General features: G+C 57.4%; 205 protein-coding genes, 2 tRNA genes, 1 other RNA gene, 3 riboswitches and 2 other annotated features (1 of these 213 cut by a window edge). Of the genes, 91 read left to right on the forward strand and 117 right to left on the reverse strand.

Annotated features, from left to right (window positions below):
• The coding region (locus tag BUB60_RS20450) for a hypothetical protein (RefSeq protein ID WP_207650770.1) at window positions 1-199 on the forward strand (199 nt) is incomplete at its 5' end.
• Between the two features lie 555 nt (window positions 200-754).
• Here the strand turns inward: BUB60_RS20450 and BUB60_RS10545 are convergent.
• The 7 genes from BUB60_RS10545 to BUB60_RS10575 all read right to left on the reverse strand — a co-directional run bounded on the left by BUB60_RS10545 (window position 755) and on the right by BUB60_RS10575 (window position 5,626).
• Window positions 755-949, reverse strand: a complete 195-nt coding sequence (locus tag BUB60_RS10545; protein ID WP_073078648.1) for a hypothetical protein — start codon at window positions 947-949, stop codon at window positions 755-757.
• Between the two features lie 69 nt (window positions 950-1,018).
• Window positions 1,019-1,291, reverse strand: coding sequence for a hypothetical protein (locus tag BUB60_RS10550; RefSeq protein WP_073078650.1), 273 nt, complete (start codon window positions 1,289-1,291; stop codon window positions 1,019-1,021).
• A gap of 70 nt (window positions 1,292-1,361) precedes the next feature.
• Window positions 1,362-2,033, reverse strand: coding sequence for a CPBP family intramembrane glutamic endopeptidase (locus BUB60_RS10555; protein WP_073078664.1), 672 nt, complete (start codon window positions 2,031-2,033; stop codon window positions 1,362-1,364).
• A gap of 21 nt (window positions 2,034-2,054) precedes the next feature.
• A complete protein-coding gene (locus tag BUB60_RS10560; protein WP_073078666.1) occupies window positions 2,055-3,299 on the reverse strand; it encodes an ABC transporter permease in 1,245 nt (414 codons plus the stop codon).
• Window positions 3,296-4,207 (reverse strand): ABC transporter ATP-binding protein, encoded by a 912-nt coding sequence (locus tag BUB60_RS10565; protein ID WP_073078668.1) that lies wholly within the window; start codon window positions 4,205-4,207, stop codon window positions 3,296-3,298. Before BUB60_RS10565 ends, BUB60_RS10560 begins: the two co-directional genes overlap by 4 nt.
• A gap of 23 nt (window positions 4,208-4,230) precedes the next feature.
• Window positions 4,231-5,151 carry a CPBP family intramembrane glutamic endopeptidase gene (locus BUB60_RS10570; protein WP_073078670.1) on the reverse strand — a complete coding sequence of 307 codons (921 nt, stop codon included), beginning with the start codon at window positions 5,149-5,151 and terminating at the stop codon, window positions 4,231-4,233.
• Window positions 5,152-5,356: 205 nt separating this feature from the next.
• A complete protein-coding gene (locus BUB60_RS10575; RefSeq protein ID WP_073078672.1) occupies window positions 5,357-5,626 on the reverse strand; it encodes a pro-sigmaK processing inhibitor BofA family protein in 270 nt (89 codons plus the stop codon).
• A 1,020-nt stretch (window positions 5,627-6,646) separates the two neighbouring features.
• Between BUB60_RS10575 and BUB60_RS10580 the strand changes: the two genes are divergently transcribed.
• The 7 genes from BUB60_RS10580 to BUB60_RS10610 all read left to right on the forward strand — a co-directional run bounded on the left by BUB60_RS10580 (window position 6,647) and on the right by BUB60_RS10610 (window position 14,487).
• The gene (locus BUB60_RS10580; protein ID WP_073078675.1) at window positions 6,647-8,635 is read left to right on the forward strand and encodes a DNA gyrase/topoisomerase IV subunit B; all 1,989 of its coding nucleotides are present in this window, start codon (window positions 6,647-6,649) and stop codon (window positions 8,633-8,635) included.
• Between the two features lie 158 nt (window positions 8,636-8,793).
• Window positions 8,794-9,102 (forward strand): YciI family protein, encoded by a 309-nt coding sequence (locus tag BUB60_RS10585; protein WP_073078677.1) that lies wholly within the window; start codon window positions 8,794-8,796, stop codon window positions 9,100-9,102.
• A 280-nt stretch (window positions 9,103-9,382) separates the two neighbouring features.
• Window positions 9,383-11,626, forward strand: a complete 2,244-nt coding sequence (locus tag BUB60_RS10590; RefSeq protein WP_073078680.1) for a DNA gyrase/topoisomerase IV subunit A — start codon at window positions 9,383-9,385, stop codon at window positions 11,624-11,626.
• Window positions 11,627-11,638: 12 nt separating this feature from the next.
• Entirely contained in the window at window positions 11,639-12,235 is a 597-nt protein-coding gene (locus BUB60_RS10595; RefSeq protein ID WP_073078682.1) for a lactate utilization protein, read from the forward strand.
• Between the two features lie 27 nt (window positions 12,236-12,262).
• Window positions 12,263-13,456: a transglutaminase domain-containing protein gene (locus BUB60_RS10600; protein ID WP_073078684.1), complete on the forward strand. Its 1,194-nt coding sequence runs from the start codon at window positions 12,263-12,265 to the stop codon at window positions 13,454-13,456.
• Between the two features lie 21 nt (window positions 13,457-13,477).
• Window positions 13,478-13,936, forward strand: a complete 459-nt coding sequence (locus BUB60_RS10605; RefSeq protein WP_073078688.1) for a hypothetical protein — start codon at window positions 13,478-13,480, stop codon at window positions 13,934-13,936.
• Window positions 13,933-14,487 carry a FumA C-terminus/TtdB family hydratase beta subunit gene (locus tag BUB60_RS10610; RefSeq protein WP_073078692.1) on the forward strand — a complete coding sequence of 185 codons (555 nt, stop codon included), beginning with the start codon at window positions 13,933-13,935 and terminating at the stop codon, window positions 14,485-14,487. Before BUB60_RS10605 ends, BUB60_RS10610 begins: the two co-directional genes overlap by 4 nt.
• A 78-nt stretch (window positions 14,488-14,565) precedes the next feature.
• On the opposite strand, the gene BUB60_RS10615 is transcribed toward BUB60_RS10610, so the two are convergent.
• Window positions 14,566-14,904 (reverse strand): helix-turn-helix domain-containing protein, encoded by a 339-nt coding sequence (locus tag BUB60_RS10615; RefSeq protein ID WP_073078696.1) that lies wholly within the window; start codon window positions 14,902-14,904, stop codon window positions 14,566-14,568.
• 210 nt (window positions 14,905-15,114) lie between these two features.
• Between BUB60_RS10615 and BUB60_RS10620 the strand changes: the two genes are divergently transcribed.
• A complete protein-coding gene (locus BUB60_RS10620; RefSeq protein WP_073078699.1) occupies window positions 15,115-15,840 on the forward strand; it encodes an HD-GYP domain-containing protein in 726 nt (241 codons plus the stop codon).
• Window positions 15,841-15,958: 118 nt separating this feature from the next.
• On the opposite strand, the gene argF is transcribed toward BUB60_RS10620, so the two are convergent.
• The 11 genes from argF to BUB60_RS10675 form a co-directional block, all read right to left on the reverse strand.
• Complete coding sequence (argF, locus tag BUB60_RS10625) at window positions 15,959-16,876, reverse strand: ornithine carbamoyltransferase (protein WP_073078703.1); 918 nt, start codon at window positions 16,874-16,876, stop codon at window positions 15,959-15,961.
• Window positions 16,873-18,060, reverse strand: coding sequence for an aspartate aminotransferase family protein (locus tag BUB60_RS10630; RefSeq protein WP_073078706.1), 1,188 nt, complete (start codon window positions 18,058-18,060; stop codon window positions 16,873-16,875). Before BUB60_RS10630 ends, argF begins: the two co-directional genes overlap by 4 nt.
• 315 nt (window positions 18,061-18,375) lie before the next feature.
• Window positions 18,376-19,236: an acetylglutamate kinase gene (gene argB, locus BUB60_RS10635; protein ID WP_073078708.1), complete on the reverse strand. Its 861-nt coding sequence runs from the start codon at window positions 19,234-19,236 to the stop codon at window positions 18,376-18,378.
• Window positions 19,237-19,565: 329 nt separating this feature from the next.
• Window positions 19,566-20,783: a bifunctional glutamate N-acetyltransferase/amino-acid acetyltransferase ArgJ gene (argJ, locus tag BUB60_RS10640; RefSeq protein WP_073078710.1), complete on the reverse strand. Its 1,218-nt coding sequence runs from the start codon at window positions 20,781-20,783 to the stop codon at window positions 19,566-19,568.
• A 155-nt stretch (window positions 20,784-20,938) separates the two neighbouring features.
• The gene (argC, locus tag BUB60_RS10645) at window positions 20,939-21,868 is read right to left on the reverse strand and encodes an N-acetyl-gamma-glutamyl-phosphate reductase (RefSeq protein WP_073078712.1); all 930 of its coding nucleotides are present in this window, start codon (window positions 21,866-21,868) and stop codon (window positions 20,939-20,941) included.
• Between the two features lie 10 nt (window positions 21,869-21,878).
• Window positions 21,879-23,261, reverse strand: a complete 1,383-nt coding sequence (argH, locus tag BUB60_RS10650; RefSeq protein WP_073078714.1) for an argininosuccinate lyase — start codon at window positions 23,259-23,261, stop codon at window positions 21,879-21,881.
• 162 nt (window positions 23,262-23,423) lie between these two features.
• Window positions 23,424-24,644 (reverse strand): argininosuccinate synthase, encoded by a 1,221-nt coding sequence (locus BUB60_RS10655; RefSeq protein ID WP_073078716.1) that lies wholly within the window; start codon window positions 24,642-24,644, stop codon window positions 23,424-23,426.
• Between the two features lie 334 nt (window positions 24,645-24,978).
• Window positions 24,979-26,016 carry a TPM domain-containing protein gene (locus BUB60_RS10660; protein WP_073078719.1) on the reverse strand — a complete coding sequence of 346 codons (1,038 nt, stop codon included), beginning with the start codon at window positions 26,014-26,016 and terminating at the stop codon, window positions 24,979-24,981.
• A gap of 3 nt (window positions 26,017-26,019) precedes the next feature.
• Window positions 26,020-26,589 carry a LemA family protein gene (locus BUB60_RS10665; protein WP_073078722.1) on the reverse strand — a complete coding sequence of 190 codons (570 nt, stop codon included), beginning with the start codon at window positions 26,587-26,589 and terminating at the stop codon, window positions 26,020-26,022.
• A 2-nt stretch (window positions 26,590-26,591) separates the two neighbouring features.
• Window positions 26,592-27,746, reverse strand: coding sequence for a toxic anion resistance protein (locus BUB60_RS10670; protein ID WP_073078724.1), 1,155 nt, complete (start codon window positions 27,744-27,746; stop codon window positions 26,592-26,594).
• Window positions 27,747-27,761: 15 nt separating this feature from the next.
• Window positions 27,762-28,403, reverse strand: a complete 642-nt coding sequence (locus BUB60_RS10675; protein WP_073078738.1) for a 5-bromo-4-chloroindolyl phosphate hydrolysis family protein — start codon at window positions 28,401-28,403, stop codon at window positions 27,762-27,764.
• Between the two features lie 494 nt (window positions 28,404-28,897).
• Between BUB60_RS10675 and rpe the strand changes: the two genes are divergently transcribed.
• From rpe to erm, 7 genes are all read left to right on the forward strand, one after another.
• The gene (gene rpe / locus BUB60_RS10680) at window positions 28,898-29,557 is read left to right on the forward strand and encodes a ribulose-phosphate 3-epimerase (protein ID WP_073078740.1); all 660 of its coding nucleotides are present in this window, start codon (window positions 28,898-28,900) and stop codon (window positions 29,555-29,557) included.
• A gap of 30 nt (window positions 29,558-29,587) precedes the next feature.
• Entirely contained in the window at window positions 29,588-30,187 is a 600-nt protein-coding gene (gene recR, locus BUB60_RS10685; RefSeq protein ID WP_073078741.1) for a recombination mediator RecR, read from the forward strand.
• Between the two features lie 431 nt (window positions 30,188-30,618).
• On the forward strand, window positions 30,619-32,277 hold the full coding sequence (locus tag BUB60_RS10690; protein ID WP_073078743.1) for a ribonuclease J: 1,659 nt from the start codon (window positions 30,619-30,621) through the stop codon (window positions 32,275-32,277).
• 75 nt (window positions 32,278-32,352) lie between these two features.
• Window positions 32,353-32,685: an arsenate reductase family protein gene (locus BUB60_RS10695; protein WP_073078745.1), complete on the forward strand. Its 333-nt coding sequence runs from the start codon at window positions 32,353-32,355 to the stop codon at window positions 32,683-32,685.
• Window positions 32,686-32,924: 239 nt separating this feature from the next.
• On the forward strand, window positions 32,925-33,056 hold the full coding sequence (locus BUB60_RS20760; protein ID WP_278277494.1) for a hypothetical protein: 132 nt from the start codon (window positions 32,925-32,927) through the stop codon (window positions 33,054-33,056).
• Between the two features lie 164 nt (window positions 33,057-33,220).
• Complete coding sequence (locus tag BUB60_RS10700) at window positions 33,221-33,676, forward strand: GNAT family N-acetyltransferase (protein WP_073078747.1); 456 nt, start codon at window positions 33,221-33,223, stop codon at window positions 33,674-33,676.
• Window positions 33,677-33,877: 201 nt separating this feature from the next.
• Window positions 33,878-34,666, forward strand: a complete 789-nt coding sequence (gene erm, locus BUB60_RS10705; protein WP_073078749.1) for a 23S ribosomal RNA methyltransferase Erm — start codon at window positions 33,878-33,880, stop codon at window positions 34,664-34,666.
• Window positions 34,667-34,857: 191 nt separating this feature from the next.
• Here the strand turns inward: erm and BUB60_RS10710 are convergent, their stop codons facing one another.
• Entirely contained in the window at window positions 34,858-35,286 is a 429-nt protein-coding gene (locus BUB60_RS10710; RefSeq protein WP_073078752.1) for a MarR family winged helix-turn-helix transcriptional regulator, read from the reverse strand.
• A 302-nt stretch (window positions 35,287-35,588) separates the two neighbouring features.
• Here BUB60_RS10710 and BUB60_RS10715 point away from each other — a divergent pair, with 302 nt between their 5' ends.
• The 4 genes from BUB60_RS10715 to rplL all read left to right on the forward strand — a co-directional run bounded on the left by BUB60_RS10715 (window position 35,589) and on the right by rplL (window position 42,083).
• Window positions 35,589-36,677 carry a carbamoyl phosphate synthase small subunit gene (locus BUB60_RS10715; protein WP_073078754.1) on the forward strand — a complete coding sequence of 363 codons (1,089 nt, stop codon included), beginning with the start codon at window positions 35,589-35,591 and terminating at the stop codon, window positions 36,675-36,677.
• Entirely contained in the window at window positions 36,667-40,722 is a 4,056-nt protein-coding gene (gene carB / locus BUB60_RS10720) for a carbamoyl-phosphate synthase large subunit (protein ID WP_073078757.1), read from the forward strand. Before BUB60_RS10715 ends, carB begins: the two co-directional genes overlap by 11 nt.
• A gap of 223 nt (window positions 40,723-40,945) precedes the next feature.
• Window positions 40,946-41,071, forward strand: a sequence feature (ribosomal protein L10 leader region).
• A 30-nt stretch (window positions 41,072-41,101) separates the two neighbouring features.
• Entirely contained in the window at window positions 41,102-41,632 is a 531-nt protein-coding gene (rplJ, locus tag BUB60_RS10725; protein ID WP_073078759.1) for a 50S ribosomal protein L10, read from the forward strand.
• 70 nt (window positions 41,633-41,702) lie between these two features.
• Window positions 41,703-42,083, forward strand: coding sequence for a 50S ribosomal protein L7/L12 (gene rplL, locus BUB60_RS10730; protein WP_073078761.1), 381 nt, complete (start codon window positions 41,703-41,705; stop codon window positions 42,081-42,083).
• Window positions 42,084-42,372: 289 nt separating this feature from the next.
• Here rplL and BUB60_RS10735 read toward each other — a convergent pair whose 3' ends face one another.
• From BUB60_RS10735 to BUB60_RS10750, 4 genes are all read right to left on the reverse strand, one after another.
• Window positions 42,373-43,941: a SurA N-terminal domain-containing protein gene (locus tag BUB60_RS10735; protein WP_073078763.1), complete on the reverse strand. Its 1,569-nt coding sequence runs from the start codon at window positions 43,939-43,941 to the stop codon at window positions 42,373-42,375.
• Window positions 43,942-44,100: 159 nt separating this feature from the next.
• Window positions 44,101-44,299: non-coding RNA, 6S RNA (gene ssrS, locus BUB60_RS10740), on the reverse strand.
• A 122-nt stretch (window positions 44,300-44,421) separates the two neighbouring features.
• Complete coding sequence (locus BUB60_RS10745) at window positions 44,422-44,706, reverse strand: DUF1292 domain-containing protein (protein ID WP_073078765.1); 285 nt, start codon at window positions 44,704-44,706, stop codon at window positions 44,422-44,424.
• Window positions 44,707-44,851: 145 nt separating this feature from the next.
• On the reverse strand, window positions 44,852-45,187 hold the full coding sequence (locus tag BUB60_RS10750) for a BofC C-terminal domain-containing protein (protein ID WP_159435388.1): 336 nt from the start codon (window positions 45,185-45,187) through the stop codon (window positions 44,852-44,854).
• A 166-nt stretch (window positions 45,188-45,353) separates the two neighbouring features.
• On the opposite strand from BUB60_RS10750, the gene BUB60_RS10755 reads away from it, so the two are divergent.
• The gene (locus tag BUB60_RS10755; protein ID WP_073078769.1) at window positions 45,354-47,729 is read left to right on the forward strand and encodes a transglycosylase domain-containing protein; all 2,376 of its coding nucleotides are present in this window, start codon (window positions 45,354-45,356) and stop codon (window positions 47,727-47,729) included.
• Between the two features lie 72 nt (window positions 47,730-47,801).
• Here BUB60_RS10755 and BUB60_RS10760 read toward each other — a convergent pair whose 3' ends face one another.
• Window positions 47,802-49,010 (reverse strand): aspartate kinase, encoded by a 1,209-nt coding sequence (locus BUB60_RS10760; protein WP_073078771.1) that lies wholly within the window; start codon window positions 49,008-49,010, stop codon window positions 47,802-47,804.
• Between the two features lie 111 nt (window positions 49,011-49,121).
• Window positions 49,122-50,327, reverse strand: a complete 1,206-nt coding sequence (locus BUB60_RS10765; protein WP_073078774.1) for a homoserine dehydrogenase — start codon at window positions 50,325-50,327, stop codon at window positions 49,122-49,124.
• A 184-nt stretch (window positions 50,328-50,511) separates the two neighbouring features.
• On the opposite strand from BUB60_RS10765, the gene ytvI (BUB60_RS10770) reads away from it, so the two are divergent.
• The 3 genes from ytvI (BUB60_RS10770) (at window position 50,512) to BUB60_RS10780 (ending at window position 52,582) form a co-directional block, all read left to right on the forward strand.
• The gene (ytvI, locus tag BUB60_RS10770) at window positions 50,512-51,585 is read left to right on the forward strand and encodes a sporulation integral membrane protein YtvI (RefSeq protein WP_073078776.1); all 1,074 of its coding nucleotides are present in this window, start codon (window positions 50,512-50,514) and stop codon (window positions 51,583-51,585) included.
• A gap of 253 nt (window positions 51,586-51,838) precedes the next feature.
• Window positions 51,839-52,198 carry a TSUP family transporter gene (locus tag BUB60_RS10775; RefSeq protein WP_073078778.1) on the forward strand — a complete coding sequence of 120 codons (360 nt, stop codon included), beginning with the start codon at window positions 51,839-51,841 and terminating at the stop codon, window positions 52,196-52,198.
• A gap of 9 nt (window positions 52,199-52,207) precedes the next feature.
• On the forward strand, window positions 52,208-52,582 hold the full coding sequence (locus BUB60_RS10780) for a sulfite exporter TauE/SafE family protein (RefSeq protein ID WP_073078780.1): 375 nt from the start codon (window positions 52,208-52,210) through the stop codon (window positions 52,580-52,582).
• A 120-nt stretch (window positions 52,583-52,702) separates the two neighbouring features.
• Here BUB60_RS10780 and ruvX read toward each other — a convergent pair whose 3' ends face one another.
• On the reverse strand, window positions 52,703-53,113 hold the full coding sequence (gene ruvX, locus BUB60_RS10785; RefSeq protein ID WP_073078783.1) for a Holliday junction resolvase RuvX: 411 nt from the start codon (window positions 53,111-53,113) through the stop codon (window positions 52,703-52,705).
• 371 nt (window positions 53,114-53,484) lie between these two features.
• On the opposite strand from ruvX, the gene BUB60_RS10790 reads away from it, so the two are divergent.
• Window positions 53,485-56,907 (forward strand): pyruvate carboxylase, encoded by a 3,423-nt coding sequence (locus BUB60_RS10790; protein ID WP_073078785.1) that lies wholly within the window; start codon window positions 53,485-53,487, stop codon window positions 56,905-56,907.
• 110 nt (window positions 56,908-57,017) lie between these two features.
• On the opposite strand, the gene BUB60_RS10795 is transcribed toward BUB60_RS10790, so the two are convergent.
• The 9 genes from BUB60_RS10795 to BUB60_RS10835 form a co-directional block, all read right to left on the reverse strand.
• A complete protein-coding gene (locus tag BUB60_RS10795) occupies window positions 57,018-57,473 on the reverse strand; it encodes a GNAT family N-acetyltransferase (RefSeq protein ID WP_084726413.1) in 456 nt (151 codons plus the stop codon).
• Window positions 57,474-57,517: 44 nt separating this feature from the next.
• Window positions 57,518-58,375, reverse strand: a complete 858-nt coding sequence (locus BUB60_RS10800; protein ID WP_073078787.1) for a YitT family protein — start codon at window positions 58,373-58,375, stop codon at window positions 57,518-57,520.
• A 122-nt stretch (window positions 58,376-58,497) separates the two neighbouring features.
• Window positions 58,498-59,394, reverse strand: a complete 897-nt coding sequence (locus BUB60_RS10805; RefSeq protein ID WP_084726414.1) for an alpha/beta hydrolase — start codon at window positions 59,392-59,394, stop codon at window positions 58,498-58,500.
• Between the two features lie 295 nt (window positions 59,395-59,689).
• The gene (locus BUB60_RS10810) at window positions 59,690-60,589 is read right to left on the reverse strand and encodes an alpha/beta hydrolase (protein ID WP_084726415.1); all 900 of its coding nucleotides are present in this window, start codon (window positions 60,587-60,589) and stop codon (window positions 59,690-59,692) included.
• Window positions 60,590-60,750: 161 nt separating this feature from the next.
• Window positions 60,751-61,737 carry a uroporphyrinogen decarboxylase family protein gene (locus tag BUB60_RS10815; RefSeq protein WP_073078799.1) on the reverse strand — a complete coding sequence of 329 codons (987 nt, stop codon included), beginning with the start codon at window positions 61,735-61,737 and terminating at the stop codon, window positions 60,751-60,753.
• Window positions 61,738-62,136: 399 nt separating this feature from the next.
• Window positions 62,137-63,675, reverse strand: a complete 1,539-nt coding sequence (locus BUB60_RS10820; protein ID WP_143162325.1) for an FtsX-like permease family protein — start codon at window positions 63,673-63,675, stop codon at window positions 62,137-62,139.
• A gap of 217 nt (window positions 63,676-63,892) precedes the next feature.
• Window positions 63,893-65,677, reverse strand: coding sequence for a methyl-accepting chemotaxis protein (locus tag BUB60_RS10825; RefSeq protein ID WP_073078804.1), 1,785 nt, complete (start codon window positions 65,675-65,677; stop codon window positions 63,893-63,895).
• A 26-nt stretch (window positions 65,678-65,703) separates the two neighbouring features.
• Entirely contained in the window at window positions 65,704-66,186 is a 483-nt protein-coding gene (locus BUB60_RS10830; protein ID WP_423242348.1) for a chemotaxis protein CheW, read from the reverse strand.
• Window positions 66,187-66,371: 185 nt separating this feature from the next.
• Window positions 66,372-67,529: a tyrosine-type recombinase/integrase gene (locus BUB60_RS10835; RefSeq protein WP_073078805.1), complete on the reverse strand. Its 1,158-nt coding sequence runs from the start codon at window positions 67,527-67,529 to the stop codon at window positions 66,372-66,374.
• Between the two features lie 532 nt (window positions 67,530-68,061).
• Here BUB60_RS10835 and BUB60_RS10840 point away from each other — a divergent pair.
• A complete protein-coding gene (locus tag BUB60_RS10840; RefSeq protein ID WP_073078807.1) occupies window positions 68,062-68,232 on the forward strand; it encodes a DUF1540 domain-containing protein in 171 nt (56 codons plus the stop codon).
• 97 nt (window positions 68,233-68,329) lie between these two features.
• Here BUB60_RS10840 and BUB60_RS10845 read toward each other — a convergent pair whose 3' ends face one another.
• The 3 genes from BUB60_RS10845 to BUB60_RS10855 all read right to left on the reverse strand — a co-directional run bounded on the left by BUB60_RS10845 (window position 68,330) and on the right by BUB60_RS10855 (window position 72,230).
• Window positions 68,330-70,336, reverse strand: coding sequence for an NAD(P)/FAD-dependent oxidoreductase (locus tag BUB60_RS10845; RefSeq protein ID WP_073078810.1), 2,007 nt, complete (start codon window positions 70,334-70,336; stop codon window positions 68,330-68,332).
• Between the two features lie 152 nt (window positions 70,337-70,488).
• Window positions 70,489-71,472: a hypothetical protein gene (locus BUB60_RS10850; RefSeq protein ID WP_073078812.1), complete on the reverse strand. Its 984-nt coding sequence runs from the start codon at window positions 71,470-71,472 to the stop codon at window positions 70,489-70,491.
• Window positions 71,473-71,612: 140 nt separating this feature from the next.
• Complete coding sequence (locus BUB60_RS10855; RefSeq protein ID WP_084726417.1) at window positions 71,613-72,230, reverse strand: PilZ domain-containing protein; 618 nt, start codon at window positions 72,228-72,230, stop codon at window positions 71,613-71,615.
• A gap of 262 nt (window positions 72,231-72,492) precedes the next feature.
• Between BUB60_RS10855 and BUB60_RS10860 the strand changes: the two genes are divergently transcribed.
• Window positions 72,493-73,509 carry a hypothetical protein gene (locus BUB60_RS10860; RefSeq protein WP_073078816.1) on the forward strand — a complete coding sequence of 339 codons (1,017 nt, stop codon included), beginning with the start codon at window positions 72,493-72,495 and terminating at the stop codon, window positions 73,507-73,509.
• Between the two features lie 128 nt (window positions 73,510-73,637).
• Here BUB60_RS10860 and BUB60_RS10865 read toward each other — a convergent pair whose 3' ends face one another.
• From BUB60_RS10865 to BUB60_RS10920, 12 genes are all read right to left on the reverse strand, one after another.
• Window positions 73,638-74,519 (reverse strand): methylenetetrahydrofolate reductase, encoded by an 882-nt coding sequence (locus BUB60_RS10865; protein WP_073078818.1) that lies wholly within the window; start codon window positions 74,517-74,519, stop codon window positions 73,638-73,640.
• Between the two features lie 68 nt (window positions 74,520-74,587).
• A complete protein-coding gene (locus BUB60_RS10870; protein ID WP_073078820.1) occupies window positions 74,588-75,217 on the reverse strand; it encodes a methylenetetrahydrofolate reductase C-terminal domain-containing protein in 630 nt (209 codons plus the stop codon).
• A gap of 1 nt (window position 75,218) precedes the next feature.
• Entirely contained in the window at window positions 75,219-77,180 is a 1,962-nt protein-coding gene (rsxC, locus tag BUB60_RS10875) for an electron transport complex subunit RsxC (RefSeq protein WP_073078822.1), read from the reverse strand.
• A gap of 373 nt (window positions 77,181-77,553) precedes the next feature.
• The gene (locus BUB60_RS10880) at window positions 77,554-80,019 is read right to left on the reverse strand and encodes a pyruvate formate lyase family protein (RefSeq protein ID WP_073078825.1); all 2,466 of its coding nucleotides are present in this window, start codon (window positions 80,017-80,019) and stop codon (window positions 77,554-77,556) included.
• Between the two features lie 219 nt (window positions 80,020-80,238).
• The gene (locus tag BUB60_RS10885; protein WP_073078827.1) at window positions 80,239-81,378 is read right to left on the reverse strand and encodes an AI-2E family transporter; all 1,140 of its coding nucleotides are present in this window, start codon (window positions 81,376-81,378) and stop codon (window positions 80,239-80,241) included.
• Between the two features lie 229 nt (window positions 81,379-81,607).
• Window positions 81,608-81,937: a nuclear transport factor 2 family protein gene (locus BUB60_RS10890; protein WP_073078829.1), complete on the reverse strand. Its 330-nt coding sequence runs from the start codon at window positions 81,935-81,937 to the stop codon at window positions 81,608-81,610.
• A 119-nt stretch (window positions 81,938-82,056) separates the two neighbouring features.
• A complete protein-coding gene (gene ppdK, locus BUB60_RS10895; RefSeq protein ID WP_073078830.1) occupies window positions 82,057-84,681 on the reverse strand; it encodes a pyruvate, phosphate dikinase in 2,625 nt (874 codons plus the stop codon).
• Window positions 84,682-84,836: 155 nt separating this feature from the next.
• A complete protein-coding gene (gene mnmE, locus BUB60_RS10900; protein WP_278277497.1) occupies window positions 84,837-86,282 on the reverse strand; it encodes a tRNA uridine-5-carboxymethylaminomethyl(34) synthesis GTPase MnmE in 1,446 nt (481 codons plus the stop codon).
• 224 nt (window positions 86,283-86,506) lie between these two features.
• Window positions 86,507-87,490, reverse strand: coding sequence for a transketolase family protein (locus tag BUB60_RS10905; protein ID WP_073078832.1), 984 nt, complete (start codon window positions 87,488-87,490; stop codon window positions 86,507-86,509).
• The gene (locus BUB60_RS10910) at window positions 87,483-88,490 is read right to left on the reverse strand and encodes a transketolase (RefSeq protein WP_073078833.1); all 1,008 of its coding nucleotides are present in this window, start codon (window positions 88,488-88,490) and stop codon (window positions 87,483-87,485) included. The genes BUB60_RS10905 and BUB60_RS10910 overlap by 8 nt, the downstream gene beginning before the upstream one ends.
• 14 nt (window positions 88,491-88,504) lie before the next feature.
• Window positions 88,505-90,313: an LTA synthase family protein gene (locus BUB60_RS10915; protein ID WP_073078835.1), complete on the reverse strand. Its 1,809-nt coding sequence runs from the start codon at window positions 90,311-90,313 to the stop codon at window positions 88,505-88,507.
• On the reverse strand, window positions 90,310-91,713 hold the full coding sequence (locus BUB60_RS10920; protein ID WP_073078837.1) for a glycine--tRNA ligase: 1,404 nt from the start codon (window positions 91,711-91,713) through the stop codon (window positions 90,310-90,312). Before BUB60_RS10920 ends, BUB60_RS10915 begins: the two co-directional genes overlap by 4 nt.
• A gap of 1,040 nt (window positions 91,714-92,753) precedes the next feature.
• On the opposite strand from BUB60_RS10920, the gene mnmG reads away from it, so the two are divergent.
• The 7 genes from mnmG (at window position 92,754) to BUB60_RS10955 (ending at window position 101,402) form a co-directional block, all read left to right on the forward strand.
• Window positions 92,754-94,616 carry a tRNA uridine-5-carboxymethylaminomethyl(34) synthesis enzyme MnmG gene (gene mnmG / locus BUB60_RS10925; protein WP_073078839.1) on the forward strand — a complete coding sequence of 621 codons (1,863 nt, stop codon included), beginning with the start codon at window positions 92,754-92,756 and terminating at the stop codon, window positions 94,614-94,616.
• Between the two features lie 159 nt (window positions 94,617-94,775).
• On the forward strand, window positions 94,776-95,411 hold the full coding sequence (locus BUB60_RS10930) for an HAD family hydrolase (protein ID WP_073078841.1): 636 nt from the start codon (window positions 94,776-94,778) through the stop codon (window positions 95,409-95,411).
• Between the two features lie 185 nt (window positions 95,412-95,596).
• Window positions 95,597-95,863, forward strand: a complete 267-nt coding sequence (gene rpsO / locus BUB60_RS10935) for a 30S ribosomal protein S15 (RefSeq protein WP_073078844.1) — start codon at window positions 95,597-95,599, stop codon at window positions 95,861-95,863.
• A gap of 214 nt (window positions 95,864-96,077) precedes the next feature.
• On the forward strand, window positions 96,078-98,216 hold the full coding sequence (locus BUB60_RS10940) for a polyribonucleotide nucleotidyltransferase (protein WP_073078846.1): 2,139 nt from the start codon (window positions 96,078-96,080) through the stop codon (window positions 98,214-98,216).
• A gap of 145 nt (window positions 98,217-98,361) precedes the next feature.
• A complete protein-coding gene (locus BUB60_RS10945) occupies window positions 98,362-99,612 on the forward strand; it encodes a M16 family metallopeptidase (protein WP_073078848.1) in 1,251 nt (416 codons plus the stop codon).
• Between the two features lie 441 nt (window positions 99,613-100,053).
• Window positions 100,054-100,608: a phosphoribosyltransferase family protein gene (locus tag BUB60_RS10950; protein ID WP_073078850.1), complete on the forward strand. Its 555-nt coding sequence runs from the start codon at window positions 100,054-100,056 to the stop codon at window positions 100,606-100,608.
• A gap of 38 nt (window positions 100,609-100,646) precedes the next feature.
• Complete coding sequence (locus BUB60_RS10955; protein WP_073078852.1) at window positions 100,647-101,402, forward strand: class I SAM-dependent methyltransferase; 756 nt, start codon at window positions 100,647-100,649, stop codon at window positions 101,400-101,402.
• Between the two features lie 77 nt (window positions 101,403-101,479).
• On the opposite strand, the gene BUB60_RS10960 is transcribed toward BUB60_RS10955, so the two are convergent.
• Window positions 101,480-101,932, reverse strand: coding sequence for a nucleoside deaminase (locus BUB60_RS10960; RefSeq protein WP_073079121.1), 453 nt, complete (start codon window positions 101,930-101,932; stop codon window positions 101,480-101,482).
• 158 nt (window positions 101,933-102,090) lie between these two features.
• Here BUB60_RS10960 and BUB60_RS10965 point away from each other — a divergent pair, with 158 nt between their 5' ends.
• The 11 genes from BUB60_RS10965 (at window position 102,091) to BUB60_RS11015 (ending at window position 115,216) form a co-directional block, all read left to right on the forward strand.
• Entirely contained in the window at window positions 102,091-102,519 is a 429-nt protein-coding gene (locus tag BUB60_RS10965) for a CBS domain-containing protein (protein WP_073079123.1), read from the forward strand.
• A gap of 230 nt (window positions 102,520-102,749) precedes the next feature.
• Window positions 102,750-105,389: an alanine--tRNA ligase gene (gene alaS / locus BUB60_RS10970; protein WP_073079125.1), complete on the forward strand. Its 2,640-nt coding sequence runs from the start codon at window positions 102,750-102,752 to the stop codon at window positions 105,387-105,389.
• Window positions 105,390-105,413: 24 nt separating this feature from the next.
• Window positions 105,414-105,764 carry a histidine triad nucleotide-binding protein gene (locus BUB60_RS10975; protein WP_073078854.1) on the forward strand — a complete coding sequence of 117 codons (351 nt, stop codon included), beginning with the start codon at window positions 105,414-105,416 and terminating at the stop codon, window positions 105,762-105,764.
• 197 nt (window positions 105,765-105,961) lie between these two features.
• A riboswitch (cyclic di-GMP riboswitch) is annotated at window positions 105,962-106,052 on the forward strand.
• Window positions 106,053-106,154: 102 nt separating this feature from the next.
• Window positions 106,155-106,769 carry a signal peptidase I gene (locus BUB60_RS10980; RefSeq protein WP_073078856.1) on the forward strand — a complete coding sequence of 205 codons (615 nt, stop codon included), beginning with the start codon at window positions 106,155-106,157 and terminating at the stop codon, window positions 106,767-106,769.
• A gap of 80 nt (window positions 106,770-106,849) precedes the next feature.
• Window positions 106,850-107,599 (forward strand): hypothetical protein, encoded by a 750-nt coding sequence (locus BUB60_RS10985; RefSeq protein ID WP_073078858.1) that lies wholly within the window; start codon window positions 106,850-106,852, stop codon window positions 107,597-107,599.
• A gap of 113 nt (window positions 107,600-107,712) precedes the next feature.
• Window positions 107,713-108,888 carry a carboxypeptidase-like regulatory domain-containing protein gene (locus tag BUB60_RS10990; RefSeq protein WP_073078860.1) on the forward strand — a complete coding sequence of 392 codons (1,176 nt, stop codon included), beginning with the start codon at window positions 107,713-107,715 and terminating at the stop codon, window positions 108,886-108,888.
• Between the two features lie 36 nt (window positions 108,889-108,924).
• Window positions 108,925-109,467: a signal peptidase I gene (locus BUB60_RS10995; RefSeq protein WP_073078862.1), complete on the forward strand. Its 543-nt coding sequence runs from the start codon at window positions 108,925-108,927 to the stop codon at window positions 109,465-109,467.
• The gene (locus BUB60_RS11000) at window positions 109,464-110,603 is read left to right on the forward strand and encodes a hypothetical protein (protein ID WP_073078864.1); all 1,140 of its coding nucleotides are present in this window, start codon (window positions 109,464-109,466) and stop codon (window positions 110,601-110,603) included. The genes BUB60_RS10995 and BUB60_RS11000 overlap by 4 nt, the downstream gene beginning before the upstream one ends.
• A gap of 28 nt (window positions 110,604-110,631) precedes the next feature.
• Window positions 110,632-111,171 (forward strand): hypothetical protein, encoded by a 540-nt coding sequence (locus BUB60_RS11005; protein WP_073078867.1) that lies wholly within the window; start codon window positions 110,632-110,634, stop codon window positions 111,169-111,171.
• Between the two features lie 38 nt (window positions 111,172-111,209).
• Window positions 111,210-111,989 carry a hypothetical protein gene (locus tag BUB60_RS11010; RefSeq protein ID WP_073078870.1) on the forward strand — a complete coding sequence of 260 codons (780 nt, stop codon included), beginning with the start codon at window positions 111,210-111,212 and terminating at the stop codon, window positions 111,987-111,989.
• Complete coding sequence (locus BUB60_RS11015; RefSeq protein ID WP_073078872.1) at window positions 111,986-115,216, forward strand: GLUG motif-containing protein; 3,231 nt, start codon at window positions 111,986-111,988, stop codon at window positions 115,214-115,216. The genes BUB60_RS11010 and BUB60_RS11015 overlap by 4 nt, the downstream gene beginning before the upstream one ends.
• 1,002 nt (window positions 115,217-116,218) lie before the next feature.
• On the opposite strand, the gene BUB60_RS11020 is transcribed toward BUB60_RS11015, so the two are convergent.
• The 6 genes from BUB60_RS11020 to BUB60_RS11045 form a co-directional block, all read right to left on the reverse strand.
• Window positions 116,219-118,285 (reverse strand): methyl-accepting chemotaxis protein, encoded by a 2,067-nt coding sequence (locus BUB60_RS11020; protein ID WP_073078875.1) that lies wholly within the window; start codon window positions 118,283-118,285, stop codon window positions 116,219-116,221.
• Between the two features lie 232 nt (window positions 118,286-118,517).
• The gene (mch, locus tag BUB60_RS11025; RefSeq protein ID WP_073078877.1) at window positions 118,518-119,492 is read right to left on the reverse strand and encodes a methenyltetrahydromethanopterin cyclohydrolase; all 975 of its coding nucleotides are present in this window, start codon (window positions 119,490-119,492) and stop codon (window positions 118,518-118,520) included.
• Between the two features lie 109 nt (window positions 119,493-119,601).
• Window positions 119,602-120,573, reverse strand: coding sequence for a substrate-binding periplasmic protein (locus BUB60_RS11030; RefSeq protein ID WP_242941184.1), 972 nt, complete (start codon window positions 120,571-120,573; stop codon window positions 119,602-119,604).
• Between the two features lie 49 nt (window positions 120,574-120,622).
• Window positions 120,623-121,318 carry an amino acid ABC transporter permease gene (locus BUB60_RS11035; RefSeq protein ID WP_073078879.1) on the reverse strand — a complete coding sequence of 232 codons (696 nt, stop codon included), beginning with the start codon at window positions 121,316-121,318 and terminating at the stop codon, window positions 120,623-120,625.
• Window positions 121,319-121,332: 14 nt separating this feature from the next.
• On the reverse strand, window positions 121,333-122,055 hold the full coding sequence (locus BUB60_RS11040; protein WP_073079128.1) for an amino acid ABC transporter ATP-binding protein: 723 nt from the start codon (window positions 122,053-122,055) through the stop codon (window positions 121,333-121,335).
• A gap of 99 nt (window positions 122,056-122,154) precedes the next feature.
• Window positions 122,155-122,757: a cytidylate kinase-like family protein gene (locus BUB60_RS11045; protein WP_073078893.1), complete on the reverse strand. Its 603-nt coding sequence runs from the start codon at window positions 122,755-122,757 to the stop codon at window positions 122,155-122,157.
• Window positions 122,758-123,002: 245 nt separating this feature from the next.
• Between BUB60_RS11045 and BUB60_RS11050 the strand changes: the two genes are divergently transcribed.
• Window positions 123,003-124,130 (forward strand): PucR family transcriptional regulator, encoded by a 1,128-nt coding sequence (locus tag BUB60_RS11050; protein WP_073078895.1) that lies wholly within the window; start codon window positions 123,003-123,005, stop codon window positions 124,128-124,130.
• A 93-nt stretch (window positions 124,131-124,223) separates the two neighbouring features.
• Window positions 124,224-124,985 carry a polysaccharide deacetylase family protein gene (locus BUB60_RS11055; RefSeq protein ID WP_073078897.1) on the forward strand — a complete coding sequence of 254 codons (762 nt, stop codon included), beginning with the start codon at window positions 124,224-124,226 and terminating at the stop codon, window positions 124,983-124,985.
• Between the two features lie 100 nt (window positions 124,986-125,085).
• Here BUB60_RS11055 and BUB60_RS11060 read toward each other — a convergent pair whose 3' ends face one another.
• Window positions 125,086-126,468, reverse strand: a complete 1,383-nt coding sequence (locus BUB60_RS11060) for a methyl-accepting chemotaxis protein (protein ID WP_073078899.1) — start codon at window positions 126,466-126,468, stop codon at window positions 125,086-125,088.
• Between the two features lie 274 nt (window positions 126,469-126,742).
• Here BUB60_RS11060 and BUB60_RS11065 point away from each other — a divergent pair, with 274 nt between their 5' ends.
• Window positions 126,743-127,873 (forward strand): DUF3810 domain-containing protein, encoded by a 1,131-nt coding sequence (locus BUB60_RS11065; RefSeq protein ID WP_073078900.1) that lies wholly within the window; start codon window positions 126,743-126,745, stop codon window positions 127,871-127,873.
• A 151-nt stretch (window positions 127,874-128,024) separates the two neighbouring features.
• On the opposite strand, the gene BUB60_RS11070 is transcribed toward BUB60_RS11065, so the two are convergent.
• The 6 genes from BUB60_RS11070 to BUB60_RS11095 all read right to left on the reverse strand — a co-directional run bounded on the left by BUB60_RS11070 (window position 128,025) and on the right by BUB60_RS11095 (window position 135,196).
• Window positions 128,025-129,362: an MATE family efflux transporter gene (locus BUB60_RS11070; protein ID WP_073078902.1), complete on the reverse strand. Its 1,338-nt coding sequence runs from the start codon at window positions 129,360-129,362 to the stop codon at window positions 128,025-128,027.
• A gap of 108 nt (window positions 129,363-129,470) precedes the next feature.
• The gene (locus BUB60_RS11075) at window positions 129,471-130,298 is read right to left on the reverse strand and encodes a MerR family transcriptional regulator (RefSeq protein ID WP_073078905.1); all 828 of its coding nucleotides are present in this window, start codon (window positions 130,296-130,298) and stop codon (window positions 129,471-129,473) included.
• Between the two features lie 124 nt (window positions 130,299-130,422).
• Entirely contained in the window at window positions 130,423-131,001 is a 579-nt protein-coding gene (locus BUB60_RS11080) for a manganese efflux pump MntP (protein WP_073078906.1), read from the reverse strand.
• 176 nt (window positions 131,002-131,177) lie between these two features.
• Complete coding sequence (locus BUB60_RS11085; protein WP_073078908.1) at window positions 131,178-132,857, reverse strand: VanW family protein; 1,680 nt, start codon at window positions 132,855-132,857, stop codon at window positions 131,178-131,180.
• A gap of 177 nt (window positions 132,858-133,034) precedes the next feature.
• The gene (gene hemW, locus BUB60_RS11090) at window positions 133,035-134,288 is read right to left on the reverse strand and encodes a radical SAM family heme chaperone HemW (protein ID WP_084726433.1); all 1,254 of its coding nucleotides are present in this window, start codon (window positions 134,286-134,288) and stop codon (window positions 133,035-133,037) included.
• A 74-nt stretch (window positions 134,289-134,362) separates the two neighbouring features.
• Window positions 134,363-135,196: a sensor histidine kinase gene (locus BUB60_RS11095; RefSeq protein ID WP_073078912.1), complete on the reverse strand. Its 834-nt coding sequence runs from the start codon at window positions 135,194-135,196 to the stop codon at window positions 134,363-134,365.
• 277 nt (window positions 135,197-135,473) lie between these two features.
• Between BUB60_RS11095 and gap the strand changes: the two genes are divergently transcribed.
• Both gap and BUB60_RS11105 read left to right on the forward strand, forming a co-directional pair.
• The gene (gap, locus tag BUB60_RS11100) at window positions 135,474-136,481 is read left to right on the forward strand and encodes a type I glyceraldehyde-3-phosphate dehydrogenase (protein ID WP_073078915.1); all 1,008 of its coding nucleotides are present in this window, start codon (window positions 135,474-135,476) and stop codon (window positions 136,479-136,481) included.
• Between the two features lie 66 nt (window positions 136,482-136,547).
• Window positions 136,548-137,348, forward strand: a complete 801-nt coding sequence (locus BUB60_RS11105) for a pyrroline-5-carboxylate reductase family protein (protein ID WP_159435391.1) — start codon at window positions 136,548-136,550, stop codon at window positions 137,346-137,348.
• 164 nt (window positions 137,349-137,512) lie between these two features.
• Here the strand turns inward: BUB60_RS11105 and sigG are convergent, their stop codons facing one another.
• Window positions 137,513-138,283, reverse strand: coding sequence for an RNA polymerase sporulation sigma factor SigG (gene sigG, locus BUB60_RS11110; protein WP_073078919.1), 771 nt, complete (start codon window positions 138,281-138,283; stop codon window positions 137,513-137,515).
• Window positions 138,284-138,511: 228 nt separating this feature from the next.
• On the opposite strand from sigG, the gene BUB60_RS11115 reads away from it, so the two are divergent.
• The 3 genes from BUB60_RS11115 (at window position 138,512) to BUB60_RS11125 (ending at window position 140,795) form a co-directional block, all read left to right on the forward strand.
• The gene (locus BUB60_RS11115; RefSeq protein ID WP_073078922.1) at window positions 138,512-139,027 is read left to right on the forward strand and encodes an RNA polymerase sigma factor; all 516 of its coding nucleotides are present in this window, start codon (window positions 138,512-138,514) and stop codon (window positions 139,025-139,027) included.
• Between the two features lie 66 nt (window positions 139,028-139,093).
• Window positions 139,094-140,182 (forward strand): hypothetical protein, encoded by a 1,089-nt coding sequence (locus BUB60_RS11120; protein ID WP_073078925.1) that lies wholly within the window; start codon window positions 139,094-139,096, stop codon window positions 140,180-140,182.
• Window positions 140,183-140,369: 187 nt separating this feature from the next.
• Window positions 140,370-140,795, forward strand: a complete 426-nt coding sequence (locus BUB60_RS11125; protein WP_073078927.1) for a hypothetical protein — start codon at window positions 140,370-140,372, stop codon at window positions 140,793-140,795.
• A gap of 67 nt (window positions 140,796-140,862) precedes the next feature.
• On the opposite strand, the gene sigE is transcribed toward BUB60_RS11125, so the two are convergent.
• The 3 genes from sigE to BUB60_RS11140 all read right to left on the reverse strand — a co-directional run bounded on the left by sigE (window position 140,863) and on the right by BUB60_RS11140 (window position 142,843).
• Window positions 140,863-141,585, reverse strand: coding sequence for an RNA polymerase sporulation sigma factor SigE (gene sigE / locus BUB60_RS11130; RefSeq protein WP_073079130.1), 723 nt, complete (start codon window positions 141,583-141,585; stop codon window positions 140,863-140,865).
• 23 nt (window positions 141,586-141,608) lie between these two features.
• Window positions 141,609-142,460: a sigma-E processing peptidase SpoIIGA gene (locus BUB60_RS11135; protein ID WP_084726421.1), complete on the reverse strand. Its 852-nt coding sequence runs from the start codon at window positions 142,458-142,460 to the stop codon at window positions 141,609-141,611.
• A gap of 134 nt (window positions 142,461-142,594) precedes the next feature.
• Window positions 142,595-142,843: a TIGR03905 family TSCPD domain-containing protein gene (locus BUB60_RS11140; protein WP_073078930.1), complete on the reverse strand. Its 249-nt coding sequence runs from the start codon at window positions 142,841-142,843 to the stop codon at window positions 142,595-142,597.
• Between the two features lie 205 nt (window positions 142,844-143,048).
• Here BUB60_RS11140 and spoIIP point away from each other — a divergent pair, with 205 nt between their 5' ends.
• Together spoIIP and BUB60_RS11150 are read left to right on the forward strand one after the other, a co-directional pair.
• The gene (gene spoIIP, locus BUB60_RS11145; RefSeq protein ID WP_073078932.1) at window positions 143,049-144,209 is read left to right on the forward strand and encodes a stage II sporulation protein P; all 1,161 of its coding nucleotides are present in this window, start codon (window positions 143,049-143,051) and stop codon (window positions 144,207-144,209) included.
• Window positions 144,210-144,280: 71 nt separating this feature from the next.
• Window positions 144,281-144,364 (forward strand) — tRNA-Leu (locus tag BUB60_RS11150).
• Window positions 144,365-144,414: 50 nt separating this feature from the next.
• Here the strand turns inward: BUB60_RS11150 and BUB60_RS20640 are convergent.
• The 8 genes from BUB60_RS20640 to BUB60_RS11180 form a co-directional block, all read right to left on the reverse strand.
• Complete coding sequence (locus tag BUB60_RS20640; protein WP_242941185.1) at window positions 144,415-144,723, reverse strand: DUF4368 domain-containing protein; 309 nt, start codon at window positions 144,721-144,723, stop codon at window positions 144,415-144,417.
• Window positions 144,663-145,847 carry a recombinase family protein gene (locus BUB60_RS20645; RefSeq protein ID WP_278277498.1) on the reverse strand — a complete coding sequence of 395 codons (1,185 nt, stop codon included), beginning with the start codon at window positions 145,845-145,847 and terminating at the stop codon, window positions 144,663-144,665. The genes BUB60_RS20640 and BUB60_RS20645 overlap by 61 nt, the downstream gene beginning before the upstream one ends.
• Window positions 145,730-146,071 carry a recombinase family protein gene (locus BUB60_RS20650; protein ID WP_278277502.1) on the reverse strand — a complete coding sequence of 114 codons (342 nt, stop codon included), beginning with the start codon at window positions 146,069-146,071 and terminating at the stop codon, window positions 145,730-145,732. Before BUB60_RS20650 ends, BUB60_RS20645 begins: the two co-directional genes overlap by 118 nt.
• 132 nt (window positions 146,072-146,203) lie before the next feature.
• Window positions 146,204-146,584 (reverse strand): DUF6870 family protein, encoded by a 381-nt coding sequence (locus BUB60_RS11160; RefSeq protein ID WP_242941186.1) that lies wholly within the window; start codon window positions 146,582-146,584, stop codon window positions 146,204-146,206.
• Between the two features lie 314 nt (window positions 146,585-146,898).
• The gene (locus BUB60_RS11165; RefSeq protein WP_073078935.1) at window positions 146,899-149,211 is read right to left on the reverse strand and encodes an ABC transporter permease; all 2,313 of its coding nucleotides are present in this window, start codon (window positions 149,209-149,211) and stop codon (window positions 146,899-146,901) included.
• The gene (locus BUB60_RS11170; RefSeq protein WP_073079136.1) at window positions 149,208-149,891 is read right to left on the reverse strand and encodes an ABC transporter ATP-binding protein; all 684 of its coding nucleotides are present in this window, start codon (window positions 149,889-149,891) and stop codon (window positions 149,208-149,210) included. Before BUB60_RS11170 ends, BUB60_RS11165 begins: the two co-directional genes overlap by 4 nt.
• 84 nt (window positions 149,892-149,975) lie before the next feature.
• Entirely contained in the window at window positions 149,976-151,013 is a 1,038-nt protein-coding gene (locus BUB60_RS11175; protein ID WP_073078938.1) for a sensor histidine kinase, read from the reverse strand.
• Window positions 151,010-151,708 carry a response regulator transcription factor gene (locus BUB60_RS11180; protein WP_073078940.1) on the reverse strand — a complete coding sequence of 233 codons (699 nt, stop codon included), beginning with the start codon at window positions 151,706-151,708 and terminating at the stop codon, window positions 151,010-151,012. The genes BUB60_RS11175 and BUB60_RS11180 overlap by 4 nt, the downstream gene beginning before the upstream one ends.
• A 500-nt stretch (window positions 151,709-152,208) precedes the next feature.
• Between BUB60_RS11180 and BUB60_RS11190 the strand changes: the two genes are divergently transcribed.
• A complete protein-coding gene (locus tag BUB60_RS11190) occupies window positions 152,209-152,493 on the forward strand; it encodes a hypothetical protein (protein WP_073078942.1) in 285 nt (94 codons plus the stop codon).
• A gap of 108 nt (window positions 152,494-152,601) precedes the next feature.
• Here the strand turns inward: BUB60_RS11190 and BUB60_RS11195 are convergent, their stop codons facing one another.
• The 3 genes from BUB60_RS11195 to BUB60_RS11205 form a co-directional block, all read right to left on the reverse strand.
• Entirely contained in the window at window positions 152,602-153,114 is a 513-nt protein-coding gene (locus BUB60_RS11195; RefSeq protein WP_073078944.1) for a TRAP transporter small permease, read from the reverse strand.
• 54 nt (window positions 153,115-153,168) lie between these two features.
• Window positions 153,169-154,248: a TRAP transporter substrate-binding protein DctP gene (gene dctP, locus BUB60_RS11200; protein ID WP_073078946.1), complete on the reverse strand. Its 1,080-nt coding sequence runs from the start codon at window positions 154,246-154,248 to the stop codon at window positions 153,169-153,171.
• A gap of 85 nt (window positions 154,249-154,333) precedes the next feature.
• Window positions 154,334-155,635, reverse strand: a complete 1,302-nt coding sequence (locus tag BUB60_RS11205) for a TRAP transporter large permease (protein WP_073078948.1) — start codon at window positions 155,633-155,635, stop codon at window positions 154,334-154,336.
• A 315-nt stretch (window positions 155,636-155,950) separates the two neighbouring features.
• On the opposite strand from BUB60_RS11205, the gene BUB60_RS11210 reads away from it, so the two are divergent.
• Window positions 155,951-157,165 (forward strand): sodium ion-translocating decarboxylase subunit beta, encoded by a 1,215-nt coding sequence (locus BUB60_RS11210; protein WP_073078950.1) that lies wholly within the window; start codon window positions 155,951-155,953, stop codon window positions 157,163-157,165.
• Window positions 157,166-157,177: 12 nt separating this feature from the next.
• The gene (locus tag BUB60_RS20405) at window positions 157,178-157,321 is read left to right on the forward strand and encodes an OadG family protein (RefSeq protein WP_143162328.1); all 144 of its coding nucleotides are present in this window, start codon (window positions 157,178-157,180) and stop codon (window positions 157,319-157,321) included.
• Between the two features lie 97 nt (window positions 157,322-157,418).
• On the opposite strand, the gene BUB60_RS11220 is transcribed toward BUB60_RS20405, so the two are convergent.
• On the reverse strand, window positions 157,419-158,033 hold the full coding sequence (locus BUB60_RS11220; protein WP_084726422.1) for a sugar O-acetyltransferase: 615 nt from the start codon (window positions 158,031-158,033) through the stop codon (window positions 157,419-157,421).
• Window positions 158,034-158,188: 155 nt separating this feature from the next.
• On the opposite strand from BUB60_RS11220, the gene BUB60_RS11225 reads away from it, so the two are divergent.
• From BUB60_RS11225 to BUB60_RS11245, 5 genes are all read left to right on the forward strand, one after another.
• Entirely contained in the window at window positions 158,189-158,368 is a 180-nt protein-coding gene (locus BUB60_RS11225; protein ID WP_073078954.1) for a ribbon-helix-helix domain-containing protein, read from the forward strand.
• A 142-nt stretch (window positions 158,369-158,510) separates the two neighbouring features.
• Window positions 158,511-158,795: a hypothetical protein gene (locus BUB60_RS11230; protein WP_073078956.1), complete on the forward strand. Its 285-nt coding sequence runs from the start codon at window positions 158,511-158,513 to the stop codon at window positions 158,793-158,795.
• Window positions 158,796-158,982: 187 nt separating this feature from the next.
• A complete protein-coding gene (locus BUB60_RS11235) occupies window positions 158,983-159,666 on the forward strand; it encodes a LysM peptidoglycan-binding domain-containing protein (protein ID WP_242941187.1) in 684 nt (227 codons plus the stop codon).
• Between the two features lie 204 nt (window positions 159,667-159,870).
• Complete coding sequence (locus BUB60_RS11240) at window positions 159,871-161,127, forward strand: [Fe-Fe] hydrogenase large subunit C-terminal domain-containing protein (protein WP_073078960.1); 1,257 nt, start codon at window positions 159,871-159,873, stop codon at window positions 161,125-161,127.
• A gap of 186 nt (window positions 161,128-161,313) precedes the next feature.
• Window positions 161,314-163,065, forward strand: a complete 1,752-nt coding sequence (locus BUB60_RS11245) for a methyl-accepting chemotaxis protein (protein WP_073078962.1) — start codon at window positions 161,314-161,316, stop codon at window positions 163,063-163,065.
• 107 nt (window positions 163,066-163,172) lie between these two features.
• Here the strand turns inward: BUB60_RS11245 and BUB60_RS11250 are convergent, their stop codons facing one another.
• Both BUB60_RS11250 and BUB60_RS11255 read right to left on the reverse strand, forming a co-directional pair.
• The gene (locus BUB60_RS11250) at window positions 163,173-163,943 is read right to left on the reverse strand and encodes a transporter substrate-binding domain-containing protein (protein WP_073078965.1); all 771 of its coding nucleotides are present in this window, start codon (window positions 163,941-163,943) and stop codon (window positions 163,173-163,175) included.
• A 133-nt stretch (window positions 163,944-164,076) separates the two neighbouring features.
• Window positions 164,077-166,395: a sugar phosphate nucleotidyltransferase gene (locus BUB60_RS11255; protein WP_073078968.1), complete on the reverse strand. Its 2,319-nt coding sequence runs from the start codon at window positions 166,393-166,395 to the stop codon at window positions 164,077-164,079.
• Window positions 166,396-166,625: 230 nt separating this feature from the next.
• On the opposite strand from BUB60_RS11255, the gene BUB60_RS11260 reads away from it, so the two are divergent.
• From BUB60_RS11260 to nrdD, 12 genes are all read left to right on the forward strand, one after another.
• On the forward strand, window positions 166,626-168,635 hold the full coding sequence (locus BUB60_RS11260; protein ID WP_242941188.1) for a DHH family phosphoesterase: 2,010 nt from the start codon (window positions 166,626-166,628) through the stop codon (window positions 168,633-168,635).
• A gap of 25 nt (window positions 168,636-168,660) precedes the next feature.
• Entirely contained in the window at window positions 168,661-169,107 is a 447-nt protein-coding gene (gene rplI, locus BUB60_RS11265; protein WP_073078971.1) for a 50S ribosomal protein L9, read from the forward strand.
• A gap of 186 nt (window positions 169,108-169,293) precedes the next feature.
• On the forward strand, window positions 169,294-170,634 hold the full coding sequence (gene dnaB, locus BUB60_RS11270) for a replicative DNA helicase (RefSeq protein ID WP_073078973.1): 1,341 nt from the start codon (window positions 169,294-169,296) through the stop codon (window positions 170,632-170,634).
• 2 nt (window positions 170,635-170,636) lie between these two features.
• Entirely contained in the window at window positions 170,637-172,001 is a 1,365-nt protein-coding gene (gene tilS, locus BUB60_RS11275; protein WP_073078976.1) for a tRNA lysidine(34) synthetase TilS, read from the forward strand.
• Window positions 171,991-172,527 carry a hypoxanthine phosphoribosyltransferase gene (gene hpt / locus BUB60_RS11280; protein ID WP_073078979.1) on the forward strand — a complete coding sequence of 179 codons (537 nt, stop codon included), beginning with the start codon at window positions 171,991-171,993 and terminating at the stop codon, window positions 172,525-172,527. The genes tilS and hpt overlap by 11 nt, the downstream gene beginning before the upstream one ends.
• Before the next feature lie 38 nt (window positions 172,528-172,565).
• Window positions 172,566-174,566, forward strand: a complete 2,001-nt coding sequence (gene ftsH / locus BUB60_RS11285; protein WP_073078981.1) for an ATP-dependent zinc metalloprotease FtsH — start codon at window positions 172,566-172,568, stop codon at window positions 174,564-174,566.
• A gap of 123 nt (window positions 174,567-174,689) precedes the next feature.
• Entirely contained in the window at window positions 174,690-175,811 is a 1,122-nt protein-coding gene (gene ytvI, locus BUB60_RS11290) for a sporulation integral membrane protein YtvI (RefSeq protein WP_073078984.1), read from the forward strand.
• A gap of 180 nt (window positions 175,812-175,991) precedes the next feature.
• The gene (locus BUB60_RS11295; RefSeq protein ID WP_073078986.1) at window positions 175,992-176,582 is read left to right on the forward strand and encodes a nitroreductase family protein; all 591 of its coding nucleotides are present in this window, start codon (window positions 175,992-175,994) and stop codon (window positions 176,580-176,582) included.
• A 203-nt stretch (window positions 176,583-176,785) separates the two neighbouring features.
• Window positions 176,786-177,742, forward strand: a complete 957-nt coding sequence (locus BUB60_RS11300) for a substrate-binding domain-containing protein (RefSeq protein ID WP_073078989.1) — start codon at window positions 176,786-176,788, stop codon at window positions 177,740-177,742.
• Window positions 177,743-177,835: 93 nt separating this feature from the next.
• Complete coding sequence (gene pstC / locus BUB60_RS11305) at window positions 177,836-178,735, forward strand: phosphate ABC transporter permease subunit PstC (protein WP_242941189.1); 900 nt, start codon at window positions 177,836-177,838, stop codon at window positions 178,733-178,735.
• 3 nt (window positions 178,736-178,738) lie between these two features.
• The gene (gene pstA / locus BUB60_RS11310; RefSeq protein ID WP_073078991.1) at window positions 178,739-179,635 is read left to right on the forward strand and encodes a phosphate ABC transporter permease PstA; all 897 of its coding nucleotides are present in this window, start codon (window positions 178,739-178,741) and stop codon (window positions 179,633-179,635) included.
• A gap of 146 nt (window positions 179,636-179,781) precedes the next feature.
• Window positions 179,782-180,051, forward strand: coding sequence for an anaerobic ribonucleoside-triphosphate reductase (gene nrdD / locus BUB60_RS11315; RefSeq protein WP_073078994.1), 270 nt, complete (start codon window positions 179,782-179,784; stop codon window positions 180,049-180,051).
• Window positions 180,052-180,140: 89 nt separating this feature from the next.
• Here the strand turns inward: nrdD and BUB60_RS11320 are convergent, their stop codons facing one another.
• The 3 genes from BUB60_RS11320 to BUB60_RS11330 all read right to left on the reverse strand — a co-directional run bounded on the left by BUB60_RS11320 (window position 180,141) and on the right by BUB60_RS11330 (window position 183,022).
• On the reverse strand, window positions 180,141-181,502 hold the full coding sequence (locus BUB60_RS11320; protein ID WP_073079142.1) for an APC family permease: 1,362 nt from the start codon (window positions 181,500-181,502) through the stop codon (window positions 180,141-180,143).
• A gap of 197 nt (window positions 181,503-181,699) precedes the next feature.
• Complete coding sequence (locus tag BUB60_RS11325) at window positions 181,700-181,888, reverse strand: hypothetical protein (protein ID WP_073078996.1); 189 nt, start codon at window positions 181,886-181,888, stop codon at window positions 181,700-181,702.
• A gap of 321 nt (window positions 181,889-182,209) precedes the next feature.
• A complete protein-coding gene (locus BUB60_RS11330; RefSeq protein ID WP_073078998.1) occupies window positions 182,210-183,022 on the reverse strand; it encodes an enoyl-CoA hydratase/isomerase family protein in 813 nt (270 codons plus the stop codon).
• 344 nt (window positions 183,023-183,366) lie between these two features.
• On the opposite strand from BUB60_RS11330, the gene BUB60_RS11335 reads away from it, so the two are divergent.
• Window positions 183,367-185,460: a glutamine synthetase III family protein gene (locus BUB60_RS11335; protein ID WP_073079000.1), complete on the forward strand. Its 2,094-nt coding sequence runs from the start codon at window positions 183,367-183,369 to the stop codon at window positions 185,458-185,460.
• A 75-nt stretch (window positions 185,461-185,535) separates the two neighbouring features.
• Here the strand turns inward: BUB60_RS11335 and BUB60_RS11340 are convergent, their stop codons facing one another.
• Window positions 185,536-186,237: a P-loop NTPase family protein gene (locus BUB60_RS11340; RefSeq protein ID WP_242941190.1), complete on the reverse strand. Its 702-nt coding sequence runs from the start codon at window positions 186,235-186,237 to the stop codon at window positions 185,536-185,538.
• A gap of 341 nt (window positions 186,238-186,578) precedes the next feature.
• Window positions 186,579-186,659: riboswitch (glycine riboswitch) on the forward strand.
• A 3-nt stretch (window positions 186,660-186,662) separates the two neighbouring features.
• Window positions 186,663-186,747, forward strand: a riboswitch (glycine riboswitch).
• A 53-nt stretch (window positions 186,748-186,800) separates the two neighbouring features.
• Here BUB60_RS11340 and BUB60_RS11345 point away from each other — a divergent pair.
• Window positions 186,801-187,469: a trimeric intracellular cation channel family protein gene (locus BUB60_RS11345; RefSeq protein WP_073079002.1), complete on the forward strand. Its 669-nt coding sequence runs from the start codon at window positions 186,801-186,803 to the stop codon at window positions 187,467-187,469.
• Window positions 187,470-187,515: 46 nt separating this feature from the next.
• Here the strand turns inward: BUB60_RS11345 and BUB60_RS11350 are convergent, their stop codons facing one another.
• The 6 genes from BUB60_RS11350 to mtnA all read right to left on the reverse strand — a co-directional run bounded on the left by BUB60_RS11350 (window position 187,516) and on the right by mtnA (window position 195,889).
• Window positions 187,516-188,505, reverse strand: a complete 990-nt coding sequence (locus BUB60_RS11350) for a glycyl-radical enzyme activating protein (protein WP_073079005.1) — start codon at window positions 188,503-188,505, stop codon at window positions 187,516-187,518.
• Between the two features lie 391 nt (window positions 188,506-188,896).
• Window positions 188,897-191,503, reverse strand: coding sequence for a (2S)-3-sulfopropanediol dehydratase (gene hpfG / locus BUB60_RS11355; protein WP_084726426.1), 2,607 nt, complete (start codon window positions 191,501-191,503; stop codon window positions 188,897-188,899).
• A 215-nt stretch (window positions 191,504-191,718) separates the two neighbouring features.
• Window positions 191,719-192,624: a LysR family transcriptional regulator gene (locus BUB60_RS11360; RefSeq protein ID WP_073079007.1), complete on the reverse strand. Its 906-nt coding sequence runs from the start codon at window positions 192,622-192,624 to the stop codon at window positions 191,719-191,721.
• A 196-nt stretch (window positions 192,625-192,820) separates the two neighbouring features.
• Window positions 192,821-193,669, reverse strand: a complete 849-nt coding sequence (locus BUB60_RS11365) for a fumarylacetoacetate hydrolase family protein (protein WP_073079008.1) — start codon at window positions 193,667-193,669, stop codon at window positions 192,821-192,823.
• 247 nt (window positions 193,670-193,916) lie between these two features.
• The gene (locus BUB60_RS11370) at window positions 193,917-194,600 is read right to left on the reverse strand and encodes a class II aldolase/adducin family protein (protein WP_073079009.1); all 684 of its coding nucleotides are present in this window, start codon (window positions 194,598-194,600) and stop codon (window positions 193,917-193,919) included.
• 206 nt (window positions 194,601-194,806) lie between these two features.
• Window positions 194,807-195,889 carry an S-methyl-5-thioribose-1-phosphate isomerase gene (mtnA, locus tag BUB60_RS11375; RefSeq protein ID WP_073079010.1) on the reverse strand — a complete coding sequence of 361 codons (1,083 nt, stop codon included), beginning with the start codon at window positions 195,887-195,889 and terminating at the stop codon, window positions 194,807-194,809.
• Window positions 195,890-196,040: 151 nt separating this feature from the next.
• Between mtnA and BUB60_RS11380 the strand changes: the two genes are divergently transcribed.
• From BUB60_RS11380 to BUB60_RS11405, 6 genes are all read left to right on the forward strand, one after another.
• Window positions 196,041-196,538, forward strand: coding sequence for a C-GCAxxG-C-C family protein (locus BUB60_RS11380; protein ID WP_073079011.1), 498 nt, complete (start codon window positions 196,041-196,043; stop codon window positions 196,536-196,538).
• Window positions 196,539-196,543: 5 nt separating this feature from the next.
• On the forward strand, window positions 196,544-197,359 hold the full coding sequence (locus BUB60_RS11385; RefSeq protein ID WP_073079012.1) for a DUF169 domain-containing protein: 816 nt from the start codon (window positions 196,544-196,546) through the stop codon (window positions 197,357-197,359).
• A 78-nt stretch (window positions 197,360-197,437) separates the two neighbouring features.
• Window positions 197,438-197,511 (forward strand) — tRNA-Pro (locus BUB60_RS11390).
• Between the two features lie 237 nt (window positions 197,512-197,748).
• Window positions 197,749-199,302 (forward strand): DUF1538 domain-containing protein, encoded by a 1,554-nt coding sequence (locus BUB60_RS11395; protein ID WP_242941191.1) that lies wholly within the window; start codon window positions 197,749-197,751, stop codon window positions 199,300-199,302.
• Window positions 199,292-199,609 carry a P-II family nitrogen regulator gene (locus BUB60_RS11400; protein WP_200796628.1) on the forward strand — a complete coding sequence of 106 codons (318 nt, stop codon included), beginning with the start codon at window positions 199,292-199,294 and terminating at the stop codon, window positions 199,607-199,609. Before BUB60_RS11395 ends, BUB60_RS11400 begins: the two co-directional genes overlap by 11 nt.
• A gap of 18 nt (window positions 199,610-199,627) precedes the next feature.
• Window positions 199,628-199,969, forward strand: coding sequence for a P-II family nitrogen regulator (locus BUB60_RS11405; RefSeq protein ID WP_073079013.1), 342 nt, complete (start codon window positions 199,628-199,630; stop codon window positions 199,967-199,969).
• 68 nt (window positions 199,970-200,037) lie between these two features.
• On the opposite strand, the gene BUB60_RS11410 is transcribed toward BUB60_RS11405, so the two are convergent.
• Genes BUB60_RS11410 through BUB60_RS11420 form a run of 3 tightly spaced genes read right to left on the reverse strand, consistent with a single transcriptional unit; the run spans window position 200,038 to window position 203,204 of the window.
• Entirely contained in the window at window positions 200,038-201,954 is a 1,917-nt protein-coding gene (locus BUB60_RS11410) for a hypothetical protein (RefSeq protein ID WP_073079015.1), read from the reverse strand.
• Entirely contained in the window at window positions 201,929-202,828 is a 900-nt protein-coding gene (locus tag BUB60_RS11415; RefSeq protein WP_073079018.1) for an ABC transporter ATP-binding protein, read from the reverse strand. The genes BUB60_RS11410 and BUB60_RS11415 overlap by 26 nt, the downstream gene beginning before the upstream one ends.
• Window positions 202,821-203,204: a GntR family transcriptional regulator gene (locus BUB60_RS11420; RefSeq protein WP_073079020.1), complete on the reverse strand. Its 384-nt coding sequence runs from the start codon at window positions 203,202-203,204 to the stop codon at window positions 202,821-202,823. Before BUB60_RS11420 ends, BUB60_RS11415 begins: the two co-directional genes overlap by 8 nt.
• Before the next feature lie 163 nt (window positions 203,205-203,367).
• Between BUB60_RS11420 and BUB60_RS11425 the strand changes: the two genes are divergently transcribed.
• Window positions 203,368-204,366 carry a uroporphyrinogen decarboxylase family protein gene (locus BUB60_RS11425; RefSeq protein ID WP_159435394.1) on the forward strand — a complete coding sequence of 333 codons (999 nt, stop codon included), beginning with the start codon at window positions 203,368-203,370 and terminating at the stop codon, window positions 204,364-204,366.
• 152 nt (window positions 204,367-204,518) lie between these two features.
• A complete protein-coding gene (locus BUB60_RS11430; protein ID WP_073079022.1) occupies window positions 204,519-205,448 on the forward strand; it encodes an SDR family NAD(P)-dependent oxidoreductase in 930 nt (309 codons plus the stop codon).
• A gap of 99 nt (window positions 205,449-205,547) precedes the next feature.
• Here the strand turns inward: BUB60_RS11430 and BUB60_RS11435 are convergent, their stop codons facing one another.
• Both BUB60_RS11435 and BUB60_RS11440 read right to left on the reverse strand, forming a co-directional pair.
• Window positions 205,548-206,189, reverse strand: coding sequence for a flavodoxin family protein (locus BUB60_RS11435; RefSeq protein WP_073079153.1), 642 nt, complete (start codon window positions 206,187-206,189; stop codon window positions 205,548-205,550).
• A gap of 336 nt (window positions 206,190-206,525) precedes the next feature.
• Window positions 206,526-207,425 carry an SDR family oxidoreductase gene (locus BUB60_RS11440; RefSeq protein WP_073079024.1) on the reverse strand — a complete coding sequence of 300 codons (900 nt, stop codon included), beginning with the start codon at window positions 207,423-207,425 and terminating at the stop codon, window positions 206,526-206,528.
• 143 nt (window positions 207,426-207,568) lie between these two features.
• Here BUB60_RS11440 and BUB60_RS11445 point away from each other — a divergent pair, with 143 nt between their 5' ends.
• The 4 genes from BUB60_RS11445 to BUB60_RS11460 all read left to right on the forward strand — a co-directional run bounded on the left by BUB60_RS11445 (window position 207,569) and on the right by BUB60_RS11460 (window position 211,765).
• Window positions 207,569-209,461 (forward strand): FAD-dependent oxidoreductase, encoded by a 1,893-nt coding sequence (locus BUB60_RS11445; RefSeq protein WP_073079026.1) that lies wholly within the window; start codon window positions 207,569-207,571, stop codon window positions 209,459-209,461.
• Window positions 209,462-209,511: 50 nt separating this feature from the next.
• On the forward strand, window positions 209,512-210,426 hold the full coding sequence (locus BUB60_RS11450) for an AEC family transporter (RefSeq protein ID WP_073079028.1): 915 nt from the start codon (window positions 209,512-209,514) through the stop codon (window positions 210,424-210,426).
• 23 nt (window positions 210,427-210,449) lie between these two features.
• Window positions 210,450-211,367 carry an AEC family transporter gene (locus BUB60_RS11455; RefSeq protein ID WP_073079030.1) on the forward strand — a complete coding sequence of 306 codons (918 nt, stop codon included), beginning with the start codon at window positions 210,450-210,452 and terminating at the stop codon, window positions 211,365-211,367.
• A gap of 200 nt (window positions 211,368-211,567) precedes the next feature.
• Window positions 211,568-211,765, forward strand: coding sequence for an alpha/beta-type small acid-soluble spore protein (locus BUB60_RS11460; RefSeq protein ID WP_073079032.1), 198 nt, complete (start codon window positions 211,568-211,570; stop codon window positions 211,763-211,765).
• Between the two features lie 106 nt (window positions 211,766-211,871).
• Here BUB60_RS11460 and tyrS read toward each other — a convergent pair whose 3' ends face one another.
• Entirely contained in the window at window positions 211,872-213,092 is a 1,221-nt protein-coding gene (gene tyrS / locus BUB60_RS11465) for a tyrosine--tRNA ligase (protein ID WP_073079034.1), read from the reverse strand.
• A 45-nt stretch (window positions 213,093-213,137) separates the two neighbouring features.
• Window positions 213,138-213,376 (reverse strand) — a binding site (T-box leader).
• Window positions 213,377-213,557: 181 nt separating this feature from the next.
• Between tyrS and BUB60_RS11470 the strand changes: the two genes are divergently transcribed.
• Together BUB60_RS11470 and BUB60_RS11475 are read left to right on the forward strand one after the other, a co-directional pair.
• On the forward strand, window positions 213,558-214,124 hold the full coding sequence (locus BUB60_RS11470; protein WP_073079036.1) for a hypothetical protein: 567 nt from the start codon (window positions 213,558-213,560) through the stop codon (window positions 214,122-214,124).
• A gap of 30 nt (window positions 214,125-214,154) precedes the next feature.
• A complete protein-coding gene (locus tag BUB60_RS11475; protein ID WP_073079038.1) occupies window positions 214,155-214,811 on the forward strand; it encodes an HAD family hydrolase in 657 nt (218 codons plus the stop codon).
• Between the two features lie 43 nt (window positions 214,812-214,854).
• Here the strand turns inward: BUB60_RS11475 and BUB60_RS11480 are convergent, their stop codons facing one another.
• The 18 genes from BUB60_RS11480 to BUB60_RS11565 form a co-directional block, all read right to left on the reverse strand.
• Window positions 214,855-215,442 carry an MBL fold metallo-hydrolase gene (locus tag BUB60_RS11480; RefSeq protein WP_073079046.1) on the reverse strand — a complete coding sequence of 196 codons (588 nt, stop codon included), beginning with the start codon at window positions 215,440-215,442 and terminating at the stop codon, window positions 214,855-214,857.
• Window positions 215,443-215,559: 117 nt separating this feature from the next.
• Window positions 215,560-217,254, reverse strand: a complete 1,695-nt coding sequence (recN, locus tag BUB60_RS11485) for a DNA repair protein RecN (RefSeq protein WP_073079048.1) — start codon at window positions 217,252-217,254, stop codon at window positions 215,560-215,562.
• Between the two features lie 253 nt (window positions 217,255-217,507).
• Window positions 217,508-217,957 carry an arginine repressor gene (locus BUB60_RS11490; RefSeq protein ID WP_073079050.1) on the reverse strand — a complete coding sequence of 150 codons (450 nt, stop codon included), beginning with the start codon at window positions 217,955-217,957 and terminating at the stop codon, window positions 217,508-217,510.
• Window positions 217,954-218,814: an NAD(+)/NADH kinase gene (locus BUB60_RS11495; protein WP_073079052.1), complete on the reverse strand. Its 861-nt coding sequence runs from the start codon at window positions 218,812-218,814 to the stop codon at window positions 217,954-217,956. Before BUB60_RS11495 ends, BUB60_RS11490 begins: the two co-directional genes overlap by 4 nt.
• A gap of 77 nt (window positions 218,815-218,891) precedes the next feature.
• Complete coding sequence (locus tag BUB60_RS11500; protein ID WP_073079054.1) at window positions 218,892-219,692, reverse strand: TlyA family RNA methyltransferase; 801 nt, start codon at window positions 219,690-219,692, stop codon at window positions 218,892-218,894.
• Window positions 219,689-221,785, reverse strand: a complete 2,097-nt coding sequence (gene dxs, locus BUB60_RS11505) for a 1-deoxy-D-xylulose-5-phosphate synthase (protein ID WP_073079056.1) — start codon at window positions 221,783-221,785, stop codon at window positions 219,689-219,691. Before dxs ends, BUB60_RS11500 begins: the two co-directional genes overlap by 4 nt.
• A gap of 9 nt (window positions 221,786-221,794) precedes the next feature.
• Complete coding sequence (locus tag BUB60_RS11510) at window positions 221,795-222,334, reverse strand: CNNM metal transporter family protein (protein ID WP_073079058.1); 540 nt, start codon at window positions 222,332-222,334, stop codon at window positions 221,795-221,797.
• Between the two features lie 720 nt (window positions 222,335-223,054).
• Window positions 223,055-223,936: a polyprenyl synthetase family protein gene (locus BUB60_RS11515; RefSeq protein ID WP_073079060.1), complete on the reverse strand. Its 882-nt coding sequence runs from the start codon at window positions 223,934-223,936 to the stop codon at window positions 223,055-223,057.
• Between the two features lie 85 nt (window positions 223,937-224,021).
• On the reverse strand, window positions 224,022-224,249 hold the full coding sequence (gene xseB / locus BUB60_RS11520) for an exodeoxyribonuclease VII small subunit (protein WP_073079061.1): 228 nt from the start codon (window positions 224,247-224,249) through the stop codon (window positions 224,022-224,024).
• Between the two features lie 72 nt (window positions 224,250-224,321).
• Window positions 224,322-224,711, reverse strand: a complete 390-nt coding sequence (locus BUB60_RS11525; protein ID WP_159435395.1) for a transposase — start codon at window positions 224,709-224,711, stop codon at window positions 224,322-224,324.
• A 126-nt stretch (window positions 224,712-224,837) separates the two neighbouring features.
• A complete protein-coding gene (xseA, locus tag BUB60_RS11530) occupies window positions 224,838-226,028 on the reverse strand; it encodes an exodeoxyribonuclease VII large subunit (protein ID WP_073079063.1) in 1,191 nt (396 codons plus the stop codon).
• Complete coding sequence (locus tag BUB60_RS11535; protein WP_242941192.1) at window positions 226,021-226,944, reverse strand: tRNA (adenosine(37)-N6)-threonylcarbamoyltransferase complex transferase subunit TsaD; 924 nt, start codon at window positions 226,942-226,944, stop codon at window positions 226,021-226,023. The genes xseA and BUB60_RS11535 overlap by 8 nt, the downstream gene beginning before the upstream one ends.
• The gene (nusB, locus tag BUB60_RS11540; protein WP_073079065.1) at window positions 226,941-227,393 is read right to left on the reverse strand and encodes a transcription antitermination factor NusB; all 453 of its coding nucleotides are present in this window, start codon (window positions 227,391-227,393) and stop codon (window positions 226,941-226,943) included. The genes BUB60_RS11535 and nusB overlap by 4 nt, the downstream gene beginning before the upstream one ends.
• A gap of 84 nt (window positions 227,394-227,477) precedes the next feature.
• Window positions 227,478-227,852, reverse strand: coding sequence for an Asp23/Gls24 family envelope stress response protein (locus tag BUB60_RS11545; protein ID WP_073079067.1), 375 nt, complete (start codon window positions 227,850-227,852; stop codon window positions 227,478-227,480).
• A 255-nt stretch (window positions 227,853-228,107) separates the two neighbouring features.
• On the reverse strand, window positions 228,108-228,680 hold the full coding sequence (locus BUB60_RS11550; RefSeq protein ID WP_073079070.1) for a SpoIIIAH-like family protein: 573 nt from the start codon (window positions 228,678-228,680) through the stop codon (window positions 228,108-228,110).
• Window positions 228,681-228,693: 13 nt separating this feature from the next.
• Window positions 228,694-229,251, reverse strand: a complete 558-nt coding sequence (locus BUB60_RS11555) for a hypothetical protein (protein WP_073079074.1) — start codon at window positions 229,249-229,251, stop codon at window positions 228,694-228,696.
• Window positions 229,241-229,738 carry a hypothetical protein gene (locus tag BUB60_RS11560; RefSeq protein ID WP_073079075.1) on the reverse strand — a complete coding sequence of 166 codons (498 nt, stop codon included), beginning with the start codon at window positions 229,736-229,738 and terminating at the stop codon, window positions 229,241-229,243. The genes BUB60_RS11555 and BUB60_RS11560 overlap by 11 nt, the downstream gene beginning before the upstream one ends.
• Before the next feature lie 85 nt (window positions 229,739-229,823).
• On the reverse strand, window positions 229,824-230,686 hold the 3' portion of the coding sequence (locus BUB60_RS11565; protein WP_073079076.1) for a stage III sporulation protein AE. The gene runs 292 nt beyond the window's last position; the window shows 863 of its 1,155 coding nt (coding positions 293-1,155); its start codon lies off the right edge, out of view; the stop codon is at window positions 229,824-229,826.

Genomic DNA, 230,686 nt, shown 5'->3' on the forward strand with positions numbered 1-230,686 from the left:
CTTCATTCAGCTTTGGGTTACAAATCGCCGCTATTCTACGAAATCTCAAGATATCACCCGTTTAACTTGTCCGCATGAGCCAGTACGGCGCAGTAAGGAGCGACGGGGCGATGTGGGCATCGCCCCCTACAAGGGATTCGACAGGAAAACAGGCTTGTATTGGACGAAAAAGGGCTTGTATTTGAAATTTTTGGGCTGATATTGATTAAAAATGCCTTGTAAGACTTTGAAAAGGGGCTGGATTGACGCGATATTTCCTCGATATGTTACGAGAGTATTAAGCGTTGGGACTTGAAAAGTGGTCAAAGCGCTGCAGTTGCTGGATAATCGGTTTTTGAGAATCTCAATTTGCGTTATATTTATAAATATTTTTTTCTGCTGCGGCCTCTTCGTTTGGGTTCTCGGATTCATTATAGCATGGGTATCCCTTATTTTGCGTGATACGATGACCCGGTGAACACCCTGCCGCGCCGGCCAATAGCCGTCCACCCCCTGTTCCGCGTCTCAGGTACCCACCTATATCGAGCGCGCCATCGTAGGGCGGGACGACTCGGCCCGCCGTCGGCCCTTACCCACACCTGCCCTGCCGCATAAGCAAAATACCACGCTCTTTTGGCATGGGGCGCAGCCCCATCGCCGCAAAATGGGTCATAGGGCGAAGCCCTATACCGCTATCGGGCGGGTGGGCGGGCAAAATTAAAACAAGAGCCGAAGCTTCATTTGATGAAACCTCGGCTCTTAATCATTTTTGGCTTTATATGACGACTTTTTTGGTTTTCTGGTCGTCGTTTTTTGTTTTGAGGATTTTCTTTTCGGCCGGCTTCTCTTCCTGTTCGAGCTCGAGGCCGTCGGCTTCCTCCGTGCCGTCCTCGTCGCCCCAGGAGATCGTCAGGCCATCCATTTTGACTGTTTTGCCGTTCAGGTTGTCGTTTTTCTCCACCAGCGCCATGAGCGCACCTCCTTTGTGTCAAGCAGCTTGATTGTATCAAAACCGCGGGAAATCGTCAATGTACTTGTTTTACCGGAGAAGGATCGCGCACACCAACGTTGCCGCCCACGCAAGGAGGACGGCAAACCATATCACCGTCAGCGCCGTTCCGCCCGCCTGCGCATCCTCCCGGACCGGCACGCCGGCCTGATCCTGCGGCTTTTTGCGCCGCGGCCGGCGGAGCTGCGCGATAAACAGGCCGGCGGCGGCGATGAGCAGCCCCAGGCTGATGTACGCGCGGGACATGACCTGCGTGATAACCATCAGATTGATCGCCGCCGACAGGAGCAAAGCGACGGCCATGATCAGAATATCCTGCTTTTTGAAGTTTATAACGACCGCTCCAATCTGTACAACCAGTGTGGCTATTATGTTACAACAAAATACAGCTCAATACAAGAATAAATGTATCGTGCAGGCCGTGGGCGAGGGCAACCGACAGCGTGGTGCAGTTTTTGAGCTTCAGCCGCGCGAATCCGTAAATAAAACCAATAACCGCCGTCAAAAGGACCTGCAGAAAATCCTGACCGCCCGGGAAATGCCACAGCCCGAAGGCGGCGGCTGTCACGACGGCGGACCACACACCGGAGCCGGACACCGCTTTGATACGCTCAAACAGATAACCGCGGAAGACAAGCTCCTCGGTAAAGCCCACAAATACCATGAGGTGGACCACCTGCAGGACAATGGCCGAAACGTCCGTGGGCTTTCGGTCCAGCAGCACCGTTTTCGGGACGCCGAATGCCATGGGTATAACCACGAAGATGAGCGCCGTCACCGCGAAGAGCGGCAGCGCCGGCAAAAGCTGCCGGCCCACCGCTTCTTTTTTGAACCCGAGCGTTGCAAAAACGGGCCGCTTCCCTGCTTTACAGGCCAGGAGCACCACCGCGGCCATGACGATATACAGCAGATACCGCAAGAGCGCGCGGGCGGTCCGGTCCTGTACAAGCGATAACAGCAGCGGGGCCGCAACCACGATGGCAAGCACGGCGAGAAAGACGGCGGCAATATCGAGAACGCCACCCGCTTTTTTCCGTTTGGTCATACCGCATCCCCTCTCTGTCTCTCAGGTGCGCTTTTCCCGCAGAGTCCTGACGAGCTCGCCCAGCTTGGGGGGCTTGCCGTACATGAGGACGCCGACGCGGTAGATGGCCGCGGAGAGGAACCCGATGCCGACCGTGGAGGCCACGGCGATGGCCACGGAGACGATGATCCCAATGGGCGGAACGTTGGACATGGCGATACGGGTAAACATCGCCATGGGCGACGTGAAGGGAATATAGGAGCAGGCGACCATGAGCGGCGAGTCGAGGTTGCCGGTACTCATGCCGACGATCACAACGAACAGCGCGATGATGACAAGGAAGGTGACCGGCATGATCGCAGTGCCGACATCCTCCGTCCTGCTGGCCAGGGAGCCGAGGGCGCCGTAGATAAACGCGTACAGGAAAAAGCCGATGACAAAAAACAGCAGCACGTACAGCAGCATATCGATGGGGATGTTGAATATCCGCTGCATGACAGGACTGTCCGCCCAGACGTCCCCGTTAATGTTGTAGAACAGGAACGCCGAGCCGAAGATAACGAAGAATTGCAGCAGACCGGCCAGCCCCGTGCCGATGATCTTGCCGAACATCAGGCTCAGGGGCTTGGCGCTGGTAATGAGAAGCTCCATGGCGCGCGTCGACTTTTCGCTGGCGACGCTGGAGGCCACGAACTGGCCGTAGAGCATGATGGCCATATAGAGGGCGTAAATGAGAATATACGTATAAATGAACGTCTCGGCCTGATTTTTGCCCGTTTCGGTGACGGTACCGTCCACATCGGGGTGCACCAGCGCCGCGGCGTCCGCCGCGCTGAGCCCCAGCGCCTCGATTTCCGTCTGCTGGTACTTCTCCGCCAGAATCGCGCCGATGATCCGCCCAGGGTCTTCGTACATCGACACGCTCACCGTGAGATAGGTGAATTTGAGCGGCGACTCCAAAACGACGGCGGCGGCGTATTCCCCGCTGACCACCTTGCTCCTCAGCTCATCCATGGTTTCGTCTGTCCTGACGAGCTCGTCCTCCGGATACGCCTGGGCCAGACGCTGCAGGAGCTCGTCGCTTTTATAAACGTCGTCCACCAGCGCAAGCTTTGGCCGCGGTCCGCTGGGCTGCGCCGGACCCTCATGCCTCCAGAGTCCGGCGACGCGGGGATATGTCAGGAGCCCGGCGATCAGGACGACGAGGACGACGGTGATGATGATATACGGCTTGCTCCGGGCGTAATTTGAAAACTCAAATTTCAGCACCTGCTTAAACTGGTTCATATCCGCGCCTCCGTATACTCCACAAAGATGTCGTTCAGCGACGGCTCATAAACGGCGAACGCGTCGAGGTTCAGCTCCTGCTCCGCCAGGCGCTTTAAAAGCGCCATTTTTTTGTCTGCTGAGGCGAGCGTCACGGTGACGGCGTCCTGCCGGCGTTCTGTCTTTTCCGTGATGTCGGAGGCTTGTCCGGCGATGAAGCGTTCCACCTTTTCAGCCTCCGGGGACGACAGGACGACCGTGCGCCGCTCGTAGCTGCGCCTGATCTCCCGGATGGCGCCGGAGAGGGCGATCCTGCCGCCGTTTAATATGGCGATATCCCGGCAGAACTCCTCCGTATAATTCATCTGGTGGCTCGAAAAGAGCACGAGCTTCCCCTTTCCGATCAGCTCTGTGACGACGTCCTTTAAAATCATGGCGTTGACCGGATCAAGACCGGAAAAGGGCTCGTCCAGGATGAGGATGTCGGGGTTGTTTAAAAGCGCCACGGCCAGCTGTATCTTCTGCTGGTTGCCCTTGGAGAGGACGTCGAGCTTTTTGCCCGCGTATTCGGACATTTCCAGGCGCTCCAGGAGCGCGGCGGCGGCCTTTCTGGCCTCTGGCGCCGCCATGCCCTTCAGCGCGGCGAAATACTGCAGCTGGTCGCGGATGATCTTTTTGGGGTACAGCCCCCGCTCCTCCGGCAGATAGCCGATTTTGATATGCCGCCGGTCGATGGGCTGTCCGTCGACGAGCACGCCCCCGCTGTCGGCGTCGAAGACGCCCATGATGATGCGGAGCATCGTCGTTTTGCCCGCGCCGTTCCTGCCCAGAAGTCCGAGGGCCTGTCCGCTCTCCACGCCGAACGAGACATCGTTCAGGACGTGCTTTTCGCCGAAGCTCTTGTGGATGTTTTTAACCTCGAGTCGCATATCCCTTCTCCTATTGTAATTTTTCAGCTCTCCCCGCCGTATCCGGGCGGCTCCTGCAGCCTGGGGGTGTGATTTTGAAGGTAGAGGCTGTCGTCCATGGCATAGCGGAAGCTCCGGTGCGTCAGAATAAAGGCGCCCGTCACAATAAACAGCAGGACGCTGGCGATAATGATGACGCCGCTCCACTTTTCCAGCGCGCCGCCGCTCAAAAATTCGCTCAGGAGCACGGAGGAGCTGTTGACCGTGATGTGCACCAGCATCGGCGCAAAGATCGAATTGCTCCTGTAGTAAACGTACCCCAGCAGGATGCCGATGAGAAAAGCGTAGGCGCCCTGGATGAGATTCATATGGTAAACACCGAACAAAAGCGCCTGGATAAAGATCGCGACGCGCACTTTGGTGAGCTTTCGCAGCTCGCCGAAGACGAGGCCCCTGAAGAGCAGCTCCTCAAAAATCGGGCCGACGATGCCGACGGCCAAAAGCGTCAGCACAAAGCTGCCGTTGAAAATGAGGTCCGTCACCTGATTGTAGTTTTCAAATATCTGCCGGAGGCCGCTGATCTGGCTTAAAAGCCCCAGGAGCAGCTCGATCATGAAGTTCAGCGTCAGGCCGAAGACGACAAGCACCGGCACGCTGACGGGATGAATGGCTTTGAGGCTGACAAAGGTCCAGAGCTCCTGCCGGCGCCCTCTGTAGATCAGATAATAAAACGGCACCGTGACCGCCACGGCGATCAAAAGGACCCACGGCGTCTGGGCGCCGACAAACCGCAGGAGCTCATTGGTGATCCCTTCAACGTCCAGGGCCATATTCGACGAGGCGGCGGAAACAACCGTCCGCACAAGCGGGACAATCGCAATGACAATGGTCACAAGGCTCTGCGCCGCGTAATAGATCACCAGCAGCGCCAGGATGATCCCGACAGCCTTCAATATTTTCTTCATCAGATCACTCCAAACAAGGCATTTTCAGAAGCAGGGCCGGGCAGCTGTTTTCAAGCTTACCATACTGCCGCCGCCGGTCCTGCTTTACCGCTTCACAAATTTTCCAGTTTATTATACCCGACGGCCGTGCCCGTTGTCGAGACAAAAACAGCTCCCCGCATTATTTTATGCGGGGAGCCGCCGCTTTTGTTTGATTTTTACGCCGTCAGACGACGAATATCCACTTGAGGAGCAGGATCAGCGCCACGCCCGGCACGCCGAGAACGCCCACAATCACGGCGTTGATCCAGTTGACCGCCACGGTAATGCCGATAAAGGCGCCGATATAGTTGATCGCCAGCAGCGCCAGAAAGCCGATCACGACATTTAGGATCAGCTTGAAGACGATTTTCATCGGTTTACGCAGGATGATCAGTAAAACCAGCACCAGTATGGCGACAATAACGATAATGCCGGTCGTCTGCAAAGCGGCCATATTGCTCCCCTCGCATGTCCATTAAAATTTTGTACAAGTCCTTATCACAAATATATTCACGTGGGCCGCGTAATTTTCTAAAAATTTCACGTTTAATTTTAATACGGTCAGACATAATAGATTTGGACATGAAAACCCGGCTGTGAATCAGGCCGGTGCCATAAAAACAGACAGTATGAAAATGCTGTCTGCGTAAAAGTGTCGTTGTGGTGTGTAATGATGACTCATGGCGAAAGGCCGACAGTCGGCAGGTTTAAGATTCCGTAACGAATTTTCAGCTGAGAATCGATTTTCATGTCTCTGGACGGTGGTTGTTTTAATGACAGCCACCGTTTTGTTATTTAACCCGCCCACCCACCCCTAAAAGGTATGGGGCTGCGTCCCATACCCCCCGCTTATAGGGCTCCGCCCTGCGGCCCGGTTTGCCGGGTATGCCGGTGAAGCCATCCGGGCGACGACCGCCTGCAGGCAGAGGACGGAAAGCTCCGCAGGGTCACTTTTCTGCTCGCACAGAAAAGTGACCAAAAGATGCGCATAAAGGGGAGACTTTTGACAAAGCCGCCTCCCCCTTATGAAGCCTCCTCCCCGAAACAAGAGGTCTGCAAGTTCTAATAACTTGCCCACTATCCTGTCATCGGCCTGGACCTCAAAGGGCGAAGCCTCTTTTACCGGCCTTCGGCGGCCTGCCGCGGCACGGCTTGCGTTATTGGGAACAACGGGCGAACACAGTTGCCCCTACGCCTTGATCATCCCATACTTGTAGCGCGCGCACGGCATTGGTCGTCCAACGTATCACAGGGGCGCAGCTCCTGCGAGCAAGAGCGAGCCGCGGCGGACGGGGCCCCCGCGAAACTCGTTTCGTGGGGTGACAGTTCACTTCCGCCCGGCAAATTAAATCAAATTGGGGCCACCGCGCGGCCTGCCGCGTGGGGAATTATATACTTGATTTTCTAATATTTTTCATTTATACTATATATCTGATAACGTATACTTTTTATCTCTATATATAGGGGATTGTACATGAAAGCAACAGGAAGGCCAGCTTCATACGGCAATGAGAGCATTTCTTCTCTCAAGGGCGCCGACCGGGTCCGCAAGCGCCCGGGCGTCATCTTCGGCTCCGACGGGCTGGAGGGCTGTGAGCACGCCGTTTTTGAAATTCTCTCCAATGCCATCGACGAGGCGCGGGAAGGCAACGGCACCGTTATAACGGTGACGCGCTACAGCGACAACGCCATCGAGGTCGAGGACTTCGGGCGCGGCTGCCCGGTGGACTGGAACCCGAAGGAGAACCGCTTCAACTGGGAGCTCGTCTTCTGCGAGCTGTACGCCGGCGGCAAGTACGCCAACGCCGAGGGCGAGAACTACGAATATTCGCTGGGACTCAACGGTCTTGGCTCCTGCGCCACGCAGTATGCCTCGGAGTACATGGACGTTACCGTTTACCGCGAGGAGAAAAAATACACGCTCCATTTTGAAAAGGGCGAAAATATCGGCGGGCTCCAGAGCGAGCCGTACAAGGGCAAGCGCACCGGGACCATCATCCGCTGGAAGCCGGACCTGCAGGTTTTTACCGACATCAGCATTCCGACGGAATACTTTACCAACACGCTCAAGCGGCAGGCCGTCGTCAACGCCGGCATTACCTTCCGGTTCAGGGAACAGAAGGGCTCCGGCTTTGAGACGACCGACTTTTTATATCAAAACGGCGTGGCGGACTATGTGGCCGAGCTGTCCGGCGACGACGCGCTGACACAGCCGGTTTTCATCGAGTCGGAACGACGGGGCCGCGACCGGGAGGACAAGCCCGAATACAAGGTCAAGCTCTCGGCGGCGTTCTGCTTTTCCAACAAAGTGAATCTCATCGAATATTACCACAACTCCTCCTGGCTGGAGCACGGCGGCGCGCCCGAAAAGGCCACGAAGAGCGCCTTCGTCTCCGAGGTGGACGCCTATCTCAAAAAGACGGGCAAATACCAGAAAAACGAGAGCAAGATCGGCTTTGCCGATATCCAGGATTGCCTGATACTCATCACGAACTGCTTTTCCACCCAGACCTCCTATGAAAACCAGACGAAAAAGGCCATCACCAACAAATTCATTCAGGAGGCGATGACGGAATTTTTCAGGAGCCAGCTGGAGGTCTACTTTATCGAGCACAAGGCGGAGGCCGACCGGGTCGCCGACCAGATCCTCGTCAACAAGCGGAGCCGGGAGCAGGCGGAAAAGGCGCGCCTCAATATCAAGAAGAAGCTCTCCGGCGGCATCGATCTCTCGAACCGCATCCAGAAATTCGTGGACTGCCGCTCGAAGGATATCGCAAGGCGCGAAATTTACATCGTCGAGGGCGACAGCGCCCTGGGCTCCTGCAAGCTCTCCCGGGACGCCGAATTTCAGGGAATTATGCCTGTTCGCGGCAAAATTCTCAACTGTTTGAAGGCGGATTATGATAAAATATTTAAAAATGATATCATAACCGACCTGATCAAGGTTCTCGGCTGCGGCGTTGAAGTGACGAACAAACATTCCAAGGACCTCTCCACCTTCGAGCTCGGCGCCCTGCGCTGGAACCGCGTTATCATCTGCACCGATGCCGACGTGGACGGTTTTCACATCCGCACCATGATTCTCACCATGCTGCACCGCCTCGTACCGACGCTCATACGGGAGGGGTATGTTTATATCGCGGAGTCGCCGCTGTATGAAATCGAGTGCAAGGGCAAAACTTACTTTGCATACTCCGATCGCGAAAAGAATGATATCGTCGCCGGCTTCAACGGGACAAAGCACACCATTAACCGCTCGAAGGGCCTGGGTGAAAACGACCCGGAAATGATGTGGCTGACGACGATGAACCCGGAAACGCGCCGCCTCATCAAGGTCATGCCGACCGACGTGGAGGCCACGGTCGCCGCGTTTGACCTGCTCCTGGGCGACAATCTCGCCGGGCGCAAGGATTTTATATCGGAGAACGGGTACAAGTACCTGGACACGGCGGACGTATCGTAATTACCCACCCACCCGCCCAATAAAGGTATGGGGCTACGCCCCATACCCCTTTCGGGAAAGGTGGCGCGCAGCGCCGGATGGCGGTCTGCAGCCCCGATGCAAAACGAACATACCGTAGGGGCGATTTGTGATCGCCTTCCACCGAAATGGAGGTTCATATGGTGTTCTTTGTCCTTTCCGCTTCCTATTGCAATCCGCTGCCGATGGCGAAATCCGAGGTCGACGCGCTTTTGCCGGAGCATAAGGAATTCATCCTGCGCGGCGTGCGCGCCAGCAAGGTCCTCTGCGCCGGGCCAAAAAAGTCCGGCAACGGCGGGTTTATCATCGCCAAAGCCGAGACGCGCTCGGCCCTGGAGGATTACATCTCCACCGACCCGTATTTTCAAAAGGGCATTTTACACTTTGACATCACGGAGTTTACGCCGTATGATTATCCGGAGTACCTTTCGGCGTGGGCGACTCTATAACGCTTAACGCTGCTATCCTCCGCATACAACATTGCTATCCTCCGCATACAACATTGTCTTATTCCCGCATACAACGTTGTCATTCCCGCGAAGGCGGGAATCCACGTTTCTCGTGCGGTGCTCTGGATTCCCGCCTTCGCGGGAATGACATATAAATTCGCGGGAATGACATATAAAACTGATACCAGCGGATGACATACAAGGGCAATGCCAACAGGAATGACATACAAAACTGATACCAGCGGGAATGACGTTCCAAACTTAAACAAAGGGGCTCGTTATGGCCAGAAAGAGACAGCCGGAAGAAAAAAAGAATACAAACCCCGATGTTGTCGGGCTTCACGCGGCGGTGCTCGAGCAACCGATCACCGAAACGCTTGAAGTCAACTTCATGCCCTACGCCATGAGCGTCATCGTCTCGCGGGCCATCCCGGAGATCGACGGCTTCAAGCCGTCACAGCGCAAGCTTCTGTACACCATGTACAAGATGGGGCTTCTCACCGGCGCGCGGACGAAATCGGCCAACATTGTCGGCCAGACGATGCGGCTAAATCCCCACGGCGACGCCGCCATCTACGAGACGATGGTCCGGCTCTCCAAGGGCTACGAGGCGCTTCTGACCCCGTTTGTCGACTCCAAGGGCAACTTTGGCAAGGTCTTCTCCCGGGACATGGCGTACGCCGCGTCCCGGTACACTGAGGCCAAGCTCTCCCCCGTCTGCGCCGAGCTCTTCCGGGATATCGAGCGCGACACCGTCGACTTCATCGACAACTACGACAACACCATGCAGGAGCCGGCGCTTTTGCCCACGACGTTTCCGAACATCCTCGTCAGCGCCAACATGGGCATCGCCGTCAGCATGGCGTCGAATATCTGCGGGTTCAATCTCGCCGAGGTGTGCCAGACGGCCATCGACTACATCGGCGACCCGAACCACAATATCATGGCCACGCTCAAGGCTCCCGACTTCCCCACCGGCGGCGAGCTCATTTACAACGCCCAGGAGATCGACACGATCTACAGGACGGGCCGGGGCGGCTTCAAGGTCCGGGCCCGGTGGCGGTACGACAAGGCGGAAAATCTCATCGAGGTTTATGAGATTCCCTACACCACCACGGCCGAGGCCGTCATCGACAAGGTGGCCGAGCTTGTCAAGTCCGGCAAAATCAAAGAAGTCTCCGATATGCGCGACGAGACCGACTTGAACGGCCTGAAGCTGGCGATCGATCTCAAGCGCGGCGCCGACCCGGACAAGCTCATGGCGAAGCTCTTCAAGCTGACGCCCCTCATGGACACCTTCTCCTGCAACTTTAACATCCTCATCGGCGGGATGCCGCGGGTCCTCGGCGTTGCCGAGATCCTCGACGAATGGCTCTCCTGGCGGACGGAATGCGTCAAGCGCCGGGTCTACAGCGAGCTGAACAAGAAAAAGGACAAGCTGCACCTGCTCTACGGCCTGCAGAAAATCCTTTTGGATATCGACCAGGCGATCGTCATCATCCGCAACACGGAGGAGGAATCCGAGGTGGTGCCGAACCTGATGATCGGCTTCGGGATCGACGAGGTGCAGGCGGAATATGTGGCGGAGATCAGGCTCCGCAACATCAACCGGGAGTATATCCTCAAGCGCATCGACGAGACGAGCGACCTGGAAGCGGAGATCCGCGACCTGGAGGACACCCTCGGCAGCCTGAAGCGGATCAGGGCCATCATCGTTGCCGAGCTCAAGGACGTTATCAAAAAGCACGGCGCGGAGCGGAAAACGGGCATCGTATACGACGATATGGCCGAGGAGCTGTTCGAGGACGAGCCCATCGAGGACTACCCGGTGAACATCTTTCTGTCCCAGGAGGGCTATTTCAAGAAAATCACGCCGCTGTCCCTCCGGATGGGCGGCGAGCAGAAATACAAGGAGTCGGACGGGCCGTTTTTAAGCTTCGAGTCCCAGAACAAAAACGACCTTTTGATCTTTTCCGACAAGCAGCAGGTCTATAAGGTCCGCGTGCGCGATTTTGAGGACACGAAGGCCTCCGTGCTCGGCACCTATCTGCCGGCCTATCTGCAGATGGACGAGGGCGAAAACGTCAAGTATATGCTCGACCCGGGCAATTACACAGGCCACGTCATCTTCTTCTTTGAAAACGGCAAGGCCGCCCGCATCGAGCTGAACGCCTACGCCACGAAGACAAACCGCAAAAAGCTGACGGGCGCCTATTCGGGCGCGAGCCCTCTCGTGTCGGTCATCCAGCTCTCCGGCGAAGAAACGGAGCTGGCCGTCTATTCCTCGGAGGACCGGGTCCTCATCTTCTCCACATCGTTGCTGTCGCCGAAGGCGACGCGCACGACGCTGGGCGTCGGCGTCATGACGCTGAAGCGGACATACAAGGTGGTCCGGGCGGTGCCCGCGGCGGAAACGCCGATCGGCAATATGACGCGCTACAGGGTCCGGAATATTCCGGCCGCCGGCGCGCTCTTAAAGGAAGAGGACCTGGAGGAGCAGCAGATCGAAATGCCGCTTGAATAAGGAGATGTACGAATGAACATCGAAAATGCCGTCAAAAATCTTGAAAAGCGCGGTTTTACCGTCAGCCGGTTCGGGACAAAGGAGGCCGCGCGGGATTACCTGGCGGGAAAGCTCAGCGGTACCGTTATCGGCATGGGCGGCTCGGTGACGCTGCAGCAGATGGGACTGTTTGACGCGCTGTCGGCCGGCAACACCGTGTGGAACCACTGGGTGCAGGAGCCCGGGGAGGCGCGGGTGAAGGCCGCCGCGGCCGACGTTTACATAGCCTCCGCCAACGCCGTGGCCGAGACCGGCGAGATCATCAACATCGACGGCTCCGGCAACCGCGCGGCGTCGACGCTCTATGGAAAAAAAGAGGTCTACTTTGTCGTCGGCGTCAACAAATTCGCCGGGGACTTTGATAAAGCGCTCTGGCGCGCCAGAAATATCGCGTCGCCGAAAAACGCGCAGCGCCTTAACGCGAATACGCCCTGCGCTAAAAACGGCGACAAATGCTATGACTGCCAGAGCCCCGGGCGCATCTGCAGGGGACTCGTCGTCCATTGGGGCCCCCTTCTGGGTGTCGGCCGTACGGAAGTTGTTATCGTGAACGAAGACCTGGGCTACTGAATATACCCGCATCATGGAGGTGAGGATGTGAAAAAACGTATTGCGGCGCTGCTGCTTTGCCTCGCCGCGCTGGGCATTTTCCCCGGATGCGCCTCCATACTGAACGGGAGCGTGACCTATGTTACGCCGCATGAACAGACAGCTTCCTCATCTCCACAGAGCGTTATCGTGGCCAATACGTACGAAGAGCTCAAGGCGCGGGCGCTGGACTTCGTCAAGCAGCACGCGGAAACCGGGAGCATCCAGGTCAACAGCTACAGCGGCGACGACCTGCAGGCCGACATCGACCGTATCTGCGGCGAAATCATCAAAAACGATCCGCTGGGCGCCTACGCCGTGGACGGCATGACGGGCTCCGCCAGACAGATCTTCACTCATTTCGACATTGTGTTTCGCATCGACTACAGAAAAAACGTGACGGAAAAGCAGATGAACGACATCATCTCCGTCTGGACGCTCCGCTCCCTGAGGTCGGACCTGCAAAGCAAGCTTTCCGACTACGCCACTTCCCTGACGGTGCTTTCCAAAGGCACTGATCTGGCGACCCGCGACGACGCGCAGGAGCTTGTCCGGCAGATATACTATGAAAATCCGATGGATATCGTCATGCTGCCCGTCATCTCGGTCGAATTTTATCCGGACCAGGCGACGGACAAGATCATTGAGTTCACCTTCGGCTACAGGTACGCATCCAGCATCCTGACGGCCATGGAGGAGGCTCTGCAAAACAATGTGAAGCAATTCGCCGTGGAGGTCACGGGCGACGACGACGGAGCGATACTCCTCTCTCTTGCCCAGCGCGTTATGGACGTCACCGAATACGACAAGACGGCGGACAGCAGCGGCGACGATATCGACCAAAACGTTTCCGCCACGGCGTACGGCGCGCTCGTCACGGGCAAGGCCGCCAGCGAAGGCTATGCGATGGCTTATAAGGCGCTGTGCGACGAGCTGGGGCTGGAAAGCTACGTCGTCATCGGCACGCTGAACGGCCAAAGCCATGCCTGGAATATCGTTGCGCTCGAGGACAGCTACTATCACATCGATGTCAGCATGTGCGACGTGAACGGGATTTCCACGGCATTTTTAAAGAGCGATACGGAAATGAAAAAGAATTACAGCTGGGACACGAGCAAATACAAGGCCTGCAACGGACCGCTCACCTACAACAGTCTGTCCGGAAGCATTACCGGCGGTCCCACCGGCAATCATGCCACATAACAACGAAAGGCGGTAAATCTGATGGGCGGGGATGTTAGGCATTTCAGGCGTCGGTTCTTCGGCGGTTTTGACACGGGCGATGTCATGGCCTATATCGAGGAGCTGGCGGCCCAGCGCAATAAATATAAAACGGCGGGCGACAAACTGGAGGCCGAGCTGAAGGACTTGACCGCCGAAATCAAGCGTCTTCAGGGCGAGCTCGACAACGCCGACCGGCGGATCATGGACATCAAGGTCCACGCGCTGGAGGACGCCTCGGACAGCGTATCGGAGCTCAAGGAAACGTATACGGGCATAAAGACGGAGATGGAATCGACCACCAGCACCATCTGCAGCGAGCTCAATAAGCTCAACAATACGCTGACAACGCTCACGACGGTGCTCGACAGAACGGGTTCCCGCTTTGCCGAGCTCCAGTCGGCGGTAGAGCAGGAGAAAGCGGACGCCCTCGCCGCTATGTCCGAGAGGTTCCCCAATTGAATACATACACGCTGACCGTCCCGGAGCTCCGGCTGTATACGGACCGGCTGCGGGCCGGCGACCGGGTTTATTTAAGCGGCGCCATCTATACGGCCCGCGACGCCGCCCACAAGAAAATATTTGCCCTTTTGGAGAGCGGCGCGCCGCTCCCCTTTGACGTTAAGGACGCCGTCATTTATTACGCCGGCCCCACGCCGGGGCATGACGGTGTGAAAATCGGCTCCTGCGGGCCGACGACCTCCTCCAGAATGGACGGCTTCGCGTCGAGGCTTTATGACCTGGGCCTCGCCGCCACCATCGGCAAGGGCGAACGCGGCGACAGCGTCCGTGACGCCATTATCAGAAATCGTGCGGCCTACCTCTGCGCCGTCGGCGGCGCCGGCGCCCTCATTTCCCGCCACATTACAAACGCCGAGGAGCTCGCCTTTCCCGAGCTGGGCTGCGAGTCCGTCAAGCGCCTCACGATCGACAGGATGCCCCTCGTCGCCGCGCTGGATATATTCGGCGGCGATATCTTCCGGGAGGGGCGGGAGAAGTACAAGCTGGCGTGATTAAAACCGATAGATAACAGCCTGGGCGTATCGGCGCTCAGGCTGTTTTTTTGTTCCGGGTGTCGGAAGCGGCATGCCTTACAGATTTTTTCGGATGGATGCAACGACGCTTTTCAAAACGTCGACGACGACCCTGATTTCTTTTTCCGTGCAGCCGTTTATGATTTCGGCGATTTCATTCTGGTAGATATATTTTGATTTATTAATATTGTCGCAGAGGAGCTCGTCCGCCGATACGTCCAGTGCGTTAATGATCGAAATAAACATCTTCATGCTTGGTATCGTATTTCCCGTTTCGATGTGGCTGATGTGCGTTGTTCCGGCCTTAACTATTTCCGCCAGTTTTTCCTGTGTTATACCGCGTTTTTGCCGGACATTTCGTATTCTTTGACCTATTTCAAGATAATTGATCTTCATTTATGGTTATTTCCTCCTTTTTCACATGTATTGTATGTGCAAATAGACTATGTTATAATGATATAAAAGTGCATTTAGACCATACAGTGATAGCAAGAGGATTATCTTCCATATCGAGGTGTTTTTTGTGTCGAAAAATATATCCCGGAGAATCTTCGCAGCGAAAAAGATACTTCGCCGCTGTCATATGTCCGCGCGTGAACCGGCCGTATGATTGAAAACCTGAATAAAATCAACGGCTTGGATATTAAGGAATCGGCCTTAGATAAAGAAGACGGCAGCACGCCGAAGCTTTTGGAGATATCGCGCGAGCTTCAGGCAAATCTCAAAATCAGCGGCAGTTCCCCGCTGGACTCGGTTCTGCAGGCAATAACAAATATTCTGTGCGACGCGTCGCAAAACGAGCCGTGGTGGGATCATGTATATACCCTGAGGCATTATATCGACTGGCTGTATATCCATTCGATCAATGTTTCCATCATCTCCCTGATGATCGCCGAAGCGCTGGATTTAAAGCCGCAGCTGGACGATATCGCTCTCGGCGCGATCCTGCACGACATCGGCAAGCTCGCCATTCCAAAAAAAATTGTCCAGAAACCGGGCAAGCTGAACGAGGAAGAGCAATTTTATATGCGCCATCACTGCGAGCTCGGCCTCAGCATGACCACCGGCTGCGGCTTATCCGGGATCAGCGTTGATATCATTGAGCAGCATCATGAAAGACTGGACGGCAGCGGGTATCCCCGGGGACTGACGGACGCCCAGATCCCGCTGCACGCGCGCATCGTCCTCATGGCGGACGTCATCGACGCCATGACCTCCTACAGACCGTACAAGAAGCCAAAACAGATAGAGGACGTCGTCGGCGAGCTGCGCCGGGAAAAATCAAAATACCCGCAGGATATCCTGGAGGTCTTTCGTTCCCTGCTCTTATGATCCATGATGTCCGGCGGGCGCAAATGAAGACAAAAACATCAGCCTTACCGCAATTGCGGTAAGGCTGATGTTTTGCAGTATCAGCAAGCGCGCAGGGGCGGGTTCTCCGTCTCTTCTCTTATTTTCCGCCCATGAGGAGGTACATGACCGCTTTTTGGGCGTGGAGCCTGTTTTCCGCCTCGTCGAAAATCTCACCCGCATGCTCCTCGAAGACCTTTTCGGTAATCTCCTCGCCCCGGTGGGCCGGCAGGCAGTGCTGGACCATGCAGCCGGGGTTTGCCAGGGCCATGAGCGCGTCGCTGACCTGATAGCCCTCGAAGGCCACCTTGCGCCGGGCGGCCTCCTGCTCCTGCCCCATGGACGCCCAGACGTCGGTAAAGACGACGTCTGCGCCTCTGGCCGCCTCGGCGGGGACGCTTGCGAGCTCGAATTTCGCCTTCGTCTGCTTCGCGGCGAAATCGAGGATCTGCGGATGGGGGCGGTAATTCTCGGGGCACGCAACAGACACGTCCATGCCGCAGGTGAGGCCGCCGGCAATGATGGAGTTTGCCATATTGTTGCCGTCGCCGATATAGCAGATTTTCAGGCCCTTGAGCTTCTTCTTATACTCGCGGACCGTCTGGAGGTCGGCCAGCACCTGGCAGGGGTGCTCAAAATCGGTCAGGCCGTTGATGACGGGAATAGCGGCGTACTGCGCCAGCTTTTCGACCTCCTCCTGCTCAAAGGTGCGGATCATGATGCCGTCGCAGTAGCGGCTCAAAACGCGCGCCGTATCCTGGATCGGCTCGCCGCGCCCAAGCTGGCTGTCGGCGCTGGACAGAAAGATGCCGTGGCCGCCCAGCTGATAGATGCCTGTCTCGAAGGACACGCGCGTCCGGGTGGAACTTTTCGAGAAGAGCATGGCCAGCGTCCTGCCCGCCGGGAAGTCGTGCTTCTTCCCGGCCTTCTGCTCGGCTTTCAGCCGGTCGGCCGTATCGAGGATGGTGAGAATCTCGTCCTCGGTGAGGTCGAGCATTTTTAAAAGGTCTTTTTTCATTTGGCGTCCTCCAGAACTTTTTCTAAAATCGCGAGGCCCGCGTCGATCTCCTCGTCGGTGATGGTCAGCGGCGGGAGCATGCGGATGGCGTCGGCCCCCGCGGTGAGCATCAACAGGCCGCTGTCGATGCATTTGGCGGCGATCTCCTTGGGCGCCGCGCCCTGAATCGAAACGCCCAGCATCAGCCCGAGGCCGCGCACCTCTTTGACTCTGGGGGAATTCCAGCCGGTGATCGTCTTTTTGATACGCGCCCCTTTTCCGGCCACGTCGGCGATCAGCGCCGGCGTCAGCTGGCTGAGCACCGCCAGGGCCGCGGCGCAGGTGACGGGATTGCCGCCGAAGGTGGCCGCGTGGGTCCCGGCCGTTAAAACGCCGGCGCATTTTTCATTGGCCAGGATGCCGCCCATGGGGAGCCCGCCGGCGATGCCCTTGGCAAAGGTGACGACGTCGGGACTGACGTCATACTGCTGGTAGGCAAAGAGCGCTCCCGTCCTGCCGACGCCTGTCTGGACCTCGTCGACGATGAAGACGAGGTCCTTCTCTTTGCAGAAGGCTTCGACCTGTTTGACGTATTCCGGCGCAAGCGGCAGGACGCCGCCCTCCCCCTGGACGAGCTCGAGCATGACGGCGCACGTCTCGCTGTCGGCGACGCTCTTAAGGCTCTCCATGTCATTGGCCCTGGCGTGGGCAAAGCCCTGGGTGAACGGGAAAAAGTAGGTATGGAAGTTATCCTGCCCCGTGGCGGCCAGCGTTGTGATCGTCCGCCCGTGGAAGGACTGGACAAGCGTCACGATCTTGCTGCGCCCCTGTCCGTATTTGTCAAAGGAATACTTGCGTGCCAGCTTGATGGCGCCCTCGTTGGATTCCGCGCCGGAATTGGCGTAAAACACCGCCGCCATGCCCGACCGGGCCGTCAGCTCCCTGGCCAGCGCGGCGCCGGGTTCCGTGTAAAACAGGTTCGACATATGCTGCAGCTTCAAGGCCTGCTGATATATCGCCTCGGCCCACTTGACGTTGCCGTATCCCAGCGAGTTGACGCCGATGCCGCTGGTGAAGTCGATGTATTCCTTCCCTTCCGGGCTGTAGACCCTCGCCCCCTGACCGTGGTCGATGACGACGTCGAACCGGGCGTAGGTCTGCATGATGTTGTCTTTATACAAGGCTTTGATCTCGTTGCTGGTCATGCTATCACTCCTAACTAAATAACGGCGGGACGCTGAGGGCGGCATCCCTTGCTCTGTCTATCGGCATAGAAGCCGCGCCTGCAAGATACTCCTTCAGTCGGCTTCGCCGACAGCTCCCTCATGGAGGGAGCCTTTGGAAACGACGGGCGATTGATAATCGCCCCTACTACATAAAAATATAAATCGCCGCAGGGACGACCATTGGCCGACTGCCGGGGTATGGGACAAAGCCCTTCGCGGGGTCCGGGGCGGAGCCCCGTATAAATGGGGTCATAGGGCGCAACCCTATACCTCTATTGGGCGGGTGGGTGGGCTTTAAAATATCATGGTGCCCGCGCCCTCATCCGTCAGCATCTCGATGAGGATCGAGTGCGGGATGCGCCCGTCCAGGATGTGCGTGCGCTTGACGCCGCCGTCGATGGCGCCGGCGCAGCATTCGATCTTCGGGATCATGCCGCCGGAGATAACGCCCGCGTCCGAGAGCGCCTGTATCTCGCCGCGCTTGATGACCTTGATAAGCGTCGCGTCGTCCTTCGGGTCGCGGAGGACGCCGCGGGTGTCGGTGAGGATGATGAGCTTCTCAGCGCCCAGCGACACGGCGAGCCTGGAGGCCGCCGTATCGGCGTTGACGTTGTAGGATGTATCCGCGTCGATACCGATGGCCACCGTGGCCACGACCGGTATGAGGTTATCCTCCATCGCCTTCTGGACGACGGAAGGGTTGATCGTCGTAATATCGCCGACAAGGCCGTAGTCCTCCCCGTCGTCCCGCCGCATGCGCCTGGCCTCGATGAGGCAGCCGTCGATGCCGCACAGGCCGATGGCGCGGCCCCCCTTGCGGATGATGGTCGCCACCAGGTCCTTGTTGACCTTGCCGCACAGGACGCCCTGGACGACGGTCATTGTCTCCTCGTCGGTGTACCGGAGGCCCCTGACAAATTTCGGCTCCTTGCCGATCTTCCCCAGCATGTCGTTGATCTCCGGCCCGCCGCCGTGGACGAGCACCACATGGATGCCGACCAGATGCAGGAGGATGATGTCCTCCATCACCGCGTCAAACAGCTCGGGGCTGATCATGGCGTTGCCGCCATATTTGATGACGACGACCTTCCCGTAATACTGCTGTATATACGGCAGCGCCTCCACCAGCGTCTGGGCCCGTTCAAGATTGTTCATGCCGATACCTCCAAGATGCGATATGTTTGCCGGGAGTGCCCCTATCGGAGAGAGCGTGCCTTAACCCCAATATAGCGACGACGGGCGATTGATAATCGCCCCTACATAAAAACATAAGAATCGCCGTAGGGACGGCCATCGGCCGACCGCCGGGGTATGGGGAGAAAGCCCCTCGCGGGGTCCGGGGCGGAGCCCCGCTTTAAAAGGGGTCATAGGGCGCAGCGCCAGCGAGATTTATGCCGAGGCGGAATTTATTTCCGCCCGGCAGATTAAATCATCAGGGGCCCCCCGCGCGGCCTGCCGCGTGGGGAAATCGGGCGGGTGGGGATTTAAGTCCTGTAGTCGCCGTTGATTTTGATGTAATCATATGTGATATCGCAGCCCCAGCAGGTGCACTCCCCCGCGCCGGAACCGATATTGACGGCAATCGTCACATCGTGCTCGGTCAGGATTTTCTTGGCCAGCGCCTCGTCAAAGCCGAGGCCGCGCCCGTTTTTACAGACGTCCACGGTCCCCGCGGCTGATTTAAACGCGACCGAGACCTGATCCGGGTCGAATTCAACGCCCGAATAGCCCATGGCGCAGAGCACCCGGCCCCAGTTGGCGTCAGCCCCGAAGACCGCCGCTTTGGTAAGCGTGGAGGAGATGACCGACTTTGAAAGCGTCTCCGCGGCCGCCACGTCGGCGGCGCCGGTCACCGTACAGGTGATGAGGTGCGTGGCGCCCTCGCCGTCGGAGGCCATGGAGATGGCCAGCCTGACGCATGTCTCCCTGAGCGCCGCGACGAACGCCTTATAATCATCGTTTTCCGCGTCGATGAGAGTGTTCCCGGCATAGCCGTTGGCCAGGAGGCAGCACATGTCGTTTGTGGAGGTATCGCCGTCCACGGAAATGCGGTTGAAGCTGACCGTCACCACGTCCAGAAGCGCCTTTTTGATCATGGCTGCCGTGATGGCGCAGTCGGTGGTAATAAAGCAGAGCATGGTGCCCATGTTCGGGTGGATCATCCCGCTGCCCTTGGCGATGCCGCCGAGCCTTACTGTTTTGCCGCCAAGCTGCGTCTCGATGGCGCACTCCTTCATAACGGTGTCCGTGGTCATGATGGCCGCCGCCGCATCGGAGGAGCCATCCGCGCTGAGCCCTGATGCCAGCGCCGGCACGCCCTGCTCGATCACCACGACCGGCAGCGCCTGGCCAATGACGCCCGTGGAGGCGACGATGACGGCCTCCGGCGATATGCCGAGCGCCCTGGCAGCGGCTGCACAGCTGCGTTCCGCATTTTCCTCGCCCTGCGGCGCGCAGGCGTTGGCGTTGCCGCTGTTGGCGAGGATCGCCCGCGCTTTGCCGTCCGCCAGATGCGCTTTCGTCACGAGGAGCGGCGCCGCCTTAACGACGTTTTTCGTATAAACCGCCGCGGCGGCCGCGTCGCCCTCCGAAACGATGAGCGCCAGGTCCTTTTTGGCCGGATTGTTCGTCTTCACGCCGACATGGATGCCGGCCGCCTTGAATCCCGCAGCGGCACACACGCCGCCGTCGATAAATTTCATAGTGATCATTCCTTCACTTTTTTGGCTCCCTCAGACGAGGGAGCTGTCGCCCGCGGGCGACTGAGGGAGGGATAACGCGCACCTGAAGTCCGGTGTATCTCTCCTTCCGTCACGGCTTTCAGCCGTGCCACCTCCCTCGTCCGAGGGAGGCAAGGCTAAATCAGTCCTGTTTCCTCCGGCAGGCCCAGCATGATGTTCAGGTTCTGGACGGCGGCGCCGGAGGCGCCTTTGCCGAGGTTGTCGAAGCGGGCGGTGAGGAGCGTTTCGCCGTCGGTGCCGCTGACGGTGATCATGAGATCGTTCGTCCCCGCGCCCCAGTTGCTGTTCAAATACCCGCTGCCAAGCTCTGGAGCCACCTTTACAAACCGCTGCCCGGCGTAATACCCCGCCAGCTCATCCCGTATCGTCCGGGAGGTCTGCTTACCGCACAGCATGTCGTCATGCAGCATGACCGTCGTGGCCATGCCCTTGTAATAGTCGTCGACGACGGGGCAAAAGACCGGCGCCCTCGTCAGGCCGGTGACTTCCGTCATTTCGGCGAAATGCTTGTGGCGGAGGGTCAGGCCGTAAAGCCTCGGAGCGAGCAGGTCCGGCGTCTTCTCCTGCTCGTACTGGGCGATCATCTTCTTCCCGCCGCCGGAGTAACCGGTGAGGGAAAAGCAGGTCAGCGGATAGTTTTTCGGCAGGATGCCCAGCGAGACGAGCGGATAGACAAGCGAGATAAAGCCCACGGCGTGGCAGCCCGGATTGGCCAGGCGTTTTGCCGTTTTGATCTTCTCCCGCTGGCTTTTCGACATTTCGGGATAGCCGTAGACCCAGCCCGGCGCCGTCCGGTACGCGGTGGAGGCGTCGATCACGCGCACGCTGTCATTTTCGATCATCGCCACGGCTTCCCGCGCGGCGTCGTCCGGCAGGCAAAGGATGACGATATCGGCGCTGTTCAGGAGCTTTTTGCGCTCGGCGATATCCTTGCGTAATGCGGGGTCGATCAGCAAAAGCTCGATATCGTCCCGCTCCCCCAGCCTGTCGTGAATCTGCAGGCCGGTGGTGCCCTCCTGTCCGTCGATATATATTTTAGGTTTCATGACGAAAGCCTCATTTCGTTCTTTCTTTCAGGAATTTCGCGACGCTGTCCAGCTGGGCCCGCACGGACTCGGCGGACGGCCCGCCGGGCACATTACGCAGCCCCACGCAATTTTCGAGCCGGACGGCGTCGAACACGTCGCCCTCAAAGAGCGGCGAGAACGCCTTGTACGTCTCCAAGGTCAGCGCCTCCAGCGTCTGCCCGTTATCGATGCAATGATGCACCAGCTTCCCGATGACCGTGTACGCGTCGCGGAACGGGAGACCCTTCTTCACGAGATAATCGGCGCAGTCGGTGGCGTTGATAAACCCCTCGGACGCGGCGCGGCGCATGTTGTCGGGCTTTACAGCCATGGTGGCGAGCATCGCCGTGAAGACCGGCAGGACCTTTTTCACCGTGTCGACAGCGTCGAACACCTGCTCCTTATCCTCCTGCATATCCTTGTTGTACGCCAGCGGCAGACCCTTCATCACGGTCAGAAGGCCCATGAGGCTGCCGTAAACGCGGCCTGTTTTGCCCCGGACGAGCTCGGCGATATCGGGGTTTTTCTTCTGCGGCATGATGGACGAGCCTGTGGAATACGCGTCGGACAGTTCGATGAACTTGAATTCCCACGAGCACCATAGGATGATCTCCTCGGCAAAGCGCGACAGGTGCATCATCAAAATCGACAAGCCGCTTAAAAGCTCCACGGCGTAATCCCGGTCGGAAACGCCGTCAAGGCTGTTTTCCGTGATACGGGCAAAGCCGAGCTTTCTGGCAACGCTTCGTCGGTCGATCGGGTACGTCGTCCCGGTGAGCGCACCGCTGCCGAGGGGACACTCGTCCATGCGCGCAAGACAGTCCTCCAGCCGGGTGACGTCCCGCCTTAGCATATTGGCGTAGGCCATCATGTGGTGGGCAAACGTCGTCGGCTGCGCCCGCTGAAGGTGCGTATAGGCGGGCATGATCGTCTCTGTGTTCTTACCCGCGATGTCCAGAAGCACCGACATCATGGCAAGCGCGGCATCCCGGATATTTTCAATCTCTTTTTTCAGGTGCAGACGGAAATCAAGGGCAACCTGGTCGTTCCGGCTCCTGGCGGTGTGCAGGCGTTTGCCGGCGTCGCCGATACGCCGCGTCAGCTCCGCCTCGACGCTCATATGGATGTCCTCGTCCTGCAGGCTGAACTCAAATTTCCCGGCCTCAATATCCGCGAGGATATCGTTCAACGCCGCAATGATCTTACCGGCTTCCGATTTCTCTATAATGCCCTGGTCCCCCAGCATCCCGGCGTGCGCGATCGAGCCGGCGATGTCCTCTTTATAGAGCCGCTTGTCAAACGTGATCGACGCGTTCAGTTCGTCGACGAGCGCGTCCGTGTCGCTCGAAAATCTTCCGGACCAGAGTTTCATAGTGCGTGTTCCTTTCTGTTGCAGAGTGCATAGGTTGATGTGCCATTTGCGGGATGTATCAGGCCAGACAGGGCGGATATGGAATCCGCCCCTACGGGGAAGGTCCCGGTGTTGTCATTCCCGCGAAGGCGGGAATCCACGCGTCTTCTGTCCCCCATGGATTTATTTGTTTTTTCTCTGCTCCTCCAAAATCGCTTTCGTCTGGATGGGAAGGCCGAAAAGATTGATGAAGCCTTCGGCTTCCGCCTGCTTGTAGTCGCTCTCCCCGAAGGAAGCCAGCGTTTCGCTGTAGAGGCTGTACGGGCTCCAGACACCGGCGTTCTGGACGTTGCCCTTATAGAGCTTCAGCTTTACCGTACCGGTAACCGTCTCCTGCGTCTTGTCGACGAAAGCGGAGAGCGATTCGCGCAGTGGGGTGAACCACTGGCCGTTGTAGACGAGCTCGGCAAATTTGATGGCGAGCTGCTCCTTCATATGAGACGTTTCCTTGTCGAGGCAGATCGTCTCCAGAACCTCGTGGGCGTGGTAGAGGATCGTGCCGCCCGGCGTTTCATAGACGCCGCGGCTCTTCATGCCGACGAGCCTGTTTTCGACGAGGTCCAGCAGGCCGACGCCGTTTTTGCCGCCCAGCTCGTTGAGCTTCGCGATGATTTCGGCGGCCTTCAGCTTCTGGCCGTTCACAGCCGTCGGGACGCCCTTCTCAAAAGCGAGCTCCACGTATTCCGGCTTGTCGGGCGCCATTTCGGGCGAGACACCGAGCTCCAGGAACCCGGGCTTGTTGTACAGCGGCTCGTTGCCGGGGTCTTCCAGGTCCAGGCCCTCATGGGACAGGTGCCAGAGGTTTTTATCCTTGGAATAGTTCGTCTCGCGGCTGATTTTCAGCGGAATGTGGTGGGCCTCGGCGTAATCGATTTCCTCGTCGCGGCTCTTGATGTTCCACTCGCGCCACGGGGCGATGATCGTCATGTGGGGCGCGAAGGCCTTGATCGTCAGCTCAAAGCGCACCTGGTCGTTGCCCTTGCCGGTGCAGCCGTGGCAGATGGCGTCGGCCCCCTCCTGAAGCGCGATCTCGACGATGCGCTTGGCGATGACCGGGCGGGCAAAGGACGTGCCGAGCAGGTAGCCCTCGTATTTCGCGCCGGCCTTCATGGTGGGAATAATAAAATCATCGACGAATTCGTCGGTGAGATCTTCTATGTAAAGCTTGGAGGCGCCCGTCCTGAGGGCCTTCTCCTCCAGCCCGTCAAGCTCTGTACCCTGGCCCACGTCGCCGGAGACGGCGATGACCTCGGGGTTGTTATAATTCTCCTTCAGCCACGGGATGATGATGGACGTGTCCAGCCCGCCCGAATACGCGAGGACGACCTTTTTGATCTCACTCATTGTAAAATACCTCCAAAATGACGTTAAAGATACTATAGCACCGAATGTATTATTATGCAACAGTTTTTAGTCATTACTATTCATATATTTGCAAATTCAAACCATTCTATATCCGTCAGAAAATACAAAATGCATAATATCCTGAATATTCATGAATATTATGCATTTCATTATGAATGTTTATAAAGAGCCTGTCCCTTTCGCTTTATAAAGCAGCGAAGAATCCGCGGGCAATCTCAAATCGGCGCATCAGCCATAGATTGCCTGAAGATTCTTCGCTTTGCTCAGAATGTCACATCTAGCGGCAAAACCGCGTTTACGGTGAAGGGAACAGTTATCTCCTGCCGCCGCCTCCGCCGCCGAAGCCGCCCCCTCCATGGCCCATACCGCCGCCTCCGCCGAAGCCGCCGAAGCCACCGCCACCGCCGCCTCCAAATCCACCGAAACCGCCGAAGCCTCCGCCGCCGCCCCGGCCGCTCCTGCCGCCGCCGCCGGGACCGCCGCCCCGGGGTCCGCCAAAGCCGCCGGGACCACCGGGACCGCCGGGGCCTCTTGGCCCACGCCAGCCGGGACCGCCAGGACCGTACCACCAGGAGCGGTGCGGACCGAACCAGATAAACCAGGGATAATACGTCGGGATCGGCATGCCCAGGTGCGTGTAGTACGCCCTGTAGCGGCGCCTGTCCGCAGTGACTGCCACAATGAAAACGAAGACGATGACGACAATGATCAGTATCCAGATAAAGAGGCTGCCGAACAAGGAGGTTTCATAATACCCGCCGTTGTAATAACCGCCATTGTAGCCGCCGTTATTATAGTTGCCGTTGTTGTAGCTGCCGCCGTTATTGCCGGTAACGGCCGGGGCGCCGTTGTCGACGTTATAGTTATCGGCATACCAGGTAAACAGCGCCTCCAGCATCTTTGACGTCGCCGTTTCATACTGGCCCTTGTCGTAATCCGGGTAAAAATACTTCTCGAAATAGGAATTCACCATGCTGTCGGTGAATACGCCGGAGATGCCGGGGCCGACCGTCAGCCAGCACTTGTTTTCCTCGGTCGCCAGAAGGAGCAGCATGCCGTTGTTGGCCGTCTTGCTGCCGACGCCCCAGTCGTTGAAGAGCTTCATGGCGTATTCGTCGGCGTACATGCCGTCCAGATACTGGACGGTGACGACAACGATCTGGGCGCCGTCGCACTTCTGCTCCAGGCCGGCGTTCGAGGAAATGATCTTTTGCTCAATAGAGTCCGACAGCACGTTGGCGTCGTCGGCCACATAATATTCCTTGCTCTGCGCGACGACCGCCAGCGCGGAGGTCGCCAGAGAGACGGCAAGAACCAGGAGAACCGCCAATGATATGAGACGTTTTTTCAACTGTTAACCCTCCGCCCCGAAATAGTCGGGGTACTGCACAAAGGCCAGATTTTTCAGAATATTGACAGGGAAGCCGCGCAGCTTGTTCCGCAGCGCTTCGACCTGACTGTTATAGGCGCTTTTGCCGATGACGCTCTGCGCGCCGTCCAGCGTCCCGGCGTAGCTGGCGGCCGAGGCCTTTTCATTGTCCTTCAGCTCGCGCTGCGCGAGAGCCGCGTTCAGCTTTACATACGCCGCCTGCATTTTTTCGTTGGCGGCGTATTTTTCGGGGATGGTCCCCGCGTCGGCGAGCTCGTGCTGGGCGCTCCTGAGCGCGTCCGTCATGTCCTTGAGCTCGGGATAATTCGAGGCGACCGATACGAGGCCGAGGGCGGCCGGGTTCCTTTTGTCCAGCTGAGACTGGATGCTCGGCTGCGTATATTTCTCGTCCTTCAGGTACACGCCGCTATAAAACTGCGCTTCGATTTTCGCCGTCTCGCCGCCCACGCTGCGGTGGACGCCGAAGAGCGTGCCAAGCACGACGACGATCAGCGCGATCAGCGCGGCGGTGGACCGTCTTTTGAATATCGCCATACTTATTTACGCAGCTCGAGCAGCTTCTGCTTGAGCTCGCCTTCGATGCGCCCGAGCTCGACCTCGGCCGCGCGGCGCTTGGCCGCGCCCTCCGTCTGGATGGTGCGCACCTCCTCCAGCGTTTCGATCAGCTTCTGGTTCGTCAGCTGCAGCGTTTCGATATCGGCCACGCCGCGCTCGGACTCCTTGGCGATCTCCACGGTGCCCGTCTTGAGCATCTCGGCGTTTTTCCTGAGCAGCTCGTTGGTCATATTCGTCACCTCGCGCTGGGCCTCCATCGCCTGCTGCGAGTGGTGCATCCCCAGCGCCAGCACCATCTGGCTCTTCCACAGCGGGATCGTGTTGACGATGGACGTCTGGATCTTCTCCACCATCAGGCTGTCGTTGTTCTGGATCAGGCGGATCTGCGGCGCCATCTGGATGGAGATGGTCCGCGTCAGCTCCAGGTCGTACAGCTTTTTTTCAAAGCGGTTGACCATGTTGGCATAGTCGTTGACGGCCTGGGCGTCCTCCGGCTTGCCGGATTCCTCGGCCTTTTTCTTCATGTCCGGCAGGATCACGTTGTTACATTCCCCCAGCTTCTCCTTGCCGGCCAGGATGTACATGGTCAGCTCCTTGAAGTAGGACTGGTTCATCTCGTACATCTTGTCCAGCATGGCCGCGTCCTTGAGGAGCGTGTACTGGTGCTTTTCGAGCATCTCGGCGATCTTGTCGACATTGATGGAGGCCTTGTCGTATTCCGCCTTGATGGTAGCGATTTTGTTCTCCACCTTCTTCCGCAGGCCGAAGAAGCCCTTTTTCTCCTCCTCGCCGTAGTTGAAGCCCTTCAGCTGCACCACGAGGTCCGTGAGCATGCCGCCCACCTCGCCCATATCCTTTGTACGGACGTTGTCCAGCGTGCTGCCCGAAAAGTCGGCGATATTTTTCTGGGACGCCGCGCCGTAGGTCAGAATGGCGTTCGTGTCCGTGATGTCGATCTTCTTTGAGAAATCGTGCACCATCTGCTGCTCGGCGTCGGTGAGCTGGCTGATGTCGAGCTTGGCGGCGGTGGCGTCGCGCCTCTGGATTTCGGCGGCGGGCGCGACCGCCGGCGCCTCGGGCGCGTCGTTGGTGCTCAGGGTCAGTGTGGGGGTGTAGCCGGTGGTGTTGTCAGTCATAGTAAATCTTCCTTCCTAAAAATCCTTGCCGGTCAGGCCTTCCCGCTTCAACATATTTTCGAGGACCACGATATCCGTTTCGATATCGAGCGCCTGATTTGCGAAAAGCGCGTCGAGCTGCTTTTTGTAGCCCGCCAGCGTTGTGTCCAATATATCTTCGATGCGGCGCATCGTGCCGGTGATGTTCTCGCCCGCCGCGCCGATATTGCCCATCCGGTCGTAGGCGTTGATGAGCTTTATGGTCGTGGGCAGATAGAAATCGGCGAAGCGCTTGATCTGGCGGTAATCGTTGTGATCCTCGAGCAGGTCCTTGAAAATACGCTGCGTGACGTCCATCAGCTCGCCTATTTTCGCGCAGACCTCCTCATTTCTGATCGAGCCGCGCAGCCGCGCCATTTCCTCAACGGCCCTCCGCCCCTCGGCCAGCAGCGCGTCGTATTCCGCGTTGCCCGTCGACACGGGCTTTTCCGGCTCCTTGACGTACTCCGTTTTGCCGGGGAATAAAAGCGACAATATGGCGTAAGCGCCGACGGCGCAGACGATCAGGAGCACATAATCCGTCAGCCGGAGCAGCGGGAAAAACAGACAGTACAGAAGCCAGACGCCGGCAAAGCCGTAAATGGGCACCGGCGATTTTTTTCTTATTTCACGCGTCATTTGTCATGCTCCGTTCTCCATTGTTCCGATCCTATAAATGGCAGTGTCAAAATTATTGTATGCCCAGCATACCACCGTGTCAAGAAGCATCTGCTTTTACCCTTCAAGCGTTCTGCTTGACATCGTTTGAGCAGATAGATATATTATATCATTATAACAAATATGTATGAAAAGCACTTCGGGGCCGCACCGGGCATAAGCCCGGAAGCAGCCCCTATATGAAAGCGAGCGGCGCGCCAGCCGCCTAGTTAATTCTATGCCGGATACGGCAATACGTGAAAGATTTTACACCGCGGCCGCCGCCCTATGCGGCACAAGGTCTAAAAAGCCCGGAGTCCCTCATCCGTCACGGCTTCGCCGCGCCGCCTTTCTCTATGGGAAGGCTTTGTGGCAGGATATCCAATGACGGGTCCGGGGAGGAGCCCCGTTCTCCCGTGGGGATATGGGCGCAGCCCCATTCCTTTATTGGGTGGGCGGGAACAATATACAAAGGAATGATACTCTTGATCAAAATCGCGCCATCCATCCTGTCGGCGGACTTTACGCGCCTCGGCGAGGAGATCGCCAGCATCCGCGACGCCGAGTACCTGCATTTTGACGTGATGGACGGCATCTTTGTTCCGAATATATCGGTCGGTATCCCGGTGCTGGAAGCCGTGCGGAAATTTACGGACATGACGCTGGACGTCCACCTGATGATCACCGAGCCGGTGCGGTACGTGAAAAATTTCATTGACGCGGGCGCCGACATCGTCGTCATCCACGTGGAGGCCGACACGCCGGAAAGAACGGCGGAAGCGCTTAAGGTCATCCGGGCCAGCGGCAAAAGGGCCGGCCTGTCTCTCAAGCCTAAAACGCCGGTGGACGCCGTTTTACCATATCTGGACCTGCTGGACCTCATCCTCGTCATGACCGTCGAGCCCGGGTTCGGCGGTCAGAAATTCATGGCCGATCAGTTGGACAAGGTCCGGTATCTGCGCGCGCGCATCGACGAGCGCGGCCTGGGCTGCGAGATCGAGGTCGACGGCGGCATCAACCCGGAAACGGCAAAGCTCTGCGTGGACGCGGGGGTCGATGTGCTGGTGGCCGGCAGCGCCGTTTTCGGCGCGGGGGACCGGACCGGCGTCATCAGGCGGCTCCGGTGCCTTTCCTGATAACATCGCATTTTTGAAAGGACCGACACTATGAATTTTTTCCCCTCCGCGCTGGAAGTACTCGTTGAAAAATTCGCGTCCCTGCCCGGCATCGGCCAAAAATCGGCCCAGCGGCTGGCCTTTCACATCCTGGCTCTGCCCGATGGGGACGCCGAAGCGTTCGCGGACGCGATTCTGGACGCCAAGCGCAACGTGCACTGCTGCAGCGTCTGCCAGAACCTGACGGACGGCGACGTCTGCGCCATCTGCGGCAGCCCGCGCCGGGACGAGCGCACCGTGTGCGTCGTCTCGGACCCGAAGACGGTGATGGCCATCGAGCGGTCGCATGAATACAACGGACATTACCACGTCCTCCACGGCGTCATTTCCCCGCTCAATCACATCGGGCCGGACGACATCAAAATCAAGGAGCTTGTCAGCCGCGTCGCCGGCGGGAGCATCGAGGAGGTCATCATGGCCACGAACCCCGACACCGAGGGCGAAACGACGGCCAAGTACATCTCCCGCCTTTTAAAACCCTTCGGCGTGAAAATCACCCGGCTGGCCTACGGCATCCCCGTCGGCCTGAACCTCGAATTCGCCGACGACGCCACGCTCATGCGCGCCCTGGAAGGACGGCAGGAGCTGTAAATCCGCGGGCCCGGCGGGGCCGCAATGCTGCCGGGACCTCCGGTCTGAATGACGCGCCTTTATCTCGGCGCGTCATTTTTATTTGACAAACGTACAAGTTTCATAATATAATACATAAAACTAGGTATAATTTTCCCTACCGGCATTTTACTGAAGCGCCGGAAAAGGTTTGACCATCATAAAACCTGAAATTCCGGGTATAATAGCAATTAAGTAACTTTTACGGCTTTCCCGAGATTTTTCGCCGGCGGCGAGCTTACGGCATTATGTACAGCAGTACTTTTTATAAACCGAACTTAAAAACGTCAGGTCAGAGGAGTTAGACTGTCGAGGCGATTCAGGGCCGAGACCATGGATTCCTATGGGCTCTTGTTTTTGTATGTTCGCGAACCTACATAACGCAAATATAACTTAAGGAGAACTATTATTTCATGGCAGAAAAACTGAAAATCATCTCTCTTGGCGGCCTCAATGAGATCGGCAAGAATCTTACCGTCTACGAATTTGGAGGCGATATCCTCGTTGTGGACTGCGGACTCGGCTTTCCCGATGACGAGATGTACGGGGTGGATATTGTCATTCCCGATTTCACTTATCTTGTAAAAAACAAGAACAAGGTCCGGGCCATTGTCTTAACGCACGGGCACGAGGACCATATCGGCGGCATGCCTTACATCCTCAAAGAGCTGAATGTACCTGTCTACGCCACGCCCCTGACGGCCGGCCTTGTGCAGCTGAAGCTTGCGGAGCACGGCCTTCTGGAGACGTCGACGATCAACACCCTCAACCCGGGAGAATCGTTCAAGGTCGGCTGCTTTAAGGTGGAATTCGTCCACATCAACCACTCCATCCCCGGCGCCGTGGCCCTGGCGATCAAAACGCCCGTTGGCATGATCGTCCACACCGGCGACTACAAGATCGACACGACGCCGATCTCCGGCAGCATGATCGATCTGGCCCGCCTCGGCGAGCTGGGCAACAGGGGCGTTCTGGCCCTTCTGCAGGACTCGACGAATGTGGAGCGGCCCGGCTATTCCATGTCCGAGCGCAAGGTCGGCGAGCGGTTTGACGAGCTCTTCCGGGGCTGCACGTCCCGCATCCTTGTCACCACGTTTGCCTCCAACGTCCACCGCATTCAGCAGATTATCAACTGCGCCGCCAAATACGGGCGCCGCGTGGCGGTGACCGGCCGGAGCATGGAAAACATCATCAAGGTCGCCACGGAGCTCGGCTGCATGGAGATACCCAAGGGCGTCTTCATGGAGCTCAATCAGATCAAGGGCATGCCCGCCGAAAAGATCGTTATCATCACCACCGGCAGCCAGGGCGAAACGATGAGCGCCCTCTACCGCATGGCCTTTTCCGACCATAGGCAGGTGGAGATCAAGCCCGGCGACAAGGTCATCATCTCCGCCTCCGCCATCCCCGGCAACGAAAAGGGCGTCAGCCGCGTTATCGACGAGCTGTTCCGCCGCGGCGCCGAGGTCTTTTACGACAAATATTCCGACCTCCACGTCTCCGGCCACGCCTACCAGGAGGAGCTGAAGATGATGATGGCTCTCACAAAGCCGAAATTCTTCATTCCGCTCCACGGTGAGTACCGCCATCTCATGACGCACTCAAAGCTCGCCCTCCAGATGGGCATCGAGCCGAAAAACATCGTCATCTCCGACATTGGCCAGGTCATCGAGCTCACAGGCCGGAGCATCAAGCGCAACGGCAGCGTCCCGTCCGGCAAGGTGTTCGTGGACGGCACCGGCGTCGGCGACGTGGGCGCCGTGGTCCTCCGGGACAGAAAGCATCTGGCCCAGGACGGCATGCTCGTCATTATCGTCAACATCTCCAGCGAGGACGGCAGCCTTGTCTCGGGGCCCGATATCATCACCAGGGGCTTCATCTACGTCAAGGAATCCGAGGATATGATGCGCGAGCTCAAGGACATCACCATCAAGGCCCTCGGCGGCTGCGCCGGCTCGAACATCACGGATTTTGCCACCATGAAGAGCGCCGTCAAGTCGGAGCTGTCCAACTACCTGTACAAAAAGACCAAGCGCAACCCGATGATTTTGCCGGTAATCACGGAAATCTAGCGGAATCCCCCTCAAATGCCTCATTCCCCCGCCTCGGCGGGGGAATATTAAAATTATATCCGGAGTCCTGCAGATATGAACATACAGATTTTCGGGAAGTCGAAATGCTTCGACACCAAAAAGGCCGAGCGGTATTTTAAGGAGCGGCGCGTCAAGTACCAGAGCATCGACCTCATTAAATACGGCATGAGCCGGGGCGAGTTCCAAAGCGTCAAGTCCGCCGTCGGCCTGGACGCCATGACGGACCTCAACGCCAGGGACGCCGAGATATTAAAGTATCTTGCCGGCGACGCGGCCAAGGAGGAAAAGCTCCTGGAAAACCCGCAGTTTATCAAGACCCCCATCGTAAGAAACGGCAAAAAGGCCACCGTCGGGTACTGCCCGGACGTGTGGAAGGATTGGGACTAAAGATGCGGGCATTTTCTGCGGAAAATGCGTCGCCTGCGGCTCCAGCCGCATCTTCCAGGGGGAACCAGTTCCCCCTGGATACGAGCCTTCGGCTCGATACCCCCTCCGGCCTCCGGCGGGATTGGAAACCCCCGCTCATAACAGGAGCGGGGGTTTGTTTGTCTTGCCCTCGGGTCCGGCGTGCTGTAAAATATGGTTATACTTCTAAATACTGCCTCGGGACAGCTTGGGGGATATTTATGGGCGATACGGATATTGTACGGGATTACTATGAAGCGTACGACGAGTGGGGGCGCTTTGAGCGGCACAGCGTGGAGTTTGAAATCAACCGGCGTTTTATTAACAGATACATAAAAAGCGGCATCTCTTAAGCAGCGAGAGCATCCTGTCACTGAGAGAAAAAGAGCTTGCCGCCGAGCCCGAGGAGGTTTTCCGCGCCTGGCTGGACCTTGCCGAGCAGGTCTGCGAGCGCGAGGAATTTCTCAGCATGGCGTCGCATCTTCTGTATATCGGAGAAAGAACGGTGACTTAGTCTATGGAAATTATGCCGATCACCGAAAACAAGAAACAATTTCTCGATCTGCTGCTGCTGGCCGATGAGCAGGAATCCATGATCGATCAATATCTCGGCCGGGGCACGCTGTTCGCGCTGTACGACGGCGGGCTCAAAAGCGTCTGTGTCGTCACCGACGAAGGGCGCGGCGTCTGCGAGCTGAAAAATCTTGCGACGTATCCGCAGTTTCAGGGTATGGGCTACGGGACAAAATTGATCGAGTTTATCGTCAATTATTACCGTAACCAATTTAACATGATGCTGGTTGGCACAGGCGACAGCCCGATCACAGTCCCCTTCTATGAGCGCCGCGGCTTTGTCTTCTCACACCGGCTGGTGAACTTCATCCCCGAGCACTACGACCATCCTATCTATGAAAACGGCGTGCTGTTAAAAGACGTCATCTATTTAAAAATGGCTTTAAGCGAAAAGGCATAGCCACAGCAGCACGCGGCCAGCATTGACAACGCGTCAGGCGCATGCTAAACTGGCGGTAATTTATGATCGGAGGGCAGATACACCGGATGGGTATTCGTTTTATTCGTCTCCGCAAATAAGGCGCACAAGCGAAAGGTACTATAGCCTTTGCTTTGGTGCGCCTGTTTCGATGATAAATAAATCGAAGAAGGTGTATTTTTTATGCCCGAAAACAAAAAACAAGGGCGATGCGCGCCCTTATCCGTATCGCAAAATTTTCTGACCAGCGCAGTGACAATAAACAATATTTTAAAGCAAACAACGATCGGCAAGGACGATCACGTCCTGGAGATCGGGCCGGGCAAAGGGCACATCACCCGGGCGCTGCTCCGCCGCAGCGGGCGCGTCACCGCGGTCGAGCTGGACGGCGGCCTTGCGCGGGCGCTCCGGGACAAATTTGCCGGAGAAACAAATCTCCGTCTGGTGCATCTGGACTTTCTGAAATACAGGCTCCCTGACGAGGGGGGCTATAAGGTTTTCGCGAGCATTCCCTTCAACCGGACGACGGCGATCCTCCGCAAGCTGACGGAATGCCGCAATCCGCCCGAGGAGATGTGGCTCGTTGTCGAAGAGGGCGCGGCCAAGCGCTTTTTGGGCCGCCCCGCTGAGAATCTGCGCTCTCTTCTCCTCAAGCCGTACTTTGACATGGACATCGCCTATTATCTGCCGGGCACCGTTTTCCACCCCAAGCCAAAGGTTGACGCCGTCCTGCTGCATCTGAAGAAAAAGCAAATGCCGGATATTTCCGGCGGAGACCGGCAGGCCTACCGGCAGTTTATCGAAGCCGGGCTGAGCGGCGGCGGGCAAAACCTGCGGCGGCTGTTTACGCCGAAGCAGCTGACTCATATTTTAAAGTCATACGGCTGTCCCACACAATTTACCCCGGCGCAGCTGCTCTACGTCCAGTGGCTCTGCCTTTTCCGATGCCGGCGGGATACAATACAGCGTTAGAGCGAATGGAACGATGGGACGGAGAGCGGATGGCGCGTCTGGGAAGCCGCGCCCTACGCAAAACCGCAGATATAACGAATGGACGGCCAATGGCCGTCCACTTTCATATTTGATTTGGGCGCTCCTCTAATAAGACACTTTTGGGGCATGGGGCGCAGCCCCATACATTATAAAGGGCGGGTGGGGAAATTCTACTCGCCTGTCATATTATTCAGAACCTTCTTCAATAGGCCGCGGAGCGTTTCGATTTCCTGCGCGGTGAGACCTTTCACGTAAGTTTCTTCCATCTGTTTCTTGTCCTGTCTTGCTATGAGCTCGACAGCTCTTGCCTTATCGGTCAGGTAAATATTCTTGACGCGCCTGTCCGCCTGGTTGACGGAGGTTGTGATGAAGCCGTTCTTCTCCAAGCGCTTCAATATGCCGCTGACGGTGGGATGCTGAAGATTGAAATGCTGCTCAATCGCTCTCTGCGTCAGTTCCTCGTCGGGCGTGTTGTTGAGGTATTCCAAAACAAGGCCCTGGGACATGGTCAGATTGAGCCTTTTCAGATTGTTGTCCGTTTCTTTTTTCGCCGCATGCGATATGCGCCTGATGATCAGGCCGAGTGTTTCCTCTTCCATAATCGTTCACCCCTTTTCCGGATGAATAACAAACTGTGGAATTCATGGTAGCACGCTACTTAATAATTGTCAAACGGGAAATCGGACAGGCCGCCGGTATGGCCGGTTCCCAGCATAAGCGTCCATGGATATATATTTAATTTAAGAATGAATATTTGAATAATATTCATTAATAGTAACTTTATCGTGTAATTATGCATAAAACCTTTTGGCAAAAGATTTCGTTTCTTAATGAAAAATGCTCTTGTTGCGCCTGAGCGTTTATGTTACAATCAGCAGAGTAACAATGAGGAGGATTGCGCATGGGCAAAGCTTATTTAATATTGGAGAACGGCGCCGTCTTTGAGGGGCAGACGTTCGGATATGAAGGCGAGACCGTGGGCGAGCTTGTTTTCAATACCGGAATGACAGGATATCTCGAAACGCTCACAGACCCCAGCTATTATGGACAGATCGTCATACAGACCTTCCCGCTGATCGGCAACTACGGCGTGATTCCTTCCGATTTTGAAAGCTCTAGCGTCCAGGTAAAAGCGTATATTGTGAGAGAGTGGTGTCAGGAGCCTTCGAATTTTCGATGTGAAGGCGTGCTTGACACTTTTTTGCAAGATAACAGGATTCCGGGGCTGTATGGCCTCGACACCCGGGCGCTGACGCGGATCGTCCGCGAAAGCGGCGTCATGAACGCGATGATCTCAAAAAAGCCGGAGCTGACGCCGGAGGAATGGGCGGCGCTCAAATCCTACGTGATCCGCGAGAGCGTTGAGAACACCTCGACGAAAGCGGCCTACACGCTCGGCGCCGACGACCCCAAATACAAGGTGGCGCTCTGGGACTTCGGGGCGAAGGAAAATATCGCCCGGGAGCTTCAAAAGCGCGGCTGCGATGTGACCGTCCTGCCCTGGTCGGCGACCGCAGAGGAGATCAGGGCGCTGAGCCCCGACGGCGTCATGCTGACAAACGGTCCGGGCGACCCGGCCGACAACAAGGGGATCATCGCGGAGCTCAAAAAGCTCTGCACCTACAATATACCGACCTTCGGCATCTGCCTGGGGCACCAGCTCCTGGCGCTCTCCCAGGGCGCGCAGACGAAAAAGCTCCATTATGGGCACCGGGGCGCCAACCAGCCCGTCCTTGAAACCGAGACGGGCAGGGTTTTCGTCACCAGCCAGAACCACGGATACGCCGTTTTGTCCGACACGCTGCCGGAGACAGCGGTGACCAGCATGGTCAACTGCAACGACGGGACGTGCGAGGGCGTCACCTACAGGAACATGCCCGTCTTCTCCGTCCAGTTCCACCCCGAGGCGTGCGGCGGCCCGCTGGACTCCCGATGGCTGTTCGATAAATTCATTGCCATGATGGCGGAGGTGGGACACCATGCCTCTTAATAAAGATATCAAAAAGGTCATGGTCATCGGCTCCGGCCCCATTATCATCGGCCAGGCCGCCGAGTTCGACTACGCCGGGACACAGGCCTGCCGCGCCCTCAAGGAGGACGGCATCGAGGTCGTCCTCGTCAACTCCAATCCCGCCACGATCATGACGGACAACCATATGGCCGACAGAATCTATATCGAGCCGCTGACGCTGCCGGTTTTGGAGCGCATCATCGAAAAGGAAAAGCCCGACAGCCTCCTTTCCACCCTGGGCGGCCAGACGGGCCTCACGCTGTCCATGCAGCTGGCCAAGGACGGTTTTCTGGACAAGATGGGCGTCCGGCTCCTGGGCGCCAACCCCGAGACCATCGACAAGGCGGAAGACCGCCAGCTGTTCAAGGACACCATGCAGTCCATCGGGCAGCCCGTCATCCCCTCCAGGGTCGTGACGACGCTGGAGGACGCCAAGGCGTTCGCCGCGGAGATCGGTTTCCCGCTCATCATCCGGCCCGCCTTCACGCTGGGCGGCACGGGCGGCGGCATCGTGGCCAACATGGAGGAGCTCTGTGAGATTTGCTCAAACGGCCTGCGCCTCTCCCCCATCGGCCAGGTGCTTGTGGAGCAGTCCGTGGCCGGCTGGAAGGAAATCGAGTTTGAGGTCATGCGCGACGCGCGCGGCAACGTCATCACCGTCTGCTCCATGGAGAACCTGGACCCTGTCGGCGTCCACACGGGCGACTCCATCGTCATCGCCCCGGCGGTGACGCTCTCCGACAAGGAGTACCAGATGCTGCGGACGGCGGCGCTCGATATCATAGGCGCCTTGAAGGTGGAGGGCGGCTGCAACGTTCAGTTCGCCCTGAACCCCGACAGCTTTGAATATATGGTCATCGAGGTCAATCCCCGCGTCTCCCGCTCCTCGGCGCTGGCCTCCAAGGCCACCGGCTACCCGATCGCCAAGGTCGCCACAAAAATCGCCATCGGCTACACACTCAGCGAGATCAAAAACGCCGTCACCGGCAAAACGAGCGCCTGCTTTGAGCCGGCGCTGGACTATGTCGTCGTCAAGTTCCCCAAGTGGCCGTTCGACAAATTCGTCTATGCCAAGCGGACGCTGGGCACGCAGATGAAGGCCACCGGCGAGGTCATGGCCATCGGCACCACCTTTGAGGAGGCCATCATGAAGGCCGTCCGCGGCGCGGAGATCGGCCACGACAGCCTCATCGACAAGACCTGCCGGAGCCAGGATACCGAAACGCTCCGCCGGCGGCTCCACGACACCACCGACGAGCGCATTTTCGTCGTTTACGAGGCCCTTACGCGCGGCGTCACCGTGGACGAAATCTTTGAAAGCACAAAAATAGACCGCTGGTTTTTAAATAAGCTCCTCAACCTTGTCAATATGGACGCGGCGCTGGCGCAGGGCGCCGCGCGGGACGAGAGCCTGGACGAGGCGCTTTATATCGGGGCAAAGCGGATGGGCTATCCCGACAGGCTGATCGAGTCCCTCAGCGGGCTGAAGATCACAAACCGCCGGCGCGCCGTGTTTAAAATGGTCGACACCTGCGCGGCCGAGTTCTCCGCCGAGACGCCCTACTTTTACTCCACCTATGACAGCGAAAATGAGGCCGCCGAATTCATCAAGGCGAAAAGCTCCAGCAAAAAAACCGTCATCGTCTTCGGCTCGGGACCCATCCGCATCGGCCAGGGCATTGAGTTTGACTACGCCTCTGTCCACTGCGTCTGGGCTTTGAAAGCCGCGGGCTACGAGGTCGTCATCGTCAACAACAACCCGGAGACGGTCTCCACCGACTTTGACACCGCCGACAGGCTCTACTTTGAGCCGCTGACCCCGGAGGACGTCTGGAATATCATTGAGACGGAAAAACCCTTCGGCGCCGTGGTGGCCTTCGGTGGGCAGACCGCCATCAAGCTGACCGCCTTCCTGGACAAAATGGGCGTCAACATCCTCGGCACCGCCGCCGACAGCATCGACGCCGCCGAGGACCGGGAGCGCTTTGACGCGCTTTTGGAGAACCTTAATATCGCCCGGCCCGTGGGCGGCACCGTCATGACGGAAACCGAGGCGCTGGAGGTGGCCCAAAAGATCGGCTACCCCGTCCTCATGCGCCCGTCCTACGTCCTGGGCGGCCAGAACATGATCATCGCCTTCTCCGAGGAGGATATCCATGAATACATGGCGATCATCCTCGCCCAGAATATCGAAAACCCCGTCCTCATCGACAAGTACCTCATGGGCACCGAGCTCGAGGTGGACGCCATCTGCGACGGCGAGGAGATTTTGATTCCCGGCATCATGGAGCATGTGGAGCGCGCCGGCATCCACTCCGGCGACTCCATCGCCGTCTACCCCGCCTGGAACATCGACGACGACATGCGCGAGATCATCGTGGACAGCACCGCAAAGCTGGCCCTGGCGCTGAAAACCATGGGCCTCGTCAACATCCAGTACCTTATCAATCAGGGCAAGCTGTACGTCATCGAGGTCAACCCGCGCTCCTCGCGCACAATCCCTTATATCAGCAAGGTCACCGGCGTCCCAATGGTCGATCTCGCCACGCGCTGTATGCTGGGCGAGAAGCTCCGGGATATGGGCTACGGAACGGGGCTTTACAAAAAGTCGCCCTACGTGGCCGTCAAGGTGCCGGTCTTCTCCTTTGAAAAGCTTTTAAACGTGGATACGCTCCTGGGCCCCGAAATGAAGTCCACCGGCGAGGTCCTCGGCATCGCCACCACGCGGGAGGAGGCGCTCTACAAGGGGCTGCGCGCAGCCGGCTACAAGCTGCACAAGTCCGGCGGCATCTTCGTCACCGTCCGGGACCGGGACAAGGCCGAGATCATCCACGTGGTGCGCAAATTCTCCGACCTTGGGTTCACCGTCTACGCCACGGCCGGCACGGCGGACGCTTTCCGGAACGTGGGCATCGAGGCCATCACCGTCGGCAAGATTCATGAAAGCGAGAACAACGGACTCTCCCTCATCGAAAGCGGCAAGGTCGACTATGTCATATCGACCTCCACCCGGGGCCGCATCCCGACCCGCGACGGCGTCAAGATCCGGCGCAAGGCTGTGGAGCGCAGCATCCCGTGCCTGACGTCCGTCGACACCGCCAGCGCCGTTGTGGACTGCCTGATGAGCAAATACTCTCAGTCCACCATCGAGCTCGTCGACATCAACCATATGCGGCGGGAAAAGCTCAGCCTCCCCTTCTCCAAGATGCAGACATGCGGCAACGACTATATCTACTTCAACTGCCTCGAGCGGCCTCTGGAAAGCCCCGAGAGCCTCTCCATCCGCCTTTCCGACCGTCATCTCGGCATCGGCGGCGACGGCGTGGTCCTCATCTGCCCGTCGGATATTGCCGACGCGTCGGTACAGATTTACAACATGGACGGCACAAACGGCGGCATCGGCGGCAACGCCCTGCGCTGCGTCTGCAAATACCTGTACGACGCCGGCATCGTGCAGCGGAAGGACATTACCATCGAGGCAAACGGCAAGGTCCGGAAGATGCGTGTCTTCACCACGGGCGGCAAGGTCTCCACTGTCACAGCGGACATGGGCAGGGCGGAATTTGCTCCGTCGCTCGTCCCGGTAAACCTGCCGGGTGAAAACGTCGTGAACAGGCCGGTCACCATTGCCGGCGGGGCGTACAGCATCACCTGCCTGTCGGTGGGCAATCCGCACTGCGTCGTCTTCCTGCCGAATATCCACAGCCTCGAGGTGCAGAAAATCGGCCCTCTCTTTGAGCACGATCCCCTCTTCCCCGAGCGCGTCAACACCGAATTCGTCCAGTACATGAATGAAACGACGCTCAGTATGCGCGTCTGGGAACGCGGCAACGGCGAGACCCAGGCCAGCGGCACCGGCGCCTGTGCGGCGGCCGTCGCCGCCGTCGTCAACGGCTTCTGCAAAAAAGACACCGACATCACCGTCAAGCTCGCCGGCGGCGACCTGAAAATCCGCTACACCGACGACGGCGTGTTTATGACCGGCAGCGCCACAAAGTGCTTCGACGGGATCGTGGAGATATAAGCCGCGGCGATAACGGGCCTCTATAGTAAATTTTTTATGTCATTCCCGCGAAGGCGGGAATCCAGGCCCCGGTACAAGAACGTGGATTCCCGCCTTCGCGGGAATGACACGGAGTTGGGGAATACAGGAATGACACGGAGCTAATAATATATAAGGGACGGCTCATTCACCCCTTATATATAAATTAAATAAAATAAATCCTTGACATGTTTATCTGCCTTTGATATTATAATTGGGCGTTCCAAAGACAGCAGGTGGCTTAGGCCGTAAGTCCTGCCGAGGACAGCCGACATTTTATTGTTTGCTTATGTCCTTGTGCCTATGGCGCAGGGACATTTTTATTTGGACGCGACTTTTCAGCCCGGAGGTGAAAAAATAGATGCCCAATGCAAAAGTACTCAGCGAAAAGCAAGCCATTGTCGCGGAGCTGACCGAGAAGCTGAAAGGCGCCGCCGGCGTTCTGGTTGACTATTCCGGTATCACGGTCGCCGAGGATACGGAAATGCGCAAAGCCATGCGTAAGGCCGGCGTTGATTACGCCGTCGTCAAGAACACGCTCACGCGCTTTGCGGTGAAAAACGTCGGATTTGACGCGCTCGATTCCCAGCTCAACGGGACGACCGCTCTGGCCGTCTCCGCCACAGACCCGGTTGCCGCCGCAAAAGTCATCAACGAGTACGCCAGCAAGAAGGAAAGCAAGATCAGGATCAAGGCCGGCTTTGTGAGCGGAAAGATCATCACGGAAGCCGAGGTCAAGGCGCTGGCTGAGCTGCCGTCGAAGGAGGTCCTGGTTGCGCAGGTGCTCGGTACGATGGTCGCGCCCATCAGCGGCCTGGTCAACGTCCTGAACGCCAACATCCGCGGCCTCGCGGTAGCGCTCCAGGCTATCGCCGACCAGAAATCAGCATAAGCGCTCCCCTGGCCCGATGAACGGGCCGCAAATTCATTAAAATTTGATTATTATTACGGAGGAAATAAAAATGGCCAGTGAAAAAGTCACCGCTCTTATTGAAGAAGTCAAGAATCTGACGGTTCTGGAGCTCTCCGAGCTCGTACATGCCCTTGAGGACGAGTTCGGCGTTTCCGCCGCCGCTCCGGCCGCCGTTGCCGTTGCCGCTCCCGCCGCCGCTGCCGCTCCGGCCGAAGAGAAGACCGAGTTTGACGTCGTCATGACCGACTTCGGCGCCGAGAAGATCAAGGTTATCAAGGAAGTCCGCGCCATCACCGGTCTCGGCCTTGCCGAAGCCAAGGCGCTTGTCGAAGCCATCCCGGCCAAGATCAAGGAAGGCGTCAACAAGGAAGATGCCGAGAAGTTCAAGGCTCAGCTCACCGAAGCCGGCGCCAAAGTCGAAATCAAATAAGAACACCTATAGAATATCCCGCGCTTCGGCGCGGGATATTTTTTTGCCCATGACGAAGGCGGGAGTGTTCGGCGATAAAATCCTTTTCTCTCCGCCCGCCGGGGCAAATGGTTTTTCTCTTTGCGCAAGAAGGAAAGCACGGCGTCAGGCCGTGCTTTCACTTTAGTATTTATTCAGGCTGATTGGGCGTGGTGTGCCGCGATATGCCGTTCTCTTTCGATTCGATCTTACTAGAAACCGCTGTTCTCGTCAATACCTTCGCGGGTATTGTAACAAAACGGTAACAGGCCTATGCCGACATGGTGATAAGCCAGGTCGTCTTCGGGTCGGAGCCCGTCAGGCCGTCCTTCCAGGCCTGCAGGTCCTTGTCGCGCTTGTCCTTGTCGGCCAGGACGTCGCTGTACTGCTTGCCCTGCCCTTCAAAATAGACGATACAGTAGCCCGTGGCTTCGTCATAGAGAAGCGCGTGGTCGCCGGCTTTTCTCGCCGGATCGTAGAGCCAGTCGTTGATTGTCGTGGGCAGCTGCTGCTGATAGACGTTTTCCTGCTGCTTGCTGTCGTCGGCACTGATCTCGGTGGCGTAGGAGGTCGTCAGCTCGGTCAGCTTGTCCTCCGTGGCGCCGGCCTGTGTCCACTCGTCGTAAATCTTATTGGCGGTGTCCTCGGCGGTCTGCTTGGCCTTGGCCACGTCGGCGTTATATTGATCCTCGTTGGGATCGCTGGCATAGAGCGATTGGTCGATCGTCTCCGGCTTGACCAGTATCTGGCGCATATTGACCGTCGCGTAATGGTTGTCGCTGCGTGTGCCGAAGAAAACGACATAATATCCGTTGGTGGATTTAAACGTCTCGACGTCGCCGTACTGGCGCGACGCGTCTTTCATCCAGTCGCCGTACGTGGAGCCCAGCAGATTGCCCTGATACGTCCTCTGCGTGGCGGCGTCCTCCTTGTTGGTCTCCGGGTCGTAATCCCGGGCCACGTCGATAAAGCCCTGCTCGGAGGTAACCGTTGCGGCGTACGCCTTGGCTTTGTCGCCGGCCGCCTCGACAGCCGCGCCCTTGGCCGCTTCATAAGAGGCGTCGTCGGGATAGTCGTTCTGATTCAGGTCTCCGGCGCTCACCAGGAAGTACCGGTAGGTGTAGGTATCAAAATTGTCCTTGTTCTGGCTGTAATTATCTTCAAGGTCTCCGGAGGAGTAGGTGAAGGAATCGCGGACATGGTTTGTATATGAGTTGATCAGATATGTCCTCTCGGCGTTTTTCCTGTAAACAGCCTCCGTCATCCCCCTGCCGTAAACGGCTTTTAAATATTTCCCCAGGTCGGTATATCCGCTGGCATAGCCGTTCTGCTTTAAGGAGTCGATATCGTCTTCCATCTTCTTTTTGTCGTCGTCGCTCAGCTGATAGCCGGCGTCAAGCGCCGCCTTATAGATCATATTGTCGCTCTTCATCTGTTCGAGCGCCATCTTTTTAAAGAAGTCGGCCCAGGTTTCCCCGGTCGTCTCGTCGTAAATCTGGCTTTTCAGCGACTCCTGCTGGCTCGGGAGCAGCGACTGCCCGAAGTCGCCTGAGCTGCTCAGGGCGTTATAATACTGCGCGTAAGCATTCTCATAATAATAGTTGAAATCGGTGACCGTGTATTTGACGTCATCGATTTTCACCGCAGCGAAATTCTGCCGGGAATAGTCGGAGTTGATCAGCAGAGCTGCGGCAAAAAGGACGGCAACGACTATAACCGTTATTAACGCGACTCTGGCGGTACTCCTGGCCTTTTCGCTTTCCTTGCTTCTCTTGTCCCTGCCGGCTCCGAAATCGAATCCGTCAGAACCGCGCTTTCTCTTATCCTGAGATGCACCCATATGTCTGTCATTCCTTCTAATTTTTATGTAGAGTTTTATAGGGTATCCGTATAACGAGGGTTATTATACTCGAAAGCGGACAGCCTTTCAAGATAAATAACATTTGTTCTCAATAAATTTACAATAACATACTGTTAAAATCTGTTTTTTGACAAATAAAAACACCCCGCCATGCCGTGTAAGCCCATTTATAACCTGCACGACTCGGCAGGTGGGTTTCCTCCTTCCGGCTGCGCTGCTTCCAACATCCAAGAACGCGTATAGCGTTTCGGGAGGCCTGCAATTCACCGAAAGAGTTCGGAATCCCTTATAAACAATGTGGGTTTAAAAAGGCTCATCACGAACAGAGCAGGGTATTATATTGACGGAATCGGCTGCCGGCGGTGCCGCGCACCGCATGGCCGCCGCCGTTACAAGAATTCTAACATACGCCGCAGCGATTTTCAACGCGGAACGGCACTATAAATTCTGGATTGCGGCTTATTCCTCCGCCTCGTCGTCGCTGAACAGCTGCTCCATAAAGGTGTTGTAGACAGCCTCCAGCTCGCTGTCGTCATCGACGGTCGCCAGAATATCCTCACCGTTTTCTTGCACGACCTTGAGGATGATCATCCCGTAATCCTCGTTATTCTCATCCATATCCGCGGGTAAAAACGCCATGTACATCTCGCCGTTATACTCTATTGTGTCCAGATGCTCAAGCTCGAATTCATTCCCGTCGTCATCGGTGACGGAGATGAAGTCGCTGCCGTACTGATCGCTCATAATAAACCTCCAATGTCGTTCTGATCCCGCGTTTTCTTACAGCCGGCCGTCTTTTTGTCCAAAAGAAAACAGCACAATCATATGATTGTGCTATATATATTACTCCACAAAGGCCTATTAATCAAGCTTTACAGGAGCGCGGGTTTTACGAGCCGAAATCCTCCAGGAGCCTTAATACATCGTCGTAGCTCTGGACCGTGATGCCGGCCACCAGCTTTTCTCTGTCTACGGCGCGCAGGCCGGCCACCTCAATTGTCGTCTCGATCGCCGGGGAATCCGTGATCGCGCCGTAAAATACGGCGATATGCCCGTTATAGGCGCGGAGAATGTAATTTTTGTCGGTTTGGTTTTCCGACGCGACAACAGGCACGACGACCGAGGCGCTTTTCATGGTCGTGGTGATCACGAGCATTGCCAGCATTAGCAGGGACGCCAAAAGCATTATGGACAGGAGTACCGCTCTGACGGGTTTAATGAGCATATTATCACAACCTTTCATTCCCGTAGTTAAGCAGATTATTGACATTATTTTCCTCAAATATACCGCCGTCCGCCATCCGCACATTTATTTACAAAAAAAATTTGACAGGCGTGTTACAATAGCAGTAACATAATTCCGATGTTTTACAGACTGCGAGGTGAAGCGCTTGTCCCAAAGAGGCAAGGCTAAAAAAATAGCGAAAACCGGCGCGCGTACATTCGGCGGTGTCGTCGTTTTAATATTAAAAGTTATCGGCACATTCCTGCTCATCGGCGTGACGACCGGCGTGATTTTTTCCTGTATATTTGCCATCTACGTCAAGACAAATCTGACCGCGGATCTCGACGTCAGCCTGGATGATTTTAAAATGAATCTCTCGAGTGTCATCTACGCCAAGGATTCATCTACGGGCGACTACAAGGAGCTTGTAACACTGCAGAGCAGCGAATACAGAAAGTGGGTCGACTACGCGGACCTTCCGCCGTACGCCGAGCATGCTCTTGTCGCCATCGAGGACAAGCGCTTTTATTCCCATCACGGCGTTGACTGGTACCGCACCTTAGGTGCTTTCGGCAATATGTTCCTCAGCATGAAGGACACCTTCGGCGGCTCCACGATCACGCAGCAGCTGATCAAAAACCTGACCAAAGAAGACGAGGTAACCGTCCAGCGGAAGCTTGTAGAGATTTTTAGAGCGCTACAGCTGGAAAAGGAGTACCCCGATAAAAGTCAAATCATCGAATGGTATCTCAACGTCGTCAACTTCGGCGGCAATACTTATGGCCTCGGCGCCGCGGCAAACTACTATTTCGGCAAGGAAGCCAAGGACCTCACGCTCGCCGAGACCGCCTCGATCATCGGCATCACGAACAATCCCTCGATGTACAATCCATATATCAACGCCAAAGCGAACAAGGAACGGCAGGAAGACATCCTGGATAAGATGTACGAGCAGGGCTACATTAAATCAAAGCAGGAGCTGGACGCGGCCAAAGCCGAGCAGCTCGTCTTTGTGAAAGGTCCCAACGGTTCGGGCAGCAATACCATTTATACCTACTTTGAGGACGCCGTCATCAATGACGTCATCGCCGACCTGCAGAAAGAGAAGGACCTCTCCAAAGAGGTTGCGACGAACTACCTGTTCACGCAAGGCTACAAAATCCTCTGTACGGTGGATTCGGACATTCAAACAAAGGTCGACAGCATTTATCAGGACCTGAACGCCATACCGAAGGTCACCGGATCGAAGAACCAGCAGATTCAGTCCGCCATCGTACTTGCCGATCCGTATACGGGCGAAATCCTCGCCATGGAAGGCGGCGTCGGTCAAAAGGTCATCAGCCGCGGGCTGAATCGCGCCACGCAGAGCAAGCGGCCGCCCGGCTCCTCCATCAAGCCGCTGGCCGTCTACTCTCCGGCCATGGAGCTCGGGCTGATCACGCCCGACACGCGCTTTGAGGATTCGGCGGACGTCAAGCTGCAGCATACGAACTGGATGCCGAAAAACGACGACCTCTCTTACAGAGGCACCATTACCATACGCCAGGCGCTGGTCAGCTCGATCAACACGGTTTCCGCTCAGATCATGGATAACCTGTCACCTGCGAAATCGTACGACTTCATGGTCAATAAGCTCGGCTTTGACCTGAGCCCGTACGACGAGGACTACGCCCCGCTGTCCCTCGGCCAGCTGACGAACGGCGCCACCGTGCGCGAGATGGCCTCCGGGTACACCATGTTTGACAACCAGGGCGTCGAAAAACAGCTCATTACCTATACGAAGGTCCTCTCCAACGACGAAAAGACCGTCATCCTCGACAACAAGCCGAAAACCTCCGTCGCCATCAGCCCCGTCACGGCCTACTGGATCACGGATATGCTCCATGACGCAGCCACAAGCGGCACGGGCTATGAGGCAAACCTTGGCAAGCTGATGCCGGTCGCCGGCAAGACTGGTACGACGACCGATAAAAAAGACCGCTGGTTCTGCGGCTTCACCCCGTACTACGTCGCCGTCGTCTGGACCGGTTACGATACGCCGGCAACCATGAAGGTCAGCGGCAACCCGGCCGCCCAGCTCTGGAAAAAAGTGATGACGCTTGTCTCCACGGGACAGGATTATAAGGAATTTCCGAAGCCGGACGACACGTATCTGACGCCGGTTCCCGGCGTGGACGCGGAGGTCCAGTACACGGTCCAGTACGTCACGGTGGACGGCGAGGTCCTCCAGTCCACAAATAAATCGGCCGTACCGGGCAAGGATGTCACCGAGACGGCCCCATCCATCAGCGGCTACACGCTGGTTGGAGACGGCAGCAAAACCATCACGGTTACCAAGGATACGGCAAAAAATTTGATCCAGTTCTTCTATCAAGGCGAGTCGACGTCCACAGGCGAGCCGACCGGGGAACCGACGGGCGAACCGTCACCCCCGCCGACGAATACTCCGCCCACAGGCGAGCCGGCGTCCCCGTCACCGTCACCGGCGGACGACCCAAACCCGCCCGCCACGCAAGCCGCGTTTTCCGCAAGAAAAAAATAGAGCGGCGGACAACTCCGCCGCCGGGATAAAAAGACAGGCCGCGAAAGCGGCCTGTCTTTTTTATGTTCTAAGTCAAGCTTCAAAAAACTTGGCATGGATGGCCTGGATGGCCCTGTCGGCCTCGTCCTCGTCGACGAGGACGGAAACCTTGATCTCGCTGGTGGAGATCATGTGTATGTTGATCTTGGCGTCAAAGAGCGCTTCAAACATCTGTACGGCGATACCGGACGAGTTGACCATGCCGGCGCCGACCATGCTGACCTTGGCGATTTTGTCCGTGACGCTCAGGTCCTTGAAGCCGATGATCTCCTGCTGCTCGCGGAGCGACTTTGTCGCCTGCTCCATATCCTGCTTGGCCACGGTGAAGCTGATATCCTGCGTATCGCCACGGCCGATGGACTGAAGGATGATATCCACATTGGTCTTCTGCTTGGCCATCACCCTGAAAACCTTAAAAGCGATGCCGGGTTCGTCCTTCAAGCCGATCAGCGCGATTCTTGCAACATTGACGTCCTTGGCGATACCGCTGATTTTTGTCTGTTCCACTTTCGTGACCTCCTTGACTTTAGTACCTGGTTTTCTGACAAAGCTGGACAGCACTTCCAGATTGACGTTATAGCGCTTGGCCATTTCCACAGAGCGGTTGTGCAGCACCTGCGCGCCAAGGGACGCCAGCTCCAGCATTTCGTCGAATGTGATTTCCTCGAGCTTTCTCGCGTTGGGAACCTTTCTGGGGTCACATGTATAAACGCCCTCGACGTCCGTGTATATCTGGCAGAGGTCCGCGTTCATCGCCGCCGCGATGGCCACGGCCGTCGTGTCGGAGCCGCCGCGCCCCAGGGTGGTGATGTCGTCGTACCTGTTGACACCCTGGAATCCGGCCACGATAACGATACGGCGTTTGTCCAGCTCGTTTCTGATCCGCTCGCAGGTAACTTTTTTGATCCGGGCGTTGCCGTAATCCGAATTCGTCTGCATGCCGATCTGCCAGCCGGTCAGGGATACGACGGGCATGCCCATTTTTTCAAGCGCCATCGCCATAAGCGCGATCGATATCTGCTCGCCGGTCGAAAGAAGCACATCCATCTCTCTTTTTGACGGATGTGTGTTGATTTCATTGGCCTTTTCGATCAGATCGTCTGTCATGTCCCCCTGCGCGGACAGTACGACGACGACATCGTTGTTGTCACTGTAAGTATCGGCGATGATGCCCGCCACACGCCGAATCCTTTCGGCGTCAGCCACGGAGCTTCCGCCGAATTTTTGTACAATAAACGCCATTTCCAATCCTCCAATTTGAGCGCCGGACATCGCGCAGCGCATTCGCGCTGTGTAACCCGAATATTTTCAGAAGACGCGCATATAAGATGAAGATACAGCCTGTTCGCCGCGTCAGTCGATGATGCGGAATACGGAAAGCACGCTTAATTCCTTCAGCAGGCTGTCCGCCTTGTTTTTGCTCATCACCGGCGTGGTGAACGCCGTCTCGCCGTCCTTGAGCCCGTCGATGACGGTGACGTCGCCAAAAACGCGCCTGATCTTCTCAGGGGCATCCGATGCCCGGACATACCAGGCGCTTTCCAGCAGGCCCACGTCATAGATGAGCTCGGGGCCGCCGTCCTGCCAGCTCAGCCATTTGCGCGCGTTGACGTGCTTGGCAGCGTCGATGATATCGGCCACAACGGCGCTGGCCGTCGGCAGCTTGCCGGCGCCCGCCCCGTAGAACATCACGTCGCCGATGGCGTTTCCGCGGACGATGATCCCGTTCATGACACCCTCGACGCTGGCGATCAGATTATCCTCCCGGACAAGGTGCGGCGCCACGTAAACGGCAATTTTATCCCCTTCCATATGTATGGCTCTGCCAAGCAGTTTGACTCTGTAGCCAATTCTGCCCGCGTAACTGATATCGTCCAGCGTCACGGCTTCGATGCCCTCAGTTTCAACATGCTGCGGGTAGACATGCCGCCCGAAGCAGAGCGCCGACAGGATGCAGATCTTCCGGCAGACGTCGTGCCCCTTGATATCGGCGTCGGGATTCTGCTCGGCGTAGCCCTTTTCCTGGGCCTCCCGCAGCGCGTTGGCAAAGGCGACGCCGTTCTTGACCATTTCCGTCAGGATATAGTTCGTCGTCCCGTTCAATATGCCGTATATCTCGTTGATTTTGTTGGCCGCCAGGCACTGAGTGATCGGCCGGATGATCGGTATCCCTCCGCCGACGCTGGCTTCAAACAGATAATTAACGCCCTTTTCCCGGGCGATCTGCGTCAGTTCATATCCATGTGTGGCCACAAGCTCTTTATTGGAGGTGACGACGCTCTTTCCTTTCAAAAGACTGCGTCGGGTGAAGTCATACGCCACGCCGGCGCCGCCGATCGTCTCGACGACGACCTTGACGTCCGGGTCATTTTCAACGACCGAAAAATCCTTGACTATGAGGCTCTCATACGGATTGCCGGTAAAATCCCTGACGTCAACAATATACTTCACTCGGATCTCCTGTGCCGCGCTTTGGGATATCATATCGGAATTCTTCTCTATGACTTCCATCACGCCGGAGCCGACCGTACCGAACCCCAAAATCGCTATATCGAACATCCCAAATCCCCTCCCCCTTTTTAGCTTCGCCACTTGATACTGCGTATATACCTTTTGATAATTTAGTATACTACCATACGTTGTTTTATTCTGCAACCGTTTTAGCCGTACTAACGCCATAATTCGTTAAAGTCATAAATTCACGTAGCGGCAGACAATGTTTTTTTGTGTGTGGTGATGTTACTTGCCGGAAAACAAGCACCTGCGCCGTGGGCTTTACTGCCTGTACGGGGCTGCGAGCATCATATTGGTATGGCTTCTTCTGCGCTTTGCTCTGCCGTGGCTGCTGCCGTTTATCGTCGCCGTCATCGTCACGCGCCTGATAGAGCCGGCGGTACATTATATGACGGACCGCTTCAGAATCCGGCGCGGCTTTGCCTCGGCGCTCTGCACGGTCATCGTCTTCGCCGCGCTGATCGCCCTTACCGCACTTATCATCGGCCGCTCGGTCATTGAGCTGACCGCCTTCGTCAAGGACCTGCCGTCGCTGCTCAAGAGCCTGACGAAAACCATATCGCTCATCGGCGAAAGGATCGACGGATACGTCCACGCGGCGCCGCCCGAAATCCAGGATTATCTGCAAAACGCCATTGCCGGCCTGGTTCAAAAAATCGCCGACCTGCCCGCGTCGCTTTCGGACGACGTGCTCGGCCTCCTGTCCAGCATCGCGAAATTCACGCCGAAGCTGATCCTGTTCTTTTTCACATGCGCGCTCAGCGTCTTTTTTTTCAGCTGCGGCTACAAGGAAATTTCCGCCTTCATCCTCCGGCAGATCCCCAAAAACCGCCACGCCTCTCTTCGGGATTTCAGGAAGGATCTGCTGGCCACCTTCGGCAAGTGGCTCAAGGCGGAGCTGATGCTGGCCGGCATCACCTTTGCGGAAATGACCGTGGCGTTTTTGATCATGCGCATCGATTTTGCCCTGCTGCTGGCACTTTTAGTCGCCATCGTCGATTTTCTGCCCGTGCTGGGCTCGGGCGCCTTTCTCGTCCCCTGGGCGCTTTTGACGCTGATCGGCGGCAACTACAAAACCGCCATAGCGCTCGTTGTCATCTTCGCAGTCAACACCCTCGTGCGCAGTATCCTGGAGCCGAAAATGATCGGCAAGCAGATCGGCCTCCCGGCCCTGGCCACGCTCATCGCCATGTACGTCGGCTTCTGCTCCGTTGGCGTCACCGGCATGATCCTCTTCCCCATCGGGCTCATCATGCTGAAGCATCTGAACGACAAGGGGTATGTCAAGCTGTGGAAAAATTGAGACGCGGCGAGCGGGCTGCCGACGGGCGATTGATAATCGCCCCTACGCATAGACTGCAGGACACACCGCCGGGCGGCCACCGGCCGCCCGAGAGGGCCTGGGGCACTGTCTGGCAGCGGAGCGAGCCGCGCCAAGTGGCGTAAAATCGAGGGTTAGCGAGATTTATGCGAGGCGGAATTTACTTCCGCCCGGCAAATCAAATCATAGAGGCCCCCCGCGCGGCCTGCCGCGTGGGGAAGGAGGACAAGCACTTATGCCGGATAAAATAAAAGCCGCCGTTACCGGCGCGCTGGCGGGCGCTTTAAACGGATTTTTCGGCGGCGGCGGCGGGATGATCCTGGTGCCGCTGTTTATCTGCTGGCTGAAGGTGGACGAGCGGAAGACGTTCGCGACCTCGGTCTTCATTATTCTGCCGCTCTGCCTTGTGTCGGCGGCCGTCTATTATTTCCGCAGCCATCTGGATCTTTTGCAGGCGCTGCCGTTTCTGATCGGCGGCCTGGCGGGCGGCTTCATCGGCGGGCGCGTCTTTGGTAAAATACCAACGAAGCTGCTGCATCGGCTGTTCGGACTGCTGCTCATTTACGGCGGCGTCCGGTGCCTCATTTCGTCCTAAGGAGCTTTTATGAACATCGTGTCCATCCTTGCCGGGTTCGTCACGGGGATACTGTCGGGCTGGGGCATCGGCGGCGGCTCGCTGCTGATCATCTATATGACGGTTTTCGCCGGTGTGACGCAGCAGGCGGCGCAGGGCATCAACCTTTTGTACTTCCTGCCGACCTCTCTCACGGCGCTCTATTCCCATCTGAAAAACAAGCTCATTGAAAAGTCCCTGGCCTGGCCGGCCATCTGCGCCGGGGCGCTGACGACGCTGGGCGCCTCCCTGCTCGTCACGTCCATCGACACGCATCTGATGAAGAAATTCTTCGGCGTTTTTATCATCATCATCGGGCTGACGGAGGTCTTTAAGCGGACCAAAAAGAAGGGAAATGAGGAATAATTTAGATGCCTGCGTATGGGCGCCGTGGATTCCCGCCTTCGCGGGAATGACATGAAGTAGGGGTAGTAGGTCCGGGCCGCCGAGGGCGGCGGCCCCTGCGCCGGCGCGGGGCATTTTACATCACCTTTTGCTGTTCAGGTACCCCTCCAGGATCAGCGTCGCGGCGACGGCGTCCACGGTGCCTTTCCGCTTTTTCCCCCGGACGCCGGCCTCGGAGAGGATGCGGTGGGCGTCGACGGTGGTGCGGCGCTCGTCCCACAGTACGACCTCCAGGCCGTACGTTCCGCGCAGGACGGCGGCCAAGTTTTCGCTTTTTTCGGCGCGGGGACCCAGGCTGCCATCCATATTCTTCGGGTATCCGAGCACGATAAGACCGACGCGGCGCGCCTGCGCCGCCTCGGCGATTTTTGAAGCCGCGCGGTCGGGCGACCACTCGGTGATAACGAAGGTCTCCCCCGCCAGAAATCCCGTCTCGTCCGAAACGGCAATGCCGGTCCGAGCGTCTCCGTAATCGACCGCCATAATTCTCATCCGGGCACCCATCCTTTTTCGTATTACGTGCGTTGTATTTATTTTAAAGTATACACGCATTGCCACGCTTTCACAACGGCCGCGTCGGCCGCGGGATATTACGCCCGCCCGCCGCAAGCGCCCTGCGGCGCCGCGTATCAGACGATTTTTATAATTTGCATGATTTTTTACCAAAATTTCATTACAGAGCCCAGACTATGAAGCGGAGCTGTATGGCAATTAAGACAATGCGCCCATGATAAGCGCTGTTTTAATTGCCATTTTATATAATTTTGAATTATATCCCATTGCCGTCTTGTTCTTTCCGACAAATACAAATATAATTAAATTGCAATTATATGATTTACATCCTGCATTTTGAGGAGCGAGCTATGACGCAGCATCAAATTAAAAAAGTACTGGCCGCCAACCGCGGCGAGATCGCCATCCGGATTTTCAGGGCCTGCTACGACCTGGGGCTCCACACGGTGGCGATGTACTCCAACGAGGACACGCTCAGCCTCTTCCGCACGCACGCCGACGAGGCGTATCTGATCGGCAAGAACAAAAGCCCCCTGGGCGCTTATCTCGACATTCCGGCGATCATCGATCTGGCCCGGCATCATCACGTGGACGCCATCCATCCCGGCTACGGCTTTTTATCCGAGAACGCCGATTTTGCGCGGGCCTGCGAGGCCGCGGGCATCACCTTTATCGGGCCCCCCTCCGACGTTTTGGAGAAGATGGGCGACAAGCTCAGCGCAAAGGCCATCGCCATCTCCTGCGGCGTCCCCGTCATTCCGGGCACCTCAACGCCCTTAAAGGACGCGGGTGAGGCGCTGGAAAAGGCTAAATCCTTCGGCTTCCCGGTTATACTCAAGGCCGCGGGCGGCGGCGGCGGGCGCGGCATGCGCCGCTGCGACACTGCCGAGGAGGTCGAGCCGGCGTTCAACCTCGTCAAGAGCGAGGCCATCAAGGCCTTCGGCAACGACGACATCTTTATCGAAAAATTCCTCGTTGAACCAAAGCACATCGAGGTGCAGATCCTCGCCGACAAGCACGGCAACGTGCTGCATCTGGGCGAGCGCGACTGCTCCCTGCAGCGGCGCTACCAGAAGGTCGTGGAGTTCGCCCCGGCGTTCTCCGTCCCCCAGTCCACGCTGGACCGGCTGTATGAGGACGCCGTCAAAATCGCCCGGAGCGTCGGCTATATAAGCGCCGGCACCGTGGAATTTCTGGTAGATAAAAACGGCGGCCACTACTTTATCGAGATGAATCCCCGGGTCCAGGTGGAGCACACCGTCACCGAGATGGTCACCGGCATCGATATCGTCCGCGCGCAGATTCTTATCGCCGAGGGCCAGAAGCTGAGCTGCCCCGACATCGGGCTCACCAGTCAGGCCGACGTTCACATGAACGGCTATGCCGTCCAGTGCCGCGTCACAACGGAGGACCCGTCCAACAACTTCGCGCCCGACACCGGCAAGATCACCTCCTACCGCTCCGGCGGCGGCTTCGGCGTCCGGCTGGACGGCGGCAATGCGGCCGCCGGCGCCATGGTTTCGCCCTATTACGATTCGCTCCTCGTCAAGGTCACCGTCTGGGACAACACGTTCACGGGCGTCTGCCGCAAGGCGGGTCGCGCCCTGAGCGAGCTGCATATCCGCGGCGTCAAGACGAACATCCCCTTTGTCACGAACATCCTGCACCACCCCGTATTTCTCTCCGGCGACTGCCACACAAAGTTCATTGACGACACGCCGGAGCTGTTTGAATTCGCCGGCTCCCGCGACAGGGCAACCAGGCTTTTAAAGTTCATCGCCAACATCCAGGTCGCAAGCCCTGAGGCCGAGCGCCGGCAATGCAGCGAGCCGCGTTATCCCGAGGCGAAAAACCCGCTGAAGCCGGGGCTGAAGCAGCTCCTGGACGCGGAGGGGCCGGACGCCGTCAAGAACTGGGTGCTGGGGCAGAAAAAGCTCCTGATCGGCGACACGACGCTCCGTGACGCCCACCAGTCGCTGTTCTCCACGCGCCTGCGCACCCGGGACATGGTGCTGGCCGCCGAGGGTACCGCCGACATCCTCGCCGATGTGTTCTCCCTGGAAATGTGGGGCGGCGCGACCTTCGACGTGGCGTACCGCTATCTGCACGAATCTCCGTGGGACCGGCTCGACCAGCTCCGCAAAAAGATCCCCAATCTTCTCTTCCAGATGCTGCTGCGCGGCTCCAACGCCGTGGGGTACACAAACTACCCGGACAACCTCGTCCGCGCCTTCGTGGCCGAGGCAGCCAAGGGCGGCATCGACGTGTTCCGCATCTTCGACTCCCTCAACTGGATACCCGGCATGGAGATCGCCATGGACGAGGTCCTCAAGCAGAATAAAATCTGCGAGGCGGCCGTCTGCTACACCGGCGACATCCTGGACCCCAGGCGTGACAAATATACGCTCAAATATTACGTCGACTTCGCCAAGGAGATGGAAAAACGCGGCGCGCACATCCTGGCCATCAAGGACATGTCCGGCCTGTTGAAGCCTTACGCGGCGAAAAAGCTCATCTCCACCCTCAAGCAGGAGATCGGCATCCCCGTCCGCTTCCACACCCACGATACCAGCGGCAACCAGGTGGCGGCCGTCCTGATGGCCAGCGAGGCCGGCGTCGACATCGTGGACACGGCCACGGCGTCCATGTCCTCCCTCACCTCCCAGCCCTCGATGAGCTCCGTCGCCGCCGCCCTGCAGGGTACCGACCGCGATACGGGGTTTGACTTAAACCGCCTGCAGGAGCTGGACGAATACTGGTCCGACGTGCGTCCGTACTACGAGGACTTTGACAGCGGCCTCAAAAATCCCATGACGGAGATTTACCGCTATGAGATACCCGGCGGCCAGTACACAAACCTCCAACCGCAGGTCGTTTCCCTCGGCCTCGGCGACCGCTTTGACGAGGTCAAGGAAATGTACAAGACGGTCAACGACATGCTGGGCGATCTCGTAAAGGTCACGCCGTCGTCGAAAATGGTGGGAGACCTTGCGATCTTCATGGTACAAAACAACATGACGCCGGAGAATATCGTCCAGAAGGGCGAGGCGCTCACCTTCCCCGACTCGGTGGTCAGCTACTTCAAGGGCATGATGGGCCAGCCGGCCTGGGGGTTCCCGAAGGACCTCCAGCGCATCGTCCTGAAGGGCGAAAAGCCGATCACCTGCCGCCCCGGCGAGCTTTTGCCGCCTGTGGACTTTGACAAGGGCTGCGCGGAGCTGCGGAAATATATCGCCAGGCCGGAGGACCGCGCGATCATCTCCTGGTATCTGTATCCCAAGGTCGTCACCGAGTATTTCGAGCACGCCCAGGAATACGGCTACATATCGAATCTCGACAGCCGCGTCTTCTTTGAGGGCATGGACGTGGGCGAAACCACGCAGGTGGGCATCGACAACGGCAAGACGCTCGTCATCAAATACCTCGGTCTCGGCACGGCGAACGAGGACGGCACCCGCAACGTCCACTTCGAGCTCAACGGCATGCGCCGCGACGTCTCCGTCCCCGATCCGGCCGTCGAGAGCACGGCAAAGCACGTGGTCCTGGCCGACCCGGAGGATAAGAGCCAGATCGGCGCCTCGATCCCCGGCATGGTCTCCAAGATCACGGTAAAGCCCGGCGACCGCGTCGAGGAAAACCAGGTCCTCGCCGTCATCGAAGCCATGAAGATGGAAACCTCCGTCGTCGCCAGGATGGCGGGCACCGTGGACAAGGTGCTCGTGGAGGCGGGATCGGCCGTGAAAGCGGGCGAGCTGCTGGCGGTTATAAAATAGGCATACATAAGTAATAATTGTAAAACCTCCGGCAGCTGACAGCCGGAGGTTTTGAATTATATACAAAGCTTATTTCCCGAGAATGTACCGCTTGCATGTGACGGGCGTTGTCAGGATGAGCTCCTGGGTCGTGCCGTCATCGCGAAAGCCGCACTTCTCGTAAAAGGCGATGGCGGGCGCGTTGTTCTCCAGGACCCAGACGGAAAAATCGTCATACCCTGCCGGCGGAGCCTGTCTATCGCCGCCTCCAGCAGCTTTCTCCCTTGTCCGAGCTTCTGGTACTCCCTCAGTATGTAGATCGCGTGGATATCGCCGAAGGTCTCCGGCAGGTCCCCGTCCCGCGTCTTACCATAGACGGCAAAACCGACGGCCCGGCCGTCCGCCGTCAAGACGACCATGTCCCTGCATTTTTTCTCAGCAAAGCGCCGTGCGCTCTTTGCCGGGCTGAGTGACGCCAGATAAACGTCGCTGATCAGGCCGGTGTAGGTCTCGATCCAGGCATGATAATGTACAAAGCCGCAGGCTTTGGCGTCGCCCGGCGCCGCGTCCCTGATGTCAAATGTCATTATTGAGCACCTCTTATCACGAAGTCCTCGAAAAGGACAGCGTATCAGTGAATATTCTTTTTGTTATATTTCCCGCCGATCAGATCGGAAACATCGGAGACCGTGACAAACGCGCTGTCGTCGATATCCGTCACGATCCCTTTCAGCTTGGAGACCTCGAGGCGCGAGATCACGGAATAAAGCACTATCTTCGCGTTTTGCGTAAAGCCGCCGCGTCCTTCGAGCAGCGTGACGCCCCGGCCGAGACGCGCGCTGATAGCCTCGGCGATCTCCTGTCCTTTTTCCGTAATGATAAACGCCGCCTTCGTTTCGTCAAGTCCCTCCACAGTGATGTCGATGACCTTGAAGGCGATGAAATAGGCGATCAGCGAATACATGGCCCGGTCCCAGCCGAAAACGAGGCCGGCGCTGGTCAGAATAAAGATGTTGAAAAACATCACGGTCTGCCCGACCGAGAACACCGTGCGCTTGTTCACGACGATAGCCACCATCTCCGTACCGTCAAGAGAGCCGCCGTAGCGGATGATGAGGCCGACGCCGATACCCAGGATGATGCCGCCGAAAACGGCTGCCAGCAGAACGTCGTGGGTGAGACCCGGGATTGGATGAAACACGGAGACCCATAACGAAAACGCAGTGATCGAGACGAGCGACGATATCACAAACGTCTTTCCGATCTGTTTGTAGCCAAAGATCAGAAACGGAATATTAAGGGCAAAGGTAAACAGGCCCAGCGGCAGCTTTGTCAGGTAGCTTGTGATGATCGAGATGCCCACGACGCCGCCGTCGATAATATTGTTCGGCACGAGGAAAAACTCCAGTCCGGCCGCGGCGATGACGGTACCGATCAGCAGGAAAAAATACTTTCCTATATACGATAATCTCACGTGTTTCTTATGCAATTATGTCACTCCCAATGAATTCAACCGGCGTTATTTCTCTGGTTCCGGCGTTAATCAGGGAATCCGCGCGGCTCCATGCGCCTGTCTGTCTTGCTGCACCGAGCCGCGGATATTCAGCCTGATTATTTCAGATGCTTATCAAAAAAGGCAAAGCCCTTGTCAATATTCTGCAGCTCGGTCCAACGCAGCTCCAAGCCGCCGTGCTCGTATCCCTCCATGATCTCCATCGCCACATGGCCGGCGCCGCAGACCTCCCGGACCTTCTCCTCAAGGAGATACGCCTGGATACACGGCACGGTGTGGTCGTTCGAGCCGTGGAGTATGTAAATGGGCGGGAAGTCTTTTGTGATGAAGTGCAGCGGATTTGTAAAATGCATGAGCCCCTCGATCTCGCTGGAATGTGCGCCGAGCCAGAGCTTGTCAACATCCGGCATATTGGGATCGGTGACGCCGTACTTCTCCACCTCCTTGTCCTGGGCGATGATATCGAATACGCCGAACCAGCTGACAAGGGCTTTAACGGTGGCCGGGTAATCGGCATATCCCATCGTGAAATCCTCAAACGCCGGGTTCCCTGCCGTGGCCGCTGCCATAACGGCGTAATATCCGCCGGCGCTGTCGCCGCAGGCGCCGAAGCGCTCCGGGTCCAGCAGGTATTTTGACGCGTTGGCCCTGAGGAAACGAATGGCGGCCTTTACGTCGAAAAGCGGCGCGGGATATTTGGCCTCAAAGGCCAGCCGGTGCTCCACGGACACGACGGCGTAACCTCGGTTGACGCCGTCGATCGCCTGCAGAAACTGGATATCGCGCTTGTTGCCGAAAATGAACGCCCCGCCATGGATAAAAATGATCGTCGGAAACGGCCCCTCGCCCTCTGGCGGCAGATAAATGTCGAGCTTCTGGCTCGGGGACTGTGCTGCATATGCGACGTCCAGATACTTGCGGCGAATACCGCTGACGTCGATGATCGGGATCTCCATCGACCCTTCGGGCGGAAAATTAACGGACCATGTTTCCATAATGTAGCCTCCATATATACTTATTTTTTAATATACATGTCAATGGCGCAGCCCGACGGGGTCCGGGGCGCAGCCCCGCGTTGGGGATCATAGGGGGCGAAGCCCCCTATCAGCTTGTCAAAAAAAGCCTCGCAGAGTTTGCCGCCGGAGCGGCAAATAAATTGAAAACTTGTCACGCAGGAGGACATGCGCCTCTGGAGTGACTCTTCTCATGCAGCGCGCGGCTGAGCGTGCTGCATGCAGCCTTGTGTCGGATAAAGCCCAAAGGGCTTTATCGACAGCCTGAGCGGGCGGGCTATTTCAAATGCTTGTCGAAGAACGCAAACATCTCCTCGTTGATCTCCGGCGCGTTCCAGCGCTGGTCGATGCCGCCGTGATTGTAGCCCTCCCGGATGACCAGCTCCGCGTGTCCGGCGCCGCAGACCGCCCGGACCCTCTCCTCCATTTGCCGGGAGTGAATGACGGGCACGATCACGTCGTCCGTACCATGCTCCAGGAAAATCGGCGGCAGGTCGCTCGTAATAAAATTGAGCGGATTTGTGAAATGAGCGAGGCCGCCGATATCCTCGGAGTGTGCGCCCAAAAGGTGCATTTCAATATCCGGGAAATAGGGGTCCGCCTTGGGCGGCTCCTCCCGCGCCATTCTGCTCTCGAGGATAAAATCATAAGGCCCGAACCGGCTGGCAATGGCCTGGACCGCGCTGGAATATGTACCGTTGCCCAGCGAGAAATCCTCGAACACCGAATTGCCCTGAGTGGCCGCGGTCATCACGGCATAGTGCCCGCCGGCGCTGTCGCCGCAGAGGCCGAAACGGCCGGCGTCGAGCTTATACGCCTGGGCGTTGGCACGGAGAAAACGGATGGCCGCCTTGACGTCAAAGATCGCCGCCGGATATTTTGCCTCAAAGGCCAGGCGGTATTCGACAGACACGACGGCGTAGCCGCGGCCGATGCCGCCGATCGCCTGCAGGAACTGGTCGTCGCGTTTGTCGCCGAGGATGAACGCGCCCCCGTGGACAAAGATGATCGCCGGGAACGGGCCGTCTCCCTCGGGCGGCAGGTAAATATCGAGCCTCTGGCTCGGCGAGGCATTGGCATATGGTATCTCCAGGAACTTGCGGCGGATCTCCGAGACATCGAGGATCGGTTTCTCCATTGACCCCTCAAACGGATTGAAGCTTGCCAAAATGTCCATGAAACAGCCTCCATCTATATCAATTTTTATTTTGCAGCCGTCAGCGGAAATATTAATAATTTTTATTTTATTATAGCATTAATTAACAGCGAGCGCAAAAAAAATGCGGCAGCCCCGCCATCGGCGGGGCTGCGCGGCAGCTTGCTTATTGCCTGCTTATTTTATTTGAAATAAATCTTGCTTTGCTTTCTGACTTCGTCCATGATGCAGTCGTTGACCCCCGGGAAGATACTGCCCTCGCCGCCGTATGTAAGGCATGGGATGAACATGCCGCCCTCGCGGTAATCACGGCAGGCCCTGGCGACCTCGTCCCGGACGACCTTTTCGTCCCAATCGCGGCGGTCAACAATCGAGGCGTCGATACCGCCCATGAGGACAAGCTTGTAATCGGTATCTTTCTTGACCTGCTGGATATCGTTGGAGGGAAGAATCCCTTCCCAGATATCGATACCGATATCCACCATATCCTTGGCGATGGGCTGGCAGAAGCTGTCGGCGTGATGCATGGCGATGATGTCATGCTTTTTTATGAGGCTGTAGATTTCTCTGGTAGGTTCCTTATAGAACTCGCGCCAGACATCGGGCGCCATAAACAGCGCGTGCTTGGAGCCCCAATCGTCATGGAACATGATCACATCGGGACGCAGGTTATCAATGAGGAGCTGGATTTGTTTCTTCTTGAAATTCTTGATGGCGCCGATCAGATCATGCATCGCTTCCGGCTCCTCCAGCAGGTTGCAGAGCGTGTCCTCAAAGCCCATCAGGAAGTGGCTTGACTCGAAGATGCCCGTCACGTTCCAGACCATCACGAACTTGCCTTCGGCCCGGACCTTCTCCGCGTCGGCCCTGGCCTGCGTCCAGTCCAGCTTCAGGCTGTCCAGGTCAGGGAACTTGACGTAATCGCGCCACTTGGTCACATCGCGGACAACCTTGGTTTTGTCGTTGACAATGGGCATGGCGCCGGGCTCTTCCTCGCCCCAGAAAAGCGTCACCCCGAGGGGGTTCACCGCGGTCTGTCCGGGTGTCAGCGGATACATATAGTAAAAAATCGGGTCCCATACCTGCGGGAAGGGTTCCCACTCGTTGACAAACGCATCCGGCTTGCCGTTTTCCAATGTTTCAAGTACATTTTCCTTCAAGGATAACACAGACATTCCTCCTTCGTATAAAAAAATCGAGCAGGCAGTATCTTACAGTAAAATTATAATAACGCACATAACATCATTTGTAAATATCAATTTATTTGTCAGATATGACAAGTAGGTTATCGTCAAATGTCGAAGCCGCTTTCAAAGCATCGCATTGCCGCCGGGAAGGATGGGTTAGCCCGCCTTTCTCAGCGGGCTCAGGTCGATAAAGCCCTTTGGGCTTTATCGACAAGGGGGTGCATGCAGCGCGCTCAGCCGCGCGCTGCATGAGAAGTGTCACTCCGGAGGCGCATGTCCTCCTGCGTGACAAATTTTCAATTTATTTGCCGCTCCGGCGGCAAACTCTGCGAGGCTTTGCCCTCTGTAAGAGGGTTTTTTGACAAGCTGAGCCCGTCTTTCTCAGTGGGCTGATATTACCGCTTTCGGTTTCGGCTTCGTCATGTTCAGCGATGTAACGGTCACGCTCAGGGCCGTGCCGCCCAGGACCGCTAAAGCCGCGAGCAGGACGTTTCCGGCGCTCAAGCCGTATTGCAGGTCCACCCGGTCCGCTGAAACCTTATCGATGACAGGATTGAGCTGGTAATCCTGCTTAACAATATATGTCTCCTCCGTCCCCCTGGGAGACGCGAGCTTTTCCGCGATGTCCCCGGCGCCGTTTGCCAGAGCGCCGGACAAAAGCGCGGCAAGAGCGAGCGCCAGGGCGGCAAGCATCACGTTTTCAAGCGCCATCTGCAGCACGATTTGCCGCCGGCGTACGCCAAGCGATATCAGGGCGCCCAGCTCACGCTTCCTGTCCTTTGTCCACATATTCAGGATCAATCCCAGCAGCACAATGCAGCCGGCAACGACCGCCGCCACGAGGACCGCCGCGGCGATGCCCATGTTTGTCAAAGGCTTTGCGGCGGCCCGATACGCCGAGTCGTCCGGTTTTATCGTAAAATATTTCGGATCAAGCTCCCTGAGCGATTTTACCGCGGACATGGCGGCGTCCAGATTTTCAGGATCGTCCACAAAAAACGTGGCGGCTTCGAACTGCGCGCCGTCCGCGGCCGGATAACCCATAAAGCTTTTTACGGCCGAATCGATCTGATTCAGCGCGTATAAGTCGCAGAAGATCATATTCTCCGCGAAGTCGATTTCAAGCGTATTGGCAATTTTCTCACCGCTTTGAGCTGTCAAAACCGACGGCTCCTGTTCAAAATTAATATCGAACAGTCCCACGATCTCCAGCGCCGCCGGTTCTCCTATCGCCTTATTCGGATCGTCGGCAGGTATGTAGATCCCGTCTCTGGCTTCAACGGTGATCGTGTCTCCCACAGACAGCCGGTTTCTCTGGGCCAGCGCGGTCGATATGACCGCTTTGTACCTGTCGCCTTCCCCGATCTGCCTTCCCCGGGAGAGGGTAAACGCGCCGATCCTGAAGGAATCGTAGAGCGCGCTGTCGTTGCAGCCATATATATTCGCGTTGCGCGTCATCACCCTATACCAATCCAGCGTCATGCCCATCTTCCGCTGCGCGGGACTGATATCGCCGGGATTTGCCGCGTACCTTTGATACATATCCGCATATACTCCGGGCCGGAATTCAAGATCCGCCCATAAAGCCATCCGATATGACGCGTAATAATCCGTTACATGGTTTATTTTCAGGATTTTGTCGATGAGCCCGGCGTCAATGGGCGGCCCGGTGTAGACCGAATACGCCTGTCCCTGGGCACCGTATTCCATTTTCTGCAGGGCCACGTCGGCGGCGTTGATTTTCAGGATGAAACTGCTGCACAAGCTTTTGCGCAGGGCGTCTTTCGCATTATCCGCGCTGGACTTTATCATAAGCCCCAGCAACGCGAATACCGCTATCACAAACATGATCGCGAACAGCAACAGGCTCCGCCCCCGTTTGCGCGTGATGTACAGCCATGCTCTCCTGACGGTTGACACTCTGAGGCCCCCTTCAGCTCAAGGATGAGAATATCTCTTTCGGCTTCATTGTGATAACGATAGCCGAGGATACTCCCGTAGAAACCGCGATGATCAAAATTTTACATATTATAACACTATTGTCTACATATTACAACACAATGCGCCTTGGAACCAAAAAACGGCACATGAGAAAGAACCTGCCGTCAAATGACGACAGGTCCTTCCGCTTTTCTTATTAGTATTTACCGAAATTTTCACCGCCTGCGGAAACGGCGGCTTTTGCCGCCGGCATGGCGGGAATACTTTTCATATCGGCAGTCCTGGGCGCTGGACTCGCCGCCGCCTCGCCGATCCGCCTTTTCAGCTTGAAAATGCCCACGATCTCCTTCAGCTGCGCCGCCTGGCCCGAAAGCTCCTCGCTGGCGGCCGCGCCCTCCTCCGACGTGGCCGCGTTGGTCTGGACCACCTGGGAAATCTGCACGATGCCCTGATTCACCTGTTCGATGCCGACAGACTGCTCGCTGGACGCCGTGGCGATGTCGCTGACCAGGTCCGCCGCTTTTTTGACCTGCTCCACGATCTGATTCAGGGCGGCCGCTGTGCTGTTGGCGATCTTCGTACCTGCCTCGACCTTCTTAATGGAGCCCTCAATGAGATCCGTCGTCTCCTTGGCGGCATCGGCCGAGCGCGCCGCCAGGCTTCTCACTTCCTCCGCCACGACGGCGAAGCCCTTGCCGTGCTGCCCCGCCCTGGCGGCTTCCACCGCCGCATTCAGCGCGAGAATATTTGTCTGGAACGCGATATCGTCAATGACCTTGATGATTTTGTTGATGCTGCTGGACGATTCGTTAATTTCAGCCATTGCCGCCAGCATGTCCTTCATTTGGGCGTTGCCGTCGGCCGCGTTGGCCTCGGCGTTTCTCGCCAGATCGTTTGCCGTTCTGGCGTTTTCCGCGTTATGTATGACCTGGGAGGATATTTCCTCCAGCGACGCCGTCAGTTCCTCCACGGAGCTCGCCTGCTCGGTTGCCCCCTGAGACAGCGACATGCTGGAGGTTGACACGATATTCGAGCCGGAAGCGACCTGCTCGGCCGCCAGGACAATTGTTTCGATGATTTGATTGAGTTTATTGAGCAATTCGGCTATGCTCTTACCTAAAAGGTCATTGTCGGAGCGGACGGCAATGTCCGCCGTCAAGTCTCCGTCAGCCAGCCGCCGCGCAACATACGCCTGCTCTTTTGTACTGGCTACCAGCTCCTCAAAGGCTTTGGCCAACGTGCCTATTTCGTCTTTTGCCGCAACGTCGATCACCGCGTTCACGTCGCCTTTGGCGAGCAGCTTGGCGGCGTCCACCATTTTCCTGACAGGCCTGCTGATCATTCTTGATATCGCTATTCCCAGGGCAATCGCGATAGCGACGCCGGCGGCGATAACGATCAGCATTATCACCGTTGCCGACGTGACCAGCTGCATGTTTTGTTCGTTCTTTGATTTACCCGAATCCGCGTTGTACGCCATGATCTGGTCGAACGAGGCCTGCACGGCGTCACCCGCGGTCGTCAGATCGCCCAGGATCAGGCTCTGGGCCGCCTCGTCGTTGTCCGACTTTATGTCGCTGACAACCTTTTCGATGATGGATTTGTAGTTATCCCATTGCGGCTTTAACGTATCGACGAGCGCCTGATTGGCGTCGGAAATGTCGCCGCTCTCGTAACTTGCCAGGTTCTGATCTACCAGGGTCAGATAATTGCCGATCTTGTTTAACGCGTCGTCCTGCAGGCTCGTCCCGTCGGTGATGATGGCCTTGACGGAATTGTACCGGATTCTCTGATAATATATGCATGCGGTGCCGGCGTAATTGGTCCCCAATGTATTGACACTGTACAGGCGCGAGTCGGCCTGGCCTATGCTGTTAAGATTGATAAGCCCGACGACGCCGACGACACCGGCGATGATCGCCACTATAATAAAACCGGTAATCAGCTTTGTCGCTATTTTTAAATTTGCAAACCACTTCATAACTCATACACTTCTCTCTGTTAATTCTAACGTAAAATTGATGCTGTTCTTTCCATTAATAGCCTTTCACAGTCCAGCAGGAGGATCACGACGGCATCGATTTTGCCGATGTTTTTTACGAAGCCGCTGCTCTCGGCGTATAAATTCGGCGTCTCCGTGATACTGTCCTCCCCAATGGCAATGACCTCCGAAACGCTGTCAACGATAAGGCCATAGGTGATCTCGTTGTAATCGATAACGACAATACAGGTCCGGTCATCGTAAACGTGCTCCTGCATACCGAATCTCAATCTGACGTCCATGACGGGAATAATCTTGCCCCTCAGATTGATGACGCCTTTGATGTATTCGGGCATTTCCGGCATTTCGGTTATTGTCTGAATGCCGACAATCTCCGTGACATATCTGATTTGTATTCCATACGTCTCCTCGCAGACAATAAAAGTCAGATATTTTCCCTTTAAGCTCTCTTCCTCAATTTCTTCCCTGATTTCTTTCTGTGCTTCCAACTTTTCCAATGCAACTACCTCCATGAATTTATTGCTTGTCCCATCAGCCGGCATTTCTCACCCCCAGTGCTCAATAATATCTTCCGCCGGACATAAATAACGCTGCGGATTCGGAGCTCTTCAAGATAGCCGCAGTTTATTTGGAACTGCGACCCGTACGGGAAAAGCGCTGAAATGGCCCCGTTTTAAACGGGAATGACGGCTTCTGTGACGGGGAATAAAGAAAAATCCATATGCGTGATGTGCAGCTTGTTCAGCTTTTCGATGGCTATTTTTTTCTGCTCCATCAGGGAGTGTGCGTAAATATTGAGGGTAATGGACACATTGGCATGCCCCAATATTTCGCTCAGCGTTTTGATGTCGACGCCAAGCTCCAGCGCGCGCGTGGCGAAGGTATGCCTGATGGCGTGGAATTTGCGGTCCTTAACGCCCGCCAGCAACAAAATCTTTTTAAAATACTTTTGATACGTACGCGGGTCGAGCGGTGCGGCGGTACCGGAGAGGACGTAATGCTCTTCGTTTGCGGCCGGCTTCATCCCGGCGGCCAGCTTCAGCAGAAAGGCGGGCAAGGGAATTTTTCTGACGGACTTCTGGCTCTTGGGCAGTCCCACAAGAAGGGCTGTCCTGTTTTCCTCCGGACGGAAGTTTTTTGTGCGCGATACCGTTCTCGCGATGGACATCGTTCCCGCTTCGAAATCGATGTCGCCCCATTTCAGGGCGCAGAGCTCCCCAAGCCGTATCCCGGTATAAAAGCACAGGAGTATGCCGAGGCGCCGCATGTCGTTTGAACACAGGACCGCGTTCTCGACCAGCCGCTGTTCCTTCAGAGAAAAAACCTGGACCTCCGTGCTTTCCGGCTTTGGCAGCCTGACGGCTTCCATAACAGGCGCGCACTCCGCCGAGCCCTTCAGTATCTCCCTCAGCGCTGTTTTGAAAATCGACAGGAGCTTTCTTTTATATGCGTCCGAGAGGGCCACATTATCCTTGATGGCTCTGACAAAACGCCCGGCGGACGTCTCTGTTATCCGGCTATTTTCAGGGCCGGTAAAAAAGGGAATGACATACAGGCGCATGCAGTTATAGTAATTTTCATAGGTGGACGGTTTGACGCCGTTAACAGCGCAGCTTTCCAGCCATCGGTCAAACAGCCCGGCCGGATTTTCTGCGCGGCGGGGCGCGGCCGGTTTGTCAGCGCCGGCGTTATCCTGATAATTCTTCTTTTTCTCCTTGATCTCCCGGTACGTGCCGGCATAAAGGTATTTGTATTTCCCGTCCGGTTTCAGGATGCGCCCCTCCCAGCGCCCATCCTTCCGCCTGTAAACGTTTTCTCCTCTGCGTGACATAGATCATGCTCCTTTCAAAATGTGACGTTAAAATTGACGGCGAATGGCTATGCAAACGCCGTGCGGCACCATATTTCAGCCAAATGAACGTGCCAGGTCATCGCTTCTCGGCCGCCTTTTTTCTTTTGGGCGGCAATTTAAGCTAATCTGCGGCGGAAATTTATCGATAAATATGAAAAAAGGCGGTCGCAGTTCCAAATAAACTGCGGCCTTTTTTCGGCGATTCATCAGGCTCCGGGGCGTGCTGTCCGATGCCGAAGCCTGCCGGTTCAGCATTTACTACTATTCCGATGTGAATTAAATATAAATCCGCCGGCCCTGACTGTATCTCAGGCCGGCGGATTTATATATTCTGCTTTTTTCAAGGCATCAGCCCCTTTACGAAAACTTTCACGTATCGTTTGTATCGGCAGTTCTTGATCGTTTGTTTACTTGTAAATCTCTGTTTTATCCTCTATTCCGGCTGTATAAAGCACGCTGTTTGCTCAAAAACTATAACGAACCCTAGATCAATCTGTGTGGAGGGAAAAAAATGAAAGCCAATAAAATGGATCATCCCAATCAGGGCATCAGCTGCGAGGTTTCAACCTGCCAATATTATATGAACGGCGATTTCTGCTCGGCGGACAAAATCCAGGTGACACCGAGAACCGCCCGGAACTCCGGCGAGACAGACTGCTCAACCTTTATACCGCAGACCTGATAAATGAAAAGACAGGGTATCGACTTTGCAGTGCGATACCCTGTCTTTTTTGCTTACCTTTTCGCGCGGCCCCGCAGGCGCCGGTACATAATAAACCTTAGATGTGCAGCGCCGCCTGGAACGCGCCGTTGACCGCGGCGGAGATGTTGCCGCCGATCTTTTTCGCGTCACCGACGATGTAGCACTCCGTCTCCGGTGCGCAGTGGCGCAGCTGGCCGACCAGATCGTGATTGATGCGCATGCCCATTGCCAGCAGCACGGTGTCCGCCTCGATCTCAAACGTCCTGCCGTCCTGGTCCTTGGCGACAATGCCCTTATCCGTGACCTCCACGAGCGAGGTGCTGTACTGCACCTGGATCCCCTTCTCGTCCAGCAGGCCCGGCATTTCGCTGAACAGGAACTGCGGCTTGGGCATCATGTCGATCAGGCCGACGACCTCTTTGCCGTCCTCGGTAAAGTCGTGGGCCGCCTCCATGCCGATATCACCGGCGCCGACGATGACGATTTTCCGGCCGACCTTGGGGCGGTATTTCGTCAGCGCGTCGGAGGCCCACATGACGTTCGGTCTTGTGATGCCCGGGATGCTCCGCGGTACGAGGGGCTCCGCGCCGACGGCGATGATCACGGCGTCATAGCCCTCGATATCCAGCAGCTCCTTTGTGGCTTCCGTATTCAGCAGGACTTTTGCCTTGCCGGCCTTGATGGCCTTCTGGGCCTGGACGTTTGTCCACTTCAGGTAATCCTTCAGATCGAATTTGATCCGGGGCGCCGCCGCGCCGTTGAGGCAGCCGGCGATACGGTCGGACTTTTCGTAAACCGTCACGTCATGGCCGCGCTCGATGAGCGTGTGCATCGCCGTGAGACCGGCCGGGCCGGCGCCGACGACGGCGACCTTTTTCTTCACCTTGGCAACCGGCACTTCGCCGTCGCGCAGGTAACTCGTCATGCCGGAAATGGGGTTGACGGCGCAGTTGATGACCTTCGGTCCGCCGAGGCGCATGGCGCACGCGTTGCAGCGCAGGCACGGACGAATGTCCTCCCTGCGGTTGGCCGCGGCCTTCTTCGGCATATCGGGGTCGGCCATCAGCGGGCGGCACATCGCCACGAAGTCGACCCATCCGTTGGAGAGATATTCCTCCGCCAGGTCGACGCTGGTGATGGAGCCGACGGCCGTCAGGCGGATATCGCCCTGGAAATGATCCTTGATTTTCTGCGTCCAGTGGACGTTAAAGCCACGCTTCATCGTGGAGCCCTGGAGCCAGTAGCGCATGTACTTCATGAGCCCCTCGGAGTGGAGGCCGGCGGAGACGTTGAACATGTCCACGCCGTGGTCCTTGAGAATTTTCATGAGCTTGAGCGTTTCTTCAAAGTGCATGCCGTCTTCGATGATCTCGTCGGCGGAGATGCGGTAGTCGATAACGAAGTTCTCGCCGCACAGCTCGCGGGTCTTCTCCACCACCTCGATGGCAAAGCGCGCGCGGTTCTCCAAAGAGCCGCCGTACTTGTCCGTCCGCTTATTGTAATGGGGCGAGGTAAACTGGGAGATCAGGTTGCCGTGACCGCCGTGCAGCAGCGCCACGTCCATGCCCGCGCGCTGCATGCGCTTGCAGGCCATGGCGTATTTCATCACGGTCTCATCGATCTTTTTCTGATCCATTTCGATGGGTATGTACGGTTCGCGGCCCGCCATCGCGGCGCGCATCCTTTCGCTGTCGCCGGGGATCGGACTGGAGGAAAACGGCACATGTCCGACAGCCTCGAACGTGGTGTCCTTGCCGTTATGGTTGACCTCCAGCGAGGCGTGGCAGTCAAACTCCTGCGCCATCTCCGCATACCACGACAGCGGCAGCACGCTGTGATCGCTCGACAGATCCAGCTGGCACTCCTCGTCCTTGCACTCGGTGATATCGATGGACGAGTTGCCCACGTACAGGATCGACGCGCCGCCGCGGGCGAACATGCGGAACCAGTCCACAAACTGGTGGGTCACCAGCCCGTCCGGGCTTGCCAGGTTCGGCGACGGCGGCGCCAAGATGATGCGGTTTTTGAAATCCACACCGCGGACTTTGATCGGGGAAAAGAGATGCGTGTAATTCGATGCCATTTTTTTATTTCCTTTCACATCAGACTGGGGCTATATTCAATTACAGTAATAATACAATAAATATCGAAAGGTAGCAAGCTCCAAATCGTACATACATAAGTATTGCACGTAAAAAAACAGGGTATTGCACAAAATGCAATACCCCGGGCGGCTTATATGACAATCGTCTCCTCCGGGACTCGTATATCCCGGGAAAACAGTTCAATCGATATATGTCCGTCAAAGTCCTTGGGAACAGGTTTTTTTAACACGCAGGTCTGCAGCTTCAGCCCATGGGGCCCCTTCTCCGTTGTGCTGCCGTAAATACCGATAGTTCTGCCGGCCCGCTCCGGCGCGCTGTCCAAGTATTCCTTTTCGTAAAACAGGAACTGGATATCGTCTTCCGCTTCGTATTCGACATAGGCAAGACCAAATCCACTCGGGCAGGTGTTCTCTCCGGTCGCCTGCATCGAGCCCCGCGGGTCATATCGTGCCAGCCTGTTGATATAAAAATACCGCTCAACATTGTTTTCGTTGTCGAAAAATGAACGGCGCTCGTCCGGCAACGCCACGCCAAACGGCAGGTCGTACGTCCTCCCGATATACTGCTGCCGGACGATTTCTCGGATTTTCAAAACGATATCGCCGTCGAAGGGCGGCGAAATTTCCGAAAACGGCACCTCACCGTTGACCTCCCAGGCCATGATCATAACGTGGATTAAATCCGTGCCGTCAAAAACGGACAAGTCCACTTTTTGCTCCGCAAAGTGCTGCAGGCGCATATAGCCTCCGACATTTTCCGGAAACACGGCTCTGCTCCGCCCTCCCCCGAACGTGATCTTATGTCCCTGTATACGCGCTTCACAGGGAAACATACCCGGGGCGGCATCCATGCCGCACCTGAAGATATCACGATTTGTCGTAAGCTCACACTTTACGTCACAGGCATCCCGAATCGAACTGCGGCACACGCTCCAAAGCGTCTGCTTGCCGTCCTGCAATGTCAGGGACGCGAGCACTCCGTCCTGCCCCCGGGCTCTGAACGCCTTATTGATAATGATCTCCTTATCCGGGATAAGAAATTCCGATTTTAAATCGCGCAGCAGCATTGTGTCCGCATCCTTTCCGGCAAAGCTATGCAGGATATGAAACAACATCGGTGACGTCCGCACAGCCTTGCCAAGGCAATTTATTCCACTATAAGGCAAACGCATCCAATATTCAAGTATATGAAAAAAACAGGCTATCGCCCTTTTATGAAGAGCTGCAGCCTGTTTTGTTATGTCCAATATCCCCGTTATCTCAGGGCTGTCCTTCTCGTTTTCAATTGCGTTTTAAAAACGAATCTTCTGAGTTCCCTTTTATCGCTTTCATTATTGAGCAATTGGCACCCATATAAGTAATAATCGTTTTCAGCCTGCTTTCTGACAATTTGCGCTCTGCAATTCAAATGCTTTGTCTCCAAGGGAAAATCAAAGATCAGGCAGGCGTTCTCTTCGGCGATATCCAGGCGGGATTTTAAAAGCATACCGCCGGCGCTGACATTTATTACCTCAAACCGCGCGCCCTTGTCCAGCTTCCTGATTTTTGTACCTATATATATTTCGTTCAGAAGCAGCGGGATATTTACTTTGACCCGGACGTCGTCCCGCCGCTGCCTTTCATCAACAAGGCGGAGCTTTTTGATCGCCAATTTGTGTACGGACGCCTCGCACACCATCCCCTGATAAAAAAGCATGCCTTTGGCATCATCGTACGTTTGTATACTGACCGTGTCCTTATCCCGCAGGATACGATTCTCTTCAACCCGAACCCAGGCTTCCCTCCTGTCCGTGTCGAGCTTTATGATCCTGCAGAACACCGGCGCTTCAATCTGATCGGCCAGGTAAATCATTGCGTCACATTTTAGATACATAGCACCACCTTTCACACACTATCGCATTAAGGTAAAATCTTCAATGTACTTATGTTATAACTTTATGAAATAGTTTTCTCCGGCAGCAAACCTGAAAGACTGTACCTTGGTACAATTGTAAATTACCGAAAAATATGCAAAAATGATATTGTTGCCATGCGGCAATATGTTTTTCTATGCCTTTTGATCGCAGCAGGCTTGCATAGACAGCATTATTTTAAGAAAGGGAGGAATAAACCTGAAAACCAAAAAGAAATTTACTTTGATCGCGCTGGCTTTGGCCATGACGGCAGTGCTTGCCGGCTGCGGCAAGCCTATCGCCCTGGAAACGGCCTACGAGAACAACGCGGCGATAACATCCTATTCTTATTTCGTCGATTTTAATGTGAAGTTATCAAACGCGGGCGAAGTGGAAGACACGGCAGTCCAGTTCAACATGAACGGCAAATTAAGCTCCGCCGCCGACAGGATAAAGACAAGGGCCGACGTATCGGCAGTCGTTGACGGCGAACCGATGAAATTCCCCGTTTACCTCGATACCTCCGCCAAGGAATTTGATTTCGATATATTTGTCGGCATTCCAGACGTGATTAGAGATAGTTTTGCAGGCAAAACCGATTTCTATCTATCCTCGGCACAATTGGAAACGCTCATGCAGCTCGCGCTGACCCCAGAGGAGTACAAGGACTTTGAAAACACACTCCAGACTTATTCGGAGCTGGGTACCCGATCCTCGGGCCTCTCAGCCGCGATCGAGTCGTCTGTTCAGTCTTACTTAACTAATAACAGCGGCAAGATTCAAAAATTTGAAAGCCTTGAAGGAAAAAAGGTCTCGGAAAACGGAACGTACAGCTTCACCCTGTCGAAGGAAGACTTAAAGGCAATACTGACCGAGTTCTTCAGCAACGAGGACAATTATCAGCTGGTAAAGGACGAATACGGCGCATTCATCGCCCGGTTAGGCCAGGAAGCTTTTGACGAATTTGAAGAAATGCCCGACGCGGAAACCTTGATCAAAGAAATCAGCGAAGCTATGGATGCGCTGAAGGCCCTCGACCTTAACGCCGAGTTTACAATTGAAGACAGCTATATCACAGGCCTGAGCTTAAGCTTTACAGGTATAGACGATACCGGCGAGCAAATTGATCTCGCCTTCACCCTGCTTCTAAGCGACATCAATAAGAGTGTCAATATAACGGTACCCGACAAAAACGCGGATACCAATCTTGATATCGTCGCCCTGTTAAAGGACGCATTACCGGCTCAGCAAAACGGGTAACGGGTATCGACGGACCCGGCACGCGCCTCAACTGAATTCATAATAACAACAGGGTATCGCACACCCTCCGGTTGCGATACCCTGTCTTTTTACGATTCTTTTAATCCTTCGGCGCTGCCGAAATAAGCTTATATTCCCGCCTGCGCCAGAATATCCGGGACCTTTGATTCCCAGCCCATAGCCATGATATGTACGCCCTGGCAGTACGGCCTGCACTCTTTGATGATACGCGCGGAAATCTCAATGCCGGTAATGCCGGCCTTGGTCTTTTCCTTATCCTTCTGCAGCTCCTCGATCATTGAATCCGGGACGCTGATTCCGGCCACGTTCGCGTTCATGTACTTCGCCATACCCGCGTTTTTCGGAATAACGATTCCGAGCTGGACGGGCACGCCGAATTGCTTGGCCTTCTCCATGAATTTGATGAATTTTTCGGGTTCATAGACCGCCTGCGTCTGGAAGTATTCCGCGCCGGCCTTGACCTTTGCTTCCATTTTGGCAAGCTGCACGTCAACGGAATCGCTGCAGGGGGAAACGACGGCGCCTTTGGAAAATTTGGGTGCGTCCCCTTCGAGAGGATTGCCCGCAAGATCCTCGCCGGACTCAAGCTTTTTCACCATGTGCAGAAGCGACACGGAATCCAGATCGAAAACAGGCTTGGCCTGCGGGTTATCGCCCAGGGTGGTGTGGTCGCCGGTCAGGCAGAGCAGGTTCTCAATACCGAACAGCGCCGCGCTCAATATATCCGACTGCAGGGCAATGCGGTTCCTGTCACGGCACGTCATCTGGAAAATCGGGTTCAGGCCCCTGTCCTTCAAGGCCTTGCACGTTGCCAGAGAGCCGAGGCGCATCACGGAAGACTGGTTATCGGTCACGTTGACCGCATGGACCCTGCCCTTTAAATATTCATCCGCTTCGTGGAGCAGATGATCGATATGAAATCCCTTTGGGGGGCCTACTTCTGCAGTAACTACAAACTCGCCACGCTGAAATAACTCAGTAAGTTTCATTTCTTATCGCTCCTAATTATTATTATCTTTTTCAAAATTCGCGGCAAACGCGGCGCACCGTGTTTCCATCAGTCGGCATTCTGTGAATCTTTAAAGGGCTTGGCATAATCGCGTACCTTTGTCTGGAATTTCAGCGTATCCAGCTTGTTCAGCTTTTCAAGCTTCCGGTAAATGCGTTCCCATCCGCACTCCATATTCTTGTCGACTTCGCATTTTCCGTTTTTTGAGCCGCCGCACTGCCCGTTGACGAGGCTCTTTGAGCAGGCGGTGATGGGGCAGATGCCGCCGGTGTAATTCAGGTAGCATTCCCCGCATTGCCCGCAGTCGAATTCCAGCGGCGTCACGCCCTGAAAGCCCGGCAGAGGGCAGGTGTCGCAGCCGGCAAAGACTCTTTTGTTTTCCAGGAAAGCCGCGACGGTTTGAACGCCGACACCGCAGGAAAATACCAGCACCGTGTCCGCGGCGTTTATTTTATCCATGAACTTCTGCAGCTGGAAGCACAGATTGTCGGGGTTGCATATGTAATCCCTTGTGATGATTTCCGTCACGTCCCCGCGCGCCGACAGTTCCTTTTGCAGCTCCGCGGCTTCTTCCTCGGGGAAGTAGACTTCCTTGCAGCCATGGCAGTTAATGATAACTGTTTTTCCTTTTGCAAGTGTTTCAATCGCGTCTTTCTGTTTCAGTTGGGTAATGAGCATCTTATTTACCCTCCCTTATAGCTTTTTTTCCGATCTTTATCATGTTCACGATGGGAAGCTTTGAGGAGCAGATGGTTTCACAGCATCGGCATTCGATGCAGTCCATCACGCTTTGCTCTTTAAAGCCCTGCCAGTTCTGCGTCCCCGCGTATTTTGTGAAATACAGCGGCTTGAGCTCCATGGGGCAGACATCGGCGCATCGGCCGCATTTGATGCAGGAATAAGGTTCCGAGCAAACAGGCTCCACGGCAATGATGCCGTTGGTGCCCTTCATGACCGGCACGTCAAGATTGCTGAGCTCAAAGCCCATCATCGGCCCGCCCATTTTGATTGTCACGTCGTCGCTTGTCACGCCGCCGCAATAATCGACGAGCTCTTTCACGGGTGTGCCGATCTTAACGATGTAATTTCCCGGCGTCTTCATCCGCTCGCCGGTCACCGTCACAACGCGCTCGATCAGCGGCAGGCCCCTCTGGATCGCGTCGGAAACAGCCTTGACGGTACTGATATTGCTGACAATCGCGCCCACGTCGGCCGGCAGGCCGCCCGACGGCACGGCTCGTCCCAGGACCCGCTTGATCAGCATCTTTTCAGCGCCCTGCGGGTACTTTGTTTTTGCAACGACGACCTCGATATTCGCCATGTCCGCGGTTTTTGACCGCAGTATTTCAACCGCGTCAGGCTTGTTGTCCTCCACCGCGATAATGCCCTTTTCGGCGCCCGAGGCCTTGAGCAGCGCCTTGAGGCCGAAGATAACGTCGTCGGCAAACTCGACCATAACGCGATGGTCGGCAGTCAGCAGCGGCTCACATTCGCAGCCGTTGAGGAGCACCGTATCCACCGGCTTGGGCGGTTTAATCTTAACCGAGGTCGGGAAGCCGGCGCCGCCCATACCGACGATACCCGCCCCGCGGACAATGTCGATAATCTGCTCGGGCGTGAGGCTGTCAAGGTCTCCGGCCGGTTTGACGGACTCGTGCAGCGTGTTCTTGCCGTCGGACTCGATGACGACGGACAGGACGTTGCCGTTTGTGGCATGCAGTCTCGGCTCAACAGCGATGACCTTACCGCTGACGCTGGAATGAATGTTGGCACTGACGACGCCCTTCGCCTCGCCGATCTTCTGGCCGGCCTTCACCTGGTCCCCGACCGCCACAATCGGCTCCGCCGGCGCGCCCGCGTGCATCGACAGCGGGATTACGACAGTATGTACATCCGGGAATTTCACCAGAGAAAGATGCTCGGCAAGCTCCTTGCGCTCGGAGGGATGGATGCCGCCGTAATAGCCCTCGAACCGCTTCTCGCGGACGGATTTGACGTATTCGCTGATGAACTTGTAATTGATCTTCGAATAGTCGCGGATCTGCAGCGGCTGGTTTAATAGCTCCTGGGTCCGCCCCTGCTCTTCCATCTTTTTATAAATTTTCTGCCATCCGCAGTCCATTTCTTTGTTGACTTCGCATTTGCCGTTTTTGGCGCCGCCGCACTGCCCGTTGACGAGGCTCTTCGAGCAGTCGACAATGGGGCAGATGCCGCCGGTAAGGTTTAAATAGCACTGACCGCACGCGTCGCAGCGCGTCTTTGTCAGCGCCATGCCGTGGCGGCCTCTGTAGGCAATCGAATCGCTCGCGGCGTATACCGGCTTCTCCGCCAGATCGGCGATCGTCTGGATGCCTAAACCGCAGGAAATGACGAAGACGTTTTCCGCTTCCTTCGGCAGCAGGGCCTGAAGCTTCTTCGCCGTCGTCGTTTTGTTGCACAGAAAATCGACCTTCGCCGAGCCGACAAGAGTTTTCCCCTGCGCGCCGGCAATTGCCTCAAATTTGCCGCATTCCGGTTCCTCAGCAAGCTCGAATTCCTTGAAGCATTTGTTGCAGGCAAGGACAAACAGGTTGTCCTTATCCGCCAGGACCGGGGTCAGCTCTTCCTTTCCTTTTAACCTAAACTTGGTGTAATCTTCCAATTCAATTCTCCCCCCTAAACTTGGTACAACAGGATAAATAGATGATTAATGATGTAGTTTTCTTTGGGTACTTCAACAAGGACGAGTGCGCAAAAACTGCAGGTTGCGATAAGATTTCAACAAGTCAATGAATCTATTATATCATAAAATGTTTTATTTTCTTGCAATATTTCATGAATTATTATAATAATATCAACCTGATTTTCCGCCCTCGCCTGTCTAATTTGTATAAATGCCCGGCGCCGCCGGCGAGGAAGCGCCTTTGACGCCGGGCTCCGGGGAAAGGTTAATGAAGACAGGGTATTGCAATCAAATGTAATACCCTGTCCGATTTGTTATGCGCCTGGCCAAAAAGGCTGCGGTCAAACGCTTTTTATATCATATTCTCATGGCGGGAAATAAGGTCGTTCTGGCAGTCGCGGGTCAGCTCCACAAAATAGGCGGAGTAACCGGCGATGCGTACCACCAAATTGCGGTACTGGTCGGGATTTTCCTGCGCCTTGTGCAGGGCCTCGGTGGAAACCACGTTGAACTGCGCTTCGGCGCCGCCGTTGTCCATATAGGTCTTGACCATGTCGCGCAGCTTGATAATCCCATCGTCACGGCTGAGCGCGGTGGGATGGAGGCGAATGTTCAGGCACACGCCGTCCATGAACTTGGTATGGTCGTAACACAGCGAGGAGGCAAACACCGCGGTGGGGCCGTTGATGTCGCGGCTCTGAACCGGAGACGCGGCGTCGGCGATAGGTGTTCCGGCCAGTCTGCCGTCCGGCGTCGCCCAGGTGGTGTACCCCTGCCCTACATGGTCGGCCGCGCCGTACAGGCCGGCCTTGAAAATCTTAGCGCGGGTTGAGTAGCATTCTTTACAGGTGTTGTAATAGGTGTTAATCACCCAGGTCATCTGCTCGTCGGCATAAGGGTCGGCATTTCCGAAATGGGGCACCTCATTGATGATCTGCTGTCTCAGGGGCTCATAGCCCTCCCAGTTTGCCATAACAGCGTCATAAAGCTCCCGGGCCGTGCACAGCTTCTTGTCGAAAACCATATACTTGATGGCGGTCAGGGAGTCGGCAACCGTGGCAAGGCCGGTAGCGGTCCCGCCGTAAGAGTTGTACTTGGCGCCGCCCCAGGTGCAGTCCTTGCCGGACTCCATGCAGCCGTCGAGGGAGATGGACAGCATCGGGTGCGGCGTGTGGTACTGAACCAGGTACTCCAGATAGTTATTAAGGGAAACCTGGGCTTTGATAAAGTAGCTGGCAAGTATGCGCCAGGCTTCCTTGACCTCGTCAAAGGACTTCATATCATACAGGTAGCCGGTATGGATCGAGCACTGCTCGCCATTAAACGGATTCTTGCCGTCGTTGATCGCCATATCCAGCAGCACGCTGTAGTGAATGGAGGAGTGCGGCGGCGCCACGCCGTTGGCGGCGGAATAGTCGTTGCCGGAGCCGGTAATTTCCTGGCAGCCGATGATGGCGTAATCCCGGGCATCCTCAAGCGTAAAGCCCAATTCCTTCATCGTGCCGGGGATGATGATCTCGTCATTCTGGAGCAGCGGCAGCCCGCCCACCTTTGTGGAGGTCTCCAGAGCCAAAGCCCACAGCTCGGCCGGCGTGTTCTTGTTCACACGCAAAGAGATCGTGGGATCATGAAGGCTCAGGCGCGCCAGGCTTTCCAGCACCATGGAGGTGACCGGGTTGCTGGCGTCCTCGCCGGTTTTGGGGTCCACGCCGCCAATGGTTGTGTGGAGATAGGTGTTGCCGATGCCGATGATCTTGATCAGATCCCCGCCGCCGGGGACGCCGATGACGCCGCCGCCGTACATGGAATTGATCTTCATAAAGAAGCAGTCCACAATCTCCTGGGCCTCTCCCATGCCCAGCCGGCCCTCTTCCAGATCCTTTTTCAAGAACGGCCAGGTATACTGATCGAAGCGGCCGAAGGAACCGATATCGCCGATAAAGCTCAGGCGCAGTATGTACTGATACGTGATCGCCGCCTGGCAGGCCTCGCGGAAGGTGCGGCAGGGGTTTTCGGAAATCCAGGCCAGGCTGTCCGCCATGGACTCCAATTCTGCCCTGCGCTTTGCCTCGGTGCAGGACGCGGCTTTTTCCAGGCATTTCTCACTGTAGCGCTTGAGCAAACTGGTGGCGGCAGCGCAGGATAGGACGGCAGCGGTATAAAACAGGTTTTTGTTCACATCCTCGCCCATCAGGTTATTGACGTGGGAATCCAGCCAATCCTGAGCCTGCTTGCGAATGGCGCCGTAGCCCACATTGATGATTTTCTTAAAGCCCGGGGTCAGGTGGCCGGACGGCATCATCAGCAAAGGCGCGCCCTTCAGGGTGGCGGATACGTTCATGCGGCAGAGCTCTTCATAGCCCTTCGGCTGCCAGGCGGCCGCGATATCGTTGTAAGTGCGGCCTTTCCAGTAGTCGGTGATGGACTTCAGATTCTCGTAATCCTCGGGAGCGATGGACATACGCAGCTCCTCGTCGTCGGGATTGTGATACAGGCCGTCTTCCCGAAGCGTCCACATTCCGGACTCGATCACGAACGGAAGCAAGCCGGCGCCGCCCCAATCGGGCGCATAGCCGGTACCGCAAAAGTTCTTGCTCGTATTGCCGACGAGCATTTCAAAGTCCTCCACGCGGACGGTCATCTGCTCACAGATGGCCTTCAGCACCGTGGGACGGCGGAGATAGGGAATGAGATTCTCATTGGCCTGGAAACAGCGGGTCGTGATCATCGCAGTCTCAGAGTCGCTCTGGATGACACGGTCGCGGATCAGCTGATGCATGCGCTGCATGCGCTCACTTATCGGTTTGAACTGATACATTTCAGCAGCTCTCCTCCTTATGCCATGTGTTATGTATATGTGCATATTATACCAACAGCAGCAATTAATGTACAATGCTAAAAACATATATAATCATAGCAGAACCATATCAACGTCTTAAATTTGGTATAATGTGACAAGTCAACAAGGCTGTCGGTGTTGAACTCTGTGCAAAAATTCAACACCGGCAGCCTCATGCTTATTTCGACACGGCGCCTTCTAGGTCTCCTCCGCCTTCGGTACCGGTACATCGCGGCGCACCTTTGCCTGTAACAGCTTATACAATGTTGCCGCGACCGGCACGGCGACCATCATCCCCAAAATGCCGCCAATACCGCCGCCGAGTATGATTGCAGCCAGAACCCAGATGCCGGGCAGTCCGACAGAAGCGCCGACAACCTTTGGATAGATCAGGTTGCTTTCTATCTGCTGCAGCACAATGATGAATATGATAAAGAAGAGTGCCTTCATCGGATCAACGGTAAGAATCATAAACGCCCCGATTCCCGCGCCGATAAACGCGCCCACCATCGGTATGAGCGCTGTTATTCCTATGACCGCGCCAATCATCGGCGCATAAGGAAAGCCGAAGATCAGCATGCCCAATATGCACAAACCGCCCAAAATCACCGCCTCTAAGCACTGGCCGGAGACGAAGTGGGCGAATGTCCGGTTGGCCACACTGAAAACCCCGTTGATTTTATCCACGCGCGTTTCCTTCAGGACAAGCCTCATAACTCTTTGGAGCTGGTCCTGCAGTTTCTCTTTTTGCAACAGAATAAAAACCGCGAAGATAACCCCAATCACAACGTTTACTATACCGCTGCCCAAAGTACTGATAAAAGTAATTGTGGAATTAAAAATCGAGCCCACCCCGGACAGGGCATATAATACAAACTCCTTTAAAGTGCTGTTCCAATCGATATTGAGCCCTTCCAGCGTATCGGCAATAATCGGAAATTGATCACTGTACTTCAGCAGCCAGTTCTTGAGGCTCTCGAAATAAACCGGGATTTCGTTTGCGATCAATGTGAGCGCGCGCAAAAACTCAGGTACTACAAGGACGATAACAAGCGCTAAAATGCCCGCTATGAGAATAATTGACAAAAGCGTACAGACCAGTCTTCTCGAGCGGATAACGATTGCTTTTCCGGACCTCGGAAAATAGATCTTCTCCAGCATTTTCAAGACGATGTTTAAGGCAAAAGCAAGGACGCAGCCGAGGATTAACGGGGAACATATCTTCAGCAGGGACGCCATAACCGAGAGCCCCTGCTGAAAATAGATGACGACAAGCACTGCGACGACAAACCAAACCAAATACTTCAATAATCTTCTTTCGCGCTTCTTTTCATTCATCAAACTAAATATTCCTAACTATATTGACTTCACTTAATTATAAACCAAATTATGTAACAAGTAAATAAAAACAGGGCATCACGCCGTTTTTTCGCAATCCCCTGTCGGAATTTATCAGCTGATTGCCCCTTACTCTTTCAGCGCCGCCGCTGGGGCTACCGCCGGAAAAAAGGCCAATCGCAAATTTTCACATTATGAAACGCTTTAAATAAAAACAAATCGGAATTCGTCAGGATAGTATGAATTCGGACTCCTCCACGATAAGACCGCCGGAAAACTCAAAGATATCACAGGAACGTTCGCCCAAGTTATTCCTCAAGATAGCAACAATGCGGTTTTCATCGCCGCCTTGATACAGGGCCTCGCAGACGAAGGTGTTGTCGCTGCCCTTATATGCCTCCATTATCGCGGCAAGATAAGCATCTATTCCCTTGATAGTTTTCGTCTGCTTTGAATGTAGAATCCATACAACATCCGGAGAGAGAAACTTTCGGTACGTTGACCAATCCCGCTCGTTTTCTGCATCAAAAAAGGATAAAAGGCTATCTTTGTTTGCCATATTGCTCCCTCTCCTTCCCGCTTGTCGAATGTATTAATAGCGTTAAAAGGATAAACTCAATACAGGGTATTGCATCTTACAATGCAATACCCTGTCTGATTATTATCTGCGATTGGTCCTTAACCTTTCAGCGCCGCCTGGGCCGCCGCCAGCCGCGCGATGGGGACACGGAAGGGCGAACAGGAGACGTAGTTGAGGCCGATGTTGTGGCAGAACTCCACGGAGGACGGGTCGCCGCCGTGCTCGCCGCAGATGCCGATCTTGAGATCGGGGCGTGTTGCGCGGCCCAGCTCGACACCCATCTTCACCAGCTTGCCAACGCCGGCCTGATCCAGGCGGGCAAACGGATCGGACTCGAGAATCTTCTTCTGATAGTAGGCGTCCAGGAACTTGCCGGCGTCGTCGCGGCTAAAGCCGAACGTCATCTGCGTCAGGTCGTTGGTGCCGAAGGAGAAGAACTCGGCCTCCTTGGCGATCTCATCCGCCGTGACACAGGCCCGGGGCAGCTCGATCATGGTGCCGACCTTGTATTTGAGGTCCGAGCCGGACTCCTTGATGAGCGCGTCCGCGGTGTCGACGACGATCTTCTTGACGTACTGGAGCTCCTTGATTTCGCCCACGAGCGGGATCATGATCTCGGGGACCAGCGCCCAGTCGGGGTGCTTCTTTTTCACGTTGATGGCGGCCTTGATCACCGCCTTCGTCTGCATGACGGCAATTTCAGGATAGGTGACGGCCAAGCGGCAACCGCGGTGGCCCATCATGGGGTTGAACTCGTGGAGCGAGGCGATGATCGCCTTGATGTCGTCCACGGATTTGCCCAGGTCCTTCGCCAGCTGCGCGATGTCGTCCTCCTCCGTCGGCACAAACTCGTGGAGCGGCGGGTCCAGATAGCGGATGGTGACCGGCAGGCCCTCCATCGCCTCGTAGATGCCCTCGAAGTCGGACTGCTGCATCGGCTCGAGCTTTAAAAGCGCCTTCTCACGCTGCTCGACGGTGTCGGCACAGATCATCTCGCGGATGGCGGGGATTCTGTCGGCTTCAAAGAACATATGCTCCGTGCGGCACAGGCCGATGCCCTCGGCGCCAAATTTGCGCGCCTGCCTGGCGTCGCGCGGGGTATCCGCGTTGGTGCGGACGTTCAGCTTTCTGTATTTGTCGGCCCAGGCCATGATGCGGCCGAACTCGCCGCCGATGGAGGCGTCGGTGGTCTTGATGGCCTCGCCGTAGATATTGCCGGTGGAGCCGTCAAGGCTGATCCAGTCGCCTTCCTTGTACGTCTTGCCGCCGAGCTCAAAGCGCTTGTTCTCCTCGTCCATTTTGATGGCGCCGCAGCCGGCCACGCAGCAGGTGCCCATGCCGCGCGCCACAACGGCGGCGTGGGACGTCATGCCGCCGCGGACCGTCAGGATGCCCTGGGCGGCCGCCATGCCCTCGATGTCCTCAGGCGAGGTTTCAAGGCGGACAAGAACGACCTTTTCGCCCTTCTGAACCCATTCCTTGGCATCCTCGGCCGTGAACACGGCCTTGCCGCTGGCGGCGCCGGGGGACGCGGCCAGGCCCGTTCCGATGGGCTCCGCCTTCTTCAGCGCGTCGGCGTCAAACTGCGGGTGCAGCAGCGCGTCGAGATTCTTCGGATCGATCATCAGGACGGCTTCTTTTTCGTTGATGACGCCCTCGTCCACGAGGTCGCAGGCGATCTTCAGCGCGGCGGCGGCGGTGCGCTTGCCGTTTCTGGTCTGGAGCATGAAGAGCTTTTTGTCCTCGATGGTGAACTCCATATCCTGCATGTCGCGATAGTGGCTCTCCAGCGTGGCGCAGATTTTGACGAAATCGTTGTATGCGGCGGGCATGACTTCCTTGAGCTGGTCGATCGTCTGCGGGGTGCGGATACCGGCCACGACGTCCTCGCCCTGGGCGTTCATCAAAAATTCGCCGAACAGCTTCCTCTCGCCGGTGGCCGGGTTGCGCGTGAACGCCACGCCGGTGCCGGAGGTGTCGCCCAGGTTGCCGAACACCATTTCCTGGACGTTGACGGCGGTGCCCCAGGAGCCGGGGATGTCGTTCATGCGGCGGTAGACGATGGCGCGCTGGTTGTTCCAGGAGCGGAACACGGCCTTGACGGCGCCCATCATCTGGTCGATCGGGTCGGACGGGAAATCGGTGCCGATCTTGGATTTATACTCGGCCTTGAACTGCTGCGCCAGCTCCTTCAGGTCCTCCGCCGTCAGCTCGGTATCCTGCTTGACGCCGCGTTTTTCCTTCATCTCGTCGATGAGCTCTTCAAAATATTTCTTGCCGACCTCCATAACGACGTCGGAATACATCTGAATAAAGCGCCTGAAGCAGTCCCATGCCCAGCGCGGATTGTTTGATTTCCTGGCAACGACCTCGACGACGTCCTCATTGAGTCCGAGGTTCAGAATGGTATCCATCATACCGGGCATCGACGCGCGCGCGCCGGAACGCACGGAGACCAGGAGTGGGTTTTCCCTGTCGCCGAACTTCTTGCCGGTCTGCTTTTCGAGGGTCGCGACATAGGCCATGATCTCGTCCTGGATTTCAGGCGCGATCACTTCGCCGTCGTCATAATATTTTGTGCAGGCCTCGGTGGTAATGGTAAAGCCTCTCGGTACCGGCATGCCGAGATTTGTCATCTCCGCCAGGTTGGCGCCCTTGCCCCCGAGAAGCGGTTTCATGCTGCCGTTGCCCTCTGAAAAGAGGTATACGTATTTTTTGCTCACAGGAATCCTCCTTAAAATAAGATCATTTTACAAAATTTCAGCGAAATTATACCATTATGAAACGATAAAAACAATATTCACACGAAATATTCCCGTCAAATCGGCAGAGAATTTTATCCGCCGTGCCGCCGGCGCGGTCAAAAAGGCGCGTGCCGCTATTTGCCGACGCAGAATCTTTCGAAAATGCGCCCGACGATATCCTCCCGGATCGTCTTGCCCGTGACCTCCCCCAGGGCGGCCAGCGCCGTCTCGATCTCCGTCAGCACGGCGTCCGGCGTGACGCCGGCGTTCAGCGCCTTCAGCGCCTGCCCGACGCTCTCCAGCGCCTGCCCGATCGCCTCGGCCTGCCTCTGATTCGTCAGGATCTCCCCGGCCGGGACAGGCCCTCCGCCGCCGAGCAGCTTTTCCGCCGCCCGGGCAAAAGCCTCCACGCCGTCGCCGGTGCGCGCGGATACGATAAGGGCCGTACCGAGCCTTCTCTCGAGCTCGCCGATATCCGCCGCCGTCCCCAGGTCGGATTTATTGACGACGGCCAGCTTTTTCTCCGAGGCCGCGGCAATGTCCATAACAATCCTGTCGTCGTCGCCCAGAGGCGCGCTGCCGTCGAAGACGGCGACGACCAGCGCCGCGCCCGACGCCGCGCCCCTGGCCCGCTCCACGCCCAGGCGCTCCACCTCGTCGCTGGTTTCCCGGATGCCGGCGGTGTCCGTCAGGCGCAGCAGCACGCCGCCCACGCGGAGCTTCTCCTCGATCGTGTCCCGCGTCGTGCCGGCAACGGGCGTGACGATGGCCCGCTCATAGCCGACGAGCGCGTTTAACAGCGACGATTTCCCCACGTTCGGCCGGCCGATGATCGCCGTTTTGACGCCGTCCTTCATCACGCGGCCGCGCTCGACGGTCTCCAGGAGATTTCGGAGCGTCGTTTCGGCCCCGGACAGGACCGACGCGTAATTGTTCAACTCAAAATCGTCGATATCCTCGTCGGGATAATCGATGACGGCGAAAAAATGCGCGGACAGATCGACCAGGGCGTTGTATACGGCGTCGATCCTGCCGCCCACGGCACCCTGGAGCTGCCCAGCCGCGTTTTGCGCCGCCGGCGCCGTCTCCGCCTCGATGAGGTCGGCGACGGCTTCCGCCTGCGAGAGGTCCATGCGCCCGTTCAGGAACGCGCGCTTTGTGAATTCCCCGGCCGCCGCCTGGCGCACCCCCGCCCCGAACAGTGCGCGCATCCCCTCGGCCAGAACGACGGGCGAGCCGTGGCAGTGGAGCTCCGCCGTGTCCTCGCCCGTGTAGCTGTGCGGCCCGCGGCTCACCGTGCACAGGCACAGGTCGAGCACCGCGCCGTTGCCGCCCATAAGTGCGCCGTAGACGAGCTTCCTGTCCTCGGTGTCACACATTTTTATGCCGCTTTTCGCCAGAAATATTCTGTCAACAGCCGCTATGGCCTCCGGCCCGCTGAGCCGGATGATCCCAACGGCGCAGACCGCACCTCCCGTGGCGATGGCCGCGATGGTATCGGGCATGGTGGACCTCCCTATAAATCCGTAGAACTTGATAACGCCGCAGAACTTGATAATCCATAGAACTTGATAATCCATAGAACTTGTCATTCCATAGAACTTGTCATTCCATAGAACTTGTCATTCCATAGAACTTGTCATTCCCGCGCAGGCGGGAATCCATCGCTGCCTTAATGTGCGTGTGTGGATTCCCGCCTGCGCGGGAATGACATGGAATGTGCGGGAATGACACGGGATGCGCGGGAATGACATGGGACTCTGGGAGTAACATGGGATGCGCGGGATGCGTGAGCAAGGCCTGTTCAAAACGAAAATAAACCGCGCTTTTTCCTGGGCAGGACGCGTTTGACCGCGTCGACGATTTCCGCGGCCGTGAGGCCGTACTCATTTTTCAGGTATTCCTCCGTACCGACCTGGCCGAACCGGTCCTTGACGCCCACCATCTCCACAGGCACCGGGCTGGTCCTGACGACCGCCTCGGAGACGGCCGAGCCGAGTCCGCCGACGACGTTGTGGTTTTCGGCGGTGACGATCGCCCTGGTCTCCCTGGCGCATTTTTCCACCAGCTCCTGGTCGATGGGCTTCCAGGTGAACATGTCGACGACGCGGGCTGATATCCTGTCGTTTTTCAGCGACTGGGCCGCCTTCAGAGCCTCGGAGACCATGATGCCGCTGGCGATGATCGTCACGTCCTTGCCCTCCAGCAGCACGTTGCCCTTGCCGATCTCAAACGACGAGCCCGCCTCATAGACGGCGGTGGCGTTTTTCCGCGCCATGCGCAGGTAGTGGACGCCGTAAATATCCGCCACCTGACGGACGATATCCTGCACCATAACGGGGTCGGTGAGCTCGATCAGCGTGATTTCCGGGATGGAACGCATGACGCCCATGTCCTCGAACGGCATGTGCGTGCCGCCGTTGTAGGCCGCCGTGACGCCCGGGTCGGACCCGAGAATCTTGACGTTGAGCTTGGCGTAGGCCGCGGAGATCATGACCTGATCGCACGTTTTCCGGGTGGCAAAGCAGCCGAAGCTGTGGGCAAACGGTATCTTCCCGACGACGGAGAGACCGGCGGCGATGCCGATCATATTGGCCTCGGCAATGCCGACGTTTATGGCCCTGTCCGGATACGCGCTGAAAAATGGCTTCATGCCGGAGGAGCTGACAAGGTCGGCGTCCAGCGCCACGATGTCGTCATTCTCAGCGGCGAGGTCCATCAGCGCCTTGCAATAGGTGTCGCGCATCAGCGTGGGACTTTTTACAAATGTATCGCAAACCTTAAACATTGTCCTCTCCCTCCTCTGCCGGCGCCTCGTCCTCTTCCGCTTTTTCCGCGGGTTCTTCCTGCTTCTCCGGGGGCTGCTCCTCAGGCGGCTCCGCCGCCTTTTTGACAGCTTCCTCCGCCGCTGCCGCCGCTCTCCGGGCGGCCTCCTCCGCGGCGGCGGCCGCGCGGGCCTCCTCCAGCTTTTCGGCGGTCTTCTTTACCGCCTCGTCCATCTGATCCTTTGTGAAGCTCATGTGGTGGTTGCCCTCCACGCCGGCGGCAAACGTCCCGTAGCCCTTGATGGTATCGAGGACGATCATCGACGGGGCGCCCTCATGCTCCTTGGCGGCGGCGACGGCGTCGAGAATCGCGCCCACGTCGTGGCCGTCCACCTTCTGCACAAACCAGCCGAAGGCGCGGAACTTGTCGGCCAGGTCCCCCACGTCCAGGATATCCTTTGTAAAACCGTCAAGCTGCTGTTTGTTCCAGTCCACAAAGGCGATGAGATTGCTGAGCTTGTGGGCGGCGGCGAACATCGCGCCCTCCCAGACCTGGCCCTCGTTGCACTCCCCGTCGCCGATGATGAGATAGGTGATGCTGTCGGACTTGTTCATGCGGTTGCCCAGCGCGATGCCGATGGCCGCCGATATCCCCTGCCCCAGCGAGCCTGTCGTCATATCCACGCCGGGCGTCTTATTGCGGTCGCAATGGCTGGGAAGGTGTCCCCCGCCCTGATTGAGCTCCGAGAGCATCTCCTTCGGGAAAAATCCCCGGAGCGACAGCGTGGCATAAAGCGCCGGTCCGGCGTGTCCCTTGGACAGGACGAGCCTGTCCCGCTCTTCCCACTTTGGATTGCCGGGGTCGCAGCGCAATTCGCCGCCATATAATACCGCCAGCGTCTCCACGATCGACATCGACCCGCCGATGTGCCCCGACCCGAAGCCTTCCAGCTCCTGGAGAGTCACCAGCCGGATGCCTTCCGCGATGACGCGCAGCTCCTTGGCACTTTTTCGATTCTCCATGTTACACCTCCTGTTTATTTGAGCGCAGTCTGCCAATAGTATTCGATTTTCTTAAAGTTCTTATAGACCTCGTCGGCCTCAGGCGAGAGGCTCTTCGTCAGAACGCCGTTTTCCGAAAAGCAGGCGGTGGCGTTGCTGATGATATCCGTATAATTGCGGAGCGCGTCGGCGGCCTTCATATACGCGCTGCCGCCCCACGCGCACAGGTCAAAGACCTTGTTCATAAGGAAGCAGGGCGAGAAATCGCCGCCGTCGCCGGTAAAATCGTTTCCCAGCGCCTCCATGGCCGCGTCGTTGGCCCAGATGACGTAGGGCGTGGTATAGAAATTGAAGAAGCCCTCCTCGGTGGACACGTCGATGTTGGCGCCCAGCTCCTTGTAGACGCTGTTGTCGTTGCCGAGCCAGGGCTTATGGTCCCCGAAAAAGACGACGACGACCGGTGTGTCCAGCTCTCGAAAATGCTCTATGAAATCGGCCAGTCGGCGCGTCGTGTCGTCAATGCCGGCCAGATAATTGTTGAGGATGTTGTACGACGCGTCCGACAGCCCGCCCTGCATTATGTAGGCGGTGTCCCCCGTCGTCTCGGCGTCGTAAGGCCCGTGGTTCTGATAGGAAAGGTTATAGCTGAAATACGGGGCGCTCTGGTCGCGCGCGTCGAAAAGCTGCTCGACCTTCGGGAAGAAGTACTCGTCCCATCGGCTGGCGTCCTGGAAATCCTCCAGAAAATAATAGCGGTCAAAACCCAGGTTCGGGTTGACGATGTTCCTGTCGTAATACCAGTCGTCGCCGGCGTGAAAGCCCTCCGTCACATAGCCCTGGCTGTTCAGGTAGCGGACATAGGAGTTCGTCGGCTGCTGGAAATCTCCCAGCCAGGTAAAGCCGCTGAGAAAGGACCGCTCCGTATCGACCGTGCCGCCGGCAAAGACATTGTCCACAAGATATCCGTGTATGGATTCACTTTCGATGGCGCGCAGCGGGCCGTAAACATCTTCGGAAAACTCGATCTCGTCAAACTGGGACAGGTCGGCGTACGACTCCAGCATGACGCTGACGATATTGACCTTCTTGTCCTCCGGGATCGCGTCGTCGCCGTAAGCGGACAGCGCCGCCGCCGCTTCCGCGGCGTTATACCCTCTTGGGGGCCCGGCGGCGGGGTCGTGGATACTGTAGATGAAGGGATAAACAAATCCCTTGCTGATGGAAATTTCGGCGTTCGACCAGACGTTGATGTCATAGCTGCCCTTGACCGCCGTATTGATCTTCGTGCTGGTATAGAGCGTGAAATACAGGGCGGCCGACACGAGCAGGACGGCCCCGGCCCCGATCAGGCGCGGGCGGGCGCGCATCCTGCGCCGCAGGAGGAACGCCGAAAAAACAGTCCCCACCAGGATATACGCGCCGGCCAGGTAGATCTTCCAGTTGAAGATCAGGGAATATCCGGCGATCACCTTGCCGACCTCGTCGGCCAGCTTGAAATCCGACGGGATGAACGGCTCGCTGCGCACCTGAATTTTGAAAAAATCGATCGCCGACAAAAGCAGTACAAGCAGCGACGACGCGAAAAAGCCGATCCAGACGCGGCCGGTCAGATAATACCCCAGCAGCAGCAGGAGTACCGGCGGCAGCAGATTTAAAAGCAGAAGCAGCGGCGAGCTGAAGTAGTCGAAAAACATCGGCAGGCCGAAATACGACGCCCCCAGCATCATTGAGATCAGCCCCGTGCCGATCCCCAGCAGCGCGAGGAAGACGTACGTTACAACGCGCTTCCGGCCAAAGGACCGCACGATTTCCCAGAGATCAGACTGTCCCGCCGGTCGCTTCAAAACGCCATTTTCTCCTCAAGATAAGGAACAAGCTCGCCGATTTTGACGCGCTCCTGCGTCATGGTGTCCCTGTCGCGGACCGTCACGCAGCCATCCTCCACGGAATCGAAGTCAAACGTCAGGCAGTACGGCGTGCCGATTTCGTCCTGGCGCCTGTAGCGCTTGCCGATGGAGCCGGCGTCGTCGAAATCGACCATGAAGTGCTTCTGGAGCTGGTGATAAACGGCTTCCGCCTGCTCGGAGAGCTTCTTTGACAGCGGCAGGACGGCGCATTTGATGGGCGCCAGCGCCGGTGCTAGGCGCAGCACCACGCGCGTGTCGTTCTTCTCGGCGTCCACGATCTCCTCGTCATAGGCGTCGATGAGGAACGCCAGCAAAACGCGGTCGGCGCCCAGAGAGGGCTCGATAACATAGGGGATATACTTCTCGTTCGTCTCGGGGTCGAAATATTCCATGCTCTCGCCGGACGTGGTCTGGTGGGCCTTGAGGTCGTAGTCCGTGCGGTCCGCCACGCCCCAGAGCTCGCCCCAACCGAACGGGAACAGGAACTCGAAGTCGGTCGTCGCGTTGGAATAATGGGAGAGCTCTTCCTTTTCATGGTCGCGCAGGCGCAGGCTTTCTTCCTTCAGGCCGAGCTTTAACAGCCAGTCGTGGCAGTAGGCGCGCCAGTAATTGAACCACTCGAGGTCTGTTCCGGGCTTGCAGAAGAACTCCAGCTCCATCTGCTCGAACTCGCGGATGCGGAAAATAAAGTTGCCGGGCGTGATCTCGTTGCGGAAGGATTTTCCCACTTGCGCAACGCCGAACGGCACCTTGCGGCGGGTGGTGCGCTGGATGTTCTTAAAGTTGACGAAGATGCCCTGGGCTGTCTCCGGCCGGAGGTAGATCTGCGCCGCCGAGTCCTCGGTGACGCCCTGGAAGGTCTTGAACATCAGGTTGAACTTGCGGATGTCCGTAAATTCGGCCTTGCCGCAGTTGGGGCAGGTGATGCCCTTTTCCTTGATGTAATTCACCAGCGCGTCGTTCGTCATCGCCTCGACGGCAACGCCGGTGATGTTATTGGCCGTATGCCACTCCTCCACGAGCTTGTCCGCCCGGTGGCGCGTCTTGCACGCCTTGCAGTCGATAAGCGGGTCGTTAAAGGTCGCCACGTGGCCGGAGGCCACCCAGACCTGAGGATTCATCAGAATAGCGGAGTCCAGCCCCACGTTATATGGGTTTTCCTGCACGAATTTCCGCCACCAGGCGCGCTTGATGTTGTTTTTCAGCTCAACCCCCAGCGGCCCGTAATCCCACGAGTTGGCGAGACCGCCGTAAATCTCGCTGCCCGCGTACACAAAACCGCGCCCCTTGCACAGCGCGACGAGCTTGTCCATGGTTTTTTCTGTGTTCTTCAGCATATATCCTCCATTGTGGGGCGGATTCCATATCCGCCCTACGGCGTGACAGGATTGACGCTCGCCCGAATCATATTTTACATATCTTTTTAATTATATCCCAAGCAGGTCTCTTGTCAACTGTTGGCACCCCTTATTTTGAGCCTGTATCGCCCCGGTACTTGCAATTATAAAGCATATCGCGTAAAATTAAAAAAATCTTCAAACGCAGCGGTAGCACGGCACTTCAAAGCCGCTTTCTATGGGGGCGGGGGAGAGAACGGCTCCGGGGAGTCACCTATGTGTCGCAACCCGTAAGGGACGCCGCCCGTGTCCCCTTGCAGCGCCCCCTGGGAACCGCCGCAGGGCGGGGGCTTGCTCCCGCCGCTCTTGTGCCGTGCGGCACCGGGAGGAGTTTCCCTCCTTCAGTCGCCGGCGGGCGACAGCTCGGGATACGCCGTAGGGCGGGACGACCCGGCCCGCCGCTCTTGCTGGCGCGGGGGTGGCCTGTGGGTAAGGACCGACGGGGCGATGTGGGCATCGCCCCCTGCGACGGATTCGACGGGAAAACAGGCTTCTATTGGATCAAAAAGGGCTTCTATTTGAGATTTTGGGGCTGATATTGATTAAAAACGCCTTGTAAAGCCTTGAAAAGGGACTGGACTGGGACGATATTTTCCTTGATATGTTACAAAAGTATGAAGCGTTGCGTCCTCCGAAAGCGGTCAAAGCGTTGCGGTTACTGGATAATCGATTTTAGAGAATCTCTATTTGTGCTATATTTATAAATATTTTTTTCTGCGCAGCCTTTTGCGTGCGGGTTCTTTAGCTTCATTATAGCACGGGTATCCCTTATTTTGCGTAATGCGATGACCCGGTGAACACCCTGCCGCGCCGCACAGGAGCGGCGGGAGCAAGCCCCCGCCCTACCCAATAAGCGAAATACCTGGCCCGTCCTTGGGCATGGGGCGCAGCCCCATCGCCGCAAAACAGGTCATAGGGCGAAGCCCTATACCTTTTCTGGGCGGGTGGGCGGGCAAAATAATAATAAGGAGGCGCAAACGATGGAATTCGACGCCGGACAATTTGATATTGCGGTCATCGGCGCGGGCCACGCGGGCATTGAAGCCGCGCTGGCGGCATCGCGCCTCGGGATGAAGACCGTTTGCTTTACGATCAATCTGGACGCTGTCGGCAACATGCCGTGCAATCCCGCCATCGGCGGCACCGGCAAGGGCCATCTGGTGCGGGAGCTGGACGCGCTGGGCGGCGAGATGGCACGGGCCGCCGACAAAACGTGCATCCAATACAGGCTTTTAAACCGCGGCAAGGGCCCCGCCGTCCACTCCCTGCGCGCCCAGGCCGACCGCAGGGCGTACCAGCAGCTCATGAAGCACACGCTGGAAACGCAGGAAAATCTCAGCCTCCGGCAGGCGGAGATCACGGAAATCCTTGTTGAGAGCGGCGCCGTAAAGGCTGTCAAAACCCAGACCGGCGCGGTATATCATTGTAAAGCCGCCGTCATCTGCTCGGGCACGTATCTGTCGGGCCGGACGATCGTCGGCGACGTTTTAAGCGACAGCGGTCCCGACGGGATGCACGCGGCCGCGTCGCTGGGGAACAACCTCAAGGCGCTGGGGCTCGACATGCGGCGCTTCAAAACAGGCACGCCGCCGCGCATCAACGGGCGGAGCGTCGACTTTGCCAAAATGGAGCTCCAGCCCGGCGACGAAGAGCCGGTGCCCTTTTCCTTTGAGACGGACACGCCGGTGGAAAACCGCGCGGTGTGCTATCTCACATATACAAATGAAAACACCCATGACGTCATCCGTGAAAACCTCCACCGCAGCCCACTGTACTCCGGCGTTATCGAGGGCGTCGGGCCCCGGTACTGCCCGTCCATCGAGGACAAGGTGGTGCGCTTCAAGGACAAAAAGCGGCATCAGCTGTTCATCGAGCCCATGGGGCTCGGGACGGAGGAGCTCTATGTGCAGGGCTTTTCGTCCTCGCTGCCGGAGGACGTGCAGCTCAAAATGCTGCACACCATCCCGGGACTGGAGCACGCGGAAATGATGCGCTGCGCCTACGCCATCGAATACGACTGCCTGAACCCCCTGGAGCTGCTGCCGACGCTGGAAACGAAGAAGCTCGCCGGCCTTTACGGCGCGGGACAGTTCAACGGCACCTCGGGCTACGAGGAGGCCGCCGTGCAGGGCTTTGTGGCCGGCGTCAACGCCGCTTTGAAGCTCAAGGGCCTGCCGCCGATGCTCATCCGGCGCGACGAGGGCTATATCGGCACGCTCATCGACGACCTGGTCACAAAAGGCACGAACGAGCCTTACCGCATCATGACGTCCCGCTCCGAGTACCGCCTGTACCACCGCCAGGACAACGCCGACATCCGGCTGTCTCATATCGGGCACCGCGCCGGGCTCGTCTCCGAGGCCCGGTATCGAAAGGTTTTGAAAAAATACGATGATGTGGCGCGGGAGATAAAGCGCCTGGAAAGCACGTATCTCGCGCCGACGCCGGAGCTCGCCGCACTTTTGGAGGCCTGCGGCACGACGCCACCGGCCTCCGGCGTGAGCCTCGCCGCCCTCCTCCGCCGCCCGCAGCTCGATTACAAAAGCCTCGCGCCCTTCGACGCCGCCCGGCCTGCCCTTGACCCGGCGGTGGCCGAGCAGGCGGAGATCTCCATCAAATACGACGGGTATATCAAACGCCAGACGCGCCAGGTGGAGGACCTCCGGCGCATGGAGGACGTCCGGCTGCCGGAGGATATCGACTACGGCGCCCTGCAGGGGCTCCGGCTGGAAGCCCGGCAGAAGCTGGGTCAGGTCCGCCCCCTGAATCTCGGCCAGGCCTCCCGCATCTCCGGCGTCTCCCCCGCCGACATCGCCGCCCTGTTGATCCATCTCGGGCGATAACCTTGTCTCTGATTCAAAGAGCGTTAATATCGTAGGGACCGATGCCCACATCGGCCCGTCGGGGTATGCAGGCTCAGCGGGGCGATGTGGGCATCGCCCCCTACGAGGACGGCGGCACCTGAAGTTTCATCAGTTACAATATAGTAAAGGACGTGTATCATGGATTATTCCGTTTACCTTTTCGATTTTGACTACACGCTGGCAAATTCCGAGCGCGGGATTGTGGCGTGTTACCGGCATGTCCTGGACAAGCACGGCTATACGGGCGTCTCGGATTACGATATCTGCCGGACGATTGGGCACACCCTCGTCGATTCCTTTGAGATGCTGTGCGGAGAAAAGGACAGGGCAAAGCTGGAGCTGTACCGGTCGGAATACGGGAAAAAGGCCGACGAGATCATGGTGGACAACACGTTTTTATATCCCCAGGCTGTGCCGGCGCTGGAGGCGCTGAAGGCGCGGGGCCGCACAAACGGCATCATCTCCACAAAGCTGCGTTCCCGCATCATGGGCACGCTGGAACGGTATAATATTGTGCCCCTGGTGGATATAATCATCGGCGGAGAGGACGTGACGTCGCCGAAGCCGGACCCGGAGGGCGTCCTTGCCGCCATGGCGCGCCTCGGCGCCGATAAAAGCGGCGTTTTGTATATCGGAGACAGCCTTGTTGACGCCGGGACCGCGAAAAACGCCGGCGTCGATTTCGCCGCTGTTTTGACCGGCACGACCACGGCGCGGGAGTTTGACGGCTTTCCGTGCGTCAGGCTCATGAAGGACCTGGGCGAGCTGATTTAAGGCCCGGCGCGGTCAGGTATCGCGGCGCGGCCAAAACAAAAATCATCTTTACAACAATTTGCTTCTATGTTAGAATACACTAGTTTTAACCCCGTCTCTTAGTTCCGGGAAAAAGCCGGGCAAATTCCGGTGCCTTTCCGCCCGATACTCAGACTCCGGGGAACATCAAAGAAAGGACTTTTGATATGATCACCAAGGACCAGAAAACAGCCGTCATCGAATCAAACCGCACCCATGGGACCGACACCGGCTCCCCGGAGGTTCAGATCGCCATCCTCACCGAGCGCATCGCGCAGCTGACAGAGCATCTGAAGGTTCACGCCAAGGACAAACACAGCATGCTTGGGATGTATAAGATGATCGGCAAGCGCCGCAACCTGCTGGACTACCTCATGAAAAAGGACGTCGAGCGTTACAGGGCCTGCATCGCAAAGCTCGGCATCAGAAAGTAAGCACGGCCGTATCAGGGCTGGTCTGAACGTATCAGATCGGCCCTGTTATGACATACTAAGTATATTACTGCGCTTTTTTTCCGGCGCTGTAACATAATAGAAAAAAACAAGGAGCAGGCAATCCCATAGCAGTTGAAAATGCATCCGAGCGCGCTTTCGGATTTGTTTTCAAGTGCTAGGAGATTGATGCTCCGGATATTGAAAGGAGCATTCCATGATCATCAAGCACAGAGAATTCCCCGGGTACAAGCAGTATTCCACGACGCTTGGCGGAAGGCCGCTCACCCTGGAGGTGGGCAAGCTGGCGGAGCTGGCCAATGCCGCCGTCCTCGTCAAGTACGGCGAAACGACGGTCCTCGTCACGGCCACCGCATCCTCGCGGCCCAGGGACGGTATCGACTACTTCCCGCTCGGCGTCGACTTTGAAGAAAAAATCTACTCCGTCGGCAGAATCCCCGGCGGATATCTCCGCCGCGAGGGGCGTCCCTCGGAGCGCGGTATCCTGGCCAGCCGCATGATCGACCGGCCGATGCGTCCCCTCTTCCCCCACGACCTCCGCAACGACGTTATCATCTCCTGCACCGTGATGTCCGTCGACTATGACAACGCGCCCGAGATCGCGGCGATGATCGGCGCTTCCGCCGCCGTCTCCATCTCCGACATTCCGTTCAACGGCCCCATCGCCGGCGTCGGATTGGGCTATCACGACGGCAAGTATCTCATTAATCCCACCAGCGCCGAGCGCAAGGTCAGCGATATGTACTGCACCATCGCCGCCACCGAAAAGAAAATCGTCATGATCGAAGCCGTCGGCAACCAGGTCCCGGAGGACGTGATGCTCAACGGCATCATCGCCGCCCACGAGGCCATCAAGCCCGTCATCGCGCTCATCAACCAGATGGTGGCCGAGATCGGCAAGCCGAAGTTCGAGTACGCCAAGGCGTCCTTTAATGAGGAGCTGTTCCAGAAGATCGTGGACAAGTACCTCGACGACGTCAGATTCTGCATGGACACCGACGACAAGAACATCCGCGAGGAACGCTACAACGCCGTTGTGGCCAAGATGATCGAGGAATTCGGCGAGCAGTATCCCGAAATCAGCGCCCAGCTTGAGGAAATTACCTATAAGATTCAGAAGAAGGTCGTCAAGGCGTGGCTCTTGGAGGGCAAGCGCGTGGACGGCCGCTCGATGAACGAAATCCGGCCGCTGTCCGCCGAGGTCGGCGTCCTGCCGCGCGTTCATGGCTCGGGCCTCTTTACCCGCGGCCAGACGCAGGTGCTGTCGATCGCAACGCTCGGCACGCTGTCCGAGGCGCAAAACCTTGACACGATCTTTGAGGAGACCTCAAAGCGCTATATGCACCACTACAACTTCCCCTCCTTCTCCACCGGCGAGGCAAGACCCAGCCGCTCCGCCTCCCGCCGCGAAATCGGCCATGGCGCCCTCGCCGAGAAGGCGCTGGAAGTGGTGCTCCCCTCCATTGAAGAATTCCCGTACGCCATCCGCGTGGTCAGCGAGGTCCTCTCCTCCAACGGCTCCACCTCCCAGGGCTCGATCTGCGGCTCAACGCTGGCCCTCATGGACGCCGGCGTGCCCATCAAGGCGCCCGTGGCCGGCATCTCCTGCGGCCTCATCTCCGACGGCGACTCCTGGACGACCTTTATCGACATTCAGGGCGTCGAGGACTTCCACGGCGAAATGGACTTTAAGGTCGCCGGTACGAAAACAGGCATCACGGCCATCCAGATGGACCTGAAAAACGACGGCCTGACCTACGATATCATCAAAAACGCCTTTGAAATCACCCGCGAGGCGCGCCTCCAGATTCTCGACGAGGTCATGCTCCCCGTTATCGCCAAGCCGAGAGAGGAGCTGGCGCCGACGGCGCCGAAGATGATCTCCATGAAGATCAATCCCGACAAGATCCGCGAGGTCATCGGCTCCGGCGGCAAGGTCATCCAGAAGATCGTCGCCGACACCGGCGCGAAGATCGACATTGAGGACGACGGCAGCGTGTTCATCTCCTCCAGCGACATCGAAGCCTGCCGCGCGGCGAAAAAGATCATCGACAGCATCGTGTTCGTCCCCGAGATCGGCCAGCTCTACTACGGCAAGGTCGTCCGCATCATCCCGATCGGCGCTTTCGTCGAGCTTGCCCCGGGCAAGGACGGCATGGTCCACATCTCCAAGCTTGAAAACCGCCGCGTTGAAAAGGTTGAGGACGTCCTCAAGGAGGGCGACATGACCTGGGTCAAGGTCACCGACATCGACGACCGCGGCCGCGTCAACCTCTCGAGGAAGGACGCGATCAAGGAGCGTCAGGCGGACGGCCTGCCCATCGATCAGGCGTAAGCGACAGTATCATAAAGTGTAGGGGCGATTCACGAATCGCCCGATCGGATATTCGGCAATAGCGGGCGATTCGTGAATCGCCCATACAGATATAAACAATTTCGGGCAGGGCGTTATGCCCTGCCTGCATTTTACGAGGTCATTTATGTACGAAAAGATCGTCCTGCCCAATGGCGTCAGGATACTGCATGAATATATTCCCTACGTGCGCTCCGTGTCGCTCGGCATCTGGGTCGCCACCGGCGCGCGCTATGAGGACGCCCGGATGAACGGCGCGTCCCACTTTATTGAGCACATGCTGTTCAAGGGCACGGAAACCAGGTCCGCCGAGGAGCTGGCCGTCATCATGGACACCATCGGCGGCCAAACGAACGCCTTTACGACGAAGGAGTGCACCTGCTTTCACGGGCGCGTTTTGGATACCCATCTCCCCCTCCTGTCCGACGTCCTGTGCGACATGTTCTTTCACTCGAAATTCGCCGAGGAGGACGTGGCGAATGAGCGCGGCGTCATCCTCGAGGAGATCGATATGTATCAGGATACGCCGGAGGACCTGGCCACCGAGCGCTTGTCCTCCGCCGTCTTCAAGGGCTTTTCACTGGCCCGGCCGATCCTGGGGACAAAGTCGACGCTTGGCAAAATGACGGGCGAAACGCTCCGGGATTATATGGCCGAGCATTACCGCCCCGATTCCGTGGTCGTCGCCGTCTCCGGCAGCTATAAGCCGGAGGATATCGCGCAGCTCCGGGACATATTTTCCGCCATGCCTCACGGCGGCCGGAACAGCTTTAATAACGCCGTTTATACGCCCACCTTCACGGTCAAGCGCAAGAGCCTCGAGCAAAACCACCTCAACATCGCGTTTCCCGGCGTGGCCGTCACGGATAACAGCCGCTTTACGCTGCAGCTTTTGTCCGACATTCTGGGCGGCGGCATGTCGTCGCGTCTCTTCCAGACGGTGCGCGAAAAGCGGGGCCTGTGCTATACGGTCTATTCCTATGGCTCCAGCTATATCGACACGGGCCTGTTTTCCATCTACACCGCCCTCGGGCGGGAGACGGAGCTGGAGGCCGTGCGCGTCATCGTCGAGGAAATCAAGCGCTTCAAGGAGGCCGGCGTCACGCAGGAAGAGCTCCGGCGGGCCCGGGAGCAGGTCAAGGCCAACGTCCTGATGGGCCTCGAGTCCACCGCCACGCGCATGAACCGCCTGGGCCGGAACGAGCTGTACTTCGGCGCCGTGCCTGAGCCGGACGAAATCATCGCCCGCTACGACAGCGTGGCAGCCGACGACATCCAAAAGCTCGCCGCCCAATGCCTCGATCTCGGCAAAGCCTCCTTCTCCGCCGTCGGCAAAGTCGACAACGCCGAGGTATACAGGGAGCTGTTTGCCCAATAAGCAGTAAATAATGCAAGGGGCGGATTCATATCCGCCCCTCTCTTATGCGCGGCGTGGCACGGGGCTCCTTCAGTCGTCGGGACGATCATTGGCCGTCCGCCTGGCGCGGCTTGTTGTCCGGGATAAGGACCGACGGCGGGCCGAGTCGTCCCGCCCTACGGCGCCGCCATTGAATTACCATAACGCAGGGCAGAGCTTGCTCCCGCCGCCCCTGTCGGCGCGGCCGGCGACACCGTGTCCGCGTCCCCGGGGCGGAGCCCCACGGGTCCGGGCGGAGCCCCACGGGGGTCCGGGGCGCAGCCCCGTTCCAAACGGGGTCATAGGGACGCAGCCCCTATACCTCTATTGGGCGGGTGGGTGGGGTTTAAATGAATCGTTTGACTTTTCGTGCCCGTCTCACTTATAATCAGTCTGTAATAAAACCCTTTGGAGATGAAAGTAATGGTTTATCCCATCACGGTGGCCGGCGTTAAACGTGACCTGCCGCTCTGCAAGCTCAACGAGACGATGCACATCGCCGCGTTCGTCATTTTCGGCGACGTGGAGCTCACCGTCAAAAGCGCCGAGGCGCTGTTAAAGAAAGCGCCGGAGTTCGACTATCTCGTCGCGCCCGAGGCCAAGGCCATCCCGCTCATCCATGAGATGGCGCGTCAGAGCGGACGGAACGAATACTTCCTCGCCCGCAAAGCGACGAAGCTCTACATGAACGGCGTCTTCGAGGCCACAGTGCGCTCCATCACAACCCAGGGCGAGCAGAAGCTCTATATGGACGGCGCCGACGCGGCCAAAATAAAGGGCAAGCGCATCCTCATCATCGACGACGTTATCTCCACGGGCGAGTCCCTCCGGGCTGTGGAGGAGCTGGTTAACCAAGCCGGCGGCAACATCGCCGGCCGTATGGCGATCCTCGCCGAGGGCGATGCCGTCGAACGGAACGATATCATCTACCTCGAGCCGCTGCCGCTCTTCGACAAGGACGGCAGGCCGGTCAAATAACATACGCCGGCCCAAGCGGCCGGCAAAGAGAGCTTTATATGGACGAGATATATACGGACATCAACGCGCGGACCATCGACGCCTGGGTCGACAGGGGCTGGGAATGGGGCCGCCCCGTCAGCCGCGAAATATTTGAAAAAGCGCGGCGCGGCGACTGGTCCGTCGTGCTGACGCCGAACAAGCCCGTGCCGAAGGAATGGTTCTGCGCCTTTGAGGGCGCGGAGATTCTCGGCCTCGCCTCCGGCGGCGGGCAGCAGATGCCGATCTTTACGGCCCTGGGCGCCAGATGCACGGTACTCGACTATTCCGAAAAGCAGCTCCAGAGCGAAAAGGGCGTGGCCGCGCGGGAAAGCTACGAGATCACTACAGTCCGCGCCGATATGACGAAGCCGCTGCCTTTCCCGGACGGGCGCTTCGACCTTATCTTCCACCCCGTCTCAAACTGCTACATTGAGGACGTGGTCCCCGTCTGGCGGGAGTGCTGCCGGGTCCTGAAAAAGGGCGGCATCCTGCTGTCGGGCTTTGACAACGGGTTCAATTACGTCTTCGACGATGAGGAAACGGGACTTGCCCACAGGCTGCCGTTTAATCCGCTGAAGGATCAGGCGTTATACGACGCTTCGGTAAAGAACGGCTGGGGCATCCAGTTCTCCCACACCATCGAGGAGCAGCTCGGCGGCCAGCTCAGGGCCGGCTTTATCCTGACGGATATCTATCAGGACACCAATGGCTCCGGCCGGCTCGCCGACTACAACGTGCCGACCTTCTACGCCACGCGGGCCGTGAAAGCATAAGCGACCATACTCAAACAACCGAGGCTGACCGCCTCGGTTGTTTTCTTAAGGGGTAAAGCCCTTTTATACCTCTTAGGTTATTTCTCGCGGAGCTTTCTGAAAAACTCCGTCATGAGCGCGCGGCACTCAGGCTCGAGGATGCCGCCGACGATCTGCGGGGAATGGCCGAAGCGCTCCATAAAGAGGTTAATGACGCTCCCGCAGGAACCGCTTTGCTCCTCCTTCGCGCCGTAATACAGCTTTGGGATGCGCGCGTTGATGATCGCGCCGGCGCACATGGGGCACGGCTCCAGCGTGACATAGAGGGTGCAGCCGCCAAGCCGCCAGTCGCTGAGCTTTTTACAGGCCTCGTCAATCGCCATCAGCTCCGCGTGGGCCAGGGCGTTCCGCGCCTTCTCGCGCCGGTTGCAGCCTCTGCCGACGATGGCGCCGCTCTCGTCCACAATGACGCAGCCGACCGGCACCTCGCCCTCTTCCATCGCCTTTTTCGCCTCGAAAAGGGCGCTTTTCATATGCGCTTCGTGATCCATTTTCATCTCCACTCTCCTGTTTTTCATCGTACCATACGCCGCCGGATCGCACAAGCCGTTTGCGCTGCCGGTCCGGCGGATGCTTTGTATATAATATGCCGCTTCGGTTAATAATCAACATGTCACAGTTTTACATCATTATCATCGGGGGGTTCAATATGCTCGTATCAGAACTTATGACGGACAGCGTGATTTCCATCGCGCCGGATGAACCGGCGTCGCTGGCCGCGCGCCTGCTTTTCAGGCACAATATCGGCGCTATCCCGGTCTGCGCGGAGGACGGACGGCTCCGGGGCATCGTCACCGACCGTGACATCGTCCTGCGCTGCGTCGCCGCCGAAAACGACCCTGAGACGACGCCCGTCCGCGAGATCATGTCCAGGGGGCTCATCACCGTCAGCCCGACGGACGACGTCCGGGAGGCGGCCCGGCAAATGTCGGAGGCGCAGGTACGGCGGCTCCCGGTCGTCGAATCAGGGCGGCTCGTGGGGATGCTGGCGCTGGGCGACATGGCAAAAACGCACTCGTTCGACATGGAGGCGTCCAAGGCGCTGTCGGAGATTTCCTCAAACATCCGCAAGAGATAGAACCGTTTATAGGTCGGTTATGTAGGGGCAGACCTTGTGTCTGCCCCTTTCGCTGTGCAATCTATTCGGTAAAGGGCAAACACCAGGTTTGCCCCTACGGAGATATGGCATTTCGTTTGGTACAAGGCATTGACAAGCACGGCCTATTCATTATAAAATTAAAAATCGGTAACTTCGAGGTTTTTACCCAGGTGGGCGAAAGCATAGACGGATATTTTGGAGGCAATTTCATGAAAAAGTATGGTTTAAACGAGCTGCGCGAGATGTTCTTATCTTTTTTTGAAAGCAAAGGGCATCTGCGCCTGCCCAGTTTTTCACTGATACCGCAGAACGACGCGTCGCTTCTCCTGATCAATTCCGGCATGGCCCCTATGAAGCCGTGGTTCACCGGCGAGCAGGAGCCGCCCCGCCGCCGCGTCTGTACCTGCCAGAAATGCATCCGTACCGGCGACATTGAGAACATCGGAAAGACCGCCCGGCACGGTACATACTTCGAGATGCTGGGCAACTTCTCCTTCGGCGATTATTTCAAGCGGGAGGCCATCTCCTGGAGCTGGGAGTTTTTGACGAAAACGGTCGGCATCGACCCCGAGCTCCTCTACCCTTCCATTTACGAAAAGGACGAAGAGGCCTTTGAGATATGGAACAAGGACATCGGCATCCCCGCCGAGCGGGTCTTCCGCTTCGGCAAAAAGGACAACTTCTGGGAGCACGGCGCCGGTCCCTGCGGCCCCTGCTCCGAAATCTATTTTGACCGGGGGCCGGAGAAGGGCTGCGGCAAGCCGGACTGCACCGTCGGCTGCGACTGCGACCGGTACATCGAGGTCTGGAACAACGTGTTCACGCAGTTTTCAAACGACGGCAACGGGACCTATACCGAGCTCACACAGAAAAACATCGACACCGGCATGGGCCTGGAACGCCTCGCCGTCGTCTGTCAGGGCGTGGACAGCATCTTCGACGTCGACACCCTTATGAATATCACGAACAAGGTATCCGCCATCACCGGCGCTACCTACGGCCAGAGCCACAAGACGGACGTCTCCCTGCGCGTCATCACCGACCACATCCGGTCGGCGACCATGATGATCTGCGACGGCGTCCTGCCCTCCAACGAAGGGCGGGGCTACGTCCTGCGGCGCCTCCTGCGCCGGGCGGCGCGCCACGGCAAGCTTCTGGGTGTTTCCGGGACATTTTTGTGGGAGGTCTGCGCGACCGTCATCGAGGAAAACAAAAATGCCTATCCGGACCTTGTGGAAAAGCAGGATTACATCACCCGCATCATCAAGGTGGAGGAAGAAAATTTTAACAGGACCATCGACGGCGGCATGAGCATCCTGACGAGCCTGATGGAAGCCCACAAGGCAAAGGGTGTCGCCGCTTTCCCCGGCGAGGACGCTTTCAAGCTCTACGACACCTACGGTTTCCCCGTCGACCTGACGCTGGAGATCATCGAGGAGCAGGGCTTCACGCTGGACCGGGCGGGCTTTGACCGCCTGATGCAGGAGCAGCGCACCCGGGCCCGCACCGCCAGAGCGGCGCTGGGCGACCTGGCATGGGCCGGCGTTGACCTGGGGCTGGACAACACGCCCACGGTGTTTACGGGCTACGACCATTTTATCGAGGAGGGCCGCATCCTCGCCCTCGTCTCAGACGGCGAGCTCTGCTCGTCGGTCAGGACGGGCGACGAGGCTATCATCGTGCTGGACCGGACGCCGTTTTACGCCGAAATGGGCGGACAGGCCGCCGACCACGGCACCATCTCCTCCTACGGCAATATGTTCAAGGTCACGAGCGTCCAGAAAAACAAGGGCGGAAAATACCTGCATTCCGGCGTTATGGTCGCGGGGGAATTCCACGTGGAGAACACCGTCACGGCGGAAATCGACGAGACGCGGCGCCGTGCCGTCATGCGCGCCCACTCGGCCACTCACCTGCTCCAAAAAGCGCTGCGGCTCGTCCTCGGCGACCATATCCAGCAGGCCGGCTCGCTGGTGGAGCCCGACAAGCTGCGCTTTGACTTTACGCACTTTGCCGCGACCACGCCCGAGGAGCTCCAGAAGGTCGAAAACCTCGTCAACAACGCCATCCTTGACGGCATGCCGATAAAGATTGAGGAAATGCCGATCAATGAGGCGAAGAAAATGCGCGCCACGGCGTTGTTCGGCGAGAAATACGGCGATATCGTCCGGGTGGTCAGTATGGGCTCCTTTTCCACCGAGCTCTGCGGCGGCACGCATCTGGACAACACCGCCAAGGCCGGCGCGTTCAATATCACCAGCGAATTTTCCGTGGCCTCCGGCGTCCGGCGCATCGAGGCCACCGTCGGTCAGGCGACATTGGAAAGCCTCCGGCAGTCAAGGAGCATGGTCTTCGAGCTGGCCGGCATCCTCAAGGCAAACAATCCGGGCGAGCTCGTCCAGAAGCTGGAGCAGCACCTGGGCGAGCTCCGGGAGCTGCGCCGGGCCATCGACGCATACAGCGCGAAAGAGGCCAACGGCGAGGCCTCGCGTTTCCTGGCGGGCGCGCGGACCGTCGGCGACCTGAAAATACTGACGGCGGCCATCGCCGACGCCGACGCCGACAAGCTCCGCCAGATGGGCGATTTTCTGCGGGACAAGGACGACAGCGTCGTCGCCGTCCTGTCGACGGTAAACGACGGCAAAATCACCTTTGTGGCCGTCTGCGGCCCCGCGGCGGTGGCAAAGGGCGTCAAGGCCGGGGAGCTCATCAAAACGGTCACAAAGCTCTGCGGCGGCTCCGGCGGCGGCAAGCCCGACTCCGCCATGGGCGGAGGAAAAGAATTATCGAAGGTCGACGACGCGCTGGCCGCGGTGGATGATTTCGTCATAGAGAAATTAGGGCTCTAAGCTCAAAAATGAGGAGGCAATATCATGTCGGACTGTATTTTTTGTAAAATCGCGGCCGGGGAGATTCCCTCGACGAAGCGTTATGAGGACGAGGAGATCATCGCGTTCAACGACCTGTATCCGCAGGCGCCCGTTCACTTCCTCGTCGTGCCTAAAAAGCACATCGCCAGCGCCGCCGATATCACACCGGAAAACTCGGCCGTCGTTTCAAAATGCTTTGAGGTGATCGCGCAGCTGGCCAAAAAGGAAAACCTTTCCGGTGGCTTTCGCGTCATCACCAACAGCGGCGCGGACGCCGGGCAAACGGTGGATCACCTGCACTTCCACATCCTGGCCGGCTCAAATCTCGGCCCGAAGCTCTGCCCAGACAAATAAAGTAATCAGCAATCGTTTACGATACGCCCGCCGTCTGGCGGGCGTATTGCTGCATAACCGGTTTTAGCATTGGATAAAAATAGTAAAAAAACATATTGAAATTCCCCAAAAAATAAGGTAATATGTGAAGCATGTGGATATTAATACCATATTTTTACATCTTTCCGCATCTGCACGGAGACTGTAACCTGCAACAATAGAATATTTGGCAAACCTATTTAAAGATAGGGACGCAAAGTCTGGAGTCTAAAGCCGCCGCCGGGCGGTCATGACCGTTCGACTGCAAGGAGCTTTTTTCTTGCGGTCTTTTTTTATCCCGTCATGGCCGTCATAAGGCGGCAGGCTGTTCGTCCAACAGAAGAGATCATAAAGCGTTGGGAGGTTTTTGGGTTGAAGAAAAGCAAAAAAGGCGTATCGGCGCTGCGGAGGATTTTAACCGCCGTCGGGTACGCGGTCTGCGCTGTCCTCGCTGTTATCGTCGTTGTCAATGTCACATTGATCGTCAAATCGTATGTCCACCCCGACACGGTACCGGATTTCCTCGGTTATAAACCGTTTATCGTCCTGTCGGGGTCGATGGAGCCCGCCATCACGGCGGGAGACCTTATTATCACCAGGGAAATCGCCCCGGAGAACGTCAGTGTGGGAGACATCATCTCCTTCAGGACGGACGAGGACGCGGTGGTATCCCACCGGGTGACGGAAATCAACACGGACGGCGGCCTGTCCTTTCAAACGAAAGGCGACGCCAACGTCGGGACGGATAACGGCAGCGTCTCTCCCGATAAAATCGAAGGGCTGTACATATGGCGCGCGGCAAATCTCGGCAGGCTCGCCCTCTTTATCCAGACGCCGCTGGGGATGCTTGTTTTTGTCATTACGCCGATCTGTCTGTTCATACTCTATGATGTCATCGCGCGCGCCAGGCGCAACAGAAAAAAGCCCGGCGGCGAGACGGAGCTCGCGGCCTTGAACACAGCCGGGAAGGGTGATGATGAAACATGACGCGATGACCTGCGTCTCGCGTCAGTTATTTAAACAATACCGCAAAGCCCAAACCTTTAAATATTGAAAGGATGATGAAAATGCCCCGCAAAAGAAAGCTTATCTTCGCGCTTCCCGTCCTGCTGGTCCTCTTTCTGGTATCCACCGCGATGATCTCCGGCACCTTCGCCAAATACTCCACCGCCCTGGCCGGCCAGGACACCGCCCTCGTGGCGCGCTGGAGTTTCACCGGAAAAATAGGTGATACAGACCTGGCCGATCAGTCGACCGTCCTGCCGATTTGGAATCACGATTACAGCACAAACATCTATAATCCCGAGCAGGCCGACGACATCATTGCCCCCGGCGTTGAGGGCTCATTTAAGATATTAGGTACATACGACTCGGATGTGGACGCAATACTGACCTTTAATTTTGTAAAGTCCGGCACTGCCAAAGAAAAAGTTCCGATTCAGTATTCCCTGGATAATAATTTTAGCACCGTATATTACAATCTTGACGATCTGTCCACCGCCATTGCCAGAGATGCCGCCAACAAGGACGGTGTGGATACGCCTTCCGGAGCGACATGTATTGTCAGAAACGATGAAGGGGTCAGCGCCAATGCCGTCCAAATCGACGAAACAGTTTACTGGAGATGGCCCCACGACGTCACGTTGCATAATACCTCCGGCATTATAGCTGCAGGCTTTCATGGCTCCGGCACCGACGGGGCATGGCTCGACGCCGACGACACGGCGGCTGGTATCGCTTCGCAGGCAGCCACAAATCGCGACGCTTATGTCTTAACGTTTACAGTCACGGCCGAACAACTCATGCCCGAGGCGTAATCGTCAGAGAGCTTCGGCTCTCTTCCGGGGGCTGTTCGCGCCGGACAGCTCCGGGAAGAGCGCCGAGGCGCGGGGCATGACCTCAGCGGCAGATTTTTTGCAGAGGTGGTACGGTGTCTCAAACTGAAAAGAGCCGGAACCGCCGCCGCAACGCTTTTCTCTGGCTGCTGGTGACGGTACTCGTCCTGCAGGCCGCCGCGCCCGTTTACGGCGTTGTCCGCGACGCCGGCCTCGGGGAAACCATCTTCACGCTGGATTCGTCCCTGTCCGTCGTCAGGCGGACGAACGATACGCCGGGCCTTTTGGAGCGTATTCACGATTTTCTGTTCCAACGTAAAAGCGCTACCGCCGTCAGTTATACGATCGACCTGGCGGGCCAGGTGATTTACGCAAACGGCGCGCCGTTTGCGGAGGGCGCCATTATGCTGGAAAGCACACCCCGATACGCGACGACGGATCAAAGCGGATACTTCGCCTTTACCGATGTCGCGGAGGGCCGACATACCCTCAGTGTTCTCGACGGGAACGGCGGCGTGCTGGCACAGGCGGCGTTTACGATCGATTACGCTGATAACATCAAAAACGTGACGCGGGTCCGTCTGTCGGACGGCACCCTCGTCTTTCACGTCTCGGTGGATATTGCGGTGCTGGAGCTCACCGTGATCCTGAGCCAGGGCGAGGACGGCGCCGTCCGGGGCATCGAGGACATCGTCCTCGGCCCCAGTCCCGAAGCAGACGCGTCCTCGGGGACCACGGCGTCCCCCGAGCCGTCCGGGCCTTCGACAGCGCCTTCTCCCTCCCCCGCCGCGCCTCCCCCGCCCTCAAGCGGCGGCGGTGGCGGCGACACGCCGCCTGCGCTGGACGTTTACGACGCGAAGACCGCTTTCAGCGCCGGCGCCGCGGCCAAGATCGATATCTTCGGCGCGCGCAAACGGCTCGCGCCCGGCATGAAGGGGAGCTACCGGTTCACCGTTGATAACGCGGCCAACGCCTTCCCCGTCCGCTGTCTTGTGGACTTCATCGCGGACGACACGCTGCCGGAAGGGCATAAGCTCCCTCTGCGGTTCCGCCTTCGCGCCAACGGGAAATATGTCGCGGGCGGGGATAACACCTGGCTTTCGCCCGGCGCGCTGGGCCGGGTGGAAACGCTCCGGGGCGGCAGCGCCGTAACGTACACACTGGAATGGTATTGGCCGGAATCGTCCGGCGACAACGCGCTGGCGGCCTACGGCGGCATTCCGGGGTATTCCTACACACTGACAATCAGAGTCTCGGCCGAGAAGCAGTGACGGCCGGGCGGGCAACGGAAAGGAGGCGCGACCCCATTGAAAGTACGGCTCCAACGGCTTTTCAAGGCCTTGCTTTTATATCTTCCGGCGGGACTGCTCGGCCTCCTGCTCCTTATAAACGTCATCCTGGGCCTTGAAAAGGCCGTCACCCGCGCCCCGGTACCGTCGCTTTTTGGCTTCGCGCCGCTCGTCGTCATGTCCGGTTCCATGGAGCCCGCCATTTACCCCGGCGACGTGGTGGTGATCCGCCGGGAGGCGCCGTCGGCGTACAAAGCGGGCGACGTGGCCACCTATCTGGCCGGACAGACGGCCTACACGCACCGCATCGTCGCCCTCGGCAACGGCACGGTCACCATGAAAGGCGACGCCAACAACGCGGCGGACGATACCGTCCCGGCCGGAAAGCTCGTCGGAAAGGTGCTTTTAGTCATACCGAAGCTCGGCTATCTCATCGTCTTTCTCAAAAAGCCGGCGGGGATGGCGCTCCTGACGCTCGCCCTGCTGCTTTGCGTTTATTCCGGCGCGCTTTTACGCCGTCTTGGAAAAGCAAAACGATTAAAACGAGGTGGCGGCTGTTGAAGCTCGGACGGCGCATTCTCCTTCTGCTCACGCTGGCCGCGGCGTCCTTCGCTTTTTTGTCCATGACCTTTGCGCGGTACACCACGGCGGTCTCCGGCGGGGACACGGCGCTGGTGGCGCGGTGGAACTTTTCGGCCCGGGGTGAGGATGACCCGGCGGGCACGTTTTACACCAAGGGCTTCACCTTCGACCTGTTCAGCGCCAAAAGCGTCTCCCCCATGGATTCCGGGCACAAGAGCTTTACCTTCACAGGCGGCGGCTCCGACACGGCCATCGCTTACGACGTCAGGATGAAGGCGTCGGACCTGCTGCTTCTGACGCGGGGGACGGTGGCCGGAACGGAAAATGCGGATATTTACGCGCCCTTCATCTTCAGGATAACGGTCTCCGTCAGCGACGGCGCCTGCGACGCGCCGCCCGTCGTTTTCACCCCGCCCGGCGCCTTGGGGAACGGCTGGTTCAGGCCCGAGGATATCGCCGCCGCCGAGGACGGCTTTTTCAGTATTTTCGACAAGACGGCGGGCGCGCCGGGCTTTTCCGCCGCCAGTGCGGACCAGGTCACCGTCACTGTTTTCTGGCAATGGAATACCTCCTGCTATATCGGCGACACGGGGGCGGCAAGCGTTGCCCCGGACGTCTCGGCCGGCGCGCCGGGAGACTATCCACCCTATTATCAGGCGGCTTACGACGCGTATTACGGCCCCGGCGGGCTGGAGGAGCGGCGCGTCGCCGCGGCAAACGCCGTGACGGACTATTTAAGCGCCCACGGCGGCGGCCCGTCCCCCGACGGCACCTGGCAGCATGAGATCAGCTGCCCGCTGACGCCGGCGCAGCATGACGCGGCCCTGGCGGCGCTCTCCCCGGAGGGTAAGGAAAACTATCTGCTTGCGCACAACGGGACGGACGACGGGACGGGAAGCATCGCCTGGGGCGCGCACACGGTCCCCTGCCCCCACGATCACTATGCCGAGTACAATGCCCTTGTGGCGGTGGAGAACGCGGCCACGGCGGATTGCCGGACCTCGCTTTTAAGGGCGTATGACGATTACGACACGCTGGCCGCCGACGCCCTCGGCGCCAAAGAATCGGTCAAGGTTATTTTCCATATCACCGGGGTGCAGCTCGCGCCGGGATAAGGTACCGAAGGGAGTCTGGCAGAGACGGATGAAGAATAAGCACCGGTGGGTTTACCTGCTCATCTACCTGCTCATCGCGAGCGTCCTCCTGACGGGCGTCTCCTTCTCCCGGTTTGCAACGACGCTCGCCAACACGGGGGCCGAGGACGCAACAGAGGTGCCGGACATCGACTTTTCCACCTGGGTGCTGGAGCAGAACGCCTCCGCCGTTTCGCTGGAGGGCATGGCGCCCGGCGACAGCAGGAGCATCGACATCACTATCAGCAACTGGAAAACGCAGGCGGACGGGGATAAGGTCAGCGATTACAGCCAGAGCGTCACGCTGAGCCTCACAACGACGGGGAACCTGCCGCTCGCCTTTATCCTGACGACGGCCGGCGGCAGTCCGGTCTCGCTGCGCCACCCGACCGCCGGCCTTTACGAGAGCGACGCCCAAGCCTTTACAGCCGGCGTCAAGGAGACGAAGCAGTATACGCTGACCGTCTCCTGGCCCGCGGGCGTGAACGACGTCCGGTATAAGGACGAGATCGATCATCTGGAGCTGCGCCTGAAAGCTGTTCAGAGTTGAGGCGCCCAGCGGACAACAGCGAAAGGAATGAACCGCCTTTGAGAAGAAGCAGAAATCAAAAAAAGCCCGTCACGATGATTCTGACGGGCCTTTTCATCCTTTTGCTTTCGGGCGCCGCGCTGGCCGGTTATGCGCGCACGGCGCTTTTGGGCGGCTACACCGCTACCGCGGCGCGGGATTTTTATTTTACAAGCGACCTGCTGAAGGATGGCCCGGATATCCCCGCCTACGACCTCTATCACGACTGGTCCTCGGATGGGGCCGCCACGATACGGCTGAAGCTGAGAAATTATGAGAGCCTGCTGAATATATCCGGCAGCGATATCGCCTATACCGTGACCCCGTCGGGCGCCGGCGGCGCCGTTGAGGGCGTCCTCCCGGCGGGCGGCGCAGAGGGCCGGGAAGAAAACGTGACCCTCTCTGTTCCCGCCCCCGCCGATACGGGCGCGCCGCTGGAGGTGACTGTGACGGCCACCTCCGCTTCACCCTACGAAAAAACCTTGGCGGGCCGGTTTGTCATCCATCCGGCGCTTGCCTATACCGTCGATGAAAACGCGGGCGCGCCCGTGGCCGTTTTGACCGTCACCACGGCGCCGGGTACCGAAACGGCGAAAAATGTGACAATTTCCTGGCCGGCAGGCGCGTCACCCGATATGACGAGCCCCCTTGTGACAAGCGCCGCCGCCCTCGACCTCAAGGGCAGGACGATGACCGTTGCCCTCAGCACGGCGGGGGTGACCCGCCTCGTCTTTTTCAAGGACAGCAGCGCCGGAGATTACGCCGGGATAACGGTCGCGGCTTGGCAGGAGCCGCGATGAACAAGCCGACGAAACGCCGCACATTGATAAAGCGCCTCCGGCGCCGGCTCTTCCTGCTTGTCCCGCTGCTCCTCGTGCTGGCGGCGGTGAAATCCGCCGGCGCGGCAAGCCCCGAATGGACAGGCGGCACAGCCTCCGGCTTTGCCGGCGGCGCGGGGACGGCGGAGAACCCGTACCGTATCGCCACGGGCGAGCAGCTGGCCTTTTTTTCGCAGACAGTGGGCGCCGGGGCGGCGTATCAGAATCAATACATCGTGCTGACGCAGGACATCACGCTCAACGCCATGAACGCCGGCGGCGGCTTTGCCTCAGGCAGTCCCAGGGAGTTCGCCAGAATCGGCACCGGCGCGGCGAGGAGCTTCAAGGGCGTTTTTGACGGCGCCGGCTTCAAAATCATCGGGCTGTACATCAATCAGTCCGGCACGAGCTATGAAGGGCTGTTCGGCTACGCGGAGTCGGGCAGCGTCATCAGAAACGTGACCTTATCCGGGACGGTCAACGGCGGCACAAGCACCGGGAGCGTGGCGGGATTCACCAACGGCCTCATCGAAAACTGCGCTTCAAGCTGTACCGGGACCGTTACCTGGCAGGGCCAGCACGGGGGCATTGCCGGCACCGCCGGCGCCGGCAGCGCGATCAAAAACTGCGTTGTATCAGCCGACGTCATGGGGGCGGACTACACGGGCGGCATCGTGGGCCGCACGGGCGGCACCGTCTCCGGGTGCTCGTACACGGGCGCGGTGTCAAATGGCTGGAGCAATTATCACGGCGGCATCGCCGGAGGAGCCGATGCCGGCAGCCTTATTTCGAGCTGCGCCGTCGCGGGGAGCGTTGCGGGCTCGGAATCCGTCGGCGGTATCGCGGGGTACACGGCGGGAGAAATTTCGGGCTGCCGGAGCAACACCGCCGCCGTCACGGGGCAGAGCAAAACGGGCGGCGTGGCCGGCTACGCGTCGGGCACAGGCAGCCTGATCGACGACTGCGCCTTCTCCGGGACCGCCGCCGGAACGGGCGGCTACAACATCGGCGGCATCGCGGGCCAATTGGAGGGAACCGTCACTCATTGCGCCGTCACCGCCACCGTCACGGGGACGAACAGCTACATCGGCGGCGTGGCCGGCTATGCGGCCGGAACGGGCAGCAAGATAACGGACTGCACCGTAACGGTAACGGTCAACGAAACCCAAGGCGGCGGCTATGCCGGCGGCGTGGCCGGCATGACGGAGGGCGAAATCTCAAGCTGCGTCGTCGCCGTCACGGTGACGGCGCCCAACAGCTACATCGGCGGCGTGGCCGGCTACGCCGCCGGCGCGGCCAGCAAAATCGTCCATTGCACCATTTCAGGCGTGGTGCGCGCCGCCGCCGGCGAGGGCTACGTGGGCGGCGCGGCCGGCAAGGCGGACGGTACTGTCACCGAGTGCACTGTCAGCGCCACGGTATCGGGCGTTCACCATTACGTCGGCGGCGTGGTGGGCTATGCCGCCACGGGCAGCACGGTCAGCAAGTCCTCCTCCTCCGGCGCCGTCTCGGGCAATTCCGAGGTGGGCGGCATCGCCGGCTACTCGGACGGCGTCGTGACGATCTGTATCAACACGGGCGACGTCACGGGGAACAACGGCCACACGGGCGGCGTGGCCGGCATGACCGGCGGCAGCGCCGCCGTCAGCAACAGCTATAACGCCGGCGCGATCAACGGCGGGACCGGCCAGGGCGGCATCGGCGGCATCATCGGCTATGTGGACGCCGGCACCGTGGTACATAACAATCTCAACAACGGCAGGGTTTCAGGCAATCAGGGCGTGGGGAGCGTCACCGGCAACGCCCTGAACAGCAATAACGCCTGGAACAACTATTATTACGATTACGCCAACGCCCCGGCCGGCACGACAAGCGGCGACGTGGCGCGTCAGGACGGCGCCGTCCCCGTCGGGAACCTGACCTGGGAAGAGATCTGCGCGCTTTTGAACACCAACAACGGCGAGGGCGGCGACATCTGGGCGCCGGACGCCGGCGACAACGGCGTCCCAAAGCCGGAAACGTCGACGCCGCCGGTGCAGATTTCCGCCGCTGCCGTCAAAGCCGGAAAGGTGTTCTCCGCCGCTGCCGTGGGCGGGGATACGTCGGCCGCCGTCACCTCGGACAGCGTTTTTTCCGTGCGCTGGAGCGTCCGGTATAACGCGAATTGCGCCCTAGCTCTGCAGACGGCCGGGCTCTATGCCGACGACGGCGCCGCCGTTCTGCCGGCGGGCACCTCCGTCATCATGGAAACAGACGGCGTTTATTACTACGAAAACCTGACGGACGGCGCGGCGGGGCTCACGCTGGGGGATTTTGTCCGTATGGGCAGCCAGGCGGAACGCTATCCCGACATGCAGGTATCGCCGGGCACGCAGAAGGACTATCTGTTCATCTTTGACTTCACGAAGACCGCCGGTCTCAACCCGGGCATATACAAGATACGGCTCGCCGACCAGAACAGGAACAGCTCCGGCGGGGCGCCGTCGGTCGCCGTTTCGGGGAAGAGCGCGTATACCCTCGCCGTATCGGGCGGTGTGAACATGCTCACCGCCGAGTTTTCCGCCGCGCCGGCGGCCGGCTACGATTATAAGACGGACGGGGCATCCTTCGTCTATATGCTTGCCCTTAAAAAAGACGACGCGCCATGTCCGTGGCCTGTCGGCATAAGGCTCAACGGCGTCGCCGCAACCTCGGACCTGCCGTATCTTTTCGCCGGCGCCGCCCCCGGGCGGATGTCCTTCGCGCTCGACGCGTCCGGATGCGCCGACCCGCCGGACAGCGGGCGCTACGACGTGGTTATCAGCGTCTATGCCTGTACGGACCCCGCGTCCCCCCGGGCAGGCTATCTCGTGGCGGGCAGCTCTGCCGCGGTCACCCTGGCGCCGCCGGCGGACTTCGGCATCCGGGCGGAGGCTGGCACGCGCGTTTACAGCGCCTCACCGGAGGCAATCGCCGTACCGGTGACCATTCGCACGCTGGGGCCCGGCGCTGTGAAATCGACCCTGCAGTACAAATACGGCACGGCCTACGCAAACGTCCCGGGCCAGACAGAGCTCCCCGTGGCCGCGACGGACGACCGGGCGGTGCTCTCCATACCGGCGGGCGGCGCTCCGGGAACGTACCGCTTCGTGCTCGCGCTGTATGACGGCGCCGGTGTGAAAAGAGCGGAAACGGTGGAAAATATTATTGTCAAACAGGCGGGTGGATAGGTATTTCGCCGGCGGGCGGGAGTTGGGACGGCTTCGGGGAGTTACTTTTCTGCTCGTGCAGAAAAGTAACCAAAAGACACGCATAAGGGGGAGGCTTTTAACAAAGCCGCCTCCCCCTTATGTATCCTCCTCCCCGAAACAACCAGGCTGTGCGTCGGAAGAATAGACTTTCGCTATCCTGTCACCAGCCTAAGCCTTAAAGGGCGAAGCCCCGTTTACCGGCCTTCGGCGGCCTGCCGCGGTGCGATTTTGTGGTGCAAATCATGTGGTAAACCGTAGAGGGCGATGCCCACATCGCCCCGTTGATCCTTACCCGTAACGGCACGCAATCAATGACATCCTCATAGCCGGGACGCCCACGGCCCGCCGCCGCGCCAGCAAGAACAGACGGCCAGTGGCCGTCTGCCTTTGTCGCGCGCCGCTATCACCCCGGTCATGCCGGATGGAACCCCGCCCTGCGACGCCCAAAGTATCTTGCAATGCCCCGAAGCCTTGTCATTCCCGCAAAGGCGGGAATCCACGTTCCCCGTCCCTCTGTCTCCGGGCTCTGCCGCGCCGACAGGAGCGGGCGAACACAGTTCGCCCCTGCGATGACAATCCATGCCGTAGGGACGAACTGTGTTCGCCGGGCGGGACGGGCGATTGATAATCGCCCCTACAGGCATCGGCAAGGTTTTGCACCTTGGAAATGTCTCCGATGCCATTCCGTTTCCCGCAGCACGACGGCGGAAACGAACAAAGGGGCAAGGGCCGCCGGCACCTCCGGCCCCCACAATATACCCGGACGCAACCCGTAGGGGCGATTATCAATCGCCCGTCCGCCCAGAGTTGCAATATATCTATCAGATATATATCTTATAGATATATTGCGCCCGTCCCCTCAGCTCCCGCAGTGAAGCCCTGTACCTCTTTCCGCCGTCATATAAAGACGGCCCTGCTGTCACATCGACAGCAGGGCCGTACAGTCTCTCGAAAAACCCGGCGGGGCTTTTCAGCGAAGGATTAATACTTGCCGAAGTCGCCCTCGCCAAGGGAAATTTTGACCTTTGAGGGCAGGACGTCCTTTTGTGCTTTCCCGGGCAGCTTCTGCTCGGCGACGGCATCGGCGTCAAACGCGGTGTTGCCGCGGAGCTTGAAGCGGTCGACCTGGCTCTTGAGGAAGTCGGCCTGAGACGACAGCTCCTCGCTGGCGGCGGCGCTTTCCTCGGACGTGGCGGTATTGCTCTGCACGACCATGTTGACCTGAATCAGCGCCTGATCCAGCTGCTTGATGCCCTCGGACTGCTCCTTGGAGGCGGAGGCGATATCCCCTAAGAACGAGGCCGCTTTTGCCACGTCGTCCACGATCTTATTGAGCGACTCCGCCGTTTCATTGGCGATCTTCGTGCCGCCCCCGACCTTATTGATCGAGTTTTCGATGAGCTCCGTCGTCTCCCGCGCCGCGTTGGCCGACCGGGCCGCCAGATTTCTGACCTCCTCGGCCACGACGGCAAAGCCCTTGCCGTGCTGTCCGGCGCGGGCGGCCTCCACGGCCGCGTTGAGCGCCAGGATGTTCGTCTGGAACGCGATGTCGTCAATGACCTTGATGATTTTTGAGATATTCCCGGACGACTCGTTGATTTCATTCATCGCCTCGAGCATATCCTGCATCCGCTTGTTGCCTTCGGCGGCATTCGTCTGCGCTCTTTCGGCGAGCACATGGGCCTCGTTGGCATTGTCGGCGTTCCGCTGGGTTTTTTCGGCGATCTCGCCGATGGAGGCGGTCAGCTGCTCCAGCGAGCTGGCCTGCTCTGTGGCCCCCTGCGACAGCGTCAGGCTGAAATCGGAGACCTGGCTGGAACCGATGGTGACCTGCTGCGTCGCCGTGCTGATATTCGTCAGCGCCTCGTTGTTTTTCTCCAAAAGCTCGTTGAGCTTAATACCCAGAATATCGTGCTCGGAACGGACGGGTATTTCAACCGCCAGATCTCCCGCCGCGATCCGTTCGACGCCGGAAACCTGGGCCCGGATCGTGTCGATCATGGTCTGGAACGACGACGACAGCGCGCCGATTTCGTCATGCGACTTGCTCTCAATGCTCACGTCGACGGCGCCAAGCGCCAGGCGGTCGGACACGGTGACGAGCCCCTTGATGGGTTTGACGACCATTCTTCTGACGATCAGGATACTCGTAAAGGCACCGACCAGGAGGATGAGCACCGTCACCCCGATGATCATGTACAGGATCGTCGTCAGATCCGAGAAATACTCTGTCTTCGGCGCCGTCAGGATAATCGACCACGTGGTCCCTGAAATCGGCGCGCCGGAGGCTACCTTGGCGACGTCGTTAAAATCATACTCGTCATAGCCCTTCTGACCACCGATCAATTTGGAGGTGAAATCGGCCAGCGGGCGGAGCGCCGCGTCATTATCCGCTTCGGAGACGATGTTATAGGCGCTGTTGACCATCTCGGCGTCCGGATGGGCGATGACGACGCCGGCGTTGTTGACAATAAAGGAATAGCCCGTCTTTCCCACGGCGATCCCGTTGGACATATCGTTGATGGCAGAGGCGTTCCGCGTCACGATCAAAACGCCGATGACCTTATCGCCGGACGATACGATCGGCGCCGCGACCACGACAACCATCTGCCCGTCGACCTTGCTCAGGAGCGGATCAGTCACGGTTGTTTTTCCCGCCAGGCCGTCCTTGATATACTGGCGGTCGGCCAGACTGGACTGCGAATCGTTCGTGAACTTGGCCTGTCCGTCCAGTCCCGCCACCCCGATACGCATATATCCCATTTTTTTGACCATCTGGTCAAGCGCGGGTTTCTGGGTGGTCCAGTTCATGGTTTTGACATCCTCACGGGCGGCGATCAAATCCGCCTCGTTTTTCATTGCCTCAAGCTTCGTGGCCAGTAAAAGCGCCGCAGAATCGGCGCTGTTTTCCAGGTTCGTCTCGATTGATTTTGTCATGCCGGAGGAGGCGCTCAGATACGAGGCCACGCCGACGACGCAAAAACCTACAAAAATAATGGCAATAATCGCTGAGGATATCTTTGCTGATAACTTGCTGCTGAATTTCATGTGCTTCTCCCTTTGCTCTGCGTCTCATAACGCTATTTATAATATATATCGGTCGAACACTCCTTCACTTCATCGGTCTAAAGAAATTCGATGTAAAACATCAACATCCAAGACTTCTATTTTTTAGTTATTTTGCCGAACATTTGAAAATTAATGGCGGCACAGCTGTCTCATTAACAGCTGTGCCGCCGAAAAAGCCGCACGAGGGTCTTTCAATAAATTGCGGTGGGTACTATTCCGATATACCGAACGAGCGGCGCAAAACGTCGGGGCGGAGCACGCCGGCGGCGAAGGTGTTTCCGCTGGACAGGCTGCACATCCGGATGACGGCGGGGTTGAACTGGTCGGGGCCTCTGTTGAAAAAGTTGTCGTGACCTTTTTCAAAATCCATGTACGCGCGCCCGTAACCCTCGGCGGCGCTGGCCGGCACGCGCCCGACCAGACGCCTGAGCACCGCGTCCTCGTCGCGCACGTTGACAGAAACGGTAGCGCCGTAAGAGATGGCGTCGTTGGTCCGCCCCAGGCCGCTGGCCGTATCCCTCGCCACCGGGGAAACGGGGCAGGCCGCGGCCCCGGACACCACCTTGTCCAGGTCATACCCGAGCCTCCGCAGCTTGAAAAGCCCCGTCTCCAGAGCGCGCGCCGCCACCTGGACCGTGCCCGCCACCGAGGCTGTGGGCGCGACCAAAACGGTGAGATTCTCCGGCGCGCACCCGCATTCGTCCACGATGACGCCGATGACCTCCGCCGTGGGGAGCTGGTTGGATTCAAGACAGAGTATGACGATCTCCGGCGGATCCTGGTACCCCAGCAGCTTATAAAGGCTCCCCTTGTGGACGACGGCGCCGGCCGGACCGGACCCCATATAAATCCTGTTGCCGCATTTGATCGGCCAGCCGGCGTACTGGGACGCCATGCAGGCGCGCAAGGGGTGGTCCGTCACGACCTCCGCCGACAGCCAGCGCAGGCCGCCAAAATCCTGCCACGTCAGCGACACGTCGGCCAGGCCCCCCAGGCATATTTTTGAAAACAGCACGCCGGCCTCATACCCGCCCTCGGCGTGAACGCCGCAGTCGATCACCATCGCCCCGCTTTGGCTGGTCACCTGGACGCGCAGCTGATGCCTCTGCGAGACGACCTCGTCGATCAGGGCCAGCGCCCGGCGGTTGGGACTCAGTTCCGGTATATGACTCAGCGGCAGTTGCATAGGTCTCACTTCTCCTTGTCGTAATGCTTGAATTGTACTCTCGCGGCAAGCATTTCGTCAAGCGCGTAAATACACCGGGGAGGGAAACGCTTCCCTCCCCGGCGATGTTTTATTTGACGTTCTTTGTTACGCCTTCGTCCACGTCCACGAAATAGTCCTGGGTCAGATTGTATTGCTGGAGGATCGACATGAGCGTGCCGTCCTTCTTCATGGCGTTGAGCGTGTCGTTGACCTCGGCCAGGAAGTCCTTATCCGTAAAGCGGACCGCCGCGCCGATCTGGCCGCTGGCCTCCGCCTGATACGGGGAAAGGAGCTTCAGCTTCAGCGAGCTGTCCGACGCAAGCGTATAGCCCGCCACGATGCCGTCCGTTATGACGGCGTCCACCTTGCCCATATTGACGGCCGTCATCAGCGTGGCCTGGTTGTCATACGCCTCGAGCTTGCCGATTTTGCCCTCGTCCAGCCATTTCTGGGCCGTTTCATAGAAGGTCGTGCCCGGCTGGGCGCCGACGGTCTTGCCGGCCAGCTCCTCCTTGCTGGTGATCTTGGAATCCGCGGGGATGACAACGGCTTCGCCTTCCTGATACCACTTGTCGGTAAACGCGGCGATCTGCAGGCGCTCATCCTTGACGTACATCGCGTCGACGACCATATCGATGCTGTTGTTGTTCAGCTCCACGAGAAGATTGGAGAAGTCGATGACCTTCATCTGGATATCCGGGATGCCGAGGCGGCTGCATATCTCGCGCAGGATATCGATATCGACGCCGGCCAGCTTGCCTGTATCCACGTCCTGATAAGAGAAGGGCGCGTCGTTGGAGGAGCCGATGAGAATATAGCCTTTTTCCTTGATCTTTTTCAGCAGCGCCGATTCGTCCTTGGCGGAGGCCGAGGGCGACGCCGCGTCTGCCGGCGAGGCGGAGGGTGAGGCCGCCGTTGAGGGCGAGGCCGAGGGCGAGCTTCCGGCCGTGGGGGCGGACGCGCAGCCTGCCAGTACCGTCAGCAGCAGGAGCGTGCAGGACAGGCACAGGGCGGTCCATTTTCTTAACCTGGTGTTTTTCATTGTGATTCCTCTTTTCATCTTTATTTGCCTCCCGGCATGTTTCATGGACATGAAGTGCATTTTGATATTACCGCACCCGCTTGAGCCGGCGCTCCACAAGACGGCTCAGCTGCGAAAGCGGGATGCTGATGACGAGATAAACGAGGGCCAGGATGGTATAAGCCTCCACGGTCAGGAACGTCTGGGATGCAAAGGTCTTTGTGCGGAGCAGCAGCTCCTGAACTGAAATCATCGCCAAAAGCGACGTGTCCTTGATCAGCATGACGAGATAGTTGCCGAAAACGGGGACAGAATTGCGCAGCGCAGGCGGAATGATAAAGCCGAACAGCACCTGCCCCTCGCTGAAGCCCAGCGCCAGGCCCGCCTCCCGCTGCCCGGGATCGATGGCCAGGATGGCCGAGCGGATCACCTCGGACATATAGCAGCCGTAATTGATGGCGAAGCCGATGATGCCGCAGGTGGAGGCCTCCAGCTGGACGTTTGTATGATAGCCCATGGCGGCGGAAATGCCGTTGATGAGCATGGGGACCACGTAATATATGTAGAAGAACTGGACGAGCAGCGGCGTGCCGCGGATGAGCTCGATAAAGATGCTCAGTATTCTGTCCAGCACCCGGCTTTTCGAGAGCCGCCCGATGGCGATGAGCAGCGCCGCCACGAGCGCGCAGGCAAAGCCGGCCAAGGTGATATAAACGACGATGCCGACGCCGTCCAAAAGGCTCGGCCCAAGCTTGGCAAACGCTTTCTGAAAGTTAAGCTCCATGTTTCCTGCCTCCCCTACAGCACGCGGGCCAGAAATGACCGCGTCCTGTCGTTTTTCGGGCTGGTAAAAATCTCAACCGGCGTATTTTCTTCCACGATGTAGCCGCCGTCCATAAAGATGACGCGGTCGGCCACGTCGCGCGCAAAGCCCATCTCATGGGTGACGACGACCATCGTCATCCCCTCGCCGGCCAGCTGCTTCATGACCTCCAGGACGTCGCCCACCAGCTCCGGGTCCAGGGCTGAGGTCGGCTCGTCAAACAGCATCAGCTCGGGCTGCATCGCCAGAGCCCGGGCGATGGCCACGCGCTGCTGCTGGCCGCCGGACAAGGCGGCGGGGTAAACGCCCGCTTTGCTCTCCAGCCCGACCTTTTTGAGTAGCGCCATTGCCTGCTCCTTCGCGTCCTTGGCCGGCAGCTTATTGAGCTTCATCGGCGCGTAGCACACATTGTCCAGCACCGTCTTCAGCGGGAAGAGGTTGAAGCGCTGAAACACCATGCCCACGTGCTTTCTGTAATCGGTCACCTGCCTGCCGAGATGCGTGATGTCCTTCCCCTGGTATAAAATCTCGCCGCCGCTCGGCTGCTCAAGGAGATTGATGCAGCGCAGCATTGTGCTTTTCCCGGAACCGGACGGTCCGATCACGACGACGACCTCGCCCTTTTCAACGGCCATGTTCACGTCCCGCAGGACCTCAAGATCGCCGAAGAATTTTGAGAGATTTTTGATTTCCAGCATTACCATGACGACACCTTCCTTCTTAACGGCAGCCTGATAATAAAAAACGGAGCCCTCCTGTCAGGCTCCATTGCATGTCTTATCAGTATTCAGCTTTGCTCAGCGCAGGTCAAAACGTTTTTTGATGATCTCCGTCAGCACGTCGCAGGTTCCTTCAACGCCCAGCAGGCTGGAATCGAGCATCACGTGCTTGTAATCCTTGTCGGACATCGAGTAGCCGCAGTAGTGGCGGTGATAGGATTCCCTGGCCTTGTCGACGGAGGCGATCATCTTTTTCGCTTCATCCGGCTGCATCCGCAGCGTCTCCACACAGTTGCGCAGCCGCGCGGCGTACGGCGCGTATATAAAAATATTGATGATCTCCTTGACGTCGCTCAGGATGGCGTCGGCACAGCGCCCGACGATAATGCACGGTCCCTTTGCCGCAATGTCGATAATGATCTTGCGCTGGGCGGCAAATATCTCATCCTGAATGGGCGTGGTGCCCATTCCCAGAGGATAGCTCATGTTGAAAAAAGCCGACTTCGCGCTCTCCTCCACATCGCTGATCGTCGATACGGGAAGCTTCAGGTCCTTCGCGGTCAACTCAACAATGTCACGGTCATAATACTCGATACCCAGCCTCTCGCTGACCTGCCGGGCAATCGGGCGGCCGAGGCTGCCGAACTGCCGGGCGATCGTTACAACGAATTTCTGCTCCATGACACGTCTCCTCCCGCACATTCTCTTTTCTGAGCTTAACCTGATTATAGCACGGATTTCCGCGTTGCCAATAGGCTGCAAAGCCAAACATTCCTGACGTTTTTGTATTCCAAGTACAAATGCAGCGCCATATTGCACATCGTTCTTCGATTACATCGCCGATTTTTGTACTCTATCGTTAATTTCACTTTGATCCCGGCGCCCGGCGTGGTATACTCGGGTAAAAGCGGATAAGGAGTGCGGCGATGCGGACACAGGTGATCACCCTCTACGAGCGGGGGAAAACAAAATATCAGATGGCGCTGCATGACGGGACGAGCGGCCTGCATAATTCCGCCTCGTGGGTCTATCTTGCCGAGGATATCCAGAACATCTCCTTTTTAAAAGGCGGAGAGTTCATCATCACCACCGGCCTTTTTGTGCGGAGCGGCGTGGCGCTGTCCGAGTTCATCCGGGCGCTGGCCATGTGCAGCTGCAGCGGCATTTTGCTCAATGTCGGCCCGTACCTCCGGGAGGAGGATATCACGCCGGAGATTTCGGAGTTCTGCGACTACAACAAGATCCCGCTTTTCACGATGCCGTGGGAGGTGCATCTGGTGGATATCATGCAGGATTTCTGCGGCCTTTTCCTGAGCGAGAGCCGCCAGGAGGAGCATCTGAGCGCCACATTCCAAAGCGCCATTTATCACACGCCCGTGCCGGACGGGATTCTGCGGACCTTCAACCAGTTTGGCTTTGCCACAAGAGCCGACTACCAGGCGATCGTCATCCGCAATCTGCAGGATACGACGCAGATCACCTCGCCGTTTAACAGCTACGGCTTCAAATACCATTTGTTCACTCACGACAATCACCATATTTTAATATACAACGCGTCGCAGAAACAGCTTTCCCTGTCCGCCCTCCTGGAGATCATCTGCTTTTATGACGGCATCAAGGCCGGCGTCAGCGACACGGCGCCGTCGCTGGCCGATATCGGGCTGTCCTACAGGCGCGCCCGCTTTGCCCTGGACGCCGCGGACTTCTGGAAAAGGCCGTACGTCTGCTTCGACGAGCTGGGCCTGTTACAGCTGCTTTTCAGCGTGCCGGACCACAGCCTGATGCAGGCGGTATACAAGCGCCGGCTGGGCGTACTGGAAAAATACGACGGGGAGCATGGGACCGAATACCTGGACACGCTCCGCATTTTCCTTTTATCCGACTGCAACCTGCTGGAAACGTCGGCCAGAATGCACACGCACCGCAATACGGTTGTTTACCGCGTTAAAAAAATCAAGGAGCTGCTGGCGTCGAGCCTGGACAATTCCGCCGTCAAATTCGACCTGATGATGGCGCTGTATATCCGGGAATACCTCTCCATCAGCCCGCAATAAAAGGCCCGCGCCGGCATCCCCATGTCCACGGCGCAGGAATAAAGCCCGTACCTTGTTCATATTCTCCATTGTAAAGGCATTGGAGGGTTGAACATGCGTCAAACTTTTATTGTACTGACGAAAAAAAGGATCACCCTTTTCGCGACGATTCTCGCCGTTATCTTTATATTTGTAGCCGTCAACGACCCGGCCATCGTCGGCGCCTCCGCCACGACCCGCGAGCTGCCGATCTACTGCGTCCAGCGCGACAACAAGGCGGTTTCACTCACGTTCGACGCCGCCTGGGGCAACGAGGACACGCAGCAGCTCATCGACATCCTCAATAAATATAACGTCAAGGCCACCTTCTTCGTCGTCGGCTTCTGGGTCGACAAATTCCCCGAGTCGGTCAAAGCGCTCGCGGACGCCGGCAACGAGGTGATGAGCCACTCCAATGATCACGCGCATTTCTCCAAGCTCTCGACAGACCAGATCGTCCAGAACGTCACCGCCAGCAACAATAAAATCGCCGCCGTCACCGGCGTCGCCCCCGCGCTGTTCCGGTGCCCGTACGGCGAATATGACGACCACGTCATCAAAGCGCTCAAATCCATGAACATGTACACGATTCAGTGGGACGTAGACAGCTTGGATTGGAAGAATCTATCAGCCGGCGAAATCACCCAGCGCGTCACCTCAAAGGTGCAGCCCGGCAGCATCATCCTGTTCCACAACGCGGCGCTCCACACGCCGGAAGCGCTGCCAGGGATCATCGAGTACCTGCTCAAAAACGGTTATTCCATCGTCCCCGTCTCGCAGCTTTTGCTGAAGGGCGACTATACGATCGACCATACGGGCCGGCAGCTGCCGGCATAGGCCCCACGGCCGAATTTCTGACTTTTGTTTTCTCCGCAGCAAAGGACCTGTGGCTATCCTCCTGCCACAGGTCCTTTCTGCGGAGATTTATATGCCGCCTTTACCTGACCGCCGGCTTTGGCAATGCCAGCGGGCGCGCCGCCGGGAGACGCCGGTCACCGGCGGCGTGGGCGGCGGCGCTGCCGCCAAGCCTGAAGCTCTCCACCTGGCTTTTCAGGAATTCGGCCTGCGCGGACAGCTCCTCGCTGGCCGCCGCGCTCTCCTCGGAGGTGGCCGAGTTGCTCTGTACGACGGCGCTGACCTGCTGCAGCGCCTGGTTGATCTGGCGGATGCCCTCCGCCTGGGCATTCGAGGAGGCGGCGATGTCGCCCACCAGCGCAGCGGCCTGGGCCACATCCTCGACGATCCGATTGAGGGACGACGCGGTTTCCCTGGCGATTCTTGTCCCGTCCTCGATATTCCTGACGGACCCTTCGATCAGCTCCGTCGTTTCCCTGGCGGCGCCGGCCGAGCGCGAGGCCAGGCTCCTCACCTCATCGGCGACGACGGCAAAGCCCTTGCCGTGCTGCCCTGCCCGGGCCGCCTCAACGGCGGCGTTGAGGGCCAGGATATTCGTCTGGAACGCGATATCGTCGATCACCCTGATGATCTTTGAGATGCTGCCGGACGAGGCGTTGATGTCGTCCATCGCCGAGAGCATATTCTGCATATGCTGCTGGCTCTCCGCGGCGTTCAGCCTGGCGCGCCCGGTGAGCTTGCTGGCTTCATCGGCGTTTTCAGCATTGTGGCGGGTCTTTTCGGCGATTTCCCCAGCGGTCCCAGACAGCTGCTCTATCGAGCCGGCCTGCTCCGTGGCCCCCTGGGACAGCGTCAGACTGAAATTGGAGACCTGCCCCGCGCCCCCGGCGACCTGCTCCGTCGCGGTATTGATGTTCCCCAGAGTCTCCCGCGTCTTCCGGATCATCTCGTTGAGCTTTATGCCCAGGATATCCCGCTCCGACCGGACCGGGATTTTCACCGTAAGGTCGCCCGCCGAAATCTGTTCGACGCCGTGTACCTGCGCGGCGATGCTTTCGATCATTGTCCGGAGCGACGACGACAGCGCGCCGATTTCGTCCTGCGACGCAGCCTCGATGCTGACGTCGATATCTCCCAGCGCCAGCCGGTCGGACGCGTCCATCAGAGCTTTGATCGGCCTGCTGACGATTCTCCGGACGAGCAGCCAGATGACGAGCATGCTGGCGACAATAATGACGGCGATCACGGCGATGTTGACGTACAGCAGGGTATTGACCCGGTCAAGCTGCGCGGATATCTGCGCGGCCCCGTCCCCTGGGGCGCTTTCGGCGCTTGCCATACCGTTCACCATGCCGAGAGTCCCCGTATAAGTGATGGCGCCGACGATCAAAAAACTGACAAGCATCGTCACGCAGACGGCCAGGACGATTTTCCCCGAAAGCTTGAATTTCTGAAAGGCTCTCATGCGTCTTCTCCTTTTGGGTTTTTAATGCACACAATTTACTCTTCCACAATTTCTATCGGCTTTCGGCGAAGAGTCTTTAATTTTCACCGTGCACTTTTATGGAGAATACCGCAGTAAAGCGGCGCGGCAATTTGTCTATTTACACCACAGCCTCCGCGCGGCGGGTATGGCCGGGCCTGCGGCATGCCTTACCAAAAGCGTGGCTGCATTTTGCACTTGCAAGAACCTGTCCGCGCCTCTATACTATGTATATAACCCCGAGAGGAGGCCGGCTATGACACAAAAAACGGCAAAAGCATCCACCGCGGAAAAGAGTGGTTCGACCGTCTGGCTCTTTATTCTGATCGCCGCCGTCCCGATACTTCTGATCGCCCTGTATTACATATCAAACGGCAGGAAAGACGTCATGGATTGGGTGGGCGCCAATATCGCCGCGCCGTACAGAGACGCGGCGGGCTACATCACCTCCTTCGGTCCGTTCAGGTATTTCTCCCTGGCGGAAATCCTGATCTCGCTCCTGGTGCTGTGGGTTTTGTTCCACATCGTCAAAACGATCATCCTGCTCGTCATCCGGCCGCACAGGCTGTATGTTCTGGGCCGCCGGGTCTTTACCCTCGCCGTAGTGGCGCTGTACATATTCGCGGCGTACACATGGCTGTGGGGCGAAGGGTACCACAGCACGGATCTGGCCGAAAAAACAGGCCTGGACCCCAGCGGCGTCACCACGGCGCAGCTTATAAACGTCACGGAGCTCTTTGCCGGGAAGGCCAGCGCGCTGTCCACGGAGGTGGAGCGCGACGCTGAAGGCCACTTCAGCGAGAACAAGGATTACTATTTTGAGCTGTCGAAGGGCGTTTACACCAATATCGCAAACCAGTTCCCGGCGCTGAGCGGCCCGGCCTTTACGCCGAAGGCCATGATTTATTCCAAGCTGATGAGCGTCACGGGGTTCACCGGCGTTTACATCGCCCTGACGGGCGAGACGAACATCAACGTCGACGCGCCCGCCGCCCTCATCCCCGCGACGATCGCCCACGAGATGGCACACCAGCGCGGCGTCAATTCCGAGGAGGAGGCCAATTTCTCCGGCATCGCCGCCTGCATCACCTCAAATATCACGGTGTACGAGTATTCCGGGTACCTCATGGGCCTTATGTACCTGACGGACGCGCTGAACAAAGCCGACCCCGAGGCCTGCGATCGGATCACCGCCACGCTGCATCAGAATGTGCGCACCGACTGGAAGGACAACAGCGACTACTGGGAAAAATTCCAGTCGCCCGCCGCCACCGCCGTTTCAGCCATCTACGACGGCTACCTGAAGTCAAACGGCGTCACGCTCGGCGTTCAGTCCTACGGCGCCTGCGTGGACATGCTGGCCGCCTGGCTCGGCAACGCGAATTAGATTTCCCAAGCGTAGGGGCCGCCGCCCTCGGCGGCCCTCTGCCGCAGGGCATTTCCGAACGCCGGACGCCGGAGGCGGCGTCCCCATATGCAGAACAGCTGCCATCCGTCGCTTGCCGCGCAGGATGACAGCTGTTTATTTTACATCTATTTCACGCGATCTCTCCCGCCGGTATGCTCCGCCTGACCGCCCGCCTGACAAAAACAAACGACAGGACGGCATTGCAGGCCTCGCCGCCGATAAAAGCGGGATAGATGCCGTTTCCGCCGACAAGCGGCACGAGAATGAGCAGCAGCACCTGAACAAATCCGACACATCGCAGCAGCGCGACGACCGTCGAATATCTGTCGCGCTCAGTCGTCTGAAAGTAGAGGATATTCATGAGCGTCAGGCCGATCATGATATAGCCGGGCGTGAAGAGGCGCAGCATATGAGCCGCCGAATCCGTCAGGCCGCTGTTGCCCGACTGGAACAGCGCCGCCATCCCCTTGCCCAGGATAAGGCACAGGATCAAAAACGCCGTGGACGCAGCGATATTTGTCCGCACGCCCATTTTATAAACGCGGTACACGGTCTTCTCGTCGCCACCGCCGTGACTGCGGCTCATGAGCGGCTGCGCGCCCTGCGAGACGCCGATCATGACGGAATAGACGATGGCGCAGATGTAGGTCACAATGGCATACGAGGCGACGCCCTGCGTGCCGTGGGAATGGATGAGCGCCAGATTAAAGCTGTAGGCGACGGTCGACTGGCTCAGCTCCATCAGGAACGTGGACACGCCGTTGGCGAAAATCCTTTTCAGGTCGAAGCCCCGGAAACGCGGCAGGGCCAGAGTGAGCTGCCCTTTCCGGAACACGAAGCGGGCGGCGAAAATAAGGCCCTGCACGAGCATGGCGATATTGTTGGCGATAACGGTATACTCGATCCCCTTATGCAGGCGCATGATAAAGATATATTCCAAAACGACATTGACCAGCGACCCGGCGATCGTGCCTGCCATGACAAGCCCCGGCGCGTCGTCATTGCGGATGAAGACGCTCACGCCGAGCGTCAGTGACTGCAGCAGCTGCAGGGGCGCCGCCCAGGCCAGAAAAGCCGTCACATACGGCAGAATGTCGCTGTTCGCGCCGAGCAGCAGCCCCAGCTCCCGGCGGAAAACGAACGACGGGATGCCGAGCAGCAGCCCGAGCGCGATCAAAAGGGCCACGCACTGGCAGAACACATTGTTGGCCTTCGCCATGTCGCCGCTGCCCTTATAAAAGGAATAAACATTCGCGCCCCCGATGGCGATCAGCAGCGTCAGCGCCATGGTCAGAAAGATGAACGGGAAAACGATATTGACGGCGGCCAGCGCCGTTTCCCCGATGCCCTGGCCGACAAAAACACCGTCGATAATGATATACACCGACGATATCATCATCGCGATGACGGACGGCACAACAAACCGTATATATTCCCTGCCGATGCCTTTTATCCCTGCATTTTGCATATTTCCTCCCGACCTATAACAGCCGCATTTCCCCGACTCTTCACACTGCAGTACTATAAAGTATCGGGTAACCCGATAGTCAAGGCCAAAATATACGAAGGCTCCGGCTTAGGCCGGGCTGACCCCGAGGGCGATCTCGATGACGTAATTGTCCGGATTCCCGTCGGCCAGATAACCCAGAAGCTCATACATGTAGCCGTCCCCGGAAATCTTAAACCCTTTGTCCGCAATGAAACGCTCCAGCTTCTCAAAAGACCCGGCGAGATTTTCGTACGCCCCGCGGTGGTCGATGACGGCGTACAGCCCCTCCGGCTTTACATGCAGATTCGGGCACTCGTAGCGGATGCCGATCCTGAAAAAGAAGTAGTCCGCTTTGTCATAGGCGCCGCGTTCCAGATGCTCGCCGGTGATGATAAAGCCAGCGGGCAGCGCCTCGAAAAGGCCGCGCTCAACGCAATACCTGTAATGGGCGTTTGTTTTAACCACAATATCCTTCTCGCTGTCCTGCTGCGCCAGCCGGATCGACATGAGATACTGCTCCGCGCACGTTTCAAGCCGCGGCTTTCCGATATCGGCGCGGACGGCGTGATCCGTTATGTCGATCGTATTTTGCAGCAGCCGGAGCATTCCGGCGATCTTTTGCTGTTCCTGTTCCAGCTTTTTTCTTTTCTCCGTCAATAGCGATAAGAAATGGGCGGTATCCTGCCGCTCGATATAAAGCTGAATCTCTTTCAGGGGCGTCCCGGCCTCTTTCAATACGGTGATAATGTCAAAGGTAAAAAACTGCTTCAGGGAGTAATAACGATATCCATTGTCTCCCACGAGCTCCGGCTTCAGAATACCGATGTCGTCATAATGAAACAGCGTATGCTTTGTCGTACCGCAGATTTCCGCAAATTCCCCCGTCGTGAGATACTGGCCGTGTCCCTGTGTCATATCGTGCGCCCTCCCCTGATAGATCTACCATCGCCGCGCGCTGTAAAGCGTGCCGGCCGCTCACACAAAAAAGCTCCGACGGCCCGTGCTGTGCCGGCGGAGCTGCTTTTCACGATGCGCTGCATCATAAAATATATATTCCGAACTGCTCCAGGAGGATTTTAACGCCGAGCAGGCAGAGGATCGCGCCGCCGAAGATCTCCGCCGTCGACTGGTACTTCGCGCCGAAGACGTTGCCGAGCTTCACGCCCGCCATGGACAGTACGAAGGTCATGACGCCGATCGTCAGGACAGCCGGCAGGATGCTGACCTTCAAAAACGCGAACGTGACGCCGATGGCCAGCGCGTCGATGCTGGTGGCGACGGCCATCAGAAACATGGCCTTGACGGACAGCGAGCAATCCGTCGCTTTGCTGTCGTCCGTTTCTTTTTTGGAAAAGGCTTCCCTGATCATGTTGATGCCGATGGCGGCCAGGAGCACGAAGGCCACGACATGGGAAATGGTCTTGATATATCCGGCAAACGCCGTACCGAGATAATAGCCGATGAGCGGCATCAGCGCCTGAAAGCCACCGAACCAGGCGCCGACGATGAGCGCGTTCTTCGCGCTCATTTTGTCCATGGAGAGACCCTTGCAGATGGCAACGGCGACGGCGTCCATGGAAAGACCCAGCGCCAGCAAAAACAGTTCAGCAATACTCATACGTGATCAATTTCCCCCGACAAGCAGTACCCGGACACGCGCCGGACGGCCCGGCCGTTACAAGGCAGTATATCAAATACGCGGGGACACGTCAAACAATATCTCAGGAAAATATTGTAAAAATAGCAGCTGCCGGATTTTTGCCTGGCAGCTGTTATTTTATGTAATATTTTTGTTTACACCGGAGGCGGCTCCGAAGCTTCTTCAGAGGGGGACGGCGAGGGCTCGGCTGACACCGTGGCTGACGGCGACGCCGGCGGCGGAGTGCTGGATGGTGATGGCGACGTCCCCGTCAGCGCGCCGACGGGGACCAGCACCACCCTGTTTTCCGGTTTATAGTTGCTCGGTGAGATCGCCGTCTTGCTGAGCAGGTTGCCTGCCGCGTCGTAGATGTATTTATACGATTTGACAACATAGCCCTTGCACCCCGACACCTGCACCTTCGTCTTGCCGGGCGCCACGGAGGCGTCTTCCTTCTGCACCGTCTTGAAATCGGTGGTGCTGATGACGTCGTATTTGATCTCGACGCGATTTGTGTCCGTTTTGGTGCCGTACAGACGGACCGTAAGATTGCCGTCTTTATAAGTCGATTCTATCTTGATGGGATAGTTCGTGTTGTTTTTGAATTTGAAATCGATGGTGCCCCAGTTCACCGTCGCGTCGTCCCCCAGGGGCAGATATGTGACGATGAACATGTGATTGGAGCGCTCCACGACCTGGAGATTGGCATAGAGGACGCAGTAATACAGCGTCGAGGACGTCTGGCAGATGCCGCCGCCGATTTCCTGGATGACCTCGCCGCCGGCATAGGCGCCTGCCTCCTTGTAGCCTTTCGCAGCCGTACGCTCTCCCAGCGTATCGTTATAGGAAAACGTGTCGCCGGGATTCAGGATCGTACCGTTGACGGCCTTGGCGGAGAGCACCACGTTGTTGATGCGGTTGCTGGTGCCGGCGACATGTGTCGCTTTTTCGGAGAGGACGTCCCGGAACAAAAGGCTCTGGAGCTGTTCCGTGGAGACCTGCGGGTCGGTGCGTATGAGCGGTACGGAAACGGTGGCGCCGGTCTTCGCCGCGCCCAGCTGCTTCTGCGCCGCGTCAACGTCAAAGCTGACGCCGACCTGGCTCTGCGTGGCCTGATGCGTGGTCTTGTCGTACACGGCGTCCACGGGCTCGGTGTGAACGCTGTCGTAAATGCTCTGGAGATCGATATCATCGCCGCCGTCGGTGCCGATGGAATATTCGGCGGTCACCGGGCTGTTCTGCTCGACGGATTTGCTCAAAGAGTCCACGACGAGGTCATAAACCGCGCCGGCGTCGGCCACTGCGCCGCCGCTGCCCTTGACGATATCGATGCTGCTGTTTGTGAGCGTATAGGCGCCCTGGGAGAGCTTTTCGTTGAATTTCTGCGTATAGTCGCTGACGATACCCCGCACGTACGCTTCGTCGATGGTCTCAACGCCGCTGCGGTCCAACTCGCGGGCGCCGAAAAGACCCCCGATATATTTCATTTCCTTTCCGAGGAAGGACCCGTCCTTTCCGTAATCATAGGCGAGCTTTGCCGCCCGGTCGGCCGGCAGCCGGACGCCGGACTCCTTGCCGGTGATCGTCAGCTCTTCGCCGTCCGGATAGACGACCGTCACGGCGACGTTTGCCGCTTTCTCCTCGTATCCGGCGTCCGTGAGCGCCTTTTCGGCCTCGTCCAGCGTCATTCCCGACAGATTGACGCCACCCACGGTAATGTTCGGATAGACGGTGTCCATTTTATTGATATATAAGCCGGCGATAGCGACCCCGGCGACGAGGACGACGACGACCGCTCCCGCGATGATCCCCGCGATAACACCCGGTCTTTTCATTGGCCCCGCCCCCCCATCCGTCTGGCTTCTTTCCCTTTTGATATGAATCCCATCCTTTTAGGCGCTGTTCTTTGAATTCATTTTATTAAGTGCACGAATAAAATTCAAATGAATTTTATTACATTTTGCTACAATGGCTGTAACTTTTTTAGAAATGTTTAACATGTCCGCGCTTCCCTATATGCCGCGGAACATCTGAACCTCCTGCGGCTTTCTGTCAAAGAGCGTCATCTGCGACCTCTGCACGGCCTCCTCCGGCTTTTCCCAGGGCTTTGTCATTTCGGTCCTCTGCTTCGTCTGCGTTTCCAGGATCTCGCCGATCAATCTGTTGGAGAGCAGAAAGCCCTGCGGGGTGAAGCTCCACCGGTCGTCGGAAAATACCGCCCAGCCGTGGGACTCATAAAAACGCAGGAGATTGATGGTTTTATCCATACTGCACGGGTAAATGTCCACATACTCTTTCTCCGAAATTCCTCTCGTCGTCCTCAGGCGGAGCATCAGGTATTCGCTGGCCCGCTCAAAGTCGGATATTTCTTCTCTCAGGTCGAGGATATTCTGCCCCGACAGGACGTTCTCGCTATATTTTTCCAGGTCGGCGATGTAATTATAGCGGACGCCGCCGATATAGGAGTGGGCCGCGGCGCCGAACCCCAGATATTCGTCGCCGAACCAATATTTCATATTATGCCTGGATTCATAACCGCGCCGCGCGAAATTGGATATTTCGTACTGCTTGAAGCCGAACCGGCTCAGCGTCTCGACGGCGTAGAGATACATATCCGCCTGCGCGTCGTCATCCGGCATGAACGGAGAATCCTTATATATGTAGAGCTGGGAGCCCTCCTCGATTTTCAGTCCGTAACAGGAGATATGCTCCGGCTTGAGCGCGGCCGCCCTGTTCAGCGTGTCGGCCCACTCGTCCCTCGACTGGGAGGGCAGGCCGAAGATCAGGTCGATGCTGACATTGCTGAAGCCGGCGTCTCTGGCATTTTTTACGGCCTCCTCGGCCGCGGCGAAGTTGTGGCGCCGCCCGAGGCTTTTCAAAAGCGCGTCGTTGGCGGACTGGACGCCGACGGAAATGCGGTTGAAGCCGGCCCGGCGCATCCTGACGAGGTCCGCTTTGGTAATGCTGTCGGGGTTGACCTCCGCCGTCACCTCGGCGTCCAGAAGCACGTGGCCGTATTTCTTCAGGGCGTTGAAGATGCTGATCAGCCGGTCGGCGCCGTAATAGCTCGGCGTCCCGCCGCCGAAATAGACTGTGTCCGTCAGGTAGCCGTCCAGCTGCGGCGCGTACTCCTTGATATGGTGCAACACGGCATGCTGATAGGACGGCATGAGCTTTTCATGGCCCGCCAGTGAATAAAAATCGCAATAGGCGCATTTGCCCGCGCAAAATGGTATATGAATATAAACGCCGAGTGTCTTTTCCATAATATCTTTCCCGCCCAGATGTGCCCCCGACGGGGGGTTTTTCTGTTTTTTTGTCGTTTCGGAATACTGCCGCTTCAATCTAAATATAATTGTGTGTATTTTTCGTAACCGATGACGCCCGAGAGCTCCGCCAGGAGCTGCTGCATGCCGCCGTCATCATTGGCGCCGTCCGCCGGCATCTTCCTGGCCGCGGGCTGCCCCGCCGGCAGCGATACGGTGACCGTTGTGCCCTTGCCGGGGCTGCTCTCCAGTACGGCGCTGCCGCCGTGCCGGCGGGCGATATGCTGGACGAGCGCCAGTCCCATCCCGGCGCCGCCCGCCCGCGCCGCGAGCGCTCTCGGCGCGCCATAGCTGCTCCATGCCGACGGCAAAGCGTCGCCGCGGATGCCCGGCCCGTTGTCGCTGACGCAGAGGACGACTCTGTCGGCACAGGAGACGACGGATACTCTCACCAGGCCGCCCGGCGCGTTTTGGAGGCTGTTCGACAGAAGGTTCAGCAGCAGCATATCCAGCCGGCGCCGGTCGGCACAGATAACGCAGCGCTTTTCGCGGGACTCAAACAGGACCCGCGCGCCGCTGCCGCGCACAAGATGATCCACGGTCCCGGCCAGGTCCCTGACGGCCGCCACGATATCGAAGGACGTGCGCGCCAGCGCCATACCGCCGTTCAGAACGTCCCCCATCTCACCGATATTGTTCGTCAGCCGCAGCAGGCCGTAATAGCTGTGGCGAAGCATCGCGGCATACATGTCAAGCCGGGGGTCTCCCGCGTTTTCTATATAGGGCAGGAGCAGGTCCGACGCCATTTTCAGCACCGACAGCATATTTTTCAGCCCGGCGCCGGAGTCCGTCAGAATATTCGCCGCTTCCCTGCAATTTCCATACAGATCGGAAAGCTCTTCAGTCAAGTCACTTCACCCCGCTTCTCTCTCAATTTATCAATGTGGAGACAGCCGGGGAAAAATACGAGCTAAAAATTAGAAAAAAGTGACTTCAGACGTCTGATACGTCCCAAATATGCATTAGGTTTTATAATAACAAAAAAATCTCCGTTTCACAACTATTTTTGTTGCCTTTCATTAAAAACGCGAAAAGCAACGAAAATCCCTTTGATTTCTCTTTAATAATTGGTATAATCAGCTTGCGAAAGTACCCGACCCAATTCTTCGTTCACGGAGGTAATACATGAGCATCAAAGTCGGTATCACCGGATTTGGAAGAATCGGCAGACTTGTGCTGAGAGCCAGTCTGAACCGCAAGGATATCGAGGTCGTCGGCATCAATGCCACAGTGACGCCGGATTACATGGCCTACATGATGAAATATGACACCATTCACGGCAGACTTGACCACGACATTACATACACGGCCGACAGCATCGTCATCGACGGGAAGAAAATCCCCACGTTTTCGGACAGGGACCCGGCCAAGATCCCCTGGTCCGGCGCCGGCGTGGAATACCTGATCGATTCTACCGGGGCGTTCACCACACTGGATAAGGCGTCCGTCCACCTGAAGGCCGGCGCGCAGAAGGTCGTGGTGACGTCGCCGTCCCATGACATCCCAATGTTCGTCATGGGCGTCAACACCGATAAATACGACCCGTCCATGAAAATCGTCTCCAACGCTTCCTGCACGACAAACTGCCTGGCGCCGGTGGCCAAAATCCTCAACGACAACTACGGCATCGCCTCCGGCCTGATGACGACGGTCCACTCGGCCACCGCCTCTCAGCAGACCGTCGACGGCAAATCCACGAAGGACTGGCGCGGCGGCAGGGCGGCTTCCTACAACATCATCCCATCCTCCACAGGCGCCGCCATCGCCGTGACAAAGGTCATACCGGAGCTGGTGGGCCGCCTGACCGGAATGTCCCTGCGCGTTCCGACCCTCGACGTCTCCGTGGTGGACCTGACCGTCAATCTGGTAAAGCCCACCAAATACGAGGATATCTGCGCCGTGATGAAGCGCGCGGCCCAAAACGAGTACAAGGGCATCCTCGACTATACGGAAGAGGACGTGGTCTCCAGCGATTTCATCGGCAATTCCCACACCTGCATCTTCGACGCCAAGGCGGGCATCCAGCTCACCGAGACGTTTGTGAAGGTCATGGCCTGGTACGACAACGAGTGGGGCTATTCCGAAAAGGTCCTGGACCTTATCGAGCATATGTACAAGGCCGATCACCAATAATACTAAAGTATGACGATTCGGCCGGGACATTTGTTCCCGGCCGCGCGTTTCAGGAGGCACATGAATATGGAACAAGCTTATAAAATCGGTATCATCGGCTGCGGCCATCTGGGCCAGGCCCTGGCCCAGGCCTGCCTTAATAACGGCATCCCAAAGGACAGGCTGCTGCTTTCCTACCGGGGCAGCGCGGAGACGCGCGGCAGGCTGGCCGAAAAGGGGCTGCTTGACTGCGCCGTCCCGAACGAGCGGCTGCTCAGCCAGGCCGATGTCATCTTCATCACGATCAAGCCGCAGGACTTTGCAACGCTCAAGGACATCGGCATCCCGGCCAAAACGACCGTCGTTTCCCTGATGGCCGGCATCCCGCTGGAGCTGCTCCGGGAGGTCGTCGGCAAAAATGCCCTTCGGATGATGATCAGCGGCCCCGACGCCATATTGTCCGGCCACGGCGTCGCGGTTGTTTACCCGGGAAACGCGTTTGTGGAGCAATTTTTGAAAGTCATCCGCGTCAGGCAGCTGCAGCTGTCGGGCGAGGACGAGCTCAACGTCTTTACGGCGGGCGTCTGCATCCCGCCGGCGCTTTTGCAGCTCGATGACCCGGCAAAAAGCGCGGAGGCCATCAAGCGCCTCTCCGGCGATTATCCCATGATGGCGACCCTCTACGAGTGGTCCCTCGGCGTTCTCCCCCAGTCCCTGACCGGCGAGGAAAAAGAGGTCTATATCAAGCGCATGGCCACAAAGGGCGGCATCACGGAGGCCGTCATCAACAGCCTGAAAGCGGGCGCCCCTCTTGATACGGCGCTGAAAAACGGCGTTGCCCGGGCCGAGGAGATATCAAAATCGACTCTGGAAGCGTTTAAAAAGTAGAAGCTTTGCGTTATAAACCGCTCTTTCGGCATAAAAAAATCGCCGGAGGGCGGTTTTTTCTGGCTTTTCGGCGTGAACCCCGGGACATTCGCCGCGCCGGCAAAAACGGGGGGAGCAAGCCCCCGCCCTACATATATGTACGGGCGACACTGGGTCGCCCGTATTCACAGATTCTTCTTGATCTGATTGATCGCGTTTTTCTCAAGGCGCGAGACCTGGGCCTGGCTGATGCCGACTTCGGCGGCGACCTCCATTTGGGTCTTGCCATAGAAAAAGCGGAGGGCCAGGATGTGCTTTTCGCGGTCGCCGAGGCGCTCGATGGCGTCGTTTAACGCGATCTGCTCGAGCCAGTTCTCGTCGGTATTTTTCGTGTCGCTGACCTGATCCATGACGCAGATGCTCTCGCCGCCGTCGGTATATAAAGGCTCGTAGAGCGAGACGGGGTCCGTGATGGAATCCATGGCGAAAACGACCTCTTCCCTTTTGAGCCCCAGGGCCGTGGCAAGCTCGTCCACAGTGGGCTCGCGCTGCGTGTCGTTCATCAGCTTTTCCTTCATCTGCAGCGCACGGTACGCCGTGTCGCGCATACTGCGGGAGACGCGGATGGCGCTGTTGTCACGCAGATATCTTCTGATCTCGCCGATGATCATTGGGACGCCGTAGGTGGAAAACCGGACGTTGAGCCCCGTATCGAAATTGTCGATGGCTTTCATGAGGCCGATGCAGCCCACCTGAAACAGGTCGTCGACATTTTCGCCCCGGTTGACAAATTTCTGGATGACGGACAAAACGAGTCTCAAATTTCCCGCGATGAGCTCTTCTCTGGCCTTTTTGTCGCCGGCTTTGCTCTTGATCAACAGTTCGGTCGTCTCGTCATTTTTCAGGACCTTGAGTCTGGCCGTATTGACACCGCAAATTTCGACCTTACCCGCCAACGATGATCCCCTCCCCGTTAATGGAAATTGACTGCTGCGAAGTCAGTATTTCCGCGGAAAGGGTTTTTAATACGGTTATCGGGCGTCTGAGAAATAATGTGCTTCCGGCGTATAAAAGGCGGAATTCTGCTTAAAATAAAAGATTTGGGATAACGTGGGGCGGATTTCCAGTAATATGATTTGTTACATTTTGCGGAAAGGCGTATAAATAGATGTGAGGTGTACTGAATGAGAGAATTCGAGGAACTCTGCAGAGAAAATTACGCCAGGATTTATCGCTATATTTTTGCCATGACCGGGAGCAAAGAGTCTGCTGAGGACCTGATTCAGGACGTCTTCACGGCTGCTATCGAAAAGGGCGAGGCTTTTCTACAGCATGAAAACCCGCCCGCCTATCTGTACAAGACGGCCCGGAACATGACGTTTACATATTTAAAGCAGCGGCGGCGGATGGCGGCGGAGCCGCTGGACGAGAACACGCCCGACGGCGACGGAGACCTGAGCGACCAGCTTCTGCGAACATACGACAAGCAGATCGACGAAACGGCGTATGCCGGTCAGGTGCTGCACGGCCTTGATTCCGGCCAGCGGGAGCTTTATGAAAAACGGTACGTCGAGCGCCTGCCGATCAGGGATATATCACAGGAGCTGGGCACCAGCGAGCCGGCCATGCGCATGCGGCTGGTCCGGCTCCGGCGGGACATCCATGACGCCGTCAAGGAGCTGAAGCTTGATGAAAAGTAAGTTACATCGGACCGATTCGGATATATATCAGTGTAAGGCGCTTTACAGGGAAAGCCGAGGTTAACTATGGAAAACAGAACCGACTTCAATATTGCGGAACTGGTGCGGGCGTTGGATTCGGCCGTTTTATCCGGGGACGTTGACGGCGCGGATGAATTCGCCGCGGCGCTGTACCGCCTGCGGGGCGGCACGGAGGAAGACGCCGTGATGCCGGATCAGTTTCCCATAAACATCGCGCTCGGGAACACTGCTTACTCAGGAGGACATCCGATGAAACAAAAAAGCGTCAAAAAAATTGTGGCTCTCGCCGCGGCGGCGGCGCTCATCGCGGCGCTGGGTATCACCGCGCTGGCCACGCACCTGTTCGGGCTCAATGACCTGGTCATGAAGAACAATGACACCGGCGGCAGCATCTCAAATCCCTATGCGGGGCCGGCATCGCCGGACGACGGTACCTCTCCGTTGCCGCAGGACCTTATCGCGCTGCAGGGCTACCCCGGCAGCAAGGAATACAAGGCCACCCAGGAGTGGAGCGCGTTTCTGACCGGTTACGACACCGACCATGCCGTCCTCAATCAGGTCGGCAACAGCGCCAACGAATATACTGAAAAATATCCGTTATATCTGGTCTATTCCAAGGACATGGCCGACAAGCTGGAGGAAATCATCGCCAAATACGGGCTGAAGCTCCACACAGAGATGACCGTTTTCGACACGCCGGAGCAGCTGCTCACGAACGCCGGCGCCGCCGGCCTCCTCAAAGACAATAACGGCACCGGCGTCAACAAGATTCTCAGCGGGTATGTGTACGAGGACGGCGCCTTCCAGTACGACGGGGAGGCCGTGCTCACCACCGGCAAAATAGTTCAATACCAGTTTGGAAATTACGTAAAGGGCACCTTCTCCGATGTATACTTAAATGTTGGCGACGCATCCAAGTATCAGGAGTGGCAGTACGCGACGCAGAGCGGCGCCACCGTCTCCCTGGCGCTCGGCGAAAACAAGGCTCTCGTCATCCTCGACCTGCCGGAATCCTTCGTCGTCATCAACGTCCTGGGCGGCACCATGGAAGACGCCGCCTTCGCAATGGACCCCATCGCCAAAGCGGATCTGGAGAAATTCGCGGACCTGTTCGATTATTCGCGGCTCAAATAACAGGCGCGGCATACCACAAAGCCTTAAATTTAACAAGAAGCAGCCCGGCCGATCCGACCGGGCTGCTTCCTGTTTGAAAAGAAAAATGTGGCAGCGGGATTGCTTTATTTTTAATGGTATGTTATTTCGAAAAAAAACAAAACTAAAAGCACACTCAAAATTATAAACCGTGAAAGGGGTTTCTTATATGAACGCACCTGGAAAAGGTCTTCTTAAAACAGTCAGCGTACTATTTATTATTTTTGGCGCGATTGCGGCCATCGTGTCGCTTCTCGGCGTGGCGGGCTCCGCCGCGCTGACGTCTGTGGGCGGCGTCGCCGGGACCGCCATCGGCGGCGTCCTTCTGGTGGCGACGATCCTGATTTTGATCGTCTCCGTGCTCGAGCTGGTGCTCGGCATCGTCGGCTTCAATAAATGCGGCGACCCGCACAAGGCCAGCTATTTCATCACGGTCGGCGTCGTCATGAGCATCATTTCTCTCGTCCCTTTGATCCTCAGCGCCGCCAGCGGCGCTTTCCAGCTGACGAGTCTCATCGGCTTTGTGCTGCCGATCCTCTATATCGTCGGCGGCGCCATGAACAGAAACGCCATCACCAGAGGCGCCGCGGATTAATAAAGCTTTATTGTAAAATCCCGCCGAAAATGGCGGGATTTTTTGTTTGGATAAAAGCCGGCGCGCGTTATATGTGGCGCGTGATCTCCCGGCGGAGCCTCAGTATAATCCGCTTTTCCAGGCGGCTGATGTAGGACTGGGAGATGCCCATCAGGTCGGCGACCTCCTTTTGGGTGCGCTCCTCGATGCCGCCCAGGCCGAAGCGCATGACGATGATCTCCTTCTCCCGCTCTGAGAGCTTCTCGATGGCGTCCAGCAGGAGCTTTTTGTCCACGTCGTCCTCCATGGGGCGCATGACCATATCCGAGTCGGTGCCGAGGATATCCGACAAAAGGAGCTCGTTGCCGTCCCAATCGGTGTTCAGAGGCTCGTCAAAGGACACCTCCGCCTTCCTGTTGGAGGTCTTGCGGAGGAACATGAGAATCTCGTTTTCGATGCAGCGCGAGGCGTACGTGGCGAGCTTGATGTTTTTCTCCGCGTCGTATGTATTGATGGCCTTGATGAGGCCGATGGTGCCGATGGAAATGAGGTCCTCGATGTTGATGCCCGTGTTCTCAAAGCGGCGGGCGATGTAGACCACCAGCCGGAGGTTGCGCTCGATGAGCGCCTGCTTGGCCTCATACGAGTCGTCGGACAGCATCGAGATAAAGTGCGCCTCCTCCTCGCGCGTCATCGGCGGCGGCAGCGTCTCGCTCCCGCCGATGTAAAAGACGCCGGGCGGCAGCGCGATGCCGAGCCTTTCGAACAGGCGGTACAATCTCAACGTCACGGCGATTTTGATTTTCAGCATTTTATTCATCGTATTCCCCCACCTTAAGCGCCCAGCAGCGCCGAATATGCACCATTTTCGGAGACGCTGTTCGGAGACAGCGCCAGAAGCATGCCTGTTTTGTTCCTGCCGTCAACCACGATCTCGTCCGGCCGGAAGGCCAGCAGCATCCCGCCGGTCACGCCGACGGCGCTGTATGGAACGAGCTGAAAGCGCATGCCTTTATCAGATACGGAGAGCTCCTCCAGGACATGCACAACGTCCTTTTTGCGAAGCTCCGTCACTGTCTTGAGGATATCGGGCGCAAAGAGCGGCTTTAAATCGCCGACGCCGGCGACGATGACCGGTCTGCCCGTCATCGGATCGGTCAGGGAGTTCCCCGTATCGCGGAGGGCCCGCATGCTGACCTTCCGGCCGCCGTGCCGCAGCTCCAGCGTCACGATCCCGCCGCCGCGGTGCTTGGCCGCCCGCCTGAACACCAGCGTCAGGACAATGTAGCCGCCGCCAAAGGCCAGAATCAGCAGCTTCAGGCTCACCGACAGGTGTACCTCATTGATATTCCCGCCGCCCAGGAGCGACACCGCCATCACCGCGCCCCCAAAGGCCGCCGACACCGCGAAAAAAACGAGAGTGAGCCGGATGATTCTCGCCTGTCCGCCGAAAGCGCACAGGACCATCACGATCCCGACGGCAACCTTGACGAGGAGACTGGTTAAAAACACCGTCAGCGGCAGGACGGCCGCAACGGCATAGAAAGCGCCCAGCGCCGCGCCGCCCAGGAGCCGCAGGCGCGGCGTTTTCACCGCACATATCTTGGCTGTCACGAGCAGGAGTATGTAGTTGATGACGATATTGATGAGAAACAGAGAATCTACATATACCACCTGCATGATCATGTCCCCCCTCCTGATGAAGCCATTATAGTCGGGCCATGGGGAAAAAAAAGTCAAAATAATAAGGTCATGCAAAAAAGCATGACCTTCGAGTTTCGACAAATATCTTTCTATTTCTGCCTTTGCCGCGCTTAAATTTACTGTCCCAGCGCCATCTCGATGGCTTTGGCCAGCTGGTCGGGGCACGAGGTGCTCTTTCTCCCGCAGCGGATGCCGCTGAGCAATTCCTTGGCCCGGGCGGCGTCCATGCCCACGACCAGGTGCGAAATGCCCTGCAGGTTGCCGTCGCAGCCCCCGTGGAATTCCGCCGAGCGGATGATGCCGTCCTCAATGTCGATATCGATCTGACTGGCGCAGGTCCCTTTGGTGTAATATGTTTTTTTCATCGGTGCTTACCTTCAATTTCCCTGATATAGCGCGTCTGTATTTATTAATATTGTAACACACCGCCCCGGAGATATCAACCAGACATAATGCGGCACAAGCCCTCATATAAATGAGAACACAGGCTCCCAGAACCTGTCTTTCCCGCATTACGGAGGTGAATCGGTTTTGCATAAAACCGGCAGATACAGGACACGGGGTCCTTTAATGCAGATGCCCCTGGCACTCAAGGGCATTTTGCTCATTTTCGTTTTGTGCGTCGTTGTGCGGGTCATTTCCGCTCTCGGCGCGGGCTCCGCCCCGAAAGATTATATGGCGGACCTTGCCTCTAACAAGAATATCGTCGAAGCCATCCTGGATTTTGAGCTGGGCTCCGCCGGCAAGGCCGACAACAGCGTCGCCCTGACGTCAGTCGTCCTGGACCCGTCGATTTTCGGCGACGACGCGAGGGAAGCCGACGTCCCGGAGGACGTGTCTCCGACGACGCCGGATGCCTCTCCCGACGCGTCGCCGTCCGGCACGGGGGCCGACGGCGGCCAGGCGACCCCTTCGGGCGCCGCCACGCAGAACCCGCCCAGCGCGTCACCGTCCAGTACGCCGAACGTCATCACGCAGCCGGCCAAGGAAACGAGCGCCGACGTCATCGCCTTAAACAACAAGGCGGGGTACTCCGTCGATACGGCCGCCCTGTTAAAGCAGCCGCTTAAGCTCACGCTCTCCTCCAAGGACCCGTCCGTGCTGATCATTCACACCCACAGCAGCGAGGCCTATATGCGCAGCGGCCAGGACCAGTATGAGGAGTCCGACCCGTTCCGGACGCAGGACAAGAGCCAGAGCATCATCCGCGTCGGCGCCGAGCTGGCCGAGGCCTTTGAAAAAGCGGGGATCAAGGTCATCCACGACACGGGCGTCTACGACTACCCCAGCTATGAGGGCGCGTACAACAGGTCTTACGACGCCATCCAGTCCTATCTGAAAAAATACCCGAGCATCAAGATGGTCATCGACATGCACCGGGACGCCATCGAGGCCGCGGACGGATCGGTCTACAGGACAGTCGCGTCGATCGGCGACACCAAGTGCTCCCAGGTGCTCATGGTGATCGGCACCGACGCCTCCGGGCTGAAGCACCCCAACTGGAAGGAAAACTTCAAGCTGGCACTGCACATCCAGCAGGAGATGAACACGCTCTATCCCACCCTCGCCAAGCCCATCGAGCTCTCCCAGTTCCGCTACAACCAGCAGGCCACCCTCGGCTCCATGATCGTTGAGATCGGCTGCACCGGCAACACGCTCCAGGAATCCCTGACGTCCGTCCGCTACTTCGCCGACGCGGCTTCCAAGGTGCTTCTCGGGCTCACCAAATAATTCTGTTAATTTCCGCAAATAACTTGTTGACAAAATACGCCCGTCTGACTATAATAACTCTTGCACTATCCGCGAGAGTGCTGGAACTGGTAGACAGGCACGTTTGAGGGGCGTGTGTCTTTGGCGTACGGGTTCAAGTCCCGTCTCTCGCACCATACCGAGTGGAATTATGGGATCTGAAGATTTCATAATTCCACTTCGTTTTTTACACGGCGATTTTCTCATTGGTGTAGCTTAACGCTACACCTTTTCGCGTTTCTATGAGAATATCAATCTCCGGTATGTCTTTCCAATCAGGCACTTCAAAAGCCCCGATACAATGATAATGCGGCACAACCTGCTGCGTGATCTCGCCGTCGACGCGCTCGGCGTGATAAACGTCAATATGGTCTATGAGCTCCGTTACCATGTGCTGCGTCAATTCCGTGGCGTTGGTATAACGCCGGACAATTTCTAAAAACATATCGGCGGTGTAAAGCTGGCTGCTTTCCTTTTTGAGCTCTGAGCGCAGCACCTTGATCCGCTTGCCGATTTCGCCCTGTTCCTGCTCATAGTTTTTTGACATTTTAGCAAACCGTTCATCGCTGAGTTTCCCGGCCAGATTATCCTCATAAATCCGTTAAACAGGGTATCAAGTTCTTTGTCCCGCGCCGTCAGCTTATCAAGCTCCCGCTTTTTATGCGCCCGGTCAGTTTCAGCCGCCTGCATGGAATGGCCGATCATGGCCCGCATGAAGTCATCCTCATAGCGGCTGGCAAACTCGGTCAGGCGGTTTATCTCCTGCACGACAACCTGTTCCAGAAAGTCCAAGCGGATATAGTGGGTAGCGTTACAGTAACCGCGCTTGTTGTTGTAATTCTGGCAGTTGAAATACTTGATGTCGTGGTTGCCCTGATTGAAATGGAAACCGAGATTGCCGCCGCAGTCAGCGCATTTGAGCATCCCGGAGAAGATGCTGCGCTCCGACGCTTTTTTGGGCTTGGTTTTACGAGTGCCGCACATCTGTTGAACCTTTTCCCATGAGCCCCGATCAATAATGGCTTGGTGTACGCCCCAAAATATGGCCCGGTTTTCGTCCTCGTTGACATAGCGTCGCTTGTTTTTGTAGGATTTCGAGTAAGTTTTGAAGTTGATCACATCGCCACAGTATTCTTGTAAGGTGAGGATTTTGTAAATAGTAGAGTTTTTCCAATGGGTGGGTTTTTCCCTGTTCTTTTTCCCGCCCCGGTTTAGCCCCTTGCTTTGCCAATAATTCATCGGCGTGAGTATGCCGTCCTTATCAAGTATTGTAGCGATTTGACCAATACCCTGTCCCTCCAGCGTCATTTGGAATATCCGGCGCACTGTGGTAGCGGCATCCTCGTCCACAATCCAACGTTTGGGATCGTCCGGGTCTTTCATGTAGCCATAAGGCGGCATGGACAGCGGCTCCCCGGAGCCGCCTTTAACCTTGTTGCTGATCCGACGCTTTTTTGAAATGTCCTTGGCGTACCACTCGTTCATGATGTTTCGGAACGGGGCTAATTCGTCCTCGCCCTCGGCGGTGTCAACGCCATCGGAAACGGCAACAAGGCGTACATCGTGATCCGGGAAAAATTCTTCCATGTAATAGCCGGCTTCCCGGTAATTGCGTCCCAAGCGGGATAAATCCTTGACGAACACGGCCCCGATGTTGCCCGCTCAATTTCCTGTATCATGGCCTGAAAGCCAGGGCGCTTCATGGTTGTGCCCGTTACGCCGTCATCGGAAAATACCAATAGCTCGGTATATCCTTTTTCTTTGGCAACTTTAGTAAGCAGCTTCTTTTGAGTCTGGATGCTGTTGCTGTCCCCCTCTTCGCCATCGTCACGGGAGATACGCACCAGCAGGGCGGCGGTTTGATCCTTGTAGGTTCCCGCATGTCCGCAGGGGAACGCCAAAGGCCAGCACTGCAAAAGTGCTGGCCTTTGATCTTGCCCTGAGTTCTGGACTGCTTGTCCAGAAGTTGCAGGATGCTATAATCCACTTTTCATTCGTATTAGAAAATTAGTAAACACTTCCTGCAAAGGCGGTTTAGTATCATCGAACTCAAGCTTTATCAGCATATCTCCATACCTATAACAAAATGGGTTTCCGCCCGTTACTCTGATCATTTCCTCCATCCGTTCCTGCTGAGACAAGCTGTAGTCAAACTGATGCTGACTGACATCAGGCAAAGCGTATTTATCCACAGTGGTAATATCGACCTCATAAAGCTCTTTAATTTGCTCAGACGTTAGCAGAACAATTACCTCCAATCGTATTTGAGTACGGATTATTATGTTGATAGTCGAGATAACCAGCAAAGTGTAATGTGATAGAGTTATATTATTTTTTATGTAGTAAATTGCTGGCATACCCTCAAACAGCCTACAACAGCTTGGGGTTATCTCGACTATCGTGTCTCATTATAAACGATAAGGAAGCTCCACTCTACTACTATGATAATTTTAATGGCGAGAAACGCCGCGCCTGTTCTGTTTCGGCCTGTTACTGGACAATTCAATAAGACAGCAATCATCGGCGCGGCGCTCCCACAGGAATATATATATATCCGCCCTCCTTTCAAAGTCGGATTTCATGTTCACCATTTTTATCATTTAGGTCACATCTGGACAAAATGTCCAGATGTGACCTGCATTGAGAACGAGCCGAAAATGTGAATGATTACTCACCCTGCGTTTACCACGTTTACAATGCTCATTTCCTCAATTTTCTTTGTCGGTGAGATAACCGCGACAAACGTAGTGAGAATTGCCGCGAAAACGGTAATAGCCAATACTGAAAATGGCGGTTGCCATGTTTCACCCCAAAGGGAAGCGATAATAAGTTGGAACAACAGTCTATGCAAAACTATTCCAAGCAAGCAACCAACAATACTACCGCTTATTGCATAGGCGGCGGCTTCGGCTGTAACCATTCTTTTAAGCTGCTTGCCGGACATACCCACCGCCCGCATAACGCCATAATTGCTCATGCGACTGGAAACACTCGCGTTTACCGTGTTGATAATATTGATTAAAGCGACTAAAGCGATTACAACAAGAAAGCCGTAAACGAATACCGACATGGAGTTGTACGCCGTGCGTATATCGCGGTTGTCCTGCTGCTTGTCAAGCAACCGCATTTGTGGTGTTATCAGACTTCGCACCTGTTCCGAAATATCTTCGTCAACCTGTATGTCAATGATGGTATAGTCCGATATGCCCGTCAGAGACGTAAACGTCTGCTCGGAGCAAATGACGTTTAGCATACCCTCTTTTGTATCAAACGGGGAGTTGGAAAGAATACCGGCTATTGTCACTTCGCGTACACCGTCGGGCAAATATAGGCTTATCCTGTCACCAACGCCCCATTTTAGCGCGTCCGAATATACGACCAATACGCCGTTGCCATTTTCCGCGTCTGCAATATTCCCGTCTATTAACTGCTCTTTCGACCATTCAAATTGTTTTTCTTCATAGGATATTAGCGTTACTGTACTGCTGGCCTGTTCGTTTTCTGCTGGAATATCATAGCTAAACATACGACCATAAATATTTCTGATACCGGGCAGTGTTTCAACTTCCTCAAAAAGTGAATGGTCAATCAGAACCGAATTATCCGTACCCATGATAGAAATATCCGGCGCGTAAGGCCGTAACGGCTTTAAGGCATGATTTATAAAGGAAATCAGCACTGTAAAGCATAGGAACAGGATAATGCTTGTGGCAAACGAGCCTGTCATAAGCACGACATTTTTCTTGTTTGAAAAGGCGTGGCTAATTCCCATTGCTGTATCAACATGAAACCATTCTGTATTTGAAGCCTTGCTAATCTTTTGATTATTTGTATCATTGATGTTCCCGGTTACTGCGGCTTGTGGGGAAACTTTCGCCGCTTTTTTCGCGGGTGAGCGTGAAGCAAGCATAACGGTCAAAAAGCCGACTATCCCACCCGCAAGCAATCCAAGCCAGCTAATTTGAAATGGCGGCATATCAGGAAACACGCTGGAATCTAAAGACTTTAAGAACAGAGCCACCGCCCACATCACAACACACCCGGCTAAAAGCCCTACGGGAATACCGATAAGACAATAGCGCAATCCCTCAAGCCGAATATATCTTTTTATCTGCTTTTTCGTTGCACCAAGACAGCGGAGCAGACCAAAAAATTGTGTCCGTTCCAACACACTCATATTAAAGCTGCTTGCAATCATAAACGTGCCAGCCATCAAAACAAGGATAAAGAGAATACCCGCCATTAGATACATCTGCATCATAGAACTGTTGTCGCTCTGTCCCATTACACCGAGTAACAAGGTGTTTTCAATAACCTGTGTATCGTTCAAGGCGAAATCCATTTTTATATCAGAAATGGCATTGCGGATATTCACGCCATTTTTGAACTGCAAAACATAAAACTCGCTGTACTCGGCAGAGGGCAATCCCTTTATACCTTCCACCCCGAAAAACAGACCATGCGTATCTGTGCCTTTTAAGCTGGCAAAATCGCTGAATATGCCGGAAATGACATATTGGTATGTTTGCCCGTCGCTCCAAGCAATATCTATCGTGTCACCGACTGAAAGCCCAAATTGCGTCTGTGCCTGATTATCTATAAGAACTTCGCTTGCGGAAGCGGGAAATTGCCCCTCGTTTACAGTAAGGTTCATCTGTGCGGCAATATCCCTATCACCGCCCATAATCATAAAAGTTTTCCCTTGAATAGACACGCTTTCGGTCTGTGCAATCCACCCCGATACCTGTATATCATTCCTGCTGCTGACTTGCTGCGCGGTGCTTTCTGATATTCCATTCAGCATAACATGATAATTCCCGTTTTTCCTGATTTGCTCGTTAATTTGAGCTTTTACGCTCATATCAGCCATACCGAAAATTGCTGCCACTAACATAACAGATAGGGCAATGCAAGTTACGGTCAGGCGATTTTTCTTTTTGTGTACCTTTGCGTATTCCGAAACAAGGCCAAGATAGCTTTTCACTCGCTATACCCCCCTAAATCGGTGAGTATACCGTCCGACACTTGCAATACACGGTCAGCCGTGGACGCGATACTGCGGTTATGCGTAATCATTATGATTGTCTGGCTGTACCGTTTGGACGCTGTTTTAAGTAGCGAAATAACCTCGCTGCTATTCTGGCTGTCCAAGTTGCCGGTCGGTTCGTCTGCAAGTATAAGCATGGGACGGGTAATCAGAGCGCGGCCTATCGCCACGCGCTGCTGCTGCCCGCCGGATAGCTGCCGTGGTAAATGCCCCCGCCTGTCCTGTAAGGAAAGTACCGTCAATATTTCTTCGACGTACGCCTTATCCGGCTTTTTGTAATCGAGCAATACGGGAAATGTTATGTTTTGCTCCACATTAAGCTCTGGAATAAGATTGAACGCCTGAAAAATAAATCCAATATTCCTGCGCCGAAAAATGGTTAGCTTTTCGTCTTTCATGCGAAATACATCGTTGCCGTCTATCAGAACATTGCCGGACGTAGGCGTATCCAATGCGCCTATCATATTCAAAAGCGTACTTTTGCCGGAGCCGGACTCACCGACAACAGCCACAAATTGACCTTTGGGAACGGAAAAAGAAACATCTTTTAAGGCTTTTACCGCCGCTTCGCCACTCCCGTAAGTTTTGCCTAATGCGTTTACTTCTAATAAGTTCAAAATATCACAACCTTTCCAAAACAACTTGACCATTGTTTTGGCATTATCATATCATCGGCTCCTTACTCTCAGATGAATTTCCGCTTACAATTTAGTAAGGTTCAAAAAACTCAAAACAAACGTGCTTCCGTTACCCAGAACACTGTCAACCGCTATGCTGCCGTCGTGAGCTTCCACAATGGCTTTAGCAAGCGGCAAACCAAGACCAACACCTTGTGTGTCCTTTGAAAAGCGGCTGCGGTAAAATCGTTTGAAAATGTGGTGTATATCTTCCGGGTGTACGCCGCTGCCGTTATCCTTTATGATGATTTGCGTAACGGACGGTAGTCTACTCCATTCAATATGAATATCACTATTCGCGTCTGTGTGGTCGAGAGCATTTTTTACTATGTTGCTTACCGCTTCAATCAGCCAGTCCCTATCACAAAGCAGCATTTCATCGTCCCGGCCTAATAAAATAATTTCTTTGTTTTCCTGTTCGGCGCGTATTTCAAAATGAGCTTTCAGGTCGTTCATCATGTCGGAAATGTTTTCAATATGCTTATCCATGAAGATAGAGCCAGCGTCGAGCTTCGTAATTTTTAAGAGATTTTGGACAAGCGTTTCTATTCGCTCAATTTCTTTTTCTGATTTCAGGGCGAACCCACATACAGCCGTTTTGTCCTCACATTCATCCTGCAAAAGAGAATTATATATTGCAAGCGCGGCAAGAGGCGTTTTAAGCTGGTGGGAAATATCAGATATGGTATTTCTCAAAAAGTCTTTTGTATTCTGCTCCCGTACCGCATGGGCGTTTAGTGTGGTTGCCAGTGTATTGACTTCATGGAACAGCTTATACAAACTGCCCTCGCTGCCGCTTTCAATTCTGGCGTTTGTGTCGCCCAAAACGAAAAGGTTAATTTGCGATATGGCATCATCAAGCATTTGTTGCTGCCTGCGAAAGTACAGATAACAGCTGCCAAAAACACCTGCGGCCAGAAGCAGCGACAATACAAACAACACAACAGTGGGCGAACCATCGGCCAGCAGGATATACAACTGCGATAAAATAATAAATGCGCCAAACACGCAAGACAGCATTATGAAAAGTCTTTTTATATCCCGGTTTGTAAAAACGCTCATGCTCCACCGCCTCCGCCTGTGACGTTCCACTTATAGCCCATGCCCCTGACCGTCACCAGCATTTGCGGATTGCCGGGGGCGGCTTCAATCTTTGTCCGTAATCTGCGGATATACACCGCCAGCGTATTATCATCAACATAATTGCCGCCCGTGTCCCATAACTTATCCAGTATCTTTTCTTTGGTTAGGATAATCCCGGGATTTTGCATGAACAGGCAAAGCATTTTGTATTCTGCCGCCGTTAAATCAAGCGCGGTATTTTCCTTGTGCGCCTGCCCCTGTAATAGAAATATCGTAATCCCATTTGAAGTGATTGCATCAGACGCGCTAAAATCCTTTGTGCGCCGGAGCAGCGCGTTAATCCTTGAAACGAGTACGCCGAGCTTGAACGGCTTGGTGATGTAATCGTCGCCGCCAATATCAAGCCCCATAATCATGCTCACTTCCTCGTCCGACGCGGTTAGAAAAATGATAGGTACTTTTGACACCTGACGTACTTTTCTACATACATCAAATCCCGAACCGTCGGGCAAGGAAACATCCAAAATCAACAGGTCATATTTGCCGCCACTCCAAAGGGTATCAGCTTCTTTCACCGTCCGGGCAATATCTGTTTCATAGCCCTGTTTTTTCAGCGAATAGGAAAGACCGTCAATCAGACTTAAATCATCCTCCAGTAATAAAATCTTACTCACTTTTTGCCTCCTTTGTACGTCCATTAATAGGCTTTACCGCTTTGGCCGGAACAAGCCACAAGTTTCCCTTTTTGACCGCTCAGGGGATGCGTCCGTCAGAACAATAATAATTCACCATACGGGCAGTAATACCCCATTTTCCCCAGCTTCTTTGACTGTCAAATATTCCATGTAGCACCACCTTGATAACATATTGTCTATGGGAGACCAACAGACAATCCCAAGACAACCATGTTCCGTGCTCGTCTTGATGACGAGACTATCAAAAAGCTCAATGAATCCGCTGAAACACTGAACGTTACAAAATCAGATGTGGTTCGCCAAGGAATTGATCTTGTTCACAAAAGCCTCAAAAAATAAAGGAAGCGGCGCTCACCCACAAAGCTTACGCCACTTCCCCACCGACAGATGCCCTAAGGCAAATGCAGCGTAAATATTATAGCATGCGCTGTAAAACCTTTCAAGCAATGTCGGATAACGTCAACGAAAGGAAGCGTGTCATGATTATACGGCAGTTAAAACAAGATCAGTATGAGTGCCTGCAGCACTCTCTGACGAAGACAGCCCATGCCGGGCCCTTGGATGCAAGCTGCACCGTGGATATGACAGTCAACGGCGTGGAGTACGCCGTAAAGCTGCAGCCGGAGAAGCATTGTAAGATGGCGGTTTTGCAGGTGCTCAGAATCGGCCGGGGCGAGACGGGCCCGCATTTTGAGCTGATAACGAAAGGCGCTCTGCTGTCCTCATTTCTCGAATTGCTCATCTACCAGGGCGCGAGTCGGTGAAAAGCCCCGAATGGCCATAACGACAAGAACAGACTGACGATATCTCAGTCTGTTCTTGTTTGTGCGTTTTCTTTCAGAAGGGCTCATATCGTCCAGCCGGCCGGACGGTCAAACTGCCGGCTTCTCTGTTTTCTTCTCGTCGTCCTTCTGCGTGATGAGCTCGATGCCGTGGAGCAGCACCGTGAATGCGTACAGGAAGAGCGCCACCGTGACGACGGCCACAAACGGCCAGTGCGGGATGCGCAGGATCTGCGTCGCCGCGCCGGAGCTGTACGTGGAGCCGATGTTGCCGAGCATCGCGTAGAAGAGCAGCATCAGGATTCCCGCGGAGAGCAAATACATGACGACCTCCGTGATTTTCTTGAGCAGCCTCGGAAACATATTGACGAACATATCCACACGGATATGCCCTCTGTCCGACTCAAGAAATGCCAGGCCGCAAAAGACGATGAGAATCAGGAAAAGCTCCGTGAGGTCCTGACTGTCCGGAATGCCGCCCAGGGGCGTTTTGCGCATGATGGTGTCAACCGTGATCATACACATCAGGACAAAGAGCGCCGCCATCGCGATGTAGCACACCTTCAGGTTGATTGAATCAACAATTTTCAATGCCTTTTTCAAAGCGTTTACCTCCTCGTGCCGCGTATAGTATGCCCAGGCATAGTTCCATACAGGTTATTGCTTGGTCAGCTCAATGATTTTGTCGTAAAGCTTCTGGCCAGCGTCGCCTTTTTCGGCAATCCACTGCTTTGTGACCTTGTCGGCCGCGTCGACGAGCTTTTGATGCTCGGCGTCGGAAAGCTTGTAGACTGTGCCGCCCGCCTCCTCGATCGACTTCGTCGTGGTGGCCTTCATGTCGTCCCACGCATCCTTCATCAGCTCCAGCGCCGCCTGGCCGCTGCACGCGTCAATGACCGCCTTGTTTTCGGCGGAGAGGCTGTCGTACTTGGCCTGGTTCATCAGGAAATAGTACGTGTTGTACTGCACCTGCTCATCTGCGAAATATTTTGCGCAGTTGTCGTAGAGCCGGAAGGATTCAATGCCGTGCCAGTCGGTCACGGCGCCGTCAAACGCGCCGTTTTGCAGGTTTTGAAACAGCTCGTTGATCGGGCAGGCCTTGCCGGTCGCGCCGAACTCGCCCAGCCAGTTCACAAGCGGCGCAACCGAGGCGCGGATGGTCATGCCCTTGAAGTCGGCCGTCGTTTCAAGCTGCTTCTTCGCCGTGGTGATCGGCGCGTCGCAGTTGGAACGAATCAGGATGACCTTGGTGCCGCTGTAGCCCGAGTCGCTCTGCAGGAGCTCGGTATTCATCCAGACGTCCATCATGACGTCGCTGGCCTGGGCCGCGCTCGTATAGGGCAGATACGGCAGAGAGAGGCCGTCCGTCATCGGGAACTGCCCGGAATAGAAGGATTGCAGGCCCCAGGCGATGTCGACCCCGCCGTCCTTTACCTTATCCAGCGACTCCGTCGGCTTGGCAATCGATCCGCCGTTGTTGACAATGACCTTGATGCGGCCCTTGCTTTTCTCAAAGACCATGTCCGCCCAGGCGTGGCAGTATTGCCCCGGCAGGCTGTTGTCCGGATCATGCTGCGTGAGCATGAGTGTCACTTCCGGTTTCTCGGCAAAGCCTTCCTGGGACGCAGGGGCGCCGCTGCTGCCGCTGGTGTTGGCGGGAGCCTTGACGCCGCAGGAGCTGAGAACCATGATGAATGTCATGACAAGTGCCAATGCTGCGACCAATTTTTTCTTCATGTTCGTTTCCCCCTTTTATTATGGACTTTGCTTCTGATATCACCAAACGAAGCCCGGCCGCGCCGGTTTGATGTCGCCTTTTCCGTCATGTGTTCAGGATCGACGGCAGCCATGTGGAGATCGGCTCTACGTAGATAAAGAGGATCGTCGCGGCGGCGAGCATGATGAGGAACGGGAAAGACGCCTTGAAGACGGACATCAGCGGCACTTTCGCGATGCCGCTCATTATGTAGCACGGAATGCCGTCCGGCGGCGAGATGAGCCCGATGAGCATGCACATGACCATGATCACGCCGAACCACAGCGGATTCCAGTTCATCGCCAGCACGAGCGGCCAGAAGATCGGCGTCAGGATCGTGATGAGCGGCAGCGTATCGATGCACATGCCGAGCACCAGATAAACCGCCACGACGATCCAGAGCACGACGTACGGCGAGGTCCCCATGGTCGAGAGCGATTCCGCAAGCACCGCGGGCATCTGCGTCATAGCCAGAAACGTGCCGAAGATATTCGCGCCGATCATGATAATGAAAATCATGACGGTCGTCTTGATGGAATCCTTGAGGGAGCGCCAAATGTTTGCAAAGCTCGCTTTCCTGCGGATGGCCATGATGATGAAGGATCCGAACGCGCCAATCGCGCCGCCCTCGCTCGGGCTGAAAAAGCCGCTGAAAATGCCGCCCAGCACGAGGATGAACAAAACCGCGAATCCGAGAATGCCTTTGAGCGACCTGACTTTTTCCCTGAACGTGAATTTTTCGCCCTGTGGCATGGCTTCCGGGTCGCGCTTGGCCATGATCACAACGGTCACGAAAGAGAGCCCGATGACAATGATCGCGGGGATGATGCCCGCCGCAAACATTTTGCCGACGGAAACGCCCGCCATCGTACAATAGACGATGAAGCCGATGCTGGGCGGAATGAGCAGGCCAAACGCGGAGCTTGACGCGATGATGCCGGCGGATACCACCGGTTTATACCTGTAGCGCGTCATCTCAGGGAAGCAGACGGTGCCGATGGTCGCTGTTGTCGCTGTGGCCGACCCGCAGAAGCAGTGAAACAGCGAGGACGTGCCGATCGCGACAAAGCCAAGCCCGCCGCGGAAGCGCCCGAGCCATTTGTAGCAGGTGTCAAACAGCTCGGCGGTGATGCCGGAGTACATCGCGAAATTCCCCATCAGCATGAACAGGGGGATGACCGCGAGCGTGAACGATGAAACCGTATTCCATGAGATGGTCTTAAGCTCCGACAACGCCGGGTCAAAGCCTCGCAATAATAGCATCCCGACGAACCCCGCCACCATGAGCGAAAGCCCGATATGCTGGCCCAATGCAAGCAGCCCCAGAAAAATCACAATTCCTATAATGCTGATTATAATTGGATCCATGAGCTTCTTCCAACCTTTCGAGTTAAAATCACGCAGGGATAACCAAAAAATCCCACATAATACGATATTACAAACAATTTACATATATGTCAATAAATTTCATACATTGCGGCAATAAATAAATCGAATACGGCAATAACGAATTAAAATATGGCGGAATCTACAAAAATCAAAACATATATTAAAACTATCATCGACCCGACCGGTAAGGCGGCAGCTTTTACAGGCATAGAGCCCCCAATAACGGCCGGCCTTGCCGCTGACGGTGACCTTATGATATAATTATTGGCATTATAGTGTGTATATGGAGGGGTTATGGAGACATTGCAGTCGCTTTTTTCCGGCGTATTCGAATTCCACTGGCAATTTCTTCTTATGTATGCCATAGGGGGCGCTCTTATTTATCTCGCCATCGCCAAGGATTACGAGCCGATGCTCCTGCTGCCCATCGGCTTCGGCGCAATTTTGGCGAATCTGCCCCTCAACGCGGTCTGGGGGGGAGAGGACGGCGCGGGTGTCCTGCGGCTCCTCTATAACGCCGGAATACTGACGGAGCTTTTCCCGGTACTTATTTTCATCGGCATCGGCGCGATGACGGACTTCCGGCCGCTCTTCTCGACGCCCAAGATGGTCTTCTTCGGGGCGGCGGCGCAGTTCGGCATCTTTGCCACCATTATCGCCGTGCTGGGGCTGACGGCTCTTTTTCCGGCCCTGAAGGACAACATTATCCAGCTGGGGCTCAGTCAGGAGGCCTTCAAGGACGCGACGCCTCTGGAGATACTCATCAAAGCGGCCGCCGCGATCGGGATCATCGGCACGGCGGACGGGCCTACCTCCATTGTCGTGGCGGGCAAATTCGCGCCGCAGCTCCTGGGGCCCATCTCTGTGGCGGCGTATTCCTACATGGCGCTGGTGCCGATCATCCAGCCTCCCGTCATCAAGGCGCTGACCACAAAAAAAGAACGCTGCATCGAGATGGAATACAGTGAAAAAAAGATTTCAAAAACGGCGATGATTATTTTCCCGATCGCCGTCACGGTGGTTGTCGCGCTTATTGCGCCCCCCAGCGCGCCGCTGATCGGGCTTTTGATGTTCGGCAACCTGATCAAGGAATGCGGCGTTCTTGAGCGTCTCAACAAAGCGGCGCAGAACGAGCTGGCCAACATCGTCACGCTGCTCCTGGGCATCACCATCGGCGCGACGATGGAGTATTCCGCGTTCCTGCAGCCTGTCACGATCGCCATCCTCGCCCTGGGGCTTGTCGCCTTCGTATTCGATACGGCCGGCGGGGTGCTCTTCGCCAAGCTTTTGAATGTGTTTTCCAAGAAGAAGATCAACCCCATGATCGGCGCTGCCGGTATTTCCGCATTTCCGATGTCGGCCCGGCTCGTGCAGAAGATGTACAAAAATGAAAACCCCGGCCATTTTATCCTGATGCAGGCGGTCAGCGCCAATGTATCCGGCCAGCTGGGCTCCGTTGTCGCCGGAAGCCTGATCCTGACTCTCGTGCCCATGCTGCTGGGCCATTAAGGAGGTTTAAGCATGGAGAGCATAAAGATTGCCCTGGAGCTGATGGGCTATGGACTTGGAGGCGTGTTTGTCTCATTAATCCTCCTGTATGCCGTGATTCTCATTACGAGACGGCTCTTTAAGCCGGAAAGCGAAACAGAAACGGAAGACAGCTGAAATCGGGCCGTCGCATAACATCCGCACATTCAGATGCATATGCCCTATTTTGTTCTTTTAGTTCACCTAATAAATCCATAATGATATGTCCGGCGCCCTATTTCCCAGCATCCTTCATGTATTCTTCCCGCTGCATGTGCCAGTATCGGCGGTCCTCGTCCGTGATGGAGCGCAGCGTTTTGCAGGGATTTCCGGCCGCGATGACGCCGCTTGGGATATCCTTTGTCACAATGGCGCCGGAGCCGATCACCACATTGCTGCCGATGGTGACGCCGGGATTGATCACCGTATTTCCGCCGACCCACACGTCGTTGCCGATGGCAACAGGCTTGCCGTATTCGAGGCCGGTTGCCCGGACCTCCGCGTCAATAGGGTGCGCGGCGGTATAAACGCCGACACGGGGGCCGAAGAAAACATTATCGCCGATGGTCACGGGGCACACGTCAATGATGATGCAGTCGTAATTGGCATAGAAATTTTCTCCCACATAAATATGGCGGCCATAGTCGCAATGAAAGGCCGGCTCGATCCAGATATTTTCGCCGGTTGCGCCGAACAGCTCTTTCAAATAAGCAACGCGCTGATCAGCCTCATCCTCGCCGGTCTGGTTAAACAGGCGTGTGAGGCGCCTTGCGTTCTTATTATCCCGCATCAGCGCCTCGTCCCGCGCGATATACAATTTACCCGCAAGCATTTTTTCTTTTTCCGTCATAATCGAACCTTCTTTACAATTGATCTTAGATTCCGATATACAGGGGAAGCCGTTATTGGCTATCCCCTGTTCTGTAATTTATATGCAAATAGTATTGACTTTTGTGGGTCTTTAATATATATTCTAGTTACCGGCCCACATAAAGGAGGTGAACAATGGGCGAGAAAAAATTAGGTCGTCCAACCGATAATCCCAAGGAGATTGTTTTAAAAATCCGTCTTGATAAAGATACGTCAAAAAAGCTGGAAGAATGCAGCGAGAAGATGGACGCATCGAAGGCCGAGGTAGTAAGACAAGGGATTCATAAGATACATGACGACCTCAACAAAAAATAAAGGAAGCGGCGCGCTCCCATCAAAGATCACGCCACTTCCCCACCCGACAGATGCCCGAAGGCAAATGCAGCGTAAATATTATACCATGCGCCGCGGGGCCTTTCAAGCAATGTCGGATGACGTCAATGAAAGGATGCGTTTTATGATTATACGGCAGTTAAAACAGCAGCATTATGAGCGGCTTCACGATTATCTGGCGCGAAACGCCCACGCGGAGCCCTTGGACGCGGGCTGCACTGTGCGCCTGAGCGTCAACGGCGTGGACTACGCGGTAAAGATTCAGCCGGAGAAGCATTGCCGGATGGCGGTTTTGCAGGCGCTGCGCATTGACCGGGACGGGGCGGGGCCCCGTTATGAGCTGATAACGAAAGGCAATCTGCTGTCCTCATTTCTCGAAATACTCATCGACCAGGGCGCAAGTCAGTAATCAAATGCCATTGGTTTTATAAAGCGAAAACGACGATTTTCCGTCTGGAAAGTCGTCGTTTCTTTTTAAACGACAGCATATCATATAGCAATTACAGCAATGAAATATTGTTTTTCGAAAGGCAGTGATACGCATGCCCCCATGCCCTGCGGATACATATCCATATGTCATCCGCCCCGGAGATTCTTTGTGGCTGATCGCACAGCGCTTCCAAACGACCATTCAGGATATCTCGTTGGCAAATCCCGGACTGGATATTAACAATCTGTACATCGGGCAGATGATCTGCATCCCCCAGAGGTACAGCCGGCCGGCTCCCCCGGTGGGTATCAGCAGCACGGAACAGACGCTGAGCAACCATGTGCGGCTACTGTGGGAACAGCATGTCTATTGGACGAGGATGCTCATACTCAGCATCGCCTTTGGATTGCCGGACGCGGAATTTGTGACGCATCGGCTCCTGCGCAACCCCAGCGATTTTGAAGCAGCGCTGAGACCTTTTTACGGAGAGGGTATTGCCTCGAAATTTGCAGAACTGCTTACAAGTCACCTCACAATTGCCGCCGAACTCGTCAAAGCGGCAAAAGCGGGCGACAGTGCCGCAGCCACCGATGCCGAAAAACGATGGTACGCTAACGCGGATCAGATTGCGGCCTTCCTTGGCGGCGTCAACCCGTTTTGGTCGGCGCAGGATTGGCAGAGAATGCTGTACGATCACCTCGCCATGACGAAAACCGAAGCCGTCGATATCTTGACCCAAAGGTATGCGGACAGCATCAGCACGTTTGAAAACATTGAACAGCAGGCCATGGCAATGGCCGACACAATGACACAGGGCATCGTCAAACAATTTCCTCAGTATTTCAGTTAGAAAAAACCCAAAGAAATGGCCTCAGTAAAGGAAGCGGTGCTCACTCGCAAGTACACGCCACTTCCCTGTCCGGCATTTGCCTAAAGGCAAATGCCGCGTAAATACCCCCAAACGCCGCCGTGTTTGTAAATTTTTCTATTGTGCATACTAAAGGCAGGCCGGTGACAGCCGGCCTGCTTCTATTAAAGGCAACGGAGACAGAATATGCAAACATTTGACGAGCTGTATGCCCGGCTGTTGAAGGCGGAGGCCGAAAACAGGACCCGGGAGGAGCTGGAAGAAATCCAGAAAGACGAATTCGACCCGCACCAGCTGGACTGTCTGCTCCATCCGAAAAAATACGCGTCGGTCTGGAGCCTGGGCCCCTGTGACTGTTCCGAGAGCGAAAAGGCCTCCTGCGTTAAAAGATGCCTCTTTCGCGCGATCACCAAGGACGACCGGGGAAACGTCATGATCGACAGCAGCCTGTGCGCCGGCTGTGCCGAGTGCATCGAGGCGTGCGGCTCGGGCAAGCTGACAGCGAGCAAGGATATCCTGCCGGCGCTTGAGGCGGTCAAAAATTCGGAGGGTCCGGCGTACGCCATGATCGCGCCCGCTTTTATCGGCCAGTTCAGCCAGGACGTCACCCCGGGAAAGCTCCGCAGCGCGTTTAAGGAAATCGGCTTTGCCGGCATGGTGGAGGTCGCTCTTTTTGCCGATATCCTCACGTTGAAGGAAGCGCTGGAATTCGACAGGAAGATCCTCGACGATAAGGACTATATGCTCACCAGCTGCTGCTGCCCCGTCTGGCTTGCCATGATACGCAAGGTCTACCGGCAGTTTATGTCCCATGTGCCCGGCGCGGTGTCCCCCATGGTGGCCTGCGGCCGCTCCATCAAATTATTGGAGCCGGATGCCACCACCGTGTTTATCGGCCCGTGCATCGCGAAAAAGGCCGAGGCGCGGGAGCCGGATATCGCGGACGCCGTCGATTTTGTACTGACCTTTGAAGAGATGCGGGACATCTTCGAAGCGTTTCATATCGACCCGGCTGTACTGGGGGACGACCACCGCGATCATTCCTCCCGGTCGGGAAGGATTTACGCCAGGACGGGAGGCGTCAGCGAGGCCGTCCAAAACACCGTCGGCAGGTTAAGCCCGCACCGCGCTATTTCCGTCAAGGCGCAGCAGGCGGACGGGGTGCCGGCATGCAGGGAAATGCTGAACGCGCTCAAGGAGGGCAAGCTCACGGCAAACTTTCTGGAGGGCATGGGCTGCGCGGGCGGCTGCGTCGGCGGACCCAAGGCCATTTTAAACAGGGAGGAAGGCCGACGCAACGTGGACCATTACGGCAGCCTCGCCGCCTATGAAACGCCCGTGGACAATCCCTTCGTCCTGGAGCTGCTGAAGCGGCTGGGACTGGAATCCGTGGAAAGCCTCCTGGAGGATACGGAAATCTTTACGCGGCATTTTAATATTTAATGATTGTCAAAAAGAACAGGCGGTAGCCTGTTTTTTTTGTTCCGCGTCTTTGTATTTATTGGCAAACCAGTAAAATTAATCAAATCATAAAAAATTCACATATTTTTTTATTTAATTTTACTAAACGAAAACAAATATTTAACGAAAATAAAACCATCAAGACTTTAACCTGAGAGAGTGGTTTATATGCTGAAAAAATTCCGAAATCTGAAGATATCAACAAAGCTTTTAACCGGTTTTCTGATCGTGGCCGTGATCGCGGGCGCCGTCGGAGCGATCGGGCTGGCGAATATTCAAAGCCTGACGAAAAGCGACGCGCTGCTTTACAGCGACAACACGATGGGGCTGCACAGCATCGCCAAGCTTGAAATTTACTTTGAGCGCATCAGATACGATGCCATCAAGTTCCTTTCGTCCAGCAACACCCACACGCGCAACACGTGCATCACCGAGATCGAGGGCTACTTTACGCAGAGCGAGGATTTCATGCGCCGCTACGACGGGACCGTCACGGAGCAGGCGGACCGCGAGCAGTTCGACACCTTGAAGCAGCAGTTCGCCGACTATAAGGCCGCCATGGATAAAGCGCTCGAATACATGAAAATCAGCAAGGACGAGGACGCCAAGGCCGTCATCTACGGGGACCTCACGAAGGTCGGGGACGCCATGCAGGACACCTTTGACGGCATCTTTCAATACAATGTCGACGCCGCGCAGGCGCGCGAGGCCCAAAACGCCGGGCTCTCCGCGCTGGCAACGGCGGTGATGAGCGCCGTCGTCGCCGTGGCGGTGGCCGCCGCCATCGCCTTCGGCCTGATCATCTCCAAAACCCTGAGCCGGCCCATCGTCAAAATGGTGAAGGCCGCGGAGTCCCTGGCCGGGGGAAATATCGACGTGGACATCGGCGTGGACACGAAAGACGAGATCGGCGCGCTGGCCGCGTCCTTCCGCACGCTGGCGGACAGCACGAGGGCGCAGGTCGCTATCATGCGGTCGGTCGCGGACGGCGACCTGACGGTGCGCGGCAAGGCCCGGACCGAGGGGGACGCGCTGGGAAAAAGCATCGTCGAGCTGCTGGAAAAGCTGAATACCACCGTGAAAACGATCATGGCGTCGGCCGACCAGGTGGCTTCCGGCGCCGTGACCGTGTCGGATTCCAGCCAGGCGCTGTCCCAGGGCGCCACCGAGCAGGCCAGCTCCGTGGAGGAGCTGACGGCCGCCCTGCTGGAGATTTCCGAGCAGATCCGGCGCAACGTCGAGCACACCGAGAAGGCAAAGCGGCTGGCCATTGAAACGGAAGAGGGCGCCACGCGCGGCAACGGGCAGATGGACCAGATGCTCGGGGCCATGGAGGACATCCACGCCTCCTCGCAGAATATCCGCAAGGTCATCAAGGTCATCGACGATATCGCTTTCCAGACAAATATCCTGGCGCTGAACGCGGCTGTTGAAGCCGCGCGGGCCGGCCAGCACGGCAAGGGCTTTGCCGTCGTGGCCGACGAGGTGCGCCATCTGGCGTCCCGGTCCGCCGACGCCGTGAAGGAGACGGCGGACATGATAGAAAATACGATCAGGAAGGTCGACGACGGCACACGGATCGCCCGCAGCACGGCCGGCGCTTTCCGGGAAATCATCAAAAACATCAACAACACGGCGGCCCTGATCAGCGGCATTTCAGCCGCGTCCGTCGAGCAGTCCTCCGGCGTCGAGCAGGTCAACCAGGGCATCGCGATGATCTCCCGGGTGGTGCAGACGACAGCGGCCACCTCGGAGGAAACGGCGGCCGCCAGCGAGGAGCTGTCCAACGAAGCAGAGCAGCTCAAGGAGATGATCAGCTTCTTCAGGATCAGCGAGGAACCGGTCGGCGTCCCCGGCGCGGCGTATGACGGCGCGGCGGTGGCGGCCCCGGCGCTTTCCGGCGGCGACGAGGCTATTTAACGGCACCGTACATACAGAGCCCCAACGATCAAATTTCAAAGGGTGGCGGAATTTTCTTCCGCCACCCTTTGCTTTATAGAGCCGCCGCAGCGGTTTTCGCCGGCTTTTTACTTTCTGGTGACGATCACCTGCGTGCACGTGACGTAGGGGTCGGAAAATTCCACGAGCGCCGCGTTGGCCTCGTTGTCCGTGAGCCCGCCGAGGGCGAAGTCAGCCTTGCCGTACTCCACGAGTGTGATCAGGCTGCTTTTGTCGGCGACGGATATCTTCATCTGAACCTGAAGGATATCGCAGACGGCGCGGGCAATGTCGACGTCCAGGCCCAGCGTGTTCCCGCCCGCGTCGTTATAGGAATAGGGCGGGAACGTGCCGTCCACGGCCAGCGTCAGCGTCCCCCGGGACAGGTCGATGTTATCCGGGGAGGCATAGCGGTAGCTGTCTCCGGTGATGTATCCGGCGATAATCTTCTCGAGCGTGCCGTTTTCGGACAGCGTCACCAGCGCGGCGTTGACGGCCTTTGTGAGGTCGGGGTTCTCCTTGGCGATGGCGAAGCGGAAATCGGCCTCCATGAGCGGCTTGGACAGGATTTTAAGGCCGCGCGCCTTCGGGACAAAGACCTTGGCGGCCCCCTCGTCCATAACCGCGCAGTCCAGCGCCCCGCCCTTGACGTCGGCGAGCATGGATTCGGCCGTGGTATAGTTGTGGAGCGTCCCGTAATCCGCGGCGTAGACCACGGCGGACGAATTTTGGAGGACGCCGATATTGCGCCCGTTCAGATCGTCCGCCGACTTGACGGTGCTGGGGGGCATTTTGCCCGCGCAGGCGGTTACAGATACGATGATGCTGAAGATTAAAGCTATAATAAACGTCTTTTTCATAAAAACATCCCACAGGTCGCCAGGTTTGCGTTATTTCGCAGTTTTTCGACAGTGAGTTATTATATTCTAAAAAATATAACGCCGCAACTGTTTTATCAGCTGCGGCGTCATATGGGGCTTCCTGACACGCTTGTTATCCTTTGTCGATTTCACGCGCGCGGCGCTCGAACTCCGCGCACAGCTCCTCGGCGATCTCCTCGCTCATGCTCTCCGTCCTGATTTTAAGGGCGCTGCGCTCGCGGAGCGGCGAAATATAGACGCAGCCGCGGTCGGTGTCGAGGCGCAGCCCGGAGGCAAGCTCCGACGCCATGCCCGCGCAGCGCGACGTCATCAGGCGCATGACAGCGCCCCTGTCTCCCTTCAGCGCGATTTCCCGGGTCATGGACGAGAATTTCGGCATTTTCCTGCGGAGCCCGGACAGGGTCTCGCCGCGGCTTTTCAAAAACGCGCAGAGCCGCACGCCGGCGAAGACGCCGTCGCGCAGGGCGGTCTGTTTTAAATACAGGTCCGCCGCCTGCCGGCCGTCCCGGCCGACACGCAGGACCGCGGCGTCAAAATCCCCGGCGAGGGCGTCGATGGCGGCCGGCGCGTCATACGGCACGGCCAGCTCCCTTGCCCCGCAGGAGAACTCGACAAACGCCGACAAAACCCTGAGCTGGTCGTCCGTCAGATGATAGCCCTCCTCATCGGCGGCCGTCAGCGTCATTCCGCCGCCGGAGGCCTCCATGACGATCAGGCCGTTTTTCCTGTCGGATATCTCGCAGCCGATAAGCGCCAGCGCGCTTTTCAGCGCCCTGTTTTCGGTGCCTTTTCCGGCCACCGCCACGGTCAGGGCCCCGCCGCTGCCCGACGGGACCTGCGCCGCCCGCGCGGCGGCCGACACATAGGCGTCGACGACGCCCATGACCGTGGTGGCGCTGCCCGTGAGCCGCGGCGACGTTTTGTGCGGCTCGGACAGGGCGGCCTCGAATTTTCTCTCGATATCGCGCGCGATCCTGCCGCCCCCCTCCCCGAAAAAGCTGATGGAGACGTCGTCCTTCTGCTCCTCGACGAATAGGGTCAGCGGCAGCGTGAAGGCCTGCCCGGCGTAGGACGCGCAGGAGAGGAAATTCCCGTCGTGGCGGATGATGTCCCCCCCGGCGGCACAGACGCCGCAGCCGAAGGCCTCCGCCATGACTCTGGCCCCCTCCCCGCCGCGCCATCCGATGCCGACCCTTTTGAAATCGCCGGCGGCCTCGCCGAGCCGGAGGCAGGCCTCCGCCGTCACGGTGACGCCGAGCTCTCCGCAGACGGTGCCGGGCTTTGTAAACGACAGCCCGCCGCGTAAAAGGCCGTTGGACACGCTGCCCGTTACCAGCGTGCCGGAGGCAATCTGGCGGTCCGGCCAGAGCCTGGCGTTTGCCGCGACGACGCAGTTGTCCCCCACGAGGCAGTTGTCGCCCACGACCGCCCCCTCGCGGACCTCCGAGCCGCGCCCTATCGACGCGCCCCTGCAGACGACGGCACCGGTGACCGCGGCGTTTTCATTGACGACGGCGCCGTTCACCACGGCGTGGCGGACGGCGGCGCCGGCGGCGATGACCGACGACGCGCCGATGACGGCAAAGGGCCCGATTTCCGCCCCCTTGTCGATGACGGCGCCCGCGCCGATATAGACGGGCGGCACGATGACGGCGCCCTCCGGCATGGCGGCGGCGCTCCACACGCCCTCCCTGACGGGGGCCGCGCCCATGTCCGCTTTGATCTCGCCCCGGAGCATATCCTGGCAGCATTTGATATAGGCGCCGATGCTCCCCACGTCGCACCAATAGCCCGAGGCGCCGTATCCGTACATCCCGCGGCGCGCGGACAGGAGCCGGGGGAACAGGTCCTTTCCGAAATCATACGGCTCGCCCTTCGGTATTTCCTTGAGGACCGACGGGCGCATCACGTAGATGCCCGTGTTGATCTGATCGGTCAGGACATGGTCCCAGGCGGGCTTTTCGATAAAACGCGTGACGCGGCCGTCCTCGCCGGTCACCACAAGGCCGTATTCGCACGGCTCGGGATGGCTGTAAAGGGCGAGCGTCACTTCCGCTTTCTTCCGGGCGTGGAAATCCATGAGCGCCCCGAGGTCAAAATCGCAGACGCAGTCCCCGGAGATGACGATGAAATCCTCGTCCCCGATAAAATCGGCGCAGTTTAACACGCCGCCCGCCGTGCCGAGCGCTTCCGTCTCGGTCCTGAACTCGAGGTGCATCCCAAACCTTTCGCCGCCGCCGAAATAATCCGTGATCATTTGCGGCAGATATTTCAGGGTGAGGCAGGCCGAGCCCACGCCGTGCTTCTTCAAAAGCTCCAGGATGTGCTCCAGCACCGGCCTGTCGAGGAGCTCGACCATCGGTTTCGGTTTGTTCGCGCTGATAGGGCGAAGGCGCGTCCCCTCCCCGCCCGCCATGATAATTGCTTTCATACGATGCCCTCCATACATAAAAAGACAGAATATCTGCCGATAAAATGAATGATGCCAAGCATCGGGGGTCTCCCTCACGCCTGGTATTCCCATTATTTCCATCGGGCGCCTTTGTTATCCGCGTGCGCGGGGGCATCTTAATTGTATTGTATAAGAGCCGGGGATTTGATATAATAAAATACCAATGCCATAAAACCGATATCATAAATGCCATATTGAGGTGTGATTTCTTGAATAAAAAGCTGCTTGATAAATTCCAGCCCAGTATGCGCTTTTATTTGTCGCTGCTTCTGGTTTGTGCGGTGGTGACGTTTTTCCTCGGCAGCTTCAGCATGTATATCGCTCTTGCCGAGGTGTTCGTCGTTATCATACTGGCTTTTTATCTGAGGGCCTCCTCCAGGAAGCGCTCGCAAAAGCTGCTGAAATACATCGACTCCCTGACGACCAGCACGGAATCGGCCACGAAGGGCACGCTCCTGAACTTCCCGCTGCCCGTCGTGATCTTCAGCCCGCAAAGCGGCGTGATCCTCTGGTCCAACAGCCGCTTTGTGACGCTGGCCGGCGGCAAGGACCGCTTTTTCGAGGTCCGGGTCAGCGACCTGGTCCCCGCGTTTTCGCACAAGTGGCTGCTGGACGGAAAAACGGAATGCCCGGAGCTCATCACCATCGGGGAGCGGCGCTACAAAATCTTTGGCAACCTCATCAACACGGCGGGCGAGCCGGGAAGCGTCATGGCCGCCGCGTACTGGTTCGACATCACGGATTACGCGGAGAAGTACGACGAATTCGTGGCCTCCCGGCTCGTCTGCGCCATCATCATGCTGGACAATTACGACGAGCTCATCAAAAACCTGAGCGAGAAGGACAAGTCCGCCCTTCTGTCCGCCGTGGACGACAAGATCAGCGAGTGGACGGGCGCCACCAACGGTATTTTGTGCAAAAACGACAGGGACAGATACCTCTTCCTGTTTGAAGAGCGGTATTTGAAGACGTTCGTGGACGAGAAATTTTCCCTCCTGGACGCGGTGCGGGAGACGATCCGGGCCGGCGGCGTCCACGCCACGCTGTCCATCGGCATCGGCAAGGACGGCAAGACGCTGGACGAATGCTTCCGCTTCGCCTCGCTGAGCATCGAAATGGCCCTTTCCAGGGGCGGCGACCAGGCCGTTATCAAAAACCGCTTCAACTTTGAATTCTACGGCGGCCATTCCACCGAGGTGGAAAAACGCACAAAGGTCAAATCCCGCGTGATGGCCAACGCCTTCGGCGAGCTCATGAGCGACGCCTCCGCCATCTTTGTCATGGGCCATAAATATGCCGATCTCGATTCCATGGGCGCCGCCGTGGGCATCTGCTGCATCGCCAGAAAGCGCGACAAGCGCGCATACATCGTCATCGACACCGAGACGAATCTGGCGGAAACGCTCGTGGCGCGGCTGCGCCAGAACCCGGAATACAAGGGCGTGTTCATCTCAGCGCAGGACGCCATTCTGCTGGCCGACAGCAAAAGCCTCCTCGTGGTGGTCGATACGAACAGGCCGGAGCAGGTGGAATCGGAAGCGCTGCTCCTGTCGTGCAACCATGTCGCCGTCATCGACCATCACCGGCGGGCGGCCACGTATATCGAAAACGCGACGCTGAACTTCCACGAGCCGTACGCCTCCTCGGCCTCGGAGCTCGTGGCGGAGATGATGCAGTATCTCGTGGACCAGGCGGACATCCTCCGCATCGAGGCGGAGGCGCTTTTGGCCGGCATTGTCCTGGACACGAAAAGCTTCGCCATACGCACCGGCAGCCGGACCTTTGACGCCGCGGCCTATCTGCGCCGTTCCGGCGCGGACACCTCCGACGTCAAGCGCCTTCTGCAGTCCGACTTCGATACGACGATGGCCAAATACACCATCATCCGGGAAGCGCGCATTTACCGCCCGGGCATCGCCATCGCCTATTCGGAAACCGCCGAAAGCCGGATCATTATCGCGCAGGCCGCCGACGAGCTTTTGAATATCGCCGGCATCCAGGCCTCCTTCGTCATTTCACATGTGGGAGACGATATCTTTATCTCCGCCCGGAGCCTCGGCAACATCAATGTCCAGATGATTCTGGAAAAGCTGGGCGGCGGCGGCAACCAGTCGACGGCGGGCGTACAGCTTGTGGGCATGAGCAGGACCAAGGTCCTGGAGGGCCTGACCTCCGCCATCGACAAATATATTGAGAGCTACAGCCAGACGAATCAATAAGCATCATTTTACTGGAGGAACATTCATGAAAGTCATTTTACAGCAGGACGTCAGAGATCAAGGCAAAAAAGGACAGCTGATCGAGGTATCCGACGGCTACGCCCGCAATTTCCTGCTCCCGAAAAAGCTCGCCGTGGAAGCGACGGCGGACAATATCAACGCCATGAAAATCAAGGAGGCCGCCCGCCTGAAAAAGCTCGAGGACGACAAGGCGGAGGCCCGCAAGGCCGCCGCGAAGCTGGACAGCCTCATCGTCAAGGTCTCCGCGAAGGCGGGCACCGCCGGCAAGCTGTTCGGCGCCGTTACGGCCAAGGAAATTTCCGACGCGCTCGCCGAGCAGCACGGCGTCGCCATCGAGAAGAACAAGATCGTCCTGGACGAGCATATCAAGAATTACGGCTCCTACGAGATCAAATGCAAGCTCGGCTTTGAAATCACCGGCACGATCCACGTGCTTGTGGTAGAGGCATAGAGGGTTCAGGCAGAGCCAGCACCTGAATTGGGATGAGACAGCCCCGGCAACGCATAACTATAGAACTATATCCGCCTGGCGAGGTATTGCGCGCAATGCCGGTCAACAGAGGCTGGCCCCTATCCTATACCTGCGGGCTAAGTCTATTTAACAAGAAAATCGTTTATACTGGGTGTGAGACTAAAGATGGATGAGCTATTGGGCCGGCAGATGCCGCATAGTATCGAAGCGGAGCAGGCCGTACTGGGATCGATGATCATCGACGCCCGCTGCGTCGGAGACGTTCTGGGTATGCTGAAAGCCGCGGATTTTTACGTGCAGGCCAACCGGGACATTTTTGAGACCATTTATTCCATGTTCACCTATTCCATGGCCACGGACCCTGTCACCGTGCTCGAGCAGATGCGCGTGAACGGCGTGTGGACGGAGAACTCGGCCACATACATCCTGGAGCTTGTCAATATCACGCCCACCTCGGCAAACGTCATGGAGTACGCCGCCATCGTCCGCGACATGTCGCTCCTGCGCTCTATTGCCGATGCCGGCGGCGATATCATGAACATGGCCCTGGAGGGGACGGGCGGTGCCATGACCATTCTGGAGGCCGCCGAAAAAAAGATTTACGCACTGCGCCAGGGCCGGAACTCCACCGGGCTCGAGCCGATCTCCAAGGTCCTCCTCACCGTTTACGACCAGATGACCGAGGCGGCCAGGAGCGGCAGCAAATTCCCCGGCCTGCCCAGCGGTCTGGACGACCTGGACCGCCAGATCATGGGCCTGAACAACTCCGACCTGATCCTGATTGCCTCCCGCCCCGGCATGGGCAAGACGAGTATCGCGCTCAATATGGCGCTGCACGTGGCCAAGACGTCCGGCAAAACCGTGGCCGTATTTTCCCTGGAAATGTCCCGGGAGCAGCTGGCGCTGCGTCTTTTGTCCTCGGAGAGCTTTATCGACAACAAAAAGATGCAGACGGGGCGCCTGTCCGCCGAGGAGTGGAAAAAGATCGGCACGGCGGCCTCCATGATCAGCGGCTACGATTTTCTCATCAACGACAACCCCTCGCTGTCCGTGGCCGATATGAACGCCCAGTGCCGCCGGCTGCCGAACCTCGGCCTCGTGGTGATCGACTACCTCCAGCTCATGCAGAGCGCGTCCGGCCCGGCGAAGAACGGCGGGGAGAACAGGACGCAGGTCGTCTCCGACATCAGCCGCATGATGAAAATCATGGCCAAGGAACTGAATGTGCCGCTCATCTGCCTGTCCCAGCTGTCCCGCGCCAACGAAGGACGGACGGATAAGCGCCCGCTCCTCTCGGACCTGCGCGAATCCGGCGCCATCGAGCAGGACGCCGACATCGTCCTGGGCCTCTACAGAGAGGACTACTATAATAAAGAAGTGGAGTTTCCCAACATCGCCGAGTGCATCATCCTGAAAAACCGCCGCGGCGAGACCGGAAAGATCGAGCTCAAATGGCTCCCCGAATTCACCACCTATACCTCCCTCGAGCGGCACCACAACGAGTGACAATGGAACTGCTTCAGAAAATCACCGATTTCGCCGGCAGGCACGGGATGCTTCCGCCGAAGGGGCTCGTCCTGGCCGCCGTATCCGGCGGCGCCGATTCCATGTGCCTTCTTCAGGCGCTCATCGAGCTCTCCGAAAAGGCGGGCTTTACCGTGGCGGCCGCGCATTTCAACCATCTGCTCCGCGGTGCCGAATCTGACGGGGACGAGGCTTTTGTGGCACGCTTCTGCCTTGAGCGCGGCATCCCGTGTCATACGGAGCGGGGCGACGTCCGCGGCGCGTCCGCGGCGCGCGGACTCGGCATTGAAGCGGCGGCCCGCGAGCTGCGGTATGATTTTTTCGGCCGGACGGCGGAAAAAACCTCCGCCGCCCGGATTGCCACAGCCCACACGGCGGACGACAACGCGGAAACCGTCCTCCTGAACCTCACCCGGGGCGCCGGGGCCGGCGGCCTTTCCGGCATCCCGCCCAGGCGCGGCAAAATTATCCGCCCGATGCTCACCGTCACGCGGGGGGAGGTTTTGGATTTCCTCGCTTCCAGATCGGTCCCGTTTGTGGAGGACGCCTCCAACAGTCTCGATATTTACAACAGGAACAAGATCCGCCACCATGTCGTCCCGGTGCTGAGGGACATCAATCCGCGCTTTGCCGAAAGCGTCGCGTCCGGCGCGGCGCTCCTGAGGGAAGACGACGACTACTTGAACGGCCTTGCCGCGCAGTACATCGCCGCGCACAGCGACGGCGCCGCGCTGGACGCCCGGGCGCTCCTGGCGCTCCCCCGCCCTGTGTCCGGCCGCGTCATCCGGAAGCTGGCGGGCGCGCCGCTCTCGGCCCGCCACGTGGCGGACGTTCTGGAGCTCTGCGCCAGAACGGCACCCTCCGGTGAAATTTCGCTGCCCTCGGGCACCGTTCACAGGGAATACGGCCGGATTGTCTTTAACCGTCCGCCGGACGGCGGCGATTTTGAACCCGTCGTGCTGCGGGCCGGCGCGTCGGCGGTCCTGCCGGAGCTTGGGCTCGCGGCAACCTGCCGGAAAAAAAGCTGTTCGTCCCAAAATTCCGAAAAAATTAATAATTCATTTACCACTTTTCTATTCAAATATGCTAGTGTATGTGGTAATATTGTCATCAGGCCGCGTAAAACCGGCGATAAAATCGAGCTTTTCGGCGGAAACGGCACGAAAACGCTGAAGAAGCTATTTATTGAAAAGCGCATCCCGGCGCGTCGGCGCGCCCTGATCCCCGTCATCGCCGACGATAACGGCGTCCTCGCCGTCTACGGTATCGGTTTTGACGTACGCACATCGTGCAAAGCTGGGGATACTACATTAGAGATAAATTTCAAGGAGACCGGCCATGAAAAATGACATAGAGAAAGTGTATTATTCAGAGGAGATGATTCAAAACCGCGTCAGGGAGCTTGGTCAGGAGCTGAAAACGGAATATGCCGGGAAAAAACCGTTGCTGGTCGGCGTACTGAAAGGATCGTTTATTTTTTTGGCGGACCTGGCAAGGGCCCTGGATATTCACTGTGAAATAGAATTCATCGCCGTCTCTTCCTATGGAAACGGCACCGAGACCTCCGGAGAGGTCAAAATGACAAAGGCCATCGGCGACGTGATCCGCGACAGGCATGTGATCGTCGTCGAGGACATCCTCGACACCGGGCTGACGCTCGATTATCTTAAAAAATATTTGCTCAGCATGAACCCGGCTTCGCTGAAAATCTGCACCTTCCTCGACAAGCCCTCGCGCCGGAAGGTCCAGATCAGCGCCGATTATGTCGGTTTTGAATGCATTGACGCGTTTTATGTGGGCTATGGGCTCGATTACGCGGGAGAATACCGCAACCTGCCGTACATCGGCTCGCTCAAGCCCGCCATATATTCATAAACATGAACATCAGGTAATAGGAAAGAAGTGAAAGATATTTGAAGCCAAAAAGCAGGAGTCCGCGCGACATAGGATTTTACATCCTCGTTTTCATCATTCTCGTATCCGCTGTCTATCTGTTGCTGTCCAATCAGGGGAGCGGCGGGACCTCGGTCGATTATTCCGATGTCCGCAGGCTTTTCATGGACGACAAGGTGACGTCTTTTAATATTAAAGAAAACACGCTCACTATGAAGCTGAAGGAAAATTACGATGATACCGGCAGCGACATCGTCACCCATCAGCTCTACGACGTCAACCTTTTTTACGCTGATATGGGCGACACCATTACAAAAAAGCTCCAGCTCGACCCGAACTTTAAATACAACTACGACGTCGGATGGCAGGCGCCATGGTGGTTCAGCCTGCTGCCGTACGCCATTGTGATCATTTTGTTCATCGTTCTCTGGAACGCCATGATGAACCGGTCCGGCGTCGGCGGGGACAAATCCGTCATCAAGTTCGGCAAAGCGCGCACGCGCCTTGCCAGCGAGGAAAAGAAGAAGGTCACGTTTGCCGACGTGGCCGGCGCGGACGAGGAAAAGGAAGAGCTCCGGGAGATCGTCGATTTCCTGAAGGGCCCCCAGAAATATATATCTCTCGGCGCGCGCATCCCGAAGGGCGTCCTGCTTGTGGGACCTCCGGGCACAGGTAAAACGCTCCTGGCCAAGGCCGTCGCCGGAGAGGCGGGCGTTCAGTTCCTGTCTATCTCAGGCTCCGACTTCGTCGAGCTTTATGTCGGCGTCGGCGCGTCGCGCGTGCGCGATCTGTTTGACCAGGCCAAGAAGCTCGCTCCGGCGATCATCTTCATTGACGAGATCGACGCTGTGGGCCGTCAGCGCGGCGCGGGCCTGGGCGGCGGTCACGACGAGCGCGAGCAGACCTTGAACCAGCTCCTCGTTGAGATGGACGGCTTTACGACGAACGAGGGCGTTATCGTCATGGCGGCCACAAACCGCTCCGACATCCTCGACAGCGCGCTCCTGCGGCCGGGCCGCTTTGACCGCCAGGTCTACGTGGGCCTGCCCGATATCAAGGGACGCGAGGCGATCCTGCGCGTCCACGCCAGAGGCAAGGTCCTCGGCGACGATGTGGATCTGGCCAGCATCGCCAAGGGTACGCCGGGCTTTACGGGCGCGGACCTCGAAAACCTCCTGAACGAAGCGGCGCTTCTGGCCGCCCGGTACAACAAGCGGTTCATCACCATGCAGGAGATCGAGGCGGCAACGCTGAAGGTCATTGCAGGCCCTGAAAAAAGAAGCCGCGTCGTCACGGAAAAGGACAGAAAGCTGACGGCCTTCCACGAAGCCGGCCACGCCGTCGTCTCGAATTATCTGGAGCACGTCGACCCTGTCCATCAGATCACGATCATTCCCCACGGCCAGGCGGGCGGCATGACGATCTACCGGCCCGTGGAAGACAAAACCTTCAATTCCAGAAGCGAAATGTTTGAACGTATCGTTTCCGCCCTGGGCGGACGTATGGCTGAAAAGATCATGCTCAATGATATATCAACGGGCGCTTCGGGCGATATACAGTCGGCCAGCGCCATCGCCCGCTCCATGGTCACAAAATACGGCATGAGCGACAAGATCGGCCCGATCTCCTTTGACGACAGCAGCCACTCCGTCTTTATCGGGCGCGATTTCTCCCAGACGAAAAGCTATTCCGAGAAGACGGCGGCCATCATCGACGACGAGGTCAAGCACATCTTCGACGAAGCCATGCAAAAGTGCGAGGAGATTCTTCTGGCGCATAAGGACATCCTGATCAAAACCGCCGAATATCTCCTGGAAAACGAGACGATGGACGGCGACGACTTCAGATATCTGTGCCAGCACAACGGCGAGCTCCCGCCGAAAAAGGAAAAGCCGCACGCGCCGGAAAACCAGGACGGCGTCTACGTGGAGCTGACGAAGGATTCCCAGCAGCCGTACGGCGACGTGCCGGACAATATCTTTTACCCCGGCAAAAAGGACGGCTCGCCTGATAAGCAGTAGCGGACACCAGCAGACTCCGGCCCACCGGCCGGAGCTGCTTTTATATCGACGCCCCGCCGCGCGGTGACGGTAAAACACCTGTTATTACATGCAGGCATAGCTTACGAAAGATGGGAGGGCCTGATGAACCATAAATACGAAGAGCGGAAGAGCTTTATCATCAACATTCTGTTCTTTGGTCTGATTGCAGTTTTGCTGTACCTCGCCGTTAAATATCTCCTTGGCTGGCTTTTGCCGTTCATTATCGGATTCGTCGTCGCTATCCTGCTAAAGGGCGTCAGCCGCTTTGTCTCCAAAAAGTGCCGCCTGCCATACAAGGTGGCGGCGGTGATCCTTGTCCTGCTGTTTTACGCTGTTGTCAGCGTTTTGTTGACTCTCCTGGCAACAAAGATCATCCTGGTTCTCAAGGACGGCTTCGCCAGCCTCCCCACCGCCTATACGCTGTATATCGAGCCCCTGATCAAAGATACGCTGGACAAGCTCGAAAGCCTGACGGCAAAGCTTGACCCCGGCATGGCCCAGATCACGCAGAACATGAAAGCTTCCCTGTCCGATTCGGCGGGCTCTCTGGTGACAGGTTTGTCTACCCAGGTCCTCAAATATCTGTCCTCCACGATTTTCTCTCTGCCCAGCATCCTGCTGGCCACCCTCCTGTCCATCATCTCCTCCGTGTTTTTCGCCGTGGATTTCGGCTATATCACCGGATACGTGCTGAAGCTCCTGCCGGTAAAAGCGCGGGGCTATGCCGGCCAGCTCCGGAAAATCGCCGCCAATATCGTGGTCAAATATATCAAGTCCTACGCGATCCTCGTGTCGGTCACCTTCGCCGAGCTCTCCATCGGCTTTCTGATCATCGGCGTTGCCAATCCCATCGTCATCGCCGCGCTCATCGCCTTCGTCGACCTGCTTCCCCTGCTCGGCACGGGCAGCGTCGTCATCCCCTGGGTCATCGTCAAGCTGGTTCAGGGCAACTATGTATTTGCCATTGAGCTGGCCGTGCTCTATATCGTCATCACCGTCGTCCGCAACGTCCTGGAGCCGAGGATCGTCGGGCGGCAGATCGGCATTCACCCCCTGGCCATGCTGGTGAGCATGTACGTCGGCCTGAAGCTGTTCGGCTTTGTCGGCATCTTCGTCCTTCCGATCCTGCTGGTTGTCCTGAAAGGATTTTACGATCACAGGACGCCGCCGGAACCGGCGCCTCCCGGCCCCGACGCCATCGATACGCCCCAGCAGCCAAGCTGACGTTAACTCAAAAGCCTCCGCTTTTCAGCAAGTGAAAAGCGGAGGTTTTTTATTTCACCGCCATAGAGCTGTTAAAGGACGCACCTCATATTCCCTCTTTTGACACTATAAGCCATTTGTGCTACTGTTGTAAGAGGATCGCCACAAGCAAGGCTTGCCATGGTATGAAAGGAGATATTTATGGATTACTTTGAATTGCTACGTTACAGGAAATCTACCAGAAAATTCACGGACGCGCAGATATCGCCAAGCAACCTGACGACTATACTCACCGCCGCCAACAGCGCCCCCGTCGGCAGTAATCTGTACAGGGATATACATTTGACTGTCGTACAGAATCGAGATGTACTGGATAAGCTTTCGGAAGCCGCGGCCAAGCGCTGGGAGGATAAAGCAAAGGTTAAAAAAATCGTCGGCGATATGCCCGCCGCTGAATTAAGCCAAAAAAGCTACGACCCCTTTTACGGCGCGCCGACAGTGATCTTCGTATCACACAGGAGGCAGGATATCCAGCCCGGCATTGAGTTTTCAAATGCCGCGTGTATCACCTACTCGATGCATCTGGCTGCGGCCGAGCTTGGGCTGGGCAGCGTGTTTATGTGGTTTGCTCTTGAATCAATGCGTGAAATCCCCGAGCTTGACAACACCTCGGTTCTGAAGCTTCCCGACGGCTTTGAGCCGCTGCTGGGCATCGCCGTCGGTCATCCGGCACAGGCGCTCAGTGCAAGGGCTTTAAAGACAGACCGGATAACTGTGAATTACCTGCGATAACCTGTAAGGAGAGGCCCGCCGTCTTCTCCTTTCCCCCGTATTTTTTGGCGCTTCCGAAAAGACAGCCTTGAAGGCTGTCTTTTTTTGCCTGCCGCCCGGATGAATAATTAACGTAAATTTTACATAAACCGTCATTTGGATTTAATGCAGGTGCTTTATTAATAAAGCGTAAATACATCGACCATGTGTAAAGGAGAAAGAAAATGAAAAAATACCTGGCATTAATCCTTGCCGTCATGATGGCACTGACCCTGCTTGCCGGCTGCGGCACCTCCGGCAACTCAAACACTTCCCCCAGCGCATCCCCCTCGACCTCCGCGCCTTCCTCCGCAACTCCCTCGTCCGCCGCGCCCAGCCCGAGCCCGTCCGAAGCACTGACCGGGAACATTACGGCCGACGGCTCCACCGCGCTTCAGCCGCTTCTCACCCTCGCTGTCGATCCGTTTAAAGCGGCGACAGGCTTTACAGGTTCCATCACCATCAACGGCGGCGGCTCCGGCCAGGGCCTCACAGACGTTGCCTCCGGCACGGTGAACATCGGCAACTCCGACGTCACGCCCGAGCAGGCCGGCAAGGACGGCACAGGCCTCGTTGATCATCAGGTCGCCGTGGTTGCGGTCGGCATCGCCGTCAGCTCCGACATCTCCGCCAACATCAAGACCATTTCCACAGCCGATCTCACCGGCATCTTCACCGGCAAAATCACCGACTGGAACAAGGTCACCGGCTGGACCGGCGGCAGCGTCCCCATCCAGGTCTTCTACCGCAAGGCCGGCTCCGGCACACGTACGCTATTTGAAACCTACGGCATCAACTCCAAGCTCTCTGACGCGGACCTCGGCGCGTTTGCCAACTTCACCAAGAAGGAATCCTCCGGCGACCTGCAGACGGCCATCGCCTCCGGTAAGGGCGCCATCGGCTATGAGACGCTCCCCTACTGCAAGGATCTGACGCTTCTCCAGGTTGACGGCATCGACGCCACATACGACAATGTTTACTCCGGCAAATACGCCATCTGGGGCTATGAGCACATGTATACCAAGGGCGAAGCCACCGGCTCGACCAAGGCCTTTATCGATTACGTCATCTCCTCCGACTTTGAGAAAACGATCACGGACAACGGCTACGGCCTCTCGTCTAAAATGACGGTCAGCAGATAACAATAACCACAGTAAACCGGAATAAATGACGACAAGGGTTGTTTCGGGAGCCGCCGGCTCCCGGGACAGCCTTTGTTTGGGAAGGTGACGCTTTTGACGCAATCTAAATTTTTCAAGGAAACGCTGGGGAAAAGCACGTTAACCGCCGTGGGGCTGCTCATCGTCCTCGTGACGCTGGCGATCCTGCTCTTCCTCACGTGGAAGGGGCTGGCCACGTTTACGACGCACAACACGTCGATCATCGACTTCCTGTTTGGAAGCCGGTGGGACCCGGCGATGGAATTCGGCGCGGAGAACGGCCCCGCCGGCTCCGCCATCTTCATTGTCGGCTCGCTCTCCGTCTCGTGCCTGGCGCTGCTGATCTCCACGCCGTTTGCGGTGGCATGCGCCATATTCATCGTTGAGATTTCACCCAGGCTCGGCAACAAATTTCTGCAGCCGGCCATTGAAATCTTCGTGGGCATCCCGTCGGTGGTATACGGCTGGGTCGGCATTTCCGTCCTCTGCCCGTTTCTCGCTTCTGTTTTTAATATGCCTTTCGGCGGCGAGAGCGTACTGGCCGGGGGCATTGTGCTTGCCGTCATGATATTCCCCACGATCACGACGGTGGCCGCCGACGCGATCAGGAACGTGCCGCAGGAATATACGGAAGCCTCCTACGGCTTGGGCGCCACGCGCTGGCAGATGATCACCTCCGTCCGCATTCCCGCCGCGAAGAGCGGCATTCTGACCGGTATCATCCTCGGCCTGTCCCGCGCCTTCGGCGAGGCGCTGGCCGTGTCGATGGTCATCGGCGGCCGGCTGGCCTTTCCGAAAGGCCTTCTGTCCCAGACGAGCACGCTGACGACGCAGATCGCCTCCGGCATGGGCAGCGCCGCCGATGGAACCCAGTGGACCGATAATCTGTGGAGCATGGCGCTCGTTCTGTTCGTCATCTCTTTCATTTTTATCGCCCTGATCCGCGTGATCGGCCGGAAGAAAAAGGAGGACTGAGCCATGCGCACCGCCCAATTCGACCAAAGCATCGTCCAAAAAAACAATAAAAGGCGCCGGTCACAGGACAAGACGGCCACGATCGCTCTCTACGCGGTTGCCGGGCTCTTTCTGTTGCTCCTGGCGGCGATCACGCTTTATGTGATCGGCCGCGGCGTTATCTCCTTTACACCGAAATACCTGAGCTTCCAAAAGGACGGCCTCGGCGTGGAGCTCTTCAACACCGTCTATATGGTGTTTCTGTCGCTCGTCATCTCCGTCCCGCTGGGGGTGGGCGCGGGCCTCTACATGGCGGAATACGCCAAATCGGGCCGCCTGACGAATATCATCCGCACCAGCATCGAAACGCTGTCGTCCCTCCCTTCCATCGTGCTGGGCCTGTTCGGCTTTCTCGTATTTGTCCTTTTGGAGAAGGCCACCTGGAACATGTTCGCCGGCATTTTGACGCTGTCGATCATCAGCATCCCGCTTTTGACCCGCGTCACGGAGGACGCCGTCCGCGAGATCCCGAACACGTACCGCGAGGGCAGCTATGGCATCGGCGCGACGAAATGGCAGACCATCACGAAAATACTCCTCCCCGCCTCAATGAACCGCATCACCACCGGTGTCGTCCTGGCCGCCGGCCGCTCCTTCGGCGAGGCAGCGGCGCTCATCTACACCTCCGGCCTCACCTCCGACGTGGACTTTACCAACTGGAACCCGCTGAGCCACACCTCGCCGCTGAACATTTTCAGGACAGCGGATACGCTGGCGGTGCGCATCTGGTATCTGAAGACGTCGTCTATCCTGCCCGACAAATACGAGCTGGCCGACATGGCGGCCGCCGTGCTGATCATCCTGGTATTTGTCTTCAACCTGACGGCGCGGTACTTAAGGCGCCGGAGTTCGCTGAAGTGACCGTTTCCCAACATACAAGGAAAATATTATCGTCCGATACGGAATCTGCATGAAATAAATTCCAAACCGGGATAGACATCCGACCTCAAACATGATATAGTGTTATTACACCCATTAATCAACTATATATAGGGGAGGAATTTCAAATGGATGTCAGAGTTGTCGGCGGTGAGCTTTCTCCTGCCGAAGTGGAGGCGTATGTCAGTCGCGCCCGCGAAAAGTATCCCGATAAGATCATTTCCGGCGTTGATATCGCCGTGGACGGCGAATTCGTCGATATGACGTATCACTGGAAAACGGTACCCTTTGAGCGCATCCGCCGCATCACGGGCTATCTCGTCGGCACGCTCGAACGGTTCAACGACGGCAAACGGGCCGAGGAGTCGGACCGGGTCAAGCATGCCTGCAAGCAGTAATCAGAAATCAGATAAATGGAAACAGAGGCCGAAAGGCCTCTGTTTTGTTACTATGTGCGTTTCCAGCGGCGGGTTGTCGCCCCTGCGGTCTACAGCCTCGGCGATTCCTTCTTTTCGGAGAAGAACGCGCCGACCGTGATGACGAGGGCAAAGATGATCATATAGTAGAAGACCGACATGCCGTGGGCGATGATGGCGGCGGCGACCATGAAGCAGCAGCCGAGGATGGAGAGCACCGGCATGACAAGGCGCTTGAACGGCCCAAGCTCCCGCTCTTTCAGCATGAACATGATAAAGATCGGGATATAGCCGGCGTACAGCGTGATGATCGGCAGCTCCGAGGTATCGAAGCAGAAGGGGCCGAACCAGGGGTCGGTAAGATTGGCGCCGTAGAAATAGAGGAGCCAGAAGCCGGCCAGCACGAGACCGATAATCGAGGAGTTGGCGGGCATATTCGTCGTCTTGTCAATCTGGCTGAAAATGTCTGGCCGCGGCCCGCGCCCACGGGCGGCCAGCGCGTACATGCCGCGGGAATTGCCCATCATCAGGCCGTTGAGGGTGCCCAGGCAGGAAATGATGACGAAGACGAACAGCAGCGAGCCGGCCACCGTGCCGAAGACGTTCTGGAACGCCAGCTTCGCCCCCGCCTGACCGCTCTCCATGAGGTTGTCCGTGGGAACGGCGCCGGCCAGGCCGATGTAATAAAAGATGTAAACGAAGACGACGATGAGCGACCCGATGATCAGCGCCAGAGGCAGGTTGCGCTTGGCGTCCTTGATTTCGGCGTTGATCGACGTGGCGATGATCCAGCCCTCATACGCAAAGGCCACGGCCACGACAGAAGCAAAGAGCCCGCCGCCCGCCGTTATGTCAGAATTGACCACGTGGGTGAAGTTTTGAACCGTCATCCCGTTGATGAGGCCCACAATCGTGCCGATCACGGCCATCAGGAGGAGCGGGACGAGCTTTATCACCGTCGTTGAGACCTGGAATTTGCCGGCCAGGATCGGTGCCAGTGTGTTCAGCCCGTAGCTGGCGACGAGGAAGAACGCGGCGATCGTCATGGTACTGCCGCCTGTGATATCCCAGCCCAGCAGCACAGAGAAATAACGCGCGGAAACCCAGGCCAGGACAGAGGTTATCGTCGGGTTGTAGAGCACCGCCATGAACCAGCCGACGTAGTAGGCGTACCCACCGCCAACCGTCATCTCGGCATAGTCCACAAGACCGTTGACCTTTTCATATTTTGATGCCAGAATCGAGAATGTAAACGCGCAGATGAGCATGATGACGCCGACGATGGCCCAGGAGGCGATGCCCAGCGGCATATTGCCCCCCGTTGCCTTCAGGACGGCCTCGGCCTTGAAAAACACGCCGCTCCCGATGACGATGCCGACGACCATGGCAATGGCCGTCAGCAGGCCGTATTTCTTTTTCAGTTCATTCCCCAACAATAACTACCCCTCTTCAAAAATCAAGCTTCGGGACTTTTATGCGTAAAAGTCCTCGCAGAGTATAGCAAATCCATCTAATGAATACTATCCCCTGAATCGATGAAATTCAGGGGATGTTTTTGTATATAATTTGCGCAAATAGATGAATTATGGCGCCGGCCGGAACGGCTGTCCCTCACCGGGGCTGCCGAAATCTATGCCGCGCTGCTAAGCGCCTCCTCAATCAGCGATTTTGAAATGTACATGGCCTTCAGTCTGTTCCTGAGAAGCGTGTGATGGGAAGTCCCCTCCGGAAATTTTTCCTGCGCTTTTTCACATTTATGGATGATTGAAGAGACCGCCCGAAGAGCCTCCGTCAATTCTTCCCTGGTGTATTTATCCATATCGCTTCACCTCAAATTCCTGTTGACCATTCAGAATAAATGGACGCGGGAGCGTTGGGAACGTGGATTCCCGCCTTCGCGGGAATGACAATACGGGGGGCGCGAGGACGTCATGGGGGACGCGGGATGCAGGGACGTGAAGGATGAGAGCGCGGCGTACGTAGGTCAGTATAAAATAGCGCGGAGCGAAAGCCCTGGAGCCGAAGATTCAAATCCACCCTCTAAGGTCCGGGCGAAGCCCGAAATGGGTTTGGGCGAAGCCCCAGCGCAGGGTCATAGGGGGCGGAGCCCCTCATACCTTATAAGGGCGGGTGAGCTATTCTATTTCCCGGTAAAAACAGGCGTCCGCTTTTCGCGGAAAGCGGAGACGGCCTCCTTAAAATCGTGGGTTTTCATAAGGTCGACGGAGAGTCGCCGCTCCGCCTGGAGCGCCGCCATTTCGTTGACAGAGAGGTTGGCGTGGGCCATCAGCTCCTTGAGGGCGCGGACGGCAACGGGCGGCTTGCTTAAAATTTTGTCCACGACGGCCCTGAGCTCGGCGTCAAACGATTCCTTCGGGAAAACCTGATTGACGAGGCCAAGGCTTTTCGCCTCCTCCGCCGTGATCTTTTCACTGAACAGGATCATTTCAAAGGCACGGTTAAAGGGAATCTTCTGGGCCAGATGGATGGCGCCGCCGCAGCCCGGCACAAGGCCGATGTTCAGCTCCGGGAGCATGAACTTCGACCCCTCGGCGGCATAGATGAGGTCGCAGCACAGGGCGATCTCCAGCCCCCCGCCGACGCAGTTGCCCCTGACCGCGGCAATGACGGGCTTGCCGAGCGCATAGAGCGCCTCGCGCACCTCAAAGCCCAGCGTATAGATGAGCGCCGCGTCCTCGTCGCTTTGGAGCGTGTCGAGCATCTCCATGGCAAGCCCCGCCGAAAAAGCACGGTCGCCGGCGCCGGACAAAATAACAGCGCGCACACCGTCGTCCTGGCGGGCGTCCCGCAGGACAGAGACGAGCCGCCGCCACATGTCCGTCGTGAACTGATTCATGGGTGGATTTTCAAATTCGATATACAGAGCGCCCGGCTGATCGGGCAGGCGTTTGACGTTAACGGCGGGTTCCGGCATATAAGCAGCTTCTTTCATTTTGAATTTTTTCCTTCATTTACGCGCCACAGGCGGTGAAATGAAATACCGTGCACGATGGGGTGCAACACGGGTCTGCACGCGCTCCGGCGGATGTCTGTCCCGATTATAGAGTGTTTTATACCGATTGTCAAAACTTACGTGTGCGAAAGGTCATTATTGAATCGGGCAAATTCCAGACGCATCTCTCAACATTTTCTATGAATAAAAACAATTATTGAATAATTGACAAATCAAAATTGCAGGATTATAATTTAATAAATACAGCGGCAACGGCGCCACCGTATAGGGTGACGTGTTGCCGTTTTTTTGTTTATCTATATTATAAAGTTGGGGAGATTTATATGGCTATTGTAAACGAATTGTTTGGAAGCAATGTGTTCAGCGACCACATCATGAAGCAGAGACTACCCAAGGAAACTTATAAAGCACTGCAGAAAACAATCAATGAGGGCGCGAATCTCGACATCTCCGTTGCCAACGTCGTTGCCAATGCCATGAAGGACTGGGCGATCGAAAAGGGCGCAACGCACTTCACCCACTGGTTTCAGCCGATGACCGGCATCACCGCCGAGAAGCACGACAGCTTTATCACGCCGACGAACGACGGCAGAATTCTGATGGAGTTTTCGGGCGGTGAGCTCGTCAGAGGCGAGCCCGACGCGTCGTCCTTCCCGTCCGGCGGCATCCGCGCGACCTTTGAGGCCAGGGGCTACACCGTCTGGGATCCCACCTCGGCGGCCTTTGTCAAGAGCAAGACGCTGTACATACCTACCGCCTTCTGTTCATACACCGGCGAGGCGCTGGATGCCAAGACGCCGCTTCTGCGCTCCATGGAAGCTATCAGCAAGCAGGCGGTCCGCATTCTCCGCCTCTTCGGCAACGCCTCCGCCACCTCCGTCAGGACGACGGTCGGCCCCGAGCAGGAATATTTCCTGATCGACAAGGCCATGTACGAGCAGAGAAAGGACCTCGTCTATACCGGCCGCACACTGTTCGGCAACAAGCCGCCCAAGGGCCAGGAGCTTGAGGACCAGTATTTCGCCTCCATCAAGACGCGCGTGGCCGCGTTCATGAACGAACTCAACGAAGAGCTGTGGAAGCTCGGCGTTCTGGCCAAGACAGAGCATAACGAGGTCGCTCCCGCCCAGCACGAGCTGGCGCCCATCTTCACCACCACGAATATCGCCGTCGACCACAACCACCTCACGATGGAGCTCATGCAGCGCATCGCGAAAAAATACGACATGATCTGCCTGATCCACGAGAAACCCTTTGAGGGCATCAACGGCAGCGGCAAGCACAATAACTGGTCCATTGCCACCAACACCGGCTCTAACCTCCTGGACCCCGGCAAGACCCCGTTTGAAAACGCCCAGTTCCTCCTTTTCCTCGCCGCCGTCATCAAAGCCGTTGACGAGTATCAGGACCTGCTGCGCATCTCCGTGGCCACCGCGGCCAACGACCACCGCCTCGGCGCCAACGAAGCCCCGCCGGCCATCGTCTCCGTCTTCCTGGGCGACGAGCTGAGCGCCATCGTCGACGCGCTCGTGAGCGGCTCGGCGTATGACGCGAAATCCAAGACGATGATGCAGATCGGCGTGGACGTCCTGCCGCAGTTCCCCAAGGATACGACGGACCGCAACCGCACCTCGCCCTTCGCTTTCACCGGCAACAAGTTCGAGTTCCGCATGGTCGGCTCCTCCATGTCCATCGCCGAGGCCAACACAGTGCTCAATACCGCCGTGGCCGAGATCCTCAGAGAGTTTGCCGACACCCTTGAAAAAGCCTCCGATTTCAAAACCGCGCTGCAGCAGCTTGTCAAGGACACGCTCTCCGCGCACAAGCGCATCATCTTCAACGGCAACGGCTACGACGACGCATGGGTCGCCGAGGCTGAAAAGCGCGGCCTCTTAAACCTCAAGACAACGCCCGACGCCCTGCCCTACCTTCTCAAGGAAAAGAACGTCAAGCTCTTCGAGACGCACGGCGTTTACTCCCACACGGAGATTCACTCCCGTTACGACATCAGCCTGGAGAACTATTGCAAGATTCTCAACATCGAGGCGCTGACAATGGCCGAAATGGCAAAAACGAGCATCCTCCCCGCCGTCGCCTCCTACGCCAAGGAGCTGGCGGAGAGCGCCTACGCCAAGAAGGCCATTCTGGACAAAGCCGACATCACCTACGAATCCGACTGCGTTGCCAAGCTCAGCGCGCTCACGACAGCACTCTGGAAAAGCACGACCGCTCTGGAGAGCGCGCTCCAAAAGGCGGAAACCCTCGGCGACATCACCGAAAAATCCATGAGCTATAAAAACGGCGTCATCCCGGCCATGGACACTGTCCGCGCCGCCGCCGACGCTCTCGAGCTCATCACCGCCAAAAAGGCGTGGCCCTTCCCGACCTACGGCGATATGCTCTTCAGCGTCCTGTAAGTCACTGTAACATACTCCCCAAATAAATACCGGCAGCGGAGTTTTTCCGCTGCCGATTTTTTACCGCCGTCATACCTACGCTTTTTGCAGCGCCTTTCCGGCGAAAAAAGCCCCGATCGCCTCGTGCGCCCTGTCCCAATCGTTAAACGGGTCCGTGACGGTCAGCTTTTTGACCGGCAGCTTGTCCAGAATCTCCAGTTCCCTTTTCTGCCGCTCCTCAAGGCAGGCGATGTATCCGTCGAAGCCTGTCAAGCTGTTACGGCGCCCGTATCCCTGGGTGGTGTGGTAGGCGACCGCGCTGTCCAGCCACACGGCCGTCCGCTGCTCTGACACCTCTTCGACGCGCGCTCTGACGTTGCTGCACCGCAAATAGATGACGACCGGACTGAGCGCGGCGATGATGCGGTATATCTCCTCTATGTACGCCTTTGTCTGGGATATCCCGAAATCAAGCCGCATCATAGTCTCGCTCAGCGGACTTTGGAGAAAGCACGAATTGAATACATATATTCTGCGGCCCATCCGCGCCTTTTCGGCGAAACTCCGCCAATGCTCCAGCATCACCGGTTTTTCGACCGCCCAGTCGAGCCTATCGTAAATTTTATAGGGAACAACCTTACCAAAGAGGCTGATGCTGATCTTCGTCAGCGGGATAACATAGCCGTCAAGGACCTTCACGCTTTCCGCATACAGCTGTCGCCGCTCCTCCAGCGTCAGTGCTTTGACCTGGTTTTCCGTCATAAATGCGTGAAACGCGTAGTCAGCCGGATGGTTCATATCGTTTTCGTCAAAAAAAGACACGCGATGCCCGCGTCTTTCCGCCATCTCCGCTGCATAGCGCGCTGTTTCGCTCTTCCCAGAGCATGGCGGCCCCTCCACGATAATAAGCTTCGTATCTATCTTCTGCCACCTCACTCCGCATAATTTTAATATGATAATCCGGTTCTGACAACCGGGACACCATCATATCATCAACTTACAAAAATTTCAATTTCAAGTTAATAATTTATAATATTTTCCAAATTTTATCTATTTTTTCCGTTACCCCCGTTAAATCAAATTCCATAAAAACGATTGACATCGTGGAAGGAAAAGCATAGAATACTGGCAATAATCGGATGATGGATTCGGAAGAGACTTTCAAGGACGAAAGCACCGAAGGGGCAGAAACTCTCAGGTAAAAGGACTGAATCCGGACGAACCTCTGGAAAGCATTTGATGCACCGAAGAAGTAATCCCGCGCGGCGTTTGTGTCGCTGGGAGCATCTTTCAGGTACCGGGACAGAGCACATCGTGTACGATATCGTACGGGTGTGCTCTATTTATTTGGGGTGGTTCAGATGAATGTTTTAATCCTGGTCCTGGAGATCATCGGTACTGTCGCCTTTGCCGCTTCTGGGGCAATGACGGGGCTGAAGAAAAAGATGGATATCTTCGGCGTGGTCATCCTGGGGCTCACGACAGCCGTCGGCGGCGGCGTCCTCCGGGACCTCATCCTGGGTATCACGCCCCCGCAGACCTTTCAGGACCCCATGTACGCCCTCATCGCCATCGCCACGGCGATCATTCTCTTCCTCCCGCCGGTCCACCGCTGGCTGACACGCAACCTGCCGCTGTACGAGAAGGTCCTCGTGGTCATGGACGCCCTGGGCCTCGGCATTTTCACCGTCGTCGGTATCCGTGTGGCATTTCATGTGTCGCACAGCTTCAGCGGGTTTCTCCTCATCTTCGTCGGCGTCGTCACCGGCGTCGGCGGCGGCATCATCCGGGATGTCCTGGCGGGCGATACACCGTACATACTCGTCAAGCACATCTATGCGGTCGCCTCCATCATCGGCGCCGTCGTCTGCGTCGTGCTCTGGCATATTACCAGCAGCATCTATGCCATCCTGGCCGGGACAATCATCATCGTCGTCATCCGCGTACTCTCCGCGCACTTCAAATGGAACCTGCCCCGGGCGAATTTCGACGATGCCGAAAGCAAGGCGAAAGCTCCGGCCGAAAAATAGAAGCCACAAACCAACGCACCCCGCCGAGGCGGGGTGCGTTGATTTTTTAAATTTCCAGCTTACTGCCGGACCCGGCGACGGCGGGGACGCCGTATTCTGTGACGAGGATGTCCGCCAGGCGCAGAAGCTCTTGCTCCCATTCGCAGCGCTCGGGGGGCTGATAGTCTCCCATGGGGTATGGAATACCAAGCGCGTCATATTTCTCTGTGCCCATTTTTCGGTACGGCAGCAGCTGGTACTGGACGATTTTATTTCCCAGAGCGTCGCGGATGAAAGCGCCGGTGGCGCGGATATTCGCCTCGTCACCGTTGTAGCCGGGGACGACCGGCGTACGGATGACAAGCTTTTTCCCCAATTCGGCGGTCCGCTTGATATTCTCCAGAATCAACGCGTTTCCGGCGCCGGAAAACGACCGGTGTTTTTCCGAATCCATGTGCTTGATGTCGATGATGACGAGGTCCGTAAACTGATAGACGGCCTCCATATGCTCCCGCGGACAGTTGAGCGCCGTCTCGACGCAGGTGTTGATGCCCGCCTTTTTGCACGCTTCCAGCAGCGCCGCGGCGACCTCCCACTGGACCAGGACCTCGCCGCCGTTCAGCGTCACGCCGCCGCCCGTCTTCTGGTAAAAGCTCCGGTCCTCAACGACCGCCTTCAGCATGTCGTCAATAGTCATGAGCTCTCCCCAGCGCTTGAGCGCCCGGGACGGGCAGGCGTCGACACACTTGAAGCAGCCCGTGCAGGCCGCCGTCATGTGGGCGGCCTTCAAAACGCCGTTTTCAAACTCAAGCGGCCGGCCGCCCTCGGGGCAGGCCTTGACGCACCACGTGCACTTGTCCAGCGACAGGCACTTGGCGGGATAGCACCCGATCTGCGGCCCCGGCGCGATCGTCTCGGGATTGGAGCACCAGAGGCAGTGCATCGTGCAGCCCGTAAAAAATATCTCCGTGCGGATGCCCGGCCCGTCGTGGATCGTATATTTTTGGATATTGCTCACAAGCGCGCAGGGCGCGCCGGCGGCGTTTGTGTAAAGCACGGCGTGTTCCTCCCAACGGAAATCCTCAGCGGGGCGTGACGGGCGATTGATAATCGCCCCTACGTAAAATCGAAAGATTTGCGGCTATGCCGCGGAACCATCCCGGCGCTGCGCATCCCTCTCAACCGGAGGGGAATTTTGCGCCGCGGCAGGCCGCCGAAGGCCGGTAAAGGAGGCTTTGCCCTTTTAGGTTTAGGCCAATGACAAGCTCGGAAGGACAATTCGTTAGAAGCACCGACATTGTATTTCGGGGAGAGGGATTCATAAGGGGGAGGCGGCTCTGTTAAGAGCCTCCCCCTTATGCGTGTCTTTTGGTTACTTTTCTGCACGAGCAGAAAAGTGACCCTGCGGAGCTTCCCCGTTCCCCGCTCGCAGGCGGAAGAGCAATACTTTAATCAAATGATAATTCCGTTCTTCCGATAATGTCGTCCTGGAGGGCTTTGCCCAGCTCTACGAAGTAGGCGCTGTATCCCGCCACGCGGACGAGAAGGTCGCGGTAGTTGTCCGGGTCCTTCTGGGCGGCGATGAGCGTCTCCTGATTGGCCACAGTGAACTGGCTGTGCATGCCCTTTCTGTGGATGTACTCATCCATCAGGGCGATGAAATTGTCGCGGCCCGTCTCGCCGACAAGCGTGGAGGGCGAGAACTTCCAATTGAGGAGCGTGCCGTTGGTGGCGCGGGCGTGGTCCAGCTTGGTGACCGATTTGCAGATGGCGATAGGTCCTTTGATATCGTGGGAGCAGCATTTCGTGTGGACGGCACCCATGCAGTCGGAAACCGGCTCGAAGGCTTTTCGCCCTTCCACGGAGGCCCACTGGTTCTGCCCGTGGGCGACGTTGACGGTCACCGAGTACGCGCCCGGCTGGAAGAAGCCGCCGTGGGCGTTTGGCTTCCGCTCGATGTGCTTGCACCAGGTGTCCATGGCGAATTTCGCCAGCTGGTCGGCGTAGTCGTCGTCGTTGCCGTAATGGTGGACGCGGTCGCTGTTGACGTAGGCATAGAGGTCCTCATGGCCCTCCCAGTTAGCTTTGACGGCGTCCAGCAGCTCTCTGCCGGTGACGCGCTTTTCGTCAAAAACGAGCTGCTTGATGGTGGCGAGGCCGTCACCCGCCGTGCCGATGCCCACGCCCTGCGGGCCGGTAAAGTTATACTTTGTGCCGCCGGCGGTGACATCCTTGCCGTTTTCGATGCAGCCGTCCATAAGGATCGACAAAAACGGCAGCGGACGGAGCTCCTGATGGGACAAGTCGACGGCGTTTAACAGCGCGACCTGCCGTTCGCACCAGTACGCCATCTGCTTGTCGTAGGCGTCCAGCACCTGATCGAAGGAGGTAAAATCGGCGAGACTGCCGGTTTTGAGGCCCAGCTGGCTGCCGGCGCCGGCGCATTTCGAGTACCGGGGACAGCTTGGCGAGCAGTTGTAGCAGCGGCCGTCGTTGATGGCCAGCTCCAGGACGCGGGCGATGTTCATGTGGCCGCAGTCCTTCCAGCCGTAGGACTTGCCGGAAACGTCCGGCTCCACGCAGCCGACGACCTGATAGTCCCGGGCGTCCATGAGCGCCACGTTGGAGGTCAGCATGCTGGGGATGGCCACGTCGTCGTTGAAAATCTTCGGCTCGCCGGTACCCATGCGGATAAGATTGGCCGTTTTGACCTTCAGCTCCCAGGGGGTGTTGGCATGCATGCGGACGGCCAGCCATGGGTTCGGCACGCGGACATGGGCATGAGCGTCCAGCGCCATGAAGGTCAGGTCGTTGGTGCCGTCGCTGCCGTCCTTTTTGATGCCGCCGACGGTGAGGGACGGGCCGCCGATGCCGCCGTTGCCGAAGGTTTTGATAAGAATATGGTTGCGGAGCTTGTTGAGGTCCCAGATTTTTATGTAGAAGTTTTCGATAAGCTCCTGCATGAACTCCCGGGTAGCCTCGCCCGTTTCCAGGTCGTGCAGATAGTACGGGTACATATACTGGTCGAAGCGGCCGTAGGAAACGGAGTGGCCGTTGCACTCGATATGGATGAGCGTGTTGGCGAGATTGACCAGCTGGATGGCCTCCCAGAAGGTGCGCGGCGGGTTTTCGGCAATCCAGGCGCAGATTTCTGCTGTCTTCCGGAGCTCCGCTTGCCGCCCCACGTCCGTTTCCCCTTCGGCCATCTCGCCGGCAAGAGCAGCATACCGCCGGATGTGGCGGATGGCGGCCTCCGTCGTGATGAGCGTGGCCTTATAGAAGGTGCGCTTTTTGAGATCCTCGGGATTTGCCACAGAGAGCGCGTCCATTTGCTTTACAATCAGCTCCCGGATACCCTTAAAGCCCAGGCGGAAGAGCCGCTCGTAATCCAGGCCTAAATGTCCCGCCCCGCAGAAAATGTAGGCGTCGGCGAAGAAGACGCCCTTGCCCGCGTGGGAGCCCTTGAGCACGTCGTCGTCCAGCAGGGCGTTCGTCATATCCTCGACGGTCTTGCCGTCCCAGAAGCCGCGGAGCGCCTCCAGGCGGTCCTGCGTGTCCTTGGTATAGGTGAAATAGTCGTGCGTGCGCTGCTCGCTGTAACCCATCAGTCCGTCCCGCATTTCGTCCACGACCCAGTTGAGGCCGAACTCCGGATGCACCGGCCCGCCCTTCTTGTCGCAGCCGAGGCAGCCGACGATGAGCTCATGCGGAAAGATGTAAATGGGCGTCTTGTCCAGGACGTTGGCGATGCCGTAGGCGCTTTTTAAAATCTGGGGCTCGCCGGGGTGGGCTTTGTACGCTTCGGTGACGAGCTCCGCCCTGTCGGGCGAGACAAAGCCGTTCGTCGTCTTCTGGGTAATGGCTAGGATATTGTTGATGCGCTCAAAGGGGGACGGCTCCGGCGTGTTGCCGGAAATCCCGACGCCCCACTCCTTGTCAAACGGCTCGACGGCCTGCGGGTGCGCGTCCACAAGGCAGGCGTTTTTATAGGTGTCGCGATTGAGGCGGACGTTCTCCTCGCTTGTCAGCGTGACGGCGCTTGTTGTGGTACTCATGATACTCCTCCTTTGGAATGAATCGATACTGGCTGCATGATGCAGGCGAACACAGTTCGCCTCTACGGGGATATGCGTTCGTAGGGGCGAACTGTGTTCGCCCGTCTGTAAATCTCAGGTGCAGTGTTATCCTTAGTATAAGTTTAGCACAACGAACGCCCTATGTGTCATCACGCTTTGTCAGCCCGTGTAAGCGGCAGTTGAAGCGGGCGGCGTCACCGCTCGTACTTGACCACCGTCATGTCCTTCCGATGCTGCAGAAGCAGGCCTTCAAACGTTTTGGCCTCCGGCGACAGCTTCGCGTTTTTCTGCTTGATCAGGTAAATGCTCCAATCGAAGGCCGGGTCATCGAAGGGGATCGCCCGCAGATTCGGCCGCGAGAGGCGGTTTGCCAGCGCCAGCGTCGAGATGCCGGCCGACTGGTTCATCTCCGCCAGATAATACACCAGCAAAATATTGTCGGCAAAGATACTCACCGACGGCTCAAAGCCGGCGCGCCGGCAGGCGTCCCTGTATATCTGGTACGTCTTCGTCGAGTCGCGCATCACCGCCATGGGGACGTCCTGCAGGTCCGCGATGGAAATGGATTCCCTGTTTGCCAGCGGGTGGTCCTTATGGACGATGAGCGCATGGCGGGAAGTAAACAGAAGCTCAAAGTCGAATTTCTTCACGTCGACCGGCCCGACCGTCAGCGCCATTTCCACGATGCCATTCTCCACGGACGTGTCGCAGACGACGTCGAACGTCTCCTGGACGTCCAGGTGGACGTTCGGGTGCTTTTCCCGAAACTGCGCGATAGGCACGCCGGCAAATTCCTCGATCGTCCCGATGGACAGCATCACCGTCAGGAAGCCCTCCTTGCCGGCGCCCTTTTTAAAGTAGGTCTCGCACTCCTCCAGAAGCGTCAGAATCTGTTGGGCGCGCGGATAAAGGTACTCGCCCTGCGCCGTCGGCGTCAGCCCCTTTGCCGTCCGGACAAAGAGCTTGCAGGAGAGCTCCTCCTCCAGCCGGAGTATCGCCATGCTGATCCCCTGAGACGAGATGAAGCAGGCCTCCGCGGCCCGTGAAAAATTCCGGTATTTATAAATCTCCGCGAAATATTTCAGTTGACGGATTTCCAACGTGGGCCCCTCCTTTGCGATCTACATTTCGTTCCATACTTATCCGGCGCACCTCTTCGGCTCCCTCAGACGAGGGAGCAGCCGCCCGCGGGCGACTGAGGGAGGGAGATCGCACACCTGTAGCCCGGTGTATCTCTCCTTCCGTCACGGCGTTCCGCCGTGCCACCTCCCTCGTCCGAGGGAGGCTTACGACGGACTATACCAGAGGCGTTACCAGCGTCCCGATCCCGTCGATGGACACCGTGACCGTGTCGCCGGGCTTCAGCCAGACGCGGCTGCCCTTCTCTTTGCCCAGGATGACGCCCGCCGGCGTCCCTGTAAAAATGAGGTCGCCGGGGCCAAGCCTGAAAAAGCGCGACGCCGTGCTGACGATCTCGGCGCAGCTGAAGATCATGTCCGACGTGACGCCGGACTGGACCTGGACGCCGTTCACCGCACAGTAAACGCCGTTGTCCGCGTCCGGGTCAAAGCTGTCGGCAGTGACGATCACCGGCCCGGCAGGCCCGAAGCCGGGGAACGCCTTCCCCGCCAGCCACTGGCCGGACAGAAACTGGCTGTCCCGCGCGCTCAGGTCGTTGCCGCAGGTGTAGCCGAAAACATAATCGAGTGCCGATTCCCTCGGCACGTTCCAGGCCTCTTTGCCAATAACAACGACGAGCTCCGCCTCGTAATCGTAGCAGCGCTGCCAAGGCGGCAGCGTCACGCTCTTCCCCGCCGGCGTCAGCGCGTCGTTGAATTTGGAGAAAAAGACGATATCCTTTGGCGCCGTTCCGCCCGTCTCCTCCGCGTGGCTTTTGTAGTTGAGCCCCACGCAGACGATCTTCTGCGGCACCGTGATGTTGGCAAACTCCAACGCGGAAAAATCAAGGACCGCCAGCTTGCCGTCCATGAGCGCGCCGCCGATGCGTTTTTTCATCGCGTCGCCGCCGGCAATGATATCGTTCATGTTGTCCGGCAGGCCCAGCGCCGTCAGGTCGGCGACCCCCCTGTCTGTCAGCGCGCCGACGCGGGTTTTGCCGTCTTTGATAAAGGTGAGCAGTTTCATGATGTACCTCCGTGCTGTAAGAATAAAGGCCAACGGGGCGATGTGGGCATCGCCCCCTACGACGAGGGATAGGCCACGATAAACGAAGCGCGAGGGCGTGCCCCACGGCGTCCGGCCTCATTATGCGGTAGGGAGCAGACCTGGATTCCCGCCTGCGCGGGAATAACAGCGCGAGGGCATGGGGCGAAGCCCCATAAAAGGGGTCATAGGGCGCAGCCCTATGCCTCTATTGGGCGGGTGGGTGGGATTAATCTCTGCCGATCGGCCGTCCGCCGCCGGTGACGCCCCAGGAGGGGCGCAGGGCGATGAGCCCGTCGATCTGGCTGTTCGTCAGGGGCCGTTCGATGCCCATCATTTTCGTGTACATGGCGACGGTGGCGTTGTATTCGATACTTTCCAGCCTGTAAAGCGCCTGCATCACACTCTCGCCCCAGGTCACCGCGCCGTGATGCTCCAAGAGCAGTCCGTTATAATCGCGCAGATACGGGACGACGCTCTCCGCCAGCGCTTCCGAGCCGGGCAGCGCGTAACCTGCCACAGGGATGACGCCCAGCAGCACGACGGCCTCCTGCAAAAGCGCCTTGTCCAGCGGCAGCCCCGCCGCGGCAAAGGCAGCGGCCACCGGCGGATGGGCATGCGCCACGGCGCGGACCTCTGGGACCTCTTTGTAAATTCTCAGGTGCATTTTGATCTCCGAGGACGGCTTGTGCGTCCCCTCGACGACACGGCCGTCCAGGTCGAGCTTTACGAGTATTTCCTCCGTCATAAACCCCTTGGAAATGCCGGTGGGCGTCGCCCAGACGCAGCTGTCGGACACTTTGGCGCTGAGGTTCCCGTCGTTGGCGGCCACAAAGTTCTTCTGATACATCCGCCGCCCGGCCTCCAATATATCGCGCTTTGCCTCCGCGTCAGTGGGGTATGTTGTCCGCATAATAATCGCCTCTTTTATAAATCCTCAGTCAGCTGCGCCGACAGTCCCTTGGAAGGGGAGCCTTGGAAAGCCGCTTTAAGGCTTCCCTTGAAAGGGAAGCCTTTGGGGGAACAGCCTCACCTGGGCCTGGGGCGCAGCCCCGCGTCGGGGTCCGGGGCACAGCCCTGCAATTTAAACGGGGTCATAGGGGCGAAGCCCCTATACCTTTATCTGGGCGGGTGGGCGGGCTGTTTGAACATCGCAAGGCTCTCGGTATACGACTCCCGGCAGATGCCCTTTTCGGTGACGATGGCGGTAATCAGCGCGTGATCCGTCACGTCGAAGGCCGGATTATAGCATTTGACCTCGGGCAGCGCCATCGGTTTGATAAAAAATTTTTCTTTAATCTCTGACGGGTCCCGAAGCTCGATTTTGATATCGTCGCCCGTTTCGCAGGAAAAATCGATCGTGGAGGACGGGCAGAAAACGTAAAATGGAATACCATAATGCCTGGCCAGGATCGCCACGCCGGAGGTCCCGATCTTGTTGGCCGTGTCGCCGTTGGCCGCGACCCTGTCGCAGCCGACGAAAACGGCATTGATCTTCCCCTCTTTCATGACGATGCTCGCCATATTGTCGCAGATGAGCGTGCAGTCGATGCCGGCGGACTGGAGCTCGTATGTCGTCAGCCGCGCCCCCTGCAGCAGCGGCCGCGTCTCGTCGCAGTACGCGTGCAGTGTCATGCCCCGCTCCCTGGCCAGGAACAGCGTCCCAAGCCCCGTGCCGTAATGGAACGTCCCAAGCGGACCCGCGTTGCAGTGCGTGAGGATGCCGTCGCCGTCCTTTATAAGCTCCATGCCGTTTTCGGAGATGGCCTGGCTCATCTCCATGTTTTCCTGATGAAGCTTCAACGCCCCGCTTTTCATAGCCTCCAGAATCTTGGGAACCGGCCGGCCGGCGTTTGCCCGGACGATATCGTCCATATAGTCCAGCGCTTTCCGGAGGTTCACCGCCGTCGGGCGGGAGGAATCGAGATATGCCTTATCCGCTGAAAATCGCCTGTAAAACGCCTCGTACGATGTCTCACGCGTCTGCCCTGCGAGCACACAGGCGGCGTAGGCGGCGAAAACTCCAATCGCCGGCGCGCCGCGCACCCGAAGCGTATGGATGGCCTCAAAGAGCTCTTCCCTGCCGGAAAGCGTCAGGTATTTCGTCTCGTTCGGCAAAAGGCTCTGGTCGATGATGACGACGGCGTCGCCTCCGTCGCTGAGTCTGACGTTATCGATGTGCGTGACATTTTCAAGGCTCATAGCTGACGCTCCAATTTATATTTATCTTGGCAAGTATTGAATACTGCGGGTTCATTATAGCATAGCGGTAAACTTCGAGTCCATATTGTATTAGGACACGTTGACCATTATAATAAGAATAACATGGAAAAAATGGGGAGGCAGATAAAATATGGACAAACAATCCAGAATTGACCATGCCGTTGAAACGGCGAAGGCGGCCCAGATCCGGGACGATATCTGCGCGCGCAGCGTCCTCGTGGGACTCAGCGAAATCCTCGACGATATGCCGGAGGAGATGATCACGGCCTCTCTGTCCCTGGCCGGAGGCACGGGCGGCGCCTCCGGCTCCTGCGGGGCATACTGCTGCGGTCTGCTGGCCGTGGGCCTCAAGTACAACGCGCCGCTGGCGGATGAGCGCGCCAACCCGGCCGTCAAGCAGGCCGGTGCCGCCAAGTTTTCCGAATACCGCGAGCGCTTCACCCAGGAGATGGGCACCATCCTCTGCCCCGAGCTCCACAAAAAAGTCTTCGGCCGCAGCTACAGGCTCTGCGACCCCAAGGAGCACGAGGAGTTCCTGTCCATGCCGGGCCACAACGTCAAATGCGCCGAGGTGGTCGGCGTGGCCGCGCGGCTCGCCGCCGAGATGCTCCTGGCCGGCGAGGATTGAGGCTCATGATGAATACCGCCGAAACGAACGGTACATACAGCCGCGCGCTGAATGAGATGCTCCTGCTCCGATACGAGCCCGTCGCCGTCAAAATGATCGAGGACGAGGCGCTTGTGCCGGGCCACGCCCTCCGCCCGCGCCGCGACCTGAAGCAGCACATGGCGCTCTGCCAGGCCTTCGCGCTGACGCGGCGCGATAGGAAGACGGTCTATCTCGATAAACATTCGCACTGGTGCTGGAACCCGCTCATCGGGCTGGGGCTTGTGGACTGCCCTGAGGGTTCCGAGGCGTTCGAGCTCGTCTGCCGCTATCTCGGCATGGCGAGCCTTGAGGAAGCTCGGGCGTTTTTCGCCAAATTTCCAAGGCTGCCCTATGGAAAATATCAGGGCATCCTGACGGCGCCGCTCTGCGGCTGCGCCTTTGAGCCCGATCTCGTCATGATCTACGCGGGGAACGCCCAGCTCCGGAGCATGGTGTGGGCCGTCAAGCGCGAGACGGGGCGCCTTTTGGAAACGCAGCTGGACGCCATCGACTCCTGTGTCTGGGCGCTGGTACCGCCGATGCTGACCGGCGATTACCGCGTGACGCTGCCGGACGTCGGGGAATACGAGCGCGCCATGGCTGAGGAGTGGGAGATTATTTTCTCCGTTCCCGGACCGAGGCTCGGCGAGCTTGTACGCGGCCTCCGCTTCTTCCACGACCGGGGTATGGGCTATGCGCACCACGCGCGGGACATGGCGCTGGACTTCAAGCGCCCGCCCTTTTATAACGAGCTCTTCGCGCTCTGGGGGCTCGACCAGGGCGAGGACTGGGATAAGTAGGTTTTCCGGGCGGCCGCCGGCCGCCCGAATTTCTGCTTGAAACAACGAATAGAGTATTGTATAATGACAAGGCTTTACCCGGGTGTAGCGCAGTTTGGTAGCGCACCTGCTTTGGGAGCAGGGGGCCGTGGGTTCGAATCCCGCCACCCGGATTAGAAAGAAACGGCGCTTTTGCCTCAGCTGCGGATGTGTCGTTTCTTTTGCTTTTTTCCTTTCAGAGAGGGAGATATCCGCAGCCATTTTTGTGAAATGGGAAAAAAGTGGTTGCCCTGCCTTAAGATTTACCGTATAATAAAATCATGAAGTTTATTAATACGTTAAAAGAGGTGTTTCTATCATCGCTCCCGCTCGCGGCAATTATCATAATTGTCTGCGGTCTTGTTGCGCCCATGAACAGTGCGTCCGATTACGTAAAGCTGATCGTTGGCTATGTCGGTGTCGTCGTTGGCCAGTCACTGTTCCTGGATGGCCTCAGCGTGAGTATTCTGCCTATCGGGAAACTGGTGGGGAGCTCGCTTATAAAGCTCAAAAAGGCTGTTTTCATCATCTTCTTCGGCTTTGTGTTCGGGCTTCTGGCGACGGTCGCCGAGCCGGCTTTGTCTGTTTTGGCCAGGCAGACCCACATGATCATGGAAGGCGTCAACGAAACGGTATTCATATGGGTAATGGGTACGGGGATCGGCGTGCTGGTCGGGTTCTCGCTGTTCAGGATTATGAAGGACCTGAACATCAAAATTGTTTTCGCCTTACTCTACGCCGTGATATTCCTGACAGTCATTTTCGTTCCCGAGCAATTTATCGCGCTGGCCTTTGACGGCAGCGGCGCCACCACGGGCGATGTTTCGGTGCCTTTTATACTGGCGCTGGGCATGGGCATTTCGGGCACGATGTCGAGACACAAGACAAACGAGGACACTTTCGGAATCATAGGTCTGGCGTCGGTCGGCCCTATACTTGCCCTGTTCATTTACGGCATAATCCTAAAGGCGATGAACGGCGGAACAGTACCCCCCGCCGGCGTATACGCTCCGGGAGCGGCTGAAAGCCTGGGCGAAATTATCGTTCCAAATCTCGGGGGCGTTGCGCTTGCGCTTTTCCCGGTGGTTATTGTGTTCCTGCCGTTTCAATTTTTTCTGATCAAGCTTCCCAAAAAGGAATTTATCAGGATACTGCTCGGGTCACTATCCGTATACGTCGGCCTGCTCATCTTCCTGTCTGGAATCGATTTCGGCTTTGCGTTCGCCGGAAAATATATCGGCGAGGTATTTCTGGACCCCGCCCGCCCAGGCTTCTTTAAGTGGCTGCTGCTTTTAGTTGGGTTTGTGCTCGGCGCCGCGATAACGCTGTCGGAGCCGGCCGTTACGGTATTGGGCGAGCAGCTCGAAGAGATCACCAACGGCCACATAAAAAAAATCACGATACGCATAACGCTTGCGATAGGCATCGGTTTTGCGGCGCTATTTTCCATGGTGAAAATTCTGACGCAAATAAACATTCTCTGGTTTTTGATTCCGCTTTACGCCGTGGCGCTCATCATGATGAAATTTACCTCCAAGCTCTTTGTGGCACTGGCATTCGACTCGGGGGGCGTCACAGGCGGCGCGCTGACATCGGCGTTTTTGACTCCGCTGACGCTTGGCGCGGCGCAGGCCGTGGCTGTCGCGGCCGGTCCGGGCGCGCAGTCGGTTTTAACAAACGGGTTTGGAATCATAGCCTTCATTTCGGTCACGCCTCTGATTGCCGTGCAGGCTTTAGGCATGATTTACGACATGCGGCTCAGAAAAGCGCAAAAACTCATGGCAGAGGCCGAAATTGCGGAGATCGAGGAACTGGCCTCCGCTGCCGCACGCGCGGGCGAGGCCAGAGCAAACGGCACTGAAAACAATAAAACCGGCGACGGCGACCAGTGCTTTTTCACGGAGGCGAACGAAAGTGACGAATGATGTCCCATGCTGCATAGAGCTTTTAACAATTATAGCCGGGCGAAAATCTAAAAACGCGCTTTTAGATGCGCTGACGGAAGCGGGCGGGCGGCTCATAAATCTCGTGTATGGCAAAGGCTCCGTTAAATCAAGCTACCTCAGGGACATGTTCGGCCTTGTACCGGAAGAGAACAAAGTCGTAATAACCTGCCTGCTGCCGGAAGAAAAATCCGATGCCATTCTCGATATGCTGGTCAGGAAATTTAACTTTGACAAGCCGAACACCGGCATAGCTTTTACTACTCCCGTCGAAAGGCTGTCCTATTAATTTTTGGAGGACCTTAAAATGGAAAAAGTCAATAATATCAAAGCGCTGTATATCATCGTCAATGCCGGCTTTGCCGACGAGATCGTGGAAATGGCGCGCAAAGCGGGAGCGACAGGCGCGACAATTATAAACGCCCGCGGTACCGGCGCCGTGCATAAAGCGATTTTTGGCATTACCATAGATGCGGAAAAAGAAATGATTCTAAGCCTGGTCGACGAGGATACTGCCGACAGGATTATAACGATCGTAAAAGAAAAGGCCGGCGTGAAATCTCCCGCCAACGGCATTTGCTTTATCATGCCCGTCGACAAAATGATTGCGGTCAACAAGTTCGTACCGCCGGCGGAAAAACAGGAATAAGTTCGGAGTGCTTAAAAAACAGCCACAAACGCGGCAGAACGCGTTTGTGGCTGTTCTTTTTCAGGGGATTAATATTTCGCGTTTTCCGCGATACGGTTGGCCTCCCGCTGCGTGAGCAGCCGGGACTCGTCCAGAAGACCCATTTCCTTGAGCGCCTTGATTGTGTTAACGGAGGATTTTTCAAGATTAAAGTCTGCGAAATACGTCCTGCCGCGATTGTCGAACATCTGGTCTATGCTTCTCCACCGGGGGAAATTGCCGGTAAAACGCAGGCTGACCGAGTAGGTATAAACCGATTCCTCACTTTCCTCGTCGGACAGCAGATACGTCTTTCCGATTGCGGACGCCTTGATATCCGTCAGGATCGCCTGATACAGCTTATACGATTCCCTCTGGGACAAGGTCTCGCTGGAAACCGGGACGCTTGACGCTTCGGCGGAACCACTCCATCCATAGTCTCCGGCGTAACCGGGATATATCTCGCCGTTTTCAAAATCCTTTTCCGTCAGGTCGGCGGGGAAGTTCCTGTTTATAATATTGTCCGGCGCGTTTAAGATCGACTGATACTCCGACGCGGGTGAGGCGGGATCGCTCATGAGCTCTTTTGTGGCGGGTATGGTGTATGACCTGTATATCGTGCGCCCGTCCTTCATTTCATAATAGATCGCCACCGAGCCGGTCTGCCGCCCCGTGTAATTTTCGATCTGCGCCCTGTTTTTCAGAATATTACCGTGGAGGGAAACAAGCTCGCCGATCTCGTCCGCGTCGTCGAAGGTGATGTAATTATTGCCGTATTTATACATCTCGCCGTTGGCGTCAAAGGTGATATGGCTCGCCGAATAGGCTTTTTCAACCTCGGACGCATCGGGCACATAGCGGATAACCCCGAAAGCGTCCAGCCTGACCGATATGGTCAGCACGGCCAAAACGGCGCTGAAGACAAGCCAGCCGCGCCAGGAGCGCTTAAAGACGCGGAAGGATTTTCTCAAAAGCATTTCCGCGGCAAAATAGCCGACGGTGCCCATGAGCAGCATGAAGACCAGCAGCTTCCACACGCTGCCGCTGCCCTGCCGGCCCTGCACGGCAAGGCCAAAAATGAGGAATCCGAACAGCAGCGCAAAGCACAGCGCCGCGCCGTATTTGAAAACCGGCTTGAGCGGCCTGATCGCGATAACGTCGCCCGCCGTCTCCAAGTGGCGCCTTCTGTACAGCAGCAGCCCCAGAACAGCGAACACAAGCCCTGCCGCGCCGTAGCCGATGAGGACGCCCCAGCAGAGGATTTCGTTGTTCGCCGTGGCCCGCATGGTCAAGATATTATAAATCGGCGAGAAAACTTCCAGCGACAGCCTGTTGTTAAAGCTCATGCCGAAGACGAATACGGCGAGCACCAGTTTAACGAGACTTTCAACGCCGATGACAATGAAATTCGCGATGCCGTACAGCACCGGCAGCGCCAGCAGATGCCCCGTCACCATCGCGCAGAATACGCCGAACGAGTGAAAGAACACGCTGAGCAGTGAGACGATGGCAAACCACGACAAAAGCTGACTCAGGCCGGTGTAGCCGCAGGCGGCCTCGACAATGAGCGACACGAGGAAAACAACGACGTTCGGGACGACGAGGAAGAGGAGGCCCGACACATAATTCGTTATATACAGCCCCTCGCGCCTGACCGGCAGCGCGTGGAACATGGACGCGCTCCTGCCCGAGTACAGGTATGAGAACACCGCCATCGCCGCGAAAATCCCGAAAACGGCGGACATAACCGCGCCGATATTCAAAGCGCTGGAGTAAATCTGCCGGGTAATATTGTCGTCGGACAGGACGCCCCCATGGGAAGACAAAACCTCGTATGCCATTGTGTTCCACAGGGAAAGGGGCATGATAACCAGCCAGATCAGAAGGTACAGCCCCCAAACGGGCCAGAAACGGACGATATTCTTTAAGAATACCGCTTTATTAAAGAATGATGTCTTTGACGGCATAGTCGGCACCTCCCAGTTCGTAGATGAAAATCTCCTCAAGCGTTAACGGCACGGTATCCAGCAAAATGGGCGACAGCAGCTTGAGGCGGCCTTTCGCCTCCTCCTGGGAGCACCGCAGGATGAGCGTATGTATCCTTCCCGACTGCGCGTGGTGGAGCGCCTCCGGCCAGGCGGAGAAGTCCGGCGCGGCGTTTTCAAAGACAAGCTGGACCTTTGTGAGGTTATCCTGCAATTCGGACACGGAGCGCTGGAGCATAAGCTGTCCTTTATTCATCACGCCCATATGGTCGCAAACGTCCTCCAGCTCCCTCAGATTGTGGGAGGAGACAAGCACCGTCGTCCCGCGCTCGGCCACATCCGCCATAATGATGCTCCAAATCTGGCGGCGCATGATCGGGTCGAGGCCGTCGACCGGCTCGTCCAGCAGGATCACGTCAGGATTCGTGCACACGGCGATCCAGAAGGCCGACTGCTTTTGCATCCCCTTCGACAGCCGGCGGATGCTCTGCCTTTCGTCCACACTCACGAAAATGTCCTTGAGCGCGCTGTAACGCGCCATGTCAAAGCGGGGGTATATCCGGCGGTAGAACCGCATCATGTCGCGCGTGCTTGCCTGCATGAAATGATAGATGTCGTCGGGGATGTACGCGATACGCGACTTGACGTCCGTATTTTCATAGACGGGCCGCCCGGCGACGAGCACCTCGCCGGCGTCCTGCCTGTAAATCCCGGCAAGATGACGTATAAGCGTGGATTTTCCCGCGCCGTTCGGCCCGACAAGGCCGTAGATCGACCCCTTCCCGACCGCCAGCTCTATGCCGTCAAGGGCCTTGAAGCCGTCAAAGCTTTTGACGAGGCCTTTTGTTTCAATCATCCTTCTCTTTCTCCTCCCTGTGGCCGATTTTATCGATGCGCCCCTTGAGCGCGTCCCGCGTCTGGCCGGTATACAACAGCTCGGCGGCAACCTCGTCAAACTGCCGGAGCAGCGCCTCGCCCCGGGCGGTATTCACATCCCACCCGGGCGCGGCGAAGGAACCCCGGCCCGCGACCGTATAGATATACTGTTCATTTTCGAGCTCACGGTATGCCCTCTGGATGGTGTTCGGGTTGATGGCAAGGTCGGATGCCAGCTCCCTGACCGAAGGCAGCTTTTCGCCCGGCAATATCGCGCCGGAGACAACCAGCTTCCTCAGCCCATCCTTTATCTGCTCATAGATTGGGCGTGAATCCCTGTAATTAAGGCTTATCATGCAATCGGAAAACCTCCTCCCGTACTAATTGTACTATATGTATTAACACAGTTAATATACTCACTTCTCTCCCGTTTGTCAATAGCGCAGCGCAAATCCTTGCTTGACAAGCAGGAAAAAACAGTGATACGCTGTGACAAGAATGTTAAGGGAGGTTTCGCTCATGAATCCAAAGGAACAATTTATGTCCGCGCTGCGCAACGACCAGCCCCCCAAGTGGATGGGCTATGCGTTCAACGCTTTCCCGCAGAGTCAGTTTCACGTCGTGCTCGACCCCATTTCCGTCTGGGACATCCTCAGTATCTCCGGAGATAATGTTCTGGACAATTGGGGCGTCAACCACCGTTTCCTGCCCGGCGACCCCGGCATCATCCCGATGGTGAACGAGCAGAACAAGGTCATCAAGGACGTCACGAAATGGCGCGACTACGTCCATTTCCCGGAAATTCCGGAGCTTGACTGGTCCGACGCGAAAAAGACGATCGACGCCATCGACCGGAATACGACGATGGTCATGGTGCCCACCTTCCGCGGCCTGTTTGAGCGCGCGCACTGCCTGATGACGTTTGAGGACGTGCTCATCTATATGTACGAGGAGCCGGAAGCGATGTACGAGCTTTTCGGTGCCTACACCGACTGGAAGCTCAAGGTTGCCGAGCAGCTCATCGACAACCTCCACCCCGACATCATCCACTCCCACGACGACTGGGGCTCCAAAACGAGCCTGTTCTTTTCCCCGCAGAAGTTCCGGGAGCTCCTCATGCCGCATTATGAGAGACTGTACGGCTACATGAAAAAGCGCGGCGTTCTGATCCAGCATCACGCCGACTGCTACTGCACCGGCATTGAAAAGGACATGGTCGATCTGGGCATCGACATGTGGCAGGGCGTTCTCCCCTCGAACGATATCCCGCTCATCCAGAAGAATACCGGGGGCAAGCTGCTGCTGATGGGCGGCCTGGAACAGGGCCTTATCGACCAGGCCGACGTGACCGAGGACATCGTCCGCGCCGAGGTCCGCCGGGCGATCGACGCCTATGCCCCCGGCGGCGCGTTCCTCCCCTGCATCGGCAGCCTGGAATGCCTCAACGCGTGGGTGACGCCCGTCGTGATCGACGAGTGCAACCGCTACGGCGCCGAGTGGCTGAAAAAGCACCAGTAAATAACAACTGCCCATATAAACGCCTCCCTTGCCGCACATAGCGAGGGAGGCGTTTTTCATATAATTTAAACATCGGCGCATATTGACGGCCGGGATTATCAGAGTATAATTAACAAAAAAAGGGATAATTTCAAATCAAAAGGAGGGTACCTATGGAAAATCTGACAGGCAAGACCGCATTTATCACGGGCGGGGCCAGCGGCTTGGGGCTGGGCATCGCCAAGGCCTGCGCGAAGGCGGGGATGAACATCGTCATCGCCGATTTCCGGCAGCAGGCGATCGACGAGGCGCTGCCGGCCTTCAAGGAAAACGGCTGGCCGGCCCACGGCATCCAGCTGGACGTTACCGACCGGGCCGCGTACGTCAAGGCAGCCGACGAAGCCGAGGCCGTATTCGGCAAGCTTCACGTCCTGGTGAACAACGCCGGCATCGGAATTCCCGAGGGCAAGGTCTGGGAGGACGATTTCAAGGACGTCGACCTTGCAATCGACGTCAATTACAGGGGCGTCCTTAACGGCATCATGACGATCGTCCCGCGCATATTGAAGCACGGCGAGGGAGGCCACGTGGTCAGCACGGCGTCCAAGGCGGGACTTGTGCCCGTACCGGGCTTCACGCTTTACAACTCCCTGAAAATGGCTGTCGTCACGGTGATGGAGACGCTGGCCTGCGACCTTCAGGGCACGGGCGTCGGCGCCAGCGTGTTCTGTCCCGGGCCGTTCCAGACGAATCTGGGCCTGTCGTCCGGCGAGGTGCGGGCCAAGCATTTGGGCGTGGAGCTGCCGCCCTTCGCGCCGCCCCCGCCAAAGGACGGCGAGGCTCCCCCGCCGCAGGCGGACTTCACCAAGATCATCAGATACCCCGAGGAAGCGGGAGAACGCGTCGTACGGGGAATACGGCGGGGCGATCTGTATATCATCACCCACGCGGACTTCAAAAAGGGCTGGGATGCCCGCGCCGCGGCCGTCTCCAGGGCGTTCCCCGACGAACCGCTCAGCGATGACTTCCAGAAGGTTTTCAGCATCCTTACATATAATCCGGTCTTTGAAAAGCAAACCCAGGTTCCGGCATTTGAAAAATAAGCAATATCATGGGCAAAAAGCAAACCCCTGTGGTCGAAAAGCCACAGGGGTTTACATACGCATAAAGCCGTCTGTTTTGTGCCGCCGGCAGGGTGCTCCTCACGGCTTGAAATTGGCGTCGGTCCTGATGAAATTGAAAAACACGCGCGCCTCCGGCGCCGGCGGCGTCAGCGTGTTTTTGGTCTGCTCCTTCATTTTCAGCAGCCACGCCATATTTTTTCCCGTTCTGCGCAGGCGCTGGATGCCCTCCTTATCCTCGCGGATCTCGCCGGGCTGCGCGCCGTAAATGATATTCCAGCCGCACGGTGGCATGAGGATCTCCGAAGCCATCAGATAGTTGTTCAGCTGCTCGTAGGCCGACATGGCGCCGCTCCGCCGCAGGACCACGAGCGCCGTGCCCACCTTGTGATGGAGCAGCCCCCGCGTATCGGAAAAGAACGCGCGGTCCAAAAAGCACTTCATGGTGCCGTTAATGCCGCCGTAGTAAACGGGGCTGCCGAGGATCAGCCCGTCGGCCTCGAGCACCTTGTCCATGATCTCGCCAAAGGCCGGGTCCGGCAAAACGCAACGGCCGGCCGCCCGGCAGCCGCGGCAGCCGGTGCAGCCCTGAAACACCTTATCGCCGACGGTGACCGTCTCGACGCCGATGTTCTCCTTTTCAAGCTCGCCGGCCACAAGCTGCAGCGCCTCGTATGTATTTCCCTTTTTGTTCGGACTGCCGTTCAAAGCGATGACTTTCATTTCAATACGACCTTTCATATAATATGTGCCGCCGCCCCTGCGGCCCAAGGCCCCAGGGCCGTCCGTTTTCCTGCCGCACGGCCTTATCATACCACACGCCGGGCAATAATCAACCGCACCAATCGGGCCGCCCACAAAGAAAAGGCAAGCCCTTTTCAGGTTTGCCCTTATGAAAAAGCCTCGCAGAGTTTTCGCCGCGCACGGCGAAAATAAAATGAAGTCCGTCATTTCCGGCGGCGTGTACGTCGGAAATGACTCCTCTCGTGCAGGTAAGCGGCAGAGCGTCCTGCACGCCATTTCCATGACGAAAAAGCTCAAAGGCTTTTTCGTCATGGATTATGATTGCATGGACTGGCCGCCGTCCACGTGGAGGACCTGCCCCGTGACGAAGGAGGAATCATTGGACGCCAGGTAAACATACGTCGGGGCCAGCTCCACGGGCTGCCCCGCTCTTTTCATCGGCGTGTCCGACCCAAAGGTCGGTATGTAATCGGCCGGCCAGCTGGACGGCTGCAGCGGCGTCCAGATCGGCCCCGGCGCCACGGCGTTGACACGGATGCCCCTGTCGACGATCGAGTGGGCAAGGGCCCTGGTAAAGCTGATAATCGCGCCCTTTGTGGAGGCGTAATCGATAAGCAGCTTTTCGCCGACATAGGCGGTGATGGAGGTGGTGCTTATTATGACGCTCCCCTCCTTCAGATATGGCAGCGCCGCCTTCGTTATGAAGAACAGCCCGAAGTAATTGACCTGGAACGTCAGCTCCATCTGTTCGGCGGAGATATCCTCCAGCCGCAGCTGCGGGAACTGCACGCCGGCGCAGTTCACCAGCACGTCCAGCTTGCCGAACGCCGTCACCGTTTCCTGGACCGCCCCGACGCAAAACGCCTCGTCCCGCACGTCGCCCGGAATCAATAGGCAGCGCCTCCCCTGCGCTTCTACATAGCCTTTCGTCTCGTGCGCGTCCTCGTGCTCGTTGTAGTAAACGATGGCGATGTCCGCGCCCTCCTTGGCAAACGCCACCGATACCGCCCGCCCGATGCCGCTGTCTCCGCCCGTGATAAGGACCGACTTTTTCTCGAGTTTCCCCGTGCCGATATAATTGGGGTTGTCAAAAACAGGCCGCGGGTCCATCAGCGTTTCAAGCCCTGGCTGGACCGGCTGGTGCTGCGGCGGAAACTGGACGGGCACCTCCTGGCATTCCTCCCTGTAGCCTATGTACGGAAAATAAAATTCCATCGAAAAGCTCCTGTCTGCATAATACTTCCGTACAATTATATTAAAGTGAAACCGGTTTTGACAGCGACGGCGGTTGCCTCCCCCCTCTTATTGTGATATATTGCTTTATTATGACAACATTAACATGATCGGAGCGCGATATTATGCCGTATGACCATCTCTTCCGGCCGCTGAAGGTCGGTCCGCTCACCGTTAAAAACAGGATCGAGGTCTCGCCGGCGGAGCCGTTTCTCTGCACAAGGGACGGCCTCGTCACCGACGAGTTCGTCGCCTTCACCGCGGCGTTCGCCAGAGGCGGGGCGGGCATTGTCACCGTGGGGGACAGCCCCGTGACGCAGCAATACGCCGATGAGAACCATTATGTCGTCAACCTGGCCGACCCATTTGTCGTCCACGGGCTTTTTAAGCTCACCGACGCCATCCACCGGTACGGCGCCATCGCTTCCATCGAGCTGAACCTGCGTACCCACGTCTTCCCCGCCGACATGACGAAGGACGAGATCAGAGGGATCATCCAGGCGTTTACGGACGCCGCCGGCCGATGTAAAAAGGGCGGCTTCGATATGATCATGCTCCACGGCGGCCACGGCCACACGGTGGCCCAGTTCTACTCCCCGCTCATGAACAAGCGGACGGATGCGTACGGCTGCGGGACGTTTGAAAACAGATGCCGCTTCGCCAACGAGCTTCTGGACAGCGTGCGCGGCGCCATCGGCCCCGATATGGCCATCGAGTGGCGCATGAGCGGCGACGAGCTCACCGACGGCGGCGTCGGGCTCGAGGACGCGGTCAGGTTCGCCAGGGCCATCCAGAATAAAATCGATCTTGTACATATTTCAGCCGGCAACATGTATAACCCCGCGTCGCTCTCCTACGCCATGCAGCCCACGTACCTGCCCCTGGCCACGAACGTCCGGTTTGCAGAGCGGTTTAAAAGGGAGCTCGACATCCCCGTCACGTCGGTGGGCTCGTTTAACCTCGACCTGGCGGAAGAGGCGGTCGCCGCCGGGCGGGCGGACATGATCGCCATGATCCGCCAGTTCATCACGGACCCGGACTGCGCCGCCAAGGCAAAGCACGGCCGCGGCGAGGATATCCGCCCCTGCATCCGCTGTATGATCTGCACCGGCGACGATCCCCACGGCTGCCCGAAGCCGTTGCGCTGCACGGTCAACCCCGTGGCCGGCCGAAACCCGCTGTTTGATAACATGACGAAAAGCCCGGCGCCCAAAAAGGTCGTCATCATCGGCGGTGGCGCCGCCGGCATGGAAGCCGCGCGCCGGTGCGCAGAGCGGGGGCACCGCGTCGTGCTTTTTGAAAAGGCCCCGGCGCTCGGGGGCACGCTGACCGCCGCGGGCGCCAACCGCCTCAAAGGCGACGTCAGGCGTTATGCCGAGTGGTCCGTGCGTACAACGGAGCGGACCCCGGGCCTCGACATCCGCAAAAGCACCGCGGCCACCCGCGCGCTCGTTGAAAGCGAGAAGCCGGACGCCGTGATCGTGGCCGTGGGCAGCACGCCCTTCGTGCCGAATATTCCGGGCATCAAAGGGAGCAACGTCTGCCTCGCAGTGGACGTGGACCTGGGCAGGGCCGCCGTCGGCAAACGCGTCGTGCTGATCGGCGCGGGCCTCACCGGCACCGAGACGGCCGTCGTGCTGGCGCAGGACGGTCATGAGGTGACGCTCATCGATATGCTGCCCCTTTCGGAGATCGACAGCCGCGGCGGCGCCTCCAGCAATGTCGCCGCCTTTCTGCGGCGCATGTCCGACGAGGCGGGCGTCAAAGTGATCACCGGCCTCAGGGCGAAGGAGATCACAAAAGACGCCGTCGTCGCGGAAGATATGGACGGCGGCCGCGTCACGCTCCCGTGCGACAGCGTCGTCCTTTCCATGGGCGTCAGGCCGCGCGAGGACCTGATCAGGGAATTTGACGGCTGCGCGGACGACGTTATGGTCGTCGGCGACTGCGCCGCGCAAGCGGGCAACATCACCTCCGCCGTCCGGGACGGCTTCTACGCGGCGATGAATATCGGCTGACCGCCCGCGCCGGACCGCACTCATAAAAAACTGCCAAAGGATTCCTTTTCATGAATATGTCCTCCCTGATCTCCCAGATGCTCGTCCTCTTTCTTGTCCTGGCGCTCGGCTACATCGGCAACAAGGCCAAAATTCTGAACTCCGGCAGCAACAAGCACCTGTCCGCGCTCATTTTGAACATTGCCATGCCCTGTACCGTGCTCAACTCCGTCATGAACGGCAGCGTCAGTACCACAGGCCGCGAAGCGCTTACCTTCATGCTGTTCTCTCTCGTTTCCTTCGCCATCATCTATTTGATCGCCTGGCCGGTCCCCCGGCTGCTCCGGTCCCCGAAAGAGGATTACGGCATCATCCGGTTTCTTTTGGCGTTCGGCAATATCGCCTTTATGGGCTATCCTGTCATACAGGCCATATACGGCGACGGCGCGCTGTTTTATGTAACGCTGCTGAACATTCCGTTTAATCTGCTGCTCTTTTCTCTCGGCATCATCCTGACCTCAGGCAAGCGGGAAAAGCTGAACCTGAAGCTTTTTTTAACGCCGACACTTTTTACATCCGTGGCCTCGGTGCTGATTTTCGCCTTTAATATCTCCATGCCGAAAATCATCGTCGACACCACCGCGCTCGTGGGGCATATGACAACGCCCGGCGCCATGCTGATCATCGGCTCGACGCTGGCGGAGATCCCCTTTCGGGAAGTGTTCAGCGAAAAAAGGCTTTATCCGGTCGTTTTTGTGCGGCTGATCCTCATTCCTGTCGTCACCTGGCTCGTCCTGCGCCTTTTCGTTTCAGACGCGCAGACGCTCGGTATCCTGATGGTGGAAGCCGCCATGCCCACAGCCACCGCCGGGACAATGCTGAGCCTGCAGTACGGCGGCAATGACAAGCTGGCCTCCAAAGGCGTCTTTCTGACGACGCTCTTTTCCGTCGTGACGATCCCCCTTCTGCTGTACCTGCTGTTCTGATTCTGCAAAAAGGACGCTGTTTCATGAATATTTCCGCTATCATCAGCCAGATGACCATCCTGTTCATCATGCTTGCCCTGGGCTACGCCGCCAACAAATTCAAAGTCATGACGGCGGAATCAAACAAGCTGATCTCAAAGCTCGTCGTCAACATCGCCATGCCATGTACAATTTTAGGCTCCGTCTTCACCGATGATGTCACGGCAACGGGGAGCGACGCGGCATATTTCATGCTGTTTTCCCTGGTCGTTTTTCTTGTGGCGTTCCTCGTGACGCTGCCGCTGCCGCGCCTGCTGCGCGCGCCGAAAGCAGACGGCGGCATGTACCGGTTTATGGTGGCCTTCGGCAACGTCGGCTTCATGGGCTTTCCCGTCATCCAGGCAATCTTCGGCGCGGGCGCCGTTTTTTATGTGTCCTTGTTCAACATCGCCTTCAGCGTTCTGTGCTTCTCCGTTGGCATCGTCATGGTTTCCGGCAAAGGCGAAAAATTCAACCCAAGACTGCTTGTCAATTCCACGATGGTCGTGTCTCTGCTCACCGTGATTATTTTTTACACGAAGCTCCCGGTGCCCGCCATATTGAAAAACACCGTCGAGCTGGTGGGCACCATGACGACGCCGTCGGCAATGCTGGTCATCGGCTCGACGCTGGCCTGCATCCCGGTCCGGGAGGTTTTTAACGAAGCCAGGATCTACGCCGTCACAGCCGTCAAGCTGATCGTCATTCCCGTGCTGACGTGGCTTGTCCTGCGATTTTTTGTCGCCGACCGGCTGATGCTCGGCGTCCTCGTCGCCCTGTCCGCCATGCCGACGGCGACGAACGCCACCATGCTGAGCATGGAATACGGCGGCAATGAGCAATTGGCCTCAAAGGGCGTCTTTCTGACGACGCTCGTTTCGGTGGCGTCGATCCCGCTGCTCGTCATTTTGCTGCTCAATTGACAATATAAAATATTATATATTAATAAGGACAAAATACAGGACAGAGCCGGCGATACGGCCTTGTCCTCTTTTTTCCTCTAATATGATAAAATTCGTTTTATTACCTTATTTTGTTTGTATATTAAGAAAACGCGAGGCAATGCTATAATCGAAAGGTGCAACAGTGCCTGACTCAAACCAGAACAAGGAGTGTTAATATAATGGCTAGAAATTCAAATTCTCTTGTTAACCAGAACGCACGTGACGCGATGAACCGTTTCAAGATGGAAACGGCCAGCCAGGTTGGTGTTAACCTGAAGCAGGGCTACAACGGCGACATTACCGCGAAGCAGGCCGGCAGCATCGGCGGACAGATGGTCAAGAAAATGATCGAGTCCTACGAGAACGGCATCCAGTAAGTCTGAGCAGCAAGTGCGCTGAAAAGCGTGAACGATAAAGAACAGCAGGCAGTTATCTGCCTGCTGTTCTTTCAGTCTGTCGATAAAGCCCTTGGGCTTTTTCCGTTTATTTCAATACGACTCTTTTGAAATTCTTTTTGCCGCGTTTGACGACGACGCCGCCGGAGAGCTGCTCGCGGGTGAACGCGGCGCCGAACTCCGTGATCTTTTCGCCGTCCACCTCGACGCCGCCCTGCTCGACAGCCCGGCGCGCCTCCGACTTTGACGGGCACAGCCCGCTTTTAACGAGAATCGTGAGGATATCGGCCCTGCCGTCGGTGAGGTCCTCCTCGCCCAGCGCCGCCGTGGGCATCGCGTCGGCGCCGCCCGCGGAGAAGAGGGACCGCGCCGTCTCCAGCGCCTTGTCGGCCTCTTCCCTGCTGTGGACAAGGCTCGTCAGCTCATGGGCCAGGATTTCCTTGGCGCGGTTCAGCTCCGCGCCCTCCCATTTCTCCATTTCGGCGATCTGCGCAACAGGCAGGAACGTCAGCATTTTCAGGCATTTGATGACGTCGTCGTCGCCCACGTTGCGCCAGTACTGGAAGAAGTCGTAAGGGCTCGTCTTGTTCGGGTCGAGCCAGACGGCGCCTGAGGCCGTCTTGCCCATCTTTTTGCCCTCGGAGGTCAGGAGCAGCGTGATCGTCATGGCGTGGGCGTCCTTGCCGAGCTTTTTGCGTATAAGCTCCGTCCCGCCCAGCATGTTCGACCACTGGTCGTCGCCGCCGAACTGCATGTTGCAGCCGTATTTGACGAAGAGCTCGTAAAAATCGTAGCTCTGCATGATCATGTAGTTGAACTCCAGGAAGGACAGGCCCTTTTCCATGCGCTGCTTGTAGCACTCGGCGCGGAGCATGTTGTTGACAGAGAAATACGGCCCCACGGCCCGCAGGAACTCTACATAATTGAGGCCCGTCAGCCAGTCGGCGTTGTTGACCATGATGGCCTTGCCTTCCGAAAAATCGATGAATTTGCTCATTTGCTTTTTAAAGCACTCGCCGTTGTGCCGGATCGTCTCCACCGTCGACATCTGGCGCATGTCGGTCCTGCCCGACGGGTCGCCGACCATGGCGGTGCCGCCGCCGATAAGCGCGATGGGCCTGTTGCCCGCCATCTGCAGGCGCTTCATCAGGCACAGCGCCATAAAGTGCCCCACATGGAGCGAGTCCGCCGTGGGGTCGAACCCGATATAGAACGTGGCCTTGCCGTTGTCGATCAGCGTCCTGATTTCCTCCTCGTTTGTGACCTGCGCGATCAGCCCGCGCGCGACAAGCTCGTCGTAAAGTTTCATATGTCTTCTCCCTCTAAAAATAAATAAACGCCCCTTGTCCATAGGACAGAGGGCGATCAGCTCGCGGTACCACCTCTATTTTCCAAAGCCTCGCGGCTTCGGACTCGGGAGGTTCAAATAAACCTCCGTGCTGTAACGCGCACACGCGTCATGCCTTACGGAATATCCTTGCGGCATGCGGCTCCGGAACTGTATTCAGTGCAGACCCCCCGCGCCTTTCACCAACCGGCAGCTCTCTGTGTGGGCTTGTCGCACACCTACTTGCTTTCCATCGCAGCCTTTATTGGTGTGATCATAACACAGCGGGCAAGTTTTTGTCAACAGCCCCGCCGCTTTGTATCGCCGTGAAAATCAGATTTTTATTTGTACACAATATCTAGTATCTTCCCTTTCGACTAGATTATTTATATTGATACAAAATCCGATTTTGTGATATAATCAATAGAGTTTTGTTCGGGGGTACTTATGAAACAGCAAATAATGGACGCCATATGCGCAAAGCTCGATGAACTTCAAATCCCGTTCTCCATAAAGGACGATTCATATATTACGGTCAACACGGATTTCTACGAAATCGGCTACGGCGCAGAATTTAAAAAAATCGCATACGAGTTGAATGTTTTTCTGGACGAGGCCAACAGCGCCGTCTCCATGTACGTCAAAACGGTGGACCAGTGCCTTGTGGCGGCCAACGGTGCCACAAGAGAGCTCGCCTCGCCGTCGACGACGATGTTCCGCAAGGTCAAGCGGTTCGTTTACGACAAGGACGGGCAGGGCTCCGTCGTCACAACGGATTTAGGCGAGGTCCCCAATACGGTGAAAAACACGGCCTTTAAATACGGCTGGAAATTTTCCACCGCGCTGAACCTCAACAAATTCCACAAAACGGTGGACATGAACGAGGTGCGCTTGAGCAGGCCCGACACCTCGGATATCCTGCCGGAGCCCGAGCCGGAGCTCGAAACGCCGGTAAAAAAGCCGGAACCCGCGCGGAAAAAAAGAGGTTTCCGGCGGCTGTTCGGCGGCAGATAACCGCAGGCAATTTTGTTGACGGGAGCAGACATGACGGAATGCGTTATATTTGATATGGACGGCGTGCTGTTCGACTCCGAGCGGCTGTACGCCAGGGCGTGGCGCCAGCTCGGCGCGGCGCTGGGCCTTCAGGACATCGACAATGCCATCAAGTATTGCGTCGGCCGCAACGGCGGCGATATCCGGGCATACCTGCTTTCAAAATACGGAGAGGATTTTCAGGCCGAGCAGTTTGCCCTCGACCTGAGAAAGGCTTTTCTGGATATCGTCCGCGCGGAGGGCCTGCCGCTGAAGCCGGGCGTTGTGGCGCTTCTCGACTGGCTGCGCGGCAGAGGCTGTCGGCTCGCCCTGGCGACCTCGTCGGGCAAAAACAGCGCCGCCGGCAATCTGGAAGGCGCCGGGCTGACCAAATATTTCAGCGCGGTCGTCACCGGCGATATGCTCGTCCACGGCAAGCCCGCGCCGGATATCTACCTCCTGGCCTGCGAAAAGCTCGGCACGCCGCCGCAAAGCTGCTACGCCGTGGAGGACTCGCCCAACGGCGTCCGGTCGGCCCACGCCGCCGGGCTGCGGACGATCCTGGTGCCCGATATGGTCGAGATTACCGAAGAGATCGAAAAGCTGGCGTATAAAAAGTTCGATTCGCTGATCGAGGTCAAAGCGTACTTCGAAAAAAATCTGATCTGACCGGCCGCAGGGCGGGACGGGGCTTTGGCTCGTCCCGCCCTTCTTACGGCAGGTTATACGAATACCCGTGCCCGGGGTATATCGCCGAAACGTGAAAGCGCCGTATCAGCGCCCAGCTTTCGCGGACCGACGCGTCATTATACGCGTCGATCAGCGAGAACGCCGGGAGGTCCCCGGTAAACGCGCAGAGCCCATCAACGATCAGCGTGATGCTGTCCCCGCTGTGCCCCGGCGTGCAGATCATTTCGCCTTCTATCCCGAGGCCTTTGAAAAGCTGCCTGCTCTCCCGGCTCGAAACCACCGCGTTTTCCTCCGGCGTGATGCTCTTAAAGCCAGACCTCGCTTCTTTCTCAAAAAACACGTTCACTTCATCCACATAGGAAACCTGCTGTTCGTGCAGGAGCAGTGTTATTCCCGCGTCCTTCAGCTCCTGGGCGATGCCGGCGTGGTCCGGGTGGAAGTGCGTGACGATGAGATATCTGATATCGCCGAGCTGAAGTCCGTTTTGCTTGAGCAGCCGCCGCAGCTCCGGGAGCGTACCCGGCCAGTCCGTATCCACCATGATCCAGCCGGCGCCCGTCTCAAGAAAATAACTGTTCGTATATTTACATTTTAAGCTCAATATTTTCATTATCGTTTCGCCCGGGGCGGGCCAGTGGTCCGCCCTCAGCCTGCATGCAGGTTTTTCGACAGTCAAGCCACCCCCTCAAAGTGAAAGGGGTGGCTTGGTTTCGTTCGTTTTCAGCTGTTATCGTCTTTTTGCCTTGTATTCCGCCGCGGCCTTGAGCTGCTCGGCGGCGGATAAGAGCGTCGTCTCGGTGACGTTGGCGCCGCCGATGAGGCGGGCCAGTTCGCTTTTGCGCCCTTCCAGGTCCAGCTCCGCAACGTTTGTAAACGTCCGCCCGTCGGCCGTCGTTTTTTCAATTTCAAAATGAGTGTCCGCCATCACGGCGATCTGGGGTAGATGCGTCACGCAGAGCACCTGCCTGTTTTCGGACAGCGCCGACAGCTTTTCGCCGACGCGCTGGGCCGCGATACCGGAGACGCCGGCGTCCACCTCGTCGAAGACCATCGTCCCCACGTCGCCGTTTTCCGTCAGGACGTTTTTGAGCGCCAGCATGATCCTGGACAGCTCGCCGCCCGAGGCGATATGGCTGATACGGCCGGGCGCCTCCCCGGCGTTGGCCGACATGAGAAAGCGGACCTCGTCGCAGCCGGCGCCGTTTAAGCCGAACTCCGCCCTGACGTCCTCGAACTCCACCTTGAACCGCACGCCCGCCATGCTCAGGTCGCTCAGCTCCGCGCGAATGCGCTCCTCCAGCGTTTTAGCGGCCTTTTTGCGCTTTTCGGACAGCGCGGCCGCCTTTTTCTGCGCGTCGGCCTTCAAAGCCTCCAGCTCTTTTTCCAGCTTTGCCAGCCTGTCGGAGGAATATTCGATCTCGTCGAGCGCGCCGCGGCACTTTTCCCGGTAGGCGATCAGCTCGTCCTCGCTGCCGCCGTATTTTTTCATGAGGCGGCGGAGCTGGTCGAGGCGCGTTTCCAGGCTGTCCAGCTCGTCCGGCGAAAAATCGAGGCTGGCCCGCAGGTCGCGGAGCTCCTCCGTGGCATCCTCGGCGGCGTAAAGCAGGTCCTTGAGCTTTTCGGCGGTAGCGCTTAAAGACTCGGCGTAGCGCGCGGCGCCGGTGGCCTGCGCTTCCGCCTGGCCGATAAGCGTCACGGCGCCCTCCGTGCTGTCGCCCCCGTACATGGCTTCAAGCGCATCGTCGAGCGCCTCCGTCAGCCGGGAGGCGTTTTTCAAAAGGTCACGCCGCGCCGTCTTTTCCGCGATCTCGCCCGGGCGGATATCCGCCTTGTCGAGCTCGTCCAGCTGAAATTTCAGATTGTCGATGCGGCGCTCCTTCTCGCTCTCGTCCAGGGACAGCTTTTCGATGTCGCCCTGCTTGTCCCGCAGGGCCTTGTAAGCCTCCGCATAGCGGGCCACATCGTCCGCAAGGCGTCCGAACGCGTCCAGATAGCCCCGGTGGGCGCTCTCGTCCAAAAGCTTCCGGCCGTCGTTCTGGCCGTGGATATCAATGAGCAGGCCCCCCAGCTCGCGCAGCTGCCCCACGCTGACCGGGCAGCCGTTGACGCGGCAGGAATTCTTGCCGTCCGAGGTGATTTTCCGCATGAGGAACAGCTTGCCGTCCTCGTCGGGCTCGATGCCGTTTTCCTCGCACCAGGCCGACACCTGGACCTCGGCAAAAACAGCCGTCACGCTGGCGCCGGCCGCGCCCGTCCGCACAAGCTCCCGCGAGGCCCTGCCGCCCGTCACGGCGGTGAGCGCGTCGATCACGATCGATTTGCCCGCGCCTGTCTCGCCCGTCAGCACATTGAGCCCCGGGCCAAAGGTGATGTCGGACTTCTCGATCACCGCGATATTTTCAATATGAAGAAGCTGGATCATATCGCATCCTCTTGCCTGTCGTGCGGGGCGCCGAGAGGGGCGCCCCCTATGTAAAGATCGGCGGGGCGATGTGGGCATCGCCCCCTACGGGAAATCAAGTCATACCGCGGCGGCATGGGAGAAATCCTCAGTCGGCTGCACCGTCCTGTTATAAGGTCCGGGGCACAGCCCCGAAAGGGGCTTGGGGCGAAGCCTCATCAGGCAGGGCCATAGGGGGCACAGCCTACCTCTATTGGGCGGGTGGGCGGGAAAATTATAACATGCTTTCGATCTCTTTGCAGAACCGCTCCGCCGAGATATTGTCGCTCATGGCGAGGAACGCCGTGTCGTCGCCGGCGATGGAGCCGGCAAGATTGCGGATGTTCATGGCGTCGATGGCGCTGCAGGCGGCGGGGGCCAGCCCTGGCAGCGTCTTGATGACGACGATGTTCTGCGCGCAGACGAAGGAGGTCACGCACTCTTTGAAAATAGACTTCAGCCGCGCGGAATAATTCTGCACTTCCTGCTTCTGGCCGATGACGTAATGGTACCTGCCCTGCGGCGTGAGTTCCTTAATGAGATGCAGCTCTTTGATATCCCGCGACACGGTGGCCTGCGTCGAATCGACGCCGGCTTCCAGCAGCGCCTCGATCAGCTGATTCTGCGTCTCTATATCCCTGGACGCGATAATTTTAAGTATGGCGTTCTGGCGTTTGCTCTTCAAAATTTCTCACCCAACTTTTCGCTCACTTTTTTATAAAAGCTCCTGTCCGACAGGTGGACGAGGAGAGTCTTTTTCGATGACTTGTGCACGTTGACCTTGTCGCCGCTGACGAGATTCAGGTAAACGCCGCCGTCGACGGACAGGTACGCCGGATTTGCCTTGACGTGCCCGAGCTCAACCATGACGCGCCGTTCCGGCTCCAGCACAAAGGCCTTCGCCGCCAGAACATGGGCGCAGATCGGCGTCACAATGATATTCTCGGCGCTGGGCTCGATGATCGGGCCGCCGGCCGCCATCGAATAAGCCGTCGAACCCGTGGGCGTGGCGACGATAACGCCGTCGCCTGAAAAATGGGTGATTTCCTGACCGTCGCCGTAAAGGGTCAGGTCTATGACTTTCGTCATGCCGGCGATTACCACGTCATTGAGCGCGAAATCTCTGTAGATGACGCTGCCGTCCCGCATAAGCTCCACGTCGAGCATCATCCGCCTGTCGATGGCGTATTCGCCGCAGACGGCTTTGGGGATCAGGCCGATATCCTCTTTTTCGAGCTCGGCCATAAAGCCCATGGTGCCCATATTGACGCCGAGGACCGGGACACTTGCCGAAGCGGCCGCCCGTGCGGCCCGGAGGATCGTGCCGTCGCCGCCGAACGCGATGATCATATCTGCGGACTCCAGTGCGCTTTCCAGCGGCACCACCTCGACGCCTTCCAGCGGAGGCAGCGGGCACTGCTCTTCAAAAAGCGGGCACACCACGGTAGAGGCGCCGCACTTTTTCAGCATGTCGCGGACTTCGAGGGTCAGCGCCAGGTCTCTGTCGCGGTTTAAGTTCGGGCACAACAGTACGCGTTTCATAAATTCGGCTGATCCTTTCAGATGATAGGAAGCAGGAAAACCGGCGCCGGCGCCAGCAGGAATTCCGGCCGGAAAAGCTATTGCTCGTCGAGAGCCGAATGCGCCTCACGCACAACGCCCGGGGCATCCACCGCGGCATCCTCGCCGCCGACGGTCAGGTGCCCCAGAAACTCAATATTACCCTCTGGTCCTTTTATCGGCGAAAACGTTAAGCTCTTTATATGAAACCCCGTTTTTTCGGCGTTTTCCATAAAATTGCAGAGAACCTCCAGGTGCGTCGCCCCGTCCCGGACCACGCCCTTTTTGCCGACCTTTTCGCGCCCCGCCTCAAACTGCGGCTTGACGAGGCAGATGAGCTCCCCGTCCGCCGTTAAGAGCGGCCTGACCGCCGGAAGGATCAGGCTCAGGGAAATAAATGACACGTCCACCACGGCCAGCCGCATCTTTTCAGGGAACTGCTCCGGCGTCAGGTACCGGACGTTTGTCCGCTCCATGGTGACAACGCGCGGATCGCTGCGGACGCTCCAGGCGAGCTGCCCGTAGCCCACGTCGACGGCGTACACACGGGCGGCGTCCCGTTTCAAAAGACAGTCCGTAAAACCGCCGGTAGAAGCGCCGCAGTCGATGCATATCTTTCCAGCAGGAGAGACGTCAAAAAAATCGAGGGCTTTTTCGAGCTTGAAGCCCCCCCGGCTGACGAATTTCGTCGGTCCGCCGCGCACCTCTAATGCGCTGGCCTCCGGCACCATCGTCCCCGGCTTCAGCGCACGGTTTCCGTCCACAAAAACGATGCCGCTCATAATCGCCGCCCTGGCCTTTTCCCGGCTTTCGGACAGGCCCTTTTCACAGAGCAGCACATCCAGTCGCGTCTTGCTCATCCCGCGGCGTCCTCCACCGTCGGCGCCGCCGCCGTATCCTCCGGCGCGGCGCCGCCCTGTTCCGCGTTCTCCGCGGGCGCAGGCTCTTCCGCCGGGGCGTCCTCCGGCGTTTCGTCCTTCCCGGGCTTCTCTTCCTCCGCCGGCGCTTCGGCAAAGATATCGTCCGCCGGCTTATTTTTCGCCGGCTTATCGCCGCCCGCCACGGCCCGTCGTTTTTTCTCCGCCGGAGACGGCTTCGGCGCGCCGCCCCGCAGGACCAGATCCCGCGCCGCGGCGCGGACGCTCAGCGTGTCGATGCCGCACATTTTGCGCAGCTCCTCAACGCTGCCCTGGGGGATGAACCGGCAACCGAGATTCAAAAGCCGCAGTCCCTTCAGGCGTATACCGCTTGCGGCCACGTGCGCCGCGACCTTCTCGCCCACCGCGCCGGACTCGGCGGCTTCCTCAAGCACCAAAAGGCGCCCCGTTTTTTGAAGAGAGGCGTTGACGGCCTCGTAATCGATCGGTTTGATAAAGTCGAGCTTAATGATTTCCGCGGAAATGCCCTCCCCGCGCAAAAGGTCCGCCGCGTCCAGCGCCGTATTGACGCTGACGCCGTACGTCACCAGCGTGAGGTCCGTGCCCTCCGCGACCAGCTTCGACAGCTTGACGCCCCCGTCCTTATAGCGGCCCTCGCCGCTTTTCGGGTAACGGACGGCAACGGGGCCGTCCATTTTGAGCGCGGCGTGCCGGAGCATCTCCCGGAGCTCCTTATAGCTGGCGGGGCACAGCACCTTCATATTCGGGACGGTGGCCAGATAGCCCACGTCGTAGATGCCCTGATGCGTTTCGCCGTCGCCAGGGACAAGTCCCGCCCTGTCGATGGCAAAGACGACGTGGAGGTTTTGGAGCGCCACATCGTGCAGGAGCATATCGTATGACCGCTGCAGAAACGTCGAGTAGACGGCAAAAACAGGGATGCTCACCTGCGAGGCCATGCCCGCCGACATCGCGGCGCCGTGTCCCTCGGCGATGCCCACATCGTAAAAACGCTCCGGATATTTCGCGGCAAAGTCCGTCAGTCCCGTGCCGCCCGTCATGGCCGCCGTCACGGCGCAGACCCTGAAGTCCTGATGCGCCAGCCGCACCATTTCCTCGCCGAAAACGCTGGAGAAGCATTTGCTCTTTACCGGAATAACGCCCTTTTTATAGTCGAAGGGATTGACGCCGTGGTAAACGTCCGGCGTCGCCTCGGAATAGCTATAGCCCTTACCCTTCTGGGTGATGACGTGGATGAGGACGGGCTCGCCCAGGCTCTTGGCCCAGCTGAGCGCCTCCGCCAGCTTTGTGATATCGTGCCCGTCGATAGGCCCGGCATACTGCAGGCCCATCTCCTCGAACATGCTGCAGTGCAGGAGCGCCTCTTTAAACGCGCTTTTGATGCCGTGGGTAAAATTATAGACATGCCGGCCTCCCGGCAGCTTCTCCATAATCCTCCTGTACCGTTTTTTGAACGCCGCGTACGAGGGCTTCAGCCGCTGGCGGGACAGGTACTTGGCGATGCCGCCCACATTGGGCGTGATGGACATGCCGTTGTCGTTAAGTATGATGATGAGCGGCTCCCCGCTCTCGCCGGCATCGCTGAGCGCCTCATAGGCAAGGCCCCCCGTCAGCGCCCCGTCGCCGATGAGGGCGATGACGCTGTACTCCCGCCGCGTCAGCGTTCTGGACCGGGCCATGCCCAGCGCCACGGAGATGGAGTTGGAGGCGTGCCCGGCGATAAAGGCGTCATGCATCGATTCGGACGGCCTCGGGAATCCCGAAAGCCCGCCGAACTGCCGGAGCGTATTAAACCGGTCCATCCTTCCGGTCAATATTTTATGCACGTAGCTCTGATGGCCCACGTCGAAAACGAGCCTGTCGCGGGCCGTATCGAAAACCCGGTGAATCGCCACCGTCAGCTCGACGATGCCGAGGTTTGACGCCAGGTGGCCGCCCGTTTTTGACACGCTTTGTATCATGAACTGACGCAGCTCCTGGCACAGAGCGTCCAGCTCCGATTTATTCAGTTTTTTTATATCTGTAGGCAGATAGACCTTATCCAGTATATCCAACGAAATTCCTCATTTTTTTGTAAAGATCCTGTTTTTCAAATGAACGAGCTTCCCCACGTCCAGAACGATCCGGGTGGAATTGCTCATGGCCAGAGTTTTGCCGACGGCCTTGCCGCCCACCGTGGCGCCCGTCACCAGCGCCGAGACGACGAGCTGGATCAGGATGTTCCCGGTAGACAGGTCGGCCATCAGCTTTGCCACGACCAGCGCCGAGGTCGTGCCGCTGATGATCCCGGAGATATCACCGACCACGTCGTTGCAGACGCTGGAAACCTTTTCGGCGTTGCGGATGAGCCGCAGGGCCTCCTGGGCCCCCCGCTCCTTGTGCGCCGCCATGGAATGAAACGGCGCGGTCGAGGCCGCCGTCACGGCAACCCCGACGACGTCAAAAACGATGCCTAAGAGGATAAAAACCGCCAAAACCAGAAACGCCATGACATAACCGGCACTCCCGAGGATTTCGGAGGAGGCAAAGGTAAATGCCATGGAAACGCCCATACTGATGATGATGATTTTTACATACCATCTGGAATTCGTTTTTGTCTTCATACTCTATATCCGATAAAGCGATAAGCTCTAGTATACAATGTAGTCAGCGGCGACAAGCTGAGTAAATCTTACGGCTTAGGTACGGGCTGGATTTCCCCCGAGGCTGCCTCTCGTTGCCGATCAGGTGGTTTCCCTTTAGAGCCCCGTTCGATGCGTTGCCAACATCGCTGCCCGATTGCCACTTAGTCCGCACTGCAATCCCCATCCTGTCACGGGGACAGGTTCTCCCCGAACAGCCTAGGTGTTTTCCACCGCAGTCTCACCGTCTCTTAGCCTCTTTTGCAGAAAATATTTCAAGGGGCAATAGCGCTTCGCGCTGTGGCCACAGCACTGGCGTTTAAATCCCCTATCCGCAGATTCCACTCAAGGCAGGCTACTCTGCACACAGCTTACGGCTGTCGCCTGTAAACCGCGATGCAGGTTCAAGCCTGTCACGTACAAAGAACGTGCCCAGCGTATGGGCCCCGCCAATGCACAAAAACAGGTCTCCGCACAAACAGGGTCGAGATCTCCATGCCGTTGGAGGCCGCCCTGAATATGCAAGCGCGGAAAACCGCGCTTTCCCCCAGCATCCACCCCGAACTGGGCGTTCAAAGCAAACACAAGGGGTTTCGCAGGTGTGCCCTTCAAAGGATTTTTAGGCCCTTCCTGGTAGACGGCAGATCTGACTAGGATACTGCGCCGCTGTATTCATTATATTAACAATATTACGATAAATTATCAATACTTTCTTTCTTCCAGATTAATGGAAAGAGCTTCAAGAAAGTCTGTATTTGCAAAATGTCCCCGCAGTGCGGAGTTCGCCTCCGCCGTTTTTTCCCGGATCAGCCGCTCACATTCGGCGACGCCGTACAGCGTTACAAAAGTCGTCTTGTTGTTGGCCGCGTCCGACCCTGCCGGCTTGCCGAGCACGTCGGTTTTGCCGGTACAGTCCAGGATGTCGTCCCGGATCTGAAAGGCGAGCCCGAGCGCCAGCGCGTACCGCCGCGCGGCCTCCAGCTGCGCCTCGCTCCCGCCGGCGGCGGCCACGCCCATCCGGGCGGACGCCACGAGCATCGAGGCCGTTTTGAGATTGTGGACCGCGGTGATCTCCCGCAGCGTGAGCGCCTTGCCCTCGCCGTCCATGTCGAGAGCCTGTCCCAGACATATCCCCCCGAGCCCGGCCGCCCCCGCCAGGGTGCGCGCCATCGTGACGACGGCGCTGTCTGGCAGCTCCGACTGCAGCAGTGTGTTGAAGGCTTCCGCCTGGAGCGCGTCGCCGGAAAGCGTCGCCATGCATTCGCCGTAGACGACGTGGTTCGTGGGCTTGCCGCGGCGGAGCGCGTCGTTGTCCATGCAGGGCAGGTCGTCGTGGATGAGCGAGTAGGTGTGCAGCATCTCAACCGCGCACGCCGCCGGCAGCGCCTTTTCAATATCGCCGCCCGCGGCCCTGCAGAACGCCAGGACCATGACCGGCCGGATGCGCTTGCCTCCAGCCAAAAGGCTGTAACGCATCGCCTCCGCGAGCCTGCCCCCGGACCCGTCGCAAAAATAGTGCTGCAGGCGTGCCTCGATCAGCGCGCGGCAGCTTTGATATTCGCGTTCATACTCTTCCGGAAGCATATATATCTCCTAAGCGGTGCTTAAAATATTCAGACGTCATAAATTCTCAAAAGTTCCACTTTTCGTGCGAATCGTGCGAAAAATATCATTCGGCCTCGTCAAGCGGCAGCTCCTCCGGATTGCCGTCCGCGCCCTTCTGCAGCCGGACCACCTTCTGCTCGGCGGTGTCCAAAAGCTTCCCGCAGAATTTGATGAGCCCCGTCCCCTCTTCAAACAGCGACAGCGACGCCTCCAGCGCCGCGTCCCCCTTCTCCAGCGTCCTGACGATCTCATCGATCCGCGTGATTGCCTGCTCAAAAGTCATTTTATCCATATGGGTGTCTCCTTAATATTGTCTGACCATTTTTCCATGCCGTGGCGGCCGGCGTGCCGAAGTCGTCACACCCTATGATTGGAAATAGTATTCGTCTTCTATCCACCGGTCAGGATTTGTTTCAATGTAGTTATATTTCATCTCATAATCTTTTGCGTCACGGATGATATGGTCATAGTAGCTGTCCTGCCACAATTTCATTCCAGCCTCGTGATTTGTAAAACGCTTGACCGCCGCAATAACGCGGGGCACCGCCTGCGTAGGGCGCGACGACCCCGGCGCGCCGTCGGTCTTTCCATCAACATGAACATGATTCGGCATGATCACAAACGTGTCAACAATAACAGCCCGGTTATACTCATGAATTGAATTTATGTATTTCTCAACTATTGCGCCGATACTTGATAGTTCCACAAAGGCGGACGGCGTGCCGAGGTCGTCACGCCCTACGGTGCCGAGCAATTTGACCTTATCACGCGTGCAAAAAGTGATAAAAATACGCCGTTCTGACTGTAATCGAAGTTTCTCAATCGAGGATGTCTTCTATACTGAGCTTCAACATTTACATTGTCCCCCATATCGACCTCCTCACTCGACCGTCGCCTTTACCTCATCCTTCCGCAGGCGCACCGTGATTCTGTCGCCGCTTTTGACGTCCGACGCGGCTTTGACGACGGTGCCGTCCTCTTTTCGCGTGATGGCGTAGCCGCGGCCGAGAACCTTCAGCGGGCTCATGGCGTCCAGCGACGCGGCCAGGCGGATGTAATGCTCGCGGGACGCCGTGACTTTTTTTGCCGCCGCGGCGTTTAAGCGCGTTGACATAAAATCAACCAGCATGCGCTTGTCGTCGATGTAATTCTTCGGGCTTTGCAGCACGCGCTTTTGGGCCAGCTCATTGAGGCGCTGGCGGAGCATTTTGAGCTCCCGCTTGAGGGCCTGTCCGGTGCGGAGCTCCAGCTGGAGCAGCGCCTCCCGCAGGTCGGCGCTGTCCGGCACGGCCAGCTCCGCGGCGTTTGAAGGCGTGGCCGCCCGCAGATCCGCGACAAAATCGGCGATCGTCACGTCCGGCTCGTGGCCCACGGCGGAGATGACGGGAATTTCGGAGTCGTAAATGGCCCTGGCCACGCGCTCGTCGTTGAACGCCCAGAGGTCCTCGATGGAACCGCCGCCGCGTCCCGTGATGATGACGTCGGCGATCCTGTGCCGGTTGGCATATCTGATCGCGCCGACGATCTCCGGCGGCGCCTCGGCGCCCTGGACGCGCACCGGCAGCACGACGACCTTGGAAAGCGGCCAGCGTTTTCCGAGGACACGGATAATATCCCGGACGGCGGCGCCGGCCGAGGACGTGATGACGGCGATGCGCCCCGGAAAGCGCGGGATCGGCTTTTTGTGGCTGGAATCGAACAGCCCCTCTTTCAAAAGCTTTTCCTTGAGCTGCTCGAAGGCCACATACAGGTCGCCCACGCCGTCGGGCGTCAGCTCATTGACATAAAGCTGATAGACCCCGTCGCGGGGGAAGACGGCGATGCGCCCGAAGGCGACCGCCTTCATCCCGTTCTCCGGCCGGAAACGCAGCTTTGAGGCGCTGCCCTTGAACATGACGCAGCGGAGCGACCCCTCGGCGTCCTTCATGGTAAAATAATGGTGGCCCGAGGGATAGATTTTATAGTTGGACAGCTCCCCCTTGACATAGATGCCGTTCAAAACGGGGTCGATATCCAAAAGGTCCCTGATGTACTCGTTGAGCTCGGTAACGCCGAAAATCCTGTTATTCATGGGCGCCCACCGCTCTGTATGTAAGAATGGCGACCCCGAGGGCATTGTCCGTGGAGTACTGCGGCTCGGCGTAAATCCCGCCGGAAAGCGTCTGCCGGAGGAGCGCGTTGGACGCCACGCCCCCGGAAAAGAGCACCGGCAGGTCCCCGTATTTTGAAGCGGCGTTTTCCGTGGCGCGCCGGACGGCGGCGATGACGGACATGATGGTGAAATACGCCACGTCCGCCGCGTCGGCGCCCGACTCCTTGAGCTGCTTCATCTTATGCTCCGCGCCGGACAGGGAAAACTCCAGGCCCGTTGTTTTCGGCGCGTAAAAGTCGCCCCCGGCCGCCGTCTGCGCCAGCTTGTCCAGCGCCTTGCCCGACGGAAACCGCAGCCCCAAAAGCTGCCCGGCCCTGTCGATGAGCTGGCCGGCGGAGATGTCCGTGGTGCCGCCGATGACCTCACACGTCACGGCCGTCCCGGCGGGCTTCACGTACAAAAGCTCGGTCGTCCCGCCCGAAAGGTGCCAGGCCAGGTGCGGCGTTTCCAGGAGGTCCGCCCGCCCGGCCGACCAGGCAGCCGCGGCGATGTGCCCCTGCTGATGGGAAAACTCAAAAAAAGGCACGCCGAGCACCTTTGCCAGCACCGCCCCGTGGGACGCGCCGGCCAGGAAGCACGGCATGTAGGAATCCTCGGCCTCCCGGGGCTTTGTGCTGGCGCCCACCGCGGCGACCTCCGCCTCCCGCAGGTCCAGCGCCGCCGTCACAGAGGGCAGGCGCCGGATATGCGCATAGAGCGCGTCGGACTGCCGGAGCCCCAGCTGGCCCGGCGCCACGTCCAGAAGCCGGCCGGAATTCATCCCGGTTTCGCCGTCGAAAACGGCGCAGCTGGTGGTGTAGTTGCTCGTATCAAAGGCCAAAGTGAGCTTTTTCACGCAAACGTCGCCTCGCTTCTCGAAAAGCTGCCGAGCACGCCGTTGATAAACGGCACCGTCATCGGCTCCTCGTATCTTTTGGCAAGCTCCACCGCTTCGTTGATGGCCGCCTTGTTCGGCACGTCGGGCATGTACATGATCTCGAACATCGCCGTTTTTAAAATGGCGACGGCCGTCCTTGAAATTCGCCCGAATTTCCAGCCGACGGCGTATTTTTCGATATAGCCGTCCAGCTCCGCCCCGTGGTCGCAGACGCCACGAATAATTCTGGAAATATAATCCATCTGCAGCTCGTCCGGATAGGAGGAGAACGCCTCGTCCTCTTCCTTCAGCGAATCGTAGTACTCCTCGTCGAACATGTCGCCGAGCAGCTGTGCCGGGTCCTTTGGGTTTTCCGAAAGGCCGAAGCAGAGCCTCACGGCGATTTCTCGCGCTGCGGTTCTTGTCATATGTTTCTCCCCAAAATTTTTATGCTTTAAAACAGGGCGGAGTCAGACCCCGCCCCGCGCTTCATAGAATTGTGCCAGGTTTTTTTATTTGTCCTTTTTGAAAGAGATGCCGCAGACATGGACGTTGACGGACGTGACGGACAGCCCCGTCGTCGATTCGATCGCGGTCGCCACCGCTTTCTGGACGGCGGTGCCCACATCGCCCACCGCGCAGCCGAAGGCCGCCATGATATAAAGATCGGCGACGATCGTCTTGTCATCGACGCGGATTTTCACACCCTTGGCCAGGTTCTTTTTGCCGAGCAGCCCGGCGAAATCACGGCCCGGCGTCGAATACAGGCCGGCCACACCCTCGATCTCCAAAGCCGCGCTGCCCGCGATGACAGCCAGCACCTCCTCCGAGATGTTGATGCTGCCCCGCTCTTCCGAATACGTGACGTAATCCTTATTTTCACCCATACTTTGTTCTCCTCCCGTCTTTTCGCCTTTGGCGAAAAGCTTTTTCCAAAATCGTGCTGCGCGGGCGTGATCGATTTTGAAAAAAGATCAGATATCGTCCGCACGGCGGATTCGCTCCGCCGGACGGACACCTTGAAAACCGCCGCAGCGGTTTGACTTTCCCTCGTCCGGTGTGAAAAACACCGTTTTTCACACCATAAAAGTATAATACCTGCGCTTGCAGGTATTATACAACAACTCTATGGGAAAATAAAGCTATTTTACCTCAATAATTTTCATATCGGCCGCCTTGTAATCCGTCTCCGATGTCACGATATCCGTGATCTTCGCGACTGAAGAGGCCGGCAGCCCATCCTGCGGGGCGGGCACTGTAACATTGATGCCGTCGTCGGAGATATAGACGACGCAGTCGGCAAAGCCCTTGGCCTTGATGAGATCCTCCAGCTGGGCTTCCTTGATGGAATTGGAAGCGATCTGGGAGATCTCCTCGAGCGCCGCGTCCACCATTTCTTTTGACGCGCCGTCCGTTTTGCTGACGCTTGTAAGCGTCGCCGCCGCAGCGTCCGCCGCCTGCTGGCGGTTGAGGCGCGCCGAGTCGAAATATTCCTTATTCACCGCGGTGGAATCAGAGGGATTATAGAACAGGCTCGCGTCGGACGCCGACGGCGCGGCATCATTGTCCACCGCCGAGCTCGACGTATCCAGGGGGGACGCCCCGGCGGCCGTCTCGGTATCCGAATTGTTGTTGTAGGACCAGTTGAGATATGCCGCGACGCACACAAACAGCAGTACCGTAATGATAACCGCATTCCTCTTAAATGTTTTCACACATGATGCCTCCTCAAGATTTATTCATTTTAGTAACCACGATCTTGTCTGCGCCGAGGCCGGTCAGCCCCGACACCGCGTTGACGAGCTGGAGCTTCACGGCGGCGCTGTCCGCGCCTTCCGCCACCACCAGAGCGCCGCGATATTCCGGGTATATGTATTTCAGCGTCACCGGGCTTTCCGTCGAGCTTCCGGAGGCGATGATAACGTTGGTGGAGCTGTGCTCGGAGCTGGTCTCCGTGGAATCTCCCTTGCCGTTCGTCGTGCTTGATTCCGTCTCGTCCCTGGCCAGGACCTGCTCGGTGCCGGTCTTCAGTGCCAGGACGACGGTCACCTTGCCCGCACCCTGAATCTCGGACAGCGCCGCGGCGATGCGGCTCTCCTGCTCGCTGAGCGAAAAATCGGCTGTCGTTTGCTTGCTTAAGGTCCCGGTATCCTTTTTAGACGCCTGACCGCCCGTGGGCCAGAGGATCAGCACGAGTCCGACCGCAAGGACAATCATGACGAATTTGTTCTTTTTGACAATCTCCCATATCTTCCCGAAAATCTCCGCTGCACCCTTATTTTTCATCACGCATACTCCAGATCAACTCCTCCGGCGGTATCCCGAGCTCCGACGTTATGCTCTGGCCCAGTTTATCCCGCTTTGCTTTATCCGCATTTGTAGTCAGGCGTGCGCCGGACGGATACCAGTATCCGTCTTCGCTCCATGAGGCAGTCACCGTCACCTCCAGGTCATCCATGTCCAAGGATTTACCTTTGTCCAATATATATGTTGCACATTTGTCCTCTATGATAAGTCTTGTCAGCTTTTCGTTGGAACTATCCATCTGGCCTGAAAAGCCCTCGGCGTCTTTCTGATAAGAGGCGAGGCTTTTCGCGAAATCGGCATAGTTGAAGCCGACGATCGGCTTGATGAGCGCGATGATCGTCACAAGGCCGCAGATCAGGGAGACGACTTTTTTGACCCTGCCCTCGGGCGTGACCGTCATCGCCACGGCCGTCACCATGGCGGCCCCCGCCAGGCCGATGATCCAGCTTCTGAGCGCTTCCGTCATTTAAGCACCTTCTTTCGTTCAAGCGGGCTCCTGCGCCGCAAACTTAAATCACCTCGGGTCCCCAAAGCGGCCGGCCGCTTTGGGTCTATGTCACCACCTTTATCACCGAAATGATGGAGATGAACAGCATCAGCGCCGACGAGCCCACCAGCCCCAGCATCATGCCGAACGCCGTGCTGACGGCGTTCACCAGCTTTGTGATGCGGCTGTCGGCGATGGCGGCGGACAGGCCGGCGGCGGCCTTATACAAAAGATAGTTTGCGCCCAGGCGCAAAAACGGGAGGATACAGGTACCCACAACGGCCAGGAGGCCGAACACGCCGATGGCGTTTCTCAGGATCGACGCCCCGGCCAGCACCGTCTCGGAAGCGTCGGCGATGATGCTGCCGACCACGGGCAGGACGGTGGAGATCGTCGACTTCAGCGCCTTTGTGGACGCCGCGTCCACAGAGCCGGTGATGACGCCCGTCAGCGACAGGTAGGCGATAAACAGGAGCATGGCCACCGTCATGAGCGTTTTGGCCAGCCATTTCAAAAGGTTGGACGCGCCGGCCAGCCCCTCCCCGCCGAGGGCGGCCTCGGCGATGGACGTGGCCGTGTAGGCGTAGATGAGCGGCATCACCACATTTTTCGCCACCGTCATCAGGATATCCATGAACAGCGCCGTGGCCGCGTATTTCGCGGCGGCGGAGGTGATCGCCCCGCTGGCGGCGGCAGCCGTCGTCAGCGTCGGGAGCAGCATTTTTGAAAATGTGTTCATTTCGTCCAGCGTCTTGCCGCCCAGCCCGATAAAAGCGCTGACGTTTGAGACGCTGACCACCGAAATCGCCAGTATTCCGGCCAGGATCACATACTTTGACGCGGCGTCGAATGCCGAACTCACCACCCCGCAGAGGACGGCGATCAAAAGGATCACCACCGCGCTCTTCAGCGCGCCCGAGAATATCC

It is taken from the genome of Sporobacter termitidis DSM 10068, from assembly GCF_900130065.1.
GTDB lineage: Bacteria > Bacillota > Clostridia > Oscillospirales > Oscillospiraceae > Sporobacter > Sporobacter termitidis.

Coding starts and splice junctions, on each gene's coding strand:
- BUB60_RS10545 (WP_073078648.1), bottom strand. CDS start 949: ATGGCGCTGGTGGAGAAAAACGACAACCTGAACGGCAAAACAGTCAAA.
- BUB60_RS10550 (WP_073078650.1), bottom strand. CDS start 1,291: ATGGCCGTCGCTTTGCTCCTGTCGGCGGCGATCAATCTGATGGTTATC.
- BUB60_RS10555 (WP_073078664.1), bottom strand. CDS start 2,033: ATGACCAAACGGAAAAAAGCGGGTGGCGTTCTCGATATTGCCGCCGTC.
- BUB60_RS10560 (WP_073078666.1), bottom strand. CDS start 3,299: ATGAACCAGTTTAAGCAGGTGCTGAAATTTGAGTTTTCAAATTACGCC.
- BUB60_RS10565 (WP_073078668.1), bottom strand. CDS start 4,207: ATGCGACTCGAGGTTAAAAACATCCACAAGAGCTTCGGCGAAAAGCAC.
- BUB60_RS10570 (WP_073078670.1), bottom strand. CDS start 5,151: ATGAAGAAAATATTGAAGGCTGTCGGGATCATCCTGGCGCTGCTGGTG.
- BUB60_RS10575 (WP_073078672.1), bottom strand. CDS start 5,626: ATGGCCGCTTTGCAGACGACCGGCATTATCGTTATTGTCGCCATACTG.
- BUB60_RS10580 (WP_073078675.1), top strand. CDS start 6,647: ATGAAAGCAACAGGAAGGCCAGCTTCATACGGCAATGAGAGCATTTCT.
- BUB60_RS10585 (WP_073078677.1), top strand. CDS start 8,794: ATGGTGTTCTTTGTCCTTTCCGCTTCCTATTGCAATCCGCTGCCGATG.
- BUB60_RS10590 (WP_073078680.1), top strand. CDS start 9,383: ATGGCCAGAAAGAGACAGCCGGAAGAAAAAAAGAATACAAACCCCGAT.
- BUB60_RS10595 (WP_073078682.1), top strand. CDS start 11,639: ATGAACATCGAAAATGCCGTCAAAAATCTTGAAAAGCGCGGTTTTACC.
- BUB60_RS10605 (WP_073078688.1), top strand. CDS start 13,478: ATGGGCGGGGATGTTAGGCATTTCAGGCGTCGGTTCTTCGGCGGTTTT.
- BUB60_RS10615 (WP_073078696.1), bottom strand. CDS start 14,904: ATGAAGATCAATTATCTTGAAATAGGTCAAAGAATACGAAATGTCCGG.
- BUB60_RS10620 (WP_073078699.1), top strand. CDS start 15,115: ATGATTGAAAACCTGAATAAAATCAACGGCTTGGATATTAAGGAATCG.
- argF (WP_073078703.1), bottom strand. CDS start 16,876: ATGAAAAAAGACCTTTTAAAAATGCTCGACCTCACCGAGGACGAGATT.
- BUB60_RS10630 (WP_073078706.1), bottom strand. CDS start 18,060: ATGACCAGCAACGAGATCAAAGCCTTGTATAAAGACAACATCATGCAG.
- argB (WP_073078708.1), bottom strand. CDS start 19,236: ATGAACAATCTTGAACGGGCCCAGACGCTGGTGGAGGCGCTGCCGTAT.
- argJ (WP_073078710.1), bottom strand. CDS start 20,783: ATGAAATTTATCGACGGCGGCGTGTGTGCCGCTGCGGGATTCAAGGCG.
- argC (WP_073078712.1), bottom strand. CDS start 21,868: ATGAAACCTAAAATATATATCGACGGACAGGAGGGCACCACCGGCCTG.
- argH (WP_073078714.1), bottom strand. CDS start 23,261: ATGAAACTCTGGTCCGGAAGATTTTCGAGCGACACGGACGCGCTCGTC.
- BUB60_RS10655 (WP_073078716.1), bottom strand. CDS start 24,644: ATGAGTGAGATCAAAAAGGTCGTCCTCGCGTATTCGGGCGGGCTGGAC.
- BUB60_RS10665 (WP_073078722.1), bottom strand. CDS start 26,589: ATGGCGATATTCAAAAGACGGTCCACCGCCGCGCTGATCGCGCTGATC.
- BUB60_RS10670 (WP_073078724.1), bottom strand. CDS start 27,746: ATGACTGACAACACCACCGGCTACACCCCCACACTGACCCTGAGCACC.
- BUB60_RS10675 (WP_073078738.1), bottom strand. CDS start 28,403: ATGACGCGTGAAATAAGAAAAAAATCGCCGGTGCCCATTTACGGCTTT.
- rpe (WP_073078740.1), top strand. CDS start 28,898: ATGATACTCTTGATCAAAATCGCGCCATCCATCCTGTCGGCGGACTTT.
- recR (WP_073078741.1), top strand. CDS start 29,588: ATGAATTTTTTCCCCTCCGCGCTGGAAGTACTCGTTGAAAAATTCGCG.
- BUB60_RS10690 (WP_073078743.1), top strand. CDS start 30,619: ATGGCAGAAAAACTGAAAATCATCTCTCTTGGCGGCCTCAATGAGATC.
- BUB60_RS10695 (WP_073078745.1), top strand. CDS start 32,353: ATGAACATACAGATTTTCGGGAAGTCGAAATGCTTCGACACCAAAAAG.
- BUB60_RS20760 (WP_278277494.1), top strand. CDS start 32,925: ATGGGCGATACGGATATTGTACGGGATTACTATGAAGCGTACGACGAG.
- BUB60_RS10700 (WP_073078747.1), top strand. CDS start 33,221: ATGGAAATTATGCCGATCACCGAAAACAAGAAACAATTTCTCGATCTG.
- erm (WP_073078749.1), top strand. CDS start 33,878: ATGCCCGAAAACAAAAAACAAGGGCGATGCGCGCCCTTATCCGTATCG.
- BUB60_RS10710 (WP_073078752.1), bottom strand. CDS start 35,286: ATGGAAGAGGAAACACTCGGCCTGATCATCAGGCGCATATCGCATGCG.
- BUB60_RS10715 (WP_073078754.1), top strand. CDS start 35,589: ATGGGCAAAGCTTATTTAATATTGGAGAACGGCGCCGTCTTTGAGGGG.
- carB (WP_073078757.1), top strand. CDS start 36,667: ATGCCTCTTAATAAAGATATCAAAAAGGTCATGGTCATCGGCTCCGGC.
- rplJ (WP_073078759.1), top strand. CDS start 41,102: ATGCCCAATGCAAAAGTACTCAGCGAAAAGCAAGCCATTGTCGCGGAG.
- rplL (WP_073078761.1), top strand. CDS start 41,703: ATGGCCAGTGAAAAAGTCACCGCTCTTATTGAAGAAGTCAAGAATCTG.
- BUB60_RS10735 (WP_073078763.1), bottom strand. CDS start 43,941: ATGGGTGCATCTCAGGATAAGAGAAAGCGCGGTTCTGACGGATTCGAT.
- BUB60_RS10745 (WP_073078765.1), bottom strand. CDS start 44,706: ATGAGCGATCAGTACGGCAGCGACTTCATCTCCGTCACCGATGACGAC.
- BUB60_RS10750 (WP_159435388.1), bottom strand. CDS start 45,187: ATGCTCATTAAACCCGTCAGAGCGGTACTCCTGTCCATAATGCTTTTG.
- BUB60_RS10760 (WP_073078771.1), bottom strand. CDS start 49,010: ATGGCGTTTATTGTACAAAAATTCGGCGGAAGCTCCGTGGCTGACGCC.
- BUB60_RS10765 (WP_073078774.1), bottom strand. CDS start 50,327: ATGTTCGATATAGCGATTTTGGGGTTCGGTACGGTCGGCTCCGGCGTG.
- BUB60_RS10775 (WP_073078778.1), top strand. CDS start 51,839: ATGCCGGATAAAATAAAAGCCGCCGTTACCGGCGCGCTGGCGGGCGCT.
- BUB60_RS10780 (WP_073078780.1), top strand. CDS start 52,208: ATGAACATCGTGTCCATCCTTGCCGGGTTCGTCACGGGGATACTGTCG.
- ruvX (WP_073078783.1), bottom strand. CDS start 53,113: ATGAGAATTATGGCGGTCGATTACGGAGACGCTCGGACCGGCATTGCC.
- BUB60_RS10790 (WP_073078785.1), top strand. CDS start 53,485: ATGACGCAGCATCAAATTAAAAAAGTACTGGCCGCCAACCGCGGCGAG.
- BUB60_RS10795 (WP_084726413.1), bottom strand. CDS start 57,473: ATGACATTTGACATCAGGGACGCGGCGCCGGGCGACGCCAAAGCCTGC.
- BUB60_RS10805 (WP_084726414.1), bottom strand. CDS start 59,394: ATGGAAACATGGTCCGTTAATTTTCCGCCCGAAGGGTCGATGGAGATC.
- BUB60_RS10810 (WP_084726415.1), bottom strand. CDS start 60,589: ATGGACATTTTGGCAAGCTTCAATCCGTTTGAGGGGTCAATGGAGAAA.
- BUB60_RS10825 (WP_073078804.1), bottom strand. CDS start 65,677: ATGAAGTGGTTTGCAAATTTAAAAATAGCGACAAAGCTGATTACCGGT.
- BUB60_RS10835 (WP_073078805.1), bottom strand. CDS start 67,529: ATGTCACGCAGAGGAGAAAACGTTTACAGGCGGAAGGATGGGCGCTGG.
- BUB60_RS10840 (WP_073078807.1), top strand. CDS start 68,062: ATGAAAGCCAATAAAATGGATCATCCCAATCAGGGCATCAGCTGCGAG.
- BUB60_RS10845 (WP_073078810.1), bottom strand. CDS start 70,336: ATGGCATCGAATTACACGCATCTCTTTTCCCCGATCAAAGTCCGCGGT.
- BUB60_RS10850 (WP_073078812.1), bottom strand. CDS start 71,472: ATGTTGTTTCATATCCTGCATAGCTTTGCCGGAAAGGATGCGGACACA.
- BUB60_RS10855 (WP_084726417.1), bottom strand. CDS start 72,230: ATGTATCTAAAATGTGACGCAATGATTTACCTGGCCGATCAGATTGAA.
- BUB60_RS10865 (WP_073078818.1), bottom strand. CDS start 74,519: ATGAAACTTACTGAGTTATTTCAGCGTGGCGAGTTTGTAGTTACTGCA.
- BUB60_RS10870 (WP_073078820.1), bottom strand. CDS start 75,217: ATGCTCATTACCCAACTGAAACAGAAAGACGCGATTGAAACACTTGCA.
- BUB60_RS10880 (WP_073078825.1), bottom strand. CDS start 80,019: ATGTATCAGTTCAAACCGATAAGTGAGCGCATGCAGCGCATGCATCAG.
- BUB60_RS10885 (WP_073078827.1), bottom strand. CDS start 81,378: ATGAATGAAAAGAAGCGCGAAAGAAGATTATTGAAGTATTTGGTTTGG.
- BUB60_RS10890 (WP_073078829.1), bottom strand. CDS start 81,937: ATGGCAAACAAAGATAGCCTTTTATCCTTTTTTGATGCAGAAAACGAG.
- mnmE (WP_278277497.1), bottom strand. CDS start 86,282: ATGGATTATCAAGTTCTATGGATTATCAAGTTCTGCGGCGTTATCAAG.
- BUB60_RS10905 (WP_073078832.1), bottom strand. CDS start 87,490: ATGTTTAAGGTTTGCGATACATTTGTAAAAAGTCCCACGCTGATGCGC.
- BUB60_RS10910 (WP_073078833.1), bottom strand. CDS start 88,490: ATGGAGAATCGAAAAAGTGCCAAGGAGCTGCGCGTCATCGCGGAAGGC.
- BUB60_RS10920 (WP_073078837.1), bottom strand. CDS start 91,713: ATGCTGAAGAACACAGAAAAAACCATGGACAAGCTCGTCGCGCTGTGC.
- mnmG (WP_073078839.1), top strand. CDS start 92,754: ATGGAATTCGACGCCGGACAATTTGATATTGCGGTCATCGGCGCGGGC.
- BUB60_RS10930 (WP_073078841.1), top strand. CDS start 94,776: ATGGATTATTCCGTTTACCTTTTCGATTTTGACTACACGCTGGCAAAT.
- rpsO (WP_073078844.1), top strand. CDS start 95,597: ATGATCACCAAGGACCAGAAAACAGCCGTCATCGAATCAAACCGCACC.
- BUB60_RS10940 (WP_073078846.1), top strand. CDS start 96,078: ATGATCATCAAGCACAGAGAATTCCCCGGGTACAAGCAGTATTCCACG.
- BUB60_RS10945 (WP_073078848.1), top strand. CDS start 98,362: ATGTACGAAAAGATCGTCCTGCCCAATGGCGTCAGGATACTGCATGAA.
- BUB60_RS10950 (WP_073078850.1), top strand. CDS start 100,054: ATGGTTTATCCCATCACGGTGGCCGGCGTTAAACGTGACCTGCCGCTC.
- BUB60_RS10955 (WP_073078852.1), top strand. CDS start 100,647: ATGGACGAGATATATACGGACATCAACGCGCGGACCATCGACGCCTGG.
- BUB60_RS10960 (WP_073079121.1), bottom strand. CDS start 101,932: ATGGATCACGAAGCGCATATGAAAAGCGCCCTTTTCGAGGCGAAAAAG.
- BUB60_RS10965 (WP_073079123.1), top strand. CDS start 102,091: ATGCTCGTATCAGAACTTATGACGGACAGCGTGATTTCCATCGCGCCG.
- alaS (WP_073079125.1), top strand. CDS start 102,750: ATGAAAAAGTATGGTTTAAACGAGCTGCGCGAGATGTTCTTATCTTTT.
- BUB60_RS10975 (WP_073078854.1), top strand. CDS start 105,414: ATGTCGGACTGTATTTTTTGTAAAATCGCGGCCGGGGAGATTCCCTCG.
- BUB60_RS10985 (WP_073078858.1), top strand. CDS start 106,850: ATGCCCCGCAAAAGAAAGCTTATCTTCGCGCTTCCCGTCCTGCTGGTC.
- BUB60_RS11005 (WP_073078867.1), top strand. CDS start 110,632: ATGAAGAATAAGCACCGGTGGGTTTACCTGCTCATCTACCTGCTCATC.
- BUB60_RS11015 (WP_073078872.1), top strand. CDS start 111,986: ATGAACAAGCCGACGAAACGCCGCACATTGATAAAGCGCCTCCGGCGC.
- BUB60_RS11020 (WP_073078875.1), bottom strand. CDS start 118,285: ATGAAATTCAGCAGCAAGTTATCAGCAAAGATATCCTCAGCGATTATT.
- mch (WP_073078877.1), bottom strand. CDS start 119,492: ATGCAACTGCCGCTGAGTCATATACCGGAACTGAGTCCCAACCGCCGG.
- BUB60_RS11030 (WP_242941184.1), bottom strand. CDS start 120,573: ATGAAAAGAGGAATCACAATGAAAAACACCAGGTTAAGAAAATGGACC.
- BUB60_RS11035 (WP_073078879.1), bottom strand. CDS start 121,318: ATGGAGCTTAACTTTCAGAAAGCGTTTGCCAAGCTTGGGCCGAGCCTT.
- BUB60_RS11040 (WP_073079128.1), bottom strand. CDS start 122,055: ATGCTGGAAATCAAAAATCTCTCAAAATTCTTCGGCGATCTTGAGGTC.
- BUB60_RS11045 (WP_073078893.1), bottom strand. CDS start 122,757: ATGGAGCAGAAATTCGTTGTAACGATCGCCCGGCAGTTCGGCAGCCTC.
- BUB60_RS11050 (WP_073078895.1), top strand. CDS start 123,003: ATGCGGACACAGGTGATCACCCTCTACGAGCGGGGGAAAACAAAATAT.
- BUB60_RS11055 (WP_073078897.1), top strand. CDS start 124,224: ATGCGTCAAACTTTTATTGTACTGACGAAAAAAAGGATCACCCTTTTC.
- BUB60_RS11060 (WP_073078899.1), bottom strand. CDS start 126,468: ATGAGAGCCTTTCAGAAATTCAAGCTTTCGGGGAAAATCGTCCTGGCC.
- BUB60_RS11065 (WP_073078900.1), top strand. CDS start 126,743: ATGACACAAAAAACGGCAAAAGCATCCACCGCGGAAAAGAGTGGTTCG.
- BUB60_RS11070 (WP_073078902.1), bottom strand. CDS start 129,362: ATGCAAAATGCAGGGATAAAAGGCATCGGCAGGGAATATATACGGTTT.
- BUB60_RS11075 (WP_073078905.1), bottom strand. CDS start 130,298: ATGACACAGGGACACGGCCAGTATCTCACGACGGGGGAATTTGCGGAA.
- BUB60_RS11080 (WP_073078906.1), bottom strand. CDS start 131,001: ATGAGTATTGCTGAACTGTTTTTGCTGGCGCTGGGTCTTTCCATGGAC.
- BUB60_RS11085 (WP_073078908.1), bottom strand. CDS start 132,857: ATGAAAAGACCGGGTGTTATCGCGGGGATCATCGCGGGAGCGGTCGTC.
- hemW (WP_084726433.1), bottom strand. CDS start 134,288: ATGGAAAAGACACTCGGCGTTTATATTCATATACCATTTTGCGCGGGC.
- gap (WP_073078915.1), top strand. CDS start 135,474: ATGAGCATCAAAGTCGGTATCACCGGATTTGGAAGAATCGGCAGACTT.
- BUB60_RS11105 (WP_159435391.1), top strand. CDS start 136,548: ATGGAACAAGCTTATAAAATCGGTATCATCGGCTGCGGCCATCTGGGC.
- BUB60_RS11115 (WP_073078922.1), top strand. CDS start 138,512: ATGAGAGAATTCGAGGAACTCTGCAGAGAAAATTACGCCAGGATTTAT.
- BUB60_RS11120 (WP_073078925.1), top strand. CDS start 139,094: ATGGAAAACAGAACCGACTTCAATATTGCGGAACTGGTGCGGGCGTTG.
- BUB60_RS11125 (WP_073078927.1), top strand. CDS start 140,370: ATGAACGCACCTGGAAAAGGTCTTCTTAAAACAGTCAGCGTACTATTT.
- sigE (WP_073079130.1), bottom strand. CDS start 141,585: ATGCTGAAAATCAAAATCGCCGTGACGTTGAGATTGTACCGCCTGTTC.
- BUB60_RS11135 (WP_084726421.1), bottom strand. CDS start 142,460: ATGATCATGCAGGTGGTATATGTAGATTCTCTGTTTCTCATCAATATC.
- BUB60_RS11140 (WP_073078930.1), bottom strand. CDS start 142,843: ATGAAAAAAACATATTACACCAAAGGGACCTGCGCCAGTCAGATCGAT.
- spoIIP (WP_073078932.1), top strand. CDS start 143,049: ATGCAGATGCCCCTGGCACTCAAGGGCATTTTGCTCATTTTCGTTTTG.
- BUB60_RS11160 (WP_242941186.1), bottom strand. CDS start 146,584: ATGCCAGCAATTTACTACATAAAAAATAATATAACTCTATCACATTAC.
- BUB60_RS11175 (WP_073078938.1), bottom strand. CDS start 151,013: ATGAGCGTTTTTACAAACCGGGATATAAAAAGACTTTTCATAATGCTG.
- BUB60_RS11190 (WP_073078942.1), top strand. CDS start 152,209: ATGATTATACGGCAGTTAAAACAAGATCAGTATGAGTGCCTGCAGCAC.
- dctP (WP_073078946.1), bottom strand. CDS start 154,248: ATGAAGAAAAAATTGGTCGCAGCATTGGCACTTGTCATGACATTCATC.
- BUB60_RS11205 (WP_073078948.1), bottom strand. CDS start 155,635: ATGGATCCAATTATAATCAGCATTATAGGAATTGTGATTTTTCTGGGG.
- BUB60_RS11210 (WP_073078950.1), top strand. CDS start 155,951: ATGGAGACATTGCAGTCGCTTTTTTCCGGCGTATTCGAATTCCACTGG.
- BUB60_RS20405 (WP_143162328.1), top strand. CDS start 157,178: ATGGAGAGCATAAAGATTGCCCTGGAGCTGATGGGCTATGGACTTGGA.
- BUB60_RS11220 (WP_084726422.1), bottom strand. CDS start 158,033: ATGACGGAAAAAGAAAAAATGCTTGCGGGTAAATTGTATATCGCGCGG.
- BUB60_RS11225 (WP_073078954.1), top strand. CDS start 158,189: ATGGGCGAGAAAAAATTAGGTCGTCCAACCGATAATCCCAAGGAGATT.
- BUB60_RS11230 (WP_073078956.1), top strand. CDS start 158,511: ATGATTATACGGCAGTTAAAACAGCAGCATTATGAGCGGCTTCACGAT.
- BUB60_RS11240 (WP_073078960.1), top strand. CDS start 159,871: ATGCAAACATTTGACGAGCTGTATGCCCGGCTGTTGAAGGCGGAGGCC.
- BUB60_RS11245 (WP_073078962.1), top strand. CDS start 161,314: ATGCTGAAAAAATTCCGAAATCTGAAGATATCAACAAAGCTTTTAACC.
- BUB60_RS11250 (WP_073078965.1), bottom strand. CDS start 163,943: ATGAAAAAGACGTTTATTATAGCTTTAATCTTCAGCATCATCGTATCT.
- BUB60_RS11255 (WP_073078968.1), bottom strand. CDS start 166,395: ATGAAAGCAATTATCATGGCGGGCGGGGAGGGGACGCGCCTTCGCCCT.
- rplI (WP_073078971.1), top strand. CDS start 168,661: ATGAAAGTCATTTTACAGCAGGACGTCAGAGATCAAGGCAAAAAAGGA.
- dnaB (WP_073078973.1), top strand. CDS start 169,294: ATGGATGAGCTATTGGGCCGGCAGATGCCGCATAGTATCGAAGCGGAG.
- tilS (WP_073078976.1), top strand. CDS start 170,637: ATGGAACTGCTTCAGAAAATCACCGATTTCGCCGGCAGGCACGGGATG.
- hpt (WP_073078979.1), top strand. CDS start 171,991: ATGAAAAATGACATAGAGAAAGTGTATTATTCAGAGGAGATGATTCAA.
- ytvI (WP_073078984.1), top strand. CDS start 174,690: ATGAACCATAAATACGAAGAGCGGAAGAGCTTTATCATCAACATTCTG.
- BUB60_RS11295 (WP_073078986.1), top strand. CDS start 175,992: ATGGATTACTTTGAATTGCTACGTTACAGGAAATCTACCAGAAAATTC.
- BUB60_RS11300 (WP_073078989.1), top strand. CDS start 176,786: ATGAAAAAATACCTGGCATTAATCCTTGCCGTCATGATGGCACTGACC.
- pstA (WP_073078991.1), top strand. CDS start 178,739: ATGCGCACCGCCCAATTCGACCAAAGCATCGTCCAAAAAAACAATAAA.
- nrdD (WP_073078994.1), top strand. CDS start 179,782: ATGGATGTCAGAGTTGTCGGCGGTGAGCTTTCTCCTGCCGAAGTGGAG.
- BUB60_RS11325 (WP_073078996.1), bottom strand. CDS start 181,888: ATGGATAAATACACCAGGGAAGAATTGACGGAGGCTCTTCGGGCGGTC.
- BUB60_RS11330 (WP_073078998.1), bottom strand. CDS start 183,022: ATGAAAGAAGCTGCTTATATGCCGGAACCCGCCGTTAACGTCAAACGC.
- BUB60_RS11335 (WP_073079000.1), top strand. CDS start 183,367: ATGGCTATTGTAAACGAATTGTTTGGAAGCAATGTGTTCAGCGACCAC.
- BUB60_RS11340 (WP_242941190.1), bottom strand. CDS start 186,237: ATGAACCATCCGGCTGACTACGCGTTTCACGCATTTATGACGGAAAAC.
- BUB60_RS11345 (WP_073079002.1), top strand. CDS start 186,801: ATGAATGTTTTAATCCTGGTCCTGGAGATCATCGGTACTGTCGCCTTT.
- hpfG (WP_084726426.1), bottom strand. CDS start 191,503: ATGAGTACCACAACAAGCGCCGTCACGCTGACAAGCGAGGAGAACGTC.
- BUB60_RS11365 (WP_073079008.1), bottom strand. CDS start 193,669: ATGAAACTGCTCACCTTTATCAAAGACGGCAAAACCCGCGTCGGCGCG.
- BUB60_RS11370 (WP_073079009.1), bottom strand. CDS start 194,600: ATGCGGACAACATACCCCACTGACGCGGAGGCAAAGCGCGATATATTG.
- mtnA (WP_073079010.1), bottom strand. CDS start 195,889: ATGAGCCTTGAAAATGTCACGCACATCGATAACGTCAGACTCAGCGAC.
- BUB60_RS11380 (WP_073079011.1), top strand. CDS start 196,041: ATGGACAAACAATCCAGAATTGACCATGCCGTTGAAACGGCGAAGGCG.
- BUB60_RS11385 (WP_073079012.1), top strand. CDS start 196,544: ATGATGAATACCGCCGAAACGAACGGTACATACAGCCGCGCGCTGAAT.
- BUB60_RS11395 (WP_242941191.1), top strand. CDS start 197,749: ATGAACAGTGCGTCCGATTACGTAAAGCTGATCGTTGGCTATGTCGGT.
- BUB60_RS11405 (WP_073079013.1), top strand. CDS start 199,628: ATGGAAAAAGTCAATAATATCAAAGCGCTGTATATCATCGTCAATGCC.
- BUB60_RS11410 (WP_073079015.1), bottom strand. CDS start 201,954: ATGCCGTCAAAGACATCATTCTTTAATAAAGCGGTATTCTTAAAGAAT.
- BUB60_RS11415 (WP_073079018.1), bottom strand. CDS start 202,828: ATGATTGAAACAAAAGGCCTCGTCAAAAGCTTTGACGGCTTCAAGGCC.
- BUB60_RS11420 (WP_073079020.1), bottom strand. CDS start 203,204: ATGATAAGCCTTAATTACAGGGATTCACGCCCAATCTATGAGCAGATA.
- BUB60_RS11425 (WP_159435394.1), top strand. CDS start 203,368: ATGAATCCAAAGGAACAATTTATGTCCGCGCTGCGCAACGACCAGCCC.
- BUB60_RS11430 (WP_073079022.1), top strand. CDS start 204,519: ATGGAAAATCTGACAGGCAAGACCGCATTTATCACGGGCGGGGCCAGC.
- BUB60_RS11435 (WP_073079153.1), bottom strand. CDS start 206,189: ATGAAAGTCATCGCTTTGAACGGCAGTCCGAACAAAAAGGGAAATACA.
- BUB60_RS11440 (WP_073079024.1), bottom strand. CDS start 207,425: ATGGAATTTTATTTTCCGTACATAGGCTACAGGGAGGAATGCCAGGAG.
- BUB60_RS11445 (WP_073079026.1), top strand. CDS start 207,569: ATGCCGTATGACCATCTCTTCCGGCCGCTGAAGGTCGGTCCGCTCACC.
- BUB60_RS11450 (WP_073079028.1), top strand. CDS start 209,512: ATGAATATGTCCTCCCTGATCTCCCAGATGCTCGTCCTCTTTCTTGTC.
- BUB60_RS11455 (WP_073079030.1), top strand. CDS start 210,450: ATGAATATTTCCGCTATCATCAGCCAGATGACCATCCTGTTCATCATG.
- BUB60_RS11460 (WP_073079032.1), top strand. CDS start 211,568: ATGGCTAGAAATTCAAATTCTCTTGTTAACCAGAACGCACGTGACGCG.
- tyrS (WP_073079034.1), bottom strand. CDS start 213,092: ATGAAACTTTACGACGAGCTTGTCGCGCGCGGGCTGATCGCGCAGGTC.
- BUB60_RS11470 (WP_073079036.1), top strand. CDS start 213,558: ATGAAACAGCAAATAATGGACGCCATATGCGCAAAGCTCGATGAACTT.
- BUB60_RS11475 (WP_073079038.1), top strand. CDS start 214,155: ATGACGGAATGCGTTATATTTGATATGGACGGCGTGCTGTTCGACTCC.
- BUB60_RS11480 (WP_073079046.1), bottom strand. CDS start 215,442: ATGAAAATATTGAGCTTAAAATGTAAATATACGAACAGTTATTTTCTT.
- recN (WP_073079048.1), bottom strand. CDS start 217,254: ATGATCCAGCTTCTTCATATTGAAAATATCGCGGTGATCGAGAAGTCC.
- BUB60_RS11495 (WP_073079052.1), bottom strand. CDS start 218,814: ATGAAACGCGTACTGTTGTGCCCGAACTTAAACCGCGACAGAGACCTG.
- BUB60_RS11500 (WP_073079054.1), bottom strand. CDS start 219,692: ATGAGCAAGACGCGACTGGATGTGCTGCTCTGTGAAAAGGGCCTGTCC.
- BUB60_RS11510 (WP_073079058.1), bottom strand. CDS start 222,334: ATGAAGACAAAAACGAATTCCAGATGGTATGTAAAAATCATCATCATC.
- BUB60_RS11515 (WP_073079060.1), bottom strand. CDS start 223,936: ATGCTTCCGGAAGAGTATGAACGCGAATATCAAAGCTGCCGCGCGCTG.
- xseB (WP_073079061.1), bottom strand. CDS start 224,249: ATGGATAAAATGACTTTTGAGCAGGCAATCACGCGGATCGATGAGATC.
- xseA (WP_073079063.1), bottom strand. CDS start 226,028: ATGAATAACAGGATTTTCGGCGTTACCGAGCTCAACGAGTACATCAGG.
- nusB (WP_073079065.1), bottom strand. CDS start 227,393: ATGACAAGAACCGCAGCGCGAGAAATCGCCGTGAGGCTCTGCTTCGGC.
- BUB60_RS11545 (WP_073079067.1), bottom strand. CDS start 227,852: ATGGGTGAAAATAAGGATTACGTCACGTATTCGGAAGAGCGGGGCAGC.
- BUB60_RS11555 (WP_073079074.1), bottom strand. CDS start 229,251: ATGAAAAATAAGGGTGCAGCGGAGATTTTCGGGAAGATATGGGAGATT.
- BUB60_RS11560 (WP_073079075.1), bottom strand. CDS start 229,738: ATGACGGAAGCGCTCAGAAGCTGGATCATCGGCCTGGCGGGGGCCGCC.